Below are 230,686 nucleotides of genomic sequence, written 5' to 3' on the forward strand. Positions count from 1 at the left end.
GCTTTTGATTGACCCAGCTGTAACTACATCTAATCTTTCAATCTCACGAATTATTGAAGCTGTCTCGTTTTTAACTGTTTCTCGGGCTCCTTCAGTCGCAGCAATAAAAGCTCCAAATATTGTTGCGATTGCTCCAATAATTGCGACTATTACTTCCTTCTTCATGTCATTCTCCTAATTACACTAGAATATACTGCAGTGTTTGCAGGCAAAAATCTTACACAACTATTGCTTCTATATAATCAAACTAAATCAACACCATCCCACCCCACACTATCAATCAGCGCTTCTAACTTCTTAGGGCGATAATCCGAATCTTGTTCATAACGCGCTTTTACACTGTGGTGAAAAGCCGTCGGATAATCATCATGCAACAGTTCCCGGTTTATGGCTTTACGCAGGCGGTAGATATGGCGGCGTGATTTATGCAGAGGGGCTTTTAAACCATCGGTGAGTCGTTGCGTGATAAAGGGCTCTAACTTAAGGCCTGCGGCTTTGGCTTCGTTAAGCATCCATTCCAGGGGGATATCCGATGCAACGGCTTTGGTAATTTTGTCTGGCGCGTAGGAACCACCTACGTCGGTATGCACACCGGAGAACCATACTTGCTTTAAGTCGACTCCGTCATTGGGTTCCCACAGTGTGGGTTGGAAGTCGACTCGGCGCTCGTCGATGGCCAACGCATGGCGAGCAAAGGAGACATTGCTGCCCATTTGGGTGTCGTAAAACTCATCTTTACGATCAAACAGGCCCAGTAAACTGAATGGAATACCCAAGCTGCCCACCGTATCCCATACCCCCACAAAGTGCACTTTGCGGCTGTTGTGGCTGTGTTGTTTGCGAAACTTTACAGCTTCTGCGCCATTGGGTTTATAGAGTTTGCCGGTATTTTTGTAGATTTCCCAAGCCCGCTGAATCAGTTTGGCGTCAGCCCGTTTCACAATGCCACAATTGTTAATCAGCCCACACAGCGCCCTGACGGTGTAAGCACCGCGGCTAAAGCCAAACAGGTAGATATCATCGCCGGGGGCATAGTTCTGCACGATATAGCGGTAGCCATCGACGATGTTTTTTTCAATGCCTCTGCCGGTGGCACCAGCGCTGATGGCGGCGTGGTAAGAGCCCAACCCCCAGTCGTAAAAAACGTGCTGTTTAAGGTCGCCCACTTTAGGGCGGATGGCTCTGGCGACTTTGAGTACGTTGGTGGCATGGTCTTTTTCCAGGTCTTCTTCCGGGCGGTTCCAAGTGCCGTCTGCGCAAACGATGATATTGGCCATAATTCAAATCCTTCTGTCGGTAAGTACTTTTGATGGTAAGTGATTTTTAATGGTAAGTATTTTTGATGGTGGTTAGCTATCGCTCCAGCTCTGTTTTTTGCGGTAGATGGTAGAGGGGCTGACTCCCAGCATGGCGGCGGCTTTGGGAATATTGCCGTCGCACTGGCGAATGGCGTCTTCAATGGCCGCCCGCTCTACGTCCGCGAGTGGCACAATATCGCTATCATCATTCGGGCCAGCGGCTGGCTGTGATTTGGCGGGTTCTGATGGGGCAGCCGCAGTCGGCGTAGCACTGGTAATGCCTGCGGAAAGTGGTTGTATTAACATTTCTTCAGTGACCAAATCGCCGTCGTTCATGGCCACCAGGCCGCGCATCATATTTTCCAATTGGCGCACGTTTCCGGGCCAGTCGTAGTTGAGCAGGCGCTGTTCCGCTTCCGGGGTAAACCCGGTAAAGGTTTTGCCACACTCTTCACTGCAACGGGCGAGAAAATGGCGCGCCAGCAACAGCGCGTCGCCATCCCGTTGACACAATGGCGGCAGGCCAATAGAGATCACATTTAAGCGATAAAACAGGTCTTCACGGAACTCCCCTTTGGCCACCGCTTCACTGAGTGCGGTGGACGAGGCAGTCACCAGTTGGGCATTAAAGGGCTGTATTTGCTGGCTACCCAGGGGGGCAAATTCCCGCTCTTGAATGACTCGCAATAGTTTGGCCTGGAACGGCAGAGGCAAGGTAGTGACCTCGTCCAGAAACAAGGTGCCCTCTCCGGCGGCGGCGAATAACCCTGGCTGGTTACTGATGGCACCGGTAAAGGCGCCTTTTTTGTGGCCGAACAGCTGGGACTCAATCAAATGCTCGGTAAAGTTGGCGCAGTTTACCGCCACAAAGGGCTCGCCCTGATGGTAGCTTTCCCGGTGGCAGGCCCTGGCGGCCAACTCTTTACCGCAACCGGTGTTGCCGGTGATAAATACCGGCACATTGGCGGTGGCCGCTTTGCTGATGAAGTTAAAGGTTTCAAACATGGCCGGGCTGGCGCTGATCATGCCGTGAAAGTTAACCGGGGTGTCGGCGCTTTGATTGGCGGCACGGCGTTCTACACCGTCCCACGCCTCGCTGTCTTTGCGCACGTCCGCCAGCGCTTTGGTGATTACAAAGCGCAGTTCTTCGTCGTCCCAGGGTTTGCTGATGTAACGCTGAATCAGCTTTTGGTTAAAGGCCGTGGTGACTGCATCAAAATCGTGGTGGGCGCTGAGCAGCAAGCGTTGTGACTCTGGCCATTGCTTGCGAATTTCCGCCAGCATATCGCAGCCCTCCATGCCCGGCATACGCTGGTCAGAAATAACGATATGCACCGGGTTGTTGGCGGTGTATTCCAGCGCCGCCTGCGGGGAGGAAAAAGTCACCAAATTCACTTTCAGGGAAGCCAGACAGCGCTTGAGTGCAGAGAGAATATTGGGTTCGTCATCCACCAGCAGCAATACCGGTTGCTGGCCATTGGTGGAAGCTGAGTTGCTTTGCTTACTTGCCACTGTTTTGTGTCCCTGTTGTCTCTATTTGTCTCTATGCCGATGCCAACACGTAGGTGTTGAGGCTGTCTGTGCTGTCGGCAAACTGTTGTTCCAGTTCGCACAAGCGTTCAATTTGGGTGGCGCTCAAGGCCTTTCCCTTTACCAGCAGCAATGTGCCGTCCGGCGCCACCAGGTCTTTGGCCAGTACCATACCCGGCCGCAACGCCTGTGGTGCCAGGCACTGTTCGCCCTGTGCTCGCAGGTAATCCGCAAGCGTGGGGAAGATGGCTTTAAAGTCCGCAATGCGCTCTTCCTGGTAGCGAGTGCCGGTATGTTGTTCCATGTATTCCAGGGCCTGTTCTGGCGACAGCGCTGAGGCTTCCAGCTCGCCATTACAAAGTTCAAAAAAGTCACACAGAATGGTGAGTACTCCCGTAATCGGGGTGATCTGCGCACCGGTCAGTTGCCGTGGGTAGCCAGAGCCATCTTGATGCTCTTTGCGCATTCCCAATGCAGCCGCTGTATTTTGCAGGGAGTCCACACCAGACAGGTGCATTTCCGCAAAGGTGGGGTGGCGTTCAAACTCCCGCCGCTGGTGCTCATCCAGTTGGGCGTAAGGGGTGGTCAGCAATTCATCCGCCAGCCCCACTTTGCCGATATTGCGCAGCATCACGCTGTAGCGCAGGATGCTGGTTTGTTTTTCGTCGAAGCCCAGCTTGTCTGCCATCACCTCTGCGGCCCAGAGAATGTCTGAGGTGCTGGCTTGATGGCTGGCCAAACGTTGTTCGATTAAGCGGGCCAGCAGGTGAATGGTGCCTTTGTAGTGATCGCGTAATTCGCTCAAAGTGCTGCGCAGTTCGGCAGTACGCTCATCCACTTTTTGTTGCAGCGATGCGTTGAGGGCTTTTAATTCCTCATTTTGGCGCTGAGCCAACTGTTCCAATTGCTGATTGCGTTGGCGCAGCTGGGCCTTTTCCAGGCTGCGCTTCACCACCGCGCACAATTGGTCATCGTCCCAGGGTTTTTCCAGATAGCGGCTGATTTTGCCCTGATTGATGGCAGCAATGGTGGATTCCATATCGCTGTAGCCAGTAAGCAGAATACGCTCGGTGTCCGGCCACTTTTCTGCCACTTCTGCCAGCAAAGACGCACCGTCCCTGCCCGGCATGCGCATATCGGAAATAATCAGGTCGGTGGGGGCAGTATTGTCCGTCAGACACTGCAGGGCTTCATCGGCGGAATTGGCAACCTGTACCTCACAGCCACCCATTCGCATCAGCAATCGGCGCAAGGCATTGAGTATAGACGGCTCATCATCCACCAACAGAACTTTGGCAGGCATTGGGGGCTTATTGGTGCCAGCTCTGTCTTCGGCCTTCTCTTGTGGAAGCGGCTCGACGTCCAAGTGTCCTCTCCTTATCAACAAAGCATTGTTTGGCAACATACTAGCAACTGCAAGCGCACCACGAAAGAGGTTGCAACCGATTGGGCTTGGGCTACACTCACTAAAGCCAATAACAAGCGAATAAGGATATCTTTATGAAGGGTGTGATCTTTACCTTCCTGGCCGATATGGTGGAAGAACAGTTTGGTCTGGAAACCTGGCAAAAAATTCTCGACGAGGCGGCCCCGGAGCACAAGGGTATCTATATCGCCTGCGAAAGTTATTCCGACGAAGAACTTCTGCAACTGGTAGGCGCTGCCTGCAAGTTACTGGATATTCCCGCCGATAAGCTGGTTTACGCTTACGGCCAAAACCTTTTTGGCAGTTTTACCAAAAATTACAGCGAATTTATGTTGGCTCACAAAGAGCTGAAGCCTTTTTTACAGTCTATTGAAGAAGTTATCCACGTTGAGGTGGGTAAGCTGTTTACCTCACCCATTAAACGGGTGTTTGAGTACGAAGATCCGGCCCCCGACAAGCTGATTATGTATTACAGCTCCCCCCGTAAAATGTGCCAGCTAGCCGAAGGTTTAATCGACGGCGCCGCCAGCTACTACAGCACCCCCTACCAGCTAAATCACTCTACCTGTATGCACAAGGGTGATGAACGCTGCACTCTGGAACTGACTTTCGGAAGCAAATAGGGCTTGTTGAGCGCAAAAATTGCTCTCAGCAGTGGTGGATATAAAACGTGAACAAGCCCTATGGGAGTAATGATTAATGGCCGAAGATGATTTATACAAACAGGCCTACGAACGGGAAAAAGAAGCTCGCAAGCAAATGGAAGCCTTGCTGGAGACTAAAACCCGGGACTTATACCTGAGCAACCAACAGCTTCAAGAGGCCAACCAAACCCTAAAAGCACAGCAACGCAATATGGTCAAAACTGAAAAAATGGCCGCCATTGGTGTGCTATCTGCGGGGGTTGCCCATGAAGTGAACAACCCACTGTCTTTTATCAAGAGCAACCTCAATTCCCTGCAAAACTACTACCAGAGCTACTACAGAAAACTACTGACCACAATGGCTGAAACCGAAAACGGCCAAGCTGTTCTCGATCAAATTTTTGTCGATCAGGATATAAATTTTATTGAAAACGACACGGCACTGATTTTTGAGGAGGTCACAGAGGGGATTCAGCGAGTAGGTACCATTGTCGCCAAACTGAAAAACTTTTCCCGCACTCACAGCGGCGATTTTGAAGCAGCCAATATCAACAAATTAATAAAAAACAGCCTGACCATTACCAAAAATGAGTTAAAGCACAAATGTGAGGTTGTGCTTGAATTGGGTGACACACCAGACATTATGTGCAACCCCAACGAACTAACCCAGGTGTTTATCAACCTGGTGTTAAACGCCTCTCAAGCCATCCGCAAGCAAGGCACTATTACTGTTCGCAGTTGGTTTGAAGCCAACTCAGAGCAGGTGTGTATGACCGTTAGCGATACCGGCTGTGGCATACCGGAAGAACACCTGGACCAAATATTCACACCGTTTTTTACCGCCAAACCCATCGGTGAAGGCACCGGACTGGGGCTATCGGTTTCCTACGGGTTAATTGAGGATTTAGGCGGCACCATCACGGTGGCAAGCGAATTAAACGAAGGAACTACGTTTACAGTTCGGCTGCCACTTGATCGGGAGTAAGCAACCAATTATCAGTGTCATCCTGAACGCAGAAAAAATAGCAAAAGGTTGACTCGCATCAGCCATTGACGCTTGGAGTTGCACACCGCTTGCGGCGCACAAGCCTCTCACTCCATTCCATGTTTAATCTTATAAAGCTCCCACCACTCTACAATATTGTCCCCTATCAACTCCCACCAGCCATAGAAATAACCAAACATAATGCCAACACCAAGCAAAAACATAAGTGGAGCCAACACAGTAGAAAGTTTGCTTAACGGGGCCACCTCTAAGTAGGCGAGACTATTTACGTTGGGATGGACTCTGGCATTCACAAACTCTCCCTTGGGATATTTTTTTACAAGGCTTCGCTCATAATTCAACGATGGAAACAAGTCATATCCTCTAAGAGCTGGCGTATCAGATTTATAATCCTTACCTCGAATCGAGTATTTAAAGTGAATAATACCTTCAAGCATTATTTCACCGTTGACACCTGTTTGGTTCAACAATCGAGAATGCGTAATCTCTGCAGCCACAACGGGCCAGAGGTCAAAATATTTTTTTAATCTGAAATAAACAAATGTTTGCCAAAGGCCTGCTATAGCCAATAACATCGGAAGCACAAATACAAAAATAATTTTGAAAATCATGCTTTAGCCGGCTGGCAGTCAAAACCCATACATCTGCGGCAGCAACCAACTAATGGTTAGCCAAAGGATGACCGTTAACGGCACCCCTACCCGCACAAAGTCCATAAAACTGTAACTACCCGTGTTCATGACCAACAAGTTGGTTTGGTAAGCCATGGGTGTGGCAAAGCTCATATTGGCGCCAAACAAAACAGCCAGTACAAATGCCTCTGGCGGCAGGCCCAGTTGCTGGGCAATGCTGATGGCAATGGGGGTACCGATCACCGCTGCTGCGTTGTTAGACACCACATTGGTGAGTATGGCCATCAGCAATACCAAGCCGGCAAACAAACCATGGATAGGCAGGTACGCCGCGATTTTTACAAACCCCGACGCCAACCAATCCGTTGCTCCGGTGGATATCAACGCATTGCCCAAGGCCAAACTCGCCACCACAATTAAAACTACTTGGGCACTGAGTGCCCGCTGCACATCTCGCCAACTCAAGCAGTTGGCAAACATCATCAGCAAAGCTCCACAGACCGCACTGATGGCGATGGGCAAAATACCCAGGGCCGCCACCACAATAACCGCTGCCATAATCCACAGAGCACGGTGAGCGCGGTGGGAGTGTGGCAGCTCCGTAGTGGCGTCCAGCACCAACAGCTGACCGTTGCGTTTGATCTCTTCGATATTTTCGCCGGGGCCCTGGATCAACAGCACATCCCCAAGGCGCAGCTTAACCTTGCTGATGCCCTCCGGCATTTCTTCCAGCACCCGACCTTTGCGGTGAATGGCGATTACGGCCACCTGAAAGTTGTGCAGAAATTGCATTTCATTGAGGGTGCGACGCACCAATGGCGAGCCTCGGTCCACCACCAACTCGGCCATATGCTGATCCGGGTCAGTCAGCGGGTTTTCCTCATCCACCAGCTTGCCCGATGAAAACAGCTGGCCACCGAGCAGTGATTCAAACTCTTTCAGCTTTTGCGGGGTGTCCCGAATTAGCAGACGATCACCCGCCCTGACGGTGGCATCCGGCAGAGGGAATACATAGTTCTGTTTGCTGCGGCGGATACGGGTAATCTGGATATTGCCGTCGGCCTTTTCGATAATCTCCCGTACCGTGCAATCCACACACTGGCTGTCTTCGGGAATAAACAGGTGGGCAGTAAAAATGCGCGGTGACGAGTCATCCACCAATGCGCCACGAGTGGGCAGCAAGCGCGGGGCAATCAGCCACAGGTACAAAACCCCGACTCCCATCATCACCAAACCGGGCACAAAAAAGTCGAACATGCCGATTTCCTTGAGCCCCAAATCCGCGGCCACACTCACCACCAGCAAGTTGGTTGAGGTGCCAATGGTGGTCAACATGCCACCCAGAATGGTGGCGAAGCTAATGGGCATCAAGGTGCCAGACACCGATGTTTGCGTGCGGTTGGCAACGGTAACCAGAATGGGTAACAGCAACACCACAATGGGCGTGTTGTTTACAAAGGCGCTCAATAGCGCTGCCACCACCAGAGCCACAAACAGCGACAGGAACGGACTGTAGCCCCACAACTTGGCCAGCACCCGCCCCACGGGCTCCAAAGCACCGGTACGTACCAAGCCATGGCCGACAATCATTAGCGCACAAACCGCGATCAAGGCCTGATGGCCAAAGCCGGAGAAAAAGCTGGAGGGGCTTAGGGATTCACCCTCGGGATTGGTATAGGGAAACAGGGTAAAACCGATGGTTAGCAACACCACCACAAACAGGCTGGATGTTTCCAACGGGATGCGCTCTCGGGAGAATAAGAACAGCGCCAGTGCAGTCAGGATCAGCGATGCAATCGCATGGGCATTAAGGGTACCGGTCACTACATCCATAGGTTTTATTCTTTTTGTGGCCGAAAGCACGCATGCTATCACGTCAAAGCGCGGGACTGAACCGCCACCCGCACTTCCATCAGGCCGGTATAAAACCCTGGATGTTGTAACCTAGATTTGCTTGACAAATACCTTGGACTTTCTCTGAAAGTTATACATTTTTTGTTTACTTTCCGGCAACTTATCGATGGCCTGTTCCACATAGCCCTGGTCCAGAAACCAGTGGGCACTGACGGTGGTGAGCACAAAAATAGAGTCTAATTTTTGTACTTTGGCCTTTTCTTCAAGCTCCGCAATCAGACGTACCCCACGGTTACCGCCCCGGTAGTCCGGGTGGATCACCAGGCAGGCAATTTCCCCGGTATTGGCGTCCGGGTAAGGGTACAGCGCACCACAGGCGATAATTACGTCTTCTTTTTTAATCACCGTAAAGCGGTCTATTTCCACTTCAAGCAGCTCTCGGGAACGCTTGACCAAAGTGCCCTGCTCTTCCAGTGGAGCGATCAAATCAAGGATACCGCCCACATCGTCAATGGTGGCAGAAGTCAGCTGCTCTTTATGATCTTTGGCAATCAGGGTGCCGGCACCGTCCCGGGTAAACAGCTCTTGCAACAATGCGCTGTCGCTTTGGTAAGAGACACAGTGGCACCGTTCCACACCGTTTTCGGCGCAGTTGGCAATGGCCTGCATCAACAGGCGCTCGATGTATTCGGGCTCATTGCCCAGCAACCGTTTCACCGTTCTCAGGCTACAGCTCTTCACCAGGGCGCCGTTTTCATCCAACAGGCCGTCGTTTTTGGTGAGCGCAATCAGTTTGTCCGCCTTGAGGGAAACCGCAGTTTGAGTGGCGACGTCCTCCAAAGACAGGTTAAACACTTCTCCCGTGGTGGAGTAACCCACCGGAGACAACAACACGATAGAGCCGTAATTGAGCTGGGTATTAATGCCTTCGGTATCGATACGCCGCACCAGGCCGGTGTATTTGTAATCGACGCCGTCGCGAACGCCCATGGGCTTGGCAATCACAAAGTTGCCGGAATTAACCCGCAGTTGCGAACCGTGCATGGGCGAGTTGGCTAGTCCCATGGTGAGCATGGCTTCGATATGAATACGCAGGGAACCAGTGGCGTCTTTAACCGCAGCCAGGGTGTCGGCATCGGTGACCCGAATGCTGTTTTCGATATGCTGCTCGATATCAAGCTGTGTCAGCCGCCGACTGATTTGTGTGCGGGCACCGTGCACCAGCACCAGCTTGACGCCGAGGCTTCTCAGCAATGAGACGTCGTGAATCACATTGGCAAAGTTAGGGTGCTCCACCGCATCGCCATCAAACATCAACACAAAGGTTTTGCCCCGGTGAGCATTGATGTACGGCGCGGCGTTCCTAAACCACTTTACCTTGTCCTTGTCGCTGTCATTATTTTCTATCGGGTGAGCCATTTGTAATGTTCCTAGGGGGTGTTAGCAAGTAATAGGTCGCTACTGCTGGAGTTCATTTTTTGTTCCAGCAAGACAGAAGGAGTGTCGTGTAGTCATTCTACATAAGCGACTGATAACACAGCTGGGGCGAAAAAGGAGCCCAGCCCTTTGGGTTGACCCTGAAAAGGCGCCATCCTGTGTTATTCGTCGCTCATTTGGAATAACCAAACAGCACTCCTCATGCCTTGGCTGACGCCTTTTCAGGGGCAACAGTAGTGACTTATTACTTGCTAACACCCCCTCTTATCACGCCGAACGATCGACAATGTACTCCATAGCCACTTCGTCTTCCGGATTTTTATAAGGGCTGCGCTCGCTGTCCTCAATAATGTTATCCGCCAACGAACTCTTTTCAATCAGATTAAAGCCGAGGGCAGAGAAATAATCCGGAATGTAGGTGAGTACGATAATTTCCTGCAATTCCATCTGGTTGGCAAATTCCAGCAGGTACTGTACCAGCGCCCTGCCCTGACCCTGGTTGTGGTATTTTTCATCCACCACCACCGAGCGAATTTCCGCCAGGCCTTTCTGGTAAATATACAAAGAGGCACAACCCACCACCTGGCCATCTACTTCCGCGACCACAAAGTTTTGCACGTCGTGAATAATATTCTCGTAGGTGCGAGGCAGTATCTCGCCTTTTTCGGCCCAAAAATCCACCAGCTGATGAATTTTTTCCACATCGGACATACGCGCACGGCGAACCGACATAGCAGCCGCTTTTTGCGCATTGAGGCGCTGTTTTACCTGCATCAATGCCACATTGATCTGCTGCTTGCCCGGCGCACCGGCTACCTGTTCGTTGAGAATATCTTCTTTGCCCGCCTGAATATTGGCAATCGCCTGCTCCACTTGAGCTCTGGAGGTGCCACCCAATGCCTCTCTCTTATCGAGAGTGGATTCAATAGACAGGTGCTGATACACATCCTGCTCTATTTTTTCGCTGAAGCTTTGCAGTTGGGTCAGTGTTAAATCTTCCAATGGGCACCCTTTTTCAATGGCTGCCAGCACCACTTCACCGACAATATGGTGAGCCTCACGGAAAGGAATATCCTTACCCACCAAATAGTCTGCCAGCTCGGTGGCATTTGCGTAGCCCTGCTGGGCAGCAGCCAGGGTGCGGGAGCGGTTCACTTTCAAACCATCCGCCACTAGTACCGCCATTTCCATGCATTCCAGCCAGGTATCCAGGGCGTCAAACAGGCCTTCTTTGTCTTCCTGCATATCTTTGTTATAGGCCAGCGCCAGGGCTTTCATGGTGGTCAGCATCGCCGTCAGGGAACCAAACACGCGTCCGGCTTTGCCGCGTATCAATTCGCAGGCATCCGGGTTTTTCTTTTGCGGCATCAGCGACGAGCCTGAGCTCACCAGGTCGCTCATCTCCACAAAGCCCGCTTCGCCGGAATTGTAGAAAATCAGATCTTCTGCAAAGCGAGACAAGTGCATCATCGAAATACTGGCCGCACCCAACAGTTCAACCACATGGTCGCGGTCGGATACCGCATCCAGGCTGTTCATGGTGGCAGCTCGAAAGCCCAGGTTGTGGGCCAGGGATTTACGATCAATGGGATAAGCGGTACCGGCCAATGCACCGGAACCCAAGGGCGACACATCCAAGCGGTAGAGTGCGTCTTTCAGGCGACCAATATCCCGATTAAACATTTCGACGTAAGCGAGGCACCAATGGCCAAAAGTCACTGGCTGAGCCCGTTGCAGGTGGGTATAACCGGGCAGTACGGTGCCCTTTTCCCGCTCGGCCAGGTTCATCATCGCCTGTTGCAGGTTAACCAAAGCGAACAACAAGTCGCCACCGGTTTCCTTACACCATAGTTTGAGGTCAGTAGCTACCTGATCATTGCGGCTGCGCCCGGTGTGCAGTTTTTTGCCCAAATCGCCGGTTTTTTCAATCAGTTGGATTTCCACCCAGCTGTGAATGTCTTCCGCGTCCGACGCCAAAATTTGCTTGGGGTTTTGCTCAACGGATTCTTTCAGCTCAGTCAGAGCACCCTGCAAGCGCGCCAGCTCGTCATCAGACAGCACGCCCACCTGATGAATGGCTTGCGCCCAGGCAATGGAGCCGACGATGTCCTGCACTGCCATGCGGTAATCCACCGGCAGGGAATCGTTGAATTTTTTAAACTGCACACTGGCCTGTTCTTTAAAACGGCCGCCCCATAATGCCATGGTGTTTCTCCAAAATTTTCTATTTACCGGTCATTGCGAGGAGCCTGAAGGGCAACGCGGCAATCTCCTGCGCACAACGTGTCAGGAGATTGCTTCGCTTCGCTCGCAATGACGTGCCCTAACTGCCTTACTCGCCGCCCATCGCCTTAATACGGCTGGACAGAGAGAACAAACGAATAAAGCCCTCTGCGTGAGACTGGTCGTACACATCGTCTTCACCGAAGGTAGCAAAAGACTCCCGGTAAAGGCTGTTGGGCGATTTTTTCTGGATCGCCGTTACCTGGCCCTTGTACAGCTTCAGTACCACTGTGCCAGTAGCGTCTTCGTTCAGCGCTTCCGCCGCTGCATACAGAGAGTCTTTCAGAGGCGTGAACCAACGACCATCGTATACCAAGTGAGCAAACTGCTCTGCCACGGTGGTTTTCCAGCTGCGGCAGGTTTTATCCAAAATCAGCTCATCAATGGCGCGCAGAGCACTCATCAACAAGGTGCCCCCCGGGGTTTCGTAGCAGCCGCGAGATTTCATGCCCACCAGGCGGTTCTCGACAATATCAATACGGCCAACCCCGTTGCGGGCGCCCTTTTCATTCAGGCTTTCCAACACCTGGTAAGGGGTCATAGCCACACCATCGACGGCAGTTACCCGGCCTTTCTCAATATCCAGTGTCACCAGCTCTGGCTGGTCTGGCGCCTGCTCTGGAGAAACCGTCATGGTCCATACCGCGTCGCTAGGTGCATTCCATGGCTCTTCCAACTCGCCGCCTTCATGGGAGATATGCAGAGCATTAGCGTCGCGGCTGTAAATTTTGGTCAGCGAAGCACTGCAGGGAATGTTGCGCTCTGCCAGGTAATCCAACAGGCTTTCACGGGAGGTCAGATCCCACTCACGCCACGGGGCGATCACTTGCAGGTCTGGCGCCAAAGCCGCAAAGCAGGACTCGAAACGCACCTGGTCGTTACCTTTACCGGTACAGCCGTGGGACAGCGCATCAGCACCAACTTTGCGGGCCACTTCTACCTGGGCCTTGGCAATAATTGGACGAGCGATACTGGTGCCCAACAGGTAATCGCTTTCGTAGATAGCGCCAGTTTGGAAAGTTGGGTATACATAGTCCGCCACAAACTCGTCTTTTAAATCGACGATGTAGCAGCTGCTGGCGCCAGAGGCGATGGCCTTTTCTTCCAGGCCTTCCAGCTCTTCGTCTCCCTGCCCTACGTTAGCGGCAAAAGCCACCACTTCACAGCCGTAGTTCTCTTTCAGCCAGGGGATAATGGCGGAGGTGTCCAGACCACCGGAATAGGCCAATACGACTTTTTTTACAGACTTCATGGTTAATCCTCAAATTTTTTAAAAACGTGCCTAAGGGCACCTCTAAAAATAGTGATATTTTTGCGAGAGCAAGGCGGCGTCGCACGGAGAGCCGCAGTGTATACAGAGATACATGAGGACTCGCCTTCCCATAAACAAACAGGGACGCCAACACAGCTATCGCAGAAATAGTGCATTTTTAGAGATGCACTCAGCTAATTTCAGTGCCAACTGGCTTCCCTTCACACCACTGCACAATGGTTTCCGGGCGTTGCCAGGAAGCAATTAATACTTTGCCGCCGGTGGCTCTTGCGGCCGCCAGAGCAGCGCGAACTTTGACCGCCATACCATCGATAATCACACCATCGGCAATCAGGCGCTCTATGTCTGTTTCGTCCAGTTTGGCAATGGGCTGACGGTCACCGTCCAGCACAGCGGGAACATCGCTCAGTAACAGCAAATCCCCATGCAATGCCTTGGCGATGGCCACTGCCGCATCGTCTGCATTGACATTGAGTAACGCTCCCTGCTTATCGCAGGCGATGCTGCACACCAACGGCCTGAATCCTGCTGAAAGCAGTTGTTGCAGTGGTTCTGCATCGGTTTGGTCAACCTGGCCTACTTGCCCCAGATCATCTGCCAAAACAGAGGCTTCGCAACCCGCATCCACCAGGCTGAGGCCAATGGCACTAACACCACTGCGCACACCTTGGGATACCAACTCCGTGTTCGCACAACCGGCCAGGGCACCGGTGATAAATGGCATTTGCTCCGCAGGGCTTACTCGCAGGCCGCGATTGCGCTGCACCTCAAAACCCAGCTTCTGCAACCACTGATCGACCAGCGCGCCACCACCGTGTACCAATACCCAGGGGCGTTGCAGCTGCGCCAGCTCGGCAAAAAACGCCTGTTGGGCCTGGGGGTGGTTTAACAGCGCACCGCCCACTTTAATCACTAACGGCTTGTCCATGGCTGGCTGACTCACTCGCCTTTACTCGCCGGCAGCATGCCGGTTTCTGAAGGCCAGCCAAAATGCAGGTTGACGCATTGCAGTGCCTGCCCGGCCGCGCCTTTCACCAAGTTATCGATGGCGGACACCAAAATGACCTGGTTGCCCTGGGTATAGACGCCAAGGTCGCAAAACGGTGTTTTTTCCACCGCTTGAATAGCCGGTGTCGGCGTATGGCAAAGGCGAACCAATGGCGCATTGCTGTAGGTGCTGTCAAAGTGACCCCGCAAAGCCTGCTGATCCACAGCTTGTTCAAAAGCCACATTAATGGTCGCCAGAATGCCCCGCTTAAAGGCACCCAGATGAGGGGTAAACACCACCTCTGTGCCCACACCCTGAACAATTTCCGGGGTGTGGCGGTGGCTGAAAATGCCATAGGGGTGCAAGCTGACCTCGCAAAAGTGCGAACCTGTTTTGGCTTTGCGGCCAGCACCGCTAACGCCACTGACAGCGTTAATCACCGGTGGCTGGCTCAGAGTGTTTCCCTGTTGCTCGGCAAACGCCAACAGCGGCTTCAGCGCCAGCTGTGCAGCGGTTGGGTAACAACCGGGCACTGCCACCACCTGGGCACTGGCAATGGCCTCTGCATTCCACTCAGCCAAACCGTAAGCGGCACTTTGCAGCAAATCCGGGCGGGGGTGGGCAAAACCGTAGTAGCGCTCGTAGAGCGACGGGTCTTTAAGGCGGTAACCACCGGAAAGGTCGAAAATAGCCACGCCGCTATCGACAATCTTGCCGATAATGTTGGCACTGACTTCGTGCTCGGTGGCCAGTACCACGCCATCCACCTCTGTGGTCAGGCGGGCGATGTTCTCGTCCGTACTGGCCTCCAGTGGGGGCAAACCCAAGTGCGCCAGTTCCGCACAGAACTGACCAATGGTTTGCCCCAGGTAAACGCTTTGCGGGGACACCAGCAACGCGGTAATTTGCAGGTTGGGGTGATGGCTGACCCAACGACAGAACTCAAGGCCAGCGTAACCACTGGCACCAATCAGGGCTAATTTTTTCACAGTCGCCTCATTAGCGAATAAACAAATTTCGGTAGGCTGTACGAAACAGCAGAAAGAACCGCAGGCATTTTACTGAATTTTCAGTCAGCAGGCGCGGCAAATGGCGGCTTCAACGTCGTCGAATGGCCGGAAGAAGTGGTGCTTTGTTGATGCCGTTGAGCATGCAAAATATCATGGCGTTAAAGCGGATAGCAAAATGATGCGCGAAGATACCGTTTTAGCGGCTTTTATGCAATAGTCACAGTCGTTTACGGCCCACAATAAGGCGAGCGTAATGGCGTTTATTGAACACTACAAAACTCTGATTGCTAGCCCCAGCATTTCCAGTAACAGCCCTCGCTGGGACCACTCCAACAAGGGGGTGATCGAGCACTTGGAAAGCTGGCTCAATGATCGGGGATTTACGGTAGAAATTACCGAGCTGGAATCGGCTCCGGGCAAGTTCAATTTGGTGGCCACCTACGGTGCCAACAGCGGCGACGGCGGGCTGTTACTGGCAGGCCACACCGACACCGTGCCCTACGACGACAGCCGTTGGAACTTCGACCCATTCGCCCTGACCGAAGCCGATAACAAACTCTACGGTTTGGGCAGTATCGATATGAAGGGCTTTTTCGCCTTTGCCATCGAAGCTATCGATGGGTTAGAGCTGGACAAGCTGCAGAAACCTTTACGTATTCTGGCCACCGCCGACGAAGAGACCACCATGGCCGGTGCCCGGCAACTGGCAGCTCAAAAAGCCATACGCCCGGAATACGCCATTATTGGTGAACCCACATCCATGCAGGCGGTGTATTGCCACAAAGGTCACCTTTCTGAGCGCATTGTCGTCACCGGCCGCAGCGGCCATAGCTCCAATCCAGAATATGGCCTTAACGCGCTGGAAATCATGCACCAAGTGATAGCCAACCTGCTAAAAACACAGCAGCAGTTGAAGGAGCGTTATCAGCAGCCCGCCTTCGACGTCCCCTACCCCACCTTAAACCTTGGGCACATTCATGGCGGCGACAACCCCAACCGCATCTGCGGTTGCTGCGAACTGCAACTGGATGTGCGACCCATGCCGGGAATGAGCGTTACCGATGTTTACCAATTATTGGACGATGCTGTGGCACCGATCAAACAACGATACCCGGGGGCTGTGGAACTCAGTCATATGCACGGTGCTACACCAGCTTTTGCAGGAAGCACCGACAGCAGCCTGGTGAAATTGGCAGAAAAAGTATCCGGCCAACCCGCCATAGCCGTGAACTATTGCACTGAAGCCCCCTTCATCAGCGAGCTGGGCTGCGAAACCATTGTGATGGGGCCAGGTTCTATTGCCCAGGCACACCAACCGGATGAGTATCTGGATATGAGCGAAATTAAACCGACGGTGGAAAAGTTAAGGTCGTTGATTACGGAGATTTGTGGTTGAACCGGTGCCATTGTTCAATACCAATTTCCAAGCATACTGCTATGAGGACACAGAGAAGAGCGCCAAAGAGCCAGCTTCTTCTTATGCTTTGAAAGAATACAAATGGAGCCTCCATGAGCGTTAAAAGCTTACCACCAATAGTTCTATCGATCATCATTGGTATAACGAGTACTGGCGTGATATCGAGTGAAAGCGATCTAATTCCGGAGCCTATTTTAACATCATGGAAAAAACGCTGGGACAAGCATGCGAAAGATATTGCTGAAAAATTGGTCGACGGATACGGTGCAAAACTAACTGCCGTCGAATCAACTAAAAGGGTTCAATTTCTTAGCGAAATGCGTACGCTTTTTATATCAAAAATATCCTGGCAAGCACTGGGATCTATAGAGACACCTAAGCTACTCCTCAGGCACTGTGGCGTTGAACTACTAGAATCAGTATCACCATACTATGAGGGCAAACTGGAATTTGATTCGATACCCGAGGAGACTCAAAAACGACTATTAAGCTGCAGTTCAGATGTGGAGCTCTACGTGACAACAACCCCTATTTATGCGCTTTATCCGGTTGCCAAGAAAGAACTCGGTGAGCTTTTCAAAAAACACCAAATTGATGAGAACTTGCTCCGAAGGAAACGATAAGAAGCAGACTGGCTGTTGTCACACACAAACCCTGTTACTCCTTTTCAAGCAATCTAATCTTTTTAATATTTTTAAGCGTTCCGCCCCATTGGCCTAAATGGCCGAATGACAGAGCATCAAATTCAGCTGTGATTTCAACAAATTTTCCATGGTACTTTTTTAATTTATTAATCTCTAACCGCGTTTCCATTTCTACCCATACCCGCGCACCATCGCTACCGTTTAATCCATAGGCTTCTTGCGAGGCGCTCATGTACCCTAAAACTCTCACAATTTTTTTATGATACCGTTCGGGCGTTACAACTAACTGCGGGATTATGACATCACATATTTCTACCGCCCCTTCTTCTTTATGATATAAATAACAATCGCTCCCCATTCGACCATCAGGCGTTCTCTTTTTCTCTGCACAGGCACTAGTTACAAAGACTAATTGAGAAATCAAAATAATGGTCAACACTTTAAGAACTAAAAAAATCTTTTTCATAAAAGCCTCCAGCCTGAAACACTTAGGAAAAAAACGTAGAGGTCGCTCGAAAGCTGCTCACTCTCTATTATTCCATTAAACCAATTGTTCGAATTAGATTTTCGGTTGCGAAAAACCTAACCTTAGGGATTTCGAATCGTCCTTTCTCAACCACTGCGACTCCCCCCGCGAGGCCAATCAAGTAATTCCCCTCAAATTCAACAATGCTTGTAGGGCCTCTCGCAAATATCCTTGCCCAAAACGCTTTTCTGTATAAGATATCAAGCCTACCTCGGGGACCTGCTGTGATTCCATAAACACCCAAATCCGTAGCAACCATAAGCCTCCCATCACTATCAATAAAGCTTGCAGAAGGCTTTTCAGGCAGCATTGTCAATATCTTGGGGGGCTCTGGGTTAGCAACATCATCCATTATATATACGGCACCTCTGGTGAGGCTCAGGTGTGAAATACCTTCAACAACTACCAAAGCATCACCAGTGTGGATTAAATTTGTTACATTTCCCTCCATAAGTTTTGTATAAACGCCATTTACTTCAACGCCAAATTCACCTCCAAACTCACCCTTGTTGACTGAAATAAACTTAGCGTTTCTAACGCTAACACTCAGATTTGATTTAGAACGCCTACCATAACTTAAAGCAATATTGCCGCTATTGTCAGTAAGAGTATGATCCTCTATTACAAACTTATTTCTATGTTTTTTATCCCTATATTGAAGAACCGCTTCAACTGGAAGCTCACGAAGCTTCCAACCCTCTAAAAGCTCACCAACACTTTGAGCTGAAACACAGTTCGAAAAAACAAAAGAAACAATTAGAAGAAATTTCATAAATACTCTCCTCATCCTGACAGCTCTATGGAGTTCAGCCGTCAATAATAAGATATGGGATAGGGAACGGATTAGAATTCTTTTACCGTCGACCTGAAAAGCTGGCCCTGACTACAACACTTACTGATTTAGAAGCACATCAATCCGACGAAACGTGATATTAATCCGCGCCTCTTCCACCCTATTTTCCTTGGGCACCTGATGCTGCCAAAACCGCTGTGTAGCCCCCGTCATTACCAGTAAGGCACCAGACTCAAGAGTTAGCTCGTAACGCTGCCCACCGCTTTTGCGGCGCATCTGAAAACGTCTTTTTGCTCCCAAGCTTAATGAGGCAATTACCGGGCTTTCACCCAACTCCGCTTCGTCATCGCTGTGCCAGGCGACGCTGTCGCTGCCGTTGCGATACAGGTTTATCAGCGCGCTGTTAAAACGTTTGTTTAACTCCCCTTCCACTCGTTGACGCAATTGCATCAACGCCACTGACCAGTCGTTTAAAGGCAGCCGTGTACCGGAGTAACCGTAATGAGCGTCCCTATCGCCGTACCAGGCATTAAGACGGGGAATTGGCACAGCACGAAAGGGCTCTGACCTCTTTAATTAATTATTCCGGAAATCTGTGCCACTTCCCTTGTCTTGTTATTCGTATTTGAGCTCAGAAATTTCGTCATCTTGTAAACAGGACTCCTTAATAACAAGATTTATTTCATTAGATTCCAGTTGAACTAGAGGGGCACTATTTGGGGTGATGTATCTTCCTGTTTTTGCTGAAATAACTTTATTTCCATATGGATTTATATGAAACCCCTTAACTTTGTATAACCCTAAGGGAAGCTTGTAAGAATCAGCCATATACCTACATGAAAACAGCCTACCAACAAAATCGCTAGGCTTAACGCTAACTATTTCATCACCACTTGGTTTAGATATTCTAACTCTAGGAAAAAAATGAAAAAATTTATTATTTTCATCCAGAATTTCAAAGAACATGTCAGCATATGCATCAGATTTACGAGCATCTGCAAACCTCCTATTAACTAATAGAGGTCGCTCTGAACCGTTAACTAGATAGGTTAAAATCCCATTTTCATCAGATTTAAGCTTAAATAAAATCATTTCACTTTCAGCGTAAGCTGGCACAGTTAAAGCCAGTAATAGCAAAAACACTTTCACAGTAAACATCCTTCTAAGGTGTATAATCAGAATAATGGCCACGCTTTGCCCTCTCAAAATTTTCTCTATTAAGCGTATTCATGTAATATCTTCTTAAACCTCTTATTTGATTAATTTCAGAAGTGCTTAGAGAGAATCTTTCAGCGTTTAGCAGATCATAGTTATAAGCCTGAACCTCCAAAAGAGCATTTCCCTGTTCATCTTTCCAGTGAATCCCTCTGTTAACTTGAAGTCGAACGTGTACTTCGATCTCATGAGATAACACAGAGCCTAGCCAGCCAACGCTCCGTTTAAAAGCGCCATTGCCTATTCGAACTCCGACCGTACCGTCTGCATGTTCATCTACTATGCCATCACTCGTAAGTTTAGGATCATACGTAACAGAAACAGTACCCTCACTACCAATACCATAGTAATCAAGGGCTTCATTAATAGCCAACTGCCTAGTTGCTGGATCCTCCGATTCAAACAAGCTTTTTAGTTTTTTAAATTGTTCTGCTTTCTTTGCACGTTGTTCGCCGCTAAACATCTGCCCAAACGCGGAAGTAAGGGCACCATTTGCAAATTTACCCCCTGTGGCTTTGGATATTGTTCCACCGACAATCGCTGCAGCTGCTATTCGAATTCCCGCAAACTCAGGCTTGGTGCCGAAGATTCCATTAATATCGATAGCCTCAGATAGACCAGCACTAACAAATCCATGCCCAAACTTGCCTCCCTGCAATTCCGAGAAAACGCCACCTGCAATTGCTTGTGCAAATATCCTTTCAGTAGTTTCTAAGCCTGACGCACCAATCTGTGCGAAAGCATAAGATTGTGCAAGGCTGATGGCTCCCGCTTTTATTCCATCAAATAAGCTACCACCATTTGCATAAGTCACAGCTTCGCTATAGGCCGCTACTGCATACGGCCCCCCATAGTAAGCAATGACAGCCGTAACAATCGCATTTAGCAGTGGTTTCCTTGATACATATTGCAGCGCAGGCTGGATGACATTTTTTCCAACCCAACTACTTTGAATAAATTTCCTCGTAATAGCCGCCCCAATTACCTTACTGGCTATAGCTCCTACAAAGTACCTACTAGGGTCTGTGGCATTAAGCGGATTGTTCCACACATAAGCATATCTATTGAGACTTTGTGTGTACGTCGGCTCCTGAATGTAAGGGTCCGCCTGAAGGAACCTGGCGATCTTCGGATCGTAAATCCGCCCATTCATATGGATCACACCCACCTCATCCAGCATCTCATGGCCCGTAAAGCCTCTGGTGGTGATGCTGCTGTCAAAGGTGGTCAATGCCCCATTGGCCAAGGCCGTCCAATCTGTAGCGTCCCCTCTCTCGCCCCAGGCGTCAAAGCTCATTTCCTGCACAATCGCACCGGTTTCGTCGGTGATCACGTCCAAACTGCCCAGATGATCGTGGTACTGGTAGTGGGTATCCACGCTTTGCAGTTGATCCGCACTGTTGAGCTTCAGGGTAATCAAGGTACCCCCCAGATGGCGCTTGATTTCTTTATCGCCATTGATCTGGGTAATCCACTCGGTGTTGCCCACGTACAGGGTGGTTTTGGTGCCACTGCTGTTGGTGTCGGTGCGTTTGTAGCGGGCTCTGTCCGGCCCATACTGGAACCCGGTGGTGTGACCGCCTTTGCTGATGGTTAAGGGCTTGTCAAAGGTGCTGTAAACGATAGTGCGGCCATCACCACTGAGGTTGTTGCCGTTGTCGTCGTAGGTGTAGGTAGCGGCTTCCGCTCCCGTAATTTGCGTCACCGCGTGTACACCCGCGTCACCGGACCCACTGTTGTTGCCTGTGCCGTAGCTGTAGTGGCCCACATCGCTTTTCTCGGTGATGTTGCCCAGGGCATCGTATTTCACGGTTTTCTCAGCCTGGCCCACAACCCGGTAGCTGGTCAGGCGGTTGAGGTCGTCGTAGTCAAACACTTCGGTCAGGTTTTTATTGCCGGACTGTTCTCTGCGTTCGAGCAGGTTGCCGATGGTGTCCCACTGGTACTCCAAGTCTTGAACTTTGACCCCCAAGGTGTGGTCAGCATCGATGGTTTCGATACGACCGGTTTGTTCGTCGTACACCCGAACAATACTGACGTTGTCACCCCGAGTTTCGCCCGTCACATTGCCCCGTGCGTCCATGCTGGTGATTCTGCGGTAGATACTCCGCGGCAAACGTTCACCGTTTTCATCGAAGGTATTGCCTTCAATAGCATCTCCGACCCAGTCCATATAACCGTATGGGTTGTAATGAGTGCGCGTGCCCTGATAACCAGTAGCGCCTGTGGGGTCGGTAGACGCATCGAAAGTTTGGTGGGTACGGCCGTATTGGTCGTAGGTCACTGACTCAGTAAAGGTGCCATCCGCACCATTAGCACCCAGTGTGGTTTTGGTGCTCGAGACCCGACCATAGGAGTCATAACGAACCGTTTTGACGTAATCCTCATCGTTATTGTCGTCGTTGTCTTGAAGCACAACACCCAATTGACCCAGCCCACCTGGGTTAGCAACTAATTGACCTGTTGACTCATCCAAGGTTTGGTCGTAAATCCAGACCGTGTCACTTTCCACGCTGTTATTCGTGCGGCGATCAATCCGATGGATCAGCCGGCCCAACACGTCGTAGCTCAGTGTGCTGGTCTGACCGTTGGCATCGGTTTGTGATTCCAGTTCGCCGTACACGTTGTAGCTGTAGGTCCAGTCTCCTTTGTCTGGGTCGTCCATGCTGGTTTTACGGCCCAACAGGTCGTAGACAATGCTGCTCACGTTACCCGCCGAGTCGGTCATGGTGGTCATGTTGCCCTGGGCGTCGTAGGCGTAGCTGACCGAGGAGGTGTCATGGCCGCTGCCCCCTTCGTTGTCGGTCACACCCACCACTTCGCCCAACGCGTTTTTGGTTTCCACCTTGCGGTGGCCTTTGTCGTTGATGGTGACGGTGCTGTAGCCGTTGTATTGCACGCTACCGGTGCTGTTGTCCGGCAGTGTGGTGGTGGTCGGACGGCCCAGGATGTCGTAGTCGATGGTGGTCCAGTAGATGGGAGAACCACTGTCCAGGTAGTAGGGTTCGCTCTGGCGTTTGGTGCGACCCGGGGTGTCGAACTCCACGTCGCTGGCGATCCAGTTGCCACTAAAACCCACACTCAAGCTACGAATCGCACGACCCAGTTTGTCAAAACACTGCTGGCTCTGCCCACCCCCGGCGCTGTGGCTGATGGCTTTGTAGACCGTGCCTGTCGGACAGTGGCTGGTGTCCGCGTCCGTCAGGTAGGTTTTACTAAAGCCACCGGTCTCGCCGCGTTCAAAGTATTTGCGGCCCAACGGGCTGTAAGCGCTGTTTACCGTCAGGCCATTGATGTCTTTGGCTTCGGTCACTTGGCCATAGACGTTGCGGCTTTCCACCGAACTGATTTGCTGACCCAGGCTGTTGAAGCTGCGTTCCACATAGCGCCCAAGAGGGTCGTACACACTGCGGCTGTAACGATCGGTTACCCCCGCCCCTCTGGTGGTGGCTTTGAGCTTGTTGCCGTGTTCATCGTAGTCATAGGTGGTAGTCAGCCGGTAGGTGACGTTGTCTGGTTCGATAACCTCCGTGGCCAGCAAGCCACGTTTGTCACCGCTGGTGATGTAGGTGAACGCACTGGTGCGGGTTTCGGTGTCAGAGACACTGCCGCTGCGGGTGCTCACCACCTGTGTGCGACTGAGGCGGCCCATTTCCGCATCCCATACGCTGGTGCCGTAGGTGTTGGTGTTGGTGGTGGTTTTGACAAACCATTAAAGGGCTCTGACCCCTTTAATGTGCTAACCTCCTTTGGATAGTTAGAAAAGCATTCCCTTTTGGAAGAATTTGAGCATTGTTATTTCCTGGTTGCTACAGGGAGAAAATTAGCAGGGCTTCGCTAGAAAATAAATCTGCCCCCTTTTCACGATGACTGACGAGGCGTTGGATGGGATTCTTTGACTACAAATACGTTTAATTGAGACCCGTCCCTGATTGTTCCATTTGCAATTGATTGCGACGAATGCCTAGCTCCATAGCTATCTCAGCTGGCGGCCGTCCCGTTTCCTCCATCAATCGAACGGCCTCCAGCTTAAAGTCGCGGGTATAGGTCTTATATGGCTTTCTTTTTGATGTCATGTGGATACTCCTGTGGCGACAGTGTCGCTGATTTTAAGTATCCGTTAAACTGGGGGAGCTTCATTACGTCCCCTATTATTGCCACGTCCCCTATTATTTTCTATTCGTGTCCCTTATTGCTCTAATTGTCTCAACCAATTACCATTTTTATACTTGTAGACAGACTCAAGTGAAGTATGCTGCTCCCCACTAATATTACTGCTTTCCAACAGCTGCTTTCTTTGTCTCTGTTCTTCACCGCTAAACTGTACATAATGAACAGATTCGATACTATCTAGATCTTTAGGAGCAGAAAGGCTTTTAACAGCCATATGTTCATCGACCCAACATATGATAGCAGGTCTATCGAAAATTATTTTTGGATCGATTTTTTTTTCAGCAGACCCAAAACTTACATACACATAATTTGAAAATGAATCACGAACTATCCGAACCCGGTGAAAATCTTTATGGATCTGATTCATAGATACATCCCATACACTAGCACGTTCAAATTCTAAGCGCTTAGTGCAAATGTTAATGATTTTTAAGTCACCTTTTTCAAAGGAGTCAAGCCCCTTATAACTACAACCATTCATAGAAAAAACAAACACTAACATTGTTATAAAGTATCTCATCATTTCACCAATTTTCCGCTCACTCCAAAATGGGACATTCTTCTGTGAGGATCAAAGTCTTGGTGACAATTATTATAGCCACCTTTACAAACTCTTATCTCAGTTAAAGATCTATGACTATGTGACATATATAAAGGTATTCCATTCCTCGTCGACCATTCAATATCAGCCGACTGCCCTACAGTATGTTTATTAGAAAAAAACTGACTGTTAAAACCACCGCCAGGGTGAGTATGATAGCCAGCAGCGATTCCCCTCGGATCAATAGAAGCACTCGTGCCATTGATACCCACTTCTGGTCTGTTATATGAATAACCGTCACCGTTTTCTCTAATCCCTCCGGCTATCTCAATATCATATTTATCGGATATAGGTTGTATCTCTGTTAATACTTCCTTTGCAGCATCATCCATAGCAGTCTTTCCGGTAAATACTTTATCTTTATCTAAAGTTCCATTCGTGAGTAGAGCATCAACTTCTTTCTGTGCTTTTTCTCTTCTTTGTTTTAGAGTTAGTTTCGAATTTGTTGGTGCCGGCCCAGATTGTTTTAATCGCTTGTTTATAGAGTCTGATAACTCGGCTACAATTGCCGCAAATGCTCCACTAACAGCACCATTACTAAACTTACCTCCTGTTAACCTTGATATTGTTCCGCCAATCACAGATTTAGTTATTATTCGCCCCAAGCCTGTGGACACAGCCTTAGTTCCTTTAAGCAAAGTGCCTGCTATAGCTCCAACACCAGCCGAGATAAACCCATGGCCAAACTTACCGCCTTGAAGCACATTGGCAATACCACCTATCGCACCGTAGGTTAGCACCCCGGTCACCGATATCGGATCTATCCCTAAATTTGCCGGTATTAAGGCTCCCGTTATAGCCCCCGTGAGCGCGCCTTTAAGGATATTTCCTCCGTTAACAGCAGCACTAATTGCACCTGTTATAGCACCTAACCCAACAGCACCCCAGCCTGCTAATAGCGCACTTGCCGCTCCTCCGGTCGCGATAACCAGTATGGCACCAACAATCAGCCCGGCAAATTTCTTGAAGAAGTAACCCGACGGATCAGTAGCATTCAGTGGGTTGTTAATGACATACGCATACCGGTTAAGACTTTGCGTCATCAGCGGATCTTGTATAAACGGATCGGCCTGAAGGAACCTGGCAATCTTCGGATCGTAAATCCGCCCATTCATATGGATCACACCCACCTCATCCAGCATCTCATGGCCCGTAAAGCCTCTGGTGGTGATGCTGCTGTCAAAGGTGGTCAATGCCCCATTGGCCAACGCCGTCCAATCTGTAGCGCCCCTTCTCTCGCCCCAGGCGTCAAAGCTCATTTCCTGCACAATCGCACCGGTTTCGTCGGTGATGACGTCCAGGCTGCCCAGATGATCATGGTACTGGTAGTGGGTGTCCACGCTTTGCAGTTGATCCGCACTGTTGAGCTTCAGGGTAATCAAAGCCCCCCCAGATGGCGTTTGATTTCTTTATCGCCATTGACCTGGGTAATCCACTCGGTGTTGCCCACGTACAGGGTGGTTTTGGTGCCACTACTGTTGGTGTCGGTGCGTTTGTAGCGGGCTCTGTCCGGCCCATACTGGAACCCGGTGGTGTGACCGCCTTTGCTGATGGTTAAGGGCTTGTCAAAGGTGCTGTAGGTGATGTTGCGGCCATCCCCACTGGTATTGTTGCCGTTGTCGTCGTAGCTGTAGGTGGCCGCTTCCGCTCCCGTAATTTGGGTCACCGCGTGTACGCCCGCGTCCCCGGCTCCGCTATTATTGCCCGTACCGTAGCTGTAGGTACCCACATCACTCTTGTAGAGGATGTTGCCCAGGGCGTCGTATTGCACGGTTTTGGCCGCTTGGCCTACCACCTGGTAGCTGGTCAGGCGGTTGAGGTCGTCGTAGCCAAAGTTTTCTCGCAGGTTTTTGTTACCGGATTTTTCTTCTCGCCATTCCAGGTTACCAATGGTGTCCCACTCGTACTCAAGGTCCTGGACTTCGGCCCCCAAGGCGTGAGTGGCATCAATGGTTTCGATGCGCCCGGTTTGTGGGTCGTACACCCGAGCGATACTGACGTTGTCGCCCCGGGTTTCACCCGTCACGTTACCCCGTGCGTCCATGCTGGTGATGGTGCGGTAGATACTCCGCGGTTGACCATTGCTGCCCAGCACTGCATCGCCCACCCAGTCCATGTAGCCGTAGGCGTTGTAATGGCTTTGAGTGCCCTGGTAACCGGTAGCCCCAGTGGGGTCGGTAGACGCATCGAAGGTTTGGTAAGTACGGCCGTATTGGTCGTAGGTCACTTGTTCGATGTAGCTGCCGTCGCTGCCGCCAGCCCCCAGTGCCGTGGCGGTGTGGGTCACCCGCCCGTAGGTGTCGTAGGTAACGGTTTTGACGTAGTCGTTAGTGCCGTCATCGCCGTTGTCTTGTTGAACGTTGTTCAGCAAGCCAAGGCCCAGCCCACTGGTGCCGTTGTTGTAGTGCCACTGGGTGTCGCTTTCCACACTGTTGTTGGTGCGGCGATCAATCCGATGGATCAGTCGGCCCAACACGTCGTAGCTCAGTGTGCTGGTCTGACCGTTGGCATCGGTTTGTGATTCCAGTTCGCCGTACACGTTGTAGCTGTAGGTCCAGTAGCCCTTGTCCGGATCATCCATCCAGTCTTTGCGGCCCAACAGGTCGTAGTGAATGGTGCTCACGTTGCCCGCCGAGTCGGTCATGGTGGTCATGTTGCCCTGGGCGTCGTAGGCGTAGCTGACCGAGGAGGTTTCATGACCACTGCCCCTTCGTTGTCGGTCACACCCACCACTTCGCCCAACGCGTTTTTGGTTTCCACCTTGCGGTGGCCTTTGTCGTTGATGGTGACGGTGCTGTAGCCGTTGTATTGCACGCTACCGGTGCTGTTGTCCGGCAGTGTGGTGGTGGTCGGACGGCCCAGGATGTCGTAGTCGATGGTGGTCCAGTAGATGGGAGAACCACTGTCCAGGTAGTAGGGTTCGCTCTGGCGTTTGGTGCGACCCAGGGTGTCGAACTCCACGTCGCTGGCAATCCAGTTGCCACTAAAACCCACGCTCAGGCTACGAATCGCACGACCCAGTTTGTCAAAGCATTGCTGGCTCTGCCCACCCCCGGCGCTGTGGCTGATGGCTTTGTAGACCGTGCCTGTCGGACAGTGGCTGGTGTCCGCGTCCGTCAGGTAGGTTTTACTAAAGCCACCGGTCTCGCCGCGTTCAAAGTATTTGCGGCCCAACGGGCTGTAAGCGCTGACCACGTCCAGACCATTGAGGTCTCTGGCCTGGGTAACTTGACCGTAGCCGTTGCGGGTAACCACTTCGCTGGTTTTTTGTTCCAGGCTGTTGAAGCTGCGCTCGACATAGCGGCCCAAGGCGTCGTATTCGCTGCGGCTGTAGCGAGAGGTAACCCCTGCCCCACTGGTGGTAGCACGCAGTTTGTTGCCAAAGTTGTCGTACTGGTACGTTGTGGTCAACCGGTAGGCAACATTGTCTGGCTCAATAACTTCCGTGGCCAGCAGGCCGCGTTTGTCACCGCTGGTGATGTAGGTAAAGGCACTGGTGCGGGTCTCGGTGTCGGCGACACTGCCGCTGCGGGTGCTCACCACCTGGGTGCGACTAAGGCGACCCATCTCCCGCTCCCAAGTACTGGTGCCGTAGGTGTTGGTGGTGGTTTTGACAAACTGGTCGCTGCCGGTTTCATCGTCGGTGGTGACGGTAATGGTCAGCGGGTTGCCGTAACTGTCATAGAGGTTGTCGGTGGTCACCGTTTGCAGATGAGCGCCTTGGGCACTGCCATTACTCGCCAGGTCGTAGGTTTTTTCGATGCTGCGGGCCAGGTACGGCGCGTAGAGTTTGGTGTCCGGCATACTGGTGCCGTTCCAGTCCACATGCCTGGGGTCGCTGAGGTTTTCATCCCAGTGTTTGAGCTTCCAGATGTTCTCGGACATGCTCAGTACATGACCATCATCGGTGGTGACGATGGTTTGCAGCGGCGAACCAATAAACGGGAAGTCTTGCCGGTAGGTGGTGGTGGTCATCACCCCGGTTTGGTTGTCCACGGTTCTCAGGCGCTGGAAGCCCAAAAAGCCTCGACCCATGGCCTGTACTTTGGCTTCGCCGTAGTAGTAGCTGATGGAGCTGGTGGCGTTGTTGTCCACAGTACCAGGGTTGGCATCATCGGCCGCCGGTGCGGAGCTAGCGACATCGGTCACTATGTACATGGGGCCGTTTAGCTCCAGTACCGGATCTCGCTGCCCGTCGTCGTTAACGTCTTTGCCCAGAGTGTGGGCACTGGATTGCACGTCCCAACCGCCGTTGAGCATGCTGTAAAAGTCGCCCACATTGGCAGTGCTGTAGGTGTAGTGGCACTCGTCCGGATCAAACTCTTCCTCGTCTTCGTCGTAGGGGTTGTCTGGGAAGCACGGACCGTCGTAGGTGTGGACGGTGCTACCAACGTTAACACGCTGATAGTGGCCGCTGGTGGCCAGGGTGCCGTAAGTGATATTAGTTTCCGCACCCAAACCATTGGTCACACCGGTGATGCGGTTGGTGGGCACGTTTTGTTGCGTGGAGAGATAAACTTTTGAGGTATTAGCGCCACCGTACTCCGTATCGAACTGCACCACATCCGGAATGCCATCAGCATTGACGTCCATAAATTGGAAACGGTGTTTTTTCTGGTCCTCGTCGCTGCCACTGATGTATTTGATATTAGCCGCAGGATCAAAACCATCACCGTTCCAATAACGAACTTTCAGGTAGTTCGCTTCGTAGTCAAACCAAACGATGTCTTGGTAACCATCGCGGTTGTAGTCCACCACCTGGATTTGCTGAGCGTTATTGTTGTTGAGACTTTCCTGATAACTGGTTTCCGTATCATTTTCTGCAGGGTACGGAACCACGACCTCGACACTCATGAACTCAGAGCCATTGCCTTTGCTCAACCTCACCAGTCGACTGCCAGTTAAAATATCAGCAGCACCATCCCCGTTAAAATCGTAGTAATCTCTTGAGTTTGGCGAGGATACCGTGGTCGTGGCTAGTGCTTCAGTTTTTATGGTGTTGGTGCTGCTGTCATAACCCCGATTCAGCCATACATGTCTGTAGCTGATTTCGTTACATTCAACCTCAACCTCTTCATCGTTAATGTCAGTTTCGGTGCACCAATTGTGTCCATAAACCCTGCCGATAAAGTCGACTCGACCATCACCGTCAAAATCACTCGGCGAACCTAAAATCTCGTGTGGATCCCAGTGATCTCGCGGCGCATACCAGTACGCCTGACCGGAGGCATTCCGCGGGTAATCAATCGTAATCGCCGCCCCAAAACGGTAAAAGCGGTTGGAGGTCACAGGCTCGCTGGGGTCAGGCTCCATCAAATACACCTGGTCACCCTGAACAATATCCACCAAACCATCGCTATTAACATCCAAGAGCGTCAGGTCTTTTTCCGCTGGAATACCCGTACCACTGGTAAAACCTGTAGTGGACAACAGCCAGCCGCCATTGCCCTGCGGGGTAGATAGGTGAACACGCCACACGTCCGCTTTGCCCGGCTGGTGATAATTGTTGTCCCACAGCAACACGTCCATGCGGCCATCGGCGTTGTAGTCGATTACTTCGATCTTGTACGCTTCATTAACCCCACCACCAAATTCAAAATCTTCGTAGGCCTTGATCCGTGAACCCAGCCCACCGGTGTTATTGGCCAACGCGTAATACAGCGCATGACGGTCAATATTGCCGTGGTTGTTGGTGCTCGCCTCCAGCCACACCAGGTCCATGCGGCCATCACCGTTAATGTCCGCCGGGCGGTAGTCCAAAATAAAGTCATCACCACTTTGCGTAGGACTGATGTTGGTAGTGCTGGTGGGATTTGCCGCTATCCCCACACTGGGCAGTGCCCAGTCAAAGGTAGTGGCCGGCAAACAACGACTGTCCACACACTCTTCAATGCTGGTGAGACGGCTGAGATCATCCGTAGCCGGCTGACTTTGACTGGTGCCGTTGTTGCTCTGATCCAGATACTTCAGGTGGTAGGTGCGCAGCGCCGTTTCACCACTGCCACCGGTGTTGTAACTGGTCACACTGGTCAGTCGCTGGCCGGTACTAAATTCGTACCCCGCCACATAGCCACGGGTCACATCGTTTCGGGAACCGTAGGTAAAACGAACCCGCGCGTTAGACCCACTGGGGCCACCGGCACTGCCATAGGCGTACTTCACCTCCTCGATGCGATGACCATCGGCGTCGTTGTGGTAATCGAACCAGATAGGATTGCCCACACTGTCCTGGAACTTTTTCAGGGCCCAGGTCAGGGTTTGACCCGCTGTGTTGTTTTGCTTGGCATCGGTAAAGTTGCCCGTCGGCACGTCTCCATAGAACGAGGTAGAGCCGTCCTTACGATGCACTTCCCAGTAATCCGGGTGACCGGTGCTACCGCCACGCGCGTAGATCTGGGCAAAGCTGTCGATCTCCGTGCGGTATTCGGAGTCCGGCGCTCCATAGGTACCCGACACCAAAATCAGGCGCTGGCCATCCAACGCAAAGCGGTCCTCCGGCCCCCAGGTGATGGGCATGGGGTCGCCATCCTGTTGGAGAGTTTGGCGCGAACGACTGATGCCACTCAAACCGCCAATGTTCCAGCCCAGACCCGCCAGGCCATTGCCGCCCTGGCTGGAATAGTTAAGGGACAGCTGAGGGGCCACACCCGCGGTACCCGCCGCCGTGGCAATGGGAATGCTGTAGGTGGCACTGCCGGATTCGTCCACCCGGAAGCTGCCCGCAATCGTGCCCACACTGTCGGTTTCGATCACTTCGCCTGCATTCACACTGGGTGCGGGTTCTACATGAGCGGTTGGCGCCGCTGGCGGTGGTGTGTGAGGTGCCACAGCAACACTGTGCACCGCGGTGTAACCGCCGCCACCAGAGCTGTTGAACGCCCTGACTCGATAGTCGTAAGTGCCTTCAGTGAGTGTGCCGGCCGTATACGTACGATCTGAACCGGAGTCAACCACACCCCAGCTGCCACCGTCCTTGCGCTGTTCCAGGCTGTAATAACCCACACTGCCCGCAGCACTGCCCCAGGTCAAGGTAATGCCCGAACCATAGCTTTGAGCTGGGCCACTGATGGCACCCGGAGTGCCCGGAACATGGATAACCGCCACCGTATCCGTGGCACTCCAGCCACTGCTGCCACTGCCGTTATTGGCGCGAACCCGATAGCTGTAGTTGCCATCCCCTTTGCCGGTGACGGCGTAACTGGTGCTGGCAGTGGTGGTGACGTCGGCCCAACTGCCACCATTGATTTGTTCTTGCAGCAAGTAGTCTACGGTGGTGCCGTTGCCCGCCGTCCAGGTTACCGTGTAACTGCCGGTACCATTGGTGGTCGGCACACTGGTGCTACCAGGGGTTCCCGGTGGCAACAGAACGGTCACCGCCGCTGCGGTACGCCACCCGGAACACTGGGTATTGCTGCCAACGGTGTGACACGCCCTGACCCGGTATTCATAAGTGCCGTCGCTTTGACCACTGTACGCTTTACTGCGGGCACTGGTGTCTTGCTCATTGGTCCAGCTACCACCGTTAACACGACGATCCATATCGTATGTGGTCAGTGTGCCGCTGGCCGTTCCCCAGTTCACCGTATGGTTGCCATCAGGACTGGTGGAAGGGCTGGCACTGATGCTGGAAGGCACACCCGGTGCAATGGCCACATGGGTGGTCACCGCACTGCTGTACACACTACAACCACTGACGTTACAAGCCTGTACCCGGAACTGGTAACTGCCGTTGCCCAAACCCGATACCGCTTTGCTGGTGGCGCCGCTTGTATGGATGTTGCTCCAGGCGCCACTGCCCAAACGTTGTTGCAAGGTATAGCTGTTGGCGCCGCCGGAGGCGTTCCAGTTCACCGTAAAGCTGCCATCGTTATCCGTCGCCGGCGCACTCAGACCTGAGGGCGTGCCTGGAGTCGCCACAGAACCGGCATTAGTGGTAGTGCGGTAACCGGAACACCCCTGATAACTACCCTGAGTGTTACAGGCCCTGACACGATAGTGGTAACTGCCGGTCATTAAGTTGTTGATCGCCCGACTGGTGGCACCGCCGGAGTACACTTCCAACCACCCACCACCGTCTTTTTGCTGTTCCAGGCGATACATGGCAACGGTACCCGTTGATGCACCCCAACTAACGGTGTGAGTACTGTTGGTCGTGTGTTGTGGCGAGATACTGATCGAAGGTGAAACACTCGGCGCAATGGCCACATCGGTACTGTCTACACCACTGTATCCCGAACAGCCCACCGCACTACAGGCTCGTACCCGATAACCGTACGTGGCCGTACCCAGACCAGATTCGGATCTGCTGGTGCCGCTGGCATTGTGGATGGTACTCCAGCTGCCACCGTTGGTTTGCCGTTGCAATTCGTAGCTGGTAGCACCGGTGGTGGTGCTCCAACTCACGCTGTAGGCGCCATCCGGATCACCGGAAGGCGCATTGGGAGTTCCCGGTGTCGCTGGGGTGGTGACGGCAAAAGTATTGCCATAGCGCCAACCCGAACAGCTGGTATAGCTGCCAGTGGTACGGCAGGCTCTGACTGCGTAACGGTAGTTACCTACTACCAACCCCGTATCTGTGCGACTAAGAGCAGAACCATCGTACTCTCCTACCCAACTACCACTATTAAATTGCTTGTTCAGATCGTAGTAGCTCACAGAGCCACTGGCCGCGCCCCAGCTGAGGGACACGGTACCACTGTAATTGGTGCCCGGTGTGGTAATGGAGCTGGGTACTCCAGGGGTGATCGCCACCTGGGTGGTGTCCACCGGGCTGTAAGCGGAACAACCCACGGCGCTACAAGCGCGCACCCGATAGCCGTATACCGCATTGCCCAAACCGGATTCGGAACGACTGGTAGCACTGCTGGTTTGGATGGTGCTCCAGCTGCCGCCATTGGCTTGCCGCTGCAGCTGATAGGAGGTAGCGCCGGTCGAACCAGACCAACTGACGGAGTATGCGCCGTTGTTGTCGTTGGTGGGCGCGTTGGGTTGACTCACCGCAGACGGAACCGTCACCGTGGCGTTGGACGAGTAACGCCAAGCTGAGCAATTGGTGTAACTGCCGGTGGTGCGGCAAGCGCGAATGGCGTATTGGTGGGTACCGGTGCTCAACCCGCTAAACGTGCGATTGCGAGAAGTGCCGTCGTAAGCGTTGCTCCAACTGCCACCATTAAAACGTTTGTCCACGTCGTACTTGGTGACAGAACCTGACGCCGCCCCCCAAGTCAACGAGTGACTGCCGGTGTAGCTGGTACTGGGGCTGATGCTGGCGGTGCCCGGTACCCCGGGGGCGATGGCCACCTGGGTGCTGTCCACACCGCTGTAACCGGAACAACTGCCAGCACTGTTACAGGCACGAACGCGGTATTCCCACACACCATTGCCCAGACCAGACTCGGAACGACTGGTGGTACTGCTATTGTGGATGGTGCTCCAGCTGCCACCAGACAGGCGGCGTTGCAGTTGATAGGTGGATGCGTGGGCAGTCGAGGACCAGCTGACCGTGTAGGCACCATTGCCATCACTGGTGGGCGCGTTTAAACCGGCAGGTGTTGCAGGTGTAGGATTGTGTACAGTGACGGTAATTGAGCCAACTGTATACGTATAATCAATCTCTTCCTCGTATTCGTCACCAGTGTTCTCATCTTCGTATGTCTCAATCTGAGTAACTGTGACTTTCACCAAGTAGGTGTAGGTGCCAACTGGCTTGTTGGAAAAACTTTTGCTGCGACTGGTCGCATGGCCTGCGATGTAATCAATGGATGTGCCGTTTTCGTACACGCGGTAACCAACAATGGTGTCCGCACCGTACGTCCAGTTGAGTGTAAACGACCCTGTACTGGGATTTGGCGTGGCACTGATGCCCGCAAACACTTGAGCACCAAACACGGACAGGCTCAACAGCAACAACGCCTTCGCTGCAACACCCGTAAACAGAGAAACCACCCTACCCAAAGTACCCATAACAACCTTCCCCATGGTCATTAAAACGACACGCGCACGAAACCAGCCGTGCGCATCGACGCAACAGAATCAGTGACAAAAAAAGACAGTGCGAGAAACCGCAAAAGACCCTGCACCCTGACAAGATGCAAAGCCTTCAAACCCCTTGAAACGCAACGGCCATCCATGACTGTGACCGACGCTTAACGGATTAAAAAATCAGAATATGTGTAAATAAACCCAGGGTTAGAACAACCCCCAATAACCGACAAAGACTGCCCAGAACAGACCAACATCCTTACAACCCCCCAATCCGAAACCTTTTCGTAAACGCAGCAATGCGCCGTCTCCCTACGCCTCAACATTCCTGTGATCCGTGAGACGAATACTTAAATGTATAGACTTGGGTTTTGGGTGTGTCAAACCATGGCAGGCAACTTTTTAGCAAGCTGAGCATCTTATTTTTTGTGTTCAAACAAACTGATGCACCACTGAAGTGCAAGAATAAGAATTTTTGATACTACCGTATCAAAAAAGATAATAAAAAAGCCTCCATTTGATACCACAATGTCAATTTTGACCGTTCACGAAAATCTTGAGTTTTTAGCGAAAATAGTTCGTCAACGACGGGAACTTTTTGGCCACAGCCGAAACACCGCCGCTACACTCACCGGTGTACCGGCAGCCACCATTCGGAAATTTGAAAGCTCTGGCAGAATTGCACTGCACCAGTTTTTGATGCTGTGTGAGGTTTATGGAGACCTCAACAAACTCAGCTTCTTGTTCCCAACACCCATCAACGGGTACCAACAAACAACGACTGTAAGTTCTGATGAACCAAAAGAAAACAGACCAAAGGATTAAGGCTGAGAGAAAAAGAGTCAGGACAAGGCCGTCAAACTAATTGTGCCGAGTTCAAGCGCTCAATCTTACGAAACGTAATATTAATCCGCGCCTTTTCTACACCACTTTCCTTAGGCACCTGATGCTGCCAAAACCGCTGTGTAGCCCCCGTCATTACCAATAAGGCACCAGACTCAAGAGTTAGCTCGTAACGCTGCCCACCGCTTTTGCGGCGCATCTGAAAACGTCTTTTTGCTCCCAAGCTTAATGAGGCAATTACCGGGTCATCACCCAGCTCCGCTTCGTCATCGCTGTGCCAGGCGACACTGTCGCTGCCGTTGCGATACAGGTTTATCAGCGCGCTGTTAAAACGTTTGTTTAACTCCCCTTCCACTCGTTGACGCAATTGCATCAGCTCTACTGACCAGTCGTTTAAAGGCAGTCGTGTACCGGAGTAACCGTAATGAGCGCCCTTATCGCCGTACCAGGCATTAAGGCGGGGAATCGGCACAGTGCGCCCGGCAATACGGATGCTGCTTTGCTGCCAGGGTGTGGATTTATGCAATTGAGTAAAGAGTTGATCCGCTTCAGCAGCAGTTAAAAAATCCGGCTGGTAATACAGTTCACAGCGCTCACCCTTGCCAGGGAGGAGGATATGCTGGGGATTGTTATCACCCACCCCGGAAAAAAGATCAGACACCGGGCAGTACTCGGGGCTCCATTTCCAGGGTTACGCCAAACATTTCCTGCACCGAAGCCACCACTTGTTGGGCCACTGCCAGCAACTCTGCACCGGTGGCTTCACCGCAATTGACCATGACCAGAGCCTGGCGATGATGCACGGTGATGTCACCAAGGCGGTGCCCTTTCCAACCGGCTTTTTCAATAAGCCAGCCCGCAGCCAGTTTGCTGTTACCGCCCGGTTGCGGATAAGCCACCAAATCCGCAAAACGCTGGCGCAGCGTCTGAGTTTGTTCGGCACTCACCACCGGGTTTTTAAAAAAGCTGCCCGCATTGGGTTCTGTTGCCGGGTCGGGCAACTTGCTGCGGCGGATATCGCACACTTGCTCGCTGACCACTAACGGAGTCACTTGCTCAGGTTTCAAGTCATTCAAGGCTTGCTGTAACGCGGGGTAATCGAGCACCAATTGTGGCTGTTTCGACAGTTCAAGGGTGACTGCGGTAATCACCACTTTGTCTTTCAGGCTGTGCTTGAACACACTGTCGCGATAACCAAACTGGCATTGATCTCGAGTTAACGTCTGCTGCTTGCCAGAATCCAGATACACCACATCCACCGACAGCAAGCGATCCGCCAGCTCCACGCCATAGGCACCAATATTTTGTACCGGTGCAGCACCCAGTGTTCCCGGGATCAGCGACAGGTTTTCCAACCCATACCAACCCTGCCCCAGGCTATGCAGAACAAAGTTGTGCCAGTCTTCACCGGCAGCCACGGTTACCTGAACGCTATCGGTGGTTTCCGCGATAACCTCAATACCTGGTAAGGCAACCTTTATCACCAGGCCCGGAATATCCGCGGCCAACACCACATTACTGCCGCCGCCCAACAAAGTAATCGGCCACCCCTGTTGCCGGGCTTGCGCCAATACCTGCTGCAATTGGGGTAACGATTCAACCACCACAAAACGCTCTGCCACGGCAGGCAGGGCCAGGGTATTATGAGGTTTCAGAGAGGCCTGATCGCGAATGGTCATCGCCGGGCCAATTGATGATGCTGGCAAATATGATCCAGCAAACCTTGGGAAGCCTGTTCCACCAAATCCAACACCAGCTCGAAGCCGTCTTCACCGCTGTAGTACGGGTCAGGCACTTCGCGATAGTCACTGCGCTCGCCGTAGCTGAGAAACAGCTGAAATTCGCCGCTGTAGTCGGCGGGCTTAAACGGCTCCATATTGGCCATATTGCTGTCATCCATGCCGAGGATGTAGTCAAAACGGCGAAAGTCGTCGCCGGTAACCAGACGGGCGCGCAAATCACTCAGGTCGTACCCCCGGTTCAGGGCTTTGCGTTGAGCTCGCGCATCTGGCGGATGGCCGATATGCCAATCACCGGTACCAGCGGAGTCCACCAGAATTTGCTCAGTCAAACCGGCCTCATCCACCAGATTCTGGAAGATGCCATGGGCGGTCGGCGAACGACAGATATTGCCAAGGCAGACAAATAAAACGCTGACAGCGGGTGCAGCGGTCATGACTTGCTTTCCAAGTGTTCAATAACCCGCTGCAAGTCTTCCGGAGTATCCACTCCGCCCGGTACATCAGCCGCAGCCTCCTGCACATGAATACCCACGCCTTGCCACATAAAACGCAGCTGCTCCAGGCATTCAATGGTTTCCAATGGCGCTGGAGCCCAGCGGATAAACCCATTCAACTGCGCCACCCGGTAGCCATAGATGCCGATATGGCGCATAGGCACCAGGCCTTCGGGCAGTGAATTGGAGGCACCCTGTTGCGCCATATGGTCCCGCGGCCAGGGAATCGGGGCACGGCTGAAGTACAGCGCCATGCCGTTAGCGGCGGTGACGACTTTGACGATATTGGGGTTGGCAAAATCATCGGCGCTGGCAATGGGTTCACACAGCGTAGAAACTCCTGCCGTAGGGTTAGCCGCCAGATTAGCCGCCACCTGATTGATAACCTGGGGAGGAATCAAAGGCTCGTCCCCCTGCACATTGACCACAATTTGCTCTGGCGCCAATTGCAGTTGCGCCGCCACTTCCTGCAAGCGGTCAGTACCGGAGGGATGGTCGGGGCTGGTCATGCACAGCTCGCCGCCAAAATCGCTGACCACGTCGGCAATGCGCTGATCGTCAGTTGCCACAATAACCCGTTCCGCATCACTGGCTTGAGCCTGGCGATAGACCCGCTCGATCATGGTTTGCCCGGCAATATCACGGAGCGGTTTACCCGGTAGCCGGGTCGATGCGTAACGAGCTGGAATAACCACTAAAAAACTCATATTTCAATCACTTATTTGATTTTTAGAGATTCTACTTTAATTTACTTTTTACCTTAACTTATTAAGCAAACCATCAAACCACTCTGAAGGCAGTTTTGCCGCCACATCCAGCACCCAGCAATCTGCATCACTGGAAGCAAAAGAGCGGCATTTCACCGCGTCCTTGGCAGTCAGGATAATGGGCCTACCGGGCGTCAGCTCCAGGTCCTCCGGGCAATATTTATGGTGATCCGGGTACGCTGTCAGCGTCGGCACAAAGCCCAGTTTGGTCAAAGTATCCACAAAGCGTTGGGGGTTGCCAATACCCGCTACCGCATGAACCTCGCGGCGGGTAAACGGCCAATCTCGAGCGCGAACCGGCTGGCGCTTTGGCCCCGGCAGCAAGGGGCGCAATTCGCCGACGGGCTCCACAGACATTACCGTTGGCACAACGCCAATTTGCTCGGCAATTTGTGGCGCCAGTTGACCGTTACTGATAACAAAATCCACCTCGGACAATCGGCTCAGAGGCTCACGCAGAGGCCCCGCAGGGAACAGCTTGCCATTGCCAAACCCCCTGTTGCCATCGATAACCGCAATCTCCAGCTGCCGCGGCAGGCGATAGTGCTGCAAGCCGTCGTCACTGAGTATGATATTGCAGTCACTGTGGGTAATCAGGTACTCAGCTCCTTGACGGCGGTTGGGGTCCACCACAACCGGGCACTGGCATTGGCTGGCAATCAACACCGGCTCATCGCCGCCCTCTTGCGGAGGCGTATCTGCGCTGACCATCAATGGATACGTCGGTGCCTTGCCGCCATAGCCACGGCTGATAACACCGGGGCGATAGCCTGCGGCCTGCAAAGCCTGAACAAGAAAAATCAGTAACGGGGTTTTGCCGGTACCACCGACGCTGATGTTGCCGACAACAATCACCGGTATCGATAATGGGTTATCCGTTGCCTGGCGTTGCTGCGCGAAACGACGGCGCTTGCTGACCACCGCGAACAGTTTTGACACCGGCCGCAGCAAGCGGGTCAACCAATTGTCCTGGTACCAGCCCTGCTCCAGCAGTGAGGGGCCTTTAGCCGCCATTGCTGCTCTCGTCAAAGCCCCGGCGGTGCAGTTGCGCGTAGCGCCCTTCCGCAGCCAACAAATCGCTGTGGGTGCCCTGCTCCACAATGCGGCCGGCCTCCATCACCAGAATGCGGTCGGCACTTTCGATGGTGGTGAGGCGGTGAGCGATGACAAAAGTGGTGCGGTCCTGCATCAACTCTTCCAGGGCCATCTGAATACGGCGTTCGGACTGGGTATCCAGTGCCGACGTGGCTTCGTCGAGGATCAGGATGGGAGAATCCTTGAGCAGTGCCCGGGCAATCACCAGACGTTGCCGTTGACCACCGGACAACAGTCCACCCCCATCGCCCACTACGGTATCCCAGCCATTGGGCAGCCTTTCGATAAATTCCAGAGCATTAGCGGCACGAGCCGCTTCAATAACTTTTTCTCTGGGTAGTGCAGCCAGCTCGCCATAGGCAATATTGTTGTACACCGTGTCGTTAAACAGGGTGACTTGCTGATTCACAAAGGCAATGTGGCTGCGCAGGTGGGTCAAACAAATGTCGTTGACATCAATACCATCCAGGGACAAGCAGCCACCGTTGTAACAGTAAAAGCGCGGAATCAGGTTGACCAGTGTGCTCTTGCCGCTGCCGGAGCTGCCCACCAGAGCAATGGTCTCTCCGGCGCTGACCTTAAAACTGATGTCTTGCAGCACCGGGCCATCTTGATCGTTGTAGGCGAAGCTGACCTTATCGAAGCAAAACTCCCCTTTCACCTTGTCCAGGGTTCGGCTGCCGCTGTCTTTTTCTTCCTCGGCGTCAATGGTTTCAAAAATCGACTGCCCCGCAGCCAGGCCACGCTGCACCGGTTCCATAATGCTGGTGAGCTTGCGCACCGGGCGGGTCATGGAGCCCGCTGCGATCAGGAAGATAACCAGGGTATTGGCTTTGATATCGGCAATAAAGCCCGGGTCCAGTGCCCAGAAAATCAGCAGGCCCATGGCGGCACTGATAATCAGCTGAATCACCGGTGAACTGAGGCCCTGCACCAGGCCCATTTTGACCACCTGGCGGCGGTTCACTTGGCTGGCATCGTCCATGCGGCCACGTTCGTAGCGTTCACCGCCAAACAGGCGCATCACCCGGTAGCTGTTGACCAGCTCCTGGGATACCTGGGTAACGTCTCCCATAGCCCCCTGAATGCGGTGACTGATGCGACGAAAGCTTTTACTCACCACCGACACCACCAGGGCAATAATCGGTACCACCGCCAGGAACACCAAGGTGAGTTGCCAGCTGTAACTGAGCATCAGCAACAGGTAAAACAGCACCATGGAGCTTTCGGTGACCACGGTTTTGGTGGCATTGGTAAGGGAATCGCTAACCTGGGTGACCTGATAGGTCAGCTTGGTAATCATATGCCCGGACATATTGGCGTCGAAGTAGGACGCTGGCAGTCGAGTCATTTTGTTAAACAATTCGGTGCGCAGGTTATGCACCAGCATGGAAGACACAAACGCCATACCGTAGGTGCCTGCCAGAAACCCAAGCCCCCTGACCAGCGCCACCGCCACAAACAGCGCGGGGATCGCCAGGCGGGCATCGGCCATCATGGTCTGGTAGGCGTCGCTACCCCACAGGTAAATAACCAACTCTTCGATCACACTGGGCTTGTCATTGGCATTTGCCAGGGCAGCTGTCTGGCCGTCCAGATCTACTTCAATGCCCAGCTGGGTCAGGTAATCCAACAGGATTTTGAGCAAATCCAGAAAAGCGGCGTTCATTGCCGAGAACAACATCAACGCCAGGCTGCTGAGCAAAAAGATCAACCAATAGGGTTTTACATAACCGAGCAGACGAAAACAAAGCTCACGGTCGGAGCGCTGCTGGCTGGTGCTTTCCGTATCGGGTGTGGACATCAATATCTCTTGCATCGACTACTTCGAATCGCCGCCTTCCGGACGGCGAGTGGTAATACTTAAATTGGCAAAACCCGCCTGACCCGCCGCATCCATAGCGGTAATTCCGGCCTGGAAACTGGCGTTGGCGTCGCAGGTCACCACCAGTGGAATACTGGTGTCACCACCGGACACGTCTTCCAGTGCCGCTATAATGGTGGTGCTCTGGCGATTTACCAGTGATTTGCCATTAACGCTGTAATTGCCTTCGCTGTCCACCAATATTTCGATCAATTTTGGCGGCTCTGAGCTGGCCACGCCCTGGGCTTCTGGCAGTTCTACGGTTAAACGGGTTTCCTTGGTAAAGGTGGTTGAGACCATAAAAAAAATCAGCAGCAAAAACACCACATCAATCAGCGGTGTCAGATTAACGCCCTGTTCGCGGCTGCGTTGACGCTTAAACTTCACGCTTTTTTGCCGCCGGATTGTTTGCGGGACGAGCCCGGTTGGGCCGCTGAGGTGCCGATGTTTGAGGTCTTTCCCGCTGCGGGTTTTGCGGCCTCTTTGGTGGCTCTTTACTCTGCTGCCCAGAGCGAGAGTTTTGTTCAGACCGAGAGCCTTGTTCAGGGCCAGGTTTTTGTCGCGGCGTCGGGTTTACTTTTTGAACCTGGGACTGATCCGCTGCGGATTGATCCGGGGTAAACAGACGGTCGCCGTGAAGGGCGCCCACTAATTTGATGGCCTGATCTTCCATATCCACCACCAAACCATCCAGTTGACGCTCAAAATAGCGGTGCAGCATCAGCGCCGGAATCGCCACCGCCAAACCCGCTGCGGTGGTGATCAAGGCTTCGGAAATACCACCGGCGAGCACTGCCGCATTGCCGGTGCCTTCCAGCATAATGGCGGTAAATACCTTGATCATGCCGATCACGGTGCCCAGCAGTCCCAGCAGCGGAGCCACCGCCGCGATGGTCCCCAAAGGGGCCAGAAAACGTTCGAGATCGTGAATCACTTGGTTGGCGGCTTCTTCAATGCAATCTTTCATCACATCGCGGCCGTGCTCGGAATTGCTTAGGCCCGCCGCCAAAATTTTGCCCAGTGGTGACGAATCTCTAAGTTCTTCCAGCTTCTGACGGGTAATTTCATGGTGGCGCAACCAGTGCCACACTTCTGCCAACAGATTACTGGGTACAACCCGCTCCCTGCGCAAGTTCCAGTAGCGCTCTACCGCAATGGTCACCACAGCGACCGAACACAGCAGGATCGGCACCATCAGCCAGCCACCGGCAACGATTAATTCGTACACTGATTCCCCCAACAAGACCTATTATTTTAAAGGCGACACTTTACCACAGCCCCTGCCCTTTTCATCCAACCCATTCACCATTCACGTACTCACCTTTCACTGCCAAAAATAACGATAACCCTGGCGCTCACCAACCAGCATCCACTTGCCCTGTTGCAGGGTGGCACTCACTGCTCCAGATTCAGCAGTTGACCACTGTTGGGAGCCCACTCGCTGATAGTTCATCACCACGTTTGGATGAGGGTGGCCAAAGTGATGCCGATAACCCGCCGAATAAATAACATGCTCGGGTTTAAGGGCATTGACGAATGGATAACTGGACGAAGTGGCGCTGCCGTGATGAGGTGCCACCACAAGATCCACAGGCCCAAGGCGCGAGTGTATTTTGGCCTCCTGGGTTGACTCTATATCGCCGGGCAGCAGCAAGCGGTTAGTTCCGTGGGTGATCAACAGAACACAGGATGCGTTATTGCCACTGCCATCAAAAGCTAACGGGCTTAACACCTGAAACTGTACATTATCCCACTGCCAGGATTGCCCCCCGCGACACGGGGTGACATCAACAGAGGTGCCCAGTAGCTCCCCTGAGTAAATATCCCCAACCGGTATGGACGCGAGCAAGCCGCTAACGCCACCGGCATGGTCATTATCCCCATGGCTAACCATAAGTCTGTCGACACGGCGAATGCCCCGACTGCGCAGAAAAGGTGCCACTACTGCGCTGCCAGCATCAAAACGTTCACTAAACGCGGCTCCGACGTCATAAACCAGGGTGTGGTTTTTGGTCGTTACCACCACTGCCAGCCCCTGCCCTACGTCTAAAACCGTTGCACTTAGCGTTGGGCGCTGAGGGGTGGCGATAAACACGACAATAAAGGGCAGCAAGCCTAACCAGCGACCGGACACACCTCGCGGTAACAACATCAGCAACCCGGAAGCCAGCAGCAGGATTACCATTGCCGGGGATAACGCCATCGCCGGAATAGCGACAACTGAGCCGCCATCCGCCCACTGCAAACCCTGATAAAACCACTGCAATTGCCAACCCGCCAGTTGCCAACACCAACTGCTCAACTCCGGTATCGCCGAGCTGGCGATCACCCCGAACAAACACAGCGGCACTATCAATAGGCTGAGCCAGGGAATGGCAAGGCAATTAATCACTATTGATGTCACCGAAAGCTGGCCAAACAAAGGCAGCAACAACCCGGCCAGCACTACAAACACCGTCCACTGGGGGCGACCAAACTTTTGCCAGTGGCCCTGCCAACCTCTGACCTTTCCTCGCAGCGGCGCAAACACCCAGAGCAAGCCAAACACTGCGCCAAAAGACAGCCAAAAACCCGAACTGTGAATCGCCAACGGATCTATAATGGCAACCGCCGCCAAAGCGGCTGCCAGATAGCCGAAAGAGGATTGATAACTGCGCAGTAGCCGTACCACAGCAACAGTAGCCACCATTGCCAATGCGCGGGTAGCTGGCAGCCCAAACCCGGATAGCGCCGCATAGAACCCAGCTCCAACCAAAGACGCCAGTGTCGCCCACAGCTGCACAGGGAAAGCAGGCCACAACAGCGTCAACGGTCGGCACAACAGATTAACCAAGCCATAGCACAACAGGGCGAAAAGCCCCACATGCAAACCGGAGATCACCAGCAAATGGGTGGTGCCGGTGCGCTGAAACAATTGCCAGTCCACTTTGCCGAGGCCACTGCTGTCACCAATCACCAAGGCGCGCAACAGTCCTTTCTGGCGCTCATTCAACGGCTGCTGCTCAATGCCCTGTCTCAAGACATGACGAGTGTGGCTAAGCCATTGTGCATTTGTCCCCAGCAATTGGTTTTCAGCGGATTGGCGAACATAACCTGTGGCGGAAAACCCCTGTTGCAACAACCAGTGACGGTAATTAAACCCTCCTGGGTTGCTGAAGCCTCTGGGGCACCTCAACTTCACAGTGAGTCGCCATCGCTGCCCTGGCTCTATCTGTTGCTCAGTGCCGTACCAACTCAACAGCAATTTATCCAATGAGGGTTGCCAGTCATTATGGCCGTACAACAAACGGCTGTTATCAAGCTTCAACTGAAAGCGGGTTCGCCTGTGGTTGGTTTGCGGTAAACCGACAATGACGCCTTCCACCAAAAAAGTTTCAGTATCCAGAGATAATGGCAATTGGTGGCGCATCAACTGATGGCCACTGACCGTGCCCCAGAAAATGCCAGCGACCAAAAACAGAAAGGAAAAAGACCGTTTGTAAGCGGCGAAGACAGCGATAATTGACGCTGTAGCCAACAGCCAGTTGGGTGGCAGTACACTCAGCAAACTGACCGCAAATACACCGACAGCAAACAACAGTAATGGTTGAATCACAAAAACGTCCTTGTTTTGAGTAACCCGGCAATAATAAAACTCCGGTTTATAAGCGACACATGGATGTGTCACCGCTGGCGATCATTAAATCGATCAGGATCGATCGATTTAATTATTCGTTAATAGCGGCACTTACAGAGCCAAACAGAGTCACAAAAAGACAGACAGCCCTCAATGCTCCGTCAGAGGGTTTTACCTTACTGCCATTGTGAATCACAATAGAGCTTGATCACAATAACAACAACCGGGAAGCCAGCGCTTATGTCAACAGCTTTGATTCTCTCTGGAGGAGGTGCCCGCGGCGCCTACCAAGTGGGCGTACTCAAAGCGTTGTCGGATATCTTGCCTCGGGATACCTATAACCCGTTTCCCATTATTTCTGGAACCTCCACTGGTGGTATTAATGCGTTGGCCCTTGCCGGTCGCCCGGGCCACTTCCGCTTGCGGATGCGCAAACTGGAGTATATCTGGCGCAGCATTTCACCAGACAAGGTGTACCGCTCAGACGCCATCGGCGTACTCAAAAATACCATTAAGGTGATGGTGTCGTTTTTCCACAGCGGTTACCCGTTTGGCTGCCCGGTGGCGCTGTTTGACAACTCCCCACTCAAAGAACTGCTGCAGCAAACCGTTCGCTTTCGCCATATCGATGAAGCCATTGCCAGTGGCGAGCTGCAAGCGCTTTGCATTACCTGTATGAGCTACACCACTGGCCAATCGGTCGCTTTTTTTCAGGGCTCCAGCCACCACGAACCCTGGGAGCGCTCCAGACGCGTCGGTGTAAGAACCGGTTTGACCGTGGATCACCTAATGGCATCTGCCGCCATTCCCGCGCTGTTCCCTGCCAAGCAAATCGGCGATCACTATTACGGGGATGGCGCCATTCGCCAATTAAAACCATTGAGCTCGGCACTGCAGCTGGGAGCAAGAAAACTGTTTGTGGTCGGCGTCAGTGACAACCCACGCCACAAGCCCGACATGACCAAACCGGACCACCCACCTTCCATAGCCCAGATTGTCAGCCATATGTTCAACAGTGCTTTCATCGATTCCATGGAAGCAGACCTGGAAACCCTGCACAGTATTAACCGTTTGGTGGAAGTGTTTGATAAAGAAGAGCGCAGCGATCTGGGCATTGATGACATGCGCCCCATTGATGCTCTGCTGGTCACTCCCTCTCAACCCATCGATGTTATCGCCACCGAGTATCTGAACAACCTGCCTACCAGCCTCAAACTTTTTATGCGCGCTATAGGTGCTACCGCCCAAGGCGGCGGTGCCAGTACTGCCAGTTTTCTGTTATTCGAAAAAGAGTTTTGCACTCGCTTGCTGAATATGGGCTATCGAGACGCCATGGAACAGGAAAAGGAAATTCGCGCGTTTTTTGAATGCTAAAAATTGGCTATTGCCTGATCACATACTTCACCAGATCAAACCCCTCGTAATCCATACGGCCGTCGTATTCCAGGCCGCTTTTTTCAAGCACGCGAATTGAGCCAATATTTTCTTCCAGGGCCAAACCAATGATGCATTCCAGACCCAAGCTGTTAAGCCCATACTGAACACAGGCCCGAGAGGCCTCGGTACCCAGGCCATTGCCCCAAAAGCGTTTAAAAAATCGGTAACCCACGTCCACTTGGTCAAGGTCATCGAGATATTTGAGCCCGCACCAACCAATCACTTTTTGGCTGTCTTTCAACACACAAGCCCAGCGACCATAACCGTATTGACGATAGTCACGCATAGGTCGTTCACGGAGAACTTGCAGCGCTTGCTCCGGTGTTTTGAAACAGTCTTCACCGGTGTATTTCATTACCTCAGGGTCGCTGTTGAGTTCAAAAAACCAACCCTGATCCTGCTCATCCATTTCACACAGCCACAGGCGTTCGGTCTCTATAACCGGTTTTTCGCAATTCATTGTTTCACCATCGGTTGTTGCACCAATACCCAGGGCTTCACCACACAACTCCACAGCAGAGCATCGCCATCAAACCATTGCTGAGCCTGAGCGTCACTGACCTGCCCCAACTGACCCGCATCCATCCACTGTTTGATCTGGGCACTGTTATCCTGAGAAATTTGCAACGCCACTTCCGTCAAATCCAACTCTGGCGCCGCCGCAATTACCGAGCCTGCAGCAAAAAACCGCTGTAACTCGTGCCAGCGAACCTGTGCAGTTTCCAGGTTAAGTTTGGCTTTGAGCACGTCTGGATCGCGCTCCGCCTGGATCATTTTTTGAACATCATCCATCGTCTTTTGTCTCCGACAATTCGCTGTCGATCACCAATTGTTCTTTTTTCGCTTTCGGCAACTTTTTGATGGCGGCTTCCAGGCGCAAGGCCTTGGATTGACTCTCTACCGACTGTTGATACACCAGCTGCAGCGGGCCTTTGCCCCGCAAGGCCCGAGCGCCCTTACCGCTGCGATGCTCGCTAAGGCGCCGCTGCACATCCGTACTGATGCCGGTGTACAAGGCTCCGGAGCCGGTGCGGATCATGTACACAAACCAGCTGGACACATCAGCACCCTCAATTACGCCAATTTCAACCTCGCCAAAAGGCGAATCATACCCCATTCCTGCCGTCACCAAACTGACATAAAACTGAGACAACCCTGTAATCACCAACCACTAACTTGGCGAAAACTCAGTAATAGGCTGACTTATGCTCGACGTGGACAACTTGGTACAGCAGCACTGCCCAAAGGCGGTTGAGGACAAGCCGTTGATTGCTCGTCCGCTGACAAAAGTGCTCCGCCTGCTGTTTCACGAAAAGGATTTTAAGCAATTTGAGCAGGATTATCCGCACCTGGAAGGCTTTGACTTTGTCGAGCAGTGCTTGGCGCACTTTGGCTTTAGCTATCGGGTAAGGGATAACGAACGGGAATCCATTCCCAACACTGGCCGCGCGGTGATTATTGCCAATCACCCCATCGGTTCGCTGGACGGATTGGCACTGCTAAAGATGGTGCGGGAAATACGCCCTGACGTAAAAGTAGTAGCCAATGAATTATTGGCCACCATTAAACCGCTTAAGTCCTTGTTGTTGGCCAATCCGTCAAATCGCACAGACTTGGCTGAAGTGCGCCAGCAACTGGAAGACGAAGGTGCCCTGATCGTCTTCCCCGCCAACGATGTGTCCCGCCCAAGCATCAAAGGTGTACGGGACAAAAAATGGGATTCTACGTTTTTGCGCCTGGCCAGCAGCACTAAATCACCGGTGTTGCCGGTGTTTGTCGACGGTAGAAACTCCGCGTTTTTCTACGCACTCAGCTTTATGGCTCGCCCGGTATCTACCCTGTGGCGGGTGCGGGAAATGTTTCGTCACGCCAGCAGTTGTATCGATATACGCATAGGCGCTCCGGTCAGCTACGACAGCTATCAGCAAGTAGCGGTACCCATTCGCGAAAAAGTACGCCTGTTCAAGCACCACCTTTACCGTATTGGTAAAGGCAAGCGAGGTTTCTTTAGTACCGAGGTGGCGATTTCTCACCCGGAAAATCGCGCATTGCTCAAAGAGGAAATTGAGCAGTGTAAGCGGCTGGGCGAAACCGCCGACGGCAAGCAAATTTACCTGTATTACTACAAACCCAATTCAAGCATCATGCGGGAAATCGGCCGCCTGCGAGAAATTGCATTTCGTGCGGTGGGTGAAGGTTCTGGAGGCCGCAGGGACAACGACTTATACGATCAGCATTACATGCACTTGCTGCTGTGGGATCCACTGGAGCTGGAAATCGCCGGAGCCTATCGCTTCTGCGATGCCTCGGAATCCATAGATACCATGGGCCAGGACAAGCTCTACTCCGCATCCTTGTTTAATTACAACAAAGCCATGAAGCCCTATTTCGAGCGAGGCCTGGAGCTGGGCCGCAGTTTTGTGCAACCCAAATACTGGGGTAAGCGTAGCCTGGAATACCTGTGGTATGGCATTGGCGCCTTTCTGCGTGAGAACCCCAACTATCGCTACCTGTTCGGCCCTGTAACACTGAGCGACACCTATTCCGAGCACGCCAAAGACATGATTGTGCACTTTTACAGCAAGCACTTTCCGGCGCTGCAACCACTGGCTGACTGCCAGATGCCCTACACCATTGCCAGCGACAAACAACAGCAATTGAATCAGCAATTCCCTGGCAAGGACTACCGAGAAGAGTTTGTTTCACTCAAGGGCCAGCTCAGTCATATGAACTGCAGCGTACCCACCCTGTACAAGCAATACACCGAGATTTGCGAGCCCAATGGCGTGCAATTCGCCGGTTTTAATATCGACCCGGATTTTAAAAATGCCATCGACGGCTTGATCGTGGTGGATTTGGCAAACCTGAAGCCCAACCGCCGGGAGCGCTACCTGGGTATTAAATAAAGCGCTTCGCTGGCCAGACCAACGAATTTACCCCCTCGCGACAGTGAGTTTGCCCTCTGGAAACAGAGGGTATTTTTTTATCTTCAAAAAATGTTTCACACACCAGACTCAGTAATGAGGCGGCGGCGGTTCTTCACCGCCTTGACCACTACTGGCACCCAGTTCGGCTGCATTAAAACGCTCAATCAGTGTTTCACAGGCCAGTTGCAGCTGATCCAGCTGATCCTGCTGCTTACACACCACCTGATTGAGTGCTTGTATGGTGTCTTCCTGATAAGCCAGCTTGGTTTCCAATTCAACAATGCGGTCGTTTTCAATGGGCATTTGCGATGTTTCCTATATTTTGGGGCCGGATCATACCCCAATTCCCGATACCATAGTCGAGCCGCTAAAATCGCCACTCCGCAGCCGTCGAAACAGTGTATAAGCGCAGTATTTTCACTTACTATCTGCACCCTCCCTCACACATAACTAAAACAGGGCCGAAAACACACCATGAGCATTTCCTTTTCCGTAGAAAACCCAACTGTTTGTGTTATCGGTGGTGGCAATGCAGCCCACGTACTGGCGGCGCTGCTGCCCTCTCGCAATATTTCCACTCGGGTACTGGCTACCTTTGGCGACGAGGCCAACAGAATGGCCGCTGGCGTTGCCGAGCAAGGCCATCTGATTGCCGAATTTGCTGCGCACAACGCGGTTGCCGGCACTATTACCGGTACCCCAGAACAGATTTCCGCTGATGCCGCAGAGGTGATTCCCGGCAGCGACGTACTGTTATTGCCACTGCCGTCTTTCGCCTACGCCAGCGTGCTGGAAACCATCAAACCGTATCTGAAGCCCGGGATGGCCATTGGCGTCACACCCGGCCAGGGTGGCTTTGACTGGGTAGCACGGGAAGTGTTGGGTGATTTGGTGGACCAATTGGTGCTGTTTGCCATTCTGCCTATGCCCTTTAACTGCCGTATCACCGATTACGGCAAGCGTGTGGAAGTCCAGGAATTCAAACACAACTACCGGGTGGGCGTGTTACCCATCAGCGCGACCGACAGCATTATCCGGCTCAACGAAAAACTGTTTGGCCATACAGAAAGCTGCGGCCATTTTCTCAGCTCTACCCTGTACCCCGTTAATGCCATCCTTCATCCTTCCCGGCTTTACACACTCTGCAAAGACTGGACACCAGGGCAGGTATTGCCGGAAAACCCGCTGTTCTACGAAGGCATGACCAGCGAAGCCGCCGCCATGATGAACGCGTTGAATGCAGACCTTATGGCTATCGGCAATGCGCTTGAGGCTGCGGGTAAGGAATCCATTAAAGTGCCCCACATCTACGACTTCCTGACCCGTTACGTGTACGAAGACAACTCACCAGACCTGGCCACCTTCTTCCGCACCAGCCCCGCCTACAAAGGCTTTCGCTGCCCCTTTAAAGAAGTAGACGGCGGCTGGGAGCCAGACTTTGGCAACCGCTACTTTAGCGAAGACATTCCACTGGGCTTGTGTGTTTACAAAGGTGTCGCCGACCTGGCCGGTGTTGAAACCCCGGCAATCGACACCGTGGTTACCTGGGCCCAACAGCATATGAGTAAGGAATATATAGTGGATGGCAAACTGTGCGGCCGGGATATCGATGAAACCCATGCACCGCAGCGGTTTGGGATTACTTGTATAGAGCAGCTTTAGCCAGGCTAATTTTGCTTGTGCGCTGCGCTCGGCAACGCCAAGGGGGAGAAAACAACGCACGAACCAAGCTTCGGAGTGATAATAATCCCCTTCGACCTTGCCGAGTGACGGAGGTGACATAGGGTGAAACGGACAGGACGTCCGTTTCAGTGCAGCGGGTACAGGAAGTACCCTCTGCACGACCCGGCGATGGCAGCGAAAGAACGAGGGAACCCCGCAGGGGCAAGGGTGACTGGGGCGTGCTTTCTTTGCTTATCTTTCTTTGCACGAGCAAAGAAAGTCACTCGCCCAGCAGGGCGAAACCTAAAAATAAGATTTATGCAGAAAACAACAACAAAGTAAAAGCCGCCATATTGCCGCGCCACTGCGCTCTTCGTAATAACAAGATTCCACTTCTAACCCAACACTCACCCCGCTAAAATAGCGCCCCCAACGCACCTGCCAGAAGTAAAAGTCCATGCCGTTACTGCATCCACCCGAACCCCCTGCCGCTGGCCAAAAACATCGCTGGGGAGGATTACAGGGCGCTGGTCAGGCATTGGCTATTAGCGAAGCAGCACAGCAGTTTGATGGCCTGACGTTGGTGATTACCGACGCCGCCAAAGCAGCGGCGCAGTTGGAGACGGAGCTGTCGTTCTTTAACGGCGAGCTGCCAGTGCTGCACTTCCCTGACTGGGAAACTCTACCCTACGACCTGTTTTCTCCCCACCAGGATATTGTCTCCGAGCGATTGCGCTGCCTGCATCGTCTGCCTCAGGTAAATAAGGGCATTTTGATCGTACCCGCCTCCACCCTGATGCATCGGCTGGCACCGCCGTCATTTATCGGTGGCCATTCTTTTGTGTACAAAGCCGGTGATACCGTGGATGTGGACCACTTGCGGGAACAGCTGCAACAGGCGGGTTACCAGTGTGTGGATACCGTCTACGAACACGGCGAATACGCAGTGCGAGGCGCGTTGGTGGATATCTTCCCAATGGGCTCTAAACATCCCTTTCGTCTTGACCTGTTCGACGACGAAATCGAATCCCTGCGCAGTTTCGACCCGGAAAGCCAGCGCACCATCGACCAACTGGACGCCATCGACCTGCTGCCCGCCAAAGAAGTGCCGCTGGATAAAACCGGCATCCGTCGTTTTCAGGACAACTGGCACAGCCGCTTTGAGGTCAACCCACGCAACTCCACCTTGTATCAGGACATCAGCAACGGCGTTGCTTCCCAAGGTATCGAGTACTTTTTGCCTTTGTTTTTCGAGCAATGTGCCACCCTGTTCGACTACCTGCCCGGCGACACCCAGGTATTTACCAGTGGCAACCTGGAAGCCTCCACAGAACAATTTTGGCAAGAGGCCAGCGGCCGTTTTGAAGAATACGGCGTGGATCGGGAGCGGCCTCTGCTGCCGCCAGCCGAAGTATTTGTGCCCGTCAACGAACTGTTTGCCACACTCAAGCAATGGCCGCGAATAAATATCGGCAGCAGCAAACAATCCGGCACTGGCGCCAGCAATTTTGCCGTAATGAACGCCCCCGAAGTGGCAGTGGATTCCCGCGCCAGTAATCCGTTATTGGCCCTTGAAAGCCACCTGTTGGAACAGCCAGAACAGCGAATCCTTTACTGCGCCGAATCCGCTGGCCGCCGGGAAACCCTGTTGGAGCTGCTGGAAACCATTCGCCAGCAGCCGGTGGAAGTTGCTAGCTGGCGAGAGTTCCTCGATAGCAGCCATTCCAGTGCTATTACCATAGCCCCACTGGATCGCGGCCTTTCAATTAAAGCGCCCTCTATCTGCTTAATCAGCGAAGGCGACCTGTTCGGCCAGCAGGTGATGCAGCGCCGTCGCCGCTCCCGCACCCAGGATCAGGCAGACAACGTCATCAAAAACCTCACCGAGCTGCGCGAAGGCGCGCCGGTGGTGCATATCGATCACGGCGTAGGTCGCTACCGGGGTTTGCAGACCATCGGCGTCAACGATGAGATGCAGGAATTTCTGACCCTGGAATACGCCGACGACACCAAGCTCTATGTGCCGGTGTCGTCCCTGCACTTGATCAGCCGCTACAGTGGCTCGGAAGAAGACACGGCACCCCTGCATCGCTTAGGCAGCGAAAGCTGGCAAAAAGCCAAAGACAAGGCCGCCAAAGAAATTCGCGATACCGCCGCCGAGCTTTTGCAAGTGTACGCCCAACGAGCTGCCCGCCAGGGCTTTAGCTTTAGCGACCCACAGCAGGATTACCTGGCCTTTAGCCGCGACTTCCCCTTTGAAGAAACGCCAGACCAGCAAGACGCTATCGACGCGGTGAAAAAAGACCTACTGGCAGAACAACCCATGGATCGCCTGGTGTGCGGCGATGTGGGTTTTGGCAAAACCGAGGTAGCCATGCGCGCCGCTTTTATTGCGGTGAGCAATAGCAAACAAGTCATCATATTGGTACCCACCACCCTACTGGCCCAGCAGCACTACGAAAACTTTAAAGACCGCTTCGCCAACTGGCCGGTGACCGTGGAAGTGCTGTCCCGCTTCCGCACCGCCAAAGAACAGGATTCAGTGATCCAGCGCGCCGCTGAGGGCAATGTAGACATTTTGATTGGCACTCACAAACTGCTGAACAGCAGCATCAAATACAAAAACCTGGGGCTGCTCATCATCGACGAAGAACACCGCTTTGGGGTGCGTCAGAAAGAAGCTGTCAAAGCCCTGCGCGCCGAGGTGGATATTCTGACCATGACTGCAACGCCGATTCCCCGCACATTGAATATGGCCTTTGGCGGCATTCGCGACCTGTCCATTATCGCTACGCCACCGGCCAAACGATTGGCGGTAAAGACTTTTATTCGCCAGAGCGAATCACGGCTGATTCGCGAGGCGATTCTGCGGGAAACCCTGCGCGGCGGCCAAGTGTACTACCTGCACAACGAAGTCAAAACCATCGATAAGGTGGCACGGGAATTACAGGAGCTGATCCCGGAAGCCCGCATCGGTGTCGGCCACGGCAAGATGCGCGAGCGGGAACTGGAACAGGTGATGTCCGACTTCTATCACCAGCGTTTTAACCTGCTGGTGTGCACCACCATTATCGAAACCGGCATCGACGTTCCCAGCGCCAACACCATCATCATCGAGCGTGCCGACAAATTCGGCATCGCCCAGCTGCACCAACTGCGCGGCCGGGTGGGTCGATCTCACCACCAAGCCTATGCTTACCTGTTAACCCCGCACCCGAAAACCATGACCAAAGACGGCGTCAAACGCCTGGAAGCCATTGAAGCCGCCGACCACCTCGGCAGCGGTTTTACCCTGGCCACTCACGATCTGGAAATACGCGGTGCCGGCGAATTGTTGGGTGATGAACAGAGTGGTCATATCCAGCGCATCGGCTTTACTCTGTATATGGAACTGCTGGAAAAGGCAGTACAGGCGATTCAGGAGGGCAAAGAGCCAGATGTGGAAGCAGCCATGCACGACAATGTGGAGATCAACCTGCGAATTCCCGCCCTGATCCCCGACGACTACCTGCCCGACGTACCCATGCGCCTGCAGATGTACAAACGCCTGGCCAGCGCTCGCAACAGCGGTGAGTTGAAAGAGCTGCAGGTGGAAATGATCGACCGTTTTGGTCTGCTGCCGGAGTACCTGAAAAACCTGATTCGGGTTACCCAACTGCGCTTGCAGGCAGAAACACTGGGCATTACCAAAATCGAAGCCAACGCCACTGGTGGTGGCATCAGCTTTGGCAGTAACACGTCTGTGGAGCCCATCACCATCGTACAGCTTGTACAACAGCAGCCAGACCGTTATCGTTTCCAGGGTGCCACCGAGCTGCGCTTCTCGGCGGCGATGAAAACCAGCGATTTGCGTATTAATACAGTGAGCAAGCTGTTGCAGGTATTAGAGGACAAGGGAGATAAGTAATGAGTGTTAAAATAAACAGCGAACGGCGAGGTATCGGTTTGAGAAGTATCCGTTTGCCTTTGCTGGTTTCCCTTCTTCCTATGGCACTAACCTTACCCGCTACAGCTGCAAAAGACGACGCAGAAAAGTGGTACCAGGTGGAAGTGATTATCTTCCAACAGACTGACCACTACGGTCAGGAGCAGCCTCGCAAAGACGTAACGCTACAATACCCCAGCAACCATCTGGAACTGTTTGATCCCAACCAGGTGATTGAAGAAGCGGACAGCCAAGAAAATGGCCTGGAAGGTGATTCAGAGGTTATTGAGATCATTGAACAAGCACCGCCTGAAGCCACACCTTCCATTTTACTGACAGCGGAGCCTGAGCAGCCACAGGCAGAGCAAGAGCAGCCCTTCCAGATTTTGGAGTCGGATCAGCGCCAGCTTAACAACTACGCGACTGCCCTGCGCCGTCGTTCCGGTTACCAGGTGTTATACCATCAAGCTTGGCGTCAACCGGGCATCGGTTCTGCTCAAGCTCCCTGGATACTGGTACGCGCTGGGGACCGCTACGGCGAACACTTTGAATTGGAAGGCAGCTTGCGCCTGGTACGCTCTCGCTACCTACACATGGAAACGAACCTGTGGCTGAGCCGTTTTGTGGAAAATCTGGAACTGGACACACAGCCCAACTTTGAAGGGACAGAGGGCGCTGAAAATGTATGGCCGCTGCTGCCTGAATACCCAATTGCACCACCAGAAACAACCATCGAAGTATTGGAAGACAATACGGACAACCCTTTTGAAAGCACTACTGAACAAAGTCTGGCTATCGGCATTGGTGAACTGTCTCTGGAAGCCTCGGAGGCACCTCTGTTCCAGATCGGTGAGCAAGAGTTTATAGAGCCTTACAAAGTCAACGAAGTTAACTTATTCAAGGCCAGCCGCCGTATGCGACGGGATGAACTGCACTACATCGACCACCCTAAAATGGGGGTATTGGTGCAGGTAAAGCACTATGAAGTACCAGAGCCGAAATTAGAAAAACCTGAGGTCATACCGACGCCATTATTACAGAGCAATCGTTAAGTTGATTCACTAGCTATCTGGATCAAGGAGCAAGTCACCTCCTATTTCCTTGATAAGCTCATTAGCTCTGTCAAAAGCGCGGTCTACGCTGTACCTATTGCTATATTTTGGATAACCGGCTTGTTTAATATCCTCGCTTAGATGAAGAAGCGCCTTTTCATAAGCTTTAATTTTTGTGATTTTATCAGCGCCGGAAACATCCAGATTCCAAACAACTCTTATATTGTCGACTATTGCGTTCAAAATACGTACACGCTGAGATTCTTGCCCTACGTTTAACGAGTCCATAGTATCTTTTGCCAAACTTACCTGCTCAGCCAACTGTAAAGAAGATTCATCCGCTAACCATACTTTATGAACTACAGCGCCAGAAACAAAACAAACTAAAAAGCCTATAATTGCAATTGGAGTTTTCATAAATTTTCCTTAATCTCCAAAAAAGTCACAACATATCCCTCACCCCGCAAATAGCAACCAGAAAATATCTGACTCTTGCACCAGCGGTCATTAAGATTATCCGTCAGAGCAATAGCAAAAGTGTTTTCTGTCACTTCAAGCAGCTGTGCTTTATCAAAACCAAAATACTTGTTCACTGTCGGATAAAGTGCTTTAAACAAGCTTTCCTTGGCAGAAAATAACAGGGTTAAGAACCACGCTTTCTCCCAACCGCCACGGTTCAATAATTGGGTATCCTCTGGTATCGCAATGGTGTCGTAAATACGCTCGCACACCTCATCACTCACCTGCATTTCGCAATCGATACCAATCCCAACGTAATCCTTTTTCCAGGCCGCAACAGCGACTGCTTTACCAGCAGTGTGTGAAATTGAACCAACGGTATTTTCTGGCCATCTGGGAATGCGATTTTCGCCACTGTGCACCACCAGATCACGGCTCCCCAATGCATTGAGCGCACGGGCGGCGCAGTAGCGACCGGCCAGGAATTCTGCCTGTCGTTTGGGTACGGCTTTGCTGACTCGTGGAGGCAAAGGGATATCGAGCTGTTGGTAGCAGTCCGGCTGATACGCCGCCAAATCAAAACCGGTGGATTCGATCAACAGGCCCTGTTCACCTAAAGGTGCGGCAAAGTTGTCGTTTACCAGAAAAGACATCAGCTATTTTTCAACGGGAGCGGTGTCTTTTATAGGGGGTGAGTCGTCTTGTTTTAGCTGTTCCAGCTCAGCGCGAATACCATCCGCCGCCTGCTGCATGTCCCGGGCGGTATCTTGCAGCACCGAACTCATCTCACGAACAGCGTCATCAAGAGCACCATCCACCGCCTCACCGATGGCATCGCCCGCTTCGCTAATGGTTTCTGCCAGCGCATTTTGCAACTGCTGGAAAGAACTGCCCAACATGGACTGGGTGGTGCGACTAAAGTTTACCCGCCATTGACCTTGATGTTGCTCTAACACGGTATCAAAAGACAGGCCGATGCGACTGCTGCCATTCACGGAATCGAAAGCGGTAGCCACCAACGAAACATCTGCCCCCTCTTCCAGGCTGACATCACCGATTTGCAGCGCTTCGATACGGCGATCATCGTTGATGCTGATGCCGTCCATACTACCTCTGGTGGCCAGCGCCTTGGCCGCTTCAACATCCCCATCCGCCATCGCTTGCCAAAACCGCTGAGATACTGCCTGGGGAGAATCGTTATCGGTGCAGGCGCTGAGGAGCAGTGCAGCCAGCAGCAACCAACACAGCCTGAACTTTTTCGTCATCGCGAAGGCGCGTAGCGACTGTGGCGATCTCCGTAAAGGTTGCACCAAATTCGAGAGATTGCCGCGTCGCTGGGCGACTCGCAATGACGGGCACATATTTTGAGCATTCATCGTTAAACTCCTTTGGAAACTCCATTGCAAGTGCGCACCAGTACACGACGAATTTTTGGAATGCTCTGTTCCAGAACAGCCTGAATATCCGCCATTGATATGGTATCAACGCTGCGCCCAGCAGCCGGGTTGACCACCAACGCCAGGCAAGCGTAGTCCAGCCCCAGCTCACGTGCCAGGGCTGCTTCTGGCATAGCCGTCATGCCCACCAGATCACAGCCATCCTTTTCCAGGCGATCAATCTCCGCTGCACTTTCCAACCTCGGCCCCTGGGTGACTCCATGCACACCGCCATCAATCCCGGCAACACCTTCGGCCTGCAGGGCACTTAGCAGCTGCTGACGCAGTGGCTCAGTGTACGGCTGGGTAAAATCCACATGTTCCAGAGGGGCATCCGGGCCATCAGAATAGGTGTGTTGACGACCCCAGGTGTAATCGATGATCTGATCGGGAACCACCAGAGCACCCGCTCCCATATCGCTGCGAATGCCTCCCACGGCGTTTACAGCGATCACCGCAGCCACTCCCTCCTGTTTTAAAGCCGCCATATTGGCTCGGTAATTGACACAGTGAGGTGGGATATTATGACTGCTGCCGTGGCGGGCGAGGAACACCACATCGGCACCACCCAGCTGGCCGCAGAGCAAGGGCGACGATGGTGAACCGTACTGAGTGGTGACCGTTCTGCTGTGATGAATTTGCAGCTCCGGCATTTGAGTTAAACCGGTGCCGCCAATAATGGCCATTTTTTGCATAGTGATTTATTTCGAGTCAGCCAGTAAAAGGAGCTCTTGGCAATGACAAAAGGCGCAGCAGGTTACTCCCACTCCACCTTCAATCCATAGATACCCGGTAGATTGCGCCAATACCCCAGATAATCCATACCGGAGCCAAACAGATAGAGGTCGCTAGTGGTCAAGCCAACGAAGTCCGGGCGAATGTCTGCGCGCTCGCGATCGTGGCGTTTTTCCACCAGAACTGCCGTATGTACAGCCTCCGCGCCTTCCGCCTTACAGTGCTCAACAATCGATTGCAGGGTAAAACCTTCGTCAAAAATATCGTCGAGAATCAATACGGTGCGATCTTTCATATCCTGTTGTGGCCGCGCCAACCAATTGATATCCGAACCGATGGTTTCGCCGCGGTAGCGGGTGGCATGTAGATAATCCAATTCCAGAGGAAAGCGCAGCAGCGTCAATAGCTGGCCAGTAAATACCACACCACCATTGAGCACACAGATCACAATGGGGTTGGTATCCGCCAGTTTTTCAGTGATATCAGAAGCAATACGCTCAATGGCGGAATCCACTTCTTCTCCGGAACTCAGCTCCAGAGCGTAATCCAGTATTTCTACAACGTCAGGCAGTTCATTTGCAGGTGAGTCACTCAAAAGGTTTATACCTCTGTGGTTGCCGTATGGGTGGTGGTCGCTATGCCATTGGGCACATGCACCGTTGAGGTGGGGAAAGCAATTTCCGCCTGATGGCTATCGATAATGGCGGCAACTTTCAGCAGCACATCCTGCTTCACTTCATGGAAGTGCACCCAATTACAGGTTTTGGTAAAGGTATAGACAAAAAAGTCCACCGAAGATGCGCCGAAGCTGTTGAAGTTAACAATCAGGGTTTGTTTGGTGTCAATCTCTTCATGGGCTAACAGCATCGCTTTTACGTCCGCAACAATGGCATCCATAACCGCAATGTCGTCATAGCGAATACCAATGGTTTCATAGATGCGGCGGTTGGTCATCCGCGATGGGTTCTCTATGGAAATCTGGGTAAACACCGAGTTGGGAATGTACAAGGGGCGCTTGTCAAAGGTGCGAATGCGAGTCATACGCCAGCCAATATCCTCCACGGTTCCCTCAATTTCCTGGTCCGGCGAGCGCACCCAATCCCCCACTTTAAAGGGCCGGTCGAAGTAGATCATCATGCCACCGAAGAAGTTGGCGAGCAGATCCTTGGCGGCAAAACCCACGGCAATACCGCCAATACCGCCAAACGCCAGCAGGCCGGAGATACTAAAGCCGAACACCTGCATCACAATCAGCAGTGAGCTGATAATGACTGCGGCCCGCAACAGTTTGCCAACCGCCCTGGCGGTGGTTTGATCCACGGGCGGGGTCTGATATTCCGGATCGAGGAAATTGCGTTCAGCTCGCTTCAAAAAGTTGAGCAGAAACAACATCACCAAAAAGATCACTGCTACCTTGTTGGCTTGGGCAATCAGTTTTTCCCACGCCGGGTCACTGCTAAAGGCGATTTCCGCGGCAAAGTTAATCCCCAAAATCCACACCAACCACACCAGTGGCCGTCGAAAGGCTTCGATCAGGGCATCGTCCCACACGGTTTTGGTTTTTGCCGCCTGTTTTTCCAGGCGATTGATGACTTTATTCACCAAAAAGCCCAGTGACAGCGCCAGCAATACAATCAGAAATACTTCCGCCATCCAGAGAAATTTCTCTCCGACTATATTCGCCAGCCAGCTTTCAATTGCCTGCACGTAGATCTCCTGTAGTACCTGTTTTTAGCACCTATTTTTAGTGTCTATTTTGCGGTCAAGTGATTGAGTTGTTGTTGGGTGCGCTGATACCGCTCGCTCAATTGCAACTGCTGCCAGGACACCTTGCCACTGGCACACATCTGTTCAATACCCTTGGTTGCTAACGGAGGGTGCTGATGCTGTTGCAACCAGGCCAGCACTTCCAGTGCGCCCTGGCGGTTGTTACACACCAGCACCATATCACAACCAGCGTCCAGTGCCGCAGCGGCTTTTTGCGGGTAGCCACCGGCCACATCAGCCCCCTTCATCGAAAGGTCATCGCTGAAAATTACCCCGCTAAAACCCAGCTCCTCTCGCAGCACCTGTTGCAGCCAAAACGGACTGAAGCCCACCGTTTGCGGCGCCACCTGAGGAAACAGAATATGCGCTGGCATAACCCCGCGATAGTGACCCAACAAGCTCACAAAGGGCACCATATCCCGCTGACGCACCTCATCCAAAGTGCGGTTGTCAGTGGGGGTTTCTTTGTGACTGTCCGCCACCACAGAACCATGGCCCGGGAAATGTTTGGCCGTAGCGGCCATACCGGCTTCCCCCATCCCCGCAATAAACTCGGTGGCACAGGCAACCGCCTCTTTTACATCGTCAGAAAACGCCCGGTCGCCAATCACCTGGGAGCGATCTGTGTCCAGATCCAATACCGGGGCAAAGCTGATGTCCAAACCGCAGGCACGCAGTTCACTGGCCATCAACCAGCCGGTATCGCGGCATAAGGTCAGGCCGATTTTCGCGTCTTCACGATAGCACTTGCCCAGTTGCTGCATATTAGGCAAACGCGTGAAGCCGGTTTTAAAGCGCTGCACCCTGCCCCCCTCCTGGTCCACTGCCAACAGCAGCTCCGGGCGAACGGCGCGAATTTGTTCGACCAAGGTACAAAGTTGCTCGCGGGACTCAAAATTGCGAGTAAAAAAGATGACACCGCCCACTTCGGGCTGTTGCAACAGAGTGCGCTCGTCATCGCTGAGCGTTGTGCTCTCAAGGTCGAGCATTAAAGGGCCTAAAGGCATCAATCCATCCTGCCGGTCAATCGTGAAAGCGGCCACGTTAAGAGCCTCAAGCGGTAATGTCAACGCGCCTTTTCAGGGCACCAGCCCACCCCAAACTGGTTGCTTTTTGAACAAGTGAGTTTATGGACGGATGGCGGGGGGAAACCTAAAATGATTTTCACAAACTCTATTTCATTCGGTAAAACTCCCATGCCTACCCCATTTCTACAACACCTGGCGGCCGAGCTCGACCAAATCCGCAGCGACGGCCTGTACAAAGGCGAGCGGGTAATCACCTCCCAGCAAGCGTCTCAAATTGAGGTTCAAGGCGGCCAGCAGGTACTGAACTTTTGCGCCAATAACTACCTGGGCCTGGCCAATCACCCGACATTAATCGAGGCCGCCAACGCTGGCCTCAATAAGCACGGGTTTGGGGTGGCTTCGGTACGCTTTATTTGTGGCACTCAGGACATTCACAAAACCCTGGAACAGAAACTCAGCGAGTTTCTGGGCACCGAAGACACTATCCTCTACTCCTCTTGCTTCGACGCCAACGGCGGTTTGTTTGAAACCTTGCTGGGCCCGGAAGACGCCATTATCTCCGATGCGCTCAACCACGCCTCCATTATCGACGGTGTGCGCCTGTGTAAGGCCAAGCGTTACCGCTACGCCAATAACGACATGGCAGAACTGGAAGCGCGCTTGCAGGAAGCCGACGAGGCCGGCGCCCGTTTTAAACTGATCGCCACCGATGGCGTATTTTCCATGGACGGGGTAATCGCCAACCTTAAGGCGGTCTGTGATTTAGCCGACAAATACGACGCCCTGGTCATGGTGGACGACTCCCACGCCGTGGGCTTTCTCGGCGACAACGGTCGCGGCTCCCACGAATACTGCAATGTGATGAATCGGGTAGATATCATTACCGGCACCTTGGGCAAAGCCATGGGCGGCTCTTCCGGCGGCTACACCTCTGGCCGCAAGGAAATTATCGATATCTTGCGCCAGCGCTCGCGCCCCTACCTGTTCTCTAACTCCATGGCACCGGCGGTGGTGACCGCTTCCATCAAAGTGATCGAGATGCTGTCGCAGAGCAAAGACCTGATCCAGAAATTGGCGGATAACAGCCGCTATTTTCGCGAGCGCATGACCGAGGCAGGGTTTACCCTGGCCGGTGCCGATCACGCCATTATTCCCGTCATGATTGGCGATGCCCGCCTGGCCGCAGAGTTTGCCGACAAAATGCTCGAGGAAGGCATTTATGTGGTGGGCTTTTCGTTCCCGGTTGTACCCAAGGGTCAGGCCCGCATTCGCACTCAAATGTCCGCAGCGCACACCAATGAACAGTTGGACAACGCAATTGCGGCGTTTATTAAAGTGGGTAAATCACTCGGCGTTATTTAAACCGCGGCTGAAGGCACTTCGATATGCGCCTTCACTTTTCGGAGCCAACCATGAAAGCATTATCCAAACTCAAAGCTGAACCGGGAATCTGGGCCACCGAGGTCGACAAGCCCGAAATGGGCCACAACGACCTGCTCATCCGCATTCGCAAAACTGCGATTTGTGGCACCGATGTGCACATCTACAACTGGGATAAATGGTCTCAGCAAACCATTCCCGTGCCCATGGTCGTAGGCCATGAATTTGTCGGAGAAGTGGTGGACATGGGCCAGGAAGTGCGCGGTTTTAATCTCGGCGACCGGGTATCCGGCGAAGGTCATATTACCTGTGGCCACTGCCGTAACTGCCGTGCCGGACGACGCCACCTGTGCCGTAACACCGTCGGCGTCGGTGTGGACCGCCCCGGTGCTTTTGCCGAATATCTGGTGATTCCCGCATTCAATGCCTTCAAATTGCCCGACGATATTAGCGACGATTTGGCCGCTATTTTTGACCCATTTGGCAATGCCGTGCACACCACTTTGTCTTTTGACCTGATCGGCGAAGACGTGCTGATTACCGGTGCAGGCCCCATTGGTATTATGGCAGTGGCTATTGCCAAGCACTGCGGTGCTCGCCATGTGGTGATTACCGACTTGAACGAATACCGCCTTGACCTGGCTAGAAAAATGGGCGCAACCCGAGCCGTGAATGTCGCCAGTGAAAAACTGCCTCAAGTGATGCAGGAATTAGGCATGACCGAAGGCTTTGATATCGGCCTGGAAATGTCTGGTGTGCCGGTGGCATTTAACGACATGCTCAACAACATGAACCACGGCGGCAAAATTGCCATGCTCGGCATTCCCCCCGGAGAAATGGTCATCGACTGGAACAAGGTCATTTTCAAGGGCTTGGTGATCAAGGGCATTTACGGACGAGAGATGTTTGAGACCTGGTACAAGATGAGCACCCTGATCCAAAGCGGCCTCGATTTGAGCCCCATTATTACCCACCACTACTCTGTGGATGACTTCCAAAAAGGCTTCGACATGATGTGTTCCGGGCAGTCGGGCAAAGTAATTTTGGACTGGCAAAAATAGTATTCCACCACCGCCCCCGCGATAACGAACATTATAGATACTGAAGACGCAGAACCATGAAAATAAACATCATCACCACTGGCGGCACCATCGACAAAATTTACTTCGATGCCAAAAGCGACTACCAAGTCGGCGACCCGGTGATTGGCGAATTGCTAAAGCGCATGGAAGTGGGCTTTGAATTTCAGGTGCATTCGGTATTGCGCAAAGACAGTCTGGACTTAACCGATACAGATCGCCAACTGATTGTCGACCGGGTGAAAGCCTGTGACAGTGATTATGTATTGGTCACCCATGGCACCGACGGCATGGTGGAAACCGGCAAATGGCTTTGTCAGCAAGTGCCGGAGAAACACATACTGATGACCGGCGCCCTGCAACCTGCGGCATTTCGGGAAACCGATGCCATCTTTAATATCGGCTGCGCACTGGGGGCCCTGCAAGCGGTAGAGCCCGGTGTCTACATCGCCATGAACGGCCAGCTGTTCAACGCCGCCAAAGTCGTCAAAAATGTGGCCGCCAATCGCTTTGAACCCGCCAACACCTAAAAATAGCGTTTCTACCCAGCAAAAAAGCCCTTAGCGGGCTTTTTTGTGCTTATTTTTTTAGATATTTTTTTCATTACCCATCTATTTTTTATTCTTCTTTCCTATAAGTGACGTTATTTGGCTCGCGCTAATCCTTTGAATTTTCTTTGCTTTTAAAAACACCGCCGCAAACACATTATTTTTGGAAATTTTACTGAACAGAGTATTCCCCTAACGGCAATAGGAAAGCCAGTTCAGCAGTGATAGGGTTTTAATTCTATTTTCAATATTGGAGCATTGTCGTGGCCAAGCACTATCCTGAAATTGGTTCCTGGTATCAGGACGCTGCAGAGGATGTGCTGTTTGAAGTGGTCGCGGTTGACGATGCCGCCGCCACCATCGAAATCCAGTTACTGGGAGGCGAAGTCAGCGAACTGGATTTTGAAACCTGGGGTCAGATGTTAATCCTCAGTGCTGAAGCCCCCGAAGATTGGCGAGCCTCCTACGAGCTGAGCAGTGAAGACAGCCACGAACTCGACGACATACACATCCCCGACAGCGTACAAGACCCTCTCACCACTCTCGACTCCCACCTCGGGTTTCGCAGCGACGATTGACCCATACCGACCTCTTTTTATCAGATAAATTATCTCTTGCATCTTGTTTTTTACAGCGCCATACTGGACACAATTACAGCTGTATAAAAAACCAGTCAAAGGACGTTCTGATGATTGAACTGACGCCGCGCCAGCAGCAAATTCTCGACTTGATAAAATTGCACATCGACGATACCGGATACCCCCCTACCCGTGCAGAGATTGCCGAGGCCTTGGGCTTTCGTTCTGCCAACGCCGCTCAAGAGCACCTGAAAGCCCTGGAACGTAAAGGCATGATCGAGATTATTCCCGGTGGCTCTCGCAGTATTCGTTTGCTGGTGGATGACACGGTTCCGGACGGCCTGCCCGTGGTCGGCCGGGTGGCCGCTGGCAGCCCGATTCTGGCGGAAGAAAATGTGGAGGAATATTACGAAGTGCCGGAACAGCTGTTCCACCCCGCCGCGTCCTACTTCCTGCGGGTTCAAGGCATGAGCATGAAAGACATCGGTATTATGGACGGTGACCTGCTGGCAGTGCACCGCCAGGAAACCGCTGAAAATGGCCAAGTGGTGGTGGCAAGAGTCGATGACGAGGTGACCGTCAAGAGACTCAAGCGCACCCGCAGCAAATACGAAATTCACCTGCTACCAGAAAACCAGGACTTTGAACCCATAGTGGTTAATCTGCGAGAGCAGGATTTCGCCATTGAAGGGCTAAGCGTCGGCGTATTAAGAACCGATATGTAAACCAAACGACGAAACCCATATACGTAAAAAGGCAGCTATTGCTGCCTTTTTACGTATTCGCACCCATAAGGTGGATTGCTGGCTTAGTGCAGTATGCGAGGTGCCTCTTCACGCGCTTCCTGTTCGCTCTCTTCCTCATCATTGATCTGCTCGACCACCTCGATACCGGCGTCGATCATCGCCTTGGCCACGTCCACACTGGAGTCGCGCAAGTAATGCTGGGCTTCCTTGGAAAAACGAATACGCACCAGCGGTTCACCGCCGCCATCAGTGCGTTGCAGCGCATAATCACCGTCAGAGAGTTGAACAATTTCGTACAAAGTAGAAGACATGGGGTTACATCTGTGAAAACAAGTTACCCTGAGAGTCTATCATAAAAATAAAGTTTCAGGCTTCGGGCTTCACCGCTCTCAGAATGACACTTGCTCGCAGCCAGCGGCCCGTCGCACGAGGTTATTTTTTCTTGCGCTTATCCTCAACGTCCCACTTACCATTCTTATACCAGGCACGAAAGCCGGTGGACTTGCCCTCCACTTCCGCCTGCACATACTGCTCTTTGGTCTTGCGACTGTAGCGCACGTAGGTGGGCACACCGTCAGGGTCAGCAACGGGGGCGCTCCACAGGAAGTTGTATTTGGGGTCAATCTCGTCCTTGTGAGGCAGCATCTCGGCAATCTGTGGTGAGCGGGTCTCACGGTGTTTGGGGAACTGGCTGGCAGCCAGGAACAGGCCACTGGCACCGTCGCGCAGAATGTAATGGTCGTCCACTTTGACGCACTGCAGTTCCGGCATGGGCACCGGGTCCATCTTCGGTGGCGCCGGCTGGCCGTTCTTCAGCAGCTTGCGGGTGTTTTTGCAGGTTTCGTTGGTGCAACCAAAGAACTTGCCAAAGCGGCCGGTCTTTAGCTGCATCTCACTGCCGCACTTGTCGCAATCCAGTACTGGGCCTTCGTAGCCCTTGATCACGAAGGTGCCCTCTTCCACCTGGAAGCCATCACAATCCGGGTTATTGCCGCAGATATGGATTTTGCGCTTCTCGTCAATCAGGTAGTTTTCCATGGCGGAGTTGCATTTGTGGCAGCGGCGCTTTTCCATCAGCTGACGGGCTTCCGCCTCGTCATCGTCATCCACATTCACCGCCTCGTCGCCGGGCAGCAGATTGAGGGTGCCTTTACAGCGCTCTTTGGGCGGCAGGCTGTAGCCGGAGCAGCCCAAGAACACCCCAGTGCTACCGGTGCGCACCATCATATGGCGGCCACAGAGCGGGCAGGGAACGTCAGTTTCCGAAGGCGCATTGGGGCGCATTCCCCCTTCGGCACTGTGGGCCTGCTCCAGTTTGGCGGAAAAGTCCTGGTAAAAGCGGTTGAGCACGTCCTGCCAATCCAGGTCGCCATCCGCCACTTTATCCAGATACTCTTCCATGGCGGCGGTAAAGCCGTAGTCCATCAGGTCGGTAAAATTCTCGTTAAGACGATCGGTAACAATATCGCCGATTTTCTCCGCGTAAAAACGCCGGTTTTCCACCCTTACGTAACCGCGATCCTGAATGGTGGAAATAATTGAGGCGTAGGTGGACGGGCGACCAATGCCGCGTTTTTCCAGTTCTTTTACCAGTGAGGCTTCGCTGTAGCGAGCCGGTGGCTTGGTAAAGTGCTGGTTGGGAATCAGAATATTCAGGTTGAGCTCGTCGCCCACCGCCAGATCAGGCAGTTCAACATCGTCGTCTTTTTTGCGATGCGCGGGCAGCACCTTCAGGTAACCATCAAAGCGAATCACCCGGCCTTTTACCCGTAACTCGTAATCGCCGGCGGTGACTGTCACTGTGGTGCTGGTAAATTCTGCAGGTACCATCTGGCAGGCCACAAACTGCTGCCAGATCAGTTGATAGAGTTTGCGAGCGTCCGCCTCCATGTCCGACAAGTCGCCTGGCATGATATCGATATTGGACGGGCGAATTGCTTCGTGGGCCTCTTGGGCACCGGATTTGCTGCTGTAGGCAATGGGTGCATCGGGCAGGTATTTGTCGCCAAAACGCACACCGATAAACTCCCGGCAGGCGTCCACCGCCTCTTTACTGAGGTTGGTGGAGTCGGTACGCATATAAGTGATGTAACCCGCTTCGTACAAGCGCTGGGCCATCATCATGGTTTTCTTCACCCCATAACCGAGGCGGGTACTGGCCGCCTGCTGCAAGGTAGAAGTAATAAATGGGGCCGATGGCTTGGACTTGGTGGGTTTGTCTTCCCGGTTGCTGACTCGGTATTGGGCCGGCTTCAGCTGTGCCAGAGCCGCGTCGGTCTCCGCCTTGTTGCCAGGGCGAAACGCTTTGCCCTGATGGCGGGCCACATCAAAACGGATAATTTGTTCAAGGTCTTCCGCCGTTCTTTCCAGATCCGCCTGAACCGTCCAGTATTCTTCCGGAATAAAAGCGCGAATCTCCCGTTCGCGCTCCACCAGCATTTTCACCGCCACCGATTGCACACGGCCGGCGGACAGGCCACGGGCGACTTTTTCCCACAGCAGTGGCGACACCATATAGCCCACCACCCGGTCGAGGAAACGGCGGGCCTGCTGGGCGTTTACCCGGTTGTTGTCCAGCTCACCGGGCTCGGAGAAGGCGTCCTTAATAGCGCTTTTGGTGATCTCGTTAAACACCACCCGCTTGTAGCGGCCCAGGTCACCGCCAATGGCTTCCTGCAAGTGCCAGGCAATCGCCTCCCCTTCTCTATCCAAGTCCGTTGCCAGATAGATATGGTCGGCGTCTTTGGCGAGTTTTTTCAGCTCCGCGACAACTTTTTCCTTGCCCGGCAGAATCTGGTAGTTGGCCGCCCAGCCGCGATCCGGGTCAATTCCCATACGGTTGACCAGCTGTTCTTTGGCTTTCTTGCGCTTGTGTTCAATTTTTTGTTCGGGAGACATTTTCCGAGTCAGGGCGGCCGCCTTGGCTCGTGCTTTGGGATCGACTGGTTGGCGGGCACCGCCGCCGGTGGGCAAATCGCGGATATGGCCGACACTGGATTTTACGGTGAAATCTTTACCCAGATACTTGTTGATGGTCTTCGCCTTGGCTGGCGACTCCACAATTACCAGTGATTTTCCCATAGATGCTTGAACCTGTCTGGTGGCCTCCCCGGCCACAAAGTGTGGATATGCCCGCTCAAGATAGTTTCAGAGGAGCGAAAGTGGCGAATATACACGGACAGAACCGGCACAGGTCAAGAAAAATTTTTCGTTGTATATAAATGATGGTTATTTTTGAAGGGTTTCGCGCAAGGTTTTCAGGGCACTGACAATAGCCGACACATCCGCCTCCTCACCCTGCTCCAACCAGTGAATGGACAACCCCTGACGGGACACCACAAGCCCGGTTACTCCGGCAGGCAAGGCAGGTAATACCTGTTCCAGGGTATCTTCAATTCCCGGTTGGGCAGGCCCTTGAAACCAGCGCCAGTTGGGCCATTGCGCCTCCATACCACGGCGGTTGTTATGGGTCAGCACCCAGGGGCGCAGCCCTTCCGGGGCACTATTGCCCCAGGGCAATAAATAACTGATGGAATCCAGATCGCGTTCATCATCACGAGCATCCGGGCGGCGGGCAATTTTTACGTGCAGGCCCGCAGCGGAAGCGCAGCGGCGCAGGTTTTCCTGTTTTTTTTGCCGCGGAGATGATTTAAGTCCAATAATGGGCGAAAGAACCAGCGCCAACACCACAAGAACCCAGATATATTCCATACTTTATATAGTTGCCTGTTAAATTTATTAATGCACACACTTCATATACAGCAGGAGGTCACCCATGCCTGAGTATAAACACATACTGGTGGGCCTGGATTTATCACCAGAGTCTAACCAAGTGGTCAATCGCGTAGCCCATTTGTTCTTGAGTGGCACTGACAATGCACCACGGATCACGCTGATGCACGTTCAGGAGCCCCTGTCGTTCGCCTATGGCGGGGACATCCCCATGGACCTCTCCGACGTGCAAAGCCAGCTGGAAGAACAAGCCCGCAAAAGTTTGGCGCGCCACGGTAGCACATTATCTGTACCCAGCGCAGACCAGATAGTGATTGTCGGCCAACCCGCCCATGAGCTTCATCGCTATGCCGATGAACACCAGGCCGACTTAATTGTCGTAGGTAGTCATGGGCGCCACGGTCTGGCACTGCTGCTGGGTTCCACCGCCAATGGCGTTATTCACGGTGCGGGCTGTGATGTGTTGGCGGTGCGAATAAGGGAGGAAAACTGAAGATTTTCTTCAGAATCTGTTCAGTCCGGGCGATAAAAGTTAGAGTGCCGCCAGTTATTTACTGGCCCAATGATCTGATATTGCTATGAAGCTTGTGTTTTCGACCATTGCTTTGGTACTGCTGACAGTACTGCCACAATCCGCAATGCCTGCGTCAAGCAGCTCGGAATCTGCAGGAGCGAGTATTGTGATTCGCTCGGGCCAGGCCCTGCCAGTGGACGAAAGCGAGCTTGAGCAACAGCGGCAATGGTTCCAGCAAGCCCTGAAAGCTCTGCGCCAGGGCAAACGCCAAAGATACCGCGCACTGCTGGCAAAGCTGGATCACTACCCGCTGAAATCCTACCTGGAATACGCGGATTTGGCAGGCCGCATCAACAGCCTTCGTCAGCGCGAAGTCGATCGCTTTCTCGATACCTACAAAGGTCAGCGCATCGCCGACAAAATGCGTTTGGTGTGGCTCAACAAACTCAAGCAACGTCGACGTGGTAACGACTTTATCAATTACTACGATCCCAAGCTGGCCAGTGCCCGACTGCGCTGTTACTACCAGTACGCCCGTTACCGCACCGGCGATCAGGCCCAACAGCAGGATGCCCTCAAACAGGGGCTGGCGCTGTGGAATCAGGGCAAATCTCAACCGAAAGACTGCGACAAGCTATTCACCCTGCTGGAAAGCCATGGCCACATCACCGACACTCTGGTTTGGCAGCGTTACAGCAAGGCTCTGTCCAATCGCCAGTACAAGTTGGCCCGTTATCTGCAAAAACGCCTTAAACAGCAGCCTTACGCCACTTGGGCGGCCAACGCCAGCGCCGCCAGTAAGCAACCGCAGCGCATTGGCAACTACTCACAGTTTGCCGACCACAGTCCGGAAATGCTGGCTATTATCGAGCACAACCTGCGTCGCCTCAGTAGCGGTGACCCAGTGGCGGCACTGAGCCACTGGCGCCATTACCAACAGAGCCACCCCTTTAAAATTCAGGCCCAGGGACGCATTGTTGATCGCTTGGCCAAACGCCTGTTCAGCAAGGAAGAATACACACTCACCGATCAGCTACTCGCAGACACCATCGCCATTGTGCCGCCACAGACACTGGAATGGCGGATACGCAAGGCATTGGGCCGTGCCAACTGGCAAGGTGCGCAACACTGGCTCAATCAGCTGCCCCAAGAGTATCGCCAGGAGGCCCGCTGGCTCTATTGGCAGGCACGGTTGGCACAACAACTCAAGGGCGAAGACCCCGCCCCGTTGTATGCGGAACTGGCGCAAAAGCGCAGCTTTTATGGCTTTTTGGCCACCGATTGGCTGAACGGCAATTACCACATGAACCACATGCCATTGCTGGTGGATGAAACCGAGCTGACCATGGTAGCGGCGATCCCGGCCATTCGCCGTGCCCGGGAGCTATACCACCACGGTGACAATGTGGCAGCTCGACGGGAGTGGCAATACGCCAGTCGCCGCTTCAACGAGCGCCAATGGCAGCTGGCCGCAGAAATATCCAAACGTTGGGGCTGGAGCAATCAGGCCATTGTCAGCATGATTCAAGCCAGCTACTGGAACGATATCGAGCGCCGTTTCCCCCTCGATCACCAACAGCAATTCAGCGATCGCAGCACTGAGCACAACATCAGCAGTCATCTGCTGCTGGCCCTGGCGCGCCAGGAAAGTGCACTGGCCGAGGACGCGGTATCGCCGGTGGGTGCCAGGGGCTTGATGCAGCTGATGCCCGCTACCGCTCGCCAAACCGCGCGCAAATACAATATTGCCTTGAAAAACAATAAACAGTTGCTGGAGCCCAGTAAAAATATTGAACTGGGCAGCCGTTATTACCGTGAACTGCTGGACCGTTTTAAAGACAATCGCATTCTGGCCACTGCCGCTTACAACGCTGGCCCCCACCGGGTAAACAGCTGGTTGAAGGTCAGTAACAAGCAGCTGCCCTTTGACGCCTGGATTGAAACCATTCCTTTTAAAGAAACCCGGAATTATGTCCAGAATGTACTGGCATTCTCTATGATTTACGCCCACCTACTGGGTTCTGACAGCCGTATGTTGAATGAGCAGGAAAAATCAAAACTGCTGTAACCAACAGTGATTTGCGAACTGTATGAGAAAGTCCCCTACCCCACTGGTGGATATCGGCCTTAACCTGGCCAACAAATCCTTTGCCGCTGACCAGCAGCAGATTCTTGAACACGCACTGGAGTGCGGCGTACAACACTGCGTGCTTACCGGCACCGACGCAACCACCAGCGAAATCGTCGCCGAACTTTGCCAACAGTACGCCGAGCAGTTTCCCAATATGCTGTATTGCACCGCCGGGGTTCACCCCCATCACGCCAGCGAGTGGAACAGCAACAGCAGCGAGCTGATCCGCCAGCTTGCTAAACAGCGACAAGTGGTAGCTATCGGTGAAACCGGGTTGGACTTCAATCGCAATTTTTCACAGCCTGCCGATCAACAACGGGCCTTTGAACAGCAATTGCAATTGGCAACGGAACTGCAACTGCCAGTGTTTATGCACGAGCGGGATGCCCATCAGCGTCAACTGGAAATCATCAAGGAATACCGTGATCAGCTGGTGGATGGGGTTATCCACTGCTTTACCGGCAGCCGCGAGGCGTTGTTTAACTATCTGGATCTGGATCTGCATATCGGCATTACCGCCTGGGTGTGCGACGAACGCCGTGGCACCGAGTTGCAACAACTGGTGAGCAATATCCCGTTGCAGCGATTGATGTTGGAAAGTGATGCGCCCTATTTACTGCCGCGCAATATCGAGCCAATGCCCAAAGAACTGAAAAGAAGCCGCCGTAATGAGCCTGCGTTTTTACCTTGGGTGTTAAAAGAAGTGAGCCATCGTTATGGCGAACCAGAAGACGAAATTGCCGCAGCCACTACGGCTACGGCAAAACGTTTTTTTAGAATTTAGTACTTTAAATTTCGCACGCTGTTTTATTTAGGCTTGCGAAACTTCAGCGTCCAGCGGTCGGTATTGCCAGTAACGGTTTTACGGCCCACTTCGTAGCGCAACTCGTCATCGGGTTTGTAGTGGATTGGAGAGTAGTCCACCAGCTCAAAACCCGCTGCCTGAATTTCCAGAATCGCCTGTACCGGATCAAAGCGACGACGGGTCTCGCGGTTAAGATCCTGCATATGACGGCGAGTATGGTCCACAACTCCGTAGATTCCACCGGGTTTGAGCGCTTTAAACACCGCTTCGTTCATTTCTGCACGGGACTCGGTATCCAGATTGTGGTAGTTGCGAAAGGTCAACACCATATCGGCTTTGGGCTTGCCCAGGTCGACCCCGGCTACTGAGTACAACAGGGGTTCGCTGGTGGAACGGGTGAAGGTTGCTTTCTCACTCGATACCGCTACTTTGTCAAAACCTGGTTGTTTTAACAGCTCACCCACGCGACGGGTACCAACAGCAACGATCAACTCACCTTCATCCGCCAGTACCGGTGCCAATAACTTGGTGTACCAACCGCGACCGGGGATCAGCTCGATCACTTTCATGTTTTCCTTCAAACCAAAAAATTGCAAGGTTTCCAGTGGCTTGCGGTTCTTATCTCGGGCGACTTCCGCCTCGGTGCGAATATCCGCTGCCATGGCCTTGGACAGTTTATCCGCCAACGGATCTGGCTCGGCGGCAACGCTGGCGGTGCTGGCAGCCAGCATCAAAGCGGCAAGTATTAATGGTGTTTTCATCGTATTCCCTCCAAAAATAATGTATGTGTATCAGCGAGCTGATTGTTCAATCATAGACGTTTTTACACCATTGAACCGCATTTAATACGCAACAATTTTTGCCGCCCTACCTGTGCAATACCCAACCCTCAAACCCAGTTCACATCTCCCGTTTTTCTCGCATATTAGATATGGCCTTTAGCGCTGTTTTGAGTACACTACGCGCTGCTTTTAACCGCTAAAAACATAAGGCCTACTTGCTGTAATGAGCCGTCAGGGAACCGCTAGCTGCTTTCAATTGAAAGGCGGCAATATCACCACCATCGTACTGGAACTCAACGACTACCCCACGCCACAGTTTGCCGAGCAACTGACCACCAAAGTGCGTCAGGCGCCGTCTCTGTTTCAACAGTCGGGGGTACTCATCAGCCTGGAACAATTTAGTCCCCGGGCACTGCTGGTGGACTTCAATGCCCTAGTAAAAGACTGTCACAAAGCCGGCCTGAAGCCCATGGCGTTTCGCGGTGGCGACAGCCAGTTTCAAAGGGCGATAGAAGAAACCGGCCTGCCCCACTTCCCGGCAGGCAACGGCCGCAGCCGCTCTCTCGACGTCCCCAAAGAACCGGAGAAGCCCACCACCAGGGTTGAAACCGTGGTTGAGGAAAAACTGGTCTACCGGGACAGTATGGTGATCGACAAACCGATTCGCGGTGGTCAACAAGTCTACGCCGAGGGCACCGATCTGATCGTTCTCGCCCAGGTGAGCGAGGGCGCGGAAGTACTGGCCGATGGCCACATCCATATTTACGCCCCGTTGCGCGGGCGTGCCCTCGCCGGGGTCAAAGGCAACTCACAGGCGCGTATTTTCTGTCAGCGGTTGGAAGCCGAACTGGTGTCCATCGCCGGCACCTTTATGCTCAGCGATGAACTGCAGCAACAAGCCTGGAAACAACCAACCAATATCTGTTTGCAAGGCGACCAACTGAAATTGTCGGTGCCGGGCAATACTCATTCTTGGACAAGCAACTAACTTATTTAAAGGAACCCCCAGTGGCGAAAATTATTGTTGTAACTTCCGGCAAAGGTGGGGTTGGCAAAACCACCACCAGTGCATCCATTGGCACCGGGCTGGCCAAAGCCGGCTTTCGTACCGTATTGATCGATTTTGATGTAGGGCTGCGCAACCTGGACCTGATTATGGGTTGCGAACGCCGTGTGGTGTATGACTTTGTCAACGTCATCAACGGTGAAGCCAGCCTTAACCAGGCGTTGATCAAAGACAAGCGCACATCCGACCTGTACATCCTGCCCGCATCGCAGACTCGGGATAAGGACGCGCTCACCGAAGAAGGTGTGGAAAAAGTACTCGACGAACTGGAAAAGGATTTTGATTACATCATTTGCGACTCCCCCGCCGGTATCGAACGCGGTGCGCAGATGGCGCTCTATTTTGCGGATATGGCCATCGTGGTCACCAACCCGGAAGTTTCCTCGGTAAGGGACTCCGACCGCATCCTCGGCATTTTGCAAAGCAAATCCCGCCGTGCAGAGAAAGGCGAAGCACCGGTGGAAGAAAAATTATTGCTTACCCGTTACAACCCTCAGCGAGTCATGGAAGGTGAGATGTTGAGCGTAGAAGACGTGGAAGAAATTCTTGCCATTCCCCTGCTCGGCGTGATTCCCGAATCGGAGGCGGTACTCAAGGCGTCCAACCAGGGCAGCCCGGTGATCCTCGATGAAAGCTCTGAATCCGGCCAGGCCTACGACGATGCGGTAGCGCGCTTGCTGGGTAACGAAGTGGCACACCGCTTCCTCAGCACCCAGAAAAAGGGCTTTTTCAAGCGCCTGATCGGAGCGGCGTAATGAGCATTTTCAGTTACTTCCGCACCCAGAAGAAAACCAGCTCCGCCTCGCTGGCCAAAGAGCGTTTGCAAATCATCGTTGCCCACGAGCGCGGCAAGCGCAACCAGCCTGACTACCTGGAAGCCATGCAAAAAGAAATCGTTAAAGTGATTCGCAAGTACGTGTCCATAGACAGCGACCAAGTCAGCGTCAATCTGGACAACAACGACGATTGCTCGGTTCTGGAGTTGAATGTCACCCTGCCCAGTTAAACGTTGGACACTGATTCCGAAATCAGTATACCCCATACAAAATACCCGCATTATCCGATGCGGGTATTTTGTATTTCGGCAAAACAAAAAAACTACAATCGCTTTTTCACCTTTGCGGTAGCGATTGCCTGAGAGGGATCATCCGGCCACGGGTGTTTGGGGTAACGGCCTTTCATTTCTTTTTTTATTGGCTGGTAACTGCTGCTCCAGAAACCCGCCAAATCCTGAGTAATTTGCAATGGCCTCCGCGCCGGTGACAACAGGTGTACCATCAGCGCAACTTTACCTTGAGCGACTGTCGGCGTTTGCAGGCAGCCAAACATTTCCTGCAACTTTACCGCCAGCACAGGGGGCGACTGGCTGTAATCTACCGAAATCATGGAGCCAGACGGCACGGCCAGCTTTTGCGGCGCCAAATCCTCCAATTGCTGGGGCAACGGCCAAGGCAGCAGGTTGGCAAGAATCGATGGCATATCCAATTGTTGAAAGTGGCTAAGGCGATTAACCGGCTCCAAGTAGGGAGCCAGCCAATCTTCCAGGCTGCCCAGCAGCGCATCATCGGATAAATCCGGCCAGGGTGACCCCAGGATTTGGTGGAGTAACATCACCCGACTGCGCCATTGTTTTAGGGCATCCGACCACGGCAAGATGCCCAACCCCTGATTGCGTACCACCTGCAAAAGTGCCGCCACTCGGTGTTTGGTATCCACAGCGGCAAGCGCTTCTGTGCGCCAGACAATCGCGCCAATGCACCAGCGTTTCTCCGCCACAAAGCGCTGTTCGCGGTCATCCCAACAGGCTTGTTCGGACACGTCCACCAAGGTCGTCAGTACATCGTCAAACAACGCCGGTTGCAACGGCACTGCGCTGTATATGTTGTCTTCGCTATTGCCAGAGTGCCCCCCCAAATCCGCCACCACCAACCAGGGTTCACCCAGCAAAGAGGTTTGCCCCCGAAAGCTGGCCAGGCGGCCATTGCTCAGCTGGTAGCGGCCATCGGGGCGCAGCCGGGCAATACGGTCCGGGTACGCAAACGCCAGCAACAGCCCCAAAGCGGTGGCTCTATCCGGGTGGTTGCGATCAGTGGCTGCGACCAAACCCTGAAAACGGCTGGCTTGATCCAATACCCGCTTACACCAAGGCTTCAAAGCCTGAGGACAGTGATGGCTATCCAGCGCATTCAGCGCATCGCTCAAATCAGAACCAAACACTGAGGGCACCGGCTCAGCCAACAACGCGGCCAGCTGACTGGCCAACAGCACCAAGCCATGCTCTGCACCCTGTAACAACATAGCGGCCAATCTCGGATGAGTCGGCAATTGTGCCATCTGTTCGCCACGACGATTCAGTTGCCAGCTGCCTGAGGAAGCTTGTTGAGCGGCACCGAAGCGCGCCAACAAGGCCAACGCCTGTTGATAGGCTCCTGTGGGAGGGGGATCCAGCCACTGCAAATCCAGCGGATCATCCACTCCCCAAGCCAACAATTGCAGCGCCAATGGCGCCAAGTCCACCTGCAACATTTCCGGCGTAGTGTGAGCGGCCAATTGCTGTTGCTGCTGCTCGCTCCACAAGCGGTAGCACACCCCGGCCTGCAAGCGCCCCGCCCTGCCGGCGCGCTGGACACTGGATGCTTTGGAAATACGACGAGTGCGCAAACGAGTCATACCGGTGCCGGGATCAAACTGCGGTTCCCGGGCCAGGCCAGAATCCACCACCGTGGCAATGCCGTCGATGGTAATACTGGTTTCTGCCACATTTGTCGAAAGTGCAATACGGCGTACAGTTGTGGTAAGCTCTAATTCACCATCAACCGGGAAGGTATATTCATACTCATACCCTTCAATTTCGGGGTCTGATTCATCATAAATTTCATATTCCCACCCATCAGAATCCTTACCCAACAACTCCCCCATGACAAAAGAACCTCTACGTTACGCTTACCTCTATTCTAGAGTAAGCAAAGAAAAACAAGCTACAACTGGGCAAGGCTTACAACGCCAAGAAGAAGCCGCGTTAAACTTTCTTCGCCAGCACCCTGAATATACTTTAAGTGAACATACATTCACCGACGCTGGAGTTAGTGGCTTTGACGGTTCAAATCTAAATGTAGACTCTGGATTAGGGAGCTTTCTTGCCGCCGCTAAAAGAGGAGAGATACCGGAAGACTCTCTATTGGTAGTAGAGGCACCTGATAGGCTCAGTAGGCTAGGAATATCAGCAGGTGAAGACCTTGTTAGAGAGGTCTTTAGCCATAAGATCAATATAGCATTAGTCAGATTTAACTTAATCCTAGAGCATAATGATAACAACAATATTCAAAATACTATTATCGCCAGTGTAGGGTTTTACCTTGCGCATTTAGAGTCAAAACAAAAATCCGAGAGGATAAGATCATCCATACGAAAAAGGCAGGCTATAGCAGCATCTGGTGGCGTCAAAAGAACAGAAGTCTGTCCAGCTTGGCTAACACTATCTAATGATCGTCGTGAGTTTATTGTTAATGAAGAACGAGCAAATCTTGTTAAACGGATGTTTGACATGAAATTAAATCGTCAACTAGGCCCGGACAAGATAGCAAGGCAGCTCAACAAGGAAGGCATTCCTTCATTTACCGGTAAGCTATGGGGCCGGGGAACCATTAGGCAGTATTTAACCAACCCAAAAGTAATTGGCGAATTTCAACCAACAATCATTAAGTCGGAAAAAGGGATTAAAAAGACGACATCAGATGGAGAGCCAATTCAAGGATATTACCCAGCCATAATAGAAAAAGATGTCTTTTATGCTACACAAGCAACCTTTCGAAAAGCCGAATTCAAAAGAATTGGTAACTTTGCAAACCTATTCCAAAAGATCACCATCTGTACCTTTTGTGGGGGAACTGTTGGCTATAAACAATCCGGCCCTCGATCTAAAGGGGCCGTATACCTTAAATGCAATAATTCCAACTACAACAGAGGCTGCAAAAGCCCAGGAATTAAATACCACCTTGCGGAAAAGGTGCTAGTGCAAATACTCTCTGGCTTAGACTATAGCCGGTTCTCACAAACCAAGGAAAACGACACCATAAATAGTGAGATAGATCAACTTTCCTTAAAAATACAAGCCTTAGAAGAGAAAATCACAATCAACGTCGAGAATGCCGACATGGGCAGCAAGGCAATTCGACAAAAATTTGTTGAAAAAGCCAACAATCTTGAAAATCAAAAACAAGAATACCTAGAAAAACTATCTATATTAAAATCTAGATCTAGATCCTTTCAAACAGACCACAGCATACCTGCTGACATTGATTTAGAATCCTTTGAAGGCAGGTCAAAATTTAACGAATTTTTAAAAAGAAATATAACCAGTATCAAGGTAAGCAAACACTCTATTCATATTCTTTTCCCATCAAAACAGTATATAAATATCGACATAGCAAATATTTTTGAAAAATCAGAAAAAGAAATTGATGAACTTTCAATACAAAGCCGAGTTAAGGAATATTCAACGCCGAGCGGATTTTATATATATGGCGACCACATAACTGAACAATCTTTACATGAAGAGTCATCAGGTGACGACTACCCATATGAAGAAGACCCTCCTGAGATGACATTAGAGCAGCTAGCAGAAGTACCCGAAGATCAACTTCACGCATCTCAGATAACCCTTGCTGAGATTGAGAAATCAAGGGGGCAATGACACCCCCATACCTGTTAAATTTTCTCCATGATGACTGCTTGCTTTTCAACACCGAGAGCGTTCATATAGCTACCTAAGCCTTTATAAACAAAGGTTTTGCCAAGTCTGCTCACATAATCACCTTTAATGGCCCCTTTCATATGAATCAGCACAGGCATATCTCTAGCATCACCATCACGAGTTGGAAACAATAGCGCCTTACCCCCCGAGACCTGTATTACCTTGTATGTCTTGTCGTCATAATCGAGAACAATCATTTGCCCGATTCGTTCATCACCAATTCTTCTATCAATTAGAGCCTCAACAAATGATCTTAAAGATACATCACCAAGAAATATACTCTGAACGCCTTTTTCTTTTTCAATATCAGCGATCACTTCTAGCTCTATTTTTCTTTGTTCCGCCCGGAAAGCGTCTTCTTTAGCAATTTGTTTTTCTAGGGCAATTTTTATTTTATTTTTCCGCTCATAAAGAGCACTTTTTAAAGCAGTTATATCCCCCAAACCTACAGGAGAGTTTAGATCATTTTTATCGTATATTTTTGAGGCTAGTTGCAAATAGTTACCTTTCACAACCTTAAAAAACTGACACAGAAAATGCTCTTGATTTTCACTGATTTCAGATTTATTCAACCCTTTGATACAAGACCCTTCGTAGCGAGCTAAGGCATCTTTATCAGAAATCCATTGATACAATTTATTAGCTATTTCTTCCTTGGTTTCATCTCGATACTCTTCCACAAGAATAGCTTCATACTTCTTAATATCTTTAGCGATGTTATTGATATTGGTTCGTTGACTTTTAGCGTTATACCAAGAGATCGCCTTATTCAGCTCACCTACTACCGGCCTTGTAAAGTATTTTAAGTATTCTTCATCACTTTTAGTGAAAACTGGGTAATCCCTGCTACCGTCCACACTTGATAAGGCACTTTCTGGAATGGTTTCATAAACTTTCCCTGCCGTAGAAAGTCCAGATTCAATTATTTCATTAAGGCTTTTAGCTGATGGGTAAACTCCCTTCCATACAACCTCACACCTATCAACATTATTTTCTCTAATGTACTTTAGATCATTCGCTAAAGTTTCTTTTATTTCATTTAGTTTTTTGATACCTCGATTATTCCATTTAATTTTTCCTGATGAATACTTTTTGATATTTCTCTTATAGTTTTCAATTTCAGTGTATATTCTACCTTTATCACCAAAAAAACTCATTGGAGCATACTTTTCAGTCAATTCATTGCACACTTCTTTATCAGCCTCAGAGCCATATAGACCGAAAGACAGCATCAACAGAACCAACGAAATTAGTGATCTAAATTCTCTAACCTTAAGCAAACATCTATTTGATTTTAAAATATTCATATTCAATTCCTTTTATTCATTCACCAATATCTCTAGCCCACTCCAGGGCTGACAAATGCATTCCACCACTGACTAGAACAGCCAAAATTGCTATAACAATTCCAGCATCGAACCCCCAAAAATAGTTTCCTATGCTGTAGCTAATCCAACCCCATGCCAAGCTGAGTGAAACAAGTATTACTGTAGCTATTGTCTTGAAAAATAGGCCAATAAGTAGAAACAGAAGGCAGGCACCACCTACCCACCATGAATTTGTCATTATTCCTGACACAACGGATACAATTGCAATCTCACCGAACAAAAAATTAGCGTTTTCTTCATTAAAACTGGCATTTGTCACCCCTTTTCGTACTTCGTTGTTTTCCATACATATTTCCTTGTCTCAGCCAAACTTAGTCACGAATTTCTTGACATTTTATAGTGTCACTAAAATCTTGACAATGCTCAGGACATCCCCACACAGCCAAGAATACAACCGCTTACGCAAATGGTTGAAAGACCAGCGTATCAGTGGGGATATATCCATCAGGGAAGTTGCTGATAGACTAGGCGACAACTTTCAAATGGTCGCCAAGATTGAGGAAAGCGGTGGCCGCAAGCTCGAACTATTTGAATATTTTAGATATTGCGAAGCTATAGGTGCTGACGCACTGGAAGGACTTAGATATTCAAGGATTAAAATTTAACCATTATGATCCAAAGAAAAGCCGGATTCCCGGAAGATCAACCTTAGCCACTAAATGTCTTGCATAAGACTTCCGCCAGCCAAATTCCCAGATCAAACCATCCGATAACAAGAGCTATAATTGATCCAAAAATGAAGAGCGAAAAGGTTAATGGGACTTTATCCCTTAACAGCTTAAACTTTTTCTGTTCATCGACCCAGGCTATCTGATGTTGCCAAAAAAATTTGTAGTGCGCATACCAATCGCTGAAGAGTATTTGTTTAGTTTGGGAAATTTTATAGTATTCATTCTGTATATTAAACAATTCCTCTTCCAATACTTTAATACTATCCTCATCAGCTGCTTTCGCTTTTCGATAAATAATAGAAAGCTTATTGTATAATTGAGTTAGTTCATTAGCGGCATCTTTATACTCAACTTTACCGGGGTTATACATTGATATATAAAGCCCAACAATTCCTAAAACTATAAATGTAGCAGAAATTAACCTCGTCGAAAGGTCATCAATAGCAAGCGCATATATACCAAAAGCCATTGATAAAAAACTTATAATACCCGGCGCTTTCTCGACTATATCAAGAGTGGCAAAGTGCTTTTTTGCACCAAACCCTACGTTGTAGCCTATTTCAGCCACACACATCAAAAAATCTTCTTTTTTCATTGTATAGGAACACTTATTCTATCTTTGGCAACTACAACTCCAGACTTAACTGCATAGCATTCGACAATGTGATTACCTTTAAAGTCTGTAGACTCTTTTCTTTTCATCAGACCATCATCTGATAAAATTTGACCTCTTATACAATTTCTTTGCTGAGCTGTTAACCCTCGATTCAATACTTTCCATTTAACAACATACGGCTTAGGAACATCACATTCCTCCACACTAAAAAGCAATTTCTTCCGAGCTAGTAAAGGAATTTTTTTAGTAATCATATATGTCAAAAAATGCTCTCTAAAACCATCTTGAGAGACTTCACACTCCAATTGGAGACTATAACGAATATCAACAGGATATTTATCCTCAATAAACTCTTCTGTATTATCCCACCCTTTTGCAGACTCGGTTACAGCACCCCCAGCTTCATCGTGAGCAGCAGGGAATGGCTGACCAAAAACCTTCTTCCATTTATCATTAGCACTTTTTGAATCACCGCTTTCGATTGCCTTTAGGCATAGTTCGTATGCTTTTTTAGCTTTTCGTTGAAATTTCTTTTTAACTCTAACATTTTGGCCGCTTCCAAGAGCTTTATAGTGGCTTTGTACAGGCTGATCCATAAGATACTTAAAGAAGTCCCGGCTCATATCAGCGTAGCTTGAAACTCCTTTATTATCATATTCAGATGTCCCTCTGAGGAAGTTGTAAGACAGTGTATCTATGAGAAGCCCGCCCATAGCCACACCGTGCTTATTTTTCCATGCTCTAACAATTTTACACAACCGTCGAAGGTTCTTATTTTTTTGATCGACAAACTCCTTCATAGCCCTAATTTCTTCTCGTGGCTTTGTAGGCTTCCAGCTCCCTCCATTATAGGTATCCGGATACTTGAAACTGCCGTCTTTTTGCTCAAAAACAGGTTGCACTTCGATATGAAAATTTGCGTACGACACCGTTACAACTAACCGATCCACACGAACATCCGTCTTGGGGTATCTAGCCTTAATTGCCTCTTTAGTATCTTGAAGAAGTTGTAATTGCCTCCCGTTTTGATATTTACCCCATTTGCCTTGAGGCATGACGTACAACATATCCAGGTCAGAAGTCCCCTTAATTGCCGTCCAGCGCCCATAAGATCCCACTTGCAAACTGTTAGCGGTTTTAGACTCTGAATCGCGGAATGCTTTATTTAAACTTGCAGTTACTTCGCCATAACGCAGAGCAATTTGATCCCCATTATCAATCTTTAGGTTGTCCAAAAATACTGTAAACATCTCACCCACAGTCATATCTAATATACCGATGTCAATAATTCATAAAATCGAAAAACACAATATAGTGTGTTTTTTTACATTCAACAACACTATATATAGTTAAATTATTCTTCTAAGAGAAAAGTAAGGGAACACTAACCGCGCGAGACGTACTGTATATGGAACCAGTAAAATCAAGGAATGAAGATTTATTTCAAAAACAGAGGTAAATCCCCTGAAGAACTGATATATGGGATACCAAAAGCCTGAATTTTAGTACCTAGGTGCTTGGCACTGGCATATCCACCTTCTAATCAAAGCCTATAATTTTGAAATATCAGGAAGCCTTTTTGTAACGGTAAACAGTAGCACGGCTACAGCCCAGCTTTTTAGCCACATCTACGGGCTTCATACCAGCCTCCAGGAGATTTCTAACGGCTTGACCATCAGTAGTAGCTGGACGCCCCTGATAGACTTCTGGCCGCTCCCTCTTAGCCCTTGCTATACCCGCTAACTGTCGCTCTCTCCTTAAATTAGTTTCAAACTCAGCAAACACACCCAGCATTTGTAAGAAAGCCTTACCACTAGCACAGCCGGTATCTATTTTCTGATCTAGGATTTCAAGACTAGCTCCGCTCTCGTCCAGTCTAGAGACTATGTTAGTCAAATCGTTCATGTTTCTAGCAAGGCGATCTAACTTCCATACCACCAGCTTGTCACCCTCCCCCACCATATCCAGCAGAAGGGAAAGCACTTCTCGCCCCTCAGTGGACGTTGCACTTTTCTTCTCATGGCGAATTACTGCATCTGGATAGGCTTTCTGAATTGCCTCAGCTTGAATAGAAGTATCTTGCTCAGAAGTGCTAACTCGACAGTAGGCGAAAACATTAGTATTCATAGATAAGTCCAATTAGAGTTAAAGATATTTATGAGAATATCAAAATCTCAAAAATAAGTAACCCATATGAGACACCTATTTGAGTCTCATTTGGCTATACCCTTTTGAAACGCTAAAGAGTGAGTCTATTGTTAAATTTGGGGATACTGAGCAGAGAGCAAGAGAGGGATTTGTTAAACAAACTCCTCTACAATCCTCTCCCATCAAAAAGCATTATGATTCCGGGCGACTATCATCTATGAACTGCCTTTTAAGCCTAGACACAACTGGCGTACTTACTCCTGACTGTTGAGCAGCAACCTTCACAGAAACTCCTCGCTCCAAAAGCACAACTGCCTTGTGTTTCTTTTCCTGCCATTCAGGCAAATCAGCTTTACAGCGATTCTTACTCCTCCTAAGGCTTTCCTTCTCTCCCGTTTTAATCCATCTGAAATTAACATTCCCAATTCTTGCAAGATACTTCTTAATAATTGGGTCTGACTCAGAGAAGGCCAGCAATGTATATTCAATCGGCAAATCTAGATTTAACCTCCCATCGACCAAATACGGCCCTTCTGCACCAGCTAACAAAACCCACTCAGGCCCGCACTTCTCGATTAGAGCAATTTCTTTTTCCACTTCAGACACATTTGATGTAATTAAGTAAAACTCTTTCATTTCTGTCATATATCCACCCCCACAAAATCTAATTTATAATTTTTAACCTCAGATAGCGTTTTCGCCATCCCTAAAAGCCAGTATTTACGCACCTCACAAGCCATCAGAAACCAACCCCCTGTATAGGGGTACTAGGTATGAATTTCTGACGATTTGGAACACTCAGACAGGCTCCCATTAGATTAGAGGCACAACCCGCTTTAGGTTTGATTCGCGACCCCCCATGATTTTTCTCACCGGGCCTAATGCCCCCGTACCCCTTACCTCTAACCTTACTCAGATAGCTGTAATGGCGGACACAATCCTCGAAAGCGGCTGAATCGCCCCTTTTCAACATCCGAGGCTTATCACACAGGTACACACTGCCTCCTCCCGACTCCTCAGCCCAAAGGCGCATTATCAGGCCGATCAAACCTGTAGACTCATCTGGCGTAGACTCCACGCTTCCGGGTACTCTCACCTTCTTACCGTCAACAGCTATCCAGCAGTGGTAATGACATTTCTTAGACCGCTCAACTTCCTTAACCCACTGGAAAGAAACGTATTTATGGTTTCGGTGGGGGTGATTCTCAACACGACCAGCTTTAAGGTATTTACTTAATCTGGTGAAGAATCGAGAGATCACTTCAGAATCAGAACGACCATCAAAGTCATCTGGCAAATGAAGATCAAAACGAAAGGTGAAAACTCTACTACTGCGGCTAAGGCAGTTTTTAAGCTGGGTTATCGTTTTCTTTAAGATATTGGAGTACAAACCTAATTGTTTACTGGCTTGAACTTTGAAGTCATCAAATTTAGATGATTTAAGAACCCTTGGCTCTCTTTTAGTTTTCATATTTCCTCCTAATACAGGTAGGAGGGATTACTCAATAAACATCTACTGTTATTATTTTTTCCTTATTGAAAATACTTATAACAACCTATAAACCTATAGAATTAAATAGATACTATTAAAAACCCCTTCTTTAAAATTGTGTTTAACCTTACCTCCCATGAGGTACAGGCTCTTTATAAACGAGTAAAACGACTACACTTGCTATTTCATACTTCACCCCCATCACTTTTCAACAGACACAAAAAAAGCCGCCTTGAACACCCAACCGACAACGGGTCTAAAAGCAGCTTCTGACTAGATCAACTGTTTAAACTAATTTGCTTTGGATTACTTGGCTTCACCTAAATTTTTTACTTAATCGATACATTATACACTATTTTTTCCATTTGTCAATAACTTATTGACAGGGGCGCATCTTTCGTATACCCCCCCCAATCACCCTGACTATCTACTTCTTGATTGTCCGCCTTCTTCTTACTTTTTCTCCATTACGCATTACTGCATTATCAACATTGGTGCTGAGCACGATTTTGCGATGCTCTCTCTCACAGGGCGCGATAGCACGACGTTGCTGCTCCAGAGAGAGTGAACCGTACAGCGGCCGTATTTGAATAGCCTGCCCGGCCAGCTTTTCACTGAGTTGTTTGGCGACCTGATTAATCTCCCGCTGTCCCGGCAAGAACACCAGCATACTGCCAGAGGTTTCTTTAAGCGCGCGAACAACCGTGGACGCAACCGCGGGGGCCACTGGCTGATTGATCGGCAGTTGTTGCCCATAGTGCACATCCACTGGATAGCTGCGCCCTTCACTGTTCACAATGGGCGCATTATTCAATAGCTCGGCCACTCGCTCACCGTCCAAGGTGGCGGACATCACCAGCACTTTGAGCGGGTTGTCGTCATCGCGAAACAGCGCTCGCCCCTGCAACACCAGAGCCAGCCCCAAATCGGCGTCCAGACTGCGCTCGTGAAATTCATCGAAGATAACCGCGGCCACCCCCTCCAAAGCCGGATCGCTCTGCAGCATACGAGTAAGGATGCCTTCGGTGATGACTTCAATGCGGGTCTGCGCACTCACCCGGGTTTGCAAACGCATGCGGTAGCCAACGGTTTCGCCGACCTTTTCACCGAGGTTGTCCGCCATGCGCTCCGCTGCCGCTCGAGCGGCAACCCGACGGGGCTCCAGAAGCAGAATTTTCTGCCCTCGCAGCCAGGGCTGATTCAGCAGCGCTAATGGCACTACGGTGGTTTTACCGGCACCGGGCGGTGCCTGTAATACCAGTTCATCCCGTTGCAATAGCTGTTCGCACACATCCCCCAGCACCTGGCCAATGGGAAGGTTTGCTCCCCAATCAGCTGTCACGATCAGGATTGCTTGTCTTGTACAGGTCACCACTGCCCGCACCGCAGGCAATAATGGTGCGCATCATGTCTTCCAGTTTGATATCCGGGCGCAGCTCCACCTGGTCCGGTTTCAGGTGGTACATATTGCCCGAGGTGGGGTTTGGCCCGGTGGGCACAAATACGGTGTAGTCGCCATTGGCATGCCGGGAAGTGACCAAGGCACTCACTGTTGTCGGGGACTGAGGGCCAAAAATTTTTGCCCGCGCCACTTCCCCATTGGCAAACGGGGATTTGCTGGCATCCCCAAAAAACTGGGCAATCACGTCTTTGACCATGCGATAGCCCGGAGCCAGCTTGAGCAGATAGCGGTCGAATACTCGGTGGGCCCAAGCGCCCAAACGGGTAGACACCAGTGTGCCCACCAGAAAGCAAAGCAGCAGGATAATGGCAATAACAATCAGATCCGCCAGAAGCTCTGGCAGTTGATTGTTGGCTATCACCAGATTCGTCAACGGCTGTATCCAACCGGTAATCAGCACAAACAACCACCTGAACGCCGCCGCCAGAATAACGACCGGCAACAACACCATCACGCCACCGATAAAAATCTTCTTCATGGGCTCCCCCTGTTATTGATAGGGCCATTTATTGATAGGTTAATTTATTGAGAGCGCCATTGTAACGGCTTCCCGGGAAATCGGTTCAGCCTGGGTTCAGTTTGGCAACGCTATTGTGTGTTCCAAGTTGGCCGATTGTGTGTGCCAGCGATCATTGAAGTGAGAAAGTGAGGAGAACCCTATGAACAAGGTCACTTTAAAATCTGTTTTACTCAAGCCAGCGGTAGTGGTGATCGCTCTGGTTACGTTGTCTGGCAGCGCCATGGCTGGCCACCGGGACTACGATCGCCATCACGACCGCCACAAGGGCTACCACAGTAACCACACTGACTACGCCCGCGTTATCAGTGTTAAGCCCATCTACAAGAAGGTGCGCTCTTACCGCAACGATTACAGCTATGACTACGATTACGGCCATGACAGCTATCGTTCATCCAGCAAGCCGGTGATCGGTGCCATTATTGGCGGTGGCTTGGGGCATGCCCTTGGCAACCACAAAAAGAGCAAGCGTGTCGGTGCCGCAGTGGGCGCGGTATTGGGAGCCACCCTGGCATCTGACTACGATAAAAAGCACCATCGCCGCCACGACTATCACCACAGTGGCCGCCACGGTTACCATAAGGAGATTGTCGGGTACCGGGTAAAATACCGTTACAATGGCCGGGTTTATAAAACCCGCACCAAATACGACCCCGGCAGACACATCAAAGTAGTTGTGGATGTGCGCCCTGCACACCGCTATTGATTCGCCGTAACTGTTAAAGGAGTCTGTGATGAGAAACCCGCTAAAGACCTCTGGCCGACTCCTTTGTGCCTGCGTATTGGGTGTGGCCGCTGCCACAGCCAGTATGCACGCAAGTGCCGACATCAACCGCCAGCAAGCGGCCAATATCGCCAAGGGCAATGGCGGCAAAGTACTAAAAGTCACCCCCGTCAATCACAAGGGCCGCAAGGCATTCCGGGTAAAAGTGCTCACTGCAGCGGACAAGGTGATTTATGTGGTTGTCGACGGACAAAGTGGTCGAGTAATCAACCGGAGATAAACCATGCGCCTGTTGATTGTGGAAGACGAACCCAGCCTGCGCCAGCAACTGCAACAATTGCTCAACGACCAGGGCTATGCGGTTGACAGCGCCGCGGACGGCCCCGAAGGGCTTTATTACGGCACGGAACACCCCTATGACCTGGCCATTATTGATATCGGCTTGCCCGGCATGGACGGCATTGAGTTAATCCAGCGATTGCGTCAGGAAAATCACAAATACCCCATTTTAATTTTAACCGCACGGGGCAACTGGCAAGACAAGGTGGCCGGCCTGGAAGCCGGCGCAGACGATTATCTGGTAAAGCCATTTCACCATGAGGAGTTGAAAGCCCGGGTTCACGCTCTGTTGCGCCGTGCATCCGGCAACGCCAGCTCTACATTGAGCTTTGGTGCTCTGAGCATCGATACCATTGCCAAACAGGTTTCGCTGAATGACAAACCCCTTGAACTCACCAGCTTTGAATACAACACCCTGGAATACCTAAGTCGCCACCCCGGCAAAGTGATTTCAAAAACCGAATTAACCGAGCACCTGTACGATCAGGATTTTGACCGGGACAGCAATGTGATCGAGGTATTTGTGGGCCGTCTGCGCAAAAAACTGGACCCAACAGGCGCGCTCAAACCCATTGCCACCGTACGCGGCCAGGGCTATCGGTTCGCCTTGGAACAGGCTACGTGAAGCCTTTGCTGCACTCCCTGGCTGGCCGTTTTGTACTGGCTTCCGTGATCTTGCTGCCGGTTTTTTTGGGGCTCAGCGGTCTGGCCCTTGAGCGCAGTTTTCAGCGCAGCCAGCAGGCCGCCTTGCAGGAGCAATTAAAGAGTTACGTGTACCTGTTGATGGGCGCTGCAGAGTTGGACGCAGACCAGCTGTGGATGCCAGAACAACTTACAGAGCCTCGCTTTAATCAACTGCATTCCGGGCTGGTGGCCTATATTACCGATGCCGAACAACTGCTGTGGCAGTCTGCTTCCTCTCTGGATATTGCCATTCAAACAGACGAAGCTGCCCTACTCACCGGCCAACAGAATTTTCAACCGATAGCCATTAGCAACCTGCCCTACCACCGCTTTTACTACGATGTCAGCTGGCAACAGGAATCTGGCAGTAACCGCCTGTTGAGATTTGCCGTGGCCCAGCACAGCAGTGCGCTGGACGCACAGCGTCTGAGTTTTCGGCAGCAGCTGTGGCAGTGGCTGGGGGGGCTTGGGGTGTTCCTGCTGATTGCCCAGTTGTGCATTATGCGCTGGGGGTTGCGCCCATTGGATCGGGTGGCCGCTGATCTGGCCGCCATAGAGAGCGGCCAGAAACAGCAATTGGCAGGCCGCTACCCACGGGAAATTACAGCAGTTACCGATAACCTCAATCGCGTCTTGAACAGCGAGCGGCAGCAACGGGAACGCTATCGAAACACCATGGCCGACCTGGCCCACAGTTTAAAAACCCCATTGGCAGTGATTCGCGGCCAGCTGTCAACAAGTGCCAAGGACGATGACATCAATCAGCAAGTGGAACGCATGGACCAGATTGTTCAGCACCAATTGCAACGTGCCGTGGGCGGCAGCAATGCCAACAAGAACAGCACCCCAGTGGCACCCGCAGTGGAAAAACTGGCCCGCACACTGGGCAAAATATATCGAGACAATGGCGTAACAATTACCACCGCAGTCGACGCCAACTGCGAATTTAACGGCGATGATGGGGACTTGCTGGAGTTACTGGGCAACCTGTTGGACAACAGCTGCAAATACGGCGCAGGCCAGGTTGAAATCAGTGGCCACATGGTTGCTGAGCAGCTGGAATTGATTATCGATGACAACGGTCCCGGTATACCGGACGCCCATCGGCAAGTGATTTTGCAACGTGGAGCCCGGGCGGATACCGCACAAAACGGCCAGGGTATTGGCCTGGCGGTTGTGGTGGATATCGTTAGTAGCTACAACGGTGAGCTATTGGTGGAGGAATCCCCACTAGGCGGGGCTCGCTTTCGGGTGGTATTACCTTAGGGTCTGTTGACACTAATACCAACAGCGCTAGGACGCCCGCAGAACAAACTCCAGCCGACCATCCAACATCAACACGCCTCGATCAATTTTCAAACTGTGGAGCTGGCGCTCCAGTGACGACTGGCCATGGCAGTGTCTGGGCAGGTTTTCTCTGGTCAGTGGTTTTGCCAACAGACTGGTGGCAGAACGCACCCCGTAGCTGTACTCCGGCGGTACCTTTTGGCGATCCCGCTGTACGAAGCCGTGGCCCTTGGTGCCAGAATGAAGATGGGGAGCCAAAGCCATTGCCAGCCCGGCGATGGCTGTTCCATTCATGTAATTAAACAAATCCCAGAACAGGATCAGATCTATTGACGAGGTGTCAGGAAGGAACGACAACAGCTCGCTAAAGTATTGCTGATAGTGGTTTTGCTTCTGCTGTTCGGTCAAATCCTCCCCTTCCGGGATGGGGGCAGGCAGATCTGAAAACAGATCGGCAAAGTGCAGCTGGCAACGGTAGTCCGCAAAAAAGGTAACGGTGTCCGCTACCCCAGGGCCAACATCCAATACCGAAAAAGGCCGATCACCGGGGAGTGTTTCGGTCAACCGGGCAAACAGTTGACTCTGCTGCTCAGGCAGCAGAGCCTCACTGTTCGTCGTCGCTTGAACCCCGGTTTCAGCACGGCGAAACATACCCTAAGAGGCGCTTTTGGCGGCTTCTTCAGGTTTGCTTTTTTCTTTGTGCAAGGGTTTAACCTCAGCCGCTTTAGGGGCTTCCGCTACCGCATTGCTGCCCGGGTCCATATCGATGCTGCCTTTGAACTTGGCACCGTCTTCAAGGGTGACTCGCGGAGCGACAATATTGCCGCGCACATTGCCGGTTTTGGAAACGGTGACTTTTTCGTGGCCTGAAATATCGCCCTGCACTTCGCCATCAATGCGTACGGTTTTGGCGGTGATGTCAGCTTTCACCGTGCCACTGCTACCCACCGACAGTTCGTGGGCACTGAGGTCGATGGTGCCATCCACTTTGCCATCGATAACCAGGTTTTCACCACCGCTGATATCGCCCTTGATATGAATAGTGGAACCAATCATGGCACAAGCCCGTGACGGTGACGTCACGCTGGTAGCTGCCAGATCTCCCCGGTCAACCGGGCTTGCAGGTTTGTACTTGTCGTCGTTTTTCTTGTCGTCGTTTCTTTTATCAAACATGGCTATCTCCCGCAGGGTTTGGAAAGGCGCATCATGGTCTTAACGAGCGCAGCATACCAGTGCCTAAGTCACAGAATAAATAGATACCGGCAATATCTCTGGTTACAATTCGTGCCCCAAAACAGCACCCCGGTCACCCGTCATTATGCGCCTGTTTCTCGCCCCTATGGAGGGGGTTGTCGACCATCATATGCGCGACTTGATCACCCAGTTGGGAGGGGTTGACCTGTGCGTCACCGAATTTGTTCGGGTCACTGATGCGGTGCTGCCGGAAAAGGTGTTCAAACGGCTCTGCCCAGAGCTGGCTAATGGCTGCCGCACCCAATCTGGTACACCGGTTCGCATCCAGTTGCTGGGCAGTGACCCGGAAAAACTGGCTCGCAATGGTGCCAAAGCCGCCCGTATGGGAGCATCCGCCGTTGACCTGAACTTTGGCTGCCCGGCAAAAACCGTTAATAGCAGCGATGGCGGCGCCACATTGTTGAAAAACCCAAACAGAGTGTACGAAATCGTCAAAGCCGTGCGCGATGCGGTACCTGAACCGGTGCCGGTTACTGCCAAAATTCGCCTGGGGTTTTCCGATCGCAGCAGCTACCTGGACAACGCCACCGCTGCCTGGCAAGCCGGTGCCAATGAGCTGGCGGTACACGCCCGCTCCAAAGCGGACGGCTACAAGCCTCCGGCTTATTGGGACTACATTGGCCGCATCCGTGAGACGATCGATATTCCCGTGATTGCCAATGGCGAGATCTGGACTCTGGACGACTACCAGCGCTGCAAACAGCAAACCGGTTGTACCGACTTTATGTTGGGTCGAGGCCTGCTGGCCCGCCCGGATCTGGCCCTGCAGATCAAACATGTTGAAGCGGGCGAGCCCTATTCACCACTACCCTGGCAGGCGGTTTGCGAATTGCTTTACGGTTTTTACCGGGAAACCGGCGACGCCTATCCGGAGCGCTTTCTCGGCAATCGCGCCAAACAGTGGCTGATGTATTTGCAGCGCACCTATCCACAGGCGAGAGCCCTGTTTGAACAAATAAAGCGGCTGCGGGAGCGCCGGGATTTTGAGACCGCTTTCGCTCAGCAGCTGGAAAACTCTGTTACCATGCCGCCCAACACCAAAACAATAATGCAGCAAGGATTACCACCATGACTGACAACCCCTACTCCACTCCGCAAGCGGATACTTCTGGCCCTCACTCCCATCAAAGCGTCAACCAGCAGCTGATAGAAAAACTGTCCGGCACCCGCCCATGGGTGATGTTGATTGCGGTGATGTTGTACATCTCTGCGGGTTTTATGGTGCTCGCCGGCGTGGTGATGATGGTCGCGGGCACCGCCATTAGTGGCGCCGCCAATACAGCCGGTGTGATTGGTACTGGCGTTATGGGTTTTATTTATATTGTTTTCGCGTTGTTGTATATCTTCCCTGCGATATACCTATCTCGTTATGGTTCACGCATTAATGCACTAATTAACAACCCCGATGAAAACAATCTGATCGACGCTATTGAACAGCAACGCAAGTTTTGGAAATTTGCTGGTATTGTAACCATTATTATGCTGGCCTTTATGGTATTGGTAGCGATAGCTGCCATTGCTATTCCAATGATGACTACCTTCGGTTAAAGCCGTTATGAATCAGATTCAAGACATAAAAATCGCCTTTATTCAGGCTGGCTGGCATCGTGACATTGTTCAGCAGAGTTACCTGGCGTTTGCAGACGCACTCAAGCAAAATGGCCTGGACCCTCAGCAAATTGACATTGTTGATGTACCGGGCAGCCTGGAGATTCCACTGCAAGCCCAGCTGCTGGCAAAAACCGGGAAGTACCATTTAATTGTGGCTGCCGGGCTGGTGGTTGACGGCGGCATCTATCGCCATGACTTTGTGGCACAAGCGGTGCTGGATGGCATTATGCGGGTACAGCTGGATTGCGAGGTGCCCATTCTGTCGGTTGTGCTAACGCCCCACCACTTTCAGGAATCAGAAGCCCACCTCAAGTTTTTTTACGATCACTTTTCCATCAAGGGAAAAGAGGCCGCTATGGCGGCTATACAAACCTTACAGAACGCCATGGCGCTGAAAGACAACCAGTAATTTAGAAAAGTTATCCCCGCTTACGCGGGGATAACTAAGCTTCTCAGTAAATGTCACTTCAAGCTTTTTGACACCACTTCGTAAACGTCTTTCGACAACCCTTCAACAGCCATAATTCGCGCCAGCTGTTCACGCATCAGCTGTTGGCGTTGGGGAATTTGCTTTTGCCACTTGCTCAGTGGCGACATCAAACGAGCGGCAATTTGCGGGTTTAACGAATCAAGCTCAATAATGGCATCGGCCAACAACTGATAACCCGAGCCATCTGTGCGATGAAACTGGCTGTGATTGTTGGCGCAGAACGCCCCTATCAGCGAGCGCACTTTATTGGGATTCTTGAGATCGAATGCGGGATGCTGCATCAATGCCTGCACTCGCTCAACACCACCGGCTTGTGGGGCCATCGCCTGAATAGCAAACCATTGATTCACCACCAGCGCTTCATGCTGCCATTGATTGTAGAACGCCGGTATCAATTCCCCAGCCTGCTGCTTTGCGGCAGCATTGTCAGAACCGACCAACAGAGACAGCGCCGCACTGCGGTCGGTCATATTGGTGGCCAGGTCGTACTGGCGACGAGCCAACTCAACCGCGGTATCATCCGCCAACATCAAATAACCCAGTGCGGTATTTTTCAAGCTGCGCTTGGCAATTTGCTCGGCACTGGGCTGGTAGGCGTCTTCAACCTGATTGTTGTGGTAAGCAGCACGAAATTCATCGCTTAGCTGGTTGGCCAATTGTTGGCGAACAAACTCACGGGCAGCGTGAATTTCGTCCACATAAATCACATCCGCTTCTTCTGCCAAGTACGCTTCCGACGGCAGTTTCAGCATCAGCGCCACCATCGCTGGATCCAGCGTGGTATCGGTGAGTACTGTTCGACAGGCCTCCACCAGGCGGCCATCCAGCACCATAGGCTGGCCATCCAGCTGCGCTTGAACCAGTTCTTCCAAAATGTCTGTGGCCAATTTCTGGCAGGCATCCCAACGATTAAAGCCGTCGCTATCGCGGCTCATCAGGAAGGTCAGATCGTCTCGGCTGTGCGGGAAATCCAACTTAATCGGTGCAGAAAAATCTCGGAGCAACGATGGCGTTGGTGGTTCGGCCACCCGCTCGAAGACAACACTCTGCTCGCGCTCAGTGATTTCCAACACCAGCTCCGTGGTGTTTTCCGTTTGCTCAACCCCCTGTAATTTAAGGGGCAGATCGCCCTGCTCTCCCACCAGGCCAACACGTACTGGAATCAGGAACGGTGCTTTTTCGGTCGCTTCCGGCGTCGCCGGGCAGCTTTGAGTAAACTCCAGTCGATAGGTCTGGGCCTCTGCATCGTAGTGCCCGGTGACGTCCACCCGTGGCGTACCTGCCTGGCTGTACCAACGTTTGAACTGAGTCAGATCACGACCAGATACTTGCGCCATACACTGGGCAAAATCGTCGATAGTGGCCGCCTCGCCATCGTGGCGCTCAAAATACAGGTCTGTGGCTTCGCGAAACTTTTCCGGCCCCAGCAGGGTGTGATACATGCGCACCACTTCGCAGCCTTTTTCGTAAACAGTGAGCGTGTAGAAGTTGGAAATTTCAATAAAGCTGGCAGGTTGCACCGGATGAGCCATGGGGCCTGCGTCTTCAGAAAACTGGGCGGTGCGCAGCAAGCTGGCATCTTCTACCCGCTTTACGACCCTTGAGCCCATATCCGCGGAAAACTCCGCATCCCGAAATACGGTAAAGCCTTCTTTAAGGCTGAGCTGGAACCAGTCCCGGCACGTCACCCGGTTGCCCGACCAGTTGTGAAAATACTCGTGGGCAACAATGGCCTCTACCCGCTGGAAAGCCGCGTCCGTCGTGGTTTCGGTTTTTGCCAACACCGCAGAAGTGTTAAAAATATTCAGCCCTTTGTTTTCCATAGCGCCCATATTGAAGGCGTCTACGGCAACGATCATAAAGATATCCAGGTCGTACTCGCGACCGTAGACTTCTTCATCCCAAGCCATGGATTTTTTCAGGGAGCGCATGGCGTGGTCGCATTTATCGATGTCTTTTTCTTCCACAAAAATGCGCAGCTCGATCTCGCGGCCACTGATGGTGGTAAAGCTGTCTTCAATAAACTCCAGATCACCGGCTACCAACGCAAACAAGTAACTGGGTTTTTTAAATGGGTCGTGCCAGGTGACAAAGTGACGGCCACTGTCCAGTTCGCCGCTGTCGATGGGGTTGCCGTTACTGAGCAGCACCGGGCAACGGGTTTTATCCGCCACCACCGTGGTGGTGTACTCACTCATCACATCCGGCCGGTCCAGGTAATAGGTAATTTTGCGAAACCCTTCTGCTTCGCACTGGGTGCAGAACATACCGCCGGATTTGTACAAACCTTCCAGGGAAGTGTTTTCCTGGGGTTTGATAAACACCAAGGATTCCAGCACAAACTCTGCGGGAACCTGTTTAATGGTCAGGCTTTCTCGATCCGCGTCGTACTCATCCACTTCTAAAGCACGGCCATCGACTTTTAACTCGCGCAACTCCAGCTCAATACCGTGCAACACCAGCTCGGTACTTTCACCGACGTGGCTGTTGCGGCGCATGGTCAGCTTGGCAGCCACAGTGGCGCCCTCTTCCAGTAACTCCACACGCAGCTCGGTGCGATCAATGGCATAACTGGGCGGCTGGTAGTCTTTCAGGTAAATGGTTTTGGGTTGTGCGTCTTTCATGAATAATCTCTTGACGATACCTTTAATACTCGACGGTAACGTTATAAGCGGTAAATTTACGAATGTTGATCACACCGGAATCGAACATCAAATATTGACCTTTGATGCCCATCAATTTGCCTTCTACCACTGGCGTTTTATCGAAGTTAAAACTGGTGACTTTGGTGGGGTATTCAATCACCGGATAATCGATATCCACGGGGTCGGCCTCTATGGGCTGGATGGCATTAAGGCCAAAACGCTCCGTCAGTTGATCCAATTCTTTCTGGCACAGATCAAACAGTTCGTCGCGCTTGGCTGGCAGGTCTACGGGTACCACATCATTTTTCAGCATCGCCCGCCAATTGGTCTTATCGGCCACATGCTGGCGCAGGCAGTCTTCCACAAGGCCCGATTGCTGCCGGGTAGCCACTCGCAATATGGGCAGTGCCTGTACCGCGCCCTGGTCGATCCAGCGAGTGGGCACTTGGTTGACCCGGGTAATACCGACTTTAATCCCGGATGAGTTTGCCAGGTAGACAATATGGTCGGTCATGCAAAATTGCTCGCCCCACTCCGGCTCCCGGCAGGTGCCCTGATGGTAGTGGCATTTTTCCGGGCTGATAATGCAACTGTCGCACTGAGCCAAGCGAGAAAAACAGGGGTAGCAATACCCCTGGTTAAAGCTTTTTTTGGTTTTTCGGCCGCAGTGGTTACAGTGGATTTCGCCCTGATATTCCAGTCGCAGGTGTTCGCCAACCAGGCTATTGAGATCTATTCGTTGGTCATCCAGTGGCAGCTGATAATTCACACGATCAGCGAGCTCGACCACCATTTTTTTCAAGTGGCCACTATAGGAATTTTCAGCCATTTACTGCTTCCACTTAAGTGCTTCGATGGCATCCAATGACAGGTCGGTTTCACAGTCAGTGGGTTTGGGAGGAACATAGCCGCTGCGCTTTTCCGGTGGCAAGTGTTTGTGCTCATAGGCAATAACCGCCTGCATGCACAGCTCCCGCTGCTCCGAGGTCAGCGAGTTGCCGTCAGGCCACTTGCCCAGCTCTACGGCGCGTTTGAGGTTTTGATAAATTTCTGGGCTGAGATTATTGAGCAGCTGTTGGAAGTCCATAAGCATGTGCCTGACTGGAAGAAAATAACGAGCGCCGATTATATCAGCGCCCACGCCATGACGCAGTGAACATGGCTATGGCCATACCCACCACCAAGCCACCGAGATGAGCGGCATTGGCAATACCACTGCCCATCAGCTGGGAAAGCGTACCGGTAATGCCCAACACCAGAAAGATAAACATCATGCCAAACAGCATCGGCGGAAATGCCAGTAATGGATGAGGGTTTTGTCGCTGTCGCAGCCACACATAGCCCATCAAACCGTATACCACACCGGACATACCGCCAAAGGGCACAGCCGGGCTCCACAGATACTGCGCCAGGTTGCCCCCCAAGCCAGTGGCAATAATCAACCAAAATAGAAATGCCTTGCCACACACGTGCTCCAGGCGGTGACCAAACACCCAAAGCCAGAGGCAGTTAAACAACACGTGACTGACACCAAAGTGCAGAAAAATTGGCGTTAGCCAACGCCAAAAGGTAGTCGGTGACCATTGTTCCAGTGGTGGAAACAGCAACAGACTGGCCAGCTGGGGAGAACCATTGACCAGCAATGCTCCACCAATGCTTAACACTATGCTCCACATCACCACCGGGACGCGCTGAAACAACCCAATAAACTTGGCGAACAGGTTACTGGGGCGAGCAGCACGGGGGGATGAAGACTGTGCTTTGGCGTAACTCCAGGGGTCTTTTTCGGCACGCTTTTGTGGCTGATTCAACTGGCGAACCAACTGGTCCACTTCGACGATGTGTTCCGGGTTTTCAAGCCACAGTGACAGTCGTTGATCGTCCTTTACCAGCCGATGATTAATTTGGCGGCGTTGCAGTTCTGCCACTAATTTGTCGGGATTCCAGGAGCGAGGGAACTGGGCCACCAGCGTCCAGCTGTTTTCGTTCACTATTATTTTCCGTTGGCATTGCTGCGGTGGGTAGAGCCTACCCGGCTGCCCCACCCCAGTTTGCTGCGGCAAATTTCGTAGAAATTGTGATCGGACGGGTGAATCAAGCGCAGCCGTTTTTGCTTTTTGCCAATACGAATGACATCACCGGGCTCGGTTTCCACGTGATTTTGGCCATCGCAGGTCACTGACGGATGCAGCTCATTGAGGTCACTGACTCGTATTTCGATCTCACTGTCACCGGGCACCACAATGGGTCGGCTACTGAGAGTGTGGGGATTCATAGGCACCAGCACAATGGCGTCCAGATCCGGGTGCAAAATTGGGCCGCCACCGGAAAGTGCGTAAGCGGTGGAGCCGGTGGGGGTGGCCACAATCAGGCCGTCGGATCGCTGGCTGTTAACAAAATGGCCATCGATGTAGAGTTCAAACTCCATCATTCGAACCGACTGCCCCGGGTGCAGCACCACGTCGTTTAAGGCGATGCCCTCACCTATTTTCGCGCCATTGCGAGTAACAGCGGTTTCCAACAAAAAACGGCTGGATTCAATGTAATTGCCGGCCAGCACTTCCCGCACCCGAGGGCCAATTTCATCCGGGTAGATGTCGTTGAGAAAGCCCAGCCGACCCCGGTTAATGCCCAGCAGCGGCACATCGAAATCCACCATCTCCCGCGCTGCACTGAGCATACTGCCATCGCCACCAACCAGGATGGCCAGATCGATACAGTCAGCAAAATCACGGCATTCACACACTGTGCAATCAATGCCCTGATTGTTCAAAAACTCAGCAGCACGGGATTCCACCAGCAAGGTGTGGTCTACACTCAAATCATCTACCAGGAAGCGCAACGACTCCACCACTTGGGGATATTGAACGCGAGCCATCAGGCCAATGCGGGGAAATGAGGGCATATCACTCTCTTGCAAAAAAATACGTGAATGATCGATTATACACAGGTTTATGAGGGGGTCTCAGGTATATGCAAGTCGATTGGAATAGCTATCAATCACCCCATGTGCGCAAGCTTGCATGGGCACTTTACAGCCCGCCTCTGCTCCTCGGTTTTACGGGTAATTTGCCCGCCACAACCCAGTCTGATACGCAGCTATTTGCTGACTTGGATCGAAAGCCAGATCGGTTGGATAACTACCTGTCCAACGTTAACAGCCACCGCCTGGGTTATTACTTTGAAGCGCTGTGGGCTTTCTACTTTGAACACCACCCGGAGTACCAACTGCTGGGCCATAACCTTCAGGTAATCAACACAGAAAAGCGCACTTTGGGTGCGTTTGATTTTATTTACCGCCACTTGCCCAGCAGCCAGGTTCACCACCTGGAAGTCGCGGTGAAATTTTATTTATTTACCGGAAACCACAACCAGTTAAACGACCGAGCACGTTGGCCTGGCCCCAACCCCAAAGACAACCTGGCGACCAAAGAGCAACGACTGCTGGACCACCAGCTACCGCTCAGCCGCTCGACGGAGGGTCGCATCGCTATTGCCAAGCTGGGGGCTGACAGAGTTACTGCTTCATCGGCTGCTTTAAAAGGCTACTTATTTTATCCATGGAATAGCGGCTCTGAGCGGCCAGACTGGACGCCAGAAAATCATTGTTTTGGCCATTGGTTGTACGCATCCCGGTTGCCACAACTTGTTGAGCAACACCCTGACAGCGACTGGCATCTGCTGGAGAAACAGCAGTGGCTAGGTACCCGATTTCATATACCGCAGGCGGAAACCCATACCGGGGAAGAATTGCTTGAGTTAGCGCAAATAAGTGACATCACCTATCCGGTGATGGCAGCGCGAGTGAGTCAGGTTGGCGAAGGTTTTAATGAAAAAGAACGCTTTTTTGTCGTACCAGATACCTGGCCCAAACACGATTGACTGTAAGCCCACCAATAATTTTGGGTGCAACAAAAAAGCCGTCTCCAAAAGAGACGGCTTTATGTATATGGCGACCCGGAAGGGACTCGAACCCTCGACCTCCGGCGTGACAGGCCGGCATTCTAACCAACTGAACTACCGGGCCGCTGTATTTTCTTTCGATTTTGACTTTACCAAAATTCACTTACTGGCCTGTCACAAAGGCTCTTCACCTCAAAACAGTAAGTGGTGGGTGGTACAGGGATCGAACCTGTGACCTACGGCTTGTAAGGCCGTTGCTCTCCCAGCTGAGCTAACCACCCCTCGAAAGAGATGCGCATTCTACCCAATTCCGATGACCTGTCAAACGCTTTTTTAAAATTTTTTTACAGCCCCCGCGGCTATACTTATTTACCGCTCGCGACTAAGATATCGCGCCTGATCATTGTTTGCACAATTCCAGTCATTAACACCTAAGCCATGGAAATATTTAAAGAATTCAGCTTTGAAGCCGCTCACCGCCTACCCAATGTACCGGCTGGACACAAATGCGCACGCCTTCACGGGCACTCCTTCCAGGTCGCTATTTACGTGGCCGGACCAGTGGGTGATGACAGCGGTTGGGTGATGGATTTTGGCGATATAAAAGCGGCGTTTAAGCCCATTTATGATCAGTTGGATCACTACTACCTGAACGACATTGAAGGGCTGGAAAACCCCACCAGTGAAAACATCGCCCGCTGGATTTGGCAACGACTGAAGCCCACATTACCGGAGCTATCGCAAATCGTGATTCGGGAAACCTGTACCAGCGGCTGTGTTTACCGAGGGGAATAATGCGAGTGGAAATTATCGCAAGATAGCTTCCAACGCCCCTTTTAATTCCGGGTACTGAAATTCATAACCGGCGTTCATTATTTTTTCTGGCACAACCCGCTGACCACTCAACAACAACTCATCGGCCATTTCACCAAATAACAATCGCGCCACAGATTCAGGCATCGGCAGCAACATGGGTCGATGTAATACACCCGCCAACTGGCGGCTAAATTCTCCATTGGTGACACCGCCGGGGGCTGTACCATTTACTGGGCCGCGAATATCAGTGTGCTCCAGTGCGTACACAATGATGCCCACCAGATCATCAATATGCACCCAGGAAAACCACTGTTGCCCTGTACCAAGGCGCCCCCCCAAACCAAACTTAAAAGCTGGCAACATGCGCGCCAAGGCGCCCTCTTTAGCGCCCAATACCACGCCAATTCGCACAGAGCACACTCGGCAGCCAATGCTGGCAAAGGATTTCGCGCGCTCCTCCCAATCTCGACACAACTGATGGGAGAAACAATCCTCAGGGGCACCTTGTTCATTCAGTGGCTCATCACCATGAGGGCCGTAATAACCAATGGCAGAGCCATTAATCAAGGCTTTCGGGGGACGAGGTGCTTGCACAAAGTAGTTGTAGAGCCGCTTGGTGGTTTTGATCCGGCTGTCATAGAAGCGTTGTTTGCGCTTTGCGTTCCAACGCCCCTCGGCCAGCGGCTCTCCAGCCAGGTTAATCACACCGTCAAAAGCAAGAGTCACGTCCAGCTCATCAAGATCGCGATACAACTGAACCCCAGATGGCATAAATTGAGCAGCTTCATTAGGGTGGCGACTGATAACGTGGACACCATAACCGTCACTCAGCAACCTGCGACAGAGATGCTTGCCAATAAAGCCGGTACCGCCAGTGATCAGTATTTGTTTTGAATCCATAAGCAGCCGCGCGTGATGTGTTAGTTTATCCCTAAAAATAGCAGAGTAACGGCAGCCGGGTCAGTAACCCGTGAAGATAGGTATGGAAATGACGAAGTAATGTGCGAGTAAAATATAGTTACTACGATAAAAACCAAAAGGGCCATTCTTTCGAATGGCCCTTTTGGTTTTAAATGGTCGGGACGGCAGGATTTGAACCTGCGACCACTACACCCCCAGTGTAGTGCGCTACCAGGCTGCGCTACGCCCCGAAAGAGGCGCATATAATACCGATTGGGAAAGCGATTGCAATCAAATTTTCAGGGTTAACAGCGATGATCGATTAGCTTTTGAGGGTAGTCAGAATATCTTCCAACTCGGTGATGGTCTGGCCAATCAATTGTCGAATTTGAGTCGCCTCTTCCTTGGCATCGCCACCGCCCAAACGCTGGCGGGCACCGCCAATGGTGTAGCCTTGCTCATAAAGTAACGAACGAATCTGGCGAATCAGCAATACATCTTGGCGTTGGTAATAACGGCGATTTCCGCGGCGCTTAACCGGGCTTAAATTGGGAAATTCCTGCTCCCAATAGCGCAGTACGTGAGGTTTAACATCACACAGCTCACTGACCTCACCAATGGTGAAGTAGCGTTTTCCGGGAATCACCGGCAGTTCGTTATTATTGCTCGCTTCCAGCATCGTCTATGCGATTTTCCACTTTTGTTTTTAGTTTTTGTCCGGGCTTGAAGGTCACTACTCGGCGGGCAGATATAGGGATTTCTTCACCGGTTTTGGGGTTTCGGCCTGGGCGGGTACTTTTGTCCCGCAGGTCGAAGTTGCCAAAACCGGACAGTTTTACCTGTTCATTGTTTTCCAGGGAGGCACGAATTTCTTCAAAAAACAGTTCGACGAGTTCTTTGGCCTCTCTTTTATTGAGGCCAAGTTCGTCGAACAGCATTTCCGCCAGGTCGGCTTTGGTGAGAGCTGTCATAGCAGCCCTGCCCTATTGGTTACCGCCATTGTTCTACCCTGTTTTTATTGGTACTAGCCTTTGGGAGTCTAACCCCTCAGAGTCGCGCCGTATTTTTGCTCAAGCGCCCCTACGACATTGTCTACAGACTGAGTGACTTCCTGCTCATTAAGAGTGCGCGATAAATCTCGAAAGATCAACCCTAACGCTACACTTTTTCTATTATTATCAATGCCTTTGCCGTGATATACGTCAAATATCTTTAAGTCAATGAGGAAATCACCTGCCGCCTGACGGGCGGCAATCAGCAAATCACCAACGGCCACTTCACGGTCGACCAGCAGTGCAATATCGCGGCGAACTTCCGGGAACTTACTCAGCTCCTGGAAACTGGGAAGCTGGGCATCTTCAAGCCCATCAAGTGCTATTTCAAACAGATAGGCAGCTTGATCTAGCCCCAGTGATTTTTGTAGTGACGGGTGTAGTTTACCCATAACACCAATAGCTCGGCCGTCGCGCAAAACCTGCGCGCACTGGCCTGGATGCAGGGCACTGTGCTCACCTTTGGTGAATTGAAATTGGGCATTCTCACCACACAGGCTCAACAAAGATTCCACATCGCCCTTGAGATCGTAAAAGTCCACGGCATCTTTTTCGTGCAACCAGCTCTCTTCCAGACGCGGACCAGCAATCAATCCGGCGATCACTCGTTGCTGTTTCAGCCCATTGAGGTCATTGTCTTTTTGCGGCACAAAGCGCAAGCCAGTTTCAAACAGGCGTACACGGTTTTGCTGGCGGTTGATGTTGTGCTTCAAAGTATTGAGCAAACCCACCCAAAGCCCGGTGCGCATTACGCCCATATCCGCAGAAATGGGGTTAGCCAGCGCAATGGTGGCAGCATCAGGCTCTACCAACTTCTGTTGTTCCGGGTCCACAAAGCTGTATGTGATCGCCTCGCGGTAGCCACGGCTAATCAGTTGCTGGCGCAAGGCCGCTGTACCCACCTGAGCCTCTTGCTTGGGCAAGATAGGCAGTGGTGCTTCCAAAGTCGTGGTAGGCAAGCGATTGTAGCCGTAGAGTCGGGCAATCTCTTCGATCAGGTCGGCTTCAATGGCAATGTCGAAACGCCAGCTGGGGGCGGTAAATGTCCAGCCATTGTTATCGCTGGATTCCAGCTTCAAGCCCAGGCGGGTTAACATTTCCACAACCGTTTTGTCTTCTAACGTCAGTGCCAATTGTTGCTGCAAGCGGGCTTTGCGCAAGGTGACTGTGGCAGGCTTGGGCATTTTGTCGGCAGCACAAGTGCGCGCCAACGGCCCTGGCTGGCCACCGGTGATGTCCAGCAGCAATTGAGTGGCCCGCTCTACGGCCAGTTCCTGCAGCAGAGGGTCAACGCCACGCTCGTAGCGGTGGGAAGCATCGGTGTGCATACCGTAGCTGCGGGCCTTGCCAGCGATGGTAAGAGGATTGAAGTAGGCGCATTCCAGGAAGATATCCGTACTGCCTTCCGCTACTGCCGTGTCGTCGCCACCCATAATGCCGGCCATGGCGACCGCCTTGCTGTGATCCGCAATGACCAGGGTATCGGCGCGCAGCTTCACTTCTGAGCCATCCAGCAATTTCAGGGGCTCGCCCTCTTCCGCCATGCGCACGCGAATGCCGCCATCGATTTTGTTGCAGTCAAAGGCGTGCATCGGTTGGCCCAGTTCCAACAATACGTAGTTGGTGATATCCACCACTGGGTCGATGGAACGCAGGCCACTGCGGCGCAGTTTTTCTTGCATCCACTGGGGCGTGGGCTGGCTGGTGTCCACGTTGCGAATGACCCGGCCTACGTAGTTAGGGCAGCCTTCGTCCGCAATCAGTTCAACAGAAACGGTATCGTCAATTTGCGGCGCGACTGGCTTAATATCAACTTCCGAGACGTCTACCTGATTGAGAGCGCCCACTTCACGAGCCACACCGCGAACACTGAGGCAGTCACCTCGGTTGGGGGTAAGGTCTACTTCGATCAGTTGGTCGTTGAGATCCAGGTATTCACGAATATCGGCCCCTACCGGTGCATCTTCAGGCAGCTCCCAAATACCATCGGCAGCTTCGCTGACCCCCAGCTCATCTTCCGAGCACAACATGCCAAAGGATTCTACCCCGCGCAGCTTGGCTTTCTTGATCTTGAAGTCACCGGGCAGTTTGGCACCCACAGTCGCAAAGGCGGTCTTCAAACCTTTCCGGGCATTAGGAGCACCGCACACAACTTGCACGGTGTCATTACCATTGCCCACCACCTGACAAACGCGCAGCTTGTCTGCATCCGGGTGTTGCTCAATGGCAACAATTTCACCCACCACAACGCCGCTAAATTCAGCGGCAGCGGATTCCACACCATCCACTTCCAGACCCGCCATGGTGATCTGGGCCATTAGTTCTTCGGTGGTGATTTGCGGATTGGCCCACTCGCGCAGCCAGGATTCGCTGAATTTCATGTTTTAAAACCTTCGGTTTTGGGAGATGAGAGATGGGAGACGAGAGATGCAGACCCTGCCACATCAAAACCTCAAACCACCTGACACCAATATCCCTTCAAATTCTATTTATTGCGCCGAGAATTCAATCCGGGAGCAAATACGTCTCTCATCTCCCGTCTCCCATCTCTCATTTTAAAATTGCTTCAAGAAGTTCAAATCATTCTCAAAAAACAGCCGTAAGTCATTGACTCCATAGCGTAACATTGCTAATCGCTCTACCCCCATACCGAAGGCAAAACCACTGTATTTGTCTGAATCAATATCGCAGTGTTTGAATACGTTGGGGTGCACCATGCCGCAACCCATCACCTCCAGCCAACCGGTGTGACTGCACACACGACAGCCTTTGCCACTGCAGTTGGTGCACTGGATATCCACTTCCGCGGAAGGCTCGGTAAAGGGAAAGTAAGACGGGCGGAAACGCACTGGCAGGTCGGCTTCGAAGAATGCCTTGAGGAACTGATCCACAGTGCCTTTGAGATCCGCCATGCTGATATTTTTGTCCACCACCAACCCCTCCACCTGATGGAACATGGGGGTATGGGTCAGGTCAGAGTCGCAGCGATACACGCGGCCGGGGCACACCACGCGAATGGGTGGCTCTTTGCCCTCCATAGTGCGAACTTGCACTGGTGAAGTGTGGGTGCGCAGCACCGTGTGTTCGTTGATATAAAAGGTATCGTGCATAGCCCGCGCTGGGTGATGCGAAGGAATATTAAGCGCTTCGAAGTTGTGGTAATCATCTTCGATTTCCGGGCCTTCGGCAATGTCGTAACCCACCTTGGTAAAGAACGCCTCAATGCGCTCCATAGTGCGAGTCACCGGATGCAAGCCGCCCACTTCGGCAGCGCGGCCTGGCAAGGTAACATCGACGGTTTCGCTGGCCAGCTGAGCGTCAATGGCGGCCTTTTCAAAACCAGCCTTGCGAGCGTTAATTAGCTCTTGAACCTCTTGCTTGACCACATTAATTTGGGCACCGGCTTTGGGGCGCTCTTCCGGAGAGAGTTTGCCAAGGCCTTTCAACAAGCCGGTAAGCTGGCCTTTTTTGCCCAAGTATTCTACTCGCACTTCTTCCAGGGCAGCGGCATCGGCGGCAGCATTAACGGCAGCTTTGGCTTGTTCTGCCAGTACTTCAAGGTTTTCCACGTGTTATCCCAAATTATTGTTCTGACTTTACCCCCCGCCTCATCCTGAGAAAACGCTTTCAAGATGACACAGGGCAAAAAAATGGGGAAAGAGCGCAAGCCCTTTCCCCATTCGATACTGCTTGTAACACCGGAGTTGTATTAACCCCAGGTGTTATCAGGCAAGGGCGGCTTTCGCTTTTTCAACGACTGCCGCAAAACCCACTTTGTCGTGCACAGCCAGGTCGGCCAGTACGCGACGGTCCAGGGCAATGCCGGCTTTTTTCATGCCGGAAATGAACTGGCTGTAGGTGATGCCTTCGTTGCGAGCCTGGGCGTTGATACGGGTAATCCACAGCTGGCGGAAGGTACGCTTTTTAACGCGACGGTCGCGGTAGGCATATTGACCAGCTTTGGTTACGGCCTGCTTGGCAACGCGCAATACGCGACTGCGAGCACCGTAGTAACCCTTGGCTTGCTTCAGAATCTTTTTGTGCTTTCTGCGTGCGGTTACACCGCGCTTAACTCGAGCCATTTCTCTATCCTCTCAAATCAGTTAATGAGCGCGGTTAAACCCGCAGCATACGATCGACCAGTGGCTTGTCGGCAGCGTTCATTTGATCGGTGCCGCGCAGCTGGCGCTTACGCTTGGTGCTCATTTTGGTGAGGATGTGGCTTTTGTTAGCGTGCTTGTGCTTGTAGCCGGAAGCGCTTTTCTTGAAACGCTTGGCGGCTCCGCTGTGTGCTTTGGCTTTTGGCATTGTATTTACTCCACAATGTGATACCCGCTGGGTATCAAGGTTTAATATAAGGAGAAGTCTGTTCGGTCAGCCAGCCAACAGGCTGAGGGCGATACAGCCGGATTAGTGTCTTTTATAAAAGGTACGTTCCGGTTCACTTTTCCACGTTACTGCGTGTTACTACTTTTGAACGCTCAGTTACTTCTTTTTACTGAGTGGGGCGATAACCATCGTCAGTTGGCGGCCTTCCATTTTTGGAAATTGCTCAACTTGCCCCAGTTCTTCGAGATCTTTTTCGATGCGCTTGAGCATCTCCATCCCGATTTCCTGGTGAGCCATCTCACGACCACGGTAACGCAGGGTTACCTTGGCCTTGTCCCCATGTTCAAGGAAACGTACCAGATTGCGCAGTTTGATCTGGTAGTCACCCTCGTCCGTCCCTGGGCGAAATTTCATTTCTTTCACTTGTGTCTGCTTCTGCTTTTTGCGCTGGGCAGCTTGCTGCTTCTTCAGCTCAAACAGGTGCTTGCCGTAGTCCATCACCTTACAGACCGGCGGCTTGGCATCCGGGGCAATCTCCACCAAATCCAACTTGGCCGCCTGGGCAGTTTCAAGGGCCTCTTCAAATGACACCACACCGACCTGCTCACCTTCGGCACCCACCAGGCGCACTTCGCTCAAGCCGGTTATGTCATCGTTTAAACGGGCCCGCTTTTGCCCTTTCTTGTAATCTTTCTTAATGCTGTTTCTCCAATGCGTTTAAGTCATTCAGCGGCGCTTTCAGAACGAGAGCGACCGCGGCGCTGTATGTCCTCTTGAAGATGCTTGGCAAAGTCATCGATGCTGATGCTGCCAAGGTCTTCCCCGCTACGGGTACGGACGGCCACGGTCTGATTTTCCACTTCCTTATCACCCACAACGAGCAGATAAGGGATGCGCTGAATTGTGTGCTCGCGGATTTTAAAGCCGATTTTTTCGTTTCTCAAGTCATTAATCACCCTAAAACCCTGATTTTGCAGGGAATCGGTCACTTTTTCGACGTATTCGGCCTGGCTGTCGGTAATATTCATCACCACTGCCTGCTCCGGCGCCAGCCAGGTGGGGAATGCGCCTTCGTAGTGCTCGATCAAAATACCCACAAAACGCTCGAAGGAACCGAGAATGGCGCGGTGCAGCATGACTGGCACCTGACGGGTGTCATCTTCCGCCACATACTGCGCATCGAGGCGACCGGGCATGGAGAAGTCCACCTGAATGGTGCCCAATTGCCATACACGGCCCAGGCAGTCCTTCAAGGAAAACTCGATTTTAGGGCCATAGAAGGCACCTTCGCCAGGCAACTCTTGCCATTCCAGGCCTTGGGCATCCAGGGCATCCATCAGCGCCTTTTCAGACTTATCCCAATCCTCGTCGGTCCCCACGCGTTTTTCCGGGCGGGTAGAAATGCGGTAGATAATGTCGCTGAAGCCAAAGTCCGCATACACTTCGTGCAAGAATTCGGTAAAGGTGACCACTTCACTTTGAATCTGCTCTTCGGTACAGAAGATATGACCATCGTCCTGCACAAAGCCACGCACCCGCATAATGCCATGCAGAGAGCCAGAGGGTTCGTTGCGGTGGCAGGAACCAAATTCAGCCAAACGCAGCGGCAAGTCTTTATGGCTGCGCAAACCCTGATTAAACACCTGCACGTGACAGGGGCAGTTCATCGGCTTGATAGCAAATTGCTTGTCATCGGCCTGCAGGGCAAACATATCGTCGCCAAACTTTGAGGCGTGACCGGAGCGCTCCCACAAACTGAAGTCCACCAGCTGAGGGGTCTTTAACTCTTTGTAGCCGCGGCGATTTTGCTTGTCGCGCATGTACTGTTCAATGGTTTTGTAAATCGTCCAACCACGGGGGTGCCAGAAAATTTGCCCCGGCGCCTCTTCTTGCATATGGAACAAGTCGAGCTTTTTGCCAATTTTGCGGTGATCGCGTTTTTCCGCTTCTTGCAGGAAATTCAGGTATTTCTTGAGCTGTTTTCTGTCTGCCCAGGCTGTGCCGTAAATGCGCTGTAACTGCTTGTTGCTGGAATCACCGCGCCAGTAAGCACCAGACACCCGCATCAGTTTGAAGTGATGGCAAAACTTCATATTGGGCACGTGGGGGCCACGGCACATGTCGATGTATTCTTCGTGGTGGTAAAGGCCCGGCCGATCGTCCTTGGCGACGTTCTGATCCAGAATTTCCACCTTATAAGGCTCATCGCGAGATTCAAAAGCATCCCTCGCCTCTTGCCAGCTGACTTTTTTCTTCACCACATCGTAGTCGGTCTTGGCCAACTCCAGCATACGGGCTTCTAGCTTTTCCACATCTTCGTCGGTAAGACGACGATCCAGATCGACATCGTAGTAAAAGCCGTTGTCGATAGTGGGGCCAATGGCCATTTTCGCTTCCGGCCACAGCTGTTTAACTGCGTGGCCCAGCAAGTGAGCACAGGAGTGACGGATAATTTCCAAGCCATCTTCGTCTTTGCTGGTGAAAATGGTTAAGTCAGCGTCTTCGGTGATGATGTCATGGGCATCCATGCGCACGCCGTTAACGCGACCACCAAGGGTAGCTTTGGCCAGGCCGGGGCCAATATCGGAGGCAACATCGTAGATGGAAACCGGGTTATCGAAGGAACGCTGACTGCCGTCAGGGAGGGTAATTACAGGCATTGAATTGTCCTTTCCAGTGGTGGCCCATACGCAGGGTCACTTGGGTTGTAGAAATTTGGTGGGCAAGTATATCTGCGATTGAATTGGCTCGCTACATTGTTTGACGACTGGCGAGCTTGCGATCGGATTGGCTCGCCACATCCATGCGGCTCAGGCTACGCCCGTCTGCGCTTTGCTTCGACGCCCAAATTTGCTTCCTGCAAATTTGTCGAACGGCGGTTGAACCTCACGCGTCTACCATATACACAAAAGCCCTTATGCCGTTGGCATAAGGGCTTTTGTGTATATGGTAGACGCGATCGGATTCGAACCAACGACCCCCACCATGTCAAGGTGGTGCTCTAACCAACTGAGCTACGCGTCTAGTGTTCGTTTGAGGGCACGTAATTTAGCAGCGCTCTTACAGCTTAGCAAGGCTCAGCTTGGCTTTTTCAACCAATTCACCATCATTGCTACTACCATAACGCCGAAGAAAGTAAGGAAGAACAGGAGCGCATAGATCAACACATCGCGCTTGCCTACCAAAGAGCCCGTTACTTTCATCTCGTCGGAACCGCCTGTTTTGTATAGAACGCCGCTGTAACCAAAGCTTTCTTTGCTCAGCTTGTCGTACAAGCGATTAGTCACTTCCACATAGGATTTTAGTTTTGCCAAAATGACCGGAAAGCGTTGCTCGAGGGTCGCCACATAACGTTCTTTAACGTCACTTTGGGCACCATTGTCAGATACAGCCTTTAGAACCGCTTTCATTTTGGCAATATCAAAGTCGATATCCGATGCCTTCTTTTTATGCTCTAGAATCTCATTGGTAAGGTCTTGGCGGTACTTCAACTCCTCACCCTTCTGGCTCAGGTCAATCACTCGATCAAGAAACTCACCATCCAATTGAGGGGTGGCACTTGAAGTCGCACCATTTATAGATCCACCTTTCGATAAAGTAGAGTTGTAACGATCCAATGTTTCACGAATTACCTCAGCTTGAGACAGCTCGTGCTCTTTCTCTCGTTGCAGATCTCTGATTTTGTACTCATAGTATAAGCGCACAATTTCCATGTCTTTGGTAACACCCAAATCCTGTATGGGGGTAACCAGCTGCTGCAAATCGTATGTCACTACGTCAGCAATGGCTTTTTCCAGGTCGGTCAAACGGTAACCTGATTCTTCATCTACCACTACCTGGCCGTTTGGGCGAGTCAGCAACTCTTCGATATTTTGCTTAATGAGGTCAACGTTATCCCTAACCAAGTCCAGAGCGATCATGTAATCCAGAGAGTCAAACCGCTCTTGATCAAACATCTTGCTGGAATAGATGGCGATATCGAGTTTTGCAACGCCATCGCTATCAATAGCTTTTTCTGCCCACAAGCGGGGCACATCCAGGAGCAGTTTGTCGATTTCGTTTTCAGGCAGACGTACACCTTTGGATGGTTTAAATGAAATCACTGCTGAGCGAACACTGGCCTGTTCCAGCTCCATTTTCATCTTTTCCTGAAGCGCAGTAATTTCTTCACCAGTAATGCCTTTTCGGCCAATTGCCGATTCGTACTTTTTAACAATCAGATCATAGTCAGGGGCATAAGACTGAATGGTGAAACTTTGAGTAAATGCGGCTTGTGGCACATTAAGCTCAGCTAGGCCGCTCTCTTCATAGGCTGTGGACAATACTCTAGGGGAAACAACATCCGCGATGCGAAAGGGTGTTCCGTTTGGGTACTTGCCCTGCTCTACGCCTTTAAAGGTAAACTGGATAACTCTGCTGTATGTAGAGGGTGAAGGCGATAATACCTGCTTAACTGCCCACAGCCCCCAGTAAGCCAAGGTGACCAACACAACCGCCACAATCACTGAGCGGCGAACAGCCCACATATTGGTAAACAGCTGTTTTAAATCAATCTCATCACTTGCCTGACGAGTCGCTTCTATATTATCCATCTGACTTATTTGATTCCTGCTATCAAGTTTCCATTAGTTGGCGTTCGCCGGCACTGGCTCGCCGCAAGGCGCCGATAATACCACTTACCCTTTCACAGACCTATACAGCAGCCCGTACTTTTGCGATCTGATCGCGTATTTTGGCCGCTTCTTCAAATTCCAGATTCTTGGCGCACTGGTACATTTTCTCTTCCAGCTCAGCGATGCGGATCGCTTGCTGTTTCGGATCATCAATTGCGATGCCCACCGAATATTCAGCCTTGGCCTCAGCCACTTTCTGCAAACGGCCTTTTCTTGGCATACCTGGAATCACTGCGCCTTCCAATATATCTACTACAGCTTTTTTAACGCCTTTAGGGGTAATACCATGTTCTTCGTTATGAGCAACCTGCTTGCTGCGGCGACGCTCTGTTTCGTCCATGGCGCGCTGCATAGAACCAGTTACCCGATCTGCATAGAGCAGCGCCTTGCCATTTACGTGGCGTGCGGCACGGCCAATGGTTTGGATCAGTGATTGCTCTGAGCGCAGAAAACCCTCCTTGTCTGCATCAAAAATCGCCACCAGAGAGACTTCTGGCATGTCCAAACCTTCCCGAAGCAAGTTAATCCCCACCAACACATCGAATTCGCCACTGCGTAGATCACGGATAATTTCAACGCGCTCAACCGTATCAATATCTGAGTGCAGGTAGCGAACGCGGACGCCATGATCTGCCAGGTATTCCGTCAAATCTTCCGCCATCCGCTTGGTGAGCACCGTAATGAGCACCCGCTCATCCGCCGCCACCCGAATACTGATCTCAGAAAGCACATCATCCACCTGAGTACCAGCTGGACGAACTTCCAGCTCTGGGTCTACCAAACCAGTGGGACGTACCACTTGCTCCACTACTTCACCGGCATGCTCGCCCTCGTACTTGCCAGGTGTGGCCGAAACAAAAATTGCTTGCGGAGCCAGATGTTGCCATTCATCAAACCGCAATGGGCGGTTATCCAGCGCTGAAGGCAGGCGAAAGCCGAACTCCACAAGAGTTTCCTTGCGAGAACGGTCACCTTTATACATAGCGCCAAGCTGAGGAATAGTAACGTGGGATTCGTCGATAACCATCAACGCATCGTCTGGCAGGTAGTCGAACAAACATGGCGGCGGCTCACCGGGCTGGCCACCAGACAGGTAACGTGAGTAATTTTCAATGCCGGTGCAATAACCCAGCTCCTGCATCATTTCCAAATCATAACGAGTACGCTCTTGCAAGCGCTGGGCTTCCACCAATTTACTGTTGGAACGCAGTTGCTCCAAGCGTTCGACCAATTCTTGCTTGATTTGCTCAACAGCTTCCAGAATGGTTTCGCGGGGAGTGACATAGTGGGTTTTGGGATAAATAGTAAAACGGGGTACCTGGCGGAGGATTTCGCCAGTCAGCGGATCAAATACTGACAACCGCTCTACTTCATCGTCGAACAGCTCTATTCGCAACGCTTCAAACTCAGAATCCGCAGGATGAACATCAATCACATCGCCACGCACGCGGTAGACGGCGCGACGAAAATCCATATCGTTGCGACTGTATTGCAGCTCTGCAAGGCGACGCAGCAATGTGCGCTGATCAATACGTTCACCACGCACCAAATGAATCACCATCTGGTGGTAGGATTTTGGATCACCCAAGCCATATATAGAAGAAACAGTAGCTACCACCACCACATCGCGACGTTCTAGCAAAGCCTTGGTGGCTGACAAGCGCATCTGTTCGATATGCTGGTTTACAGAAGCGTCCTTCTCGATAAACGTATCGGAAGATGGCACGTAGGCTTCTGGCTGATAGTAGTCGTAGTAGGAAACGAAATATTCCACCGCATTATTGGGGAAAAACTCTTTGAATTCCCCGTAAAGTTGGGCAGCCAACGTCTTGTTGTGAGCAAGAACAATGGTGGGACGCTGAATTTCCTGAATAACATTAGCGACTGTAAAGGTCTTGCCGGAACCGGTAACCCCTAGCAAGGTTTGTGAAGCCAATCCAGACTCGATACCCGCAACCAGGCCCTGGATAGCCGTGGGTTGATCCCCGGCCGGGGAGTAGTTGCTGTCTATAGAGAAGGTTTTGTCGCTCACAAAGCCACCAAGCGCTGGATGAAAACTCGCTACTATACTGGCAATGGCACCGAAATACCCCACCAAAGATCAGAATCGAGCCATTTATCAAATAAAATCAGATAGTTAGAAAGAAATGAAATTTTCAGCATAAGGACTTGACGCACCAGAGACAGATGCCTAATATACGCGACCTCAGCGCAAGCTGATCCGTTCCGCCTTAGCTCAGTTGGTAGAGCAAATGACTGTTAATCATTGGGTCGCTGGTTCGAGCCCAGCAGGCGGAGCCAAACAGATAGTGTAATTAGGCTATAAAACCAAAAACGAGAAGGTCAGCACATTGCTGGCCTTTTTTGTAGATAAAATGTCATCCCAATTGAGATGCGAGACGTTGTTCAAGGCGAATAAATTGGATATCCCTATCTAGATTACGAGTACATAAAAAGTTAACATTCACTAGATACAATTAGTGCCCGTGCCCAGTCGATAGGGAATATTGAGAATATTAGTTATGTCTGCACATTGGGATCGGATTCGAACCAACGACCCCCACCATGTCAAGGTGGTGCTCTAACCAACTGAGCTACGCGTCTAGTGTTCGTTTGAGGGCACGTAATTTAGCAGCGCTCTTACAGCTTAGCAAGGCTCAGCTTGGCTTTTTCAACCAATTCACCATCATTGCTACTACCATAACGCCGAAGAAAGTAAGGAAGAACAGGAGCGCATAGATCAACACATCGCGCTTGCCTACCAAAGAGCCCGTTACTTTCATCTCGTCGGAACCGCCTGTTTTGTATAGAACGCCGCTGTAACCAAAGCTTTCTTTGCTCAGCTTGTCGTACAAGCGATTAGTCACTTCCACATAGGATTTTAGTTTTGCCAAAATGACCGGAAAGCGTTGCTCGAGGGTCGCCACATAACGTTCTTTAACGTCACTTTGGGCACCATTGTCAGATACAGCCTTTAGAACCGCTTTCATTTTGGCAATATCAAAGTCGATATCCGATGCCTTCTTTTTATGCTCTAGAATCTCATTGGTAAGGTCTTGGCGGTACTTCAACTCCTCACCCTTCTGGCTCAGGTCAATCACTCGATCAAGAAACTCACCATCCAATTGAGGGGTGGCACTTGAAGTCGCACCATTTATAGATCCACCTTTCGATAAAGTAGAGTTGTAACGATCCAATGTTTCACGAATTACCTCAGCTTGAGACAGCTCGTGCTCTTTCTCTCGTTGCAGATCTCTGATTTTGTACTCATAGTATAAGCGCACAATTTCCATGTCTTTGGTAACACCCAAATCCTGTATGGGGGTAACCAGCTGCTGCAAATCGTATGTCACTACGTCAGCAATGGCTTTTTCCAGGTCGGTCAAACGGTAACCTGATTCTTCATCTACCACTACCTGGCCGTTTGGGCGAGTCAGCAACTCTTCGATATTTTGCTTAATGAGGTCAACGTTATCCCTAACCAAGTCCAGAGCGATCATGTAATCCAGAGAGTCAAACCGCTCTTGATCAAACATCTTGCTGGAATAGATGGCGATATCGAGTTTTGCAACGCCATCGCTATCAATAGCTTTTTCTGCCCACAAGCGGGGCACATCCAGGAGCAGTTTGTCGATTTCGTTTTCAGGCAGACGTACACCTTTGGATGGTTTAAATGAAATCACTGCTGAGCGAACACTGGCCTGTTCCAGCTCCATTTTCATCTTTTCCTGAAGCGCAGTAATTTCTTCACCAGTAATGCCTTTTCGGCCAATTGCCGATTCGTACTTTTTAACAATCAGATCATAGTCAGGGGCATAAGACTGAATGGTGAAACTTTGAGTAAATGCGGCTTGTGGCACATTAAGCTCAGCTAGGCCGCTCTCTTCATAGGCTGTGGACAATACTCTAGGGGAAACAACATCCGCGATGCGAAAGGGTGTTCCGTTTGGGTACTTGCCCTGCTCTACGCCTTTAAAGGTAAACTGGATAACTCTGCTGTATGTAGAGGGTGAAGGCGATAATACCTGCTTAACTGCCCACAGCCCCCAGTAAGCCAAGGTGACCAACACAACCGCCACAATCACTGAGCGGCGAACAGCCCACATATTGGTAAACAGCTGTTTTAAATCAATCTCATCACTTGCCTGACGAGTCGCTTCTATATTATCCATCTGACTTATTTGATTCCTGCTATCAAGTTTCCATTAGTTGGCGTTCGCCGGCACTGGCTCGCCGCAAGGCGCCGATAATACCACTTACCCTTTCACAGACCTATACAGCAGCCCGTACTTTTGCGATCTGATCGCGTATTTTGGCCGCTTCTTCAAATTCCAGATTCTTGGCGCACTGGTACATTTTCTCTTCCAGCTCAGCGATGCGGATCGCTTGCTGTTTCGGATCATCAATTGCGATGCCCACCGAATATTCAGCCTTGGCCTCAGCCACTTTCTGCAAACGGCCTTTTCTTGGCATACCTGGAATCACTGCGCCTTCCAATATATCTACTACAGCTTTTTTAACGCCTTTAGGGGTAATACCATGTTCTTCGTTATGAGCAACCTGCTTGCTGCGGCGACGCTCTGTTTCGTCCATGGCGCGCTGCATAGAACCAGTTACCCGATCTGCATAGAGCAGCGCCTTGCCATTTACGTGGCGTGCGGCACGGCCAATGGTTTGGATCAGTGATTGCTCTGAGCGCAGAAAACCCTCCTTGTCTGCATCAAAAATCGCCACCAGAGAGACTTCTGGCATGTCCAAACCTTCCCGAAGCAAGTTAATCCCCACCAACACATCGAATTCGCCACTGCGTAGATCACGGATAATTTCAACGCGCTCAACCGTATCAATATCTGAGTGCAGGTAGCGAACGCGGACGCCATGATCTGCCAGGTATTCCGTCAAATCTTCCGCCATCCGCTTGGTGAGCACCGTAATGAGCACCCGCTCATCCGCCGCCACCCGAATACTGATCTCAGAAAGCACATCATCCACCTGAGTACCAGCTGGACGAACTTCCAGCTCTGGGTCTACCAAACCAGTGGGACGTACCACTTGCTCCACTACTTCACCGGCATGCTCGCCCTCGTACTTGCCAGGTGTGGCCGAAACAAAAATTGCTTGCGGAGCCAGATGTTGCCATTCATCAAACCGCAATGGGCGGTTATCCAGCGCTGAAGGCAGGCGAAAGCCGAACTCCACAAGAGTTTCCTTGCGAGAACGGTCACCTTTATACATAGCGCCAAGCTGAGGAATAGTAACGTGGGATTCGTCGATAACCATCAACGCATCGTCTGGCAGGTAGTCGAACAAACATGGCGGCGGCTCACCGGGCTGGCCACCAGACAGGTAACGTGAGTAATTTTCAATGCCGGTGCAATAACCCAGCTCCTGCATCATTTCCAAATCATAACGAGTACGCTCTTGCAAGCGCTGGGCTTCCACCAATTTACTGTTGGAACGCAGTTGCTCCAAGCGTTCGACCAATTCTTGCTTGATTTGCTCAACAGCTTCCAGAATGGTTTCGCGGGGAGTGACATAGTGGGTTTTGGGATAAATAGTAAAACGGGGTACCTGGCGGAGGATTTCGCCAGTCAGCGGATCAAATACTGACAACCGCTCTACTTCATCGTCGAACAGCTCTATTCGCAACGCTTCAAACTCAGAATCCGCAGGATGAACATCAATCACATCGCCACGCACGCGGTAGACGGCGCGACGAAAATCCATATCGTTGCGACTGTATTGCAGCTCTGCAAGGCGACGCAGCAATGTGCGCTGATCAATACGTTCACCACGCACCAAATGAATCACCATCTGGTGGTAGGATTTTGGATCACCCAAGCCATATATAGAAGAAACAGTAGCTACCACCACCACATCGCGACGTTCTAGCAAAGCCTTGGTGGCTGACAAGCGCATCTGTTCGATATGCTGGTTTACAGAAGCGTCCTTCTCGATAAACGTATCGGAAGATGGCACGTAGGCTTCTGGCTGATAGTAGTCGTAGTAGGAAACGAAATATTCCACCGCATTATTGGGGAAAAACTCTTTGAATTCCCCGTAAAGTTGGGCAGCCAACGTCTTGTTGTGAGCAAGAACAATGGTGGGACGCTGAATTTCCTGAATAACATTAGCGACTGTAAAGGTCTTGCCGGAACCGGTAACCCCTAGCAAGGTTTGTGAAGCCAATCCAGACTCGATACCCGCAACCAGGCCCTGGATAGCCGTGGGTTGATCCCCGGCCGGGGAGTAGTTGCTGTCTATAGAGAAGGTTTTGTCGCTCACAAAGCCACCAAGCGCTGGATGAAAACTCGCTACTATACTGGCAATGGCACCGAAATACCCCACCAAAGATCAGAATCGAGCCATTTATCAAATAAAATCAGATAGTTAGAAAGAAATGAAATTTTCAGCATAAGGACTTGACGCACCAGAGACAGATGCCTAATATACGCGACCTCAGCGCAAGCTGATCCGTTCCGCCTTAGCTCAGTTGGTAGAGCAAATGACTGTTAATCATTGGGTCGCTGGTTCGAGCCCAGCAGGCGGAGCCAAACAGATAGTGTAATTAGGCTATAAAACCAAAAACGAGAAGGTCAGCACATTGCTGGCCTTTTTTGTAGATAAAATGTCATCCCAATTGAGATGCGAGACGTTGTTCAAGGCGAATAAATTGGATATCCCTATCTAGATTACGAGTACATAAAAAGTTAACATTCACTAGATACAATTAGTGCCCGTGCCCAGTCGATAGGGAATATTGAGAATATTAGTTATGTCTGCACATTGGATACCCATTGCTTTTCTCTGCGTTACTTCATTTATTTCAACAGCTCTTCTGGTGCCGGTGGCTCATAAAGTAAAGCTACTCGACATTCCCCATGGACGAAAAGATCATGCAGGAAATATACCTCTAGTTGGCGGCCTAGGTATCTACATATCAGTCATTCTTGGCTGTACTATTTTTTGCGAGCTGAATAGACAGCTAATGGGTTTACTTGCGCTAGGTGGTTTGATAACTGTAACTGGCCTGATTGATGACAAATTCGATATATCAGCTAAATTTCGCCTTATGGTACAAATTCTCGCTAGCTTGGGTTTGGCAACAGGTGCCGGGCTTAGCTTGCAATCTGTAGGTGATATTATTGGCATTGGATCAATTCAGTTAGGCTTGCTCGCCATACCAGTAACTGTACTGGCGGTTGCAGGCATCACAAATGCTTATAATATGACTGACGGCATTGATGGTTTAGCAGGCTCAATGTCCTTAATAGCAATTCTTGGCTTACTGATTACCGTGTATCCACGCGCCTCTGAGAGTGAAATTAATCTTCTTTGCTTTTTTGCTGTATCCATTTCAGTATTTTTAATTTTTAATCTAAAGTGTTCTAGAAAATCCAGTAAAAAAATCTTTATGGGTGATGCCGGAAGCATGTTCTTAGGATTCGTTATCGCAGGCTTGATGATTTATTTTACACAAAAAGGCAATACTCAGATAAAACCCATAACTGCGCTTTGGCTAATCGCTGTGCCTTTAATCGATATGGTTAGCACAATGATCCGGAGAGTGCTAAAAAAACAGTCACCACTCAATGCAGATAAGACACATTTACATCACATTCTTATCAAAGGTGGACTTAGCTCGAGGCAGTCTCTTATTACAATAATCATTTATAGTTGCTTATGCGCAATTATTGGCATCAGCCTCTCAAACGTGCCTCAGTATATTAGCACAGGAGTATTCGGCTTAGTCTTTTTCATACACCTTTACATACTGAGGCATGCTTACAAAGCATCAAAAAAAGTTAAGTATCTATTACTTATCATAGGTAAAGCCAGAAGGCGTAAGATACTATCTTATTAAGTTTTGGAAGCTGCCTTTCCAGGAATCATAAGACCCTGGTAAATCTGCACGATTTCTTTGACCATTTTTTCTACAAGAAAGAATTCCTCGAACCTTTTCCTCGCACCATTCGACATAGCCGAATAAAGATTTTCATTATCATGAAGCCTGATAACAGCAGCACAAATAGCCTCTGCACTCTTTGGTGGAACTACTATACCTGAATTACCATGTTGATTAACCCAAGGTACTCCGCTTCCAGGGATTTCAGTAGATATTACGGGTTTACCAAACATCATACTCTCAAGTTGAACTATTCCAAATGCCTCAGAGCGTTCTACTGAGCTCATACAGAATATATATGAATGCCTGTACAAAGACAAAAGATCTGAATACTCAACTCGGCCAAGAATAAAGACCTTATCACTAAGCCCCAAGTCGACCACTAAATTTTTCAACTCTGCCTCTTTCTCGCCTACGCCAGCTATGACTGCAATAGTATCCTCTGGATATCCAGAGGCAGAGCGTATTAAGTACTCAAAGCCTTTATAATAAACTAATCGGCCAACACCAAGAACAATCTTTTTATTTCTCGCATTCTTTGGAAGTAGCCTTGCTGCCGTAAACTCTACATCATCTATCCGGTCTTCAATCCCTATGGGAACTACTTGGCATTTCTCTTGAAAAGGCTGTAAATCTTGCGAACCTTCCATATAAACTTCAGAGGTTACTATGATTACATCAGCCCGCCTCAACATAAAATTCTGAAGAGGCTTAAAAAGATTCAGCAGAAGCCTCTGCTTAACAACATCGCTATGCCAATGAACTACGAGCTTTTGTTTACGAACCAAAGGAAACAGAAATACGGCTAAAGATGCAATTGGGTTAGGCGCGTGTAAGTGAATAAGCTCATAGCTCTTTCGCAGTAAGGCCCACTTTCTTATATAAGAAAATGAAAGTGGCGTAGAAGATAGAACTATCCTAGAAAACTGCCTAAAGACTAGACCTTCTGGGAGTTCTTCCTTGCGAGATTCTGGTTTTTTAGTAAAGCATAAAACATCTCCGGAATGACCACATCGAGTGATACCTACCGCCAAATCGGATGTTACCTGTTCAATTCCACCAAACTCTGGAGGGTAAAATTTAGCCAACTGCAATATTTTCATAAAAATCTCAGAACTATCGAAAAACCTCTGCTCTATATCCTAATACCTTGCACAAGAAGGCAAAAAATATAAATGATGTAATCGTGTAAAGCCCCTGAGCAAATACTAACAAGCTTACGACAGGAGCAAAGAAAAGACATATTAAAAAATATATTAGCATCGGATACACCGACACACTTCCTTTCATAGCTTTCCTCGAAACGAGGCCAATAAGCCCCCCTAAAAAAAGAACAAAAAAATAGCCCAAAACACCAAAGTCAATAAAAACTGGACCAAGAATTGTGTTAAACACCCCTTGTCGAACCTGGGCATCTTCCACAACTGAGGAATAATCTCCTAGTGGAATCATATAACTAACAAATTTGAGATAAACATTAAAACTATAAGCTCCCATGGAATGCCATGATTTATGATTTTCATACAAGTATAGAAATTCAAAAAAACCATGCGTGTAATATTGGGAAAAGTTTATAACCCCAAACAACAAGGAATCCATACCTGAGAGATCGCCTCTCTCCAAGATTGCGACAGCACCATCACTTATTGTCGCAAACTCAGCGTACCCCGACATATATGCACTAACTATTGGATCCAATCCCATTTGCTCAGTTCGCGATATGAACAGCAAGCCACTCCCCCATATAGCTGCAACCATAAACATTACGAACGCAGGAAGAACCCACTTATGCGTACGAAAAACTTCAAAAACCAACAAACAGACCAAGATAAAGCTGGCCAGAACGAGGACTGAAGATCTGGAACCGATCCAAACCGCATCCAGAGCAGGAAACAATGCAATTGGAATCAACCAAAGAAGGCGAGAAAAGTTCCTCATGCCAGTTCGCCAAACAATAAATGACATAAATATGACAACATAGCAAAATGGCACAGTCACTGCGGAAGCTATTGAAGCCAATCCAACCCCTGCCTCTGCCAGCGACTCTCTCGCTGCAAAAAAGTCCCCACTTAACGATGCTCCACGAACGATAGCTCTATCATATATCCGCAATAGCGCCCCAACTCCAGCTACAACAAGACTACAGCGCCATATTTTTAGCGTCTTTCTTCTTGATACAGCTAAAAGTTGAACTCGCTTAAATACAAACCGAGCGCCAATAGCTAACCCTACAATGAGCAACAAACAGGAGAGAACAACATAGCCCACCCCTTCCCAACGGAAGGAGTAGTCTGTTGTTATTGGCGAAAAAAGATAGATTAGTACAAAGATTAAAATCCCACACAACAACGTCATTATCGGCGAAGGCATCGCCAACCGAAACACCAACATATCCTGTTGACTCTTCACCAAAAAATTCCCCACAACTTAAAATACAAGAAAATAAAGCAAAGGAATCATTAACAATGAAACTAGAGCAGAGAGCAGCCTGACCACACTATCGGCCATATGTTTCTTAAAAAAATACACTTGACAAAAGCAGGTCACACTATAGGCAAGAACCCAGGAGAGCAATATTTGCTTTAATCCAACACCACCATTGAAATAGAAATAAAGATACAAAGACAGCATTGCCATCAAACCGAAGACTAGCGACTTCAATTGGCAAAAGCTCAGGTGATTGCGATGCAGCCCCCCCTCCAAGGAAGCCGTGGCAGACCACAATCCCATAGAGACAATAAAAAATGGAACCAAATTAAGATACTCGCTCTTTAGAGAGGCTCCACCAAAATCCCAATAGTCTTGAGCAAACAAAACTCCGAAAAACACTACCACCGAAAGAATGACCACAGCCAATGCGACAATCAATATGCGCGCTTCAAAGCTTTTATACTCAGCTGAATATATTTCCCGAAAAAAAACTGTAGAAACGAATTGATGAGCAACTATCGCGATTGAAGCCCATCTAAACATCACCGAATACTCAGCTACAGCCTGAGTATCACCATTAATTCCAAGCAGAAATCTTGGTGAAACTGACAAAAAAACAGCCAAAGCAGAAGAGACCATAATTGGAACTCCTCTTTTCAGGAAGGGCAACCATTCCGACACCAAGAAAAAGCCACTGGCACTTCTAGATGTAGAGATCACAAAAACAGCACAACTGATTAATAACGACGTCACTAAAACAGAGTAGATATAAGCATCAAGCCCTGCACTAAAGCAGTAAAAAACACCAAGATAAACTAGGAGAGAGATATAAATCGAACTCTCTACCACAGATGCGTATGCGCCAAAACCAGATGCTTTCATATAGGATGAAAGAGCACATTGAAAGCAATAAAGTCCGCACAAAGATAGAATCAACGAGACAACTTCATTTGACACCCCTGATATGAGCGCCACTACTGAAGCAACTGATAAAGTCGCACCTAATAGTAAGGAATACCTTAGAGCATACGATATCCTTCCGCTCTTATTGTCACCAAGCAAATCATAAGATATCACTCCACCACTTCCCAAAGAAACAACTGCTCCCACAATCAAGGCGACAGAAATGCTCCACTCTATATCCCCGTAAGATTTTTCACCAAGAAGATAGGCGGCCAGTAATGGGGCAAGTAACACAGAGCTTTTAGCAAAAAAAAAGACAAACCCGTGATGCAACAGCTTGCTAAAAATCCTTGACGCAGCGCTAACCATAGACATTCTTCTTGTTATGAACTTCTTCAACGAGCTTTTTCGACTTCACTTTAGGATATCGTGAACGCGACTCCTCATATTCGAAAGGAATGTATCGCAATGGCTGCCCAACATACATACCAGGCTCGAGTAAAGACTTGGCTACAACCGAAGCCGCCCCAACCGTGACCCCATGGGCCACCGTCACTCCAGCATTAAATATGCTTGATGATCCGATATATACGTTATTCCCTACTCTGATTGAGCCATCAACTCTAAACCGCCCCGTCCCTCTCACATCATGGATATACCCATGAGTCCATAGCTGGGAACCAATCCCCGCAACCGTTGTATAATCCCCGAGGATGACACTCCTCGTACAATCCATATAGTGTCTCGAAGTAATCTTTGACAACATGCCTAATTTTAAGATTGATCGCCCCCAGACAACCCCCTTTGGGGCGCGCCTTATGATATTAAAATTACCAATTGCCGCCGTATTTTTTAGGACAACTATAATAGGCCCGGAAATCCTGTTAGCATTTTGTATATAAGCATTCTCAGACAATGCCAGCGCATCAACTTTAATAACGTTAAAGAACCCTATCCTTGAACCCGAACCGAGCCTCACCGAACGAGTCAGAATCAACGAGTTGCAAATTTTCGCATTCTTATCAACATTCCAGCCGAGCCCTCTTAGCAAAAGGTTCTTGAGACTCGAAGCTGGAAAAAAAAGACAAATTAGGCAACGCAGTACTCTCTTCATTTACGAGAACCTATAACCGAAATCAAAGAACTAACAACCAGCCCCACATTCTTACTAGAAACACATTCAGGCATAAACATTGGATCACTCACCAACCCAGAAAATGTTTCAGAATACGCAGACTTAACAAAGCCAACCATCTCCTCGGTAGTTGCTGAAGTCCAACTACCACTCTGCACTTCTTTCAAAAAGCCCCTTAAGCAGCTCAAATCCCCAAGATAGAGATCCGCCGAGCTGAAAACCCCTCGATATCCTTTCACGACAGATGGACCAAGAGTCGCGACTGGAATTCTTGAGAGCAAACACTCAATTGCAATTGTTCCGGTAACAGTAACGACTGCATCCACCCTCTGGATAAAGTCCTCCATCTTCACATCAAGAGAAATAGGAACAACTCTCTCTTCACTACTGACAACACCAAGAAGCTCTTTCGTCAGTTCATATTTCATTTTTGGATTCGGCTTGACAGCCAAGATCCAATCATCAGGAAGCATATCGGCAAGCCTGCGAATCAAATCGGTCTGGTCACGCCACGCATTACCCCACACATCAATATTTGCCTCTGGTTGCATATGCATCGGATACATCAACACACACTTGTCTCCAAGAGCAGTTGACTTAGCTTCAGAAATTAAATTCCAAGACTCTCTTTTCCCGGACAATAACTTGTTAAGTTTGAATTTCCGGATAGGAGAAGGTGTGTTAAATCGCTCTCCCGAGAGATAGGCAGATAAAATTCGAATCTTATCCCGTACACTACCAGGCCGCGGCAGCTCTCTCTTTTCAGCACCCAGATCTTTCATGTAATCGGGAACAACATTCCGCTCAGATATCTCTTTGATTAATGAGATACAATCTTCAACAGACACCTCATCACCGCTCCCTGCATAGGAGCTCTTTGTCCACCCTGAATAAACAGTCAAGCGGCCTGTTGGATATCCTGGGCTCGACGGATGAAGATAGGGAACACAATTTTTATTACACCAATCCACAACCATCAATTCATGAAATAGAGTTGGCTCTCCTACCGAAACATCAGGAGAAATTTCATTCAAAGCTTCAGATATCCGTTCAAAGTAAAAGCGATAGTGAGCTGAACTGCCACCAAAATAATTAATATTCCTATCGCAACTTTTAATAAAACTCAAAGCAGAACCGGCCTCAAACTCATCATCAACCAGATCCTTTTTCCTGGGGTACGGAAGCTGATACACAACTCCAGATGAAGGCCTAAAGTTCTTATTCTGAACCAACCAGAAAATCTCATGTCCTTTAGAAATCAGACTCTCAGCAATGGCTTCCCAAAAGAAAGTTTTATATCGATTTTCAACAAACAAAAACCTCATACTAATAACTTCCTTTCCTCACAATCTCACGATTCTTGCCGCCTACAACAATTGCCCCTTCGGGCACATCTTTCGAGACAACCACACCAGCCCCAATTACAGCATTTCGACCAATCGTAACACCACCAAGCACGATAACATTTGATCCAAGCCAAACCCCATCATTAATTATGGTCTTTTGGGCCACATGCTTATATGGAAGGCCTGAATTAAGATCTAGAGAAGCAGTCTCGACTACAACACCTTTAGAAAATCGAACCAAGTCGCCCAGTTCAATTCCACCTTTTGCGCCCAGCGTACATCCTGGACCGATTGTCACCACCCCTTTTATCTCAATATTTTCTGGATATTTGATTTCAGTGGTATAGTGGATCACGCTTTCCGTGCCCACCTTCAAATAGGCACGTGACTTCAGTATTCCAAGAATCCTTACTACGGATGAACAAAGAAATACCCCCCATTTAGAAAGTACCCTCATTACAAGCGACGCAGCAATGGAGTGAAGTGCCGCTTTAGCTCCAGAAGGCATAATTTACTCTCCCATCACGTATAGTCTGTTCACGTATGAATCGATGCCAATCACATCTTCTTTCGGCAAACCTACCGGAGAATATTTATAAATACCAATTGGATGAAGAGAATACTGAACTTGAAACAACAAGCGATCCCTAGATTCACAAAGGGTCCCTTTGTGCATACCAAATGTGTCCTCCAAAAATGAATCGCCCGCCTCTCCGGAAAATTCGACTATATTCTCCTTGCCAAAGTGAGAGACAATCTCTTCATCTGTATAGCGCCTAATAACCTTGCACTTATTAGAACTATGACTTCCCTTCACAAAGACATGTGGCCCAGACCCAGAATCCACATCAGTCAAATACACGAATAATTTAATAAACTTCAAATCATCCACATCTCTATGAAAAAACTCAGCCTCTTGGGCTTCTGAATGACCTGCATAAGACCACCAGACCGCTAGATTTGAAATCGTTGGCTTTACACCCAAATACGACTCCACGAGCGACAAGACCTTCGGATCATTCGCCGCATCAAGAATGTGGGGACAAGATACAACAGACTTACTTTGATACAGCGCAGTATGACATTTCTCAGGCGGCGATGATGCATCAAAAAGTCCGCCCTCCACATCCCATCGGTCATAAACTTTCTCTCGAGAAAGGTACTCTGTTATCTCTTTTACTTGCTGATCCGTGAACAACCTTCCAAGGTTGAGAAATCCGTCATGTTTCAACCTTTCAATATCCTTGGTGCAAACCTCTAATTGAGACTCAGGACTGGGCAATCTCTTGGCAAAAACCTTCCTTATATTTTCCCTTGCCCTTGGCTCCATAAACATACGCTGCATATAGAACATAAAATTACTGAGTGGATAAAATCGATGCACCACCCTTTTCAGCAATCTACTCATACCCCCTCCACTCACTCAAAACAATCCCACTTAACAGGGTTTCCTCTTTTACAGAGAGCCTTAACCTTTTTTCCCATAACTTGATCGTAAAACTTGGGGGGCAAACCATAGCCAGGCCTAATACTCCTGACATGCGTACTGGTAATAATCTCCCCTGGCATCACATCTTGCACAAAATACAACGAGCGCCTAAATGCCAAGCTCCCCTTTTCACTTTCCTTGTGATCATAGTTAACCCGACCCAGTGACTCCCAAGAAATTCGAGCGCCATCACAAAGATTTTTCAATTCTCTAGGCTCCAACGAGAAGCTATCATCAGGCCCTCCACCAGATCGGCTTAGAGTTACATGCTTTTCAATCACGCATGCACCCAATGCAACGGAAGCTACCGCAGTTGTATTGTCGATTGTGTGATCAGATAGTCCGGCAATAACACCAAACTCACGCTCCAGGTCTGGAATTGTCAGCAAGTTGTAATCGGAAGCCGGGGCGGGATAACCACTCACACAATGAAGTACCACTAGCTCCTTGCAACCCCCGTCTTTTGCTGCTGCAATGGCCTCTGATATCTCATCCTTAGTCGCCATTCCGGTAGAGATAATCATTGGCTTACCCGTGGCAGCCGTATACTTAATCAACGGGATATCAATCGCTTCAAACGAAGCAATTTTATACGCTGGCGCCCCCAGATTTTCCAGCATATCTACTGCTGTATGATCAAAAGGCGAGCTAAACATTGTAATATCCAGCTCTCTTGCTTTTTCGAATAGCGGTTTATGCCAATCCCAGGGCATGTGCGCTTCTTTATACAGATCATAAAGAGTTCTACCATCCCAGAGACCACCACGAATCAGGAATTCATCTGAATCACAGTCCATTGTGATTGTTTCATGTGTATAGCTCTGCAGTTTTACTGCATCTGCTCCGGCCTTTTTAGACTCTTCAATAATTCTAAATGCCCGCTCAATGTCACCATTGTGATTTGCAGATAACTCCGATATCACATAAGGCCTAAACGCCCTACCAATTTTTCGACCATCAATTTCAATATAATCAGACATGGCGCAATCTTAATCCTCTATATACTCTGCATACCCACGATAAAACTTTATCCCGTTTTTGGGCGGCGCATAGTCATCAAGCTCCATTCCAGCCAACTCTTCCAGAGACCAGATCAAATCCTTAAACCCTAGCTTATGACGAAAAACCACTGTGCTTGAGAATCTCGGATTTATCTCAAACAATACAGGCCCTCTACTGGTCAATCTAAGCTGGACATTTATGGCACCAACCAGCCCGAGTCGTTCAGCCAGCTTTTCAAGGTAAAGTCTAATTTCATCGTTTTCTACGACTTCGCCTTTTCCTGTCAAACCGCCAGAAAGACTGCGCTTGAATATTACTGACCTAACCTCTCCAGAAGCAGTCACATATAAGCCGCAGGTGTACTCCTGGTCATCAGGAAGTAATAATTCCTGCCAGATATAATCTGGCCGTCCTGACAACTCACGAGCCCTTTCTTCTGTCTTGACCACCTCAACGTCCTTACTCCCCCTTCCGCCTCGAGGCTTGAAAATACAAGGAAGGGCCTGCGGGGCAGAGACTTCAACCAAAGATGTCCACGGACTATTCAAGCCATTTTTCTCGACAAACCGGGCAGTCGCATATTTATCCAGTGAGACATTAACAACAGTTGCGTTAGCCATGACAACATGACATCCGGCACGCCTTCCAAAATCGACACCAGAATTCGATAGAACGGAGATTTCAGCCTCACTTGTCGGGATAAATACTTCGATATTATTTTCCGATATTAGAGCTTCAATACTTTCAATATAGGATGCATCATCAGCCCTGGGAACACTGAACATATCATCAAAAACACACTTCCCAATTCCATCGGGAGTTATATCGCATCCAAAAACTTTTCCCGACGTATCTTCTTTTAAGATTCGGCCAATCCCCAGACCAATATCACCAGAAGCGCCACTGACTAATACCCTCATTGAGGAAATCTTACTTTCAGGCATAAGGATTATTCCTTTCAAGAATCCTGACCAGATAAGAGCAACCCGGATCTATTTCTTGTGCTTTTTCTTTGATAGGTTTGCTATCGAAGGGAACCCTTCGCTTAGCCAAAGCCAAATTCGCCACATCAAAAACCACATAACTTGCCAAGGAACCAACATCTCGAGGCTGGCCCACAGAACCCGGATTGACCACAGTACAATTTGGCCGTGAAAATACAACGGGATAATGAGTGTGACCAAAGAATACAAAATCAAAGCCAGATATTTCATCTAATCGTGCAGGACTCACATCAGGGTAAACATACTCATCCACATGTAAATCACTGCCATGAAAAAAACCGAGCTCAACACCTTCAACTTTCAGTTGTTCTGATTCTGGCAATTCATCCAACCACTTCAGGTCATCACCTGATAACTGCTCTCTGCAATACTCAAGACCACTACCATACTTTCTTTTACAGAGCTCCAAGAACTCAGGATCTTTTAAAGATCTCGCAAGGAGATCTTCATGATTCCCTCGTATAGTCACCATGCGCTCATCAGAACGAATCAAATCAATGACCTGCTTTGGCCAGTAGTAATACCCCACCAAATCACCAAGAATGTAAATCTTTTCACATCCATTCTTGTCTATATCTTGCAGAACAGCCTGAAGAGCAAAAATATTGGCATGGATATCAGAGATCACTGCTATCTTCATAGCTCATCCACTTCATCAAATATCTCTCTTGCAACACTTGATGGGGAGCGCAGCTTTCCGCTCTCCTTCAATTCTGCAAAATATGCGGCATCAGGAAATTCCTCCACACTCTTAGAGCGTATTGTCTCCTGCATACCTGTATCCATAACCCCAGGATCAAGATGAGCCACCGAAACTTGCTCATCATATTCTTGCTTTAAAACCTCAAGATGCATTTTAACAGCACATTTTGTTGCACAATAGGCACCCCAACCTGCAATTGGACGGGAAGCCGCACCAGTTGATATGTTTACCACCTTCATTGATATATCAGGTTCCTCAAGCAAACTTACAAGCTGATTAACCATCAAAACTGGCTGAATATAATTAATCATTGTTGATTGAGTAAATGCTTCCGGAGAAATAGCTCCTACTTTTACAATTGGTTCAATGGTCCCAGCATTTAATATCACCCGAAGCTCGTCCACCTTTGTCGGCACAGCGTCCAACAAACCACTCCAATCCACCTGACTCGACAAGTCACATTTGAAAAGCGACAAATTGGGATCAGTAAATTTGACAGCCGCCCTCCCTACACATATCAACTTATGGGTAGCGCTGAGTTTCGGCAGCAAGTGCTCTAGCATGGCCGCTCCCAAACCACGAGAGTACCCTGAGAGTATCGTCACTCTCATCTTCATCCCTCCAATAAGACTGACACCAAACGCCCAGCCCCTCGGCCATCAACCAATTCACAAGAGGCAGCCATTATCTGTTCGTAGTTCGCCAAAACTTCTTCAAGACTTTCGCTCAAATCAGCCGCATCAAAAGATCCCATCTGATCTATGCAGACAGCTGCGCCAAGCTCCCTCACCTTAGAGATAACATCCGATTGATTGTCGGCTGTTTTCACCAAAACTGACGGGATGCCCAAACAAAAGCGCTCCCAAGTCGCTGAACCAGCTGCACCTATCGCTACATCAGATTCAACCAACAGCTCTGAGATAGATTTTGGGCTCACGTGAAGCTCAGCAGACATTCTTGAGCCATCAAGAAACTTCTTCAGGCCGCTGATATGTGGATAGGCATCGCCAACAACTACCAGTACCCGAAACCTGTTATCAGCAAGGTAGTCTTCCAGAGACATCAAAATATTTTGAGTTACATTGCCTGGATCAGTACTTCCAAAGTTAAGAAAAACAACATTTGTATTTTTTAGCCTTACTCGTCGATCTAGAGAAGCCAATCTATTTTCAGAAAACTCTTCTCTCAGCAGACAGTACTTTGATCCGACAAGCAGTTTCGCATTCGAAGGAACCAAATCAGAGTATTCACTTGCAGAACGACCACAGGTTTGGTCTATCAGAACATCACAATTATGCTGTCTATTAACTAAATCATCGACCACACAAACCTTGTAGCCACTACGCTTAAAATAATTCTCGAACTCAACATCGAGCCCATAGTGATCCACGACAATCAAGTCATTACTGGAAAAGCCCTTTTCCTCCAGAACATTCACCCAATCCTTTGCATCTTGGTCTTTTTTCGCCCCAACCCAACCATCATAAGTAGAGTAATCAGAGTCAACCTGAAGTGGCAGGACACAAAGCTCAAACCCGGACTCGGTAACGGCATTAAACTGAGCACCTTCATGAGCACGCATCAGGAAACAAATATCTTCAACACCCTCGTGCCTCAACTGCTTCGCCAGGGTAAGACATCTGGCCAAATGCCCTCCCCCAACAAACGTCCCAGCATCAACTCGAAAAGCGGCTTTCATTATCGAACCTTAAAAAGGGGCTTCAGAGGATCACATGCCAGCTTCGATAAAACCAATCCACCTTCATCAGCTTCCCTAATCAGGGGAAGAACTTCTGCGTAAGCAGCTAGCAGCGTATCTATTTCCTCATAGGAGTGAGAGTAGCTCATATTATGACTACCTAAAGTCAATATTCCCTTTTTGAACATTTCCTGCATAAACAGTGTCTTGAGCTCGAACGAATTCGCTGTTTTACCATCAGGAATCAGCAGGAAACTCCATGATGGATGCCCTGCCAGTGAAAAGTGCTCATTCAAGCCTTTACTCTCAATAAGACTTGCCAGCCCATCCAACAAATATTTCCCTTTAGACTCCAGATCAGAAACAACTTTTTCACTTTTCAGTTTATCAAGAACTGCACTTGCCGCAGCTAACGACAAAGCCTCGCCACCAAACGTACCGCTGAAGAAAACATCCTCCATTAACTTCATTACATCTGAGCGACCAGTAACGGCGGACAACGGATAACCATTCGCCAACCCTTTACCAAAGGTAGCCAGATCTGGAGTGACTCCAAAATATTGTTGGGCACCACCTTCCGAATATCTAAAACCAGTAATGGTCTCATCAAAAATCAGTAACGCCCCGTTGTCGTGAGTAACCTTCTTCACTCGCTCCAAGAAGTCGTCTTTAGGAAATTCAACATTCATAGGCTCCATAATGACGGCACCCACTTGTCCCGAATTTTCTTCAAAAATACGGATCAAGGAATCGATATCATTATATGAGAACTTATGGGTCAGTTTCTGAACAACCTCAGGCACACCCAGGTTTCTAGAAGTGGAACCAATATACCAATCCTGCCAACCGTGATACCCACACACTGCGACATCATCTCGCCCAGTAAATGCTCGAGCTATTCTTATAGCCCCCGAGGTTGCATCAGACCCATTCTTGCCGAACCTAACCTTTTCAGCACAAGGCACCATATCAACAATTTTTTCAGCCACTTCAGCTTCCAAAACGGTTGAAAGGGAAAAGCTCACTCCTTTTTCAAGCTGGCTTATTACTGCGTTATCAACACTTGAATCACAGTAACCCAGAGTGATAGAAGCCAGTGCGTTGACGAAGTCAATATATTCATTTCCATCAACATCTTTAACAACACTCCCTTTTCCTCTCTCAAGAAAAAGAGGTGAAACACCTCTCGGATATTGAGTAATACTCTTACTAAATGTTTGGGATGCCAGCGGAATAGTCTTCAGAGCCCGCTCAAGTAATTCTTCTGAGTTTTTGTAGCAACGATTCATTTTTTAAACCCTTAAACCTTTTCATCACGAGCCAAAGACGTCGTTAACCCTTCATTCCTTAAAAAGGAAGAGTTTATTTCCTGGAGTTCAGGCTCGAACTCAAGAGCCTTTATTACGTCAGCCGAGGAAAAATTAGGATTACTCGCGTACAGTCTTTTGTATATTTGATTCACAAACTCGAAATCTTCAAACTCATCAACTGTCCATCTCATTGATGAATTATCAGTATCTGACACCAAACCACATATCTTATAACGATCAGCGTTATTCCGAATGTAGAGCGTGACATGCTCACGCTCCGAAACCTTTTCTGACGAAGCCCACGCCTCAAAAAGAACGCTTGACTTCACAACTTCTACGTCAAGACCATCTGGATATGTTGGAGTTAGGGAGTTAGAAGTGTAGTCTGCCCCTTCCTTTATATGTCGCTCAATTGTCAGATCAATCAATTCGGGATCGATTAATGGGCAATCACCAGTAAGCCTAACCACATGCTCTGGGTCATACTGCTGAGCTGCTTGATAATAACGATCCAAGACATCTACCAAGCTCCCGCGAAAGCAATCTATACTATGTGTTTCACAGAAGCGCTCCAACTCATCATCACTGCCGTCAATACTGGTAGCCACAATCAGGCGATCAATTTGGGAAGAGCGCTTAATGCGCTCAATTTGATGCCACAGCATTGGTTTACCTAAAATGCATTTCAGTACTTTACCCGGCAATCTAGAGGACGACATCCTGGCTTGGAGGATTGCTAAAACCTTCATTTAAAGCTCCATCTGGATGGCTCAATCACGCTTAAATCAGAAACAGAACAGGAAGAAAACACGTCCGGATCAATCCTTCCACTAGATGATTCCAGTAACTCAGAGAACTGATCGAGACTATTAACCCCGCACACAACTACATCAACGCAATCAAGGGAAGAAACGAACTGCAATGAAGCTTCAAGTGGAGTAACGCCTTCTTTCATGCAGAGTTTATGAAAGTCAGCATGTAGAGGCTTAATCGATTCGAAATAAGGATTCAAGGACTCTGTATCCATCAATAACAGCCCCTGAAGAAATGCACTTCTTACATGAATCTCTACACCTTCAGATTTCAACTGAGCTAATACTTCTGACCTTAGAAACCGTTGATCGAAAATATTGAGAGGCAATTGAACCAGGTCCAGCGACACCTTCTCAGCGATGCCAGCCAATTGTTCAGGAGAATACACCGAGACTCCTATCTTTTGGACTAGCCCAGCCGCTTTTAAGTTCTGCATCTCAGCGTAGAGATCAAAACCTCCAGGTTTCAACAAATCATCCGCATTATGTATCAAGAGACCATACACACCCTTCAACCGCAATCTAGTTAGAGAGCGATGAAAAACGGCCAACAGCTTTGAAACGTCTTCACCACCAACTTTAGATCCAAAAAAATGGGGAGTCTTTGTTACAACTTTATAAGCAGTATCCGACAGTGCCGCCAAACATTCACCAAGAACCTCTTCACTGTCCCCATACAACGCAGCTGTATCGACCACAGAGACGCCACTTTCCTTGGCTGCCTCCAAGATTCTTACCACTTCGTCCTTGCCAGTTTTTCCAGACTTGTTACTGATCCCGTAATCCTGGCCAAATTGAACCGTACCTAAACCCAGTTTCATCCATCCGCACTCTCTGACTTCAACAGCCCCATGACAAAGCAGTCCTGCCGTCGACCATCAACCTGCGCGTGCTCTCGAAGCACACCCTCCACCTGATAACCTGATTTCAAGAATGCCTTCTTAGAGCCTAGATTCTCTTCATAACAGCCGGCATCAACCTTATTCAAACCCAAGCTTATGAATGCGTACTTAGATACAGCTTTTATCATCTCTGTAGCATAACCACGCCCCCAGCACGTCTTCTCACCAACCATTAAACCTATGGTTGCACGACTATGCTGCAAGGAAATTGGCCCAAGCTTTATATTCCCAATATGCTTTCCACTCTGCTTTTCGAAAACACCAAATAGAATATTCTCTGAAGATTTCAGCATCGACTCAACAAAGCACTTGACAGACTTTATATCTTGAATCATAAATCTGGTTTCCAGATACTGGTTTATCTCAGGATCATTCAGCCAATCAACATATTCTTGAGTTACATCGCCAACATTTAGCTCTCTAAAGATTAGTCGTTGACTTTCCAATAATTCCCGGGAATCCATTATTCACCCAACTCCTTTAAGCGCGACTTTCAAAGCAGCCACAACTTCATCCTGTTGGTCATAAGTCATCTGATGAAAAAGTGGCAAGCTTATCGCCTTTGAATAGTATTCTTCAGCAACCGGGTAATGCCCCCGGGCAAAACCAAGATCACGGTAATACGGCTGTGTGTGCACAGGAATGTAGTGCAAATTTACGCCAACCCCTTGACTTCGTAGTGAATCAAAAATCTCTTTATGGGAAGGGCCACTACCTTCAGTTTCCACCTGAATAACATAGAGATGAAATCCAGAATAACTGAAACTTTCTTGATGCGGAGTTATTACCGGCAATGCTGAAAGGAGCTTATCGTAGCGTGCAGCCAATTCGTGGCGAGCAGAAACAAAATCATCCAGTCTAGCCATCTGGCTAATTCCAAGAGCAGCTTGCAACTCTGTCATTCGATAATTAAAGCCTAGGGCCACCTGCTGATAGTACCAATCGCCATCAGGCTCATGGGTCATGAGGTCGGCATCCCGAGTCACCCCATGACTTCGGTACAGTGACATCCGCTTTGCCACGTTTTCATCATTAGTAACCGCCATACCGCCTTCAGCGGTAGTCACGATTTTTACGGGGTGAAAACTAAATACAGTGACGTCTGAAAATTCACAACTTCCGACCACGCTATCCTTATACCTTCCTCCGATAGCATGTGATGCGTCTTCAATTATTAAGAAGCCATACTGATCAGCCAGCTGCTTCAATCCAGCCATGTCACATGGCTGCCCACAAAGATGAACAGGTATGACGACTTTAGGCAGCCTGCCACCATCAATCGCTACTTGTTCCAGCTTTGCCCTGAGAGACGAAATGCTCAAGTTGTATGTTTTAGGATCAATATCCACAAAATCAACATCAGCACCACAGTATCGTGCGCAGTTAGCTGATGCCACAAATGTAACTGGGGATGTCCAAACAACATCCCCAGGGCCAACGTCAAGAGCAAGACAAGCTATATGCAAGGCCGAGGTAGCGCTATTCGTTGCCAGTGCGTGTTTAGCGCCTGTATATGTGCACACGACTCCCTCAAACTCAGGAACCTTGGGGCCCTGAGTCAAGAAATCGGATTGCAAAACACTGACAACAGCATCAATGTCATCTTTAGAAATATCTTGGCGCCCGTAAGGAATCATAGCTCGGCCAACTTATCAAACTCACGAATCTCATCAACCGTCAGGAAGTGCGTGTTGTTTCCTGAATGATATTCGTAGCCAAGCCCTACTTCTTCACCTCTCTCGCCCAATCCATTGAGCATGTAGTCATTATCACCATTATGAAACTTAATTGTTGGCCTCAATACGTAGTGATCCCCAAACTCAAGTGTCAAATGAGAATCATCAGCTGGGCACATAATTTCATGCAACTTCTCCCCAGGGCGAATACCGATGATTTTTGTAGCCACACCCGGCGCATAAGCTTCGGCAAGATCCATGATGCGGACGGAAGGAATTTTCGGAACAAAAATTTCACCACCATGCATGCGCTTAAAGTTAGTCAATACAAAATCAACACCTTGTTGCAGACTAATCCAGAAGCGGGTCATGTCAGCATGAGTAATTGGCAACTCCTCAACACCTTCCGAAAGAAGCCTCTTGAAGAAAGGAACCACAGATCCGCGCGAGCCCACAACATTTCCGTAACGTACAACTGCAAAACGGGTACGACCTTTACCGACCATATTGTTTGCCGCCACAAACAACTTATCTGATGCCAACTTCGTTGCACCATACAGATTAATGGGATTGGCAGCTTTATCTGTAGACAAGGCAATCACCTTTTCCACATCGTTCGCAATGGCTGCCTGAATAACATTCTCAGCACCATGCACATTTGTTTTAATGCACTCCATCGGATTGTATTCAGCGGCTGGAACCTGCTTTTGAGCAGCAGCATGGATAACAAAGTCAACATCCTGCATCGCCTGCTTCAATCTTTCAGCATCTCGAACGTCACCGATAAAGTAACGCATGCACGGGGCATTAAACGTCTGCTGCATCTCGAACTGCTTAAGTTCATCACGAGAGTAAATAATCAATCGCTTCGGGTTATATCTTTCAAGGATAGTTTTGGTATATTTCTTTCCAAAAGATCCAGTACCACCAGTAATTAAAATACTTTTATTACTAAACATAAAAACCCCTTAAAAATTAGATAAAAACTCACTTCGAAAAACCAAATAGAATTGACGAACTATGAGATTTATCGTTCTTTAAACTAGAAAAAACTATTGCTAAAATTAATACAAAAAAGCCGTTCAATGTGCCATTATCAAACGCCAAGTTACTAAGTCCATAGATAGAGTAGAGCAAACAAAGCGAGAAAACTTGCCTCCTCAGAAAAAGTTCTCTAGTTCTAGACGCAACAATAAAATATGGCGCTATCAAGAGAAAAAACAGACTAAGCAAACCAAAAAGACCCGAACCCACAAGCGTGGTGAGGTACTCATTGTGCAAATGTGTTAACTCAGTGACAATTCTATTTTCAGAATTTATAACTGTCGTCTCAGACAGCATAATGTTGGTATTCTCCCGCCCGACACCTAGCCACGGGTACTTAGCAAACAACTCCATCCCGCCTTGATACATCAACAATCTATACCCTATAGAAGATGCTTGGTTGGAGCCATTAGAATAAGCGACGACGTCATCGTATGTTCGCTCCATACGACTTTCTAACTTATCCCAAAAGGCAAACGAAACAAAAATAACGATTATTAAGGAGCAATGGAAGACTCGCGACTTAAACCAAGCCCCCTTAATCCCTTTGGAGTAAATTAAGAAAGTTATTAACAGCGGCAATAATGCTAATAAAGTCCCCCGACTCAAAGATAGAACTATAGGCACCAATCCTAAAGCTACAAAAATCCAAAGCCAAAGCCTACTATTTTTTAACGCATATATAGCAACAAAACTCATCTGCAACAAAACAATATTTGCAAACAATATTGCATTAATACCCCCATGCGCACGACCAAACCGAGTAGTATATAGCTGATATATCGACACACCGACAGCGAACAATAAAGCGACTAAGGCTCCTAACAAAAGAACTGGAAACCTATATTTCAACTGACATAGAATTACAAAAAAAAGAGGAAAAGCCAAAAAATGAATTTGCGTAAATGACGACAACATTCCCGCTACAGGCTCCCTCTCTGCTAACCCTGCCGTCACAAAATCAACAAGCCAAAAAAATACAAAGCAGTAGTAAAGTGGTAGTATCGGTTTAATATCCCAATTCGCTTTTTCCTTGATCAGCATATAGACACCGCTGAACAGAAATAGAGCCAGCATGGCGCTGCCGCCCGACTTCACCTGCAAAATCAGAATCGGATAAAGAAACAAACAGACATATGGCATCCAATGGCTACCAGGAGTCATTGTGGGCAATGCTTTTAACTGAGATAACCATTCTGCTGATATAGCGAGGAATCTCGCCTTGGGTGTCGAAGACCGGGTGTCCGTAGAGCTCATGATGTCCGTTTATCCGCTACCGCGGAGGGGTGTATAAATAACCGCCGGATTATACCGGGATAGCTCACAATAGACTATGGATTTGAAAAGAAAACTGGGGCTTGGTGATCTAAGTCACTGTTTTGGGTTGGAAGCCATCTGCATCATTGGTGGCTGTAATATCTTGATGCCACTGCGCCGCTTAGAATGACAGAACGGGTTACGGGTTACGGGTTACGGGTCTTATTAAGCGCATACTGAATATGCTCAATAAAGAACTGCGGCATAGGCTCTATCAGCGAGACATGGTGTCGCGGGCATTGCACTATTATTGGCTCGCAGATCAGCACATAGCCTTTACTGTAAAGCTCATAAGGAATCTTGATGGCACCAGCACACTCAGCACCCAGCCCCAATACGGGCAGAATCGTCAAAAATGCACCAGCAACACCGCAGGGTTCGGCCGACAATACAAAGACAGGTCTATAGCCGCTAAAGTGTGGCCATTGCGACTCAACATTATCCGAGCGCAGCCATATCAGGTGACCAACTGACGGCAGGTATTCTTCGGGTAGTTTGTTAAAGTGAAGCATACTTTATAAGAAAAAACGGGAAGCATTAGCTCCCCGTCCTCAATAAAATCAAATAGTTATCTTTGCTTGCAATTTAGCAAGTATCTTTTCGCCAATACCCTTGACCTCCAGAAGCTGATCCAGAGACTGGTATTTGCCCCCGATCTGCTTGCGGTAGTCAACAATTGCCTGAGCTTTTTTGATACCAATGCCTTTCAGCGAATTAGCAATGGTTTCAGCATCTGCCGTATTGATATTGACCTTACCTTCGGCCTGTTCAACTCCCGATGGCTCCTTTACAGAGTCGGCTACAGCCACTCCCAAAGGAAGACTCATACAGCAAGCAAAAATAGTTGAAGTTAATAAACGCCTGATTTTCATAGCACATCTCCTTGTGGTGCGGGGTGAAATCCATTCAAAGAGTTACGTTAAGCTGGAACGACCCAAATTGCCATCGGCAAAAAACTGAAATTATTATAGGATAAAGATTACACCTCACAGACCAATAGCTTCTTGGATACTCTTTAGCTCAAACACAGGGTCTTCAGCTTGCGTGATGGGTCGACCGATAACCAGATAATCGGCCCCATCTGCAATCGCCTGCTCTGGCGTAACAATACGCTGCTGATCTCCAGCACTGCTACCAGCTGGACGAATACCAGGGGTAACCAGTTTGAATCCTTGTCCGCAGACCGATTTGAGAGCTGAGGCTTCTTGCGCGGAACAAACCACACCATTCAGACCACTTTGCTGAGCCAAGCTGGCCAAATGCAAAACCTGTTGCTCGGCGGGGCGAGCGACGCCAACTTCAGCCAAATCTCCCCCCGACATGCTGGTCAACACTGTAACCCCAATCAGCAGGGTGTCACTGCCCTGCCCCACCAGCTTTTCTTTGGCGGCAGCCATCATCTTGCTGCCACCAGAGGCGTGCACATTAACCATCCATACACCCAAATCCGCAGCTGCTGCTACAGCATTGGCAGTAGTATTTGGGATATCGTGAAATTTCAGGTCGAGAAACACGTCGAAGCCGCGCCCGACAAGATTGCGCACCAACTCAGGACCCGCCACGGTAAACAACTCTTTGCCGACCTTTAATCGGCAAAGTGCTGGTTCCAAGCGCTCAACCAGTTCATAAACCAGGTTTGGGTTATTGTAATCAAGGGCAACGATAATTTTCGGGTCGGCGGGCATGTGCTATTTAGAGTATCAACAGGAAAAGTGAGCGCATTCTACAATAAACACAGGCAAGTCACGAGATTACCGCTCAATCTGCAGTAACCGGACTCCACATCATTTGCCATTCGGTTTTACCGTTCCCCAGCTCTTACAAGTGGGGCATAGCCAATGCATTTTTTGAGTAGAGAAGCCACAACTGCGACAGCGATAGCTATGATTCTGCTGCTGAAGCCTTTCGATAGCAGCGGCAAATGAATAAGCACTGCTTCTTCTTTCACTGTCTTCTGGGCATTCCCAGCGAACCAGTTGCAAAAGCGCTGTCAGAGACATCTGCTTGTCCAAGTGTTCACGCAGTAACGTAACCGCTGCCTCTCGTCCTTGCAGGTTTTTCACCTGCTGCGCCCATGCGCCCAGCAGTCGTTCACTGGGGTATCGTTGAAACAGTGACTCCAGGCACTCGATCAATTGTTGCTCTCTTCCCTGCTGCAGATACACGTCGCAAATGACCTGTACCGACTCTGGCAGCAACTCTGAATCCTGTTCGGGAATGCGTTCCAGGCGTTTTAGAGCACTGGAATAGCTGCCTTGCTTTGCATCCAGCTGCGCCAACAGCAAACTGGCCCTAACCGAGCTTTTATCGTATTTCAGCGCTCGACGCAGGTGTTGCCTAGCCTGCACAGGATCACCGTGATCAAGGGCTTGTTGAGCCAGCTCACAGCAGAAGTGTCCACGCTCCAAACTGCCGTTACCGCCGGAGAAAAAGCGCCTGCGAGGCCACAGTTTATCGGCCACACCGATGGCTTTTTGCCACTCTTGCTCATCTCGATAGATTTCCAGCAAATGCGCCAAGGCCGCCGAGCGGTAGCGATCCGACATTTCCGCCAGATCCAGCATCAGGCGTTCTGCCCGATCCAGCAGCCCCGCCTGCATAAAGTCCCGTGCTAGCTCGAGTTGCACTTGGTACAACTGATCACGATTTAACTTGGGATGAGACAACAGGTTCTGGTGAATGCGAATGGCTCGCTCCACCTCCCCTCGACGCCGCATCAAAGCACCAAGGGCCAAATGGGTTTCTAAAGTTCGATGGCTAACTTCCAGAGATTGAACAAAGGTATCAATGGATTCATCGGGTTCTTCATTGAGAAGAAAATTCAGCCCTTTGAAATAGCTGCTTTCAGAAAGGGGCTGATCGACAGTAAGTTGCTTCCGCTTTCCCCACCAACTACCCAGGCACCAAGCTGTGAGCATGGCCAAACAAAAAACCAGAACCCAAATCAGGGTTTCAAGGGCTCCCATGGCACACTACGACTTCTGCTTGGCGAGTTGAGCTTCTGCCGCTAACAGTTTTTGCCGATAGCGTTTCGCCGCATAGCGATACCGGAGCATAGAGGGCAAAGTTAACAAAGTGCCCAAAACAACAAACAATACAAACAACAATGCCACAAAGATGCCCAGCTCAACGGCTGGCAGCTGAAAGCCTAGTAAAACAAAAGTGACTTCCTGGGTATTATCGCGGCCAATCCAGATGCCAAGCAAAAGTACGACAAGTAACGAGAGATAGAGCAGGACTTTTTTCAGCAAGCTCATGCTGAACTCCGGGCATAGCGAACAGGGACAGAGATAATAACGGTTGGATTATACCTTTGGCCAATCCAACCTGGGCAAGGTTATTCAATTAGGCAGATTGTTCCCGCAACATACTGTCATTCACCCGCTCACGAAGCTCCTTGCCGGGCTTGAAGTAAGGAACGTACTTTCCAGACAATTCAACCGAATCCCCGGTTTTTGGGTTGCGGCCAATGCGAGGGGCACGATAATGCAGACAAAAACTGCCAAAGCCTCGAACCTCAATGCGACGGTTATCCACCAGAGCGTCCGTCATGCTCTCCAAAATCATTTTCACCGCAAACTCCACGTCCTTGGGCATCAGCTGATCCTGGCGAGTGGCGAGGCGTTCAATCAATTCAGATTTAGTCATTACATCCCCCATTGCAACCCGCTGAAAATATTATATTTTTTGTTGAGTTGCAAGCGAATGAGAGACAAATGGGCAGGATGGCTGATTGAGGTACCGAGGGCAGCCTCACACCCAATATAAAAAAAGGGGGTGGCCACAGCCACCCCCTTTCGAAAGCATTAAATAGAAGTTAAGACTTAGTCTTTGCCTTCCATTTGCGCCTTCAGCAGGTCACCCAGAGTTGCAGGCTTGGCCGCTTCGGCGGACTGCTTGCTGTGCTCTTTAATAGCAGCCTTCTCTTCGGCAAAGTCTTTGGCCTTGATAGACAGGTTAATCACGCGATTCTTGCGGTCAACATTGACGATCTTGGCTTCTACTTCTTCGCCTTCTTTCAGCACGTTGCGAGCATCTTCTACCTTGTCGCGGCTAATTTCGGAGGCCTTCAGAGTGCCTTCGATTTCGTCCGCCAGGGTGATGATGGCCGCTTTGGCGTCAACTTCTTTGATCACACCAGTAACGATAGAACCTTTATCGTTGGCATTCAGGTAGTCGTTGAACGGATCGCTGTCCAGTTGCTTAACACCCAGGGAGATGCGCTCACGCTCGGCGTCGATAGACAGGATAACGGTTTCCAGTTCGTCGCCTTTCTTGAACTTGCGAACCGCTTCTTCGCCAGTTTCGTTCCAGGAGATATCAGACAGGTGAACCAGACCATCGATACCGCCGTCCAGGCCAATAAAGATGCCGAAATCGGTAATGGACTTGATCTTGCCGCTGAGCTTGTCGCCTTTGCTGTGCTTGGTGCCGAAGTCGTCCCAAGGGTTAACTTGACACTGCTTGATACCCAGAGAAATACGGCGACGCTCTTCGTCGATATCCAGAACCATCACTTCCACTTCGTCGCCCAATTGAACAACTTTGCTTGGGTGGATGTTCTTGTTGGTCCAGTCCATTTCGGAAACGTGTACCAGGCCTTCTACGCCGTCTTCCAGCTCAGCAAAGCAGCCGTAGTCGGTGAGGTTGGTAACTTTCGCCTTGGTGCGAGTGCCTTCCGGGTAACGACCAATGATGTTCACCCATGGATCTTCGCCAAGTTGCTTCAGACCCAAGGAAACGCGGTTGCGCTCGCGATCGAACTTGAGAACCTTCACGTCGATCTCGTCGCCAACAGCAACGATTTCGCTTGGGTGCTTGATGCGTTTCCAGGACATATCGGTAATGTGCAACAGGCCGTCGATGCCGCCCATGTCTACGAACGCACCGTAGTCGGTCAGGTTCTTCACAATACCCTTCAGCTGTACACCTTCTTCCAGCTTGCTCAGCAGTTCGTCACGCTCGGCGCTGTTCACTTCTTCCATCACAGCACGGCGGGAAACCACTACGTTGTTGCGCTTGGCATCCAGCTTGATAACTTTGAATTCCAGCGGCTTGTCTTCCAGGTGAGCGGTTTCGCGAATTGGGCGAACGTCCACCAGAGAGCCGGGCAAGAAGGCGCGCAGGCCCTGTACATCAACAGTGAAACCACCTTTAACCTTGCCAGAAATAACACCTTTAACAACCTCGTCCGCTTCGTGGGCTGCTTCCAGAGCAATCCAGGCTTCAGCGCGGCGGGCTTTTTCACGGGACAGTCGAGTGGCACCAAAGCCATCTTCTACTGCCTCCAGAGCAACTTGTACTTCGTCGCCTACTTCCAGAGTGCATTCGCCGTTCTCATCCAGGAACTGGCTGGCGGGAATAACACCTTCGGATTTCAGGCCGGCGTGAACGGTAACCCAGTCGCGGTCAACGTCGATAACAACGCCAGTAACGATGGCGCCAGGGGCCATCTCAACGGTTTTTAAACTCTCTTCAAAGAGTTCTGCAAAGCTTTCGCTCATGAACTATCTACCTGTAGTAGCGGGCTTGCACCATAGCTGAATAAGCGGTGCGGAAACCCTCGGCCGTACAGTCAGCTATACGGGTCATCTATATTAAAGAAGAAACAATGTGCAATTCTGACTGATCACATTACTCTTCTGGTTAGTTATCCAGTTTTTTAGCTTAATTCGGCTCAAAGCCCCCAAACGGGAATGCCTCGTTGAGAGACAATAAGCAATACCGAGTTCAGCACTTCTTCAATGGCCATAGACGAGGAGTCAATCACCACTGCATCGTGTGCCGGCACCAGAGGGGAAACCTCACGAGTTCTATCCCGCTCATCCCTTTCCCGCACCTGTTCCACGAGGGCGGCGAGGTTAACAGATTCACCCTTATCAATCAACTGCTTATAGCGGCGTTCTGCACGCACCTCTGGGCTGGCATCGAGAAATATCTTCACCTGCGCCAGGGGGAACACTACCGTGCCCATATCGCGGCCATCGGCCACCAGGCCCGGCGCCTGAATAAATACTCGTTGACGGTGCAACAGGGCGTCACGAACAGCCGGAACAGCAGCAACCTTTGAGGCGTCTGCACCTGCATCCTCTGTGCGAATATCACGACTGACGTCCTCACCTTCCAAACGCACCTTGACGCCTTTATCGGTGGCTTCAAACGAAATATCCAAATGCGCAGCCAATACAGCCAGAGCTTCCACATCGTCCAGAACAATACCATGGCGGCGAGCCGCCAGCCCTAACAAACGATATAAAGCACCACTGTCCAGATAGTGATAACCCAAATGCTTTGCCAGCAGCTGGCAGATGGTGCCCTTGCCAGAACCACTGGGGCCGTCGATGGTAATGACGGGTGTTTCCATAACTATTCCTTAAATAACTCATACTTTGTCATCGCGAGCGCGTGACGACAGCGGTAAACCAGAGAACGCTTACGGCTAGCTGTAATGACGTAACTAATGACTCGCTGTTAACTCAATGCCCACTTTCTGCGCCAGCTCTACAAAACCGGGGAATGATGTGGCCACATTGTTACAGTTGTTAATACGCACAGGACCAGAAGCCCGCAAACCGGCAATGGCGAACGACATGGCAATGCGGTGGTCGTCGCAACTTTCCACCTCACCGCTGCCGATTTGGCCACCATTGATAATCATGCCATCCGGCGTCGCCGTGGCATCCACGCCAAGAACCTGCAAACCGTCCGCCATGGCCTGGATGCGATCACTTTCCTTAACACGCAACTCCTCCGCACCAGTCAGCACGGTCTGACCTTCTGCACAAGCCGCCGCCACAAACAAGGCTGGAAATTCATCGATGGCCAAAGGCACCTGATCTTCAGGGATGGCAATACCCTGCAGCGGCGCATAGCGCACACGAATATCTGCCACTGGCTCGCCACCCACTTCACGCTCATTCTGCAAGTCGATATTGGCTCCCATCAGGCGCAAAATATTAACCACACCAACACGAGTGGGATTAATACCCACATGCTGCAGGGTAATATCAGAACCGGGAGCAATGGCAGCCGCCACCATAAAGAACGTAGCGGAAGAGATATCTGCCGGTACATCAATAATGGTAGCGCTGAGCTTACCGCCTGAGCGTACTGATGCACTGGCACCATCTCGCTCTACTCTGTAGCCAAATCCAGACAACATACGTTCGGTATGATCACGGGTAGGCGCAGGTTCGGTGGTGCGAGTTTCACCTTCCGCGTACAGCCCCGCCAGCAACACACAGGATTTCACCTGGGCACTGGCCATAGGCAGCGGGTAGTCGATCGCCGTCAACTGGCGACCACCTTTAATACGCAGTGGCGGCCGGCCATTTTCAGCGGTTTCAATGTGCGCCCCCATGGTGCGCAGTGGCTCTGCCACCCGGTTCATGGGCCGGCCCGACAAAGAGTGATCACCAGTAAGCTCGGTATCAAACTCCTGACCGGCCAACAATCCAGAGAGCAAACGCATGGAGGTGCCAGAATTGCCAAGATAAAGCGGCCCGGCGGGTGCTTTTAAGCCGTGCAAGCCAACCCCGTGAATAGTAACCTTGCCACCTTGCCCCGGTTCATGCACGGGGCCCTCAATAACGACCCCCATATCCCGAAACGCCTGCAAGGTAGCGAGACTGTCCTCCCCTTCCAGAAAACCAGTCACTTCGGTAACCCCCTCTGCCAGTGAGCCGAGCATAATGGAACGGTGGGAGATGGATTTATCACCGGGCACCCGCACAGTGCCAGTTACGGCTCCGCCCGGTTGCACGTCAAAAATAACGTTGTTGTCGCTTTCTGGTTCCATATAGGCTTTCATTTCCAGCATTTTGGTAAAGTGGTTGCGGGCTTCCCGGGCACGAGTAAAAACGCCAAGCAAATACTCGCTGTCTCCAGCGGCAATGGCCTGACGCATTTCAGAAAGGTTACCCATTAAGTGATCGATAGTTGATACCAGGGCACCCTGGTTCGCTTGAGCAATGTCGTGCCACATCACCGGATCGCTGCCGGCGATACGAGTAAAGTCGCGAAAGCCGCCAGCGGCGTAACGAAATATTTCGCGGTTTTCCCGCATGCTGGCCAGGGTATCGACCAGGGAAAAAGCCAACATATGCGGCAAGTGACTGGTGGCAGCCAACACTTCATCGTGCTCAGCAACAGGCATTTGCTCTACGCTGGCACCAACCCCTTGCCACAACAAGGCAATGCGCTCCAGGTGTTGGCAACCTGTTTCAGCACTCGGGGTTAAAATAACTTTATGGCCGATAAACAATTCGCTGTTTACCGCCTCAATACCGCTGTTCTCGCCCCCAGCAATAGGATGGCCTGGCACCAATTGTTGAGGAACTTGGCCATAAATGCTGATGGCATCGGTGACAACACTGCCTTTCACACTGGCAACATCGGTCACTGTCACTTGGTCACTCAGCTGGCTGGCCACTTCGGCCATTACCGTAGCAACGGTCAACGTAGGTACGGCGATCACCACTGCATCCCCTGCACCCAACTCCGAGGCAACGTCGGCTAAAGACGTTACCGAACGATCCACAACACCCAACTCCAAAGCACGCTGGCAGGTGTGCTGGTTGCGTACAACACCGATTACTTGGGAGCAACAATCGCGTTCACGGGCAGCCTTGGCGAGGCTGCCACCAATCAAGCCGAGGCCAATAACCACCAGTTTGTTTATTGCAGGTTTAAGGGACATAAGACATTCGTTTTAAAAGGTTGCGGGTGGCAGCTAACTCGCCACTCAAAGCACGCCTTTCGGATAAGAGCCCAGCACTTTCAGATCCGCCACTTTGGTTTGGACTTGCTCAAGGGCCTGGCTCACTTTGGGGTCGTCCACATGGCCTTTAAAGTCGATAAAGAACACATAGTTCCACTTGGTAGTACGGGACGGCCGGGTTTCAATTCGCGTCAGGTCAATGCCCGAATCGTGGAACGGCAGCAACAGGTCATGCAATGCACCAGCCTGGTTGTGGGCGGTGACAATCACTGAGGTTTTATCGTCACCACTGGCAGGCACTTGCTCGCGCCCAATAATAAAGAAGCGAGTCGAATTGTCTGGGCGGTCTTCAATTTTCTCGCGCAGCCGGGTCAAACCAAACAGGTCTGCGGCCATATCGCCCGCAATCGCCGCTGAATTCCACTCACCTTGAACAAACCGGGCCGCTTCGCCGTTACTGCTTACCGCCACTCGCTCAATATTGGGGTAGTGAGCATCCAGCCAAAGGCGACATTGAGCCAGAGACTGGGCGTGGGAGTACACGCGGGTAATGTTGTCTGGCTTGGTGTTGGGGCCCACCAAAAAATGTTGGTGAATGCGCAATTCCACCTCACCACTGATGCCCACATTGGAGTCCAGAAAACTGTCCAGGGTGTTGTTGACCACCCCTTCTGTCGAGTTTTCTACAGGCACCACACCGTAATCCACCGCACCTGCAACCACCTCGCGGAATACATCGTCGATAGCTGCCATTGGCAGGGTTAGCGCAGAGTGGCCAAAATGTTTGAGCGCAGCCTGCTGGGTAAACGTCCCCTCCGGGCCCAGATAAGCAACTTTAATGGGTTCTTCCAGAGCCAGGCAGGCGGACATAATTTCGCGAAACAGCCGTGCCATTTCTTCGTCATCCAGCGGACCCTGGTTTTTATCCAACACCCGGCGCAATACCTGGGCTTCACGTTCTGGACGGTAATAGGCAGACTCACCGGCACTTTGCTTAACCTCAGCCACTTGCTGAGCACATTCAGCCCGTTGGCTAATCAAAGCCAATAATTGTTTATCGATACCGTCGATCTGTTTTCTCAGATCATCCAAAGATGGATTATCAGACATTAAACTTACTCACCATCAGAAACGTCGTTGGAAGTGGCTTCATCGTCAGAATCCCCCTCTTCCTGTTCTTCAATACGGGCCAGACCCACCAATTGCTCGCCCTCTTTGAGGCGAATGACACGCACACCTTGAGTGTTGCGGCCAGAGGTGGATATCTCTTCACAACGGGTGCGCACCAGCGTGCCCTGGTCTGAAATCAGCATGACTTCATCCCCTTCAAATACCTGTTCGGCGCCCACTAATTGGCCATTGCGCTCGGAGCTTTGGATAGCAATCACTCCCATGCCTCCGCGTCCTTTGGTGGGATAGTCCTCTACCGGAGTCTGTTTGCCATAGCCATTCTCGGAAACCGCCAGCACTTTGCCGCCTTCTCTGGGAATAATCAGCGATAGCACCTGCTCCCCTTCAGGCAGGCGAATACCGCGAACACCCCGGGATATACGCCCCATGGAACGCACATCGCCTTCCTGGAAGCGCATGGCTTTACCACCGGAACTGAACAGCATCACCTCACTGTCGCCATCGGTAATGGCAGTACCCACCAGGCGGTCACCTTCCACCAGATCCAGGGCAATCAAGCCCACGCTGCGAGGGCGGGAAAAGGCCGACAGTGGCGTTTTCTTCACCGTGCCAAACTTGGTGGCCATAAAGATAAATTTGTCGTCGCTGTATTCGTCCACCGGCAAAATAGAGGTAACTCGTTCGCCCTCTTCCAGCGGCAGCAAGTTGACCATGGGTCGGCCGCGAGACTGGCGCCCAGCCACTGGAATCTGGTACACCTTAAGCCAGTACACCTTGCCTGCATTGGTAAAACACAAAATGGTGGTGTGGGTATTGGCAATCAACAGATGTTCGACAAAATCTTCGTCTTTTACCTGAGTAGCGGACTTGCCCATACCGCCGCGACGCTGAGCTTGGTAATCGTCCAACGGCTGGGTTTTGGCGTAACCACCGTGGGAAATAGTGACTACCCGATCTTCTTCGCTGATCAGGTCTTCGACGGTCAGGTCATGCTTGGATTCGATAATCTCTGTGCGGCGCTCGTCATTAAACTCGCTGACAATGGCGTCCAATTCTTCGCGAATCACTTCCATCAGTCGCTCAGGGCTGGCCAGAATACCCAAGTACTCAGCAATTTCCGCCAGCTTGTCTTGATACTCAGCCAGCAGTTTGTCGTGTTCCATACCGGTAAGCCGGTGCAGGCGCAACTCCAAGATGGCCTGGGCCTGCTCCGGTGACAGGTAATAATTGCCATCGCGCAGGCCAAACTCAACTCCCAAGCCTTCCGGACGGCAGGCATCAGCGCCGGTGCGTTCCAAGAACTGGCTGATATCACCGGCTTTCCAACCGCGAGCGATCAAACCCGCTTTGGCTTCTGCCGGAGAAGGCGACGACTTGATCAACTCAATAACTTCGTCGATATTGGCGATAGCTACCGCCAGGCCTTCCAGAATATGGCCACGCTCACGGGCTTTTCTCAGCAGGTAAACCGTACGGCGAGTGACCACCTCTCGGCGGTGACGGACAAAGTTTTCCAGCAGCTCTTTGAGGTTGAGCAGCTTGGGCTGACCGTCCACCAGAGCCACGGTATTAATGCCGAAAACGGTTTCCAGTTGAGTTTGCGCGTAGAGGTTATTGAGCACCACATCGCCCATCTCACCGCGCTTGATTTCGATGACCACCCGCAGGCCGTCTTTATCGGATTCGTCACGCAGTTCGGAGATGCCTTCGATCTTTTTGTCTTTTACCAGCTCGGCAATTTTTTCAATCAGGCGCGCCTTGTTCAGCTGGTAGGGAATCTCATGAATGATGATGCGCTCTTTGCCCTTGGCATCGGTTTCCACCTCCGCCTTGGCGCGCATGTAAATACGGCCACGGCCGGTGCGGTACGCCTGCAGAATACCCGCCTTGCCGTTGATAATGGCACCGGTGGGGAAATCCGGCCCCGGCAGGTGCTCCATCAGTTCATCGATGGTAATGTCTTCGTTTTCAATCAGCGCCAGGCAAGCGCGGATCACCTCACCCAGGTTGTGAGGCGGGATATTGGTGGCCATACCCACAGCGATACCGGAGGAACCATTAACCAACAGATTGGGCACCCGGGTAGGTAACACATCCGGCATCATTTCGTTGCCGTCGTAGTTGGGCACAAAGTCGACGGTTTCCTTGTCGAGATCCGCCAGCAACGAATGGGCAATCTTATCCATGCGAATTTCGGTGTAACGCATGGCCGCCGGGGAGTCTCCGTCAATGGAGCCGAAGTTACCCTGGCCGTCCACCAATGGGTAGCGCAGCGAGAAATCCTGGGCCATACGCACAATGGTGTCGTAAACCGCGGTGTCGCCGTGGGGATGGTATTTACCGATCACATCCCCCACCACACGAGCGGATTTTTTATAGGCCTTGTTCCAGTCGTTCTTGAGCTCGTTCATGGCGAACAGCACCCGGCGGTGCACCGGTTTGAGGCCGTCGCGCACATCCGGCAGTGCCCGGCCGACGATCACGCTCATGGCGTAATCCAGATACGACTGACGCAGCTCGTCTTCGATATTTACCGGCAGGATTTCTTTGGCGATTTCACCCATGTTTTAGTATTTTCCTTATGGCTTTTTAGGCGACCCGCAGGCGCAAACACAAGCGCGGGATAATAGCACAAAAGCCCAGCAAAAAACCTGCCTGCAGTGAGCTGTAGGCGACCCGTCTGCACCCCTGTATACTTCGCCCTCGAACTCGCCGAGACCCTTTGGAAGCGCCCATGACACCAACCCCTGTCGACTTGATTCTCAAAGTGCGCTGGCTGGCGCCCGTGGTGCCGAAAAACCAACTGCTCGAAAACTGTGCAGTGGTAGTGGATCGGGGAGTCATTAAGGCAATCACCACCCACAAAGAGGCCGACGCTCGATATCAGGCCAAACAACAAATTGAGTTAGATGAACACCTGCTGATTCCCGGCTTGGTAAATGCTCACGGCCACGGAGCCATGAGCTTACTGAGAGGCTATGCAGACGATAAACCCCTGCACAGTTGGCTAAACGATCACATCTGGCCGGCGGAACAACAGTGGGTAGATGCAGAATTTGTCCGCGATGGCACCAACCTGGCCATGGCAGAAATGATTCGCAGTGGCACCACCTGTTTTGCCGACATGTACTTTTTCCCGGAAGCCATCGCTGAAACCGCTAGCCGCTCGGGAATGAGAGCGCAGGTAGCATTCCCAGTGTTCGACTTTCCCAGCAATTGGGGCAACGGACCAGACGACTACATTCATAAAGGATTGGCGCTCAGGGATGCCTGTAAAAACGACAACATGATCCAAATTGCCTTTGGCCCTCATGCGCCCTACACCGTCTCCGACGGCCCATTACAGCAAGTCGCCACGTATTCAGAGGAGTTAGCCACCCCTATACACATTCATCTTCACGAAACCGCTCAAGAAGTGAATGACGCAGTTAACGGCACCGGGATGCGCCCCATTGAACGCCTTTACCAGCTTGGCGCACTGTCTCCACTCACCCAGTGTGTTCACCTGACTCAAGTGGACAACAGCGACATTGCATTGCTCAGTGATAGTGGCGCCCAAGTGATCCACTGCCCGGAGTCCAACCTGAAACTGGCCAGTGGGTTTTGCCCTGTACAAGAACTGCTAAGCAACGACATCAACGTTGCACTGGGTACCGATGGTGCCGCCAGCAATAACGACCTGAGCTTGCTCAGCGAAATAAAAACCGCTGCATTACTGGCCAAAGCCGTAGCCAGCGATGCCTCCGCGCTGAGCGCTCACACAGCACTGCGCATGGCCACATTAAACGGTGCCAAAGCGCTGGGAATGGCGGATCGAATCGGCTCTATTGAAGTGGGCAAAGCCGCAGATCTGACCGCTGTGCGCATGGATGATCTGGAAACACTGCCGCTCTACAACCCGATATCTCAGCTGGTCTATACCGACTGCAGCCATCGAGTCAGCCATGTATGGGCAAACGGCAAAGCTCTACTGCAAGAGCGCCAGCTGACCACCCTTGATCACAAAGAAATCACAAGCAAAGCCTTAGAATGGCAGGAAAAGATAGCAAACAGCTAACAGCCAGAATGCCAAGCTGCTGTAAGCCTCATTAAGATGAAGTGACACCATGACAGAAGCCAACGTAGATACCAATGTAGACAAAGCGGAAATCGCCAAATTTGAAGCCTTGGCCAGCCGCTGGTGGGACCCAAATAGCGAATTCAAACCACTGCACGACATCAACCCGTTGCGCGCCAACTGGATTGACCAGCATTCCTCAGTAGCCGGAAAAACGGTTTTGGATGTAGGCTGTGGCGGCGGCATATTGTGTGAAGCACTTGCCCAGCGCGGTGCCACAGTAACCGGTATTGATATGGGCGAAGCCCCTTTGAATGTGGCCAAACTACACGCTCTGGAAAGTGGCGTATCGGTGAACTACCAACGCATTACTGCGGAACAGCTGGCACAACTACAGGCTGGGCAATTCGACATCGTCACCTGCCTGGAAATGCTGGAACACGTACCTGACCCCGCCTCAGTGATTCGCGCTTGTACTCAACTGGTCAAGCCCGGCGGCCAAGTATATTTTTCCACCATCAATCGCAACCCGAAAGCTTACTTGTTCGCCATTCTTGGTGCAGAGTACGTACTCAAGTTGTTGCCCAAAGGCACTCACGAATACAGCAAGTTTATTCGTCCATCTGAGCTGGGCAATTGGGCAAGAGAAGCGGAGTTAACGGTAGAACACATGACCGGCATGGTGTACAACCCGTTCACTAAAAAATACCGTTTGGATAGCCGGGATGTGGATGTCAATTATTTGCTGCACTGCCATAAAGAAAGCTAAAAAATCAAACGCTGCCTGAGCCGATGGGAACGTATGAAAACAATGAAAAAAATTGATGCGGTACTTTTTGACCTGGATGGCACTTTACTGGACACCGCTCTGGATTTTACTGATGTGGTGAATCAGCTTTTGCAGGAAGAACATCGCGCCACTATGGATTATTCCCAAGTGCGCAGCGCAGTTTCTCACGGCTCTGTCGGGCTGATCGAAACCGCCTTTCAGCTATCCAGCGACGATCCCGGTTTTGACCCTTTGCGACAGCGCTTGCTGGACTTATATATCAACGCTCTAACCAATAAAACCCGGCTGTTTCCGGGCTTGGAAGCACTGCTAAACCGCTTGGGTGAGGACGACATTCCCTGGGGCATTGTCACCAACAAACCCGTGCTCTATACCACCCCTATCATTAAAGGTTTGGGGTTAAAACCCGCAGCGGTCGTCTGTCCGGATCACGTATCCAACACCAAGCCACACCCGGAGTCCGTCTATTTAGCCTGTCAACATATTGGCTGCCAGGCAGAGAATACCGTAATGATCGGCGACCATTTACGGGATGTAGAAGCTGGCCGCAATGCAAATGCAATCACCATCGCTGCCGCCTACGGCTATCTGAATGCGGACGAAGACGCCAGTAGCTGGCAGGCAAACTACATTGCCCACCGCTCCGAAGACTTACTGCCTATTTTGGAAACATTGTTATGACACATAACTCCACTGCAAAAAACTACCAGGCAGCCAACAACTGCTTGGCTAATCGCATTATTGTGGTAACCGGCGCTGGCGATGGCATTGGCCGCACTGCGGCACTGACCTTTGCCAATTACGGCGCAGAAATTATTCTGGTGGGCAGAACGGTGGCAAAACTGGAGCGAGTGTACGATGAAATTATTGCTGCCGGCGGCCTTCAGCCAGCCATTTATCCGCTGGATCTGGAGGGGGCAACGGAAGACCACTACGCCGAAATGGCAGCAAAGCTATTCGATGAATTTGGCCGTATCGATGGCCTGCTTCACAACGCCGGGTTACTGGGCCAACGTACGCCCATTGCCAACTACAAACTCAGCACTTGGCAGCAAGTCATGCAAGTAAACGTCACCGCCGCATTCGCCATGACTAAAGCCCTGCTGCCACTGCTGGAAAAGTCTGAAGACGCATCAGTGGTATTCACCAGCTCCGGTGTAGGCCGCTCAGGTCGCGCCTACTGGGGAGCCTATTCGGTGTCAAAATTCGCTACCGAAGGCATGGCCCAGGTATTGGCTGAGGAAGTGGAAGGTGTCGGAAACATCAAAGTGAACTGCATTAACCCCGGCGCCACACGCACTGCAATGCGCGCTGGCGCTTACCCGGCAGAAGATCCTGGTAGTTTGCCTGAACCAGAAGAGATTATGCCTACTTACCTGTATTTGATGGGGGCGGATAGTAAAGGCGTTTCTGGGCAAAGTTTGGATGCGCAGTAAAACGACAAATAAAAAATGAAAAATAAAAAAACGGGAGATTTTCATCTCCCGTTTTTGTTCTTACCTGATTTAAAACTTAACCGTTGCCTGAATCGCCACACTGCGATCACGGTTGATAAAGCCGTAGTAGGCGTTACCACTACCCTGAGTAAACAGACTTGCCAAAGGGGCATCACCGCCAAAGTTAATCACTTCCTCATCCGTGAGGTTACGCCCCAATAACGACACTTCCCACTTGCCATCGCTGGGACCGAAGCCAATTCGGGCATTCACTTCGGTGTAGGCGTCTTGCACATTGCGCGGATCCAAGGTGGGGTTGAACAAATACTCATCTACGAACAGTACATCCACAGTAGTTCGCAGTTGGTAATTATCCAGTACGGTGGTGGTGTGATCCGCCACAAAGGTTGCGCGCCATTCCGGGGTGTACTCACGGGGAGAACCAGCAACACTACACAGACCGAGAGCTGGATTCGTCACGGAGCCTGGGTCAGTTACCTGTTGGCCAAAGAAGCACTGGCTGTCGTCAAAGCTGTCGTACTCAAAGTCCAGATAGGACAGAGAGCTGCTCAGCACCAAGCCGTCGGTTGCTTGCAGACGCCCTTCCAGTTCAAACCCACGAATCGTCGCTTCTGCTGCGTTGGTGACGTTAAAGCCCAGAGTACCGTCGAACTGAGACACTTGCAGGTCTTCGTAGTCGGTAAAGAAAATCGAACCATTCAGCTCCGCCGCGCCTTCCAGCAAAGTGAGCTTGGTGCCCAACTCAAAATTGGTGGCTTCTTCTTCTTCAAACTCGAAGCTACCTACGATATCACGAACAACTGGCGTAGAACCCGGAACAGGAATTACCTGTACTGCATTTACAACCGCTGGGTCTGGGTTACCATTGGAGCGCACATCAAAACCGCCAGATTTAAACCCTCTGGTCCAGCTTGCATAAAAAAGTGAGTCTTCATTGGCTTGCCATTCAAGAGTTAACTGAGGTGTAAATGAATTTTCATCGCGATCACCATTAATAGTGTCGTAAGCCTCGATAGCAACAAAGCCAAAAATGCCATTTAATGCGGGGTTAGCCGCACCGAAGTCAGTACCAGCCGCATCGGAGTGGAATTGGCGGCGGGAGGCTTGCTTATCTTCGCTTGTGTAACGCCCACCAGCAGTTAGGCTCAAGGTTTCCGTCAATCCCCAAGTACCCTGGAAGAAGACTGCTAATACTTCTGCATCTTGATTAAAGGTACGCGAGCTGGATGCCCCTGGTAAAAATGGTGCAGCTGGCCCAAGAAGAGCACCCAACGCCGGAATCAACAAACTGTCTGTGGGAATAAACAAACGGTCATTAAAATTCAGTTCACTGTCTTGGTAGTAAATGCCAGTGATGTATTCAAAGGTTTCACTGGCCGGTGAGGTGAGGCGAATTTCCTGGCTGAATTGTTCGAAGCTTTCGTCGCCGAATGCCTGAAACAGAGAAGCGCCAGTAAAGTCACAGTCGCACAGCTCGGAGTGGTCGTATTCAAACCAACCGCTGGTAAAGGTAAGTTCGTGTTCACCCACCTGGTAATCCAGCTCCACCACATAGCTGTCTACAGTATCGCTGCTGTTGTCGCCATTAGAGTCACGTACTCTGTCCAGATCACCATCAATTGACTGCCCAAAACCACCAAGTGCTGGGGGAGCGGTTAGTACCGTTAGGTAATCGACCCCCCCAGGCAGAGCTACAGGATCAAACAATTCAATATTGCGGCCTTCCACATCAAACTCGGTGCGCTCGGCTTTGAAGTACAGAGACAGGTTGTCGTTGATGTCCCACTCCACGCCCAGGCGGAATACTTGCTCGTCTTCGCCTTTTTCATCTCTGTCCAGCAATGTATTGCGCACAAAGCCGTCGGTGCTGCGGTCCATCAATGCCAGGCGAGCGCGCACGGTATCGGACAGAGCGCCGGAGGCCACAAAGCGTAATTCCTGTTCGTTGTCGCCGGGCTCGTAGAGTGCGGAGATGGAACCTTCAAACTCCTCCGTGGGACGGGCGGAGTTGATGCTGATGGCACCGCCGATGCTGTTTTTACCAAACAGCGTGCCCTGAGGGCCGCGCAATACTTCCAGACGTTCCACATCCAGGAAAGGCGCACGACTCACGGCAGCGCGGCCGTAGTAAACGCCATCTACGTACTGACCAACGGATTGCTCAAAGCCCTGGTTGATACCAGAACTGATACCGCGAATGGTAATGGTAGAGCCAATGCCGGTTTGGTTCATACTGAAATTTGGCACATAGGCCGTGAGCTTTTCCAAGTTGGTAATGCTGGTATTGGCCAGCTTTTCACCACTTACTGTGTTTACGGAGATGGGAACACTTTGCAGGCTTTCAGGCCTTTTTTGGGCGGTAGAGACGATCTCTTCCAACACGCCTGCCCGACGATCTTTTTGGTCCTCTGCTGCAATGCTACTGGTGGCAATTGCGGCGATACAAACAGCTAATGATTTGCGATAGAACCCTCGACTAACACACATTGAACTCAACATACCCACTAACTCCGCTTCTACTTATTGATAATAATGGATGTTTCAACCACACCTCTATTATGTCGATTGGCTTAGGGACAATGGAGTTCCCTCAGGTCTGTGACCAACCGGTATCGTTATTGTTGTGGCTGTAGCAGTACTGTATTGAGTGTATCTATGGGGGAGTCAGGGAGCAAACATAAATTTGTAACAAATAGAATGTATTGGCCTGAGAAAATACCTGCCAAAACTGGGCATTTTTAATTAATGGCGGCGACGCCCTTTGGCGCGCAAACGCTCTTCCTGGCGCTGGCGCTTCTTGCGTTCCTCTGGAGAAGGCATGGCAACGCGTACATTGTCAATGCCAGCTTGCTGGCAAAGCGCTTTAATGTCTCTGGGCTCCAAATCAATCCACTGCCCTTCGCGCAAAAACGATGGGAAAAAGATAGGGCCGAAACGAACTCGCTTGAGGCGATTCACTTCAACACCTTGAGATTCCCAAAGACGGCGTACTTCACGGTTTCGGCCCTCCATCAGGGCAACCGTAAACCAGCGATTTGCCCCGTTAACTTCGCCGGGAACGATATCGGTAAATTTGGCCACACCGTCATCCAGCAGCACCCCTTCGGCCAATTTTTTAAGGCTGTCTTCGGGGACTTGGCCATGCACTCTGACCAGATATTCCCGATCAATATTGCTGCTGGGGTGCATCAGTTTATTGGCCAACTCACCATTATTGGTAAACAACAGCAGACCGCTGGTGTTGATATCCAAACGGCCGACGGAGACCCAGCGCTCCCCCTGAAGTTTGGGTAAGCGCTCAAAAACCGTGGTTCGACCCTCGGGATCATTGCGAGTGCAAATTTCCCCGCTTGGTTTGTTGTACAGCAACACACGAGTGCGACTGTTATCTTGGTTACGGTTCAAGGTTTTACCGTCAACCTGAATCGCGTCATCAACGGATACACGATCACCTAGCTTGGCCACTTGGCCATTCACCACAACACGGCCATCAGCAATCCACTGCTCCATGGCTCGGCGAGATCCAAAACCACTGGCCGCCAGCACTTTTTGCAGCTTTTCTGTGACGACTGTGGCGCTACCATTAACTTCAGGCATCGCCGTGCTTCTCCTCATCGTCGCCATCTGGGGTGTCCGGTGCCTGAAGTGAAGGCTCATCCACGGGTTCGACACTCAACCCGTCGGGCTGACTTGCATGAGTCTCATCGACATTTATTTCATCGATAGTGTTCTCATCTGTATTAGTCTCATCCAGATTGGCCTGATCCGCATTTTCTGGGTCTTCACCGCCCGCTGGCTGGGGCTCGTCAATATCAAGGCTCAACTCAGGGTCGATCTCCTCCAAATCGCGGATATCACCCAAGGTCGGCAACTCCTCCAGACTGGCGAGGTTAAAATAATCGAGAAACTGTTTGGTGGTGGCATACAGTGACGGCCTGCCAGGCACATCCCGGTGACCAACAACCCGCACCCACTCCCGTTCTTGCAGGGTTTTCATAATATGAGAGCTCACCGAAACACCGCGAATTTCTTCAATATCACCACGAGTAATCGGCTGCCGATAAGCAATCAAAGACAAGGTTTCCAGCATGGCGCGGGAGTATTTCTGTGGCTTTTCTTCCCAAAGACGATTGACCCATTGAGCCAATTCCTGACGCACCTGAAAACGATAGCCACTGGAGACTTTTTTCAGCTCAAAACCACGCCCGGCGCAGTCCACAGCCACTTCCTCCAAAGCCGCGCGGATATCGTCACGACTGGGGCAAGCGTCTTCTTCAAAGAGCTGCTCGATATGTTGCACATCCAGCGGCCGTGCGGCGGCCAATAAGGCACCTTCAATAATATTTTTCAGTCGAGTAATATCCATGAATTTGCTGCAGTCTGGTTTTTGAGCCGTCAAGAAGAGCGGGCTTTTACATGAATGGGGCCAAAGAGTTCGCTTTGAACGATCTCTACCAGAGATTCCTTAATCAATTCCATCACCGCGAGGAAAGTCGTGACAACACCTACCTTTCCTTCCTGGGCAGTAAACAAGCTAACAAAGGGTACAAACTGCTTACCTCGCAAGCGTTCCAGAACTTCGGTCATACGCTCGCGTGTCGACAGCAATTCTCGCTGTACTTGATGGCTTTCGAACATCTCCGCACGACGCATCACTTCAGCCAGTGAGAGCAACAGCTCTTGCATCGTCACCTCCGGATGAGGGCGTTCACAATGGCGGTCCGGCTCTTTCGCGGATGCAATGAAGACATCTCGCTCTACCCGTGGCAAGGCATCCATATCTTCAGCCGCCCGCTTAAAACGTTCGTATTCCTGAAGGCGCCGAATCAGCTCGGCGCGCGGATCGTCTTCATCTTCAACTTCTTCCTGGCGAGGCAGCAACATGCGCGACTTGATCTCTGCCAGCATCGCCGCCATAAGCAGGTACTCTGCCGCCAGTTCAAAGTGCATGGCCTCCATCAACTCGATATAAGCCATGTACTGGCGGGTGATTTCAGCAACGTTGATTTCCAGAATATCGATGTTCTGCCGCTTAATCAGGTAGAGCAGTAAATCCAGTGGCCCCTCAAAGGCCTCTAGGATCACTTCCAGTGCTTCCGGCGGAATGTAGAGATCTTTGGGCAGCTCGGTAAATGCCTCGCCATAAACCATGGCAAAGGGCATTTCTTCCTGGCTGGGAAGCTGTTGTTCGTGAGGCTCCGCCTCAGCAGTGGGATTCTGGTTCACGCAATACACCGGCAAAATTAAGGGGGTGATTATACAGTGAACCAAGGGCGAGCCCTAGAGGTGTTAGTTCTTATTGACGCGGCAACAAACCAAATGGAGCGTTAATAATTCGGCATATAGATGTGCCGACGCCGACACAGTCGGCGAGAGCCCAATAAAATCAAGACTTTAGCATCTAAGTAAGTCGCGCAACATCACTGCACTTTATTGGGCGATAATTATTTATGTGAGGAATCACATAAATAATTATCAGGTTAGGAGTCGTCAAACAAACTCAGGTCACCCATCCCCCGGCGCAGAATCACTGGGGTGTCATCAGTAAGATCGACCACCGATGTGGGCTCCAGACCGCAGTAACCACCATCAATTACCAGATCGACGCGGTGTTCCAGCAGATCGCGAATATCGTAGGGGTCTGTCAGCGGGTATTCGTCTCCCGGGAGCTGCAAGGTGACACTCATTAAAGGCTCACCCAGCTCTTGCAACAGCGCCAGAGCAACCGCGTTGGCGGGAACCCGCAAACCCACGGTTTTTCGCTTAGGATGCATCAGGCGTCGGGGCACCTCAGAGGTCGCCTGCAACACAAAAGTATACGGCCCTGGCGTCAGCCCCTTAAGCAGCCGGAAACGCACGTTATCTACTTTAGCGTAACTGGCCAGCTCCGATAAATCGCGGCACACCAATGTGAAATTGTGGCGTTTTTCCAGCTGGCGGATAGCACGAATTTTATCCAGCGCGGCTTTGTCACCAATATGGCAACCCAGCGCATAGGCAGAATCTGTGGGGTAAGCGATCACACCACCAGCACGGATAATTTCCACTGCCTGGCGAACCAGGCGAGCTTGGGGGTTATCGGGGTGTATAGAGAAAAACTGGCTCATGAACCAACGGCAGCAGTAGCAACAAAGGGCGCACAGTGTATAGAAATCCCCAGCGATGTCACGCCTGCGGAGTTTCCGCCTCTGGCTGCCTATTCAACGTCGGCAAAAATTGCTCGCTCAGCTGTTCAGCGGGAATCGCTTTACTGAACAAATAGCCCTGCAGCAAATTGCAACCCAACTCTTGCAGGATCCCCTGCTGCTCTTCTGTTTCCACGCCTTCGGCAACCGTTTCCAAACCCAGGTTATCTGCCAGAGCAATAATCCCGGCGACAATAGCGCGGCCAGATTTGTCATTCTCATCAAGGTCATTGATAAACACCCGGTCAATCTTCAACGTATCAACGGGTAAATGTTTGAGGTAGTTAAAGGAAGAATAACCGCTGCCAAAATCATCGATGGCCAAGGTAATGCCAGTGGCTTTGATGTCATTGAGACTGTCGATAATGTGATGCTGTTCTTCCAACAGCATGCTTTCCGTAATCTCCAACTCCAATAAGCTGGGAGGCACCTTAAATTCTTTCAAGGTAGATTCTATACGTGCTTGCAATCCTTCTGCCTGCACTTCACGGCCGGAAATATTTACCGCTACTTTCAATTCAGAACCCTGCAAACACCACTCGCGAATTTGCTTACAGGCCGCTCGCAGCACCCAGTCCCCAAGCTCTGCAATTAACCCGGATTCCTCCGCCAGAGGAATAAATTTATCTGGCATGAGTAAACCGCGCTGCGGATGTTGCCAGCGCACCAGGGCTTCTGCAGAACGAAGTTGCCCTGTCTGGGCATCAACTTTTGGCTGGTAGTACAGCCGCAAATGATCCTGCTCCAAAGCCTGGCGCAGCTCTCGCTCCAGTTCCAGGCGGCGATACACCTCGTCTTCCATGCCCTGCTCGTAAAAACAATAGCTGTTGCCCTTTTCCTTGGCGCGAAACATTGCGGAGTCAGCGTGTTTTATCAGCGCACCCACATCTTCACCATCTGCTGGCGACAGAGAAATCCCCACACTGGTGGTTATAAACATTTTTTGCTGCAGGAATACAAAGGGTTCGCTGAGGCTATCGCAAATTTTCTGAGCCACCATGGCTGCCACATTGGCGTTGTGCAGCCCTTCCAATACTACCGTAAATTCATCACCGCCCAAGCGAGCGACAAAGTCTTGCTCGCGCAAACAACGACGTATTCGATCAGCCACTGCTTTCAGTAATAGATCCCCAGCATCGTGCCCCAAAGAATCGTTGATCATTTTGAAACGATCCAAATCAAGGAACAACACGGCCACCATTTCACCGTTCAATAACGCTCGGTTAATCATTGGCCTCAGCTGTTGCATCAAGCTGGCCCGGTTTGGCAGGCCAGTCAATGGGTCGTGATAAGCCATCTTTTTAACGTGTTGTTCGGCTTTACTGGCTTGCAACAAGCGTGCTACGCGCTGGCGCATCACTGAAAAATGAATGGGCTTGGGGATGTAGTCACTGGCACCGGCGGTAAACGCCTTGACAATGGATTTCTCATCTTCGAGGCCGGTGATCATCAAAATCGGAATGTCGGTGCCATTGGGCAAGTCGCGAATCTGCTCACAGGCTTGAAAACCATCGATCTCTGGCATTAGGGCATCAATCAAAATAAGGTCTGGCATATTACGGCGGCAAATAGCAACAGCGTGTTCACCATTGCTGGCCTCATCAATGCTGTAGTCATCCGCTTCCAGAGCATTGCGCAGCGCCATGCGCATGGATCGGTCGTCATCGGCAATAAGCACACTGTAGCCTGCCCCGGCCCGCTTCACCTTTTGAACACTGCTTTCTTCATCGCTGAGCTGCTGTTCCAGAGCACGGCTCAGCTCGCGGTAAGCAGCGATCAACTGAGCCACCTGGCTATCAATATCTTCCAGCTGACTGTTAGTCGCCACTTCTTCAATATGCCGACTTAAGGCAACAAGCCGATCCGCACCAAAGTTAGAGGCGCTGCCTTTGAGCATATGCGCCAGCTCTTTAACTTGCTTGTCGTCACGGTCGGCCGCTGCGTGTTTCAGGGACTGCAGATAAACTGGTGTATCCTCCAAAAACGCCTTAATCATAGAGTCCACGACTTCGCCGACACTGTGACGCAACTCATCCATAACCGCCAAATCCAGAGTCACATCCATTGATGGCTGGCCGGCTGCTTTCACAGGCACAGCTGTACTTTGTTTGTGCTGACTGCCAAACCACTCTTTTAATGTCGCTTGCAAATCCTTTAAACGCAGTGGTTTGGGCAAGAAGTCATCCATACCAGCCTCTCGGCAACGCTCTTCCTCGCCTTCGCTGGTATTGGCAGTCATAGCGATAATAGGCAGAGCATTTTTACCGTCTTCAAGGCGACGTATGCGAGCAGTTGCCTCATAGCCATCCATCACTGGCATTTGGCAATCCATGAACACTAAGTCCGGCTGATTGCGCACCACAATATTCAGTGCCTGCTCACCACTTTCAGCCATCAGCACTTCACAGCCCAAACGCTCCAACATACCAACAGCAACCTGTTGATTGGCACGATTATCATCGGCAACCAGTACTTTTTTACCAAAGTATTCCAGCAGCTTTTCTGACGCAGCCGACGAATCTGAAGGTACCTGAGTAACACCAGCCAAATTGCGCAAGGTTTCATAAAGTACGCCAGTGCGCAGGGGCTTGGTCAATTGAATGACAGCGTCCGGATAAAGCGCTTCGTACTCACTCCAGGGATTGACCAAAACCACCAAAGTCATTTGGCTTGATGACGGTTCGTCGCTGAGCAGCTTGATAAAATCCAGTGCTTTAATGCCAGCCAGCTCTTCGTCCATCACCAACACATGAAACGGCTGCGTACTGATCAAGCTCTCACGCACCGCATCAAGAGCACCCATGCCATTTTGCAATGCTGTGTGCTGCACTCCCCATGCGCCAAAGCGAGTAGCAAGGAACTCTTTAACCGCATTACTGCTATTCACCGAGAGTACTCGCAAGTTACTAAACTCTTTGGGTAATTTTTTACTCGAGTTCGGCTTGCTAATAATCTCCTGTTCACTCAGTGGCACCGTAAAGGTGAAGGTACTGCCCTCTCCCAACGTACTTGTCAAAGACATGTGGCCGCCCATTAAACTGACAATGCGCCGACTGATTGCCAGTCCAAGGCCGGTACCACCATACTCACGAGTCGTTGATGAGTCCGCCTGGGTAAATGCATCAAAGATACGTTCCTGGGCTTCAGGGGCAATACCAATACCGGTGTCCTTGACATCGAATCGCAATGTTTGCCCGCGGTCGGTTCGAGATGATTCAACGCTGAGCCAAACCGATACTTCTCCTTGTTGCGTAAATTTGATGGCGTTACCGATCAGGTTAATCAACACCTGCCGCATACGGGTGCTGTCTACCTGAATGTGCTGAGGCGCATCAACAGAACATACGTAACTCAACTCTACCTGGCGTTTTACGGCCGAATTGCATAGCAAACCAACGACCTCATCCAGAAGGTCCTCGACAAATACATCTTCCTTGTTAAGTACTACTGCATTGGATTCAACCTTGGAAAAGTCCAGCACATCATCAATCAAGCTCAATAAGATCTCACCGGATGATTTAGCAGTTTCTACATACTCTTCCTGCTTAGGCGACAACCCCATGGTCATCAGCAAATCCAGCATGCCTAAAATGGCATTCATCGGTGTGCGCAACTCGTGACTGACGTTAGCAGCAAACTCACCCTTTACGCGTGCCGACTCCAAAGCCGCATCTTTTGCTTGCAACAACTCCAGTTCGCGCTTTTCCAACACCGCCATCATGGTGTTAAAGGCGTGCTGCATATCCACAATGTCTTTGGGGCCGGACATATGGGCGCGTAGCTGTTTTTCACCATCTTCCGCTCTGCGCATCAAGCCAGACAAATACTCTAAAGGCTTGGTTAACTTACTGGCCAACCCCAACAGGGCAAACAGCAATAAAATAGCCACACTGAGAGAGGCCAAGGTGTTGTTTCGCAATATATCGCGAAACATGGTATCCAAAAGGCTTTTGTCAACCACCAACACAACATAACCAATATGCTCTATGGTGGGATCAACACCAAACTCTTCCATGGAACTGTCTTCGCTGTATACCGGCGCAGCAAAGTGCCAGTAATCGCCTTCTTCGCGAAGTAATTGAGCATCGTCAGAAAGAGTGGAAAAATTATAGGGCAGCAGTAAATTGCTGTTTTGCTTACTTTCATAAAGTTTGCCCTGACGATCATATATCGATGCAGCTTCGACATTTTCAAAATCGAGCAACAGATCAATGGCATCGGAGGCAAACTGACGTGTTGAAGATAACAGCGCAAAATCCGCCTGACGAGCAAACGTCGCTGTAAGCTGAGAGCTCTGCTCCAGCAACTTTCCACGAATGGTATCTGTGGCAGTTTTGGATACTGCCAGGGAAGTCACCAGTGCCAGTATTAACATACCGACAAAAACAGCCCAAATTAGCTGCCTGCGAAAATCCAGTTTCTGAAAAATTGATTCAGAATCAGACAAAATAGCACCAGTTACTTTTTTCTATTAAATACGTTGCTACCGAGAGGTTTCAGTCTCGATAGGTAAAGTCGATACTCTTTCTTACATCGCCATCAAGGTCGAGACCATAGTGGCGACTTTTCTTTTGGTTAACCCATAGCTTTACGCGATTCAACGGCAGCACTTCAACAGCTTTACCATCAAGACGCTGGCTGACCATATCAGATAATTGTTGCCCCATACCCTGCCAGTCTGGCAGTAGCACAAACGGAAACAACTCAATGTCTTTCGATGAAATCGTGTAATGGAAAGGGATAACAGGCTGTCCCCAACTGTCTTTGATCAGATTTTCTTTAATGGCGTTATCAAATTTAGTGCCAAACAATACCCAGATAGCACGGCGACTCTGATCAGCAGTGGCTAGAGACTGTTCTATTGCCTGCTGGGTTTCTTTACTGTGGTTACTCGGGTGAGCGGTTACGACAACCTGCCTGCTACTGGCTGACTCCTCTGTTTGCGCAAGAGCCATTTGATGTTTTTTGGGGTCATAAACCAAGTGTAGCGCTTTTACATCCGGCGCTAATTGGCTGAGATAGCGCAAAACAACCGAGCTAGACGGCTGCAAGACAACTCCACCCACCCCATCCAGAGGTACAGACGCAACTGCGCCCATAACAACCGGGTAGTGATCACTGACAGCAGTCGCAGCTTGCCTGCCTGAACTTCCCAAAACAACAACTGCATCGACCCCGTCTGACCGCAGATCGTTCAATAAACGTTCTTGTGAATAGCCACCTTTTAACGAATATTCTCTAACTTTGCCGTCAAAATCATTTTTGACGCCCTTGATGATGTCTTTAAAAATGGGGGGAACACCCCTCTTCCCTGCCACTGAAATAATAGCCAGCGTTGGCTCATCAGCGAGCGCTGTTGTTGGAAAAAAAACAACAGTCAGCGACAGAATAAGCAGTTGGAGAAATCGTTTCCCGTACAACATAGTTTCCCGACTAAGATTAAATACCACTTTTCATCCATGAATGGATTTATTATTTTCAGTGAATCAAACGCTCAACATCATTGCCCAAACTGATAACGGAATTCTGCAAATACAGCCCGACCCGCAAGAGGTAAATCATTAGGAATAAGCGCAGGCAAAGGAATCGGGGCACTGACATCACCACCCGGCGATGGCTCGCGAGCATCATCATCAAAAAGGTTCTTCACAATCAAAGCGACTTCCCAGCTTTGGTCACTGGGTTGATAACTCAGTTTTGAATCTACTATTAAGTAATCGTCCAACTCTGGGCGCACATCCACGGCTACACGATCACGGCCCGCAACCCAATTGACCTGTAAATTCCAGTGCCAATCAGAGGCCAGCTGCCAATCCGAACGCAGATAGAGTTGGGTGCTCGGTGCATTTCCCGATGAAGTACCAGTGCGCTCGTCGGTGCTATCCTGCCAGGAGAAGTTGCCTGATAGTGTGAGGCGATCAGAAGCTTCCCATTCGGCATTCAGCTCCAGACCGTAGCCTGTTTGTTCACCCGCATTTTGAGCGCGGCGGCCGGCAGGGTCTGGCTCAAACAGGATGATATCGTCCCACTTATAGAAAAACAGGTTGGCATCCAGATGTAAATTTAACATCGGCTTATAGTCAAAAGCCACTTCATAGCTTTTCAATTCTTCCGGCATTAAGTCGGGATTGCCTAAGATAGATGGGTTATTAATCGCTCTGGTTTGAGCAAAAGAAGGGGCTCGAAATGCCTCACCGTAAAGGAACTTTGTCGTTAGATTATGGCTAGTCGACCATACTAAAGCCAAACGCGGGTTTACCGTACTGCCAAAATCTGAATAATCATCGTAACGAAGGCCAGCTGTTAACTCCCAATCGTTATCCAGATGCCAAATATCCTGGATAAAGAGATATTTGTTTGTGCGGGCACCTTCGGTAATAAAGGCTAGGGGAGTATCACTCACATCAACTACAGAAGTGTCTGGCTGCAATGGAACAATGACGGGGAACTGGCCAACAAGGGTCTGGGTGAAATTTCGCTCATCTCTAGCGCGAAAAAGATCCCCTAAATAGTAACCCGATCCGATGCGAATCTCGTGGTCTTTAATAGCAGTATAAAGTGCAGAGGCATCAATATGAAAATGATGTTCAAACACTTCGGGATTACCAATAATGCCATTGGGAAACGGAAATGGAGAAGGGCCTCCAGTTGACCCCGCAGGGAATAGAAAAATATCCTGCTCCACTTCCTGAGTCGTTGAACGATAACTGGTCGACGCTTCCAACTGCCAGCTTTCTGAAAACTCAGGCTGCTTATAACCAAGGGAAACACTGTAGCGGTCGCTACTTACTAAACCATTAGGATCAAGTGCTTGAGCAGCGCCGACGCCAGTTTGCCCCTCCCTGCGCTGATAGCCTGCCTGAAATCGCCAAAACTCCCAACCAACGTCTGCCCGAAAGTCATAAGCTTCTCGACCTACATTCACTGACCCAGGCGCTAGACTTAGGGAAGTGCCACCAACAAAGTCAAGAATGGATTGAGCATCTGCTTCAACAGCTTCGCGCTGGCCGTTGGTATCTTCATACTCAAGACTAAACAGATATTTAAAGTTACCATTAGTATGGCCATAAGATATCCAAGCCTCAGTGGTATCAAAGCTCCCTGCCCGAGCGCCGGTTCGTAGACCTTGAGCCTCATCACCTTGTTTGGTGACAATATTAATAACACCAGCAAAAGCATCCGCACCGTAAACAGCAGAGCCCGGACCCCGAATGATTTCGATTCTTGAGATATTTTCAACAGGCATCCCCCCCCAAGCCAAATGCCTGTCACCTTGAAACAAACTTTTGAAAGGAACGCCGTTAACCAGCATCAGTACTTGAGGATTCAACGAAGAGTAAATACCTCGAAATACATAAATTGGGTTATAACCGAGGGCATCTCTGGCCACATGCAAACCTGGGACTGTTTCCAGTACGTCATCCAAATCAGTAGCACCAATTGCATGTATATCAGACTGAGTAATCACAGTAGCTACAGCAGGTGCTTTTGATATCGGCTTGTCATAGCCGGTAGCAATACTAATTAAATCTTCGTCACCAAACTCCGAAAAAAAGTCTTCATTGTCTTCAGCAAATGCCATAACAGGCATCAGCATTCCCAAAATGTGCGCGATACAGTGAAATTTCACTTTTTCCTCCTACCAATTTCTGCGTCCTTGGCCTTTATAAGAAATTCTATTACACGACAGCGGGAAGAAGCTGCCTTGGGGCTTTTGAAGAGCATCCACATAACATGGAAACATACCTCCAACAAACGACAACCAGGAAAACATATAGAAGTTGCGCATTCCTACTCCCATATCAGCAGCAAGCGCCGACACTAAAGCTGCAGCATTCATCCCCAACTTATATCGGCTACTAGAGAGTATTTCTTCAGTTTTAAATGCAAACTTTACATGCAAGCCATCATCAAAACCGAGATCCCGTGCAACTTTCATCAACGGCCCTACCCGTTCATCCACTTCAACAACCGGTCGGCCAAAACCGGGGACACAGCGCTCTTTTTTCATCCAGGAAAATACAAACTCCTCGGCACACTCTCCTTGTTCGGTGGCTTTCACTCCTTGAGCCAGGTAATCATATGCCTTGAGTATTGGACGATGTCCAAACACCTTGGCTTCTGTGACTGCATTTGCCGCCGCAATTGCCAGCGTGGCGGTTGATCTCGCTGTTCCGGCAAGGGCGGCCACACGGTTATTCCAAAGCCTTGGATCAGGGAAACTGCTACCAAAAATCATCATGCTTTCGAGCATCTTGAGCTCACGCTGGTCAAACTCTCTGCCGGATATTCCATAGAAAACCAACTTCGTCCAGCTGACATGCTCACCGTACTCGAACAGATCCTTTCCGCGAAAAACCACTCGCTGCCCAGGAAACCATGCACCCATGTCGGTTTCCCAAAAATCTTCACAAGCTTGCAATTGCTCAGAACCTGACATCACTCACTACGCTTTTGTTTTGGGTCGTCATTCAATATCAAACCGCTGCCAAAAAACGGATATCGCTTCCAGCCGGATTTTTCTTGTTCAAGGGAATGAGCCGCTGCCCCTGGGAGTCGCAACAGCAAATACAACATTTCTGATTCATCAGGATTAAAACCAGCATCCAGAAAAGCGGCAGCGGCAACCATCACCATTGAATACGGACTGCCGACTTGATTTTCAAGTACAGATTGCTGCTCGCAAATCCAGGACAAGCAACTGCCAGAAGCCCCCAGTGTTGCCAAGTAATTCAGGGTTTGCTGGACCGGCCTGGAGCAACTGTTACCATATGGATCAAACCCCGGCGCATGCTCCAATTCATGCCAGACATCCGCATCTTGGGTGGAAAAATGCTCTGCTGCTCTCGCCCAATTATTCAAACTCTGCTTACAGTACTTTAAATACTTGGACGCCCAATAAACTTCGCGTCCACCACCCAAATTGCCAGCCCCCACAGCCAGGGCAGCCATCAAAGCCGAGGCATGAGTAGATCCGCCAACCCCTGCGTTCATAGCCGCGCGAACAGAGTGATCTCGTGGCCCTGGATTAGCCAGCGCCACTGCCAACCCTTCCAACAATGCGCATTGCTGTTTAGTCGGCTTTTCAAGCTTAAAGAGAAGATAAAGGTATTCCACCCAAGTAGCTTTACCGAGCAAATCCCCATAAACGTCATAGCCGGAGCAATAACAAGCTTTTGCAGCAAAGGGGTTATCGTCTTCTGGAATTTCTTCCCATATTCGAGTGGTTATGGTTTCTTTCTTATTATTATCGCTATCTTTGGCCATCGTTAACTTGTTATGGATTCTATTCGCAAACCAATTGGAGGGATTTCGCTTTTATCGATACGCACATCCAGAATCGTAGGTTGACCTTGTGTGCAAATTTTATCTATATCCAGATTGAGCAAATCTTGAGGCGAGTGCACCACATAGCCGTCTCCACCCAAAGAACGGGCCATAGTGGCAAAGTTTGCCGGCGGTATATCTACGCCTATTTGCTCGGCACCAGATAGCTGCTGACCATGGCGCACCATGCCAAAACCGGAGTCATTTAAAACTACAAAAATAACTGGCAATTTTTCTTGTACTGCAACGGTAAATTCCTGGCCACTCATCAACAGGCTGCCATCGCCGGTTATACACACCACCGGACTTTCAGGGCGTGCCAACGCAGCACCCACCGCACTGCCGATCGCCCAACCCATGGACGCAAACTCCAAACAGGCTCGGAAAAGTCCGCCATGAGCATCACGCTTACCACAAATACGTCGATCAAACGGGTGTAAGTAGTGTGTCGCCCAGGCAAAACTGGCCCCGGTATCCGCCAGGTAACGAGTATTGGCAGGGAATAAATTGGGCAGTTCAGCCATCAATCGTTGCGGTTTGATGGGGGAGCTGTTTGCAGAGCACTTTTGGGGCTCTAACAGCGTAAAGTGGCGTTCTGGCAGTGCTGTTTGCTGTGTAGCATCTGTTACGGCTTCTTCAGGGGCAACCGATTTAAGTATCAACCTTGGTTCCGATTCCAAGCGTTCCACAATACGTTCAAATACGCATTCCAGTCGGCCACGAACATGAAGTTTGGCCATTGGCGAACGAGTCAGATTGGTTTCAACAGACTCCACATGCACCAAACGGTTGTTTAACAACAAAGTTTCATCCCAACCGCTGGAGGCCCATTCACTCAAGCTGGAGCCAACCGCAACCACCAGATCAACCTCGTCATCCTGTAGTACCTCTTTGGCACTGACATGGCCAGCAAAACCAACAACACCACGAAACAACGGGTGGTAAGGGCTTACCAGGCCCTTGCCATGAGGTGTGGTGATAATTTGTGCATCCAACTTGACCGCTATGGACAACAGGCTGCCTATGGCCTCACTGGCTTCATCCCCCACCAACAGCACGGGCCTTTTGGCAGTGACCAGTTCTTCGTAAAAGGCGTCGACCGCCTTATCGTCCACGTAAGACGGCTTTTCCAGCAAACCAGCCAAATCAAAACTGGGCTTTGAAACCCCGCTGGTAGCCCGCATCACATCCAGGGGCACACTCAGGTGAACCGGCCCTGCAGGAGACTGAAACGCGGTCATCACGGCTGCCGCCAGCTTATGCTCAAACTGATCTACATGAGAAACCAGGGAGTTATAACGAGTGCAGTGCTCAAACAGACCGACCGTATTGACACCGGTGCAGGAAGATTCCTGAAATGCACCACGGCCAAACGTCGACAGTGCCGTCTGCGCGGTGATAACCAACATGGGAATATTATTTTCAAAGGCGGAGGCAATACCGGTAATCAGGTTTGTTGCCCCTGGGCCAGTGGTGGCACAACACACACCCAGTTTGCCGGTATTGCGGGCATAACCATCTGCCATAAACGCAGCACCAGTCTCATGGCGAGCCACGATCGAGCGAGGCCCGCCATTACGGCCACTGCGGGCCAGCGCATTATAGAATGGCTCAATGGCACCACCGGGGATACCAAATACATAGTCGACATCCAGTTGTTGCAGGTATTGAATCAAGAGGTCACCCAGCTCAATTCCCTGACCCGCCACATGACGCCGACTATCTATCTGTATAACATCCACAGCAAGACCCCTAAATTTCTTTTTATTCAATAAGTTATGGCTTTTTCTTCACAATCCATTTTCACTTTCGTCATTATCAGCGTATTTATTGGTAAAATTCAACCTCTTTTTTCATACTAATTTATTAGGTGACCCGGTTAACAGCCCCACTAACAACCCTATAGACTCCACCAAAACTAAAGCTACAATAGCCGCCTTTACCAAGTCGTGACAGCCCCATGAACAACACACCATCAGCGCCCCCGGCAAGACACAGTCTGCTGGCAAACCTGGCCTTTAATATTCTGATTCCCACCCTGATTTTGACCAAGCTCAGCGGTGAGAACTACGAACTTCTGGGCATTAATTTGGCGCTTGGCACCCGGTGGGCTCTTGTCGTCGCTCTGGCGTTTCCATTGATATATGGCGCTCGCGATTTGGCACAGAGCGGCAAGGTCAATATTTTCTCCGTACTGGGCATTTTCAGTGTCTTGGTTAACGGTGGCGTGGGCCTGCTGGAAGGAGACCGGCATATCATCATTATCAAAGAAGCAGCTATCCCAGCATTGATTGGCATAGCCGCCCTGCTGTCTTTAAAAACTCGCTTTCCACTGATTAAAACCCTGCTGTTCAACGACCAAGTCATCAACACCAGTAAAGTTGACAGTGCATTGCAGGAGCAGAACAGTCAGCAGCGCTTTGACGCGCATTTGGTTAAAGGCACCTACATGCTGTTTGCCACCATGATGCTGTCTGCACTGCTCAACTACCTGTTGGCAGACTATATGATCGTTGCTCAATCCGGCACCGAAGAATTTAATGCCCAGGTGGGCAAATTTATGGGATTGCAATTGCCTGTTATTGGTATCCCCATTGCCATTGCCACCACCGCTATCCTGTTTTATTTATTTCGTGGTGTTACCCAGCTGACAGGTCTATCTCTGGAAGACATTATCGTCACCCCCACAGGCAACAGCCCCAAAGAGGAAAACAACTGATGTGGTACGCAATTATTAGTGAAGACGTTGCCAATAGCCTGGAGAAACGTTTGCCCGCGAGGCCAGCTCACATTGAGAGACTCAAAGAACTGCAACAACAGGGACGGCTATTAGTTGCCGGGCCAAACCCTGCCATCGACAGTGAAGATCCGGGGGAAGCAGGATTTACCGGCAGCCTCGTGATTGCTGAATTCGACTCACTGAACAGCGCCCAAAGTTGGGCAGACAACGACCCTTATGTGGAAGCCGGCGTTTACCAACGAGTGACGGTCAAACCCTTTAAAAAAGTCCTCCCCTAAAGCGGATGCGACAATTAACAGAACAGGTTCAATGGAAAAACAGATGAAACACGCCCTCACCAGTCTGTTACTGGTTACTCTTTGTACTCTGGCCCAGATTCAGGATGCCCAGGCAACAACCCGCTATATCACCGATGAGTTTCGCGCCGACCTGCGCAGCATTCCCAGCAACCGCGGTAAAATCATCAATTACCTTCGCGCAGGCACTCAACTGACCGTATTGGAAGAGAATGAAGACGGCTGGACCCATATACGCACAAGCCGCGGCACGGAAGGCTGGCTGCGCAGCTCATACCTGGTGGAACAGCAAGTGGCCAAAGCCCTGATTGGCCAGGTGGAACAGCAGCGCCAACAATTGCAGTCCCAGCAAGGTGAGCTGAAACAGGAGCTGCAACGAAAAGACACTCAAATTAATGAACTGCAGGGCCAGTTGGCGCAAGTGGAAGACCGCAGCCGTCAGGTGCAGCAAGAGCTGAACGAAATCAAAACCATCTCCGCCAATCATATCGCCCTCAACAATCAAAACCAGCAATTACTGAAAGCCAAGAGCGAACTGGAGAGTGAACTGGACTCACTTAAGGCCATGAATGACCAGTTGGAGAATGATCAGCGCTACCGCTGGTTTCTGTACGGTGCCCTGGCAGTGTGCTTGGGAGCCGTATTGGCGATTCTTGTTCCTCAGTTAAAGCGCAAACGGCGCTACTCTGAGTGGGGTTAACCACCCTAATGTCGGGGCTTCTAAAGCAACACAGCATCTGCAAGCACTTGCATTTCTGTCTGTTATTAACGGTCTGGCTGATCTTCTCACCCAGCCAGGCCGAGCCAATAGCCTCTAAGCCCGAACACCAACCCAGCTCTATTGCAATTATTGAAACCAACCTGGGCAACATCACCATTGCTCTGAACAGTACAGCCGCCCCCATCACTACCGCCAACTTTATCAACTACGCCAACAGCTATTTTTACGATGGCCTGATTTTCCATCGGGTGGTCAAAGACTTTATGATTCAAACCGGTGGCTACTGGTTCGATTACCGTGTAAAGGAGCCCACAGGCGAAACCATCATCAATGAATCCGCCAATGGCCTGAAAAATCGTCGCGGCAGCGTCGCCATGGCTCGCTATCAGGATCCGGACAGCGCCCGCGCGCAGTTTTTTATCAACCTGACCGATAACAGCCATCTCGATGCAACAGACAAGGATCTGGGTTACACCGTATTTGGTCAAGTGATCTCTGGAATGGATGTGGCAGACAAAATAGGTGCACTGCCGATTCAGGCAGTCACTCCAGCTCTGACTCACGTGCCCATAGAAACTGTACAAATCCAACACATTGCTATCGAGGAAGCCGCACCATGACCACCGCCCTCAGCGTCAACCTTAATAAAGTGGCTCTGCTGCGAAACTCCCGGGATGGCGACTACCCCAGCGTGGTAGAGCACGCTAAAGTCTGCATAACCGCTGGCGCCAACGGTATTACGGTACACCCCCGACCAGACCAACGGCATATCCGACCACAGGACGCCCACGACCTGTCGGCTTTGCTCAAACAACACCCGGAGCTGGAGTTCAATATTGAGGGCAACCCATTTGCGGGCCCGAATGCCAATGGCTACCCGGGATTTATCGAGCTGGTCACTGCACTTCGTCCGCACCAGGCAACACTGGTGCCCGACAGTGACGACCAGCTGACTTCCGATCATGGCTTTAACTTACGTACTGCTGGCGACAGCCTGAAGCCAATTATTGATTCGCTAAAACAACAGGGTATTCGAGTCAGCCTGTTTATGGATCCAGACCTGGAGCAAATATCATTGGCAAAAGCCATTGGTGCCGACCGCATAGAACTGTATACAGGTCCCTATGCCGCCGCTTGGAACAGGCCAGAACTTGAAGCCATCTTTCAACAACATCATCGAGCCGCGCAGCATGCTGGCGACATCGGCCTTGGCGTCAATGCCGGGCACGATCTCAATCTGGACAACTTGGGCAAATATGCCACCATTCCCGACTTACTGGAGGTATCCATTGGCCACGCATTGACGGTAGACTCTCTGGCTATGGGGATGGCCAGTGCCGTAAAAGCCTACCGCGAAGTGTTACAGCAATAGGCGCTCGCCTGAAGTATGCTTTCACCATAAAAATCACTAACAAACAGAGGGTACAACCATGCAATCCCTGCGCGTAAAAGATTATATGGAGATGGACAGCCACTCAATTCCCGCCACACTCAATGTGGCTGAAGCAGTGGACGTACTGATTAACGACCACCTCAGTGGGGCGCCTGTGGTGGACAGCAATCACAAATTGGTGGGGTTTCTATCGGAAAAAGACTGTATCCGTCACCTGATTAACAGCTCTTATTACCGTGACGGCTCACCGTCTGTACAGGAAATCATGGTGCACGACATTATCTCTGTAAGCCCCGATACCAGTATCCTGGAAATCGCCGAGGTCATGCTGGAGCACGCCCCTAAGATTTATCCGGTGTGCGACAACGGCAAGTTGGTTGGCATTATCCAACGCCACCATGTATTAAAAGCGTTGCGCAAAGACGAAAATGGCTTGTCGCTGGATGCACAAAACTGACAGTTGCATTAAGGCCTGACTTTGCACATCAAACGACTGCACCTGATCGAGATTGAAGATCAGCACTGGTGCCCAAAGCCCATACGCAATGGCATAACCGACATTCTGCGCTTTAACCTGAACACGGGGAAAATCTACCATCCGATTATTCCCCTGTTTTTGAAGGTTTTGGAAAAAACCGGGTCAACTCAAGTGATAGACCTGTGCTCTGGCGGCGGCGGCCCCTGGCCCAGCCTGTTAAAAGCACTGCCGGAAGAGCGCGACTTGCACCTACACTTTACCGACAAATACCCTAACGTAGACACCCTGAACGATGTGAAGCGTCAGTTCAGTGAGCGGGTAACCGTTCATAGCACCAGCAACGATGCCACCGACTTGTCGCTGGAGCACAAAGGCCTGCGCACACTGTTCACCTCATTTCATCACTTCACGCCAGAGAGTGCTCGCCTTATTCTCAACGATGCTGTGAAGAAAAATCAGCCCATTGCTATTTTCGAATTTACCCACCGTAGCCCATTGGCTTTACTGCTGATGCTGTTCGCGTTTATCGCTGTGTTCTTTGTGGCCCCATTCGCCAAACCGTTTCGGTGGTCACGCTTGGTCTTTACCTATCTGATTCCACTGCTGCCGCTGATCGGCACGTTCGATGGCATCGTTTCCTGTCTGCGCACCTACACTCACGCAGAAATGAATGCAATGATCGATTCACTGGGTGCAGACCATTACCACTGGGAAACCGGGGAACACAAGTCCGGCGGTCCGGTGCCCATCACCTATTTAATGGGTTATCCGAAAGATCAAGCAGCAAGCCATGGCTAACCCCATCCCAACCATCAACATTATCGGCGCAGGCCGCCTGGGCAAAAGCCTGGCAAAGCTGTGGCACAGCAAAGGCCTGGTCAAAATTGCCAGAGTATGTAATCGCTCCCGAGAAAGCGCCCAGGAGGCAACCCACTTTATCGGCGCAGGAACAGCCGCCGATAACCTGGCCACTTTGCCACCAGCAACGCTGTGGCTAGTTGCAACTGCTGACGGCGAAATCGAAGCCGTCGCCAAACAGCTGGCAAGCCATAATATCGTGACCCGGGGCGACGTGGTGTTTCACTGCAGTGGTTCGCTGTCATCGGGTTGCCTTACCTCTTTAAGGAATCAAGGCGCACATACGGCAAGTGTTCACCCTATTCACAGCTTTGCCGATCCGCAAACAACCCAGCAAACGTTTGCCGGCACACACTGTGCCTGCGAAGGCGATGAAGACGCGTTAAGGCGCATAACACCGCTGTTCGAGCGCATTGGTGGCAACACATTCACATTGGCCAGCAGCACTCGCAAAGCGCTTTACCACAGCGCTACAGTAATGGCCTGCAACTACCTGGTGACATTGCAAGAGTCGGCTTTGAGCATGCTGCAACAAGCAGGGATTGAGCGGAAAAAGGGGCTTGAATTATTGGCCCCCATTGTCCGCCAAACCGCAGACAATATAGCGACTAAGGGAACCGTATCCGCCCTCACAGGCCCGTTGGCCCGGGGAGACAGCAACACTATTCGCCAGCACATCGCCGCCATGCAGCAATTTTCACCGGAACAGCTGGGCCTTTATCAACAGCTGGGCAAGCACACATTGTCACTGGCACAACAACAAGGCAGCGCCAGCATCGAACAATTGCAGATTATTGAGCAACTGCTGTCGGCCACTGCAGAGGTCGATCATGAGTGATCGCAATTACCAGCATCGCAAGCGCTTTTTCGACAACTTGCTAACCATTTATGGCCGCAAGCCAGTACTGGAAGCACTGCGTTCACCGGAGCTCACTATCTACCGGTTACACCTGGCAGACAGTAATCGCCAAGAGGGCACCCTCAAAGACATCATCCAGCTGGCACAGCGACGGGATGTTGAAGTGATCTATCACAGCCGCAAGGAGCTGGCCCGGATTTCGCGCAACGGCAAGCAAGATCAAGGGGTGGCAGCGGACTTACAGTGTCACAACTATCGGCATTATCGGGAGTTTTTGCAGCAACCATCGCAACATCCCTTCCGGCTGATCGCCTTGGACGGTATTACCAATCCCCAAAACCTGGGGATGATTATTCGTTCGGTGTGCGCCAGTGGCTGCGATGGCCTGCTGCTGCCGCAGAAGGGTTGTGCAAGCTTGTCACCACTGGTGATCAAAGCCAGTGTGGGCACTCTTTTTCAGTGCCCCATTTTGCGCTGTGAGCAGTTGACCGAAGCACTGGGTGAATTTCAGCAACAGGGAGCCGAAGTTTGTACTCTGTCATCTCACAGCGATCAGTCCTTACAGCAGTTTCAACCACAGGGCTCAGTAATCTATGTACTGGGCAACGAAACCGACGGCGTATCCAACGCTGTGATGGAGCGCAGTGACACCCAACTGTGCATTCCCATGCACAACGGCGTGGAATCTCTCAACGTAGCAGTAACCGCTGCACTGGTGGCATTTAAGCCCTGACTGAGATGCTGAAAAATCACCGTTGTGTTGGCCTCTCTGTACTCGGACAACTGATAACACGACAAATTTTGCACACCCATTCAGCAATAATTTCCGCTACACTACCCGGCTTTACCAAATTGCGTTAAACAGCCATGGCAATCTCCCTGAAAACCCCTGAACAAATTGAAAAAATGCGAGTCGCTGGCCGCTTGGCAGCTGAGGTGCTGGATATGATTGGGCCCCATGTAGTGCCCGGCGTTAGCACTGAAGAGCTGGATCGTATTTGTCACGATTACATCGTCAACGAACAGCAGGCAATACCGGCACCGCTGAACTACAAGGGTTTTCCCAAGTCCATCTGTACGTCCATCAATCAGGTGGTCTGCCACGGCATTCCCAGCCCGGCGAAAAAGCTCAAAAGCGGCGATATCATCAATATCGATATCACCGTCATTAAAGACGGCTGGTACGGCGATACCAGCAAGATGTTCCTGGTGGGTAAAGTCGCAGAGCACGCCAGCCGCTTGGTTCAAGTGACTCAGGAGTGCCTTTACAAAGCCATTGATATCGTCAAGCCCGGCACCACTCTGGGAGATATTGGCCACGTTATCCAGCAACACGCAGAAAAGAACTACTACTCGGTGGTGCGGGATTTTTGCGGTCACGGTATTGGCGATCAATTTCACGAAGACCCCCAGGTTGTCCACTACGGCAAACCGGGCACTGGCCTGGTACTTCAGGAAGGCATGACCTTTACCATTGAGCCGATGATCAATGCCGGCAGCCACCACACCAAAATCAAGCCCGACGGCTGGACCGCAGTTACCCGGGACGGCCGCCTGTCTGCCCAGTGGGAACACACCATGGCAGTGACCGCCAGTGGCGTTGAAGTACTGACCGCCCGTGGAGAAGAATCCCTGTAATGTCCGAGCGGCTATTGCAGCTTGAACCACCCTCCAAGTCGCTGACCAGTAGTGCACTGCTACCGCTGTTAAGCACCGAATTACAACGCTATCGGGTCCAGCAAGAACAACAGTTTCAAGAAGGCGCTGATATCCGCGCGCTAGTTAATGAGCGAGCGCAATTCTTTGACCAGTTGCTCACCCTGATCTGGCAACAAATCGGGTTTGATGAACAGTTTAGCCTGATTGCCATTGGGGGGTACGGCCGCGGCGAGTTACACCCCCACTCCGATATCGACCTGCTGATTCTTCACAACAACGACAGTGACAGCATCTACAAAGACGCCATTGAGACATTTCTGCAGTTGCTGTGGGATTTGCGCCTCAACGTAGGCCATAGCGTGCGCACACTGTCCCAGTGTGTCGAGGAAGCCCGCAAAGACATTGCCGTCGCCACCAGCCTGATGGAAGTACGCACCATTGTCGGCGATGACCGAGATCGTCAAACCCTGTTGGAAGCGATTGCCCCGGACAAAATCTGGTCAGCTGCTGACTTTTTTATCGCCAAGCAAAATGAGCAAAGCGCACGCCACCAACGCCATGGCATCAACGAGTACGATCTGGAGCCCAACGTCAAAAAATCCCCCGGTGGCCTCCGCGACATCCAGACATTGATGTGGGTTGCCAAGCGCTATTACAAAGTCGATAACCGCGACCAGTTGCGCAACAAAGCGCTGTTCAGTGACCGGGAGTTCAGCCAGCTTCAACAAGGAGAGGAGCTGTTATGGCGAGTGCGTTTCGGGCTACATACCCTGTCTGGTAGACCTCAGGAAGTACTGCACTTTGACCTGCAACGACAATTGGCTGAACAGTTTGGTTATCAAGACAACGAACGCCTGGCGGTAGAACAGTTTATGCAGGATTACTACCGCACGGTTATGCAACTGCGATTGGTTAACGAAGTTGTTATGCGCCATTTGCAAGAAACCATTGTCGATGGTGAAGACCAAAAAACCATCACCCCCATCAATCAGCATTTTCAAATGCGGGGCAAACTGCTGGAGACCACTCACAAGCGGGTATTCAGCGAATACCCTTCCGGCTTGCTGGAAATTTTTCTCCACTGGATGGCAGGAGACGCCAAAGGCATTCGCCCCACCACCATTCGCCAGATCCAGGCTCACTGCCACCTGATTGACGACAACTTTCGCTGCCAGGAAAACAACCAACGCCTGTTCCTTGAGCTATTTCGCCAGCCGCACCGGCTCTCCACCGCCTTGCAGCGCATGACCCGCTATGGCGTGTTGGGCAACTACCTGCCGGAGTTCGGCCAGATTATCGGGCAGATGCAGCACGATCTTTTCCACATTTACCCTGTGGATGTGCACACACTGCAGGTGGTCAAAAACATTCGCCGCTTGGGGCGCAGCAAAGCCGCCAAACTGTTTCCCTTGGCTGCGGAGTTGTATCAGCGTACGGAAGGCAAGGAGTGGCTTCTGATTACTGCCCTCTACCACGATATCGGCAAGGGCCGAGGCGGTAATCACTCCCTGCTTGGTGCGGTGGATATGCGTGAATTCGGGCTGCAGCACCGGTTGCCGGAGGATATCACCGAGATGATGGTGTGGCTGGTGGAGAATCACCTGTTGATGTCACGCACCTCGCAGAAAGAAGACATTTCTGATCCCGAAGTCATTAACAAGTTTGCCAATCGTGTAAAAAACCAACGCTACCTGGATGCTCTCTATGTGCTCACCGTAGCTGACGTGAACGCCACCAACCCGGATTTGTGGAATAGCTGGAAGGCGAGCCTGATGAACCAGCTTTACCATGAGGCCAGCCAGGCGTTAGCCAGGGGCAGCGAAGACACACTGAACCAAAGCCAACGTATAGAAGACAACCGTCGCCTTGCCCTGCAAAAGCTCGACGGCAAAGTGGATAACAAGCAGGTGCAAACACTGTGGGAAAATTTGGGGGACGACTACTTTCTCCGTGAAAACGCAGACGATATAGCCTGGCACACAGAAGCCATTGCCCAATACGACAACCAGCAACCTATGGTGTTAATAAAATCTGTGGCCAGTACGGCTGCGGAAGGGGTTACGCAAATTTTCATTCGCCTCAAAGATCAAGATAACTCCTTTGCCGCCATGGCAGCGGCACTGGATCAACTGGGCCTGAACATTCAAGGGGCCCAGCTCTACAACTCAGCAGACGGCTATACCCTCGATACCTTTTACGTACTGGACAACAACGACCAGCCAATCACCACAGATCCCCAACACTACCGCACCATTCGCAACGCCATTGTTCACGAATTGCAATTGCTGGATCGCTATTCCGACATCGTCAGCCGTCGAACCTCTCGCCGCCTGAAACAGTTTCCGGTGGCCACCACTACCCAGCTGTCCCAGCACAGCAGTGGTGACTACAGTATTCTGGAGGTGACCACCGCAGACCGCTCCGGTCTACTGGCATTGATCGGCCGTATTTTTGTGGAATTTGGTATCCGTGTGCAAAATGCCAAAATCAGCACTCTAGGAGAGCGCGTAGAAGACCTTTTTTACATCAGTGACCGGGACAACCAGCCGATTACTGATCCAAAGTTGGGCGAAAACTTGCAGCAAGCTATTCGCCAACGCATTGACTCCCAAATTTAACCGACAGCCACAGATTGGCCGCGGCGCAGTGCGTATTACAGGAACGTCTTTATGAACCCGAATTTAAACCAGTTACAACCCTACCCTTTTGAGCGCTTGGCCGCACTCAAAGCAGGTGTGGAAGCACCAAAAGAGGCAACCCCTATTGCCCTGTCTATCGGCGAGCCCAAACACTCGGCGCCGGAATTGGCGGTGAATGCCCTCAAAAACTCACTGGCCGGGCTTGGCAATTACCCGGCAACCCGTGGCACTGCAGAGCTGAGAGGTGCTATAGGCCGGTGGCTGTGCACGCGCTTTGCGCTAAAAGGCATCAACCAAAATCAGATTTTGCCGGTTAATGGCACCCGCGAAGCCCTTTTCGCCTTTGCCCAAGCGGTGGTGGATCGACACCAGTCAGAACCGCTGGTGGTTATGCCTAACCCGTTTTACCAAATTTACGAGGGCGCTGCACTGCTGGCGGGAGCACAACCCTACTTCGTCAATTGCGACCAGCAAAGCGGGTTTATTCCCGACTTTTCCCAAGTGGATGAATCCGTCTGGCAGCGCTGCCAATTACTCTACCTGTGCACCCCCGGCAACCCCACCGGAGCGGTGATGTCACTGCAACAACTGCAAGACCTGATTGCCCTCGCCGACCAATACGACTTTGTGATTGCCAGCGACGAATGTTATTCGGAAATCTACCTGGATGAGCAGCAACCGCCCGCAGGGATATTGCAGGCCTGTGCCGAGCTCGGACGCCACGACTACCATCGCTGCATAGCCTTTCAAAGTCTGTCCAAGCGCTCCAATCTACCGGGGCTGCGTTCTGGGTTTGTGGCCGGTGACCAAAATTTGATTGAGCGCTTTTTGCTGTACCGCACCTATCACGGCTGCGCCATGTCGCTGCCGGTACAGCAAGCCAGCATTGCCGCCTGGAGTGATGAACAACACGTGATCGATAACCGGGCTCTCTATCGGGAGAAGTTTGATGCCGTACTGCCTTTGCTGGAAGACAGGCTAACCACTCGGCGCCCCCAAGGCGGCTTTTTTCTGTGGTCAAAAGTGCCAGCGACAACAGCTGGACTCGACGATCAGCAATTTGCCCGGCAACTGTTTGAACACACCGGCATCACCGTGTTGCCCGGCTCCTTCCTGGCGCGGGATACGGTTGATGGCAACCCCGGGCGGGGCTGGCTGCGCATTGCGTTGGTGGCACCACTGCAAGAATGCTGTAGCGCCGCCAAACAAATTGCGGCTTTTGTCGACCACATTAAGGAAGGCTAATGCTCAAGCAACAGCGCGTTGACTACATTCTCGAAGAACTGGATCGCCTTTACCCGGAACAACCGGTGCCGCTGGATCACACCGACCCCTACACATTGCTGGTGGCGGTATTGCTGTCTGCCCAGTGTACTGATGAGCGGGTTAATCAGGTGACGCCAACTTTGTTTGCTCGAGCCGACAACCCGACAGATATGGCCAAAGTGCCGGTGGATGATATCTATCAGATTATTCGCCCCTGCGGTCTGGCACCGCAAAAATCCAAGGCCATCGCCAAACTGTCGCAAATTCTGCTGGATAAATACGACGGCGAAGTTCCCCAGGATATGGACGCTCTGGAATCCCTTCCCGGGGTTGGCCACAAGACCGCCAGCGTGGTGATGTCACAAGCGTTTGGGGTTCCCGCTTTTCCGGTAGATACTCATATACATCGCCTGGCACAACGCTGGGGGCTGACCAATGGCAAAAGCGTGACACAAACAGAAAAGGACCTGAAACGCCTGTTTCCTAGAGAGCGTTGGAATGCCCTGCATTTGCAGATTATTTTCTACGGCCGCGAATACTGCACCGCACGGGGTTGTGACGGCACCGTGTGCCCTATGTGCCGCACTTGTTATCCGAACCGTAAAAGCCCAAAAAAAACCAAAAAGGCTTAGCAGTGGCCTAAGCGGTCTCAGTCAAGTCCCGCTTGGGGTAATCAAACTCCAGCAGTTCAGCGCTGCCGGCACCAACATCTGCCCAACAGGCGTGTTCGATCTTGAGAATAGCCAAACCGGTGGTGGGGATATTGGCAATATGGCTGAGTGCCAAAAAGTTGGTTAAATCGGTAATCGCCGGATTGTGGCAAACCAGCATCGCCGATTGACAGTTATCGTCCAGGCTACGTACACAACCCAAAAGTTCTTCGTAATTGAACGTATACAACGCCGGCAAAGATCGAATCTGTTCGCTGGGCACACCCAGCTCTGCTGTGATCATCTCGGCGGTGTGCATGGCGCGCACCGCAGGGCTGCTGTAAACGCAGTCGACCTGTATACCTCGTTGCCGCAACCGGCTCCCCATCATTGGTCCATTGCGCAGGCCTCGCTTATTCAGCGGCCGCTCAATATCTCGTAACTGCTCATTGGCCCAGCTGGATTTGGCATGGCGAACCAGGATCAACTGTTTCATAAACTCGACTTCCTAATAGGGATTTGACGTTATTTTGAACACAACTGTATGACACTGAAGTGACGCCCCCTGTAGAGCGATGAATAAAGGCAAAAAGTTATCCACCATATCTGTGGATAACTCTGTGCACTACTTTCGAAAAACCCTGCCAAAGCCCCGCAATGATTGACAGTGTCACAAAATGGTCATTTTTTAGCCAAACAACTTATTCATTAAAAACAATAACTTACGACGTTAAAAACAGTAAATCAATAACTTACACGTTTTTTAGATAAACCTCTTTAATATAGGCTCGCAATTGTGGAAAAAAGTCGTTTCCCGAATTTGTCAGGTACAGAATCCAACTCAAAAGCCAAACGGGGAATTGCCACAGGCGTCAATTTTGCTATGCTTCGCCACCTGCAAATTCCACCCAATTACCCGCTCGGAATCCCCTGTGACCACACTCTACGGCATTAAAAACTGCGACACCGTAAAAAAGGCTCGCACCTGGCTCGACAACCGCAATATCTGCTATCAATTTCACGACGTTCGCGGCGATGGCTTATCCAGGGAACAGGTACAGCAATGGACGCAACAACTTGGTTGGCAAACCCTGGTCAACAAACGCAGTACTACCTGGAAACAACTGGATCAGGGCCTTCGTGACACCATGGACACCGACACTGCAATCGATGCCATGACCCAACATCCCACCTTGATTAAACGACCGGTGTTAGAACACAACCAGCAGCTGCATGTGGGCTTCAAAGCCGATCAATACCAACTTCTATTTACCGATTAAGAGGCATTAACGTGACAACACTCTACAGCTTTGGCCTGGGCGCCGGCACTCAAAACAGCAAAGGCGACTGGCTGGAAGTGTACTTCCAGCAACCCCTGCTAAACACCACTGAAACGATCGGCAATGCCATCACTGCGGCACTGGGTTACGACGGCGGCAACCAAACCCTTGCTCTGGATAAACAGCAGCTGACTGTGTTGGCCACTGAGCTGCGCAACCACGGCGAAGCCAGCCAGGCAGATATTGCTGACGCCATTGCACACAGCGGCCGCCCAGCAGTAATGGTAGCCCTGGAAAACGATGCCGCCCCGCAAAGTGCTCCAGAGGGATATCTGAAGCTGCATCTGCTGTCACACCGGCTGGTAAAACCTCATGGCACAGACCTCAGCGGTATTTTTGGCTTGTTGGCCAATGTTGCCTGGACAGATCAGGGCGCTATCGACCTGGAAGATTTGCCAGCCCGGCAACTTCAAGCACGCCTCTCAGGCAAGCCCTTGAGCGTTAACTGCATCGACAAATTCCCGAAAATGACTGACTACGTTGTCCCCAGCGGCGTGCGTATCGCGGACACTTCACGGGTTCGCCTGGGCGCCTACATTGGCGAAGGCACAACCGTGATGCACGAAGGCTTTGTGAACTTTAATGCCGGTACCGAAGGCCCCAACATGATTGAAGGCCGTGTCTCTGCTGGCGTATTTATCGGTGCTGGCTCTGACTTGGGTGGTGGCTGCTCCACCATGGGCACCCTCTCCGGTGGTGGCAATATCGTGATCGCAGTGGGCAAAGAGTGCCTGGTTGGCGCCAACGCCGGTATCGGCATTCCCCTCGGAGATCGCTGTACCGTAGAAGCAGGCCTTTATATCACCGCTGGCACCAAAGTAGTGATTCTTGACGACAACCGCCAGCCTGCAGGGGAAACCAAAGCCCGAGAGCTGGCCGGCAAAACCGATTTACTGTTTCGCAGAAATTCCATTAGCGGCGCTATCGAATGCCTGACCAACCAATCCGCTATTGAGCTCAACGAAGCCCTGCACGCGCACAACTAAGATTGCTATGAGTGGCTTGGGTATCGCTACGCGTTACCCAAGCCAACTATAGTTTTAAATTATCGATAAAATTCAAACAATAAATTTTAACAACATAAAAATTTAGTCCATAATTCCCCTCAATTCATCAATACAGCAGGGGAAACCATGAACGCCACCAACCAACAACACGTTAATATCGGTATCGACGACAACGCTCGTCAACAAATTACCCATGCCGTCAGCCAAGTACTGGCAGACAGCTATACCCTTTATCTAATGACCCACAATTTTCACTGGAATGTAACCGGGCCACACTTTCGGGAATTGCACTTGCAATTTGAAGAGCAGTACACCGAACTGGCTACTGCTGTGGACGAAATTGCAGAGCGCATTCGTACCTTGGGCTACCCTGCCCCTGGTACCTACAAGCAATTTGCCGAACTGAGTACCATCGACGAAGTGGAAACCATTCCAGAAGCTTTTGAGATGGTACGCATTCTCGCCGAGGCCAACGAAGCGGTAGTGCGCAGCTGCCGTCAGGGTTTGCCACTGGCACAGGACGCTGACGACGAATCCAGCGCCGCACTGTTGTCAGATCGGATGCGCCTCCACGAAAAAAATGCCTGGTTGTTACGCAGCTTGCTGTAAACAAAGCCGACGTTGGGCGAACCGAATTTCCAGAGTCCGCTTCGCCCAACGTCCAACACCATAAGCAATTTTTTCACCGTTCCTTTACACTGGCGCACTTATTTACAGAGCACGCCACGATATGCCACACACTGATTTATCCTCTACGCTACAACTGGCTTGCGATTTAATCGCCCGCCGTTCAGTCACCCCTGAAGATGCTGGCTGTCAGGCACTGATGACCGAACGCCTGCAAGCACTGGGCTTCGATATCGTGCCTCTACGCTTTGGCGATGTGGACAATTTTTGGGCCGTACGCAACGGTTGCAGCAACCCAGATGCTCCCGTTCTCTGTTTCGCCGGTCACACCGATGTGGTACCCAGTGGCCCAGAAACTCAGTGGCAAAATCCTCCATTTGAGCCCGTTGTAAAAAGTGGTGTTTTGCACGGCCGCGGCGCTGCGGATATGAAGGGATCACTGGCTGCGATGGTCACCGCTGTAGAGCGTTTTGTTGGTACCAACCCAGAGCACAATGGACGCATCGCATTCCTGATTACCAGCGATGAGGAAGGCCCGGCCATCGACGGCACCGTCAAGGTCGTGAAGTGGCTTCAGCAACAGGGCATTACCCCGGAAATGTGCCTGGTGGGCGAACCCTCCAGTACTGAAAAAGTCGGCGATGTGATTAAAAATGGTCGCCGCGGGTCGCTGGGGGGGGTGCTCACGGTCAAAGGTGTTCAAGGCCATGTGGCCTACCCTCACCTGGCGGACAATCCTATTCACAAGGCGGCACCGGCACTGGCTGAGCTGGCTGCCGAGCAATGGGACAACGGTAATCAATTTTTCCCGGCCACCAGTTTTCAAATCAGCAACATCAACGGCGGCACCGGAGCCACCAATGTGATTCCCGGTGAGCTCGAAGTGGTCTTCAACTTTCGCTTTTCCACAGAGCTGACCGCGGAACAACTGCAACAGCGCACTGAGGCCATTTTGGACAAGCACGGCCTTGAGTACGAGGTGCAATGGAATTTAAGCGGCCAGCCATTTCTGACTGCCAGCGGTGACTTAGTGGAGGCGGCGGTGGCCAGTATTCGCGAAGTGGCCGGTATTGACACCGAGCTGTCTACCGCAGGCGGCACCTCCGATGGCCGTTTTATCGCCCCACTCGGAACCCAGGTGGTAGAGCTGGGCCCGGTGAACGCCACCATCCACCAAGTGGATGAGCAAGTTAAGGCTGAGGACCTGGATCAGTTAAGCGTCATATACGAACGCATACTCGGTAAACTTTTCCTGTAAAGGACAACATTGAACAACCTGTTTTTATACAGCGCCGTGGTACTGATCTGGGGTTCCACTTTCCTCGGCATTACTTTCCAACTCGGTGTGGTAGATCCGTTAATTTCTCTGATCTACCGCTTTGCCCTGGCGGTATTGTTGTTATTGGGCTGGTGCCGGCTTAAAGGCCTGAACCTGCGTATTCCTCGTCACCATCACCCCTATCTGTTTTATCAGGGCAGCTGTTTATTCGCGATCAATTACTGGTTTGTCTACCTCGCAGAGGAGCACATAACCAGCGGCATTGTGGCGCTGATTTTCACCACAATTATCTTTTTTAACATCGTTAACGGGCGTTTGTTTCTGAAACGCAAAGTAGAGCCTCAGGTCATCGGCGGCGCGCTGTTGGGCTTTATGGGCATCGCATTGGTTTACTACCCGGAAGTAGGTCATTTAAGTTGGGAAAGCAATGCCATCGCCGGACTGCTGTTTGGTATTGGCGCCCCGATTGTGGCATCACTGGGCAATATTGCCGCTACCCGCAACGGTCAGCACAAGTTGCCAGTGGTTCAAACCAACACCTGGAGCATGGCCTACGGCACCCTGTTGATGTTGTTGATCGCCCTGCTGCTCGACAAGCCATTCACCATGGACTGGAGCGCTGCCTATGTAATCTCAATGGCGTTTCTGGTGGTATTCGGCACCGTTATCGCTTTTGGTTGCTATCTGCTGCTATTGCAGCGAATCGGCCCAGAGCGGGCTGCTTACAGCGCGCTGCTGATTCCTCTTGTGGCACTTGGCCTATCCACCTTGTTTGAAGGTTACCAGTGGACACTGTTTGGTTTGCTAGGCCTGATAATGATTTTGGGTGGCAATTATTTTGCGCTTAAAAAGCCTGAAGCCAAAAATAAAAGCGCGACTTAAACCAGCTTCTGTTTGCTGTAAATATCGTAGCGGGTGGATTTGCCCACCAGGCTGTGGGCGGGCTTTCTGTTATCCAGGTAAGGCGCTTTAGCCGGGCGCTTGACCACAACCCGATAACGAGCCAAGTCCAAGGCGTTGGTTAGCAACTGATCCGCATCAGCGTCATCCCCTACCAATACATGAAAAGCCTGCATGTCTTTTTTCACTTTGGCGGATTTTTGCCGCTCGGGGAACATCGGGTCCAGGTAGGCCACATCTGCCTCAGCCTGCAATGTTGACTGGGCTTCACAACCAAGCTGCAAGGCATCCCATGGCAGCAACTGCATGCGCCCGACAATGGTTTGTAAATCCGGTTCACCGGCGTCTGCAGCCCGTTGCAAACCGTCCGCCAGCAGTGCATGCACTACCGGGTTGCGCTCCAGCAATGTCACCCTTGCTCCCAGAGTGGCCAACACGAAGCCATCCCTGCCAAGGCCTGCTGTCATATCCACAACGCTTAGATCTGTGCGCTTATCGAGGCCAACAGCACGAGACAGATCCTGTTTTTTACCGCCTCCGTACTGACGCCGATGAGCCGCTGCGCCACTGGCGAAGTCGCAACGAACCGGACCCGGCGCTTTTGGGCCAGTCAGCTGCAATTGAAGCCCCTGAGCATCGACTAATAATAAGCAAAAAAAAGCCGCTTTATCGCCAGGTTGGCAATAAAGCGGCTTATGAACGGGCCAGGGCAATTGCTTGAGCCCCAACTCACTGGCCAGTCGATCGGCCCTGGCAGCAAAGCCCGGGGCCGCGCTGAGCGCACAGAGTTGTCGTAAATTCACGTGCCGACTATAACTTACTGCTCAATGGGCTGAAGCTCCAGCTCCACACGACGGTTTAATTGGCGACCATCGGCAGTACCATTGCTGGCGACCGGGTATTTTTCGCCGTAACCAAAGGTGGAGATACGATTGCCAGCAACCCCCTGGGTCAGCAACAGTTGGCCGACACTTTGGGCTCTGCGCTCACTCAAAACCTGGTTGTGGGCATCTGAGCCAGTAGAGTCCGTGTGGCCATACACACGTACATTGGTTTGATCAAATTCATCAATGACCAACGCCACCGATTCCAGGGTTGGGTAGAACTCGGAACGCACATCGTGGCGATCCACACCAAACGTAATGTTGCTGGGCATAATCAGGCGAATATTGTCACCGTCCCGCTGAACCTGAACACCGGTACCCACCAGGCGATCACGCAGATGCTTTTCCTGCACGTCCATGTAGTAACCAATACCACCACCCAGCAGTGCACCGGCAGCAGCACCACGCAGTGCTCCCTTCTTGCGATCGCCATCATCGGCAATGGCGCCCACTACCGCACCGGCAATAGCACCAATACCTGCGCCACTGGCAGCCTTACTGGTTTGTTGCTCACCGGAATAAGGGTTCACCGTGGTACAAGCCGCAGCAACCCCGAGCAGGCAAACTGCTGCGGTCAACTTCAGCTGTGATTTTAATGGCAAATTGTTCATGCAAAGCTCCCTAATCATGTCGTTGTAAAAAAGCGCTATTGTAGCGATTCGCCAACTGCCAACAAACGACTGTTTGGCAATATTGGCTGTTTGTTCCCGCCAATAACGCAGCCTTTGATTGGCTGTTGACAGGGTATTCTTACAGTTACTCACACATCCTGTGGATAACTCTGTTAACAACTTTTTTGTAACTGCCGCAAAAGCCCGTCGTAGCGCCACTGTTCTCAAATTGGCGACATTTTAAACAGGAGTATAAAAATCTTAAAATTCAAACACCTACAAGAATTTTATAGCCTTAAAAAGAAATTTTTAAAAAATATGTCAAAAAACAGTCACACAATATTGACTTGTGGACAACATCGAAAAAACAATAACTTACAAGCCCCTCTTAAATTGCTATTGCAAACATGCAAGGCAACTGACTCGACACTATCCGTTTTCCACCAAGTGTAGCCAGCCAAACCCGTCATTTTGGCAAGCGTAGTGCACACGCCCTACGCCTTCCAGGTGGGGCTCAACCGCTGCTTTAACCCGGTCGAGGTTATTGTTTTGCAAGCTGATATGCCCCAGCACCAGATGTTGCAGTCGAGCACAGTCAATCTGGCTCAGCAGCTCAGCGCTTTGGCCATTGTTTAGGTGCCCCCAGCGACCGCTCACACGTTGCTTCAAGCTGGGCGGATAAGGACCCGCCGCCAGCATCTGCAAGTCGTGATTGGCCTCGAGAAGCAAACCGTCGCAACCATCAAAGCACTTCACCACATAGGGAGTAATAGAACCAATATCGGTCAGCACCCCCAAACGAAATTGTTGGTATGAAAACAGAAACTGAACCGGCTCTCGGGCATCGTGGGGTACTGCGACCGGCAGCACACTGAGATCGCCAATAGACAGCGTTTGAGCGTCTTCAACGGTGTGCAACACCACGCCATTAGCCACGGCGGCTTTGGCAGTGCCGGCGGTTAGGTAAACAGGAAGTTGATACTTTCGCGCCAAAGGCATAACACCTTTGATGTGATCCCCGTGTTCATGGGTCACCAGAATGGCATTCAGCTGTTCTGGATGACGCTCTAACAGGGCAAGACGACGCACTGTTTCGCGCATGGAAAACCCGCAGTCGACTAATACGCAGGTGTTGCCAGCTTCAACCAAGGTCGCATTGCCCTGGCTACCGCTGCCAAGAGAAGCAAATTTCACAGAGTAGTCCGTTGTGAGGGTGCCTCTAAAAATAGCGCATTTTTAGAGGTGCCCTAAGACAGGTTGCCGCGAATCTCTTTCAACAAGCGAAGCGCATCATTGGGGTCCAGCAAAGAACCATCGGGGTTGGCAATACGCACTTGCACACCGGTATCTACTTGGGTGGCAGTAACATGGTAGTCAACTCGGCGGCTCTGTTTGTCGTCGTCAGAACTAAACCAACCGCTAAACCAGCCGCCCTTTTCATCCAGTTCTTTGTGGCGCACATAGAAAATGCCGGCGCTGCGATCCTGGTCAACAATGGAGAACGCACCTGTGCCGTCGCGATCACCCAGCGAGTAGGCCACCGAACCCCAAGAACGGGGGTAGTCCAATTTAATCAATACATAGGGCTGCTCGTCGCTACCGCTTACCACTTCCACCTTGGCTTCACCACCAATGGTTTGAGCGAGCAGTGATACAGAGCTGTTGCCGATATCCCCCGCCAATGCTTCAGCGACCAGGCGCCTCAGCTCTCGCTCACGCTCTTTGTCGTTGGATTGCAGCGGCCAAGCTGTCTCCCGCTCGTCACCTTTAGTGGCATTGTTGTGCAACACACTCACCTCGGTGGTGTTGAATTGCACACCGGGCTCTACTTTGAGGCGATAGCGGTGAGAATAGGTTTCGTCTTCTTTGTAATTCACCCAGATGGTTTCGATCAGGCCGTTTTTGGCATCCAGTGATTCCACAAAGATGCCGTTGCGAGTCAGCACATTGCGAATTTCCGGCCACACCCGATCCGGGCTGGCTTGCACCAACACCCAGCTCTTACCACCAAGAGACTGAATTTTGACCTGTTTTTCAAAAGCCGCCAGGGATGCACGTTGAGGACGAGGCACACTAAACTTACCGGGTACCAATGAATCATCGGGAATAGCAGGTATGGGATACAGCTCAGCAATAGCACCGTCCGCTGTGGACTCCGGCAACTTCAGCTCCGGCGCCTCTTCAGCCAGCTGGTAATCGTTATTGCGGTTGCGGAAGGTATCGCCAAACAGGCTGCACCCGGATAAAACAGACAGGCTGAGAGCCATAGCAAAGACGGTTTTAAAACCCAAAGTACGCTTCTCCACTACAGCAGCCCCACGCGTTGCAATTCCGCACGAACTACTGGCTGTTGTTGTTCGGACAAAAGAGTCAGGGGTAAACGCAGGCCACGAGGAATACGGTTCATTTCCATCAGTGCCCACTTCACTGGAATTGGGTTCGACTCTACAAACAGGGCGTTGTGCAGAGCATCTAATTGGGCATTGATGGCTCTGGCTTCATCGCCGTTGCCGGCCAATGCCGCACTGCACATCTGCGCCATTAATTGCGGGGCAACATTGGCAGTGACCGAAATGTCACCGTGGCCACCCATCAACATCAGTTCAGTGGCGGTCATATCATCGCCGGAGTAAATGGCAAAGTCCTTGGGGCAGCTGTCAATTAATTCGCGTGCCCGCTGCAAATCTCCAGTGGCCTCTTTAATACCGACGATATTGTCAATTTGCGCCAACCTCAATACGGTTTCCGGCAACAGATCACAAGCGGTGCGTCCGGGCACGTTATACAAAATCTGCGGGATATCGACACGCTCGGCAATAAATTTGTAGTGCTGGTACAGGCCCTCTTGGGTGGGCTTGTTGTAATAAGGCGTTACCAATAAACAGGCATCCGCCCCCACTTCATTGGCTTGCTCAGTTAACTCCAGCGCTTCTTTGGTTGAGTTAGCACCAGTACCGGCAATCACCGATATGCGGCCCGCAGCGTACTTGACGACTTCACCAACCGCCTTTTTGTGCTCATCCATACTCAGGGTGGATGCTTCACCGGTAGTGCCCACAGCAACGATAGCACTGGTACCTGTTTCCACGTGCCAATCCACCAATCGTTTCAGCCCTTCCCAATCCACCTCGTTACTGCCGGGTAACATGGGGGTAACTAAAGCGACAATACTACCGGTAATCATTGAAAATCCTGTTGAAATAAGCGTTGAACACGTGAATTGGCCGCAAGCGGACAAAGGGGGCTATGGTACTGGTCACCGAGCAGTCGCTCAAGGGGAATCGTAGAGAGACGCTTCTCCGTCGGGCCGGGTTTTAAAACGCCGGTGTACCCACAGGTATTGATCTGGGCACTGGCGAATATAGTCTTCCACCAAGCCGTTGATCCGGGTGACGTCCTGTAGATCGTCACCACTGGGAAATTGTTCCAGCGGTGGATAAATTCGCACAATATACCCCCTACCGTCTTCCCGGCGAAAATGGGTATAGGGCACCACCGCCGCGCCACTTTTGCCCGCCAAGCGACCAGTGGCTACCACCGTTGCCGCCTGATGGCCAAACAAGGGGGCAAAAATACTCTGCTGGGGACCGTAGTCCTGATCTGGTGCGTACCAGAGTATGCGCCCTTCTTTTAATGCCCTGAGTACACCACGCACATCTTTGCGCGGGTAAACCCGGCCACCTTCCACCCGACGCTCGCGGCCACGGCGCTGCACATAGTCAAAAACCGGATTGTTATTGGGGCGGTACATACCGTCCATACAGACCCGGGTGGACATGGCCGAGGCCCCTATTTCCAGGTTGGTAAAGTGCAATGCCATTAACAGCGCGCCACGGCCATTCAGCTGTTCAATGTGCTCCAGCCCCTCGAACTGCAGTAACTTCTGAAAGCGCCAGTTGGGCCACCACCAGGCGATGCCAGTCTCGAAAGTCGCAATACCGACGCTTTGATAGTGCTTGTTCAGCAGTTCCTCGCGCTGTTCAGCGCTCAGTTCAGGGAAGCAAAGCTCCAGGTTGCGAGCAGCAATTTTGCGCCGACGGGGCACAGCCTTTGCCAACAGCCCACCGAGTGATCGCCCCAGCCACAGCTGTACCCGATACGGCAACAGCAGCACTAACAAACGCCACAGAGTTAACCAAAGCCAGGTTAACCAGTAACGTGGGTGCAACAGCGACAGGGAAAAATGTGGGCGAGCTTCCATAAGCAACTATCGTAAAAAAGCGCCCATTGTAGCGGCTCACTTCAGGGATTCGTAGTTTTCCAGAAATTTTTCCGCTCGGGTAATGTGTTGTAACAGTGCCGGATGCTGAGGGGAAAGCTCACTGGCAGTTCGCCAGATACGTAACGCCAGTTTCACATCACCATCGGAATAAGCCGCTTCTCCACGGGCAATGGCCTGCTCTATGGTCAGGTCAACAGCAGCATCCAATTGTTGCTGACGCTGCTGATTATTCGAGTCTTTGGGGTTGAGGCTTTTGAGTTCAGCCAACAGCTGTTGAGCCAGCGGAAACGCTTTGCTGTCGATGGCTTTTTGGTAACGGGCAACGACGGTGTTGTAAGCCTGCTCGCGCTTTTGCAGATGTTTGGTCCAGCGCTGGTCCAGTTCGCTGTTGATTTTGTCCAGAGCCAATTTGACATTGTCGTCCGGCTGCAATTGATAGGACAGTTTCAAGTACTTCTTGGCGTTGCCGTAATCAGTCTTTTCCAGAGCAACCAGCCCCTGGTTAGCCAGGTACTCCGCCACATCTTCCCGGCGCCCCTGGTATTTTTTCAGCGCCCAATTGGCTCCCCAGGAGCCGGGATCTGCTTGTTGAATATTGTGGCGATGGATTCCCTCCTCCACCATGCGTTCGCCCAACAACAAGTTGAGTTTGAGCTGCTCGTCACTGATGTAGCGGCTGCGTTTTTCCAGAAATTGTTGATAAGCCTCGTGACTGCGACTGTCTTTGGGCAACCGTGGCAGCGCCTCTTCAAAGCGGTTTTTGGCTTGTTGCCATTGCAAAGCTTTTTGCAAAGCTGCGGTTTCTGCGACCACACCGCTGTCGTAGCTTTCCATATCTACCAGCACATCCTGGCGCAGGGTTTGCACTTGTTGATACAACGGCGATTTGGGTTTGACGCTGTCGATAACCGCCAGAGTACGACGATATTGTTGATCGGCAATCAATTGTTCCAGGCGGGCGGGTATGTCCGCCTCATTGAGCAACAGTGGTGTACTGCATGCACTGAGCAGCAGAGCTGCCATCAACCACAGGGAATTGAACCAGCGAATCACAGGTGGGCCCCGTGACTCACCATATCATCGAGCAGATCTTCCACAAATTGCCGCCGTTTAAAGTGAATACCGCGAACATTATAGATGTGTACAGGTTCACTTTTACCCCGCACGTTGATAATTTTTTTCTCTTCCACCGTGAGACGGTGTTTTTCATTGAGGCTGTGATACAGGGATTCTTCCACGATAATCTGGCCGCCGTCCGCTTCTGCACACAGTCGTGAAGCCAGGTTCACTGCGTCCCCCACCACGGTGTATTCCATGCGCTCCGGGGACCCAATCATTCCCGCCACCATATCGCCGCTGTTGATGCCGATGCGCAAGTTGACCGGGAACTTCCCCTGTCGCTCCCGCTGCTTGTTCAGCTCAGCCAGAAAACGCTGCATCACCACAGCGCAGGCAATGGCGTTGTACTGCTGATCCTCATCGGGCTCGTGGGCACCAAACAGCACCATAATGCAGTCGCCAATGTACTTGTCGATGGAGCCAAAAAAGAAACGACAACAGCGGTTCAGATAACCAAAGAATTCATTGAGAAATTCACTGACCTGCTGGGGAGTCAGCTTCTCGGAAATACTGGTAAACCCGACGATATCGGCAAACAGCACAGTGGCATTCACGTGTTCACCACCGATACTTACAGTATCCAGGTTGCTGATCACCTTGCGCGCCACCTGCTTTGACAGCAGCATTTCCAGGCGACTTTCCACCTCAGACTTATGCAACAGGTGGCTGCCCATATTGTTAATGGCTTCGATCAATTCGCCAATTTCATCACTGCGCCGGTCGGCAATGCTGTAAACGCCACCGCTGCCAATGGCTTCTGTGGCTTCCACCAGGCGCTGAATCGGACGCGACATGCGCTTGCCCATAATCAAAGCCAGTGGAACAACGGTGCCGCACAGCAGCAAGGCGATAATCACCACTGCTTGCACCGCTTGCTTGTAGGCCGCTTCCGTAGACGCCTCCGGCAGTGCCACCACCACATAGCCGCCGGTGGCTTCCCGGTATACCACCGGGCTCACCCGAATCAACGCGCGCTTGAAAATCATGGTGGGAAACGCTGCATTTTCGTCAAAGTCCGCCAACTGTAAACGCTGACCGGAGCTGGAAAAATCGATCAAACTGAAACGGGGCAAAACCCCTGAGCTGGCTAACAGGGCAAATTGATGGTCGAAAATTGCCGCCCCCATAATGCGTTTATTCTGGGTGACGTTGTTAATCAGCACCTCCAGCTCCAGTTGACCACCGGCAAACAGAGGTTCGGTAACACTGGCGGCCAGCTGTGCGGCAATCACATCGCCAAACTCTTCCGCCTGCTGAAAATTGGCGCGCTGCTGATAGGCCAACATGCCCCACGCCAACGCCGCCATACCCAATACCAACAACACACTGATACTGACCCCCATTTTCACCGCAATAGGCAGCCGCCAGCGCTGTTTCTTTGCCGATGTATCTGCTTTGTTGTTGGGATTGGAAACGTCCATATAGCGGGAGAGTCCGGTTGATGTGAGTATGGGTAATTATAGCCGGGATTAGTTATTGCAGTATGCAACAAGACACTGGGGATCTTTGTCATTCCCGCGCAGGCGGAATCTAAAAGTCTTTAATAACCATAGGCTCCCGCATTCGCGGGAGCGACAAAAATCAGTAATCCGAGGACAATTCTCAAAATGGAAATTAATAAGGCAGGAAGGCAAAAGTGTATTTTTTTTCGGTTCTCGCCAGAGAGGTGGCCGGAAATTGAATCATCCGGATTTTTGCCAGCAGCTTTCGCTCCAGGGCAGTGTTTTTTAACTCGCTGCTCACTAGCTCAACGTTGGAGATTCGACCGTCCGATTCAATAATCATCTTGAAGGTAAATTTACCCTCCAGCTCAGGGTGTTTTCTGAGCGCCCGGTTATACACCGAAAAAACGCCTGCCTTGTGACGATCCATCACCCGACGAATTTCCTGGTCACTGCGGCCAGCCACGCCACGGCTATTGCGAGGAGCGCTCTTGCCATTAGCAATGCCCTGCTGGATAGTGCTACTGACTTGTACATTCTCACGGCCAGACAGGGCAACACCACCCACATCGGTACTTAAATCAGCAGTATTGATGCCACCACTGGTACCAGCGGCACCCGAATTGATCACATCTCTTTTCACCTCGGCCGCTGTGTGAATACCACTGCTCAGGTTATTCTTTTCCAACTGCGCCATATCCATCACATCGCGCATCGCCGCCAAATCGTCTTTAAATTGATTAATACCGCTCTGTGCCGCCACCTTGCGAGCGTCTTCCAAACGATTCACCGGTTCGGGTTTTGGTTTGGGTACGGGTTTCGGTTCCGGTTTTTTCTGAACTTCTGGCTTCTTGGGTTTTGGCTTGGGCTTAGGTTTGGGAATTTCCTTTTTCGGTTCTGGGAGTTTTTGTTCTTCCAGCACCACCTGGGCCAATTGAGGGGGCAGAATTTCCTGTTCGGCGCGGGGGATTTCAGGCACAGGGATAAAGGGAACAGCAATCGCAACCAGCGCAAAAACGATCAGAAAAACCCTGAGAATCCGCTTGAAGTCGTAATCAATATCAAAGCACCCAGACCAGGCCAGCTGCAGATTGGGCGAGTGAGAATGTACGCTGACCGCTGCAGTCACGTTATTGCCCCCTCTCTGTTACGGAAGGCAAACCAGTGGTTGGGAACGCAGCCGCCAGAGAATCAGACACAACACCCTCCCTTTCACCACTGCCGGGCTGCGCTTCTAAGCCGGAATCCACGGGCACCTGACTGACCGCCAGGGAAATATGGCGATATTCGTTAGCGGCACAGGTTTTCATAACTTTCTTCAGCAGCATATAAGGGACTGCCTGGTCGCCCATAATGGTCACCGCGCGACCACGTTTTTTCTCGAGTTCCGTCAATTGTGGACGACGCTCTATTTGGTACTTGAGTTCATCCCGCAATACCGCAATCTGACCATCCTCTTCTGCAGTTGCATTGAGAATGTCTTCAATTTTTGCCAATGGTCTGCCGGAAACCATTAAATCCGTATTATTCACCATCACCACCAGATTCAACTCTGGCTTCTGCTCGGCAACAGATTCTGGCAGTTTGATTTCTTTGTTGTTTTGCAACACTTCTACGTCAGAAGAGTTGACCAACAGGAAGAACACCAAAATGGTAAAAATATCCATCAGCGATACCAGGTTGAGCTTTGAAGTTTTGCTCATCCGTTTGTGGTGCCTGGAAAGCCGTTTGGCGCGCATGGACTGTTTCATTGGCCAACCCCCAAAGCAGCGACGGTTTTGGCGGCGTTGGGTAGTTGAGGAGCATCGCCCAGGGAAATTTCAGGAAACAATTCAGCCTGAACCACCGAAGCGGCCACCACTGTGGAAAATGAACGTGCCGTGTCCATGGTGCGGACAATGGTTTGGTAACTGGTATCCGGTTCAGAAAGAATCAGAACGTCACGCTTTTCAATATCCTTCTCACGAAGCTGGCGCTTCACCTCTTGAAGCACACTGGAAAGCAACACAAAATCGTGGCCATCTTCAGAAACTTCAATACGCTTTAAGCGCTGCCCACGGGGATAGGTGACATCGATATAATCGGCTCGTACCACTATTTCGAGCTGTTGTTTCTCTTCGTTATCTTTGGAGCCGGGTTGAGCCAAATCAGGTAGTTTCAAATCCAGTACAGTGATATGAGAGAACACCATGCTCATCAGCAACACTGGAACCAGAATAATCATCAGGTTCATAAAGGATGTGATATCCAGCTCGGCTTCCTGAAAACCGCGGCGCTCGCTGTGGCGTCTACCTCGCAACATCAATAATTCCCCTTAGTGGCTCTGCTCAAAATGCTCAGGCGGTAGCTGGTGTTGCGTTGGGTGCTGGGTCATTACTGCGGCTGCGAGCCTGGGCTTTGCTCTCACCGGTCAGCAGGTTCAGGCACTTGACTGTGGCCATATCCAGGCTGTCGATAATCTCGGTGGTTTTGGTTTGCAACATAGAGTGAGCCAGCAACAGAGGGATAGCGGTCATCAATCCGAATGCGGTGGTATTCATTGCCACAGAGATACTTTGCGACAGCAAGGTTGCTTTTTCAGTGGGGTCTGCATTGGCCACTGCGGTAAAGGCGGCAATCAGGCCAATAATGGTACCGAGCAGACCCAGCAGAGTGGCAATATTGGCCAGGGTGGCCAAGTATTGGGTGCGTTTTTCCAGGCGTGGCAGGGTTTCCATCATGCCCTCTTCCATGGCTGCCTCAATTTCGTTGCGACGCGGAGTCTGGGACATACGAGAAATGCCAGAGGCCACAATTCGGCAAATAGGCACCTTGTTGTTAGCGACCTGCTGTTGGGCACCGAGGAAATCCTTTTTGCGCAGCATCGGCAACATGCGCTCAAAAGCCCGGCGATTGGCCACTGTGGTGCGGCTGAGAAACAACCAGCGTTCCAGCACAATGGCCAAGCCAAACACCAGGGCAATGGCAATGGGGTACATAAAGTGGCCGCCCTGCTGGAAAAAGCGCAGCATCGTATTCAGGAATTCCATAGGTTCACCCTTCGAAATTTAACCGTGTGTTTTTGCAGTAGGTTTTCATGCCGGTATTTATTATCGGTTTTACCGGCTTCGTAGGCTCAACAATGCCTATTTGAGGCGCAAATAACCGTGAACTGCCTAACAGTTTTGAGGCAGTTGGTTCAGCTATTTTTGGTTTTGTGGAGTGGTGCTCGAAAGGGGTACGGAACGGTGTTTTAACTGGCGCAGAAACTCCGCTCGCTCCACCGGCTGAAACAGCTCATCGAGGTCGCTTTGAAAACCCTGGCGCAGTGACTCTGGGCCATCCGGTGCCTGCCAGGGCACAATGTACAAAACTTTAGGCTGTTCACGGTTGCCGGTAATGGTGGATTGCAAAGTAAGGATAGTGGAACCCGTTTGCGGCTTTTTCGGCTCGGGCTTTTGTGCCTCGGATTGTTCCGCAACAGCGGAGCCACAAATGACCAAAAAAGCAACTGTGACCAATAACCGGGTTGCCGCCTTCGCTGCAATGACACTGGTTTTTTTTATCATGGTGTCGCTCCGTTATCTGCCAGGGCATTGATGCGACGTTGCAGATCCTTGATCCAGGCGGCAATGCGCTTATCCGGCTCTGTCAGCAGTTTCTGGTGCTGAGAAAAATGGTGCCGAGCTTGTTCAAGGTTGCCCATATAAAGCTCGCTGAGCACCGCCAGGTTGTAATGGCTTTCCGGATGATCGGGCCAAACGGCCAACGCCTGTTGGTACAGGTTTTCCGCCGCTTTAAAATCGCCGCCTTCCCGCTTTGTCAGCGCCAGCCAATTGTACGCATCCAGATTGTTGGCGTTGGCGCGAATGCTTTCCATAAAATAATCTTCCGCCAACTTCGGCTTACCCATATGGCGATAGCAGATTCCCAAGTTCAGGTAAGCACCAGAAAGCTTGGGGTAATCAATAGTGATTTGCAGCAGTGGCTCTTCTGCCTGTTGCCATTGGCCATTATCCATGGCCGCAAGTGCTTGCGCAAAACGCTTCTGCGCCGCTGCCGGAATTGATTTTCGGTTTTCAAGATAGGGATTTATCGATGCCTGACTTTGCTCATCAGCAACTGCTTGTTTGCTTTCTTCTGGCTCGTTTTCTACCACTGTTTCGGCTTGATCGCCGCCACTTAATAACGGCAGTGAGCCGCAACCGGTTAACAGCAGAGCAGCGGCAAACAAAGCCAGAATTTTTTTAGTAAATATCACGGCTAACCTCTACCATTTTTTCCGGCTTTTGATAGCGCCCTGGCATCAATTCCGCCAGCGCTGTAAAACTCTGTTTTACCCATTGATCGTAGATACCCTGCCAGCTGCGCTGGGCATTGCGCTGGTGAATATCAATGGCGGTTTCCTCAAAGGGATAGGCCTGTTCCTCAAGCAGCAGGTCGTACTGCTCCAGTTCCAACTCGCTCAACTTGGGGCGCTGGGAGTTCATTAAATCGTTGCTCAACTGCGCGTAAACATCCCCCAGGCGGAAGCTCGCCTGGGTGGTGAATTCCTGTACGCTGTAGTCCAGAACCCCCTGATAAGCGGCAATGGTTTTTTCCATCGCGGCACGCTTTTTCTTGAGGCTTTTTTTCAGGGGCAGTTTTAAGGCGATGCGCTTAAATTTGTCGTATTCGTCACCGGCCAGCACGTTGGCAGAAAATGCCGCCAGATATTGAGAGCGCTGGTTGTCTTTACCTGCCTGTTTATGGCCTTCAATCAACTTGCGCAACCAGTAACGGCGTTTCTGTGGCTCATCTGTGGTCACGTAAAATTGGCTCATTTTGTAACGCGCCTCGGTCACCACCGCAAATGGCTCTGGGTAGCTGTGGGCGTAATCGCGAAAATGCTCAATGGCTTGCGGCCAGTTTTTGGCTTTTTCGTACATCTCAGCTGCCAGGTACAAGGACTCCCTTTTTAATTCCGGGTCGTCACTGGCAGCGGTCATCTGCAGCAACGATTCTGCGGCGGGCTCCCATTTTTCCTGTTCCTGGTACACCTTGGTCAACTTGGCTGGAACCGTCGCCGTTAAAGGGTGCCTGCTGTAACTGCGACGAAACGCCACTAACACCGCTTCAGCCTGCTGCCACTGAGCCAGTTCCATTAAGTAAGCCGCGGCATCGTACTGACCTTTGATCGCAATTTCCGAGCCTGGTGAGATTGACTGAATGCGCAGCAGCTGCTCAACCGCTGCAGCTTTATTATCCGCCACGAGCAATTGTTCACCGCGCTTGAACACCGTTGCCGCCAATCGCTCGGTGGTTTGCTCCCTACTCTGCTGGTGCTTTTTGCCCACCATCAGTTGCAGAGCACCGCGATAGGCGTTTTCAGCCAACTCGAATTGCTGTTGTTCAAATTGGCTGTGCCCTTGCACCAACCAGGCGGTACGACGTAACTCTTCCGCTGGTTGCGGCTGCCAGGCACTGACCTGCTCGGCGGCGGCAATGGCGCGAGGGTAATCTTTTAACAGCAGCAACTGCTCGGCAGACTTGGTCAATACCGGCACGGCGCGTTTGTCATTGCCGTAGTTATCCGCAAAGCGCTGGGCACTGTCGATTTTTCGGTACTGCCATTGTTGCTGTTGATCTGCGGTCAGTTGGTTTTTTTCAACAGACAAATGCTGATCGTAGGTCAGAATTGCCGAATAGCCGGCCTCCGCACCGTTGTCTTGGCTGCGGTACTCATAAGCCACTTGTTCGTAAGCATCGATGGCGGCGGGTAAATCTTTACCTTCGTACAGGCTCTCAGCCATTAAAAAGACAGTATTGGGCGTTGCCTTGTCATCAGGAAAGGTGGCAACAAATTCCCGGTAGTAGCCAGCGGCCGCCAGAAAAGTTTTTTGGACTTGCTGCGCGGTAATTTTGGTTTTTGAGGTTTTCCTAGACAATGAGTTATCCGCCAGCTGGCGCTGTTGCACCTGGGCTTCAGCGTGTTCGTATTTAGCCAACTCACTCAAGTAGCTGTGCAGATGCGGGCGCAACGTATCGCGAACCGTTTCGTCTTTGCGCTGCCAGAAATTACTGGCAATGCCATAGTTGCTCACGAAATTACGCTTGGCGTCCAACACCAATAAGGGGAAGCTACCCTTGCCATAAACCTCAATGGTTTTTACGTTAAACAGCGGTGCGCGATCGTGGCCGGGATAGGCTTTTACAAAAGCGAGGAAGGTATCGGCGCTGTCCTGGTAGCGCTCTTTGTCTAAATACAGATCGCCCAACTGTTGATACAACAAATGCTGGTAGTGACGCTCGCCCTGCTCTGCCGCCATTTGTGCAATGGTCTTAGCACCATCCAGGTAGGAGAAAACCAAACTCATCACCCGCAAGCTATCGTCAGCGATATCTCGCTGGGACCGAGGTAATTTCTCCAGGCTATCTGCTTCAGGGAGCAGTTTATCCAGCACCAGGGCAAAGGAATCCAGAGAGTCCAGGTAGCGATTGCGCTTGAACTGAGACCAGCCGTGCATATACAGCGCATTGCGATAAAACGCGCTGTCGCTGGCTTGTTGGTGATCGATTACCGCAGCGTAGGCTTCCCCAGCACGGCGGTAATCGCCCTGGCTAAACAGCAATTCCGCACGGCGAAATTGGGCTTCGCCGTAATAATCGGATTGGGGGTATTCACCGACCAATCGATTCAGCTGCACCATGGCCTGATCCAATTTGCCATCCAGCTCGTAGGCTTTCGCCAATTGGTACAGCAAACGGTCGTTGCCGGAATGGTTGGGGTGGTTTTTCAGCAGCCCTTGATACAGATCCACAGCCCCCTGGTAATAGGGTCCGGTGTCGCCACTGTCCAGCTGACGCTGCTCACTTTGCAGCATTTCCAGGCCAGCCAAACGGCGTTCAATTTTGCGGCGAATTTCCGGGTCTTCAGCAATTTCCAGAGCAGATTGGTAATGGCCCACAATATCACCCAATGTGGGTTTAGGTGGTTGGCGATCCACTGCGGGCAACTCCACCGGCTGCAATTCTGCCAAGGTGGGTGGTGGTGGCGCTTTCTTATCGCCAAGCCCTATCCAACTGCAAGCGGTTAAAAACAGCAATGCAAAAGCCATTGAAGTGAGGCGCATCATGGGTTCACCTCCTCACCGGTTTCCTCTGCGTAACCACCGCTGTCGTACAAACGAGCCAACGCCAAACGGGCTTGGGATTGGTAATAACGCAACCGCTGGCGCTGGCGCTGCAATTCCGCCACAACCACGGCACGAAATTCACCTTCCGCCTTATCAAGAGCACCGGCAACGGCCTGTTCTCGGCCAAGTAGACGCTGTTGTAAAGCATCCAGGCGAGCCTGGTAAGGCGCAATATCCGGTGCTTGTTCAATCACGTCCTGCAAATGACGATAATTCTCCACCGCTTCCAGCAGCTGGGTTTGAAACTGTTTTAATGACTTTTGCTGTTGCCACAGGTTATCGGGAAACTGCTCACTGGCCTGCCAATACAACAGCCCACGGCTGCGCCGCAACATTTCCTGATATTCAGTTTGCTCGACATCTGACAGTTCACCAGCGGCCTTGAGTCGCGCCAAGTGACGCTCAGCACGCACCACTCGCTGCCACAAGTCGGCGGTGTCGCCATCCACCAACGCCATTGGGTCGCGACTGTCGATAATGCGCTGCAGATCCGCGGTACGCTGATCCCCCTGCGCCATCATTTGTTCCAGCTGCGCTGCAAACTGGCGCTGCTCAATGGATTGCAACTTGTCACCTCGCGCCTGCTGCCGCTGTTCCAGCAAGTGCTGGAAAATATCCAGCTTTTGCTGCCACTGTTGCAGCTGTTCCCGCATTCCCAGCAACCGTTGTAGGTCACCGGCACGATTTTGCAGGGGTTGGAGGCTGAGAAAATCCGCCAGGCGATCCAGGTTATTGGTGCTGGCCAATTCATCGTCATCACTGGCCGACAATTCCAATGCAGCCAGCAAGTCTTCGCGAGTCAGGCTGACCGCCATTTGCTCCACCTCGGCCAGTTGATCGGTGTAGCTGTTTTCCGCGTCCAGATAGGCTTCCAAAGCCTGACCCGGTGATTCCAGTTTTTCGTAAACGTGAGGAATCGCCAACAGCGCTTCCTGAACACTGGCATCGAAACTGGAGTGCTCCCCCAGCTTTTGCCAGGCGGACAGCGCCATCGGGTACTGTTGCAACTCCATGGCCGACCAGCCATAACCCAACAGTGCGCGTTGAATCAAAGGGCTGTGCAGGCGCACCTGAATAAATCGGTTCATGGCACCCTGGTAATCTTCCGCCAACATCAGGGTGTAGCCGGAAGCAGCCAGCGCTTTGTCTTTTAACGCCCGGTGTTCTTCCTCTTCCAGCTCCAGGCCAGTCAGAGCATCCAGGTAACCCACACCCAGTTCGCGGTTACCATCGCGAATATGGGCGGTGCCCAGATTGTAGTAAATGTAGGGTAACCAAGGGGTTAATTCCGTCTGTTGGCCAAACATCTGTTCGGCCTGCACATAGTTCTGTTGTTTGAGAGCGATATTGATGGCGAGAGACTGCAATTCATCGGCCATGGCTTTGGGCAGATCACCCTGTACCCGTTGAAGGCTGCTGTCCGCACCCTGCCAGTGGCCCTGTTGATAGCGCAGTTTTCCCAGGTAAAACCAGGCGGCATTGCGCACTGATTCCGGGGTATCACTGCTAATCAGGCGCTCAAACACCTCGGTGGCCTGGGGCTCCATATCCAGTGCCAGATTGAGACCACCGCGCATCAGTTCACCGGCATCCCCATGGTTTTGAATGCCACCGCGCTCCTCGGCAATCAGCAACTCGGTTAAAGCCGCCTGGTAGTTGTTTTGAAAATACTGGTAGAGCGCAGTTCCGTAGCGTAAATCTTGAACGGTGGATGGTTTTTCGGTTTTCGCGGCCGTGGCTGGCAGCGCAACCATCAACACACAGGCAGCGATCGGGCGAATCAGGTTGTGCAGTGTCGGCAATGTGAAACAACAGCGGCTCATTGCAAAATCACCATTCGCGAATTTCAAATTCCGGTTGCTGCTTGGCGCTGGAATCGGTAATTTTCAATTCCAGCTGCACTGCTTCGGTGCCTTTATTCAGGGTCGCGGTTGCACCCCGTTTGTAAGCGCGGCCATTGGGGCCCTCACCGGTAAAAAATGCACTGACTTCGTGGGCGCCGGATTTGATATTCCCCAGGTATAAGCGCTGCACACCGCCTTGATAAAGCGCCTGGGTTTGCTGATCGGTGTACAGATAGCTGGCGACCATATCGTCGTCAATTTTGAGTTTTACCGAATCGAGCCGGAAATAGTGGCCCACATCCATAGACACAAACACCGCCACCTGGGTATGAGTGGGAAACAACAGCTCTTCCTCAAGAATCAGCAAATCCCGGTTCAGCTCCTGAACACTCTGGGTCAGATCGGCAACGGTTTCAGGGTCAGTTGGCAGCGACGGCTCCTCTGTCGGCGCAGTTTCCGCCAACACAGACAAATGCAGACCCGCCAGTGCGGCAATCAAAAATTTTTGGATATTGGTCATAGCTAACGCTCGGTGGCCCCGGGGTTGTTCACATTAATTATTATTCGTCAGAAAACCGAGGCCAGATAGCAACAGGCACTTACATCAACAGATGGCAACGAGAACTGCGTCTCAAAAACCCTGTTACAGGGCGGTTTTCCAACCTATAGAGCGAGTCTAGCGGGGATACTGGGGAAACTTTGTGCTGTGGAGCACAAGTTGGGGAAGAGCTTCAGTAGCCTGTATTTAGCAAGGCTACTGAATCACACAGGGTGATCTATTAACACAGCAACAAAATAAATGAAGAGTTAATAGTTCGGCACATGGATGTGCCGACGCCGACACAGTCGGCGCGAGCTCAATAAAATCCAGACCTTCTTATCTAAGTAAGTGCGCAACATCGCCAGATTTTATTGAGCGACTATTATTTATGTGAGGGATCACATAAATAATTGCCAGGTTACTAAGGAGCGATTTCAGACAGCAAATCCGGGTTAGTCACCAGATTTCTAACACCATGGGCGTGATCTTCGTTAAACACATTGCCTTTGCACCATTGGCCAACAGACTCAATAGACACTTTGGCAACCTTGGGGCGAACACTCCAGGACACCTGGAACGGAGAGCCCTTTTCGTTATAACTCGGCCCCGTAGTGGACCCCTCGTACTCAACGGGGGTGCCGGTATTGGTGGGGATGTTCAATGCCTGGTGATAGCCATCACGGACACCGTGTTCTGTGAGCTGACCAAAATCCAACGCATTTTTATCGTTCACCAATACGAACACCTGGCCTTCCACTCGCAGCTGTGGGTTGCCTATGGATTCACTCAAACAAGCGCCCAGCGTTGGACCCGGTTGAACCTGGGCAGTGGAGTGCACGTAGTGAAGTTCAATGGTATCGCCAGATTGCAAACTGCTGTATTTGCCGGAGCAAACCGCTGCTTTCAACGGCTTTTTCTCAGCGCTACTGAGGTGACCCGAATACTGATAGCCGCTGCCGTAGCCTTTGCCATCACCATTACCCGCATAATGGGTAAATTCACCGCCTTTGTGCTCGGCATTTTTGTGAAAGTGGATATTGCACAGGTTCATTTTTGAAGACGCAGGAGCGGTATTGAAACTGCGCTGATTAACACCGGCCGAGGAGTCGATATCACGGGGCGACTGCGGCCCAAATCCAGCCCCTTGAGTGCTGTTTGCAAGTGCCGTTCGCTGCTTTGCAATTACCGAATCGGATACCGATTTATGCGACGCGGAACCGGCGAGTGCACCACCTGCGGCTACGCTCAATAGCGCAACTCCTGCAACAACAGAATAATATGTCATCACTACCCTCTACTCTTGATTATTGGAAAGTCTTAGCTGTTGAAAATCCAAGTATAGACCTTGGGCACTAGTGATGGTTCTGCCAGAGGGATAGCGAATGATATTTAGCTCCGGCTGGCCAAAAACATCTGGTAAGCCGGATTGCTGCTCTCATCGGTATACAGGTAGCCCAAGCGATCTAAGTGCTCGATAAACTCGGCCATTTCTGCATCGGGCACTTCAATACCCGCCAAGGCCTGCCCCACCGAAGCGCCGTGATTGCGAAAGTGAAACAAAGAAATATTCCACTTGTCACCCAGTACCTCCAGAAACCGCATCAAGGAGCCAGGAGTCTCGGGGATTTCAAAGTTGAACAGGCGTTCGTTTTGCAGCCCTCTTGGAGACCCACCCATCATATAGCGCACATGGAGCTTGGCCAGCTCGTTGTCAGAGTAATCATCCACCCAATACCCTTTCGCCACCAATGTCTCTTTAAGAGCTGGCAACTCCCGGTCGGCGTCTTGCATCTGCACGCCGACAAAAATATGGGCTTCGGCATCCGCCACATAGCGGTAGTTAAACTCAGTAACCGGGCGCCCTTCCATAGCGGCACAAAAGCGCCGAAAACTGCCTTTGCATTCAGGAATTTTCACCGCCAGCAGCGCTTCGCGACGCTCACCCAATTCGCAGCGCTCTGAGATATAACGCAGAGTGTGAAAGTTGAGGTTGGAACCACTGAGAATTGCCGCCAGGTTGCGATCATTGTAGCCGTGCATTTGCTGGTGCTTCTTCAACCCGGCCAGAGCCACTGCTCCGGCGGGCTCGGCCACAGCGCGGGTATCTTCAAAAATATCTTTGATGGCGGCACAGATCTGATCCACATCCACTTGCACCACTTCGTCTGTGTACTCTTTGGCAAGGCGATAGGTTTCTTCGCCCATGCGCTTGACCGCGACACCGTCGGCAAACACGCCGACGTGCTCCAAATCGACCAATTTACCTGCTTCCAGGGCGGCGGCAAAGCAGGCAGAGCCATCTGACTCCACACCGACAATGCGAACATCCGGACGCATCTGTTTCAGATAAACCGCAACACCAGCCAACAGACCACCGCCACCTACTGGTACAAAGACGGTATCCAGCTCCGGGTTCTGCTGTAATAGCTCTTTGGCCAGCGTACCCTGGCCTGCAATCACATGGGGGTCGTCAAACGGGGGAATCATCGTCCAACCCTTTTCTGCTGAAAGCCGTTTGGCCTCAGCACCGGCATCATCAAACGCGGCACCGTGCAAAACCACATTGCCACCCAGAGCACGTACCGCATCCACTTTAATATCCGGAGTGGTTTTGGGCATCACAATGGTGGCTTTAATGCCCAAACGACTGGCGGAGTAAACCACCCCTTGCGCGTGGTTACCCGCCGAAGCCGCCACAACCCCCGCGGCTTTTTGCTCCGCGCTCAAGTTCACCAGTTTGTTGTAAGCGCCACGCAGCTTGTAGGAATGCACCGGTTGCCGGTCTTCTCGCTTCAAAGAGACTTTGTTTTGCAAACGCTCAGACAAACGAGGCATATCCGACAACGGAGTCACCACTGCCACCTCTCCCACCGGGGCCAGTAAGATCTGGCGCAAATATTCCGCAGCACTGGGTTGATCCGGCTGAGCATCCAGCATTTTTTCTGTGTCATTGGCGCTGTTATTCATGCTGCATTTCCTGAGCAGTTGAGCATTCTGCGAACATAAAAAAACCCCGCTTGATCAAAGCGGGGCTTTACTGTTCGGTGGCTGGTGAGCCTTATTCGAACCGTAAACCTTCCCGCCGGAATCCGGTAATGATCCCGGCGAAAATTTTGTTAAAGCTGTTGTATGCGATGTTGTTCATCGATTGGGGCCTTGGTAAGCCTTGACAACGAGCCACATATTATTGACATTTTTATCCAAAGTAAATGACATTTTTTGCCAATTCAGCTTAATAAACCTTGAAGTAGCAAAACTACTCCTCAAAAAGGCCCAAATCCCGAACTGCACCACGATCCGCACTGGTGGCGTGCATGGCGTAGCTCTTCAAGGCTACCGACACTTCACGCTGGCGATCTACTGGTTTCCAAGCTTTTTTGCCTTTGGCTTCCATAGCTTCGCGGCGCTGGGCCAGTTCGTCATCGGAGACTTTCAGTTCGATGCGGCGAGCGGGGATATCGATATCGATGATATCGCCCTCTTCCACCAGGCCGATGGTGCCGCCAGAAGCCGCTTCCGGGGAGACGTGGCCAATGGACAGGCCAGAGGTACCACCAGAGAAACGGCCGTCGGTAATCAGTGCACACTTGGTCCCCAAACCTTTGGATTTCAGGTACGTGGTCGGGTACAGCATTTCCTGCATACCGGGGCCGCCTTTGGGACCTTCATAGCGAATCAGCACAATATCGCCAGCCACTACCTGATCGCCCAAAATCGCGTCTACCGCCGAATCCTGGCTTTCAAAAATACGGGCGCGACCGGTGAACTGGTAACACTCTTTTTCCACACCAGCGGTTTTTACGATGCAGCCGTCTTTGGCGATATTGCCGAACAGTACTGCCAGGCCACCTTCCGGGCTGTAGGCGTTGTCGATGGAGCGAATGCAGCCGTTTTCACGGTCGTCGTCCAGAGTTTCCCAACGGGTGCTTTGGCTAAACGCCTGGGTGGTGCGAATACCGGCGGGGCCAGCGCGGAAGAATTCTTTGGTTTCTTCCGGGCAATTGGGGCTTTTGATATCCCAGCGGTTGATTACATCTGCCAGGTTTTCACCGGATACATGACCGACACTGGTGTCGATCAAACCGGCGCGATCCAGTTCACCCATCAGCGCCATAATGCCACCGGCACGGTGCACGTCTTCCATATGGTAGAGCGGCGTGGCCGGGGATACTTTGCTGAGGTGCGGCACCTTGCGCGACAACGCATCGATATCCGCCATGGTGAAATCCACTTCCGCTTCCTGAGCCGCCGCCAGCAGGTGCAATACGGTGTTGGAGGAACCGCCCATGGCAATATCCAGCACCATGGCGTTGTTGAACGCGGTTTTGGTGGCGATATTGCGGGGCAATACGGAATCGTCATCGTCGCGATAATACTGTTTGCACAGGTCAACAATGCGGCGGCCGGCGCTGCGGAATAACTTTTCACGATCGGCGTGAGTGGCCAACATAGAGCCATTACCTGGCTGCGAAAGCCCCAGCGCTTCTGTCAAACAGTTCATGGAGTTGGCGGTAAACATGCCGGAGCAGGAACCACAGGTTGGGCAGGCACTGCGCTCGATGGCCTCGCTTTCTTCGTCGCTTACATCGTCCTGTGCACCCGCCACCATGGCGTCCACCAAGTCGATTTTTTGTGGCGCTAATTTGGTTTTGCCCGCTTCCATGGGTCCGCCGGAAACAAAGATCGCTGGAATATTTAGGCGCATGGCGGCCATCAGCATTCCCGGAGTGATCTTGTCGCAGTTGGATATACACACAATGGCATCGGCGCAGTGGGCGTTGACCATGTATTCGGCGGAATCCGCAATCAAGTCGCGGGACGGCAAGCTGTAGAGCATCCCGCCATGGCCCATGGCGATACCGTCGTCCACAGCGATGGTGTTGAACTCTTTGGCAACACCACCAGCGGCGCGAATTTCCTCGGCCACCAATTGCCCAAGGTCCTTGAGGTGAACGTGGCCAGGCACAAACTGGGTAAAGGAGTTACAGACCGCGATAATGGGTTTGCCGAAGTCGTCTTCACCCATGCCGGTTGCGCGCCACAGGGCACGGGCACCGGCCATATTGCGGCCTTCGGTGGTGGTGGCAGATCGTAATTTGGGCATTTTGGTACTCCAGTTGTGGGGGGCTGCTAACTGCGTCATTCCCGCGCAGGTGGGGATGACAAACTCTCTAAAACAAAACAGGCTTGATGCATCGCACCAAGCCTGTTTTTAGCGTGCGACGTCTGCTTTCTGTGTAAACGTAAGGCGACGTGCGATCGTGGATCAGTTTTTCTCTTTGTCGACGATCTTATTCTCAGTAATCCAGGGCATCATGGCACGCAACTGAGCACCCACTTGCTCGATGGGGTGCGCGGCATTGTTGCGGCGCCAGGCAGTCATCTCTGGGTAGTTGGTCTGGCCTTCCAGAATAAACTTCTTGGCATACTCGCCGTTCTGGATGTTTTTCAACGCTTCGCGCATAGCCCAACGAGACTCTTCGTTAATCACCTGCGGACCAGTCACGTACTCACCGTACTCGGCGTTGTTGGAGATGGAGTAGTTCATGTCGGCGATGCCGCCTTCGAACATCAGATCAACGATCAGCTTGAGCTCGTGCAGACACTCGAAGTATGCCATTTCCGGGGAGTAGCCCGCTTCGGTCAGAGTTTCGAAGCCCATTTTTACCAGCTCAACACAGCCGCCGCACAGTACCGCCTGCTCGCCGAACAGGTCAGTTTCGGTTTCGTCTTTAAAAGTGGTTTCAATAATACCGGTACGACCACCGCCCACGCCCATGGCGTAAGACAGGGCAACATTCTTGGCGTTGCCGGAAGCATCTTGATAAATGGCGATCAGGTCGGGGATACCGCCGCCGCGAACAAATTCAGAGCGCACAGTGTGGCCCGGCGCCTTAGGGGCAACCATGATCACGTCCAGGTCTTTGCGGGGCTCTACCTGGTTGTAGTGAATGGCGAAGCCGTGAGCGAACGCCAGAGTAGCGCCCTGCTTCAGGTTGGGTTCAATTTCGTTTTTGTACAGCTGGCCCTGGAACTCATCGGGAGTCAGGATCATAACCAGGTCGGCAGAAGCGACCGCATCAGCCACGTCGGCAACCTGCAGGCCATGGGCTTCGGCTTTAGCGCGGGAAGAAGAGCCCGCACGCAGACCAACGGTAACGTCAACGCCGGAGTCTTTCAGGTTACAAGCGTGTGCGTGACCTTGGGAGCCGTAACCGATGATGGATACTTTTTTGCCCTGGATAATGGAGAGGTCACAATCTTTGTCGTAATAGAGTTGCATAGAGTTCACCGTTAGCTCTGGTTTAAATAATTTGTTTGAAGAAGTGGCGCACACCATAGGGCAATACTTGCGTTGCGTAAAACGATATATACGCAATACAATAAACCACTTTCTGCAATAAAGAGTCGCAACAAAGAGTTGCAACAAAAACCGCAACACAACTTTGGGATATAGCGCTATGGCTCTAACACCTTCCAATATGTTGCCTTTGGGCACACCAGCACCAGAATTTACCTTGCCCGCGCCTAAAACCGGCAAGCTGCACAGCTTGCAGCAAGTAGCGGGCGATAAAGGCACGCTAATCTTGTTTATCTGCAACCACTGCCCTTTTGTGATCCACATTGAACAGCAGCTACAGCAACTGGGGCTGGACTATCAGAACAGCGGTATTGGCATTGCGGCCATCAGCAGCAATGACGCCGACAGCTACCCACAAGATGGCCCAGAAAAGATAGCTCAAAAAAACACCCCTTTCCCCTATTTGTATGACCAAAGCCAACAAGTGGCCTCTGCTTATGACGCCACATGCACACCGGATTTCTTCTTGTTCGATGCCGACTTAACACTGGTGTACCGAGGACAGCTGGATGACTCTCGGCCGGGTAATAACATACCTGTGACTGGATCCGATTTGCGCGCAGCAATGGATGCGCTGTTGACTAGGCAGCCAGTCAATCCCCGACAGCATCCCAGCATTGGTTGCAATATCAAATGGCGCACTTAACTTCATGGATACCCGCACACTAAAACACTTTCTCTCATTGGCGGACTGCCTTCATTTTGGCCGCGCCAGTGAAAGCTGCCACATCAGTCCATCGGCGTTGTCGCGAAGTATCAAGCAGTTGGAAGAAGCATTGGGAGTCGCATTATTTACCCGAGACAACCGCACCGTGGAGTTGACAGCAGAAGGGGAAAAATTTTTAAGTTATGCTCGGGAAACCGTATCCCAGTGGGAGCTGATTCGTAACGACCTTTTGGAAGGCAGCGATACTCTGACCGGCGAGCTGAGCATGTACTGTTCGGTCACCGCCAGCTACAGCGTGCTCTACGATCTGTTAGCTAACTTTCGCCAGCGCTATCCGCTGGTGGATTTTAAATTGCATACCGGCGATCCCGACAAAGCCATCAAGCGCATTGTTGCCAGCGACGAAGACATTACCATTGCCGCCCGCCCAGATCGTTTGCAACGGGGGTTGGTTTTTAAAACCATCACCACCACACCACTTCGCTTTATCGCCCCGGCCCACGGCCGCCTTGGTGGAGACAAACTACAAGGCAAAACCTGCGCAGAAAACTGGCAAAGCACGCCGGTTATTCTGGCGGAAAGCGGTGTCGCCAGAAAACGTATCGACCGCTGGTTTCACGATCTCGGGGTAAAGCCGAAAATATACGCTCAGGTCACCGGTAACGAGGCCATTGTCAGCATGGTGGGCCTGGGGTTGGGCGTCGGCATAGTTCCACAAATTGTTCTCGACCACAGCCCCATTGCCGACCGTGTACAAGCCCTTGATATCAAACCAGAGCTTGAGCCCTATGACGTTGGCCTTTGTGTACTGGAAAAGAAATTAAAGAATCCGCTGGTGGCAGCATTTTGGGAGTGTGTGGAGTGATTTATAAAACTTAAAAGCCTCACCCCTCCCTAACTAGGGCTTGATTCAAAATAATCAGACTGGATTCCATATCCCTGTCAGCATCAAAACTACTAAGGGCCCCATAAGAACAATCATTGAACCAAGCAAGCATAACAAACCTAAACCCAGCACTTTCCAATTTGAATGAAAATCGTGGGACTCAGAATCCATGATCGCTTGTTTCGTCATCTGGTGCTTGTCGGCAACCTGATAAGCAATAATTATGTATGCAATAGTAAACGGTGTACTGGGCACATCATCAGGCAAAAAAGGCAGCATAATTATCAACACAACAATTAAACTGATGCCTAACCAAAGCGTTTTTTTCCGTAAATCTTCCCGCCCCATCGCCTTAAAGTTAGCTGCCAAGAAGTAAATCAATCCAACCGGGCCACCTATCGTTCCACACGCAACTTGTTTGGGGGAGTACATGAGTACTGAAGGCACGGTTTTGGAGCTTGAGGAAATATCAGATTTTGGGGTTGCGTATAAGTTGTTTTCCATTTTCTTTTTTAGCTCCATTTATCAACGCATTGTGAAGTAATGTGGCATTAAAACATAACTGATTTAAAACGAAATGCGTTTTGTCACGAAAATTATATGTTCTGCGGAAGCCAAATTAAAATTCATCAGCAACTTACCCCCCAACTGAAATATCGAGGCTATCAGCCCCCGCAAAGTACAACACAACTATACCAGCGATCATAACAATCAACGGCATTCTCATGGGCTGTTCATACACAGAGTAAATAATTTGAGACAAAGGCGGAAAAACAAAGTTGAGAATAGCGCAAAGTATCGACACTTGAACGCCGCCAATCACCGACCAGAGCCAGCCGCCAAGCATGAGCACAGTCCCTAAAACGTCCATATTATCTCCCTAACCTAAAGGTAATAATTCCTAAAAAAATGGTATTACAATGACAAATAAAAAGACCTCGCATAATGTAGCACGAGGTCTTTTTATGGCATTCGGCGATTAAACGCCGACAAAATCAATCCCGCTGCATTCCCACCACACCAGAGCGGGTTACTTCAACAATACCAATATCTTTCATGGCGGCGATAAAAGCTTCGATTTTGCTAGTATCGCCAGACACCTGAACGATGTAGGCATTGGCGGTAACACTGACGATCAAGCCACGGAAGATATCCACGCAACGTTTGACTTCCTCGCGCTTGCTGCCGGTGGCATTCACCTTTATCAGCATCACTTCCCGCTCGATATGCTCGCGTTCGGTGAGGTCCACTACTTTAAACACATCCACCAGTTTGTTGAGCTGTTTGGTGATTTGCTCAATGACTTTTTCATCGCCACTGGTGGTAATGGTGAGCTTGGACAATGCCGGATCGTCGGTAGCGGCCACGGTCATGCTGTCGATGTTGTACCAGCGCTGAGAGAACAACCCCACAATCCGTGACAAGGCGCCGGGTTCATTTTCCATGGTCAGTGAAAGAATACGGCGCATCAGATGGTCTCCGTCTTGCTGATTAACATATCGCGCATGGATTGCCCCTGAATCTGCATTGGGTACACATGCTCACTTTGATCCACCTGTATATCCAAAAATACCGTGCGATCTTTCATGGCAAAAGCTTTTTCCAAAGCCGGCTCCAGGTCTTCCAGGCGGGTGACTCTTATGCCCACATGGCCATAGGCTTCCGCCAGCTTGCAGAAGTCTGGCAGAGAATTTTCGTAGGTACTGGATGAGTGACGACCCGCATATTGCATGTCTTGCCACTGACGTACCATGCCCAGCGCCCGGTTATTGAGGTTGACGATTTTTATCGGCAGATTGTATTGGGTGCAGGTGGCCAGCTCCTGAATACACATCTGGATGCTGCCCTCCCCGGTAACCACCGCCACATCCGCATCCGGATGCGCCATTTTCACGCCCATAGCAGACGGTAAGCCGAAACCCATGGTGCCCAGGCCGCCGGAGTTGATCCAACGGCGCGGCTGGTTGAACAGATAGTACTGGGCAGTAAACATCTGGTGCTGACCGACGTCAGAGCACACGTAAGCATCGCCATTGGTGGCTTTACTCAGGGCCTTAATAACGTCCTGAGGCTTAATGTTGTCAGAGGTGCTTTGCTGGTAGCGCTGCTCGCGATAAATGCCGTACTGGTCGCGCCATTCGTTGATTTGCGACCACCAGGCAGCAATGGCATCGTCGTCCAGGGTGCGTTTGCGGTCATCGGTGTTGTTTTCGTCCAGATCAATTTTCACCCGGCGGACGATTTCGGTCAGCACCAGTTTACAGTCACCCACAATGGGTACGTCCGCATTGATGGTTTTGGAAATGGACGTCGGGTCGATATCGATATGAATAATGCGCGCATTGGGGCAGAACTGATCGCAGGCGTTGGTCACCCGATCATCAAAGCGCGCACCCACCGCCAGAATCAGGTCGGCCTCGTGCATGGCCAGGTTGGCCTCTACGGTACCGTGCATGCCCAGCATGCCGAGGAACTGTGGGTCGCTGCCAGGAAAAGCACCCAGCCCCATCAGGGTCAAAGTTACCGGACACTGAACCAGGTGGGCCAATTCGATCAACTCATGCTCGGCCTCACTGAGGATCACACCACCACCGGCGTAGATAATGGGGCGCTTGGCAGAGGCGATCAGCGCCATGGCCTTTTGAATCTGGCGCGGGTGGCCCTTGCTGCGGGGCTGGTAAGAACGAATGTCCACCTGCCCCGGGTAGTTATAGGAAATCTTGTAGCCGGGGTGAGTCACATCTTTGGGGATATCCACGACCACTGGGCCGGGGCGACCAGTTTTGGCAATGTGGTAAGCCTTGGCGATAGTGGCGGCCAGATCTTCCGGCTTTTTCACCAAAAAGCTGTGTTTCACTACCGGCCGGGAAACGCCGATCATATCGGTTTCCTGGAACGCATCTTCACCGATTTTTTCTTGCACCACCTGGGCAGAAATAATCACTAGGGGGATGGAATCCATGTAAGCAGTGGCAATACCGGTAATGGTATTGGTGGCACCGGGGCCAGAGGTCACCAGTACAGTGCCCACATCCCCCGTGGCACGGGCGTAGCCGTCAGCGGCATGCACCGCTGCCTGTTCGTGGCGTACCAGAATGTGTTCAATCTGCTCCTGCTGGAACATGGCATCGTAAATATGTAGTGCGGCACCACCGGGGTAGCCCCACACCTGCTTTACGCCACTGTCGTGCAGCGCCCTGATTACTATTTCACCACCGGATAACAGATCCACTGTATTGACCCTCTATCAATTAAAACTGCAAAAAAAACCCCGCATGGGTGTGCGGGGTTTTCGAATTCTGTTTATCGCTGCTTCAGATAAACCATCGCTCCCGCGGCTGCTGAATAAGCACCACGCTAAGAAGAACGACGAGCAGACGAACTGGTTTTATCACTAACCGAACCTTTGATTTCAACCTGTAGCCGCAGACACTCAGCAGCTAACTCAAGCAAGAGCAGACAATGTACGTACATCCCTGTTGCGATGTCAACCGCAGAGCTGATAAAACAGGCTGAAATATGTGGTCAAAACCTCGATGCCTGCAATGCGGCGCCCTCTACTAATGGCAAAGAATGATAAGTTGACTGGCAATAAAAGTAACGTATTTTTTGGACATTTTTCAGGCCATATCGGCCAACACAGCCAATACGCATTTCCCTGAGTCCAAGGAGCGCAGATCGGTTAGAATAGCCGCTTTTGCAACCTATTACCCGCCCAGAATCAGGACTGTAGTACATGAGCCACCCCAAATGTGACCCCGCTTTTGAATTCCTGCGCAGCGAAACCGTCGACTCCCTCAACCTCACCATCGAAGAATACCGCCACAGTAAAACCGGCGCCCAGCACATTCACCTGGCCAGCGACAATAGCGAAAACGTATTTCTGGTGGCCCTGAGGACAGTGCCTGAAGACTCCACCGGAGTCGCACATATCCTCGAACATACCGCCCTGTGCGGCAGCGAAAAGTACCCGGTTCGCGACCCGTTCTTTATGATGATTCGGCGCTCCCTGAACACCTTTATGAACGCCTTTACGAGCTCCGACTGGACCGCCTACCCTTTCGCCAGCCAGAACCGTAAAGACTTCAACAATCTGCTGGATGTGTATCTGGATGCGGTGTTTTTCTCCCGCCTGGACGAACTGGACTTTGCCCAGGAAGGCCACCGGGTTGAGTTTGCCGAAGCCGATAACCCAAACTCCCCGCTGGTGTTCAAAGGCGTGGTATTTAATGAAATGAAAGGGGCCATGAGCTCCGTGCCCTCCACCCTGTGGCACACTCTGTGTAAATACCTGTACCCCACCACCACCTACCATCACAACAGTGGCGGCGAACCAGAGCACATCCCCGATCTCAGCTACCAACAGCTGAAAGAGTTCTACCAAACTCACTACCACCCATCCAACGCCATTTTTATGACCTTTGGTGATATCCCGGCGGTAGAGCACCAGCAAAAATTCCAGCAGCAGGCACTCAGCCGCTTTGAGCGACTGGATAAAGAAATTTCCGTACCCGACGAGAAGCGTTACCTGGCACCAGTGCGCGTGGAAGAAGCTTATCCACTGACAGAAGAAGGCAGCACCGACAACAAAAGCCACGTGGTATTGGGCTGGCTGCTGGGCAAGGCCACCGATTTGCAAAGCAGCATGGAAGCCAATTTGCTGTGCAGTGTATTGCTGGATAACAGCGCATCACCACTGCAAAAAGCCCTGGAAACCACCGACCTGGGCAGTGCACCCTCCCCGCTTTGTGGCCTGGATGATTCCCAGCGAGAGCTGTGCTTTGTGTGTGGTCTGGAAGGCAGCGAAACCGACAGCGCCGCAGCGGTTGAACAAATGATTCTGGATGTATTGCAAGAGGTTGCCGATAACGGAGTTCCCCACGAGCAAGTGGCCGCGTCACTGCACCAGCTGGAATTGCAGCAACGGGAAATTGGCGGTGACAGCTACCCCTACGGCTTGCAGCTCATTCTCACCTCCCTCACCAGTGCCACTCATCGCGGCGACCCCATCGCCCTGCTGAACCTGGACCCGGTGCTCAATTACCTGCGCGACGCCATTGAAGACCCGGAATTTATCAAAGGCCTGGCCCGCAATCTGTTGCTGGAAAACCAACACCGGGTACGCCTGACCCTGCGCCCGGATCAGCACATGGCCGAGCGCAAAGAAGCCGCCGAAGCCGCGCGCCTGGCAATCATCAAAGCGGGTATGAGCGACGCCGACAAGCAGCAGGTGGTAGAGCGGGCCGCTGCCCTGATCAAGCGCCAACAACAGAAAGACGACGCCTCCATTTTGCCCAAGGTGGGTCGGGAAGACATTCCGCAGCAGATGGGCTACGTAGCCCACCACACTCAGGACAGCAACACCACCAGTTACGCCGCAGGCACCAATGGCCTGGTGTATCAACAGATTGTGATGCCGCTGCCGGAGTTAACCGACGAGCAACTGGACCTGCTGCCTATTTACACCACCTGCCTGACTGAACTGGGCTGTGGCGAGCGGGACTACCTGCAAACCCAACTGCATCAGTCCCAGGTATGCGGTTCCATCAGCGCCTATGTAACCGCTCGAGGCACACCCGATAACGTGCAGCAACTCAGTGGTTACCTTACCCTCAGTGCCAAAGGGCTCGGCAGCAATCAGGCCGCGATGACCGAATTGATGAACAGCACCCTCACCCAGGTGCGCTTCGACGAGCTGCCACGGATTCGCGAGCTGGTTGCCCAAAGCCGCGCCCGCCGGGAAATGGGGGTGACCGGCAGCGGCCATCAATTGGCCATGACCGCCGCCTCCGGAGGCATCAGCCCAGGGGCGCTGCTTGCCCACCGCTGGGGTGGCTTGCAGGGCATCCAAACCATCAAGGCACTGGACAGCCAGCTGGACGACACAACACAACTACAGGCACTGGCGGATAAGTTGCACGCGATTCACCAGCTGGTGCTGACCTGTGAACGCAAACTGCTGGTGGTGGCCGAAGAAGAAAAGCTGGCGGACTACCAAACACTGTTTGGCAATCAATCCTCGATGAGCGGAAAAAGCGACTTTACGCCTTTTGCACAACAATCGATCTGCGAACCGCGCCACCAATGCTGGACCACCAGCACTCAGGTTAACTTCTGCGCCAAAGCCTACCCCACCGTGGCCATGGATCACCCAGACGCCGCGCCACTCACCATACTGGGCGGCTTTTTGCGCAATGGCTACCTGCACCGCACCATCCGCGAACAGGGCGGCGCCTACGGCGGCGGAGCTGGCCAAGACAACCACATTGGCGCTTTCCGGTTTTTCTCCTACCGCGATCCACGCATGGAAGAAACCTTAGCGGACTTCGACGGCGCACTGCAGTGGCTACACAGCGAAGGCCACGATGAGCAACAGCTGGAAGAGGCAATCCTTGGGGTCATCTCGGCCATCGACAAGCCCGGCTCCCCCGCTGGTGAGGCCAAACAGACCTACCACGCAGAACTCTACGGTCGCAGTCGCGACAAGCGAGAGCAATTTCGCAACCGTATACTGCAAGTCACCATCGATGACCTAAAGCGAGTTGCAGCGACCTATCTGGTAGAAGACAACGCCAGCGTTGCTGTCATCACCAGTCCCGATAAAGCCGAGCAGTTGAGCGGGCTGAACCTGGAGCAAATTGCGTTATAGGTTATCGCCGCAAGCACCGGGCCACGCGCTTCGAGCCATCGCAAACTCGGTAAATGACCGAAGTAAGTCATTGCGATCCGCGAAGCGGCGTGACGATACGGTGACTTAAATCCAATTTTTGGGCCTTTTATATGGATACAACCACCATCACCCCGCGCTTTTCGGAAACCGACATGCTCGGCCATATCAGCAACACCACGTTGCCGATCTGGTTTGAAGGCGCCAGAGAAGGTTTTTTCCGCCGCATCCACCCAGCCATGACCGTACACGACTGGCCGCTGATTCTGGCCCGCATCGAGTTGGACTTTAAGGCACAGATTCACATCGGCGACGACGTTACCCTGAAAACCGGTGTGGAAAAAATTGGCGCCAAGTCCATGACCGTTTATCAGGAAGCCTGGCAAAAAGACACATTGGTGGCCGCAGGGCGTACGGTGATGGTGTACTTCGACTACAGCCAGCAGTGCTCAAAAGTCATACCGGATAATGTACGAGAGCAGTTGGCGGATTTGGTGATTGACCAATCCGGCACCACATAGCCGTTAACAATGCCTCACTCAAAAACAGACAAGGTCTTCGCCAGCCCTTTGGCGGAAATAGCCGGCTTCAAATTCGACGCACGGGTCGCCAGCGTTTTTCCCGATATGATCAAACGCTCTGTGCCAGGGTACGAGTCCATTATCGGCATGATCGGCACCTTGGCCGAACGCTACGTGCAAGCAGACAGCCGTTGCTACGACCTGGGTTGCTCCCTTGGCGCCGCTACCCTGTCCATGCGCCACCATATACGCCAACCCAACTGCGAAATTATCGCTGTCGATAATTCACAAGCCATGCTCGACCGCTGCCGCAACGTCATTGATAGTGACAGCAGCGAAGTGCCTGTCAGTCTTCAGCTGGGCAATATTCAGGAAGTGGCCATTAACAACGCCTCCATGGCAGTACTAAACTTTACCCTGCAATTTATTCCACTGGCTGATCGCCAGAACATGCTGCAAACCATTTTCGATGGGCTGAAGCCCGGCGGCATTTTAGTGCTGTCGGAAAAAGTGGTATTTAGCGACCAGGCCCACGACCAACTGATGATTGAATTGCACCACAACTTTAAAAAAGCCAATGGCTACAGCGATCTGGAAGTCAGCCAAAAACGCACCGCATTGGAAAACGTACTGGTGCCGGAAACCTTGCAGACCCATCGCGACCGCTTAAAAAATATCGGTTTTTCCAGTGTTGATGTGTGGTTTCAGTGTTTTAATTTTGCGTCGATAATAGCCATCAAATAACTCAAGCCATCTCGTAGTGTGGACTAGCACCGTGTAACCCACACTACCGTACAAACGAACCATGATTAACTACTCCGCTCTCCTCGACTTTCTCTCTGCCGGTAAATTGCAACGCTGGGCACAACAGCTGCCACAACAGATCGAACAAGGCCTTAGTGAAGCCCGCTGGGGCGACCTGCCCCAATGGCGCGCGGTGCTAGAGCAACTGCCGGACCTGACACCGGACTCATACGACTTAACAGATAGCGTCACCATCGGCAGCGAACAAGCTTGCGACTCAACGACCAGAGCAGAACTGCGCGACACCCTGATGGCCTTACACCCCTGGCGCAAAGGGCCGTTTCACCTGTTCGGAGTGCATATCGATACCGAATGGCGCAGTGATTGGAAGTGGGATCGGGTTTTGCCGCACATATCGCCACTACAAAACCGCCTGGTGCTGGATGTTGGCTGTGGCAATGGCTACCACTGCCTGCGTATGCTTGGCCAAGGTACGCACCGGGTTATCGGCATCGATCCATCACCGCGTTTTGTGTTGCAGTTTTATGCGCTAAAAAAATACCTGAATCAGACAGCAGCCAAAGAATTGCCGGTGGACGTACTGCCGGTAGGTATTCAGCAAGTACCCGCCAACCTGCGCACCTTTGATACTGTGTTCTCTATGGGGGTTTTCTACCACCGCCGCTCACCCATGGATCATCTTCGAGAGCTAAAGGACTGCCTGCGCCCCGGCGGTGAATTGGTACTGGAAACCCTGGTTGTTGACGGCCCAGAAGGCCACGTTTTAGTGCCCCACGGCCGCTACGCCAAAATGCCCAACGTTTGGTTTTTACCGTCCCCAGCGACCATGCTGGCCTGGCTAAAAAAATGTGGATTTAAAAACCCACGAATCGTGGATCAGTGCAAAACAACGGTAGAGGAACAGAGGGCAACAGAATGGATGACCTACGAATCACTGACAGATTTTCTTGATCCGGAAGATAACCAAAAGACTATTGAGGGGCACCCGGGGCCTTTACGAGCAACATTTGTTGCGGAGGCGAGCTGAGTTTTAAGGCAAACAATCAGCTCTCAGTTATTTTTTTGGTTACGTTGGTGAATAGTATCGAACTTAAAACGAGCGGCCCATATACCCAAAACTATACCTAAGAGATAAGGCAAACCAAAGCTGAAAACACTGAGCATTACCAACCATCCGAAGATCATAATTGGCACTTCGATAGCTGAAAAAGCGCTACCGAAAATTGAAATAAAGGTTAAAACCAAGCTCGCCGATAGTACCGTCAACCCAACAACACTCAAGCCAAAGCCAACACCTCTTCTTTCAAGCTTGTCGACTTTAGCCAAGTTTTCAAAATCGAACTTCTTTATCAAATAACGGGCCCAGGCAAACGCGACCAATGACGACGGCACACCAATCGTCAAAGCCAAGGACATTGCATTGATAATCAGCCCAGCTCCGAACGAAACTAACAGACCACCCAAACCAAAAACCATAGCGACGGTATTTTCAAGGCCTAATTTTTTCATAGCACCGAAATCAGCCGAGCAATAAAAGCAACATTCGCTATCATCCGGTCAGCCTCAGACATTGATAAAGCCTTCAAGGTAATGAACGGCCTTACCTGAAATAAACACTCTATCTCCTGCCAAACGACACAACAGAACACCACCGCGTTTTGATGCTTGATAGGCAAGAAGCTGCTTTTTAGCCAATCGCTCAGACCAATACGGTGTAAGCCCGGTATGGATTGACCCTGTCACTGGATCTTCATCACCACCGTTCGCGGGCCAGAAATATCTTGAGACGAAGTCGTATTCCTTTCCCGGAGCCGTCACGACCACATCGTATGGCGCAAGTTTTTTAAGATATTCCTTATTTTGGACGACGCTCAAAACATCGTGTTCATTCTCATAGACTGCGAAGTACGCTTGATTATTGAACAGTACTTTTGAAGGTTCAATCGACAGCCCCTGTAACAGCTCCTCTGGAAAACAATCTGGAATATGTGGCTTTCTACACGGGAAATCCATCTGAATATAGCCATCATCGGTTTTCGTGATGACCATTCGCCCGACGGCTTCAGCTGAAAACACTAACTCAGACACTTCCGAGTTGTCGTTAAAAATAACGGAAGCCGACGCCAGTGTTGCATGGCCGCAAAACGCAATCTCAGTGATTGGAGAAAACCAGCGTATTGCATAGGTCTCATCACTAGACCTAACCAAATAAGCTGTCTCGGATAGGTTATTTTCTGTAGCAATGGACTGCATTAATTCATCTGACAACCATTCTTCAGTGATTACGACAGCCGCCGAATTACCTTTGAATCTTTCTTCGGTAAAGGCATCAACAATATTTACTCTTAATTTCACCGTCTTACTCAGCTTTTAAATTACCGTTGACCAAACCGTAGGCCAACGCTCAGACTTATCCTCAGGAGAAAGCTTTTTAGGGCTAACACCAATAGATGGCTTTAGTGAAAAACCCCTTTCAAACAACGCTTTTGACACAGCTCCTCTTGTTTCTCCATCTTTTGAATGTGTCACAGCGATCACTTGCTTACAGTGGCTGCACTGCCAGAAGGTAGCCTGCTGAGAACCTTGCTTAAGTTGATTCAATTGATTTTTAGGCGAAAAGGAAATAGTGCCGTTTACATCTGACAAATAGGCAAGCCCATGGGCCACACAAAAGTCGCAGTCGCACTCTCGCGCTTGATTTTCTTCAATGGGAAGAGGAAATGATGCTAAAACCTTCACTTTCCCGCATTTGCACTCAGATGAATATTCCATTTAATTTTCTATTTTTATCGCTTAAATATGGCATTTATTTTTGGAGCACGTTGAGCAATACAAAATTCATTTCAGCCATGAGAGTCGACCGGCATACACCTGTTATGATTTGAGTTATTTAAGTACACACAACTTCATCTTTGTCTTGCAGCTTCGGGGGCGTACCCTCTGTGCCTTCATCTATCAGGTATCGAGTTACAAAACAGCCTTTATGATAACTTTTATGATCACGCCAAGTACCCATCAGAAAACAAGCCATTACTTGATTTCGCTCATTTTTGTACCAAAATAGTAATCTATTCGCATCATAGGAATTATCTGAATTAGCAATCAAAGATAAATGCTTCATTTTTTCAGCATTATCTGGATAAATCTGAAACCAGACTCCAGGAAAATCACTTTGCCCGCAGTCGAATTGACTATCTTCAATCGAAGTGCAAGCAGATAGTACTGATAATGAGCCTAAGATAACTTTATTCATAAAGAGCAATGGAATTTTGTGCAGCACCTAAAGAACGAATTGAACCTTGCTACCATGTCAGGTGCTACTTTTCCTGCAGCCACTCTTGAAATTCCGCCACAGTAGCTGGGGTGAATTCCAGTATCGCCTCAGCTAATTCTGCGTTACCAAAATGCACCGCTGTCACTGCAGCCAGAACGGAAACCATTTTTTCATCCGGTGATTTTATTTCACTAGCAAGCTTAGCCATTGTTTGAATAGCACTAGTATAAGCAAACTCTAAGCATGGCCCAATTTTTGGTCCACAACCTTTTAACCGAGCTATTTCAATACATACCGGCAGCAAAAAATAGTTGTAATCAACTATTTCTGGTGCCTTTTCAATTAAAGAAACAATCACTGGAACAGCCGCATACGATGCAGAATAGACGTTTCCCTGATGGCACAAACTACTCCACAGTGTATAGAAGGGCTCTTCTCCATAGCTTTCACATGACGGGTAGACCTCTAGCTCTTTCAGTAACTGAGGAATGTCAGATGCCTGCCCATAAGCATGCTCCAGTTCATCCCATTCAATTGACTCCATTTTTGATCTCTTTTTCCACTTAGCACCATGCACAATGACCGAGGAGGCAATACTTGCAGCACCTGAGCGATGAAACTTTATTGCCTGCACCTACTTATGTGGCTCTACACAACACGCAACTACACTAGAACCACACCCTTTTCATACTCGCAAGAAATTTTCTTGTAATGGGAAATCCGGATGCAGAGCCTATTACTGAGTCAATACCACAGTACGGGCACAATGCAGTATGGCCATATTCTTCTTCGCCAATAGCATCTCTGTGAACATCACACCATTTATCAATTTTCTTAGGAGAAAACCTTTCAAGACAATAAAAGCAGCCACATAAATCAGACTTCAATATTTCTGCTCGGTGATTTGCTGATTTTGAATGCGCCCCTTTCGCATTATCATTCTCCATCAACGACCTACCTTTAACTCTTTAGAATCACATAACGCCTTGCCCAAAAGCACAGCGACAACCAAGTTCAACACGGCTTTGTCACCTTTTGGAGCAAATTGTAAGCATACTGAGGCTACCCACTAACATCCAGATCGAAATATCTCCACTGCATAAGGCCATGACCAAAATCATTTTCCTCCTTTAGCTCTCTAAGAGTTACATCATCACCAAACTTGGGAGAACCTAGCTTTTTATAATATTGCTTTGTAATTAATATTTCCTCAGTTTTACCTAAACGGTCCCCACAAAATACAAAATCCTGGCTTGGCAGCATAGTTCCCTTGAACAAAAATATAAATTCATCATCCGCGGTTTCCTTAGGCTCAGAAACAACCTGACCTATAATTTCACACTGCGAGACAATTCCAGCAGATATAGAGCAAGAAAATGTCGAAACAATTAAAGTCCATATATGCTTAAACTTGATATTTTTCGCTCCTTGAGCAATAAACTGCATTCCGCCGCCTAAAATTTTTAACAGTTTTATATCGCATATTGACTCATATGCCCCATGATATTTTTAGGGATGCTGGGCCAACTATAACCACCATTTTCATCCCATGACTTAGAGCCTGACATAAGCCCCATTTTTAGTAGTTCTTCTTGTAGTTGATCATGCGGGTAGATATACCATTGCCCACTTTGGCTAAAAGCCACATAAATTTCTTTGCCGTTGTATTTTTTATCGAGGGTTAAACGCCCCTTTAATTGGACTTTTATGAAAGTTCTGCCATCAATGTGGCAAGCGATAAAATCAGCACCCTGCCAGTCATCGTTGAGCCACATGCAGTTAAACCCATAATCAGATAGTTCCGCCGCGACCTTTTGAAAGTTGAAATTTTCTTTTTGTCTGGAGTTTAAATTTCCATACTCAATGCGATTAAACATGATTTTCCTGTATTGTTAACGACTCAATAATCGGCAACTAAAATAGAGCGAAGCGGATTTTTGGCTGTCCAGCGCCTTTAGGCGCGCAGTTAATTGACTTGCTAGCACTTTAGTTTACGGCCTCTTGCTCTAGAAAGATGGGCAAACTGGAAAATCTTGAATTTAAAACTTCGGTTTGACCCAGAAAATAGAGCTGGAATGCTTCTTCCACCCATTCCGGCTGCTCTAGAACATAGGCAGTAACCCATTGAACTTCTTTTTCCTTTCCGAAGCCAAACATAGTTTTTATTTTCTTTGGCTGAACGATACCCACAAGATATGCGAACTCTTCCGAGCTTCCTACTACAGAAACCCAGAGATCAATTTTTGTTTCTGAATTTTTAACTGAAATAGTTGGCTCGCTACCACCTTTGTTATTTCCGACCTGCTCTTTCCAAGGAAAGGCCCTAAATTCCTTCTTAAAAATTTCAAATGTAGCACTTCCCTTCAGGTCATATTGGTCAAACCTATAGCCCGCCTGCTGAATATCATACGTGAATGAATCTGCCATAGCCGGCCCTGAAAAGAAAACAATAATGGTTAGTAGTACTTTCATATTAAGTGCTAACGTCGAAACAGCGGAGAGACACACGTAGTGTGGCAATCCGCCACCTTGCCTGGTTATGGCTTAGTACTGAAACCACTCTATCTTATCCACCTCAAAGGTAACCATGTTGACATACATCGCCCCCTCACCATCATTAATAACATGATTAGAATTTCTTGGTTTCGGAGCCAAAAACATCCAACAACCTTCCTTATTTTTGAAAAGTTTACCTTGCTCACGCAATAATTTTGATAACTCATAAGTCACACTCTTATCGGACAGATGCTCAATAGCTTTTTCAATATTTTGTAAAACAAAATTTTTACTTTTATCGGGAATTTGGCAATACTCAGGCTCCCTCACCCATGCGCACCCCGCCAAAATAACCAAGATAATAATTCCTGAAAATTTATACATAGTCATAACGCCTTTGGCACAGGCGGCTACGCAGTAGCCGTCCAGCTCGCTTGCGGGCAACTGTGTCCAAACTTGTTAAAAATTTTTACCCCGTAGCTTACTGAGCGGGATGCCTTTTTTATAGATAACTTCATAAACTTTGATTATGTTGCGTTTTTCACAGCCTGAAAAGCAGTTTTCGTTTAAGTCTATTTCTTTAGCTTGATACTCAAGAACACCAAGAGAGGCAAGGTATTCAAGCTCATCTGCCCCTTGGTCACTGCCTTGATAGCGGACGATTGGCTCTTTAAGGGGGACTAGGAAGCTATCTTGGTTTTTTTGGTCGTGTATAGATAAAACTCTAAGTACTTGCGGAATGGTGTCGACAACTTGATACCCTTCAGACGTTTTAGTTAGGCGGGCCACTCCTCGATATATTGAAAATTTAGGCCAAACAGAAACCATTGCTATGGATGGTGAAACGGGCATACCGTCCCAGCTGGACCCGCAATCATAGGAGGCTATGACGCGATTTAGCTTACGTAGTTTTTCTCCTTCACCTGTCAGGTATTCATCAACCCTAAATGTTACAACTTCGCTCCCACATGAATGATCTAAGAGACCTTCCTCAGCTTTAGCTTCTTTAGGTTTTTGAGCTGTAATCGTAACCTCTTCGACTTCTCCCATCATAAGATCAAGACGAAAATCATCTGCTTCTGAATAAGTAGAAAATAACAGAATTAGTACTAGCGGCACAAATTTCATAAGATTTTTAACGTTCCAGTAAGGGGCAGACAAACCAACTGTTTGGATGTCCCGTGAAACCCCGCAGGAGCGGAGTGAACTTGACCGGCTTGTTCGGCATTATTAGGAGCAAATTACCAGAACTCCTAGGTATTCTTTATGGCCTTTGGGTACGCCATAAAAATTAGGATGGACTATAAGATCAGGGGCTTGCTTAGCCCTTTGCTTTTCAGTGTTTTCTTTTTCAATTTTTACCTGAGCTTCGTATAGCTGCTTTGAAAAAATTAAACCGTCAAATTCATATGGAACCTCTTTTTCCAGTTCTGAGACTCTCTCCGAAAGTCTTGGAGCAATACTAAATAGGGTAAATGCCT

General features: G+C 50.8%; 212 protein-coding genes, 7 tRNA genes and 1 pseudogene (2 of these 220 running past the window's edge). 63 read left to right on the forward strand and 157 right to left on the reverse strand.

Translation table 11 applies throughout. The features are described from left to right. The 4 genes from KFE80_03170 to KFE80_03185 form a co-directional block, all read right to left on the reverse strand. Positions 1–165 carry the 5' portion of a hypothetical protein gene (locus KFE80_03170; GenBank protein ID UTW45921.1) on the reverse strand. It extends 264 nt beyond the left edge of the window, so 165 of the gene's 429 nt are visible here — the first part of the coding sequence; its start codon is at positions 163–165; its stop codon lies off the left edge, out of view. Between the two features lie 77 nt (positions 166–242). Beyond that, complete coding sequence (locus KFE80_03175) at positions 243–1,280, reverse strand: DUF2235 domain-containing protein (protein ID UTW46607.1); 1,038 nt, start codon at positions 1,278–1,280, stop codon at positions 243–245. A 69-nt stretch (positions 1,281–1,349) separates the two neighbouring features. Next, on the reverse strand, positions 1,350–2,810 hold the full coding sequence (locus KFE80_03180; protein ID UTW45922.1) for a sigma-54-dependent Fis family transcriptional regulator: 1,461 nt from the start codon (positions 2,808–2,810) through the stop codon (positions 1,350–1,352). A gap of 31 nt (positions 2,811–2,841) precedes the next feature. Further along, entirely contained in the window at positions 2,842–4,194 is a 1,353-nt protein-coding gene (locus tag KFE80_03185) for a response regulator (GenBank protein UTW45923.1), read from the reverse strand. Positions 4,195–4,328: 134 nt separating this feature from the next. On the opposite strand from KFE80_03185, the gene KFE80_03190 reads away from it, so the two are divergent. Together KFE80_03190 and KFE80_03195 are read left to right on the forward strand one after the other, a co-directional pair. Beyond that, entirely contained in the window at positions 4,329–4,877 is a 549-nt protein-coding gene (locus tag KFE80_03190) for a heme NO-binding domain-containing protein (protein ID UTW45924.1), read from the forward strand. 76 nt (positions 4,878–4,953) lie between these two features. Beyond that, a complete protein-coding gene (locus tag KFE80_03195; protein ID UTW45925.1) occupies positions 4,954–5,883 on the forward strand; it encodes a two-component sensor histidine kinase in 930 nt (309 codons plus the stop codon). A 107-nt stretch (positions 5,884–5,990) separates the two neighbouring features. On the opposite strand, the gene KFE80_03200 is transcribed toward KFE80_03195, so the two are convergent. The 7 genes from KFE80_03200 to argC all read right to left on the reverse strand — a co-directional run bounded on the left by KFE80_03200 (position 5,991) and on the right by argC (position 15,360). Beyond that, entirely contained in the window at positions 5,991–6,515 is a 525-nt protein-coding gene (locus KFE80_03200) for a DUF3592 domain-containing protein (protein ID UTW45926.1), read from the reverse strand. A gap of 18 nt (positions 6,516–6,533) precedes the next feature. Further along, a complete protein-coding gene (locus KFE80_03205) occupies positions 6,534–8,369 on the reverse strand; it encodes an SLC13 family permease (GenBank protein UTW45927.1) in 1,836 nt (611 codons plus the stop codon). Positions 8,370–8,480: 111 nt separating this feature from the next. Beyond that, positions 8,481–9,809 carry an amino-acid N-acetyltransferase gene (gene argA / locus KFE80_03210; protein ID UTW45928.1) on the reverse strand — a complete coding sequence of 443 codons (1,329 nt, stop codon included), beginning with the start codon at positions 9,807–9,809 and terminating at the stop codon, positions 8,481–8,483. 285 nt (positions 9,810–10,094) lie between these two features. Then, on the reverse strand, positions 10,095–12,032 hold the full coding sequence (gene argH, locus KFE80_03215) for an argininosuccinate lyase (GenBank protein UTW45929.1): 1,938 nt from the start codon (positions 12,030–12,032) through the stop codon (positions 10,095–10,097). A 127-nt stretch (positions 12,033–12,159) separates the two neighbouring features. Next, entirely contained in the window at positions 12,160–13,362 is a 1,203-nt protein-coding gene (locus KFE80_03220) for an argininosuccinate synthase (protein ID UTW45930.1), read from the reverse strand. 190 nt (positions 13,363–13,552) lie between these two features. Beyond that, positions 13,553–14,311, reverse strand: coding sequence for an acetylglutamate kinase (gene argB, locus KFE80_03225; GenBank protein ID UTW46608.1), 759 nt, complete (start codon positions 14,309–14,311; stop codon positions 13,553–13,555). 11 nt (positions 14,312–14,322) lie between these two features. Next, positions 14,323–15,360, reverse strand: coding sequence for an N-acetyl-gamma-glutamyl-phosphate reductase (argC, locus tag KFE80_03230; protein UTW45931.1), 1,038 nt, complete (start codon positions 15,358–15,360; stop codon positions 14,323–14,325). A gap of 100 nt (positions 15,361–15,460) precedes the next feature. Here argC and KFE80_03235 point away from each other — a divergent pair, with 100 nt between their 5' ends. The 3 genes from KFE80_03235 (at position 15,461) to KFE80_03245 (ending at position 17,421) form a co-directional block, all read left to right on the forward strand. After that, the gene (locus KFE80_03235) at positions 15,461–15,598 is read left to right on the forward strand and encodes a hypothetical protein (GenBank protein UTW45932.1); all 138 of its coding nucleotides are present in this window, start codon (positions 15,461–15,463) and stop codon (positions 15,596–15,598) included. 36 nt (positions 15,599–15,634) lie between these two features. Continuing rightward, positions 15,635–16,777, forward strand: coding sequence for an acetylornithine deacetylase (argE, locus tag KFE80_03240; protein ID UTW45933.1), 1,143 nt, complete (start codon positions 15,635–15,637; stop codon positions 16,775–16,777). Between the two features lie 113 nt (positions 16,778–16,890). Beyond that, positions 16,891–17,421, forward strand: a complete 531-nt coding sequence (locus KFE80_03245) for a hypothetical protein (GenBank protein ID UTW45934.1) — start codon at positions 16,891–16,893, stop codon at positions 17,419–17,421. A gap of 34 nt (positions 17,422–17,455) precedes the next feature. Here KFE80_03245 and KFE80_03250 read toward each other — a convergent pair whose 3' ends face one another. From KFE80_03250 to KFE80_03295, 10 genes are all read right to left on the reverse strand, one after another. After that, entirely contained in the window at positions 17,456–17,908 is a 453-nt protein-coding gene (locus KFE80_03250; protein UTW45935.1) for a hypothetical protein, read from the reverse strand. A 67-nt stretch (positions 17,909–17,975) separates the two neighbouring features. Beyond that, on the reverse strand, positions 17,976–18,740 hold the full coding sequence (locus tag KFE80_03255) for a hypothetical protein (GenBank protein ID UTW45936.1): 765 nt from the start codon (positions 18,738–18,740) through the stop codon (positions 17,976–17,978). Positions 18,741–18,860: 120 nt separating this feature from the next. After that, positions 18,861–19,310 carry an alpha-ketoglutarate-dependent dioxygenase AlkB gene (locus KFE80_03260; GenBank protein UTW45937.1) on the reverse strand — a complete coding sequence of 150 codons (450 nt, stop codon included), beginning with the start codon at positions 19,308–19,310 and terminating at the stop codon, positions 18,861–18,863. A 66-nt stretch (positions 19,311–19,376) separates the two neighbouring features. After that, entirely contained in the window at positions 19,377–19,952 is a 576-nt protein-coding gene (locus KFE80_03265; GenBank protein ID UTW46748.1) for a hypothetical protein, read from the reverse strand. Then, the gene (locus tag KFE80_03270) at positions 19,924–23,628 is read right to left on the reverse strand and encodes an RHS repeat protein (GenBank protein UTW45938.1); all 3,705 of its coding nucleotides are present in this window, start codon (positions 23,626–23,628) and stop codon (positions 19,924–19,926) included. The genes KFE80_03265 and KFE80_03270 overlap by 29 nt, the downstream gene beginning before the upstream one ends. Positions 23,629–23,887: 259 nt before the next feature. Then, complete coding sequence (locus tag KFE80_03275; GenBank protein UTW45939.1) at positions 23,888–24,052, reverse strand: transposase; 165 nt, start codon at positions 24,050–24,052, stop codon at positions 23,888–23,890. Positions 24,053–24,165: 113 nt separating this feature from the next. After that, on the reverse strand, positions 24,166–24,672 hold the full coding sequence (locus KFE80_03280) for a hypothetical protein (protein UTW45940.1): 507 nt from the start codon (positions 24,670–24,672) through the stop codon (positions 24,166–24,168). After that, positions 24,669–26,132, reverse strand: a complete 1,464-nt coding sequence (locus tag KFE80_03285) for a hypothetical protein (protein ID UTW45941.1) — start codon at positions 26,130–26,132, stop codon at positions 24,669–24,671. Before KFE80_03285 ends, KFE80_03280 begins: the two co-directional genes overlap by 4 nt. Continuing rightward, positions 26,129–27,403, reverse strand: coding sequence for an RHS repeat protein (locus tag KFE80_03290; GenBank protein ID UTW45942.1), 1,275 nt, complete (start codon positions 27,401–27,403; stop codon positions 26,129–26,131). Before KFE80_03290 ends, KFE80_03285 begins: the two co-directional genes overlap by 4 nt. Beyond that, positions 27,400–34,713 (reverse strand): VCBS repeat-containing protein, encoded by a 7,314-nt coding sequence (locus KFE80_03295; protein ID UTW45943.1) that lies wholly within the window; start codon positions 34,711–34,713, stop codon positions 27,400–27,402. The genes KFE80_03290 and KFE80_03295 overlap by 4 nt, the downstream gene beginning before the upstream one ends. 546 nt (positions 34,714–35,259) lie before the next feature. Here KFE80_03295 and KFE80_03300 point away from each other — a divergent pair. Beyond that, positions 35,260–35,475 (forward strand): annotated as a pseudogene (locus KFE80_03300) (helix-turn-helix domain-containing protein). 112 nt (positions 35,476–35,587) lie between these two features. On the opposite strand, the gene KFE80_03305 reads toward KFE80_03300, so the two are convergent. The 9 genes from KFE80_03305 to KFE80_03345 form a co-directional block, all read right to left on the reverse strand. Then, on the reverse strand, positions 35,588–36,190 hold the full coding sequence (locus tag KFE80_03305) for an alpha-ketoglutarate-dependent dioxygenase AlkB (protein UTW46609.1): 603 nt from the start codon (positions 36,188–36,190) through the stop codon (positions 35,588–35,590). 37 nt (positions 36,191–36,227) lie between these two features. Next, positions 36,228–37,253 (reverse strand): UDP-N-acetylmuramate dehydrogenase, encoded by a 1,026-nt coding sequence (murB, locus tag KFE80_03310; protein ID UTW46610.1) that lies wholly within the window; start codon positions 37,251–37,253, stop codon positions 36,228–36,230. After that, positions 37,250–37,750 (reverse strand): low molecular weight phosphotyrosine protein phosphatase, encoded by a 501-nt coding sequence (locus KFE80_03315; protein UTW45944.1) that lies wholly within the window; start codon positions 37,748–37,750, stop codon positions 37,250–37,252. Before KFE80_03315 ends, murB begins: the two co-directional genes overlap by 4 nt. Continuing rightward, positions 37,747–38,517: a 3-deoxy-manno-octulosonate cytidylyltransferase gene (kdsB, locus tag KFE80_03320; GenBank protein ID UTW45945.1), complete on the reverse strand. Its 771-nt coding sequence runs from the start codon at positions 38,515–38,517 to the stop codon at positions 37,747–37,749. The genes KFE80_03315 and kdsB overlap by 4 nt, the downstream gene beginning before the upstream one ends. A gap of 48 nt (positions 38,518–38,565) precedes the next feature. Further along, a complete protein-coding gene (locus tag KFE80_03325) occupies positions 38,566–39,591 on the reverse strand; it encodes a tetraacyldisaccharide 4'-kinase (protein ID UTW45946.1) in 1,026 nt (341 codons plus the stop codon). After that, positions 39,581–41,476, reverse strand: a complete 1,896-nt coding sequence (gene msbA / locus KFE80_03330) for a lipid A export permease/ATP-binding protein MsbA (GenBank protein ID UTW45947.1) — start codon at positions 41,474–41,476, stop codon at positions 39,581–39,583. The genes KFE80_03325 and msbA overlap by 11 nt, the downstream gene beginning before the upstream one ends. 18 nt (positions 41,477–41,494) lie before the next feature. Further along, entirely contained in the window at positions 41,495–41,923 is a 429-nt protein-coding gene (locus KFE80_03335; GenBank protein UTW45948.1) for a biopolymer transporter ExbD, read from the reverse strand. Next, entirely contained in the window at positions 41,913–42,764 is an 852-nt protein-coding gene (locus KFE80_03340) for a MotA/TolQ/ExbB proton channel family protein (protein UTW45949.1), read from the reverse strand. The genes KFE80_03335 and KFE80_03340 overlap by 11 nt, the downstream gene beginning before the upstream one ends. Before the next feature lie 96 nt (positions 42,765–42,860). Beyond that, a complete protein-coding gene (locus tag KFE80_03345) occupies positions 42,861–45,131 on the reverse strand; it encodes a DNA internalization-related competence protein ComEC/Rec2 (GenBank protein UTW45950.1) in 2,271 nt (756 codons plus the stop codon). 261 nt (positions 45,132–45,392) lie between these two features. Here KFE80_03345 and KFE80_03350 point away from each other — a divergent pair, with 261 nt between their 5' ends. Then, complete coding sequence (locus KFE80_03350) at positions 45,393–46,526, forward strand: patatin-like phospholipase family protein (protein UTW45951.1); 1,134 nt, start codon at positions 45,393–45,395, stop codon at positions 46,524–46,526. 7 nt (positions 46,527–46,533) lie between these two features. Here the strand turns inward: KFE80_03350 and KFE80_03355 are convergent, their stop codons facing one another. From KFE80_03355 to KFE80_03365, 3 genes are read right to left on the reverse strand one after another with little or no spacing between them, the layout of a single operon-like run. Beyond that, positions 46,534–47,049: a GNAT family N-acetyltransferase gene (locus tag KFE80_03355; GenBank protein ID UTW45952.1), complete on the reverse strand. Its 516-nt coding sequence runs from the start codon at positions 47,047–47,049 to the stop codon at positions 46,534–46,536. After that, positions 47,046–47,363: a DUF2288 domain-containing protein gene (locus tag KFE80_03360; GenBank protein ID UTW46611.1), complete on the reverse strand. Its 318-nt coding sequence runs from the start codon at positions 47,361–47,363 to the stop codon at positions 47,046–47,048. Before KFE80_03360 ends, KFE80_03355 begins: the two co-directional genes overlap by 4 nt. A 10-nt stretch (positions 47,364–47,373) precedes the next feature. Next, on the reverse strand, positions 47,374–47,649 hold the full coding sequence (locus KFE80_03365) for a GIY-YIG nuclease family protein (GenBank protein ID UTW46612.1): 276 nt from the start codon (positions 47,647–47,649) through the stop codon (positions 47,374–47,376). Between the two features lie 145 nt (positions 47,650–47,794). On the opposite strand from KFE80_03365, the gene KFE80_03370 reads away from it, so the two are divergent. Continuing rightward, the gene (locus KFE80_03370; GenBank protein UTW45953.1) at positions 47,795–49,495 is read left to right on the forward strand and encodes a lysophospholipid acyltransferase family protein; all 1,701 of its coding nucleotides are present in this window, start codon (positions 47,795–47,797) and stop codon (positions 49,493–49,495) included. 108 nt (positions 49,496–49,603) lie between these two features. On the opposite strand, the gene KFE80_03375 is transcribed toward KFE80_03370, so the two are convergent. Further along, positions 49,604–49,819 (reverse strand): SlyX family protein, encoded by a 216-nt coding sequence (locus KFE80_03375; protein ID UTW45954.1) that lies wholly within the window; start codon positions 49,817–49,819, stop codon positions 49,604–49,606. A 171-nt stretch (positions 49,820–49,990) separates the two neighbouring features. Here KFE80_03375 and KFE80_03380 point away from each other — a divergent pair, with 171 nt between their 5' ends. The 3 genes from KFE80_03380 to KFE80_03390 all read left to right on the forward strand — a co-directional run bounded on the left by KFE80_03380 (position 49,991) and on the right by KFE80_03390 (position 56,155). Then, positions 49,991–51,178, forward strand: a complete 1,188-nt coding sequence (locus KFE80_03380; GenBank protein UTW45955.1) for an NAD/NADP octopine/nopaline dehydrogenase family protein — start codon at positions 49,991–49,993, stop codon at positions 51,176–51,178. 457 nt (positions 51,179–51,635) lie between these two features. Then, positions 51,636–55,085: a transcription-repair coupling factor gene (gene mfd / locus KFE80_03385; protein ID UTW45956.1), complete on the forward strand. Its 3,450-nt coding sequence runs from the start codon at positions 51,636–51,638 to the stop codon at positions 55,083–55,085. Beyond that, entirely contained in the window at positions 55,085–56,155 is a 1,071-nt protein-coding gene (locus KFE80_03390) for a hypothetical protein (protein UTW45957.1), read from the forward strand. The genes mfd and KFE80_03390 overlap by 1 nt, the downstream gene beginning before the upstream one ends. Positions 56,156–56,164: 9 nt before the next feature. Here KFE80_03390 and KFE80_03395 read toward each other — a convergent pair whose 3' ends face one another. The 7 genes from KFE80_03395 to nagZ form a co-directional block, all read right to left on the reverse strand. Continuing rightward, positions 56,165–56,572, reverse strand: a complete 408-nt coding sequence (locus tag KFE80_03395) for a hypothetical protein (GenBank protein UTW45958.1) — start codon at positions 56,570–56,572, stop codon at positions 56,165–56,167. Next, complete coding sequence (locus KFE80_03400) at positions 56,569–57,213, reverse strand: 4'-phosphopantetheinyl transferase superfamily protein (protein ID UTW45959.1); 645 nt, start codon at positions 57,211–57,213, stop codon at positions 56,569–56,571. Before KFE80_03400 ends, KFE80_03395 begins: the two co-directional genes overlap by 4 nt. A gap of 57 nt (positions 57,214–57,270) precedes the next feature. Further along, a complete protein-coding gene (locus KFE80_03405) occupies positions 57,271–57,879 on the reverse strand; it encodes a hypothetical protein (protein ID UTW45960.1) in 609 nt (202 codons plus the stop codon). 113 nt (positions 57,880–57,992) lie between these two features. Then, positions 57,993–58,745, reverse strand: coding sequence for an S-methyl-5'-thioinosine phosphorylase (locus KFE80_03410; protein ID UTW45961.1), 753 nt, complete (start codon positions 58,743–58,745; stop codon positions 57,993–57,995). 62 nt (positions 58,746–58,807) lie between these two features. Next, positions 58,808–59,380, reverse strand: coding sequence for a hypoxanthine-guanine phosphoribosyltransferase (locus KFE80_03415; GenBank protein ID UTW45962.1), 573 nt, complete (start codon positions 59,378–59,380; stop codon positions 58,808–58,810). Positions 59,381–59,385: 5 nt separating this feature from the next. Continuing rightward, complete coding sequence (locus KFE80_03420) at positions 59,386–60,438, reverse strand: mechanosensitive ion channel family protein (GenBank protein UTW46613.1); 1,053 nt, start codon at positions 60,436–60,438, stop codon at positions 59,386–59,388. 98 nt (positions 60,439–60,536) lie between these two features. Further along, entirely contained in the window at positions 60,537–61,541 is a 1,005-nt protein-coding gene (gene nagZ / locus KFE80_03425) for a beta-N-acetylhexosaminidase (GenBank protein ID UTW46614.1), read from the reverse strand. 207 nt (positions 61,542–61,748) lie between these two features. On the opposite strand from nagZ, the gene KFE80_03430 reads away from it, so the two are divergent. From KFE80_03430 to lexA, 5 genes are all read left to right on the forward strand, one after another. Next, positions 61,749–62,942 (forward strand): glycine C-acetyltransferase, encoded by a 1,194-nt coding sequence (locus KFE80_03430; protein ID UTW45963.1) that lies wholly within the window; start codon positions 61,749–61,751, stop codon positions 62,940–62,942. A gap of 50 nt (positions 62,943–62,992) precedes the next feature. Then, complete coding sequence (gene tdh / locus KFE80_03435) at positions 62,993–64,021, forward strand: L-threonine 3-dehydrogenase (protein ID UTW45964.1); 1,029 nt, start codon at positions 62,993–62,995, stop codon at positions 64,019–64,021. Between the two features lie 56 nt (positions 64,022–64,077). Beyond that, entirely contained in the window at positions 64,078–64,569 is a 492-nt protein-coding gene (locus KFE80_03440; protein UTW45965.1) for an asparaginase, read from the forward strand. A 281-nt stretch (positions 64,570–64,850) separates the two neighbouring features. Further along, positions 64,851–65,165 (forward strand): hypothetical protein, encoded by a 315-nt coding sequence (locus KFE80_03445; GenBank protein ID UTW45966.1) that lies wholly within the window; start codon positions 64,851–64,853, stop codon positions 65,163–65,165. Between the two features lie 110 nt (positions 65,166–65,275). Further along, positions 65,276–65,890 (forward strand): transcriptional repressor LexA, encoded by a 615-nt coding sequence (lexA, locus tag KFE80_03450; protein ID UTW45967.1) that lies wholly within the window; start codon positions 65,276–65,278, stop codon positions 65,888–65,890. Between the two features lie 83 nt (positions 65,891–65,973). Here the strand turns inward: lexA and KFE80_03455 are convergent, their stop codons facing one another. The 3 genes from KFE80_03455 to KFE80_03465 all read right to left on the reverse strand — a co-directional run bounded on the left by KFE80_03455 (position 65,974) and on the right by KFE80_03465 (position 69,622). Further along, a complete protein-coding gene (locus KFE80_03455; GenBank protein ID UTW45968.1) occupies positions 65,974–66,222 on the reverse strand; it encodes a hypothetical protein in 249 nt (82 codons plus the stop codon). Positions 66,223–66,343: 121 nt separating this feature from the next. Further along, a complete protein-coding gene (gene topA, locus KFE80_03460) occupies positions 66,344–68,992 on the reverse strand; it encodes a type I DNA topoisomerase (protein ID UTW45969.1) in 2,649 nt (882 codons plus the stop codon). Between the two features lie 147 nt (positions 68,993–69,139). Next, positions 69,140–69,622: a hypothetical protein gene (locus tag KFE80_03465; GenBank protein ID UTW45970.1), complete on the reverse strand. Its 483-nt coding sequence runs from the start codon at positions 69,620–69,622 to the stop codon at positions 69,140–69,142. A 64-nt stretch (positions 69,623–69,686) separates the two neighbouring features. Here KFE80_03465 and KFE80_03470 point away from each other — a divergent pair, with 64 nt between their 5' ends. The 3 genes from KFE80_03470 to KFE80_03480 all read left to right on the forward strand — a co-directional run bounded on the left by KFE80_03470 (position 69,687) and on the right by KFE80_03480 (position 73,072). Next, positions 69,687–70,136 carry a universal stress protein gene (locus KFE80_03470; GenBank protein ID UTW45971.1) on the forward strand — a complete coding sequence of 150 codons (450 nt, stop codon included), beginning with the start codon at positions 69,687–69,689 and terminating at the stop codon, positions 70,134–70,136. Between the two features lie 85 nt (positions 70,137–70,221). Beyond that, the gene (locus tag KFE80_03475; protein ID UTW45972.1) at positions 70,222–72,225 is read left to right on the forward strand and encodes a transglycosylase SLT domain-containing protein; all 2,004 of its coding nucleotides are present in this window, start codon (positions 70,222–70,224) and stop codon (positions 72,223–72,225) included. Positions 72,226–72,247: 22 nt separating this feature from the next. Continuing rightward, the gene (locus KFE80_03480; protein ID UTW45973.1) at positions 72,248–73,072 is read left to right on the forward strand and encodes a TatD family hydrolase; all 825 of its coding nucleotides are present in this window, start codon (positions 72,248–72,250) and stop codon (positions 73,070–73,072) included. A gap of 23 nt (positions 73,073–73,095) precedes the next feature. Here KFE80_03480 and KFE80_03485 read toward each other — a convergent pair whose 3' ends face one another. Further along, positions 73,096–73,854 (reverse strand): class I SAM-dependent methyltransferase, encoded by a 759-nt coding sequence (locus tag KFE80_03485; protein UTW45974.1) that lies wholly within the window; start codon positions 73,852–73,854, stop codon positions 73,096–73,098. A 244-nt stretch (positions 73,855–74,098) separates the two neighbouring features. On the opposite strand from KFE80_03485, the gene minC reads away from it, so the two are divergent. The 3 genes from minC to minE are packed head-to-tail and all read left to right on the forward strand — an operon-like array spanning position 74,099 to position 75,947. Continuing rightward, on the forward strand, positions 74,099–74,863 hold the full coding sequence (gene minC, locus KFE80_03490) for a septum site-determining protein MinC (protein UTW45975.1): 765 nt from the start codon (positions 74,099–74,101) through the stop codon (positions 74,861–74,863). 20 nt (positions 74,864–74,883) lie between these two features. Further along, positions 74,884–75,696, forward strand: a complete 813-nt coding sequence (gene minD, locus KFE80_03495; GenBank protein ID UTW45976.1) for a septum site-determining protein MinD — start codon at positions 74,884–74,886, stop codon at positions 75,694–75,696. Further along, positions 75,696–75,947 (forward strand): cell division topological specificity factor MinE, encoded by a 252-nt coding sequence (gene minE, locus KFE80_03500; protein UTW45977.1) that lies wholly within the window; start codon positions 75,696–75,698, stop codon positions 75,945–75,947. The genes minD and minE overlap by 1 nt, the downstream gene beginning before the upstream one ends. Before the next feature lie 92 nt (positions 75,948–76,039). Here the strand turns inward: minE and hrpB are convergent, their stop codons facing one another. Then, positions 76,040–77,848, reverse strand: a complete 1,809-nt coding sequence (hrpB, locus tag KFE80_03505; protein ID UTW45978.1) for an ATP-dependent helicase HrpB — start codon at positions 77,846–77,848, stop codon at positions 76,040–76,042. A 10-nt stretch (positions 77,849–77,858) separates the two neighbouring features. Here hrpB and KFE80_03510 point away from each other — a divergent pair, with 10 nt between their 5' ends. After that, positions 77,859–79,634: a recombinase family protein gene (locus KFE80_03510; GenBank protein ID UTW45979.1), complete on the forward strand. Its 1,776-nt coding sequence runs from the start codon at positions 77,859–77,861 to the stop codon at positions 79,632–79,634. 14 nt (positions 79,635–79,648) lie between these two features. On the opposite strand, the gene KFE80_03515 is transcribed toward KFE80_03510, so the two are convergent. The 9 genes from KFE80_03515 to KFE80_03555 all read right to left on the reverse strand — a co-directional run bounded on the left by KFE80_03515 (position 79,649) and on the right by KFE80_03555 (position 87,949). Next, the gene (locus tag KFE80_03515) at positions 79,649–81,001 is read right to left on the reverse strand and encodes a hypothetical protein (protein UTW45980.1); all 1,353 of its coding nucleotides are present in this window, start codon (positions 80,999–81,001) and stop codon (positions 79,649–79,651) included. Between the two features lie 16 nt (positions 81,002–81,017). After that, positions 81,018–81,368 (reverse strand): hypothetical protein, encoded by a 351-nt coding sequence (locus KFE80_03520; GenBank protein ID UTW45981.1) that lies wholly within the window; start codon positions 81,366–81,368, stop codon positions 81,018–81,020. Between the two features lie 362 nt (positions 81,369–81,730). Next, complete coding sequence (locus KFE80_03525; GenBank protein UTW45982.1) at positions 81,731–82,348, reverse strand: SLATT domain-containing protein; 618 nt, start codon at positions 82,346–82,348, stop codon at positions 81,731–81,733. Continuing rightward, positions 82,345–83,634 carry a nucleotidyltransferase gene (locus tag KFE80_03530; protein UTW45983.1) on the reverse strand — a complete coding sequence of 430 codons (1,290 nt, stop codon included), beginning with the start codon at positions 83,632–83,634 and terminating at the stop codon, positions 82,345–82,347. Before KFE80_03530 ends, KFE80_03525 begins: the two co-directional genes overlap by 4 nt. A 301-nt stretch (positions 83,635–83,935) precedes the next feature. After that, positions 83,936–84,496, reverse strand: coding sequence for a recombinase family protein (locus KFE80_03535; GenBank protein UTW45984.1), 561 nt, complete (start codon positions 84,494–84,496; stop codon positions 83,936–83,938). 213 nt (positions 84,497–84,709) lie between these two features. Further along, the gene (locus KFE80_03540; protein ID UTW45985.1) at positions 84,710–85,162 is read right to left on the reverse strand and encodes a hypothetical protein; all 453 of its coding nucleotides are present in this window, start codon (positions 85,160–85,162) and stop codon (positions 84,710–84,712) included. A 94-nt stretch (positions 85,163–85,256) separates the two neighbouring features. Continuing rightward, the gene (locus KFE80_03545; GenBank protein UTW45986.1) at positions 85,257–85,988 is read right to left on the reverse strand and encodes an inovirus-type Gp2 protein; all 732 of its coding nucleotides are present in this window, start codon (positions 85,986–85,988) and stop codon (positions 85,257–85,259) included. A gap of 448 nt (positions 85,989–86,436) precedes the next feature. Then, a complete protein-coding gene (locus KFE80_03550) occupies positions 86,437–87,351 on the reverse strand; it encodes a DEAD/DEAH box helicase (protein ID UTW45987.1) in 915 nt (304 codons plus the stop codon). Further along, a complete protein-coding gene (locus KFE80_03555; GenBank protein ID UTW45988.1) occupies positions 87,341–87,949 on the reverse strand; it encodes a DUF502 domain-containing protein in 609 nt (202 codons plus the stop codon). Before KFE80_03555 ends, KFE80_03550 begins: the two co-directional genes overlap by 11 nt. 181 nt (positions 87,950–88,130) lie before the next feature. On the opposite strand from KFE80_03555, the gene KFE80_03560 reads away from it, so the two are divergent. Genes KFE80_03560 through KFE80_03575 form a run of 4 tightly spaced genes read left to right on the forward strand, consistent with a single transcriptional unit; the run spans position 88,131 to position 91,001 of the window. Beyond that, on the forward strand, positions 88,131–88,694 hold the full coding sequence (locus KFE80_03560) for a glycine zipper 2TM domain-containing protein (protein ID UTW45989.1): 564 nt from the start codon (positions 88,131–88,133) through the stop codon (positions 88,692–88,694). A 28-nt stretch (positions 88,695–88,722) separates the two neighbouring features. Beyond that, positions 88,723–88,992 carry a PepSY domain-containing protein gene (locus tag KFE80_03565; protein UTW45990.1) on the forward strand — a complete coding sequence of 90 codons (270 nt, stop codon included), beginning with the start codon at positions 88,723–88,725 and terminating at the stop codon, positions 88,990–88,992. 3 nt (positions 88,993–88,995) lie between these two features. Next, positions 88,996–89,676, forward strand: a complete 681-nt coding sequence (locus KFE80_03570) for a response regulator transcription factor (GenBank protein UTW45991.1) — start codon at positions 88,996–88,998, stop codon at positions 89,674–89,676. Further along, positions 89,673–91,001 carry a two-component sensor histidine kinase gene (locus KFE80_03575; protein UTW45992.1) on the forward strand — a complete coding sequence of 443 codons (1,329 nt, stop codon included), beginning with the start codon at positions 89,673–89,675 and terminating at the stop codon, positions 90,999–91,001. Before KFE80_03570 ends, KFE80_03575 begins: the two co-directional genes overlap by 4 nt. A 27-nt stretch (positions 91,002–91,028) precedes the next feature. On the opposite strand, the gene KFE80_03580 is transcribed toward KFE80_03575, so the two are convergent. Continuing rightward, positions 91,029–91,673, reverse strand: coding sequence for a hypothetical protein (locus KFE80_03580; protein ID UTW45993.1), 645 nt, complete (start codon positions 91,671–91,673; stop codon positions 91,029–91,031). Between the two features lie 3 nt (positions 91,674–91,676). After that, entirely contained in the window at positions 91,677–92,195 is a 519-nt protein-coding gene (locus KFE80_03585) for a polymer-forming cytoskeletal protein (protein UTW45994.1), read from the reverse strand. A gap of 145 nt (positions 92,196–92,340) precedes the next feature. Here KFE80_03585 and KFE80_03590 point away from each other — a divergent pair, with 145 nt between their 5' ends. From KFE80_03590 to KFE80_03600, 3 genes are read left to right on the forward strand one after another with little or no spacing between them, the layout of a single operon-like run. Further along, positions 92,341–93,348: a tRNA-dihydrouridine synthase gene (locus tag KFE80_03590; GenBank protein UTW45995.1), complete on the forward strand. Its 1,008-nt coding sequence runs from the start codon at positions 92,341–92,343 to the stop codon at positions 93,346–93,348. Continuing rightward, the gene (locus KFE80_03595; protein UTW45996.1) at positions 93,345–93,824 is read left to right on the forward strand and encodes a hypothetical protein; all 480 of its coding nucleotides are present in this window, start codon (positions 93,345–93,347) and stop codon (positions 93,822–93,824) included. The genes KFE80_03590 and KFE80_03595 overlap by 4 nt, the downstream gene beginning before the upstream one ends. A 7-nt stretch (positions 93,825–93,831) precedes the next feature. Further along, a complete protein-coding gene (locus KFE80_03600; GenBank protein ID UTW45997.1) occupies positions 93,832–94,296 on the forward strand; it encodes a 6,7-dimethyl-8-ribityllumazine synthase in 465 nt (154 codons plus the stop codon). A 53-nt stretch (positions 94,297–94,349) separates the two neighbouring features. Here the strand turns inward: KFE80_03600 and pepN are convergent, their stop codons facing one another. Genes pepN through KFE80_03625 form a run of 5 tightly spaced genes read right to left on the reverse strand, consistent with a single transcriptional unit; the run spans position 94,350 to position 99,927 of the window. Further along, positions 94,350–97,001 (reverse strand): aminopeptidase N, encoded by a 2,652-nt coding sequence (gene pepN, locus KFE80_03605; protein ID UTW45998.1) that lies wholly within the window; start codon positions 96,999–97,001, stop codon positions 94,350–94,352. Positions 97,002–97,023: 22 nt separating this feature from the next. Next, complete coding sequence (locus tag KFE80_03610; GenBank protein ID UTW45999.1) at positions 97,024–97,851, reverse strand: DUF2797 domain-containing protein; 828 nt, start codon at positions 97,849–97,851, stop codon at positions 97,024–97,026. Then, positions 97,852–98,109 (reverse strand): YeaC family protein, encoded by a 258-nt coding sequence (locus KFE80_03615; GenBank protein UTW46000.1) that lies wholly within the window; start codon positions 98,107–98,109, stop codon positions 97,852–97,854. A 43-nt stretch (positions 98,110–98,152) separates the two neighbouring features. Then, positions 98,153–99,013, reverse strand: a complete 861-nt coding sequence (locus KFE80_03620; GenBank protein UTW46001.1) for a rhomboid family intramembrane serine protease — start codon at positions 99,011–99,013, stop codon at positions 98,153–98,155. A 2-nt stretch (positions 99,014–99,015) separates the two neighbouring features. Beyond that, the gene (locus KFE80_03625; GenBank protein UTW46002.1) at positions 99,016–99,927 is read right to left on the reverse strand and encodes an NAD(+) kinase; all 912 of its coding nucleotides are present in this window, start codon (positions 99,925–99,927) and stop codon (positions 99,016–99,018) included. A 68-nt stretch (positions 99,928–99,995) separates the two neighbouring features. On the opposite strand from KFE80_03625, the gene KFE80_03630 reads away from it, so the two are divergent. After that, entirely contained in the window at positions 99,996–100,904 is a 909-nt protein-coding gene (locus KFE80_03630; protein UTW46003.1) for a DUF1853 family protein, read from the forward strand. Positions 100,905–100,972: 68 nt separating this feature from the next. Here KFE80_03630 and KFE80_03635 read toward each other — a convergent pair. Together KFE80_03635 and KFE80_03640 are read right to left on the reverse strand one after the other, a co-directional pair. After that, positions 100,973–101,049: transfer RNA gene (locus tag KFE80_03635), tRNA-Asp, on the reverse strand. A gap of 81 nt (positions 101,050–101,130) precedes the next feature. Next, positions 101,131–101,206 (reverse strand) — tRNA-Val (locus KFE80_03640). Between the two features lie 157 nt (positions 101,207–101,363). Between KFE80_03640 and queD the strand changes: the two genes are divergently transcribed. Further along, on the forward strand, positions 101,364–101,720 hold the full coding sequence (queD, locus tag KFE80_03645) for a 6-carboxytetrahydropterin synthase QueD (protein UTW46004.1): 357 nt from the start codon (positions 101,364–101,366) through the stop codon (positions 101,718–101,720). A gap of 12 nt (positions 101,721–101,732) precedes the next feature. On the opposite strand, the gene KFE80_03650 is transcribed toward queD, so the two are convergent. The 13 genes from KFE80_03650 to uvrB (KFE80_03710) all read right to left on the reverse strand — a co-directional run bounded on the left by KFE80_03650 (position 101,733) and on the right by uvrB (KFE80_03710) (position 114,727). Continuing rightward, positions 101,733–102,641 carry a TIGR01777 family oxidoreductase gene (locus KFE80_03650; GenBank protein UTW46005.1) on the reverse strand — a complete coding sequence of 303 codons (909 nt, stop codon included), beginning with the start codon at positions 102,639–102,641 and terminating at the stop codon, positions 101,733–101,735. Between the two features lie 174 nt (positions 102,642–102,815). Next, positions 102,816–102,892: transfer RNA gene (locus tag KFE80_03655), tRNA-Pro, on the reverse strand. Positions 102,893–102,963: 71 nt separating this feature from the next. Further along, entirely contained in the window at positions 102,964–103,320 is a 357-nt protein-coding gene (locus tag KFE80_03660; GenBank protein UTW46006.1) for a MerR family transcriptional regulator, read from the reverse strand. Continuing rightward, positions 103,301–103,612 carry an integration host factor subunit alpha gene (ihfA, locus tag KFE80_03665; GenBank protein ID UTW46007.1) on the reverse strand — a complete coding sequence of 104 codons (312 nt, stop codon included), beginning with the start codon at positions 103,610–103,612 and terminating at the stop codon, positions 103,301–103,303. The genes KFE80_03660 and ihfA overlap by 20 nt, the downstream gene beginning before the upstream one ends. Before the next feature lie 68 nt (positions 103,613–103,680). Beyond that, the gene (gene pheT, locus KFE80_03670) at positions 103,681–106,074 is read right to left on the reverse strand and encodes a phenylalanine--tRNA ligase subunit beta (GenBank protein ID UTW46008.1); all 2,394 of its coding nucleotides are present in this window, start codon (positions 106,072–106,074) and stop codon (positions 103,681–103,683) included. Between the two features lie 174 nt (positions 106,075–106,248). After that, positions 106,249–107,262, reverse strand: a complete 1,014-nt coding sequence (gene pheS / locus KFE80_03675) for a phenylalanine--tRNA ligase subunit alpha (GenBank protein ID UTW46009.1) — start codon at positions 107,260–107,262, stop codon at positions 106,249–106,251. Positions 107,263–107,418: 156 nt separating this feature from the next. Beyond that, a complete protein-coding gene (rplT, locus tag KFE80_03680; protein ID UTW46010.1) occupies positions 107,419–107,775 on the reverse strand; it encodes a 50S ribosomal protein L20 in 357 nt (118 codons plus the stop codon). A 34-nt stretch (positions 107,776–107,809) separates the two neighbouring features. Next, a complete protein-coding gene (rpmI, locus tag KFE80_03685) occupies positions 107,810–108,001 on the reverse strand; it encodes a 50S ribosomal protein L35 (GenBank protein ID UTW46011.1) in 192 nt (63 codons plus the stop codon). 177 nt (positions 108,002–108,178) lie between these two features. After that, positions 108,179–108,721 carry a translation initiation factor IF-3 gene (gene infC, locus KFE80_03690; GenBank protein ID UTW46615.1) on the reverse strand — a complete coding sequence of 181 codons (543 nt, stop codon included), beginning with the start codon at positions 108,719–108,721 and terminating at the stop codon, positions 108,179–108,181. A gap of 23 nt (positions 108,722–108,744) precedes the next feature. Beyond that, a complete protein-coding gene (gene thrS / locus KFE80_03695; GenBank protein UTW46012.1) occupies positions 108,745–110,682 on the reverse strand; it encodes a threonine--tRNA ligase in 1,938 nt (645 codons plus the stop codon). Positions 110,683–110,969: 287 nt separating this feature from the next. After that, a tRNA-Val gene (locus KFE80_03700) sits at positions 110,970–111,046 on the reverse strand. Positions 111,047–111,099: 53 nt separating this feature from the next. Next, positions 111,100–112,614, reverse strand: a complete 1,515-nt coding sequence (locus KFE80_03705) for a hypothetical protein (GenBank protein UTW46013.1) — start codon at positions 112,612–112,614, stop codon at positions 111,100–111,102. A 100-nt stretch (positions 112,615–112,714) separates the two neighbouring features. Beyond that, complete coding sequence (gene uvrB / locus KFE80_03710; GenBank protein ID UTW46014.1) at positions 112,715–114,727, reverse strand: excinuclease ABC subunit UvrB; 2,013 nt, start codon at positions 114,725–114,727, stop codon at positions 112,715–112,717. Between the two features lie 193 nt (positions 114,728–114,920). Between uvrB (KFE80_03710) and KFE80_03715 the strand changes: the two genes are divergently transcribed. Next, positions 114,921–114,996, forward strand: a tRNA-Asn gene (locus KFE80_03715). A gap of 229 nt (positions 114,997–115,225) precedes the next feature. On the opposite strand, the gene KFE80_03720 is transcribed toward KFE80_03715, so the two are convergent. The 3 genes from KFE80_03720 to uvrB (KFE80_03730) form a co-directional block, all read right to left on the reverse strand. Then, positions 115,226–115,295 (reverse strand) — tRNA-Val (locus tag KFE80_03720). Between the two features lie 57 nt (positions 115,296–115,352). Beyond that, a complete protein-coding gene (locus KFE80_03725) occupies positions 115,353–116,867 on the reverse strand; it encodes a hypothetical protein (GenBank protein ID UTW46015.1) in 1,515 nt (504 codons plus the stop codon). A 100-nt stretch (positions 116,868–116,967) separates the two neighbouring features. Beyond that, positions 116,968–118,980, reverse strand: a complete 2,013-nt coding sequence (gene uvrB, locus KFE80_03730) for an excinuclease ABC subunit UvrB (protein UTW46016.1) — start codon at positions 118,978–118,980, stop codon at positions 116,968–116,970. Between the two features lie 193 nt (positions 118,981–119,173). On the opposite strand from uvrB (KFE80_03730), the gene KFE80_03735 reads away from it, so the two are divergent. Continuing rightward, positions 119,174–119,249: transfer RNA gene (locus KFE80_03735), tRNA-Asn, on the forward strand. Positions 119,250–119,470: 221 nt separating this feature from the next. Next, positions 119,471–120,559 (forward strand): undecaprenyl-phosphate alpha-N-acetylglucosaminyl 1-phosphate transferase, encoded by a 1,089-nt coding sequence (locus KFE80_03740; GenBank protein ID UTW46017.1) that lies wholly within the window; start codon positions 119,471–119,473, stop codon positions 120,557–120,559. Here the strand turns inward: KFE80_03740 and KFE80_03745 are convergent. The 29 genes from KFE80_03745 to gyrA form a co-directional block, all read right to left on the reverse strand. Further along, the gene (locus tag KFE80_03745) at positions 120,556–121,704 is read right to left on the reverse strand and encodes a glycosyltransferase (GenBank protein UTW46018.1); all 1,149 of its coding nucleotides are present in this window, start codon (positions 121,702–121,704) and stop codon (positions 120,556–120,558) included. The genes KFE80_03740 and KFE80_03745 overlap by 4 nt on opposite strands. 13 nt (positions 121,705–121,717) lie before the next feature. Further along, positions 121,718–123,010: a hypothetical protein gene (locus tag KFE80_03750; GenBank protein UTW46019.1), complete on the reverse strand. Its 1,293-nt coding sequence runs from the start codon at positions 123,008–123,010 to the stop codon at positions 121,718–121,720. Between the two features lie 18 nt (positions 123,011–123,028). Then, positions 123,029–124,303: a hypothetical protein gene (locus KFE80_03755; GenBank protein UTW46020.1), complete on the reverse strand. Its 1,275-nt coding sequence runs from the start codon at positions 124,301–124,303 to the stop codon at positions 123,029–123,031. A gap of 741 nt (positions 124,304–125,044) precedes the next feature. Further along, positions 125,045–126,394: a hypothetical protein gene (locus KFE80_03760; protein UTW46021.1), complete on the reverse strand. Its 1,350-nt coding sequence runs from the start codon at positions 126,392–126,394 to the stop codon at positions 125,045–125,047. Position 126,395: 1 nt separating this feature from the next. Further along, complete coding sequence (locus KFE80_03765) at positions 126,396–126,923, reverse strand: acyltransferase (protein ID UTW46022.1); 528 nt, start codon at positions 126,921–126,923, stop codon at positions 126,396–126,398. Positions 126,924–126,926: 3 nt separating this feature from the next. Further along, positions 126,927–127,823 (reverse strand): hypothetical protein, encoded by an 897-nt coding sequence (locus KFE80_03770; GenBank protein ID UTW46023.1) that lies wholly within the window; start codon positions 127,821–127,823, stop codon positions 126,927–126,929. Between the two features lie 11 nt (positions 127,824–127,834). Continuing rightward, positions 127,835–128,884 (reverse strand): pseudaminic acid synthase, encoded by a 1,050-nt coding sequence (gene pseI, locus KFE80_03775; protein ID UTW46024.1) that lies wholly within the window; start codon positions 128,882–128,884, stop codon positions 127,835–127,837. 9 nt (positions 128,885–128,893) lie between these two features. Then, positions 128,894–129,850 (reverse strand): ATP-grasp domain-containing protein, encoded by a 957-nt coding sequence (locus KFE80_03780; protein ID UTW46025.1) that lies wholly within the window; start codon positions 129,848–129,850, stop codon positions 128,894–128,896. After that, positions 129,843–130,550 carry a metallophosphoesterase family protein gene (locus tag KFE80_03785; GenBank protein ID UTW46026.1) on the reverse strand — a complete coding sequence of 236 codons (708 nt, stop codon included), beginning with the start codon at positions 130,548–130,550 and terminating at the stop codon, positions 129,843–129,845. The genes KFE80_03780 and KFE80_03785 overlap by 8 nt, the downstream gene beginning before the upstream one ends. Continuing rightward, the gene (locus tag KFE80_03790; GenBank protein UTW46027.1) at positions 130,547–131,218 is read right to left on the reverse strand and encodes an SDR family NAD(P)-dependent oxidoreductase; all 672 of its coding nucleotides are present in this window, start codon (positions 131,216–131,218) and stop codon (positions 130,547–130,549) included. Before KFE80_03790 ends, KFE80_03785 begins: the two co-directional genes overlap by 4 nt. An 8-nt stretch (positions 131,219–131,226) precedes the next feature. After that, the gene (gene pseG, locus KFE80_03795; protein ID UTW46028.1) at positions 131,227–132,312 is read right to left on the reverse strand and encodes a UDP-2,4-diacetamido-2,4,6-trideoxy-beta-L-altropyranose hydrolase; all 1,086 of its coding nucleotides are present in this window, start codon (positions 132,310–132,312) and stop codon (positions 131,227–131,229) included. Beyond that, complete coding sequence (locus tag KFE80_03800; protein UTW46029.1) at positions 132,312–133,601, reverse strand: aminotransferase class III-fold pyridoxal phosphate-dependent enzyme; 1,290 nt, start codon at positions 133,599–133,601, stop codon at positions 132,312–132,314. The genes pseG and KFE80_03800 overlap by 1 nt, the downstream gene beginning before the upstream one ends. A gap of 11 nt (positions 133,602–133,612) precedes the next feature. Continuing rightward, positions 133,613–134,371: a glycosyltransferase family protein gene (locus KFE80_03805; GenBank protein UTW46030.1), complete on the reverse strand. Its 759-nt coding sequence runs from the start codon at positions 134,369–134,371 to the stop codon at positions 133,613–133,615. Next, entirely contained in the window at positions 134,368–135,255 is an 888-nt protein-coding gene (locus tag KFE80_03810) for an aldo/keto reductase (protein UTW46031.1), read from the reverse strand. Before KFE80_03810 ends, KFE80_03805 begins: the two co-directional genes overlap by 4 nt. After that, complete coding sequence (locus KFE80_03815; GenBank protein UTW46032.1) at positions 135,252–135,800, reverse strand: GNAT family N-acetyltransferase; 549 nt, start codon at positions 135,798–135,800, stop codon at positions 135,252–135,254. Before KFE80_03815 ends, KFE80_03810 begins: the two co-directional genes overlap by 4 nt. 3 nt (positions 135,801–135,803) lie before the next feature. Continuing rightward, positions 135,804–136,973: a UDP-4-amino-4,6-dideoxy-N-acetyl-beta-L-altrosamine transaminase gene (gene pseC / locus KFE80_03820; GenBank protein UTW46033.1), complete on the reverse strand. Its 1,170-nt coding sequence runs from the start codon at positions 136,971–136,973 to the stop codon at positions 135,804–135,806. Next, positions 136,970–137,971 carry a UDP-N-acetylglucosamine 4,6-dehydratase (inverting) gene (pseB, locus tag KFE80_03825; GenBank protein ID UTW46034.1) on the reverse strand — a complete coding sequence of 334 codons (1,002 nt, stop codon included), beginning with the start codon at positions 137,969–137,971 and terminating at the stop codon, positions 136,970–136,972. The genes pseC and pseB overlap by 4 nt, the downstream gene beginning before the upstream one ends. Before the next feature lie 28 nt (positions 137,972–137,999). Continuing rightward, positions 138,000–139,313 (reverse strand): O-antigen ligase family protein, encoded by a 1,314-nt coding sequence (locus KFE80_03830; protein UTW46035.1) that lies wholly within the window; start codon positions 139,311–139,313, stop codon positions 138,000–138,002. A gap of 206 nt (positions 139,314–139,519) precedes the next feature. Then, entirely contained in the window at positions 139,520–139,885 is a 366-nt protein-coding gene (locus tag KFE80_03835) for a hypothetical protein (protein ID UTW46036.1), read from the reverse strand. A 48-nt stretch (positions 139,886–139,933) separates the two neighbouring features. Beyond that, positions 139,934–140,245, reverse strand: a complete 312-nt coding sequence (locus tag KFE80_03840; GenBank protein ID UTW46037.1) for a ComEA family DNA-binding protein — start codon at positions 140,243–140,245, stop codon at positions 139,934–139,936. A 114-nt stretch (positions 140,246–140,359) separates the two neighbouring features. Then, positions 140,360–141,058, reverse strand: a complete 699-nt coding sequence (pyrF, locus tag KFE80_03845) for an orotidine-5'-phosphate decarboxylase (protein ID UTW46038.1) — start codon at positions 141,056–141,058, stop codon at positions 140,360–140,362. A 99-nt stretch (positions 141,059–141,157) separates the two neighbouring features. Next, positions 141,158–142,339 (reverse strand): lipopolysaccharide assembly protein LapB, encoded by a 1,182-nt coding sequence (lapB, locus tag KFE80_03850; protein UTW46039.1) that lies wholly within the window; start codon positions 142,337–142,339, stop codon positions 141,158–141,160. Positions 142,340–142,345: 6 nt separating this feature from the next. Continuing rightward, complete coding sequence (locus tag KFE80_03855) at positions 142,346–142,630, reverse strand: LapA family protein (GenBank protein UTW46040.1); 285 nt, start codon at positions 142,628–142,630, stop codon at positions 142,346–142,348. Positions 142,631–142,718: 88 nt separating this feature from the next. Beyond that, the gene (locus tag KFE80_03860) at positions 142,719–143,021 is read right to left on the reverse strand and encodes an integration host factor subunit beta (GenBank protein UTW46041.1); all 303 of its coding nucleotides are present in this window, start codon (positions 143,019–143,021) and stop codon (positions 142,719–142,721) included. 176 nt (positions 143,022–143,197) lie between these two features. Further along, entirely contained in the window at positions 143,198–144,877 is a 1,680-nt protein-coding gene (gene rpsA, locus KFE80_03865) for a 30S ribosomal protein S1 (protein UTW46042.1), read from the reverse strand. Positions 144,878–145,050: 173 nt separating this feature from the next. Then, a complete protein-coding gene (cmk, locus tag KFE80_03870) occupies positions 145,051–145,737 on the reverse strand; it encodes a (d)CMP kinase (protein UTW46043.1) in 687 nt (228 codons plus the stop codon). Between the two features lie 93 nt (positions 145,738–145,830). Further along, entirely contained in the window at positions 145,831–148,071 is a 2,241-nt protein-coding gene (locus KFE80_03875; GenBank protein ID UTW46044.1) for a bifunctional prephenate dehydrogenase/3-phosphoshikimate 1-carboxyvinyltransferase, read from the reverse strand. Positions 148,072–148,116: 45 nt separating this feature from the next. Continuing rightward, positions 148,117–149,202 (reverse strand): prephenate dehydratase, encoded by a 1,086-nt coding sequence (gene pheA, locus KFE80_03880; GenBank protein ID UTW46045.1) that lies wholly within the window; start codon positions 149,200–149,202, stop codon positions 148,117–148,119. A 5-nt stretch (positions 149,203–149,207) separates the two neighbouring features. Continuing rightward, a complete protein-coding gene (gene gyrA / locus KFE80_03885) occupies positions 149,208–151,787 on the reverse strand; it encodes a DNA gyrase subunit A (GenBank protein ID UTW46046.1) in 2,580 nt (859 codons plus the stop codon). Between the two features lie 170 nt (positions 151,788–151,957). Here gyrA and KFE80_03890 point away from each other — a divergent pair, with 170 nt between their 5' ends. From KFE80_03890 to KFE80_03905, 4 genes are read left to right on the forward strand one after another with little or no spacing between them, the layout of a single operon-like run. Beyond that, positions 151,958–153,280 (forward strand): TRZ/ATZ family hydrolase, encoded by a 1,323-nt coding sequence (locus KFE80_03890; GenBank protein ID UTW46047.1) that lies wholly within the window; start codon positions 151,958–151,960, stop codon positions 153,278–153,280. A gap of 49 nt (positions 153,281–153,329) precedes the next feature. Beyond that, entirely contained in the window at positions 153,330–154,049 is a 720-nt protein-coding gene (gene ubiG / locus KFE80_03895) for a bifunctional 2-polyprenyl-6-hydroxyphenol methylase/3-demethylubiquinol 3-O-methyltransferase UbiG (GenBank protein UTW46048.1), read from the forward strand. A 33-nt stretch (positions 154,050–154,082) separates the two neighbouring features. Beyond that, complete coding sequence (locus tag KFE80_03900; GenBank protein UTW46049.1) at positions 154,083–154,751, forward strand: HAD-IA family hydrolase; 669 nt, start codon at positions 154,083–154,085, stop codon at positions 154,749–154,751. After that, positions 154,748–155,506, forward strand: coding sequence for a YciK family oxidoreductase (locus KFE80_03905; protein UTW46050.1), 759 nt, complete (start codon positions 154,748–154,750; stop codon positions 155,504–155,506). Before KFE80_03900 ends, KFE80_03905 begins: the two co-directional genes overlap by 4 nt. 69 nt (positions 155,507–155,575) lie before the next feature. Here KFE80_03905 and KFE80_03910 read toward each other — a convergent pair whose 3' ends face one another. The 11 genes from KFE80_03910 to KFE80_03960 all read right to left on the reverse strand — a co-directional run bounded on the left by KFE80_03910 (position 155,576) and on the right by KFE80_03960 (position 172,727). Beyond that, positions 155,576–158,014: a TonB-dependent receptor gene (locus tag KFE80_03910; protein UTW46616.1), complete on the reverse strand. Its 2,439-nt coding sequence runs from the start codon at positions 158,012–158,014 to the stop codon at positions 155,576–155,578. Positions 158,015–158,269: 255 nt separating this feature from the next. Beyond that, positions 158,270–159,124 carry a pseudouridine synthase gene (locus KFE80_03915; protein ID UTW46051.1) on the reverse strand — a complete coding sequence of 285 codons (855 nt, stop codon included), beginning with the start codon at positions 159,122–159,124 and terminating at the stop codon, positions 158,270–158,272. Then, complete coding sequence (gene scpB, locus KFE80_03920; protein UTW46052.1) at positions 159,117–159,893, reverse strand: SMC-Scp complex subunit ScpB; 777 nt, start codon at positions 159,891–159,893, stop codon at positions 159,117–159,119. The genes KFE80_03915 and scpB overlap by 8 nt, the downstream gene beginning before the upstream one ends. Before the next feature lie 29 nt (positions 159,894–159,922). Then, on the reverse strand, positions 159,923–160,690 hold the full coding sequence (locus tag KFE80_03925) for a segregation/condensation protein A (protein ID UTW46617.1): 768 nt from the start codon (positions 160,688–160,690) through the stop codon (positions 159,923–159,925). Between the two features lie 317 nt (positions 160,691–161,007). After that, positions 161,008–161,634: a threonylcarbamoyl-AMP synthase gene (locus KFE80_03930; GenBank protein UTW46053.1), complete on the reverse strand. Its 627-nt coding sequence runs from the start codon at positions 161,632–161,634 to the stop codon at positions 161,008–161,010. Positions 161,635–161,692: 58 nt separating this feature from the next. After that, positions 161,693–166,159 carry an EAL domain-containing protein gene (locus tag KFE80_03935; GenBank protein ID UTW46054.1) on the reverse strand — a complete coding sequence of 1,489 codons (4,467 nt, stop codon included), beginning with the start codon at positions 166,157–166,159 and terminating at the stop codon, positions 161,693–161,695. Positions 166,160–166,208: 49 nt separating this feature from the next. Continuing rightward, positions 166,209–167,162 (reverse strand): hypothetical protein, encoded by a 954-nt coding sequence (locus KFE80_03940; GenBank protein UTW46055.1) that lies wholly within the window; start codon positions 167,160–167,162, stop codon positions 166,209–166,211. Between the two features lie 50 nt (positions 167,163–167,212). Further along, a complete protein-coding gene (locus tag KFE80_03945; protein UTW46056.1) occupies positions 167,213–169,342 on the reverse strand; it encodes a TonB-dependent receptor in 2,130 nt (709 codons plus the stop codon). Positions 169,343–169,351: 9 nt separating this feature from the next. Continuing rightward, entirely contained in the window at positions 169,352–170,152 is an 801-nt protein-coding gene (locus KFE80_03950) for a hypothetical protein (protein ID UTW46057.1), read from the reverse strand. After that, positions 170,152–170,979 carry a citryl-CoA lyase gene (locus tag KFE80_03955; protein ID UTW46058.1) on the reverse strand — a complete coding sequence of 276 codons (828 nt, stop codon included), beginning with the start codon at positions 170,977–170,979 and terminating at the stop codon, positions 170,152–170,154. The genes KFE80_03950 and KFE80_03955 overlap by 1 nt, the downstream gene beginning before the upstream one ends. A 2-nt stretch (positions 170,980–170,981) precedes the next feature. Beyond that, positions 170,982–172,727: a thiamine pyrophosphate-binding protein gene (locus KFE80_03960; GenBank protein ID UTW46618.1), complete on the reverse strand. Its 1,746-nt coding sequence runs from the start codon at positions 172,725–172,727 to the stop codon at positions 170,982–170,984. Positions 172,728–172,999: 272 nt separating this feature from the next. Here KFE80_03960 and KFE80_03965 point away from each other — a divergent pair, with 272 nt between their 5' ends. The 13 genes from KFE80_03965 (at position 173,000) to nth (ending at position 184,580) form a co-directional block, all read left to right on the forward strand. Beyond that, on the forward strand, positions 173,000–173,758 hold the full coding sequence (locus tag KFE80_03965; GenBank protein ID UTW46059.1) for an MFS transporter: 759 nt from the start codon (positions 173,000–173,002) through the stop codon (positions 173,756–173,758). Next, positions 173,758–174,057: a YciI family protein gene (locus tag KFE80_03970; GenBank protein ID UTW46060.1), complete on the forward strand. Its 300-nt coding sequence runs from the start codon at positions 173,758–173,760 to the stop codon at positions 174,055–174,057. The genes KFE80_03965 and KFE80_03970 overlap by 1 nt, the downstream gene beginning before the upstream one ends. 43 nt (positions 174,058–174,100) lie before the next feature. Then, entirely contained in the window at positions 174,101–174,775 is a 675-nt protein-coding gene (locus KFE80_03975) for a TIGR04211 family SH3 domain-containing protein (GenBank protein ID UTW46061.1), read from the forward strand. Between the two features lie 8 nt (positions 174,776–174,783). Next, on the forward strand, positions 174,784–175,416 hold the full coding sequence (locus KFE80_03980; protein ID UTW46062.1) for a peptidylprolyl isomerase: 633 nt from the start codon (positions 174,784–174,786) through the stop codon (positions 175,414–175,416). Next, positions 175,413–176,168 (forward strand): pyridoxine 5'-phosphate synthase, encoded by a 756-nt coding sequence (locus tag KFE80_03985; GenBank protein ID UTW46063.1) that lies wholly within the window; start codon positions 175,413–175,415, stop codon positions 176,166–176,168. Before KFE80_03980 ends, KFE80_03985 begins: the two co-directional genes overlap by 4 nt. 58 nt (positions 176,169–176,226) lie before the next feature. Further along, a complete protein-coding gene (locus KFE80_03990; protein ID UTW46064.1) occupies positions 176,227–176,646 on the forward strand; it encodes a CBS domain-containing protein in 420 nt (139 codons plus the stop codon). 21 nt (positions 176,647–176,667) lie between these two features. Next, a complete protein-coding gene (locus KFE80_03995; GenBank protein UTW46065.1) occupies positions 176,668–177,465 on the forward strand; it encodes a class I SAM-dependent methyltransferase in 798 nt (265 codons plus the stop codon). Then, positions 177,458–178,363 carry a DUF2520 domain-containing protein gene (locus KFE80_04000; GenBank protein UTW46066.1) on the forward strand — a complete coding sequence of 302 codons (906 nt, stop codon included), beginning with the start codon at positions 177,458–177,460 and terminating at the stop codon, positions 178,361–178,363. Before KFE80_03995 ends, KFE80_04000 begins: the two co-directional genes overlap by 8 nt. Further along, complete coding sequence (locus KFE80_04005; protein UTW46067.1) at positions 178,356–179,117, forward strand: RNA methyltransferase; 762 nt, start codon at positions 178,356–178,358, stop codon at positions 179,115–179,117. The genes KFE80_04000 and KFE80_04005 overlap by 8 nt, the downstream gene beginning before the upstream one ends. A gap of 134 nt (positions 179,118–179,251) precedes the next feature. Further along, on the forward strand, positions 179,252–180,022 hold the full coding sequence (gene map / locus KFE80_04010; protein UTW46068.1) for a type I methionyl aminopeptidase: 771 nt from the start codon (positions 179,252–179,254) through the stop codon (positions 180,020–180,022). Next, entirely contained in the window at positions 180,022–182,661 is a 2,640-nt protein-coding gene (glnD, locus tag KFE80_04015) for a [protein-PII] uridylyltransferase (GenBank protein ID UTW46069.1), read from the forward strand. Before map ends, glnD begins: the two co-directional genes overlap by 1 nt. Before the next feature lie 51 nt (positions 182,662–182,712). Next, entirely contained in the window at positions 182,713–183,927 is a 1,215-nt protein-coding gene (gene dapC / locus KFE80_04020) for a succinyldiaminopimelate transaminase (protein ID UTW46070.1), read from the forward strand. Then, on the forward strand, positions 183,927–184,580 hold the full coding sequence (gene nth / locus KFE80_04025) for an endonuclease III (GenBank protein ID UTW46071.1): 654 nt from the start codon (positions 183,927–183,929) through the stop codon (positions 184,578–184,580). The genes dapC and nth overlap by 1 nt, the downstream gene beginning before the upstream one ends. A 7-nt stretch (positions 184,581–184,587) precedes the next feature. On the opposite strand, the gene KFE80_04030 is transcribed toward nth, so the two are convergent. Next, complete coding sequence (locus KFE80_04030; protein ID UTW46072.1) at positions 184,588–185,094, reverse strand: histidine phosphatase family protein; 507 nt, start codon at positions 185,092–185,094, stop codon at positions 184,588–184,590. A gap of 436 nt (positions 185,095–185,530) precedes the next feature. Between KFE80_04030 and KFE80_04035 the strand changes: the two genes are divergently transcribed. From KFE80_04035 to KFE80_04055, 5 genes are all read left to right on the forward strand, one after another. Continuing rightward, on the forward strand, positions 185,531–185,878 hold the full coding sequence (locus KFE80_04035; GenBank protein UTW46073.1) for an ArsC family reductase: 348 nt from the start codon (positions 185,531–185,533) through the stop codon (positions 185,876–185,878). 11 nt (positions 185,879–185,889) lie between these two features. Beyond that, a complete protein-coding gene (gene dapD, locus KFE80_04040) occupies positions 185,890–186,924 on the forward strand; it encodes a 2,3,4,5-tetrahydropyridine-2,6-dicarboxylate N-succinyltransferase (protein ID UTW46074.1) in 1,035 nt (344 codons plus the stop codon). A 147-nt stretch (positions 186,925–187,071) separates the two neighbouring features. After that, a complete protein-coding gene (locus KFE80_04045) occupies positions 187,072–187,554 on the forward strand; it encodes a DNA starvation/stationary phase protection protein (GenBank protein ID UTW46075.1) in 483 nt (160 codons plus the stop codon). 121 nt (positions 187,555–187,675) lie between these two features. After that, on the forward strand, positions 187,676–188,830 hold the full coding sequence (dapE, locus tag KFE80_04050; GenBank protein UTW46076.1) for a succinyl-diaminopimelate desuccinylase: 1,155 nt from the start codon (positions 187,676–187,678) through the stop codon (positions 188,828–188,830). Between the two features lie 9 nt (positions 188,831–188,839). Then, positions 188,840–189,733, forward strand: a complete 894-nt coding sequence (locus tag KFE80_04055; GenBank protein UTW46077.1) for an EamA family transporter — start codon at positions 188,840–188,842, stop codon at positions 189,731–189,733. On the opposite strand, the gene KFE80_04060 is transcribed toward KFE80_04055, so the two are convergent. The 21 genes from KFE80_04060 to ilvC all read right to left on the reverse strand — a co-directional run bounded on the left by KFE80_04060 (position 189,730) and on the right by ilvC (position 213,851). Further along, a complete protein-coding gene (locus KFE80_04060) occupies positions 189,730–190,554 on the reverse strand; it encodes a class I SAM-dependent methyltransferase (GenBank protein ID UTW46078.1) in 825 nt (274 codons plus the stop codon). The two genes, KFE80_04055 and KFE80_04060, sit on opposite strands and share 4 nt — an antisense overlap. Positions 190,555–190,568: 14 nt before the next feature. Further along, complete coding sequence (locus KFE80_04065) at positions 190,569–191,246, reverse strand: OmpA family protein (protein UTW46079.1); 678 nt, start codon at positions 191,244–191,246, stop codon at positions 190,569–190,571. A gap of 429 nt (positions 191,247–191,675) precedes the next feature. Then, on the reverse strand, positions 191,676–192,440 hold the full coding sequence (locus KFE80_04070; protein UTW46080.1) for an MBL fold metallo-hydrolase: 765 nt from the start codon (positions 192,438–192,440) through the stop codon (positions 191,676–191,678). A gap of 53 nt (positions 192,441–192,493) precedes the next feature. Continuing rightward, positions 192,494–193,552 (reverse strand): outer membrane protein assembly factor BamC, encoded by a 1,059-nt coding sequence (gene bamC / locus KFE80_04075; GenBank protein UTW46081.1) that lies wholly within the window; start codon positions 193,550–193,552, stop codon positions 192,494–192,496. Then, positions 193,552–194,430: a 4-hydroxy-tetrahydrodipicolinate synthase gene (locus KFE80_04080; GenBank protein ID UTW46082.1), complete on the reverse strand. Its 879-nt coding sequence runs from the start codon at positions 194,428–194,430 to the stop codon at positions 193,552–193,554. Before KFE80_04080 ends, bamC begins: the two co-directional genes overlap by 1 nt. Before the next feature lie 87 nt (positions 194,431–194,517). Continuing rightward, a complete protein-coding gene (gene lpxL / locus KFE80_04085) occupies positions 194,518–195,447 on the reverse strand; it encodes an LpxL/LpxP family Kdo(2)-lipid IV(A) lauroyl/palmitoleoyl acyltransferase (protein UTW46083.1) in 930 nt (309 codons plus the stop codon). Positions 195,448–195,483: 36 nt separating this feature from the next. After that, positions 195,484–196,521 (reverse strand): hypothetical protein, encoded by a 1,038-nt coding sequence (locus tag KFE80_04090; GenBank protein UTW46084.1) that lies wholly within the window; start codon positions 196,519–196,521, stop codon positions 195,484–195,486. Continuing rightward, complete coding sequence (locus KFE80_04095; protein UTW46085.1) at positions 196,518–198,008, reverse strand: HAMP domain-containing protein; 1,491 nt, start codon at positions 198,006–198,008, stop codon at positions 196,518–196,520. The genes KFE80_04090 and KFE80_04095 overlap by 4 nt, the downstream gene beginning before the upstream one ends. A gap of 193 nt (positions 198,009–198,201) precedes the next feature. Continuing rightward, positions 198,202–199,158, reverse strand: a complete 957-nt coding sequence (locus KFE80_04100; protein ID UTW46086.1) for an AgmX/PglI C-terminal domain-containing protein — start codon at positions 199,156–199,158, stop codon at positions 198,202–198,204. Between the two features lies 1 nt (position 199,159). Then, complete coding sequence (locus KFE80_04105) at positions 199,160–199,780, reverse strand: biopolymer transporter ExbD (protein UTW46087.1); 621 nt, start codon at positions 199,778–199,780, stop codon at positions 199,160–199,162. Continuing rightward, the gene (locus tag KFE80_04110; protein ID UTW46088.1) at positions 199,777–200,331 is read right to left on the reverse strand and encodes a biopolymer transporter ExbD; all 555 of its coding nucleotides are present in this window, start codon (positions 200,329–200,331) and stop codon (positions 199,777–199,779) included. The genes KFE80_04105 and KFE80_04110 overlap by 4 nt, the downstream gene beginning before the upstream one ends. A gap of 34 nt (positions 200,332–200,365) precedes the next feature. Beyond that, entirely contained in the window at positions 200,366–201,058 is a 693-nt protein-coding gene (locus KFE80_04115; GenBank protein ID UTW46089.1) for a MotA/TolQ/ExbB proton channel family protein, read from the reverse strand. A 153-nt stretch (positions 201,059–201,211) separates the two neighbouring features. After that, complete coding sequence (locus KFE80_04120; protein ID UTW46090.1) at positions 201,212–201,577, reverse strand: hypothetical protein; 366 nt, start codon at positions 201,575–201,577, stop codon at positions 201,212–201,214. Continuing rightward, a complete protein-coding gene (locus tag KFE80_04125; GenBank protein ID UTW46091.1) occupies positions 201,574–202,269 on the reverse strand; it encodes a tetratricopeptide repeat protein in 696 nt (231 codons plus the stop codon). The genes KFE80_04120 and KFE80_04125 overlap by 4 nt, the downstream gene beginning before the upstream one ends. Further along, on the reverse strand, positions 202,256–205,123 hold the full coding sequence (locus KFE80_04130) for a tetratricopeptide repeat protein (GenBank protein UTW46092.1): 2,868 nt from the start codon (positions 205,121–205,123) through the stop codon (positions 202,256–202,258). Before KFE80_04130 ends, KFE80_04125 begins: the two co-directional genes overlap by 14 nt. After that, positions 205,120–207,006 carry a hypothetical protein gene (locus KFE80_04135; protein ID UTW46093.1) on the reverse strand — a complete coding sequence of 629 codons (1,887 nt, stop codon included), beginning with the start codon at positions 207,004–207,006 and terminating at the stop codon, positions 205,120–205,122. The genes KFE80_04130 and KFE80_04135 overlap by 4 nt, the downstream gene beginning before the upstream one ends. Before the next feature lie 7 nt (positions 207,007–207,013). Further along, the gene (locus KFE80_04140) at positions 207,014–207,547 is read right to left on the reverse strand and encodes an AraC family transcriptional regulator (protein ID UTW46094.1); all 534 of its coding nucleotides are present in this window, start codon (positions 207,545–207,547) and stop codon (positions 207,014–207,016) included. A gap of 442 nt (positions 207,548–207,989) precedes the next feature. Beyond that, on the reverse strand, positions 207,990–208,853 hold the full coding sequence (locus KFE80_04145; GenBank protein UTW46095.1) for a hypothetical protein: 864 nt from the start codon (positions 208,851–208,853) through the stop codon (positions 207,990–207,992). A gap of 104 nt (positions 208,854–208,957) precedes the next feature. Next, the gene (ilvA, locus tag KFE80_04150; GenBank protein ID UTW46619.1) at positions 208,958–210,505 is read right to left on the reverse strand and encodes a threonine ammonia-lyase, biosynthetic; all 1,548 of its coding nucleotides are present in this window, start codon (positions 210,503–210,505) and stop codon (positions 208,958–208,960) included. A gap of 319 nt (positions 210,506–210,824) precedes the next feature. Then, positions 210,825–212,672, reverse strand: a complete 1,848-nt coding sequence (ilvD, locus tag KFE80_04155; protein ID UTW46096.1) for a dihydroxy-acid dehydratase — start codon at positions 212,670–212,672, stop codon at positions 210,825–210,827. A 162-nt stretch (positions 212,673–212,834) separates the two neighbouring features. Then, positions 212,835–213,851 (reverse strand): ketol-acid reductoisomerase, encoded by a 1,017-nt coding sequence (ilvC, locus tag KFE80_04160; GenBank protein ID UTW46097.1) that lies wholly within the window; start codon positions 213,849–213,851, stop codon positions 212,835–212,837. 178 nt (positions 213,852–214,029) lie between these two features. Here ilvC and KFE80_04165 point away from each other — a divergent pair, with 178 nt between their 5' ends. Then, positions 214,030–214,575, forward strand: coding sequence for a thioredoxin family protein (locus KFE80_04165; protein UTW46098.1), 546 nt, complete (start codon positions 214,030–214,032; stop codon positions 214,573–214,575). A 4-nt stretch (positions 214,576–214,579) separates the two neighbouring features. Then, on the forward strand, positions 214,580–215,461 hold the full coding sequence (gene ilvY / locus KFE80_04170; protein UTW46099.1) for an HTH-type transcriptional activator IlvY: 882 nt from the start codon (positions 214,580–214,582) through the stop codon (positions 215,459–215,461). A gap of 54 nt (positions 215,462–215,515) precedes the next feature. On the opposite strand, the gene KFE80_04175 is transcribed toward ilvY, so the two are convergent. The 4 genes from KFE80_04175 to KFE80_04190 all read right to left on the reverse strand — a co-directional run bounded on the left by KFE80_04175 (position 215,516) and on the right by KFE80_04190 (position 218,714). Further along, a complete protein-coding gene (locus tag KFE80_04175; GenBank protein ID UTW46100.1) occupies positions 215,516–215,986 on the reverse strand; it encodes a hypothetical protein in 471 nt (156 codons plus the stop codon). A gap of 133 nt (positions 215,987–216,119) precedes the next feature. Then, positions 216,120–216,353, reverse strand: a complete 234-nt coding sequence (locus tag KFE80_04180; protein ID UTW46101.1) for a hypothetical protein — start codon at positions 216,351–216,353, stop codon at positions 216,120–216,122. Positions 216,354–216,477: 124 nt separating this feature from the next. Then, positions 216,478–216,951 (reverse strand): acetolactate synthase small subunit, encoded by a 474-nt coding sequence (ilvN, locus tag KFE80_04185; protein ID UTW46102.1) that lies wholly within the window; start codon positions 216,949–216,951, stop codon positions 216,478–216,480. Next, the gene (locus KFE80_04190) at positions 216,951–218,714 is read right to left on the reverse strand and encodes an acetolactate synthase 3 large subunit (GenBank protein UTW46103.1); all 1,764 of its coding nucleotides are present in this window, start codon (positions 218,712–218,714) and stop codon (positions 216,951–216,953) included. Before KFE80_04190 ends, ilvN begins: the two co-directional genes overlap by 1 nt. 504 nt (positions 218,715–219,218) lie before the next feature. Here KFE80_04190 and KFE80_04195 point away from each other — a divergent pair. The 4 genes from KFE80_04195 to cmoB all read left to right on the forward strand — a co-directional run bounded on the left by KFE80_04195 (position 219,219) and on the right by cmoB (position 224,462). Beyond that, on the forward strand, positions 219,219–222,131 hold the full coding sequence (locus tag KFE80_04195) for an insulinase family protein (protein ID UTW46104.1): 2,913 nt from the start codon (positions 219,219–219,221) through the stop codon (positions 222,129–222,131). Positions 222,132–222,262: 131 nt separating this feature from the next. After that, positions 222,263–222,670 (forward strand): acyl-CoA thioesterase, encoded by a 408-nt coding sequence (locus tag KFE80_04200; protein UTW46105.1) that lies wholly within the window; start codon positions 222,263–222,265, stop codon positions 222,668–222,670. A gap of 9 nt (positions 222,671–222,679) precedes the next feature. Next, a complete protein-coding gene (gene cmoA, locus KFE80_04205; protein ID UTW46106.1) occupies positions 222,680–223,414 on the forward strand; it encodes a carboxy-S-adenosyl-L-methionine synthase CmoA in 735 nt (244 codons plus the stop codon). A gap of 61 nt (positions 223,415–223,475) precedes the next feature. Beyond that, on the forward strand, positions 223,476–224,462 hold the full coding sequence (cmoB, locus tag KFE80_04210) for a tRNA 5-methoxyuridine(34)/uridine 5-oxyacetic acid(34) synthase CmoB (GenBank protein ID UTW46107.1): 987 nt from the start codon (positions 223,476–223,478) through the stop codon (positions 224,460–224,462). A 23-nt stretch (positions 224,463–224,485) separates the two neighbouring features. On the opposite strand, the gene KFE80_04215 is transcribed toward cmoB, so the two are convergent. The 11 genes from KFE80_04215 to KFE80_04265 all read right to left on the reverse strand — a co-directional run. Next, positions 224,486–224,944 carry a hypothetical protein gene (locus tag KFE80_04215; GenBank protein UTW46108.1) on the reverse strand — a complete coding sequence of 153 codons (459 nt, stop codon included), beginning with the start codon at positions 224,942–224,944 and terminating at the stop codon, positions 224,486–224,488. A gap of 54 nt (positions 224,945–224,998) precedes the next feature. Next, entirely contained in the window at positions 224,999–225,790 is a 792-nt protein-coding gene (locus KFE80_04220) for a PhzF family phenazine biosynthesis protein (protein ID UTW46109.1), read from the reverse strand. 15 nt (positions 225,791–225,805) lie between these two features. Continuing rightward, entirely contained in the window at positions 225,806–226,207 is a 402-nt protein-coding gene (locus KFE80_04225) for an aldehyde-activating protein (protein ID UTW46110.1), read from the reverse strand. Between the two features lie 118 nt (positions 226,208–226,325). Next, positions 226,326–226,688 carry a hypothetical protein gene (locus KFE80_04230; protein UTW46111.1) on the reverse strand — a complete coding sequence of 121 codons (363 nt, stop codon included), beginning with the start codon at positions 226,686–226,688 and terminating at the stop codon, positions 226,326–226,328. 64 nt (positions 226,689–226,752) lie between these two features. Next, the gene (locus tag KFE80_04235) at positions 226,753–227,244 is read right to left on the reverse strand and encodes a hypothetical protein (protein ID UTW46620.1); all 492 of its coding nucleotides are present in this window, start codon (positions 227,242–227,244) and stop codon (positions 226,753–226,755) included. A 527-nt stretch (positions 227,245–227,771) separates the two neighbouring features. Beyond that, the gene (locus tag KFE80_04240; GenBank protein ID UTW46112.1) at positions 227,772–228,155 is read right to left on the reverse strand and encodes a hypothetical protein; all 384 of its coding nucleotides are present in this window, start codon (positions 228,153–228,155) and stop codon (positions 227,772–227,774) included. 26 nt (positions 228,156–228,181) lie between these two features. Then, a complete protein-coding gene (locus KFE80_04245) occupies positions 228,182–228,589 on the reverse strand; it encodes a hypothetical protein (GenBank protein UTW46621.1) in 408 nt (135 codons plus the stop codon). 106 nt (positions 228,590–228,695) lie between these two features. Then, positions 228,696–229,181 carry a hypothetical protein gene (locus KFE80_04250; GenBank protein ID UTW46113.1) on the reverse strand — a complete coding sequence of 162 codons (486 nt, stop codon included), beginning with the start codon at positions 229,179–229,181 and terminating at the stop codon, positions 228,696–228,698. 72 nt (positions 229,182–229,253) lie between these two features. Next, positions 229,254–229,589 carry a hypothetical protein gene (locus KFE80_04255; protein UTW46114.1) on the reverse strand — a complete coding sequence of 112 codons (336 nt, stop codon included), beginning with the start codon at positions 229,587–229,589 and terminating at the stop codon, positions 229,254–229,256. Positions 229,590–229,664: 75 nt separating this feature from the next. Next, positions 229,665–230,333, reverse strand: coding sequence for a hypothetical protein (locus tag KFE80_04260; GenBank protein ID UTW46115.1), 669 nt, complete (start codon positions 230,331–230,333; stop codon positions 229,665–229,667). Between the two features lie 102 nt (positions 230,334–230,435). After that, positions 230,436–230,686: the 3' portion of a hypothetical protein gene (locus KFE80_04265; GenBank protein ID UTW46116.1), read on the reverse strand. The gene runs 97 nt beyond the window's last position; the window shows 251 of its 348 coding nt (coding positions 98–348); the start codon falls outside the window, past its right edge; its stop codon occupies positions 230,436–230,438.

This window comes from bacterium SCSIO 12696 (assembly GCA_024397955.1).
GTDB lineage: Bacteria > Pseudomonadota > Gammaproteobacteria > Pseudomonadales > Porticoccaceae > SCSIO-12696.

Bases quoted from the DNA above. Each gene is read 5' to 3' on its own strand.
- KFE80_03190 (UTW45924.1), top strand. From the start codon at position 4,329: ATGAAGGGTGTGATCTTTACCTTCCTGGCCGATATGGTGGAAGAACAG.
- KFE80_03195 (UTW45925.1), top strand. From the start codon at position 4,954: ATGGCCGAAGATGATTTATACAAACAGGCCTACGAACGGGAAAAAGAA.
- KFE80_03200 (UTW45926.1), bottom strand. From the start codon at position 6,515: ATGATTTTCAAAATTATTTTTGTATTTGTGCTTCCGATGTTATTGGCT.
- KFE80_03205 (UTW45927.1), bottom strand. From the start codon at position 8,369: ATGGATGTAGTGACCGGTACCCTTAATGCCCATGCGATTGCATCGCTG.
- argA (UTW45928.1), bottom strand. From the start codon at position 9,809: ATGGCTCACCCGATAGAAAATAATGACAGCGACAAGGACAAGGTAAAG.
- argH (UTW45929.1), bottom strand. From the start codon at position 12,032: ATGGCATTATGGGGCGGCCGTTTTAAAGAACAGGCCAGTGTGCAGTTT.
- KFE80_03220 (UTW45930.1), bottom strand. From the start codon at position 13,362: ATGAAGTCTGTAAAAAAAGTCGTATTGGCCTATTCCGGTGGTCTGGAC.
- argB (UTW46608.1), bottom strand. From the start codon at position 14,311: ATGGACAAGCCGTTAGTGATTAAAGTGGGCGGTGCGCTGTTAAACCAC.
- KFE80_03235 (UTW45932.1), top strand. From the start codon at position 15,461: ATGGCGGCTTCAACGTCGTCGAATGGCCGGAAGAAGTGGTGCTTTGTT.
- argE (UTW45933.1), top strand. From the start codon at position 15,635: ATGGCGTTTATTGAACACTACAAAACTCTGATTGCTAGCCCCAGCATT.
- KFE80_03245 (UTW45934.1), top strand. From the start codon at position 16,891: ATGAGCGTTAAAAGCTTACCACCAATAGTTCTATCGATCATCATTGGT.
- KFE80_03250 (UTW45935.1), bottom strand. From the start codon at position 17,908: ATGAAAAAGATTTTTTTAGTTCTTAAAGTGTTGACCATTATTTTGATT.
- KFE80_03255 (UTW45936.1), bottom strand. From the start codon at position 18,740: ATGAAATTTCTTCTAATTGTTTCTTTTGTTTTTTCGAACTGTGTTTCA.
- KFE80_03270 (UTW45938.1), bottom strand. From the start codon at position 23,628: ATGGGCCGCCTCAGTCGCACACAGGTGGTGAGCACCCGCAGCGGCAGT.
- KFE80_03275 (UTW45939.1), bottom strand. From the start codon at position 24,052: ATGACATCAAAAAGAAAGCCATATAAGACCTATACCCGCGACTTTAAG.
- KFE80_03280 (UTW45940.1), bottom strand. From the start codon at position 24,672: ATGATGAGATACTTTATAACAATGTTAGTGTTTGTTTTTTCTATGAAT.
- KFE80_03290 (UTW45942.1), bottom strand. From the start codon at position 27,403: ATGACCACCATGACCGACTCGGCGGGCAACGTGAGCACCATTCACTAC.
- KFE80_03295 (UTW45943.1), bottom strand. From the start codon at position 34,713: ATGGGTACTTTGGGTAGGGTGGTTTCTCTGTTTACGGGTGTTGCAGCG.
- murB (UTW46610.1), bottom strand. From the start codon at position 37,253: ATGACCATTCGCGATCAGGCCTCTCTGAAACCTCATAATACCCTGGCC.
- KFE80_03315 (UTW45944.1), bottom strand. From the start codon at position 37,750: ATGACCGCTGCACCCGCTGTCAGCGTTTTATTTGTCTGCCTTGGCAAT.
- kdsB (UTW45945.1), bottom strand. From the start codon at position 38,517: ATGAGTTTTTTAGTGGTTATTCCAGCTCGTTACGCATCGACCCGGCTA.
- KFE80_03325 (UTW45946.1), bottom strand. From the start codon at position 39,591: ATGGCGGCTAAAGGCCCCTCACTGCTGGAGCAGGGCTGGTACCAGGAC.
- msbA (UTW45947.1), bottom strand. From the start codon at position 41,476: ATGTCCACACCCGATACGGAAAGCACCAGCCAGCAGCGCTCCGACCGT.
- KFE80_03350 (UTW45951.1), top strand. From the start codon at position 45,393: ATGTCAACAGCTTTGATTCTCTCTGGAGGAGGTGCCCGCGGCGCCTAC.
- KFE80_03355 (UTW45952.1), bottom strand. From the start codon at position 47,049: ATGAATTGCGAAAAACCGGTTATAGAGACCGAACGCCTGTGGCTGTGT.
- KFE80_03360 (UTW46611.1), bottom strand. From the start codon at position 47,363: ATGATCCAGGCGGAGCGCGATCCAGACGTGCTCAAAGCCAAACTTAAC.
- KFE80_03370 (UTW45953.1), top strand. From the start codon at position 47,795: ATGCTCGACGTGGACAACTTGGTACAGCAGCACTGCCCAAAGGCGGTT.
- KFE80_03375 (UTW45954.1), bottom strand. From the start codon at position 49,819: ATGCCCATTGAAAACGACCGCATTGTTGAATTGGAAACCAAGCTGGCT.
- KFE80_03380 (UTW45955.1), top strand. From the start codon at position 49,991: ATGAGCATTTCCTTTTCCGTAGAAAACCCAACTGTTTGTGTTATCGGT.
- mfd (UTW45956.1), top strand. From the start codon at position 51,636: ATGCCGTTACTGCATCCACCCGAACCCCCTGCCGCTGGCCAAAAACAT.
- KFE80_03390 (UTW45957.1), top strand. From the start codon at position 55,085: ATGAGTGTTAAAATAAACAGCGAACGGCGAGGTATCGGTTTGAGAAGT.
- KFE80_03395 (UTW45958.1), bottom strand. From the start codon at position 56,572: ATGAAAACTCCAATTGCAATTATAGGCTTTTTAGTTTGTTTTGTTTCT.
- KFE80_03405 (UTW45960.1), bottom strand. From the start codon at position 57,879: ATGACGAAAAAGTTCAGGCTGTGTTGGTTGCTGCTGGCTGCACTGCTC.
- KFE80_03410 (UTW45961.1), bottom strand. From the start codon at position 58,745: ATGCAAAAAATGGCCATTATTGGCGGCACCGGTTTAACTCAAATGCCG.
- KFE80_03420 (UTW46613.1), bottom strand. From the start codon at position 60,438: ATGGCGGAAGTATTTCTGATTGTATTGCTGGCGCTGTCACTGGGCTTT.
- nagZ (UTW46614.1), bottom strand. From the start codon at position 61,541: ATGCTCGACCTTGAGAGCACAACGCTCAGCGATGACGAGCGCACTCTG.
- KFE80_03430 (UTW45963.1), top strand. From the start codon at position 61,749: ATGCCTACCCCATTTCTACAACACCTGGCGGCCGAGCTCGACCAAATC.
- tdh (UTW45964.1), top strand. From the start codon at position 62,993: ATGAAAGCATTATCCAAACTCAAAGCTGAACCGGGAATCTGGGCCACC.
- KFE80_03440 (UTW45965.1), top strand. From the start codon at position 64,078: ATGAAAATAAACATCATCACCACTGGCGGCACCATCGACAAAATTTAC.
- lexA (UTW45967.1), top strand. From the start codon at position 65,276: ATGATTGAACTGACGCCGCGCCAGCAGCAAATTCTCGACTTGATAAAA.
- KFE80_03455 (UTW45968.1), bottom strand. From the start codon at position 66,222: ATGTCTTCTACTTTGTACGAAATTGTTCAACTCTCTGACGGTGATTAT.
- topA (UTW45969.1), bottom strand. From the start codon at position 68,992: ATGGGAAAATCACTGGTAATTGTGGAGTCGCCAGCCAAGGCGAAGACC.
- KFE80_03465 (UTW45970.1), bottom strand. From the start codon at position 69,622: ATGGAATATATCTGGGTTCTTGTGGTGTTGGCGCTGGTTCTTTCGCCC.
- KFE80_03470 (UTW45971.1), top strand. From the start codon at position 69,687: ATGCCTGAGTATAAACACATACTGGTGGGCCTGGATTTATCACCAGAG.
- KFE80_03475 (UTW45972.1), top strand. From the start codon at position 70,222: ATGAAGCTTGTGTTTTCGACCATTGCTTTGGTACTGCTGACAGTACTG.
- KFE80_03480 (UTW45973.1), top strand. From the start codon at position 72,248: ATGAGAAAGTCCCCTACCCCACTGGTGGATATCGGCCTTAACCTGGCC.
- KFE80_03485 (UTW45974.1), bottom strand. From the start codon at position 73,854: ATGAAAACACCATTAATACTTGCCGCTTTGATGCTGGCTGCCAGCACC.
- minC (UTW45975.1), top strand. From the start codon at position 74,099: ATGAGCCGTCAGGGAACCGCTAGCTGCTTTCAATTGAAAGGCGGCAAT.
- minE (UTW45977.1), top strand. From the start codon at position 75,696: ATGAGCATTTTCAGTTACTTCCGCACCCAGAAGAAAACCAGCTCCGCC.
- KFE80_03510 (UTW45979.1), top strand. From the start codon at position 77,859: ATGACAAAAGAACCTCTACGTTACGCTTACCTCTATTCTAGAGTAAGC.
- KFE80_03515 (UTW45980.1), bottom strand. From the start codon at position 81,001: ATGAATATTTTAAAATCAAATAGATGTTTGCTTAAGGTTAGAGAATTT.
- KFE80_03520 (UTW45981.1), bottom strand. From the start codon at position 81,368: ATGGAAAACAACGAAGTACGAAAAGGGGTGACAAATGCCAGTTTTAAT.
- KFE80_03525 (UTW45982.1), bottom strand. From the start codon at position 82,348: ATGAAAAAAGAAGATTTTTTGATGTGTGTGGCTGAAATAGGCTACAAC.
- KFE80_03530 (UTW45983.1), bottom strand. From the start codon at position 83,634: ATGACTGTGGGTGAGATGTTTACAGTATTTTTGGACAACCTAAAGATT.
- KFE80_03535 (UTW45984.1), bottom strand. From the start codon at position 84,496: ATGAATACTAATGTTTTCGCCTACTGTCGAGTTAGCACTTCTGAGCAA.
- KFE80_03540 (UTW45985.1), bottom strand. From the start codon at position 85,162: ATGACAGAAATGAAAGAGTTTTACTTAATTACATCAAATGTGTCTGAA.
- KFE80_03545 (UTW45986.1), bottom strand. From the start codon at position 85,988: ATGAAAACTAAAAGAGAGCCAAGGGTTCTTAAATCATCTAAATTTGAT.
- KFE80_03555 (UTW45988.1), bottom strand. From the start codon at position 87,949: ATGAAGAAGATTTTTATCGGTGGCGTGATGGTGTTGTTGCCGGTCGTT.
- KFE80_03560 (UTW45989.1), top strand. From the start codon at position 88,131: ATGAACAAGGTCACTTTAAAATCTGTTTTACTCAAGCCAGCGGTAGTG.
- KFE80_03565 (UTW45990.1), top strand. From the start codon at position 88,723: ATGAGAAACCCGCTAAAGACCTCTGGCCGACTCCTTTGTGCCTGCGTA.
- KFE80_03570 (UTW45991.1), top strand. From the start codon at position 88,996: ATGCGCCTGTTGATTGTGGAAGACGAACCCAGCCTGCGCCAGCAACTG.
- KFE80_03580 (UTW45993.1), bottom strand. From the start codon at position 91,673: ATGTTTCGCCGTGCTGAAACCGGGGTTCAAGCGACGACGAACAGTGAG.
- KFE80_03585 (UTW45994.1), bottom strand. From the start codon at position 92,195: ATGTTTGATAAAAGAAACGACGACAAGAAAAACGACGACAAGTACAAA.
- KFE80_03590 (UTW45995.1), top strand. From the start codon at position 92,341: ATGCGCCTGTTTCTCGCCCCTATGGAGGGGGTTGTCGACCATCATATG.
- KFE80_03595 (UTW45996.1), top strand. From the start codon at position 93,345: ATGACTGACAACCCCTACTCCACTCCGCAAGCGGATACTTCTGGCCCT.
- KFE80_03600 (UTW45997.1), top strand. From the start codon at position 93,832: ATGAATCAGATTCAAGACATAAAAATCGCCTTTATTCAGGCTGGCTGG.
- pepN (UTW45998.1), bottom strand. From the start codon at position 97,001: ATGAAAGACGCACAACCCAAAACCATTTACCTGAAAGACTACCAGCCG.
- KFE80_03610 (UTW45999.1), bottom strand. From the start codon at position 97,851: ATGGCTGAAAATTCCTATAGTGGCCACTTGAAAAAAATGGTGGTCGAG.
- KFE80_03615 (UTW46000.1), bottom strand. From the start codon at position 98,109: ATGGACTTCCAACAGCTGCTCAATAATCTCAGCCCAGAAATTTATCAA.
- KFE80_03625 (UTW46002.1), bottom strand. From the start codon at position 99,927: ATGCCCTCATTTCCCCGCATTGGCCTGATGGCTCGCGTTCAATATCCC.
- KFE80_03630 (UTW46003.1), top strand. From the start codon at position 99,996: ATGCAAGTCGATTGGAATAGCTATCAATCACCCCATGTGCGCAAGCTT.
- queD (UTW46004.1), top strand. From the start codon at position 101,364: ATGGAAATATTTAAAGAATTCAGCTTTGAAGCCGCTCACCGCCTACCC.
- KFE80_03650 (UTW46005.1), bottom strand. From the start codon at position 102,641: ATGGATTCAAAACAAATACTGATCACTGGCGGTACCGGCTTTATTGGC.
- KFE80_03660 (UTW46006.1), bottom strand. From the start codon at position 103,320: ATGCTGGAAGCGAGCAATAATAACGAACTGCCGGTGATTCCCGGAAAA.
- ihfA (UTW46007.1), bottom strand. From the start codon at position 103,612: ATGACAGCTCTCACCAAAGCCGACCTGGCGGAAATGCTGTTCGACGAA.
- pheT (UTW46008.1), bottom strand. From the start codon at position 106,074: ATGAAATTCAGCGAATCCTGGCTGCGCGAGTGGGCCAATCCGCAAATC.
- rplT (UTW46010.1), bottom strand. From the start codon at position 107,775: ATGGCTCGAGTTAAGCGCGGTGTAACCGCACGCAGAAAGCACAAAAAG.
- rpmI (UTW46011.1), bottom strand. From the start codon at position 108,001: ATGCCAAAAGCCAAAGCACACAGCGGAGCCGCCAAGCGTTTCAAGAAA.
- thrS (UTW46012.1), bottom strand. From the start codon at position 110,682: ATGCCTGTAATTACCCTCCCTGACGGCAGTCAGCGTTCCTTCGATAAC.
- KFE80_03705 (UTW46013.1), bottom strand. From the start codon at position 112,614: ATGGATAATATAGAAGCGACTCGTCAGGCAAGTGATGAGATTGATTTA.
- KFE80_03725 (UTW46015.1), bottom strand. From the start codon at position 116,867: ATGGATAATATAGAAGCGACTCGTCAGGCAAGTGATGAGATTGATTTA.
- KFE80_03740 (UTW46017.1), top strand. From the start codon at position 119,471: ATGTCTGCACATTGGATACCCATTGCTTTTCTCTGCGTTACTTCATTT.
- KFE80_03745 (UTW46018.1), bottom strand. From the start codon at position 121,704: ATGAAAATATTGCAGTTGGCTAAATTTTACCCTCCAGAGTTTGGTGGA.
- KFE80_03755 (UTW46020.1), bottom strand. From the start codon at position 124,303: ATGGTTAGCGCTGCGTCAAGGATTTTTAGCAAGCTGTTGCATCACGGG.
- KFE80_03760 (UTW46021.1), bottom strand. From the start codon at position 126,394: ATGAGGTTTTTGTTTGTTGAAAATCGATATAAAACTTTCTTTTGGGAA.
- KFE80_03765 (UTW46022.1), bottom strand. From the start codon at position 126,923: ATGCCTTCTGGAGCTAAAGCGGCACTTCACTCCATTGCTGCGTCGCTT.
- KFE80_03770 (UTW46023.1), bottom strand. From the start codon at position 127,823: ATGAGTAGATTGCTGAAAAGGGTGGTGCATCGATTTTATCCACTCAGT.
- pseI (UTW46024.1), bottom strand. From the start codon at position 128,884: ATGTCTGATTATATTGAAATTGATGGTCGAAAAATTGGTAGGGCGTTT.
- KFE80_03780 (UTW46025.1), bottom strand. From the start codon at position 129,850: ATGCCTGAAAGTAAGATTTCCTCAATGAGGGTATTAGTCAGTGGCGCT.
- KFE80_03785 (UTW46026.1), bottom strand. From the start codon at position 130,550: ATGAAGATAGCAGTGATCTCTGATATCCATGCCAATATTTTTGCTCTT.
- pseG (UTW46028.1), bottom strand. From the start codon at position 132,312: ATGAAAGCCGCTTTTCGAGTTGATGCTGGGACGTTTGTTGGGGGAGGG.
- KFE80_03800 (UTW46029.1), bottom strand. From the start codon at position 133,601: ATGAATCGTTGCTACAAAAACTCAGAAGAATTACTTGAGCGGGCTCTG.
- KFE80_03805 (UTW46030.1), bottom strand. From the start codon at position 134,371: ATGAAGGTTTTAGCAATCCTCCAAGCCAGGATGTCGTCCTCTAGATTG.
- KFE80_03810 (UTW46031.1), bottom strand. From the start codon at position 135,255: ATGAAACTGGGTTTAGGTACGGTTCAATTTGGCCAGGATTACGGGATC.
- KFE80_03815 (UTW46032.1), bottom strand. From the start codon at position 135,800: ATGGATTCCCGGGAATTATTGGAAAGTCAACGACTAATCTTTAGAGAG.
- pseC (UTW46033.1), bottom strand. From the start codon at position 136,973: ATGATTCCTTACGGGCGCCAAGATATTTCTAAAGATGACATTGATGCT.
- pseB (UTW46034.1), bottom strand. From the start codon at position 137,971: ATGTTTAGTAATAAAAGTATTTTAATTACTGGTGGTACTGGATCTTTT.
- KFE80_03830 (UTW46035.1), bottom strand. From the start codon at position 139,313: ATGAGCTCTACGGACACCCGGTCTTCGACACCCAAGGCGAGATTCCTC.
- KFE80_03835 (UTW46036.1), bottom strand. From the start codon at position 139,885: ATGCTTCACTTTAACAAACTACCCGAAGAATACCTGCCGTCAGTTGGT.
- KFE80_03840 (UTW46037.1), bottom strand. From the start codon at position 140,245: ATGAAAATCAGGCGTTTATTAACTTCAACTATTTTTGCTTGCTGTATG.
- pyrF (UTW46038.1), bottom strand. From the start codon at position 141,058: ATGCCCGCCGACCCGAAAATTATCGTTGCCCTTGATTACAATAACCCA.
- lapB (UTW46039.1), bottom strand. From the start codon at position 142,339: ATGGGAGCCCTTGAAACCCTGATTTGGGTTCTGGTTTTTTGTTTGGCC.
- KFE80_03855 (UTW46040.1), bottom strand. From the start codon at position 142,630: ATGAGCTTGCTGAAAAAAGTCCTGCTCTATCTCTCGTTACTTGTCGTA.
- KFE80_03860 (UTW46041.1), bottom strand. From the start codon at position 143,021: ATGACTAAATCTGAATTGATTGAACGCCTCGCCACTCGCCAGGATCAG.
- rpsA (UTW46042.1), bottom strand. From the start codon at position 144,877: ATGAGCGAAAGCTTTGCAGAACTCTTTGAAGAGAGTTTAAAAACCGTT.
- cmk (UTW46043.1), bottom strand. From the start codon at position 145,737: ATGGAAACACCCGTCATTACCATCGACGGCCCCAGTGGTTCTGGCAAG.
- KFE80_03875 (UTW46044.1), bottom strand. From the start codon at position 148,071: ATGTCCCTTAAACCTGCAATAAACAAACTGGTGGTTATTGGCCTCGGC.
- pheA (UTW46045.1), bottom strand. From the start codon at position 149,202: ATGTCTGATAATCCATCTTTGGATGATCTGAGAAAACAGATCGACGGT.
- gyrA (UTW46046.1), bottom strand. From the start codon at position 151,787: ATGGGTGAAATCGCCAAAGAAATCCTGCCGGTAAATATCGAAGACGAG.
- KFE80_03890 (UTW46047.1), top strand. From the start codon at position 151,958: ATGACACCAACCCCTGTCGACTTGATTCTCAAAGTGCGCTGGCTGGCG.
- ubiG (UTW46048.1), top strand. From the start codon at position 153,330: ATGACAGAAGCCAACGTAGATACCAATGTAGACAAAGCGGAAATCGCC.
- KFE80_03900 (UTW46049.1), top strand. From the start codon at position 154,083: ATGAAAACAATGAAAAAAATTGATGCGGTACTTTTTGACCTGGATGGC.
- KFE80_03905 (UTW46050.1), top strand. From the start codon at position 154,748: ATGACACATAACTCCACTGCAAAAAACTACCAGGCAGCCAACAACTGC.
- KFE80_03910 (UTW46616.1), bottom strand. From the start codon at position 158,014: ATGTGTGTTAGTCGAGGGTTCTATCGCAAATCATTAGCTGTTTGTATC.
- KFE80_03915 (UTW46051.1), bottom strand. From the start codon at position 159,124: ATGCCTGAAGTTAATGGTAGCGCCACAGTCGTCACAGAAAAGCTGCAA.
- scpB (UTW46052.1), bottom strand. From the start codon at position 159,893: ATGGATATTACTCGACTGAAAAATATTATTGAAGGTGCCTTATTGGCC.
- KFE80_03925 (UTW46617.1), bottom strand. From the start codon at position 160,690: ATGCCCTTTGCCATGGTTTATGGCGAGGCATTTACCGAGCTGCCCAAA.
- KFE80_03930 (UTW46053.1), bottom strand. From the start codon at position 161,634: ATGAGCCAGTTTTTCTCTATACACCCCGATAACCCCCAAGCTCGCCTG.
- KFE80_03950 (UTW46057.1), bottom strand. From the start codon at position 170,152: ATGTCAGGTTCTGAGCAATTGCAAGCTTGTGAAGATTTTTGGGAAACC.
- KFE80_03955 (UTW46058.1), bottom strand. From the start codon at position 170,979: ATGGCCAAAGATAGCGATAATAATAAGAAAGAAACCATAACCACTCGA.
- KFE80_03965 (UTW46059.1), top strand. From the start codon at position 173,000: ATGAACAACACACCATCAGCGCCCCCGGCAAGACACAGTCTGCTGGCA.
- KFE80_03970 (UTW46060.1), top strand. From the start codon at position 173,758: ATGTGGTACGCAATTATTAGTGAAGACGTTGCCAATAGCCTGGAGAAA.
- KFE80_03975 (UTW46061.1), top strand. From the start codon at position 174,101: ATGAAACACGCCCTCACCAGTCTGTTACTGGTTACTCTTTGTACTCTG.
- KFE80_03980 (UTW46062.1), top strand. From the start codon at position 174,784: ATGTCGGGGCTTCTAAAGCAACACAGCATCTGCAAGCACTTGCATTTC.
- KFE80_03985 (UTW46063.1), top strand. From the start codon at position 175,413: ATGACCACCGCCCTCAGCGTCAACCTTAATAAAGTGGCTCTGCTGCGA.
- KFE80_03990 (UTW46064.1), top strand. From the start codon at position 176,227: ATGCAATCCCTGCGCGTAAAAGATTATATGGAGATGGACAGCCACTCA.
- KFE80_04000 (UTW46066.1), top strand. From the start codon at position 177,458: ATGGCTAACCCCATCCCAACCATCAACATTATCGGCGCAGGCCGCCTG.
- KFE80_04005 (UTW46067.1), top strand. From the start codon at position 178,356: ATGAGTGATCGCAATTACCAGCATCGCAAGCGCTTTTTCGACAACTTG.
- map (UTW46068.1), top strand. From the start codon at position 179,252: ATGGCAATCTCCCTGAAAACCCCTGAACAAATTGAAAAAATGCGAGTC.
- glnD (UTW46069.1), top strand. From the start codon at position 180,022: ATGTCCGAGCGGCTATTGCAGCTTGAACCACCCTCCAAGTCGCTGACC.
- dapC (UTW46070.1), top strand. From the start codon at position 182,713: ATGAACCCGAATTTAAACCAGTTACAACCCTACCCTTTTGAGCGCTTG.
- nth (UTW46071.1), top strand. From the start codon at position 183,927: ATGCTCAAGCAACAGCGCGTTGACTACATTCTCGAAGAACTGGATCGC.
- KFE80_04030 (UTW46072.1), bottom strand. From the start codon at position 185,094: ATGAAACAGTTGATCCTGGTTCGCCATGCCAAATCCAGCTGGGCCAAT.
- KFE80_04045 (UTW46075.1), top strand. From the start codon at position 187,072: ATGAACGCCACCAACCAACAACACGTTAATATCGGTATCGACGACAAC.
- dapE (UTW46076.1), top strand. From the start codon at position 187,676: ATGCCACACACTGATTTATCCTCTACGCTACAACTGGCTTGCGATTTA.
- KFE80_04065 (UTW46079.1), bottom strand. From the start codon at position 191,246: ATGAACAATTTGCCATTAAAATCACAGCTGAAGTTGACCGCAGCAGTT.
- KFE80_04080 (UTW46082.1), bottom strand. From the start codon at position 194,430: ATGATTACCGGTAGTATTGTCGCTTTAGTTACCCCCATGTTACCCGGC.
- lpxL (UTW46083.1), bottom strand. From the start codon at position 195,447: ATGGAAGCTCGCCCACATTTTTCCCTGTCGCTGTTGCACCCACGTTAC.
- KFE80_04095 (UTW46085.1), bottom strand. From the start codon at position 198,008: ATGGACGTTTCCAATCCCAACAACAAAGCAGATACATCGGCAAAGAAA.
- KFE80_04105 (UTW46087.1), bottom strand. From the start codon at position 199,780: ATGAAACAGTCCATGCGCGCCAAACGGCTTTCCAGGCACCACAAACGG.
- KFE80_04110 (UTW46088.1), bottom strand. From the start codon at position 200,331: ATGTTGCGAGGTAGACGCCACAGCGAGCGCCGCGGTTTTCAGGAAGCC.
- KFE80_04115 (UTW46089.1), bottom strand. From the start codon at position 201,058: ATGGAATTCCTGAATACGATGCTGCGCTTTTTCCAGCAGGGCGGCCAC.
- KFE80_04120 (UTW46090.1), bottom strand. From the start codon at position 201,577: ATGATAAAAAAAACCAGTGTCATTGCAGCGAAGGCGGCAACCCGGTTA.
- KFE80_04130 (UTW46092.1), bottom strand. From the start codon at position 205,123: ATGATGCGCCTCACTTCAATGGCTTTTGCATTGCTGTTTTTAACCGCT.
- KFE80_04135 (UTW46093.1), bottom strand. From the start codon at position 207,006: ATGAGCCGCTGTTGTTTCACATTGCCGACACTGCACAACCTGATTCGC.
- KFE80_04140 (UTW46094.1), bottom strand. From the start codon at position 207,547: ATGACCAATATCCAAAAATTTTTGATTGCCGCACTGGCGGGTCTGCAT.
- KFE80_04145 (UTW46095.1), bottom strand. From the start codon at position 208,853: ATGACATATTATTCTGTTGTTGCAGGAGTTGCGCTATTGAGCGTAGCC.
- ilvA (UTW46619.1), bottom strand. From the start codon at position 210,505: ATGCTGGATGCTCAGCCGGATCAACCCAGTGCTGCGGAATATTTGCGC.
- ilvD (UTW46096.1), bottom strand. From the start codon at position 212,672: ATGCCCAAATTACGATCTGCCACCACCACCGAAGGCCGCAATATGGCC.
- ilvC (UTW46097.1), bottom strand. From the start codon at position 213,851: ATGCAACTCTATTACGACAAAGATTGTGACCTCTCCATTATCCAGGGC.
- KFE80_04165 (UTW46098.1), top strand. From the start codon at position 214,030: ATGGCTCTAACACCTTCCAATATGTTGCCTTTGGGCACACCAGCACCA.
- ilvY (UTW46099.1), top strand. From the start codon at position 214,580: ATGGATACCCGCACACTAAAACACTTTCTCTCATTGGCGGACTGCCTT.
- KFE80_04175 (UTW46100.1), bottom strand. From the start codon at position 215,986: ATGGAAAACAACTTATACGCAACCCCAAAATCTGATATTTCCTCAAGC.
- KFE80_04180 (UTW46101.1), bottom strand. From the start codon at position 216,353: ATGGACGTTTTAGGGACTGTGCTCATGCTTGGCGGCTGGCTCTGGTCG.
- ilvN (UTW46102.1), bottom strand. From the start codon at position 216,951: ATGCGCCGTATTCTTTCACTGACCATGGAAAATGAACCCGGCGCCTTG.
- KFE80_04195 (UTW46104.1), top strand. From the start codon at position 219,219: ATGAGCCACCCCAAATGTGACCCCGCTTTTGAATTCCTGCGCAGCGAA.
- KFE80_04200 (UTW46105.1), top strand. From the start codon at position 222,263: ATGGATACAACCACCATCACCCCGCGCTTTTCGGAAACCGACATGCTC.
- cmoA (UTW46106.1), top strand. From the start codon at position 222,680: ATGCCTCACTCAAAAACAGACAAGGTCTTCGCCAGCCCTTTGGCGGAA.
- cmoB (UTW46107.1), top strand. From the start codon at position 223,476: ATGATTAACTACTCCGCTCTCCTCGACTTTCTCTCTGCCGGTAAATTG.
- KFE80_04215 (UTW46108.1), bottom strand. From the start codon at position 224,944: ATGAAAAAATTAGGCCTTGAAAATACCGTCGCTATGGTTTTTGGTTTG.
- KFE80_04225 (UTW46110.1), bottom strand. From the start codon at position 226,207: ATGGAATATTCATCTGAGTGCAAATGCGGGAAAGTGAAGGTTTTAGCA.
- KFE80_04230 (UTW46111.1), bottom strand. From the start codon at position 226,688: ATGAATAAAGTTATCTTAGGCTCATTATCAGTACTATCTGCTTGCACT.
- KFE80_04240 (UTW46112.1), bottom strand. From the start codon at position 228,155: ATGCAGTTTATTGCTCAAGGAGCGAAAAATATCAAGTTTAAGCATATA.
- KFE80_04250 (UTW46113.1), bottom strand. From the start codon at position 229,181: ATGAAAGTACTACTAACCATTATTGTTTTCTTTTCAGGGCCGGCTATG.
- KFE80_04255 (UTW46114.1), bottom strand. From the start codon at position 229,589: ATGTATAAATTTTCAGGAATTATTATCTTGGTTATTTTGGCGGGGTGC.
- KFE80_04260 (UTW46115.1), bottom strand. From the start codon at position 230,333: ATGAAATTTGTGCCGCTAGTACTAATTCTGTTATTTTCTACTTATTCA.